We start from the raw sequence: 225250 nt of genomic DNA, 5'->3' as shown, positions 1-225250 counted from the left end.
TTCATCGTGGCCAAGTTCGGCCTGCCATATGCGCCGCCGCTGACCTTCCTGCTGTTGCGTTTCGCCGGCGTGCTGGTGGTGTTGCTGCCGCTGGCGCTGCTGTTGCGCGCGCCGTGGCCGCATGGCCGCATCCGCCATGTGGCGGTGGCCGGCGTGCTGTTGCAGGCGGGCTACCTGGCCGGCGTGTGGTGCGCCATCAAGATCGGCATGCCGGCCGGATTATCGGCGCTGATCGTCGGCCTGCAGCCCATCCTCACCGCCTTCGCGGCGCCCTTGCTGGGAGAATCGGTACGCGGCCGGCAGTGGCTGGGTTTGCTGCTGGGCCTGTGCGGCGTCGGCCTGGTGGTGGCCAACAAGATTTCGCTGATCGGCCTGTCCGGCGCCAGCATCGGGCTGTGCGTGTTCGCGTTGCTGTGCATCACGGCAGGCACGCTGTACCAGAAGCGCTATTGCGCGCACTTCGACCTGCGCACCGGCACCGTGATCCAGTTCCTGGCGTCGGCTGCGGTAGTGCTGCCGTTCGCGGTGACCATCGAAGGTCTGGACTGGCAGCTCAGCCAGGTGTCGTGGACGCCCCAGTTCGTCGGCGCCTTGCTGTGGTCGGTGCTGGCGCTGTCGATCGGCGCCATCTTCCTGCTGTTCGCCCTCATCCGCAGGAGCGCGGCCACCAGCGTCACCAGCCTGCTGTACCTGACGCCGCCGACCACCGCCGTGATGGCCTGGCTGATGTTCGGCGAAGCCTTCAGCCTGATCGGCGCGCTGGGCATGCTGATCGGTGTGATCGGCGTGGCCTTCGTGGTGCGCAAGTAAGGGCGCTGCGAGATTATTGCGCGTCGCCGGGCGCGTCCGGCATCAGCGTGACCAGCTTCAGGTCGGGCCGGTTGGCGACGCGGAAATTCACCTGGCGGTAGCTCACTTCACCCAGCTGCGGATGGCGGAAGCGGCGCTCGCCGCCTTCACGCTCCACCACGTCCTGCAAGCGCCAGGCGCGCTTGAACAGCGCGTTGCCGGCCGACAGCTCATCGACGATCGCCGCGACTTGCGGATCGTCCAGCGCCTGCGCGCAATCGGCGCGGAATTCCGCCACCACGCGCCGCGCGCGCTGCTCCCAATCCACCGTCAAGGCTTGCGCCTCTTGCGTGCAAAACATGAAATGCAGCAGGTTGCGGCTGCCCGCGCGGGCGTCCAGCCAACCGGCGAACAGCTTGCGCGCGGCCGGGTTCCAGGCCACCGCGTTCCAGTAGCGATCCATCAGGTAGGCCGGCGCGCGAAAGTTGCGCACCACCTCCAGGATCTCCGGCGCGATCACCGATGCCTCGCCATGTTCCGGCAGCACCGGATCCTTCTTGCCCGCCAGTTCGAACAGATAGGCGCGCTTGGCGCGCGGCAGGTGCAGCGCCTCGGCGATGCGCGAGAGCGCCTGCGGCGAGACGGAGTCGGTGCGTCCCTGTTCGATCCAGGTGTACCAGGTCACGCTGATGCCGCACAGCTGCGCGACTTCCTCGCGGCGCAGGCCGGGTGTGCGGCGGCGGCCTGACAGCGCCATCGGCGGCAGGCCGGCTTGCGACGGATCGGTCTGTTCGCGCTGGGTCTTGATGAATTCGCCGAGGGCGCGGCGGGCGAGGTCGTTGTCCATGGGGCAGGGGAGTGTGGAGAATGGCTATTGTTTTCAGTAATAGTATAAATGGCTAACTTGTAACAGGATAAAAAACCTCTAGACTGGCTCACCTCATCCCTTCGTTTCACCCGATACAACAACAGGAGCCAAGCCAAATGCGTAGCCACCAGGAAGTCGTCACAGAACAATTCGGATCCACCGCCGCCGCCTACCTGACCAGCGCCGTCCACGCGCAGGGCGCCGACCTGCAGGAGCTGGCGGCGATCGCCGCAGCCATTCCCGAAGCGCGCGTGCTGGACCTGGGTTGCGGCGGCGGCCACGCCAGTTTCGCGGTGGCGCCGGTGGCGCAGAAAGTGATCGCCTACGATTTGTCGGCGCAGATGCTGGACGTGGTCGCCACCGCGGCCGCCGAGCGCGGCCTGGACAACCTGGCGGTGCGCCAGGGCAGCGCCGACAAGCTGGAGTTTCCCGACGCCAGCTTCGACCTGGTCTGCACCCGCTTCAGCGTGCACCACTGGCGCAACCTGCCGCAGGCGCTGCGCGAGGTGCGGCGCGTGCTCAAGCCCGGCGGCCGCTTTGTCGTGATCGACACCGCCGCGCCGGCCGACGTGCTGGCCGACACCTACGTGCAGGCGATCGAGCTGCTGCGCGACACCTCGCATGTGCGCAACATCAGCCTCAACTCCTGGCGCAAGCTGCTCAGGCAGGCCGGCTTCGACATCGCCGCCGACAAGACCTGGAAACTGCGCCTGGAATTCGATTCCTGGGTGGCGCGCATGCGGACCCCGGCCGGCAGCATCGCGGCCATCCGCGCCCTGTGGGACAGCGCCCCGCAAGAGGTGAAGGACTACTTTGAACTGGATGGGCAATATTCCTTCTCCATCGACGTCGCCATGCTGGACGCGCGCCGCGACTGAACGTCGCCGCCGGCCCCTTTTATCCTCCTCCGCGGGGCCGGCGGCATCAGGTTTTTCCTTTCAGGTTTTCTCCAGTCAACGGCGTCGCGGTTGCTGCCGTTATTCCTTCCATCCCAGGCGTAATCCGGGCGGTACAGGATCGCGGGATATTTCCAATGCGCAAGCAAATGCCTGCGCCGTCATCCATCGGGATGGCGGCGAACCAGGCTTTACGCTGGTATCATGCGTTGGGTTTTGTGTTGGCGCGGCCGGGATGCCCGGCAGCAAATCGATGCGAGTCGAGCAAAAATCGCCGTTCATAAGAAGAAAAATACGAAGCCGCTCGGGGGAGCGGGGCAGGGCGCAAGTAGAAAGTCGTTTAATTAACGACGCTAACTACTTAATTCTCTTGCGAAAATTCTGCTTTTTGCTACACTGCCAACGTTTCTCTTATGTACTATCCGGGTTAAATGGGGGAGATCTACTTATGATCAAATCAGCGCTGGCCATATTCACAACGCTACTTTTCATCCACGCTGGTCTGGCTCCCGCCAACGCCCAGACGACTACGACCACCAAGAAGACCGTCGTCAAGAAGGTCGCGCCCAAGAAGGTCGTCGCCAAGCGTACCGTCACCACCACCAAGACCGTTGCCAAGGGATCGCTGAACAACCGCGAGAAACTGGTGCGCAAGGTCACCGTGGTGCGCGGCAAGCGCCATGTCAGCTACCAGCGCGTCTCGGCGGCGCCGTCCGTGGCGGTCGTGCCGCCGGTGATGACCGCCGGCGACATTGCCGGCCTGAACATGACGCCCGATCCCCTGGCGCTGCGCTCCAATGTGGCGCTGGTGATCGACCAGGCCAGCTCGCAGATCCTGTTTGAAAAGAATTCCTCGGTGGCCCTGCCGATCGCCTCCGTCACCAAGCTGATGACCGCGTTGGTGGTGGTGGAAGCCCGCCTGAACATGGAAGAGACGCTGACCGTCAGCGAGGACGACGTCGACCGCGAGAAGCACAGCAGCTCCCGCCTGCGCGTGGGCGCCACGCTCTCGCGCGACGACATGCTGCACATCGCGCTGATGAGCTCCGAGAACCGCGCCGCTTCCGCGCTGGGCCGCAACTATCCGGGCGGCCTGCCGGCCTTCGTCGCGGCGATGAACGCCAAGGCCCGCTCGCTGGGCATGATGGAAACCCGCTACGTCGATTCGACCGGCCTGTCCAGCCAGAACGTCGCCAGCGCGCGCGACCTGGCCAAGCTGGTGGTGGCGGCATATAACTACCCGATCATCCGTCAGTACTCCACCGACCCGCGCTACATGGTCGAGCCCAGCGGCCACGCGCTGCAATACAACAGCTCCAACCGCCTGACCTCCAACAAGGAATGGGACATCGGCCTGCAGAAGACCGGCTTCATCAACGAAGCGGGCCACTGCCTGGTGATGTACACCAACATCGAAGGCCGTCCCATCGTGATGGTGTTCCTGGACTCCAAGGGCCGCCTGTCGCACGTGGGCGACGCCACCCGCATGCGCAAGTGGCTGGTCGAAGACCAGCCCAAGAACCTGACCCGCGTGAAGATGGTGCGCGCCGACCAGGGCTGATCCGCGCAAGCGTTGCAGCAACAAAAAAGCGAACCCGAGGGTTCGCTTTTTTCATGCCCGCGCGCAACGCGGCACGCGCGTGGCGCCGCTCAGGCGCGGCCGCGCTCGAAGCCCAGCGCCGACGAGATCTGGTTGGCGGTGCTGACCAGGTCATCCACCCATTCCTCCTGCAGGCGGTCGGCCGGCGCCGAGATCGACAGGCCGGCCACCAGCTTGCCGCTGTCGTCGCAGATGCCGGCGGCCATGCAGCGCACTCCCAGTTCCAGTTCCTCGTTGTCGCGCGCGTAGCCCAGCGCGCGCACCATCGACAGTTCGCGCTCCAGCTTGGTCAGGTCGGTGATCGAGTTCTTGTTGTGGCCCGCCAGGCCGGTGCGGGTGGCGTAGGCGCGCACCGCTTTCGGGTCGTCCACCGAGAGGAACAGCTTGCCGGTGGACGTCAGGTGCAGCGGCGCGCGGCCGCCGATGGCGCGCACCACCTGCATGCCCGAGCGCTCGGAGAAGGATCGGTCGATGTAGACGATCTCGTCGGCCTGGCGCACCGACAGGTTGATGGTCTGGTGGGTCTTGCGGTGCAGGGCGCGCATGAAGTCGAGCGCGGCTTCGCGCACCGACAGGCGGCTCTTGACGATGTTGCCCAGCTCCAGCAGGCGCATGCCCAGGCGATAGGTGCCGGGCTCGACGCGATCGACGAAGCGCTTGACCACCAGGTCGTTGAGGATGCGGTGGGCGGTCGACGGATGCAGGTCGGTGGCGGCCGACAATTCTTTCAGGCTGACCGGGTCGGGGTAGGCGGCCAGCGCATCGAGCAGCGACACCATGCGCTCGATCACCTGGATGGAAATATTCTCTGTCTCGCCTGCCGCGTCTTTTTTCATGGTGCAGTCTGGTGCGTTGCAATAGGGGTGTTATACCACATTGTGAAAACAACAAAAAGTCCGGTCGTGCTTTTAACGCCGGGCCATGCGCGCCCGGGTTCGCGCGCGGGCGACAAGCGGCGGCCGGTTCCGGGTGGCGCATCATCGTTCGTTGCCAGTACGTCAAGTATTGCATTTCAGCCAGTCCGGCCCATGCGGGCTCTCTTTGCTTGTACGTATTTCGATATAAAGACCCCCAGCCTTATTCCGTGCGGCTGATCTTGCATATCTGTTTTTCGCATATTCAGAGAAGAAAGTATTCGTTCTTTTTCAGTGGAGCTCTCATTAACCTGTGCTCTCCATAACAAACACGACACTCTGGGAACGGACATGCTGAAGCTGAAGAACATCATCAAAACGGTCGCCGCCACGCTGGTGCTGGCGCAGGCCGCGCACGTGGCCCATGCGGCCGATATTTCGCTGCTCAACGTCTCCTACGACCCGACGCGCGAACTCTACGCCGACTACAACAAGAGCTTCGCCAAGTACTGGAAGGAAAAGTCCGGCGACAACGTCACCATCAAGGCCTCTCACGGCGGTTCCGGCAAGCAGGGCCGCTCGGTGATCGACGGCATCGATGCCGACGTGGTCACCCTGGCGCTGGCCTACGATATCGACGAGATCTCCGAAAAGGCCAAGCTGCTGCCGGCCGACTGGCAAAAGCGCCTGCCGCACAACAGCTCGCCGTATACCTCCACCATCGTGTTCCTGGTGCGCAAGGGCAACCCCAAGCAGATCAAGGACTGGGACGACCTGATCAAGCCGGGCGTGTCGGTCATCACCCCCAACCCCAAGACTTCCGGCGGCGCGCGCTGGAACTACCTGGCGGCCTGGGCCTATGCGCAGAAGAAGGGCGGCAATGACGCCGCCGCGCGCGACTACATCTCCAAGCTGTTCAAGAACGTGCCGGTGCTGGACTCCGGCGCCCGCGGCGCCACCATCACCTTCGTCGAGCGCGGCATCGGCGACGTCCTGCTGGCCTGGGAAAACGAAGCGCTGATCTCGCTCAAGGAATGGGGCCCGGACAAGTTCGACATCGTCGCGCCGTCGATCTCCATCCTGACCGAGCCGCCGGTAGCCGTGGTCGACAAGGTGGCCGACCGCCGCGGCACCCGCAAGGTGGCTGAGGAATACCTGAAGCACCTGTACTCGGAAGAAGGCCAGGAAATCATCGCCAAGAACTACTACCGCCCGATCGATCCGAAGATCGCCGCCAAGTACGCTTCGCAATTCCCCAAGCTGAACCTGGTGACCATCGACAAGGACTTCGGCGGCTGGCAAAAGGCCCAGAAGACCCACTTCTCCGACGGCGGCACCTTCGACCAGCTGTACGTGCCCAACAAGAAGTAATCCGACGCAAGCCCGCGGGCCGGCCAAGCCGGCCCGCGGTCGATGCAAAGAATCGACGCAGGCGGGCCGCATGCCCGTCCGCAAACACACCAAGCAAACCAAGCAGACCGACATGACCATCCTGTTGCTGGCCGGCAGCCCTTCGGCGCCTTCCCGTTCCACCCGCCTCCTGAATCACGTCGGCGACAAGCTGGTCCAGCTCGGCCATCGCTACGCGCGCATCGAGGTGCGCGACCTGCCCGGCCAGGCCATCCTGCGCGCCGACTGGAACGACGCGCAGATCAAGGCCGCCCTGTCGACGGTGGAAGAGGCCTCGGCGGTGGTGATCGCCACGCCGGTCTACAAGGCTGCCTACAGCGGCATCCTCAAGGCCTTCCTCGACCTGCTGCCGCAGTTCGGCCTGACCAACAAGCTGGTGCTGCCGCTGGCCACCGGCGGCAGCCAGTCGCACATGCTGGCGCTGGACTATGCGTTGCGCCCGGTGCTGTCTTCGCTCAATCCCAAGCACGTGCTGCCCAGCATCTACGCCACCGAAGCCCAGGTCGTGTGGAGCGAGGAGCAGGGCCTGCAGCTCGATGCGCCGATCGCCGCCCGCGTCGACGAAGGTGTGGCGCAGCTGTCGGAAAGCCTGCTGGCGCTGCACAAGGCGGCGCCGGAGGAATTCCGCGAAGTGCCTTTCTCGCAGGTGCGCTGTAGCGTCTGACGCATTGTTGAGCCAGCCGGCTTCACGGCCGGCGACCAATACGGAACCGACATGACAACCGGCTGGTGCAGCGGAAGGCCGCCTGTACGCCAACCAAACGGAGAACCATCGTGAATTCGAGCAACGACAACAAGAAGACCGCCCGCCGCCACGCCCTGGGCCGCCTGTCCGCCATCGCGTTGGGCGCCCTGGCCATCGCCGCCGGAGTTGTTCCCGCGACCCACGCCCAGGAAACCAAGCTGCTGCGCATCGGCTACCAGAAGGCCGCCAACACGCTGGTGCTGCTGAAGGCGCATGGCGCGCTGGAAAAGCGCCTGCAGCCGCTGGGCGTGGAAGTGAAGTGGGCGGAATTCGCGGCCGGTCCGCAATTGCTGGAAGCGCTCAACGTCGGCTCGGTCGATTTCGGCTACGTGGGTGAAGCGCCGCCGGTGTTCGCGCAGGCCGCCGGCGCCGACTTCGTCTACACCGCCTATGAGATCCCCACGCCCGATGCCGAAGGCCTGCTGGTGCCCAAGACTTCGACCCTGAAAAGCGTGGCCGAGCTCAAGGGCAAGAAGGTCGCCTTCAACAAGGGCTCCGACGTGCACTGGCTGGTGGTGGCGCTGCTGAAGAAGGCCGGCCTGTCCTACAGCGACATCCAGCCGGTCTACCTGGCGCCGGCCGATGCCCGCGCCGCGTTCGAGAAGGGCGCCGTCGATGCATGGGCGATCTGGGATCCGTTCCAGGCCGCCGCCGAGAAACAGGTCGGCGCGCGTCGCCTGGCCAGCGGCGTGGGGGCGGTCAACCACCACCAGTTCTTCCTCTCCGCGCGCCCCTTCGCCAGCAAGAATCCGCAGATCGAGAAGATCCTGCTGGAAGAAATCACCCGTGAAGGCGAGTGGGTCCGTACCCATACTGCGCAAGCCGCCGCCCAGCTCGCGCCGATCCAGGGCCTGGACGCCGACATCATCGAGACCGGCCTGAAGCGCTATGCCCACGTCTACAAGCCGGTCGACGCCGGCGTGCTGGCCGAGCAGCAGAAGATCGCCGACGCCTTCTATGAACTCAAGCTGATCCCCAAGCAGCTCAAGGTCAGCGACGCCGTCCTGAAATAAGCAGGCGAACGGCCGGGCACACGCACAACAGGAGTCAAGCATGAACGTTTTCTGGTTTATCCCCACCCACGGCGACAGCCGCTACCTCGGCACCTCCGAAGGCGCGCGCCCGGTGACCCACGACTACATGAAGCAGGTCGCGGTGGCCGCCGACACGCTGGGCTACGACGGCGTGCTGCTGCCCACCGGCCGTTCCTGCGAGGATGCCTGGGTGGCGGCCGCCAGCCTGATCGACGCTACCCGCCGCCTGAAATTCCTGGTGGCGGTGCGTCCCGGCCTGACCGCGCCCACGCTGTCGGCGCGCATGGCGGCGACCTTTGATCGCCTGTCCAACGGCCGCTTGCTGATCAACGTCGTCACCGGCGGCGACCCGGTGGAGCAGGAGAGCGACGGCGTGTTCGGCACCCACGCCGAGCGCTATGAGATCTCGGACGAATTCCTCAAGATCTGGCGCGACGTGCTGGCCAAGACGCATACCGGCGGCGAGACCAGCTTCGAGGGCAAGCACCTCAGCGTGAAGGGCGCCAAGGCGCTTTATCCGCCGGTGCAGGCGCCGTATCCGCCGCTGTATTTCGGCGGCTCCTCGGACGAGGCGATCGACCTCGCCGCCGAGCAGGTCGACGTCTACCTGACCTGGGGCGAGCCGCCGGCCGCCGTGGCCGAGAAGATCGCCCGCGTGCGCGAGCGCGCCGCCCGCGCCGGCCGCACGCTGCGTTTCGGCATCCGCCTGCACGTGATCGTGCGCGACACCAATGAAGGCGCATGGCGCGCCGCCGACGAATTGATCAGCCGCCTGGACGACGAGACCATCGCCAAGGCCCAGGCCAACTTCGCCCGCATGGATTCGGAAGGCCAGCGCCGCATGGCGGCCCTGCACGGCGGACGCCGCGACAAGCTGGAAGTGAGCCCCAACCTGTGGGCCGGCGTCGGCCTGGTGCGCGGCGGCGCCGGCACCGCGCTGGTGGGCGACGGCGAAACCGTGGCCGCGCGCCTGAAGGAATACGCGGCGCTGGGCATCGACACCTTCATCCTCTCCGGTTACCCGCACCTGGAAGAGTCCTACCGCTTCGCCGAGCTGGTGTTCCCGCACCTGCCGCGCGCGCAGCGCGAGGCGCAGGAGGAGCGCAAGCTCTCCGGCCCCTTCGGCGAGATCGTCGGCAACACCGAAGTGCCCAAGGCGGCGCCGGTGCGCGTGTCGGCAAGCTGAGGCCATCATGACGACAGCGACTTCCAATGCTCCAGTCGACGCCGCCGGTGTGCCGGCGGCCGCGGGCAAATCGAAAAAGAACGCCGAGCGCAGTACGCGCGGCCAGGCCTGGGTCGGTTGGATCCTGCCGCTGGCGCTGGTGGCCTGGTGGGAAATCGCAGCCCAGGCCGGCTGGCTCTCCAGCCGCATCCTGCCGGAACCGTGGGCGGTGCTCAAGGCCGTGTGGAGCCTCTCGGCCTCGGGCGAACTGTGGCGCCACCTGGCGGTGTCCGGCGGTCGCGCAGCCTCGGGCTTCGCGGTCGGCGCCGGCCTCGGCCTGGTGCTGGGCCTGCTTTCGGGCAGCCTGCGTTCGGCCGAGCTGCTGCTCGACACCACGCTGCAGATGGTGCGCAATATTCCCGCGCTGGCGCTGATCCCGCTGGTGATCCTGTGGTTCGGCATCGACGAGACGGCCAAGCTGTTCCTGGTCTCGGTGGGCGTGTTCTTCCCGGTCTACCTCAATACCTTCCACGGCATCCGCTCGGTCGACCGCGGCCTGATCGAGATGGCCAGGAGCTACGGCCTCTCGGGCTGGGCGCTGTACCGCGACGTGATCCTGCCGGGCGCCTTGCCGTCCATCCTGGTGGGCCTGCGCTTTGCGCTGGGACTGGTGTGGGTGCTGCTGATCGTGGCCGAGACCATCTCCGCCCAGGCCGGCATCGGCTACATGACCATGAACGCCCGCGAGTTCCTGCAGACCGATGTGGTGCTGGTGGGCATCCTGCTCTACGCCTTGCTGGGCAAGCTGGCCGACACTGCCGCGCGCGCGCTGGAACGCTTCTGGCTGCGCTGGCATCCCGGCTACCAATGAACCGACCGCATATACCGGAGAACGCGATGCGCATCGACGCACAGGAAAACCGCCAGCTGGGCCGCGCCGCCGGCCGCGGCATCGGCATCCGCCTGCAAGCCTTGTCCAAGTCCTTCGGCGGGCGCGAGGTCTTGCACGGTATCGATCTTGAGATCGAGCCGGGCGAATTCGTCGCCATCGTCGGCCGCAGCGGCTGCGGCAAGAGCACCTTGCTGCGCCTGGTGGCGCAGCTGGACGGCGCCACCGAAGGCGAAGTGATTTACGAGCACAACGCGCAGGCAGTGGCCGATCCCGAGATCCGCATCATGTTCCAGGATTCGCGCCTGCTGCCATGGAAGCGGGTGCAGGCCAACGTCGCGCTGGGTTTGCCCAGGCAGGCGGCGCCGCAAGCCCTGCAAGCCTTGCGCCACGTCGGCCTCGACCAGCGCGCCGGCGAATGGCCGGCGGTGCTCTCGGGCGGCCAGCGTCAGCGCGTGGCGCTGGCGCGGGCGCTGGTGCATGACCCGCAACTGCTGCTGCTGGACGAGCCGCTGGGCGCGCTCGACGCGCTGACCCGCATCGAGATGCAGGCGCTGATCGAATCGCTGTGGCAGGAGCGCGGCTTCACCGCCTTGCTGGTCACCCACGACGTTCAGGAAGCCATCGCCCTGGCCGACCGCGTGCTGCTGATCGAGGACGGCCGCGTCGCGCTGGACCAGCGCATCGAACTGGCGCGCCCGCGTTCGCGCGGCCAGGCCCGCTTTGCGCAGCTGGAAGAGGCGATCCTGGCGCGCGTGCTGCGCCATCCCGGCAGCGCGCAGGCTGTCATCGAAGAGCAATCGCAGCTGTTCGCGCCGCGCGGCGTGCAACAGGTGCAATGGGCGGTGTGAGCCGCCCGGCAAGAGCAAGGCATTTCAACCATCGCGGCGCGACAGGTGTCGGCGCCGCACATCCACCAAGGAGCAGAGCATGACCATCCAGGCAATCAACGTACGCAATCAGTTCAAGGGCAAAGTCAAGGCCATCATCGAGGGTTCCGTGGTGTCGGAAGTCGACGTCGAGACCCCGGCCGGCATCGTCACATCGGTGATCACCACCCGCTCGGTCAAGGACCTGGGCCTGACCATCGGCAGCGAAGTCGTGGCGCTGGTGAAGGCGACCGAAGTCTCGATCGCCAAGCTGTAAGCAGCGCGGCAGGCCGCTCCCGCCTCGGGGGCGGCGCCTCTTTTTTCATGGAGCATGCCGGATGGCTTATCAGGCACTGGACGCTTATCTGGAGCGCCTCAATGGCAGTACCGGCAATGCCGGCAGCGCGGCAAACCCGAACGCATCGAGCGCATCGAATGCATCGAAGGTCTGGCTGGACGAGCAGGGCCGCGCGGTCGGGCGCTTCTTCAATACTTCGCTGACCTCGGCCTTCCAGGCCGTGCGCAGCTTCGGCGGCGGCGAGGTGATCGCCTACGAGGCCTTCGCCCGCAGCTATTCCGAGATCGACGACGGCCTGCACCTGTGGAAGCTGCTGGACCAGGCCGCCAGCGACGACGAGTCGGTCGAGCTCGACCGGCTGTGCCGCATGCTGCACGCCATCAACTACTATCGCCAGGCCGGCGATGACGCGCCCGAGCTGCACCTGTCGGTGCATGCGCGCCTGCTGGCGGCGGTCAACAACAATCACGGCGTGGCCTACCGACGCATCCTTTCGGCGCTGGAGCTGCCGCACGAACGCATCGTGCTGCAGCTGCCGGTGGTCACGCCCAACCAGCGCTGGTTGCTCAACTACGTGCTCGACAACTATCGCCGCAACGGCTTCCGCCTGGGCGTGTCGGCCAACAGCCCGCTGGAGGCGCTGAGCCTGCTCGACAAGGTCAGGCCCGACCTGATCAAGGTCGATGCGCGCGAGCTGGCCGATCCCGACAGCGTGGCGTTGCTGCTGCTGCGCGCGGCGGACCAGGGCGTGCGCATCTTCTTCAAGCGCGTCGAGAACCGCGAGGTGTTCGACAAGCTCGAACAATACGGCAGCGCGCTGGCCCAGACCATCCACGCCCAGGGTTACCTGTGGGACACCCCGCAGGCCCAGCTCCAGCCGTCGGGCGGATCGGGCCAGCAGGCCGCCTGAACGGCCACACGCCGGCCGCCGCCGGCGCCTTCCTTCGCGAGGTCACGATGAACCGCTCTTCTTTGCATCCTGCCGCCGCCGCGCCGCCGTCGCGCCTGGCCGACTACCGCGTGCTGGTCGCGCCCGGCCTGCACGGCAGCGGACCCGAGCACTGGCAGTCGCGCTGGCAGCGCCTGTATCCGGCATTCGAACGGGTAGAGCAGGAGGAGTGGGGCCAGGCCGAGCTGCCGCGCTGGTCGAGCCGCTTGGGCGAGATGTTGGCGCAGGACAGCCGGCCCACCGTGATCGTGGCCCACAGCTTCGGCTGCCTGACCACGGTGCACCGCGCCGCCGCCTTGCAGGCCGAGACCGGCGCCGGCTCCCCGATTGTGGCCGCCTTGCTGGTGGCCCCGGCCGATCCCGACAAGTTCGGCGTCGCCGCCGAGGTCAGCCACCGCCTGCCGTTCGCGGCGCTGGTGGTGGGCAGCGAGGACGATCCCTGGATGAGCGCGCCGCGCGCCCGCCATTGGGCCGAGGCGTGGGGCGCCGGTTTCACCAGCGCCGGGGCGCTCGGGCATATCAATGCCGACTCCGGCCTGGGCGACTGGACCGCCGGCCAGCGCCTGCTGCTGGGCCTGCTGGAGCGCGCCGCCGCCTCGCCGGCCTTGCCATGAAGGCAATTCTTCCTTGCCAGCTTGCGCGATTTTTCGTGTCTTCTTATTCGGTTTTCGTCTAAAGGCATGCAAAAAACTTCGTTCTCTTTATAACTAACGGGTGCGAATATCGGTCACCTATAGTCGCATTTGTAATAAAAAGAGAACGCTTCCATGTCCGCATCCAGTTCACCAGCCGCACCCATCGTGGCCCCGCAGGCCACGGCGACGGCCTCCCGCAGCGCCCGCGGCAAGCGCGTGCTGCCGGGTTTCGGCCTGTCGCTGGGCTTCACCATTTTCTACCTGACGCTGATCGTGCTGATCCCGCTGTCGGCGATCTTCCTCAAAACCTTCACCCTCACCTGGGAGGGCTTCGTCGAGGCGGTGACCTCGCCGCGCGTGATGGCGTCCTACCGGTTGACCTTCGGCGCCTCGCTGATCGGCGCCTTGCTCAACGTCTTCTTCGGCGGCATCGTGGCCTGGGTGCTGGTGCGCTACCGCTTCCCCGGCAAGCGCATCGTGGACGCCCTGGTCGACTTGCCGTTCGCGCTGCCCACCGCGGTGGCCGGCATCGCGCTGACCACCCTGTATTCCCAGAACGGCTGGATCGGCAGCCTGCTGGCCAAGATCGGCATCAAGGTCGCCTTCACCCCGCTGGGCGTGCTGGTGGCGCTGACCTTCATCGGCTTGCCCTTCGTGGTGCGCACCGTGCAGCCGGTGCTGGAAGACGCCGAGCGCGAACTTGAGGAAGCGGCCGCCAGCCTCGGCGCCAGCCGCTGGCAAACCTTCTCCTACGTGATCTTCCCGACCGTGCTGCCGGCGCTGCTCACCGGCTTTGCGCTGTCCTTTGCGCGCGCCGCCGGCGAATACGGTTCGGTGGTCTTTATCGCCGGCAACATGCCGATGGTGTCGGAGATCACGCCGCTGTTCATCGTGACCAAGCTGGAGCAATACGACTACGCAGGCGCCACCGCGATCGCCACGGTGATGCTGGTGGTGTCGTTCCTGCTGCTGCTGACGATCAACCTGTTGCAAGCCTGGACCCGCAAGCGCGGCCGGGCGGAAAGGGCCTGACATGAGTGGCGCTCCCTCTGCCAATTTCGCCGGCCGCGGCGAACCGCCGCTGACTCCCTCCGCCACGCTGGAACCCTTGTGGGTGCGCGTGGCGCTGGTGGGCATCGCGCTGGCCTTCCTGACGCTGTTCCTGTTCGTGCCGCTGGTGGCGGTGTTCTACGAGGCGCTCAAGAAGGGCTGGGACGTCTACGTGGCTTCCATCGTCGAACCCGACGCCTGGTCGGCCATCAAGCTGACGCTGCTGACGGCGGCCATCGCCGTGCCCCTGAACCTGGTGTTCGGCGTGGCGGCGGCCTGGGCCATCGCCAAGTTCGAGTTCCGCGGCAAGAACCTGCTGCTCACGCTGATCGACCTGCCGTTCTCGGTGTCGCCGGTGATCTCCGGCCTGATCTACGTATTGCTGTTCGGCCTGCAGGGCTACTTCGGCCCCTGGCTGCGCGAGCACGACATCAAGATCCTGTTCGCGGTGCCGGGCATCGTGCTGGCCACCGTGTTCGTGACCTTCCCCTTCGTGGCGCGCGAGCTGATCCCGCTGATGCAGTCGCAAGGCAGCGAGGAGGAGGAAGCCGCGCTGGTGCTGGGCGCCTCCGGCTGGCGCACCTTCTGGCACGTGACCCTGCCCAACATCAAGTGGGGCCTGCTGTACGGCGTGATCCTGTGCAATGCCCGCGCCATGGGCGAGTTCGGCGCGGTGTCGGTGGTCTCCGGCCACATCCGCGGCGAGACCAACACGATTCCGCTGCAAGTCGAGATCCTCTACAACGAATTTAACATCACCGGCGCCTTCGCCGTGGCGTCGCTGCTGGCCTTCCTGGCGCTGGTGACGCTGGCGATCAAGAGCCTCATCGAGTGGCGCCTGCACAAGCAGCTGGCCGTCTCCGAGAACGAATAACAGGAGTAGCACATGAGCATCGAAGTCAAACAGATCAACAAGCGCTTCGGCAGCTTCACCGCGCTGGACAACGTCTCGCTGGATTTCCCCGCGGGCGAGCTGACCGCGCTCTTGGGCCCTTCGGGCTGCGGCAAGACCACGCTGTTGCGCATCATCGCCGGCCTGGAGTCGCCCGATTCCGGCCAGGTGCTGCTGGACGGCGACGACGCCTCGGCGCGCCATGTGCGCGAGCGCCAGGTGGGTTTCGTGTTCCAGCACTATGCGCTGTTCAAGCACATGACCGTGTTCGACAACATCGCCTTCGGCCTGCGCGTGAAGCCGCGCAGCCAGCGCCCCTCGGAGGCGGCGATCCGCGAGAAGGTCAAGAGCCTGCTGGAGCTGGTGCAGCTGGACTGGCTGGCCGACCGTTATCCGCCGCAGCTCTCCGGCGGCCAGCGCCAGCGCATCGCCCTGGCGCGCGCGCTGGCGGTGGAGCCGCGCGTGCTGCTGCTGGACGAGCCCTTCGGCGCGCTTGACGCCAAGGTGCGCAAGGAGCTGCGCCGCTGGCTGCGCCGCCTGCATGACGAGCTGCACGTCACCAGCATCTTCGTCACCCACGACCAGGAAGAAGCGCTGGAAGTGGCCGACCAGGTGGTGCTGATGAACAAGGGCCGCGTGGAGCAGATCGGCGCGCCGCAGGAGGTCTACAACCATCCCGCCTCGCCCTTCGTCTACGGCTTCCTGGGCAACGTCAACCTGTTCCACGGCCGCCTGCATGAAGGCGTGCTGGACGCCGGCGGCGCGCAGTTCGCCGCGCCCGGCTACGACGACGCGCAAGACGCCGCCGGCATCGGCTTCGTGCGCCCGCACGATCTTGAAGTGGAGCGCTATTCGCCCGGCGCCGAGGGCATCGTGGTGCAACTGAAGCGCTCGCACGCCATCGGCCCGCTGGCCCAACTGGAGCTGGAGCGCGACGACAACGCCCAATTGATCGAGGCGGTGATTTCCAACGAGCGCTTCTCCCAGCTCGACCTGAAGAGCGGCGAGACCCTGGTGGTCAAGCCGCGCCGGTTGCGGGTGTTCGCCGACCAGGCCGGCGTCGACGGCGGGAGCGCGCGATGAACTTCCAGCAATTGCGATCCATCCGCGAAGCCGCGCGCTGCGGCTTCAACCTGACCGAAGTGGCCAACGTGCTCTTCACCTCGCAGCCCGGCGTGTCGCGCCAGATCCGCGAGCTGGAGGAAGAGCTGGGCGTGGAAATCTTCGAGCGCAACGGCAAGCGCCTGACCGGCCTGACCGAGCCCGGCAAGGGCATCCTCGGCATCGTCGAGCGCCTGTTGCTGGAGGCGGAGAACCTGCGCCGCGCCAGCAAGGAGTACGCCGGCGAGGAGAGCGGCACGCTGTCCATCGCCACTACCCACACGCAGGCGCGCTACGTGCTGCCGCGCGTGGTGCAGGCCTTCCGCGACGCCTTCCCGCAGGTGCGCATCGCCCTGCAGCAGAGCGCGCCGGAACACATCGCCGAATGGGTGATCTCGGGCAAGGCCGATATCGGCATCGCCACCGAGGGCCTGTCGCAGTTCAAGGAACTGGTGTCCTTCCCCTGTTATACCTGGAGCCACGTGCTGGTGGTGCCGCAAGGGCATCCGCTCCTGGGGTTGGAGCAGGTCGGCCTGGAAGACCTCGCGACCTGGCCGCTGATCACCTACGACGTCGGCTTCACCGGCCGCGGACACATCGACCAGGCGTTCCGCCAGGCCGGCATCGAGCCCGACATCGTGCTGACCGCGATGGACTCCGACGTCATCCAGCAATACGTGGCGCTGGGCATGGGCGTGGGCCTGGTGGCCTCGATGGCGGTGGACCAGGGCCAGCACCAGAACCTGGTGGCGATCAACGCGGCCCATCTGTTCAAGCCCAACATCGCGCGCCTGGCGGTGCGTCGCGGCGCCTACCTGCGCGGCTACGCCTACGACTTCATCCTGCAGTTCGCGCCCGACCTCAAGCGCGCCGACATCGTCAACGCCTTGAACGAGGCCAACGCCCAGCAGTGAGCGCGGGCCCTTACAGCGCCTTGCGGTAGACAATAAAGCCGGAGTCCAGCGCAACCGTGTCGTACAGGCGGCGCGCGGCGGCGTTGGTGTGATGGGTGTGCCAGTAGACGCGCTCGGCGCCGTCGGCGGCGGCGCGGCGGTACAGTTCCTCGATCAGCGCGCGGCCCACGCCCTTGCCGCGAGCGGCGTCGGCGGTGTACAGGTCCTGCAGGTAGCAGGTGGGCCCGAGCAGGATGGTGTTGCGGTGATAGAGGTAATGGGCGATGCCCAGCAGGCGGCCTTCGCTTTCGGCCACCAGCGCATGCACCGGCTCGGCCGCGTCATGGATGCGCGTCCAGGTGGCCAGGCTGATCTCCGGCGGCAGTGCAGTGGGACCGGAGCGGCCGTAGAAGGCGTTGTAGTCGTCCCAGAGTATCTTCCATTGCGGAAAATCGTCCCGCGCCGCCGTCCTGATGACGAACCCCTCCTTGCGCTGCTCCATGTGCTTCCTCCTGTTGGAGCGCACAGTATATACAGCGCGTTTTGCAAGCAAGGAAAAAAGCCCGGAGCGCGCGAACGCTCCGGGCTTTTCTTGCATTCGCGGACGATGTCCGCGCCGCTCAGGCGACCTTGCCGGTCTGCGTGAGCAGGGTGGCGTCGGCAACGCTGGCGGGCGTGACTGCCTGCGGCTGGGCTGCCATCCCGGCATTCATCAGTTCGCTGAAGTTGACCGCCGGTTTCTTCGCCGGCTGGGTCGTGGGGACATGCGCGGCCGCGTTGCGGCCGGAAGAGACGGAGTTGATCGTCATGGGATTCATCCTCAGGAAAGCGTGGGCTACCGGGCCGCGCCGGCCCAGACTCGTACTGCCGGGGAAGTATAGGCGGGCGTTACGTTTCGGCTGCGATTCTTAACCAAGACTTACCGCTCTTTACGCCGGAGCGCGGAGCATGACGCCGGCGTGACACCGGCCTTCATTTACTTGCGCAGGCGCGCCGCGCAGCTCTCGCGCAGGGCGGTGTCTTCCGGCGCGTCGTCATCGCCCTCGACGGTTGCCGCCGCTTGCGCGCCCCGGTGGGCGCAGCTGCGATAGCGCGTCACGTAGCGCTCGAATTCGGCGCGCGCCTCGCGCCTGGGCAGCGCGGCCAGCTTGCCGATGAAGTTGCGGCTGCCGATCTCGAAGTGCTGGTAGTCGATCGGTTGCTTCCAGTTGCCGCCCCAGACCAGGAAGCCGTGGTCGTAGAACACGCCGACCAGGTCTTCGGCCATGCCGGGCTTCACCGGCGCGCGCTGCAGGAATTCAGGCGCTGCCGCCGGCGGCAATACTTCCTGGCGGGCGCTGCCGGCCTGGCTCACATAGGGATTCTGCAAGGGGTTGATGTCGATCGCCGCGCCATAGGCATGCTTGGACCAGCCGCCGCCGCCGGTCATCGGGCGGCCGTTGAAGGCGGAGGTATTGTTGGCCGCCATCGATTTCCTGTCGTCGCCGTCGAAATGCTCCAGCGGCACGGCGCCGGCCAGCGGCACCGAGCGCAGCAGCAGTTCGCCGAACAGCGACTCCACCTGCGGCGCCACCGCATCCAGCACCACCACCGAGCCGCGGCGCACGGCGCCGTCGAAATCGGTGTAGTCGAAGCTGACCGTGGCCAGCCGCGCGCAGGGCACCGGATTGGCGGCGGTGATCACCTGGCGCGCCTTCATGTCGGCGCACTGCGCGGCCGACACCGGAATGATGTCGGCGCGGGCCGAAGGGGGCAGGAAGAGGGCGCCCAGCAAGGCCAGGCAGGAAAGCGGGGCGGGCAAGCGCGGGGTGCGGGCGGCGATGGAGGTCATAGTTGGCGATGATACGGCTTTTTCAAGTGCCTGGAGTTGTTGTCAGGGCAATGTTTCGACGGATGGCTGACATGAATATGCGTTGTTTTCTGACAGTCTGCGGCAAGCGAAACGGGAATAATTTGTCTCCAGAAGTAGTCGAATCTCGGCAAACCTATGATTTTCGGCAAATCCGATCAACAACCTTTGGAGGCAAAACATGCTGATTCGCCACACCCTCTTGGCTGCCGCCGTATTCACCGCTGTTCTCGCAGGCTGCAACAAGCGCGACGAAGCCCCGGCTACGCCCGCAGCCACTCCCCCGGCAAGTTCGCCGGCCGCACCGGCATCGCCGACTCCGGCCCCGGCTGATTCTGGCAGCACCTCGGCCGCGCCGGCCGCTCCTTCGGCAGCGCCCCCGGCCGACTCGTCGGCCCCGGCCGCACCGGCTACGCCGCCGGCCTCGGGCGATACCGCGGGCGGCGACAAGAAGCCGTAAGCAGCTTGGCATCGCTTTAAAAAAGAACGGCGACAGCCGCACAGCAATACCGCAGTGGGAACAGCACTGCATGCGCCGCAACGGATTTCCGTTGCGGCGCTTTTCATTGGAAGCCGAAAGGGGACGCGAGCGCGGCGTGGCATCGCGGCCCTATTGCCGCGCTTGCGCACGGGCTGCCATGGCGGGAGGGATGCGAGGGAAAAGTGTTGTCAAATCTTGCCGAACTTTTTTTCCGGCCCCTGACTCCTACAAGTGGTTGAACTGTTCCTTCAACCTCCCTCTTGATAGGGAACTTGCCCGCGGATATTTATGCTGCGGGCTTTTTTTTGCCCGCCGTTCATTTGGCCGGCGCGCCTTTCAGGACCGCGATCATCGCCCCGAACGCAGGCCCCATGTTGGCTTCCAGCGTGGGATACATGCGCGAGATGCTGCCGTCGAGATACAGCGCGTCGGTGCATTTGAGCTCGTCGCGCAGGAATACGGCGAAGTCGTAGAAACTGATCGGGTTGCGCGCGATGGCCAGCGTCACCATGCCGGCGGCGTCCAGGCAGACGGCGTTGCGCACCACGGCGTTGGGCGACTCCGGGGCGAAGCGCGGGTTGATCTTTCCGGCCACCATCATCAGCGGCCCCGACTGCGTGGCGTAGCGCGCGGTCGAACCCCACAGCGCGGCCTCGGCCGCGTAGTCCCCGGTCTCGACGATGTAGGCGTTGCGCGCCCCCAGCACGAACACGCCATTGGGCTGCATGTAGAAGTTGCCGTAGGCGTTCTGCCGGGTGTTGAGCTTGCGCAGCACGTTGCCGTTCTCGACGTACAGGCCCAGCGGCTGCAGTTGCTTGTCGTAGATGCCGGCGTTGGTGGCGCACAGCAGCTCCTGGCCCTGCTCGCGCAGCATGGCGTCGAGCCGCGCGAAGGTGCCCAGGGGCACCCCGGCCGCGTCCTTCCAGTAGGTGCGGATGGCGTCGCTGCGCGGATCGGCGCGGCAGGCGCTGATGAAGGTCTGGTGGTACTGGTATTGCCTGATCTCGGCGGCCGCGGCAGGGGCGCCGCCGAGCACGCCGAGCAGTGCGGCGGCCAGCCATGCGCAGGCGGCCCGCTGCGGGGCCAAAAGAGCAATCGGCGAAACGGAGGTAAAACGCATCGGGTATGTGCTTGTACGCCGGCAGGTCCTGCGGGGCATCCGCAGGGCAGGGCGGGCGCCTATTTTAAATGGCGTGCGCGCGGGCTTGCCAGCGGCGCTGCAATTTACCGCGCAAAGCCGCGCGCGGCCTGCGTTTGCGAGCGATCACGCGAGGCGGCGATTTGTGCAGTGCGAATCAGCAAGAAATTTTTGAAACGGAAGAAAAACAGGTCAAAACGTGCGGGAAATGAAATTTGAGAGGGCAGAAATGACGATATATGCTGTTTTCTCAAAAAAAATTTGGTGTATGTGACGGTGGTGTTACACTCTGCCCCCATGCGCCGGCCGGACCCGAAAAAAATCGGGGCCAGAGAACCGGAGCCCAACGTGCGCCTGCCTTTTTTCATCTCCGGCAGCGCTCTTTGAAACGAATACTTCATGGAGGAAACGTCAATGAAATCCGCAATCCGTCTGAGCAAGATCGCCCTGGCCACCGCCGCAGTTGCCGCCTTCGCGGGCGCCGCACACGCCGAAACCGTCAAGATCGCGATCGCCGGCCCGATGACCGGCGCCGTCGCCCAGTACGGCGATATGGTCAAGGCCGGCGCCCTGACCGCCGTGGAACAGATCAATGCCGCCGGCGGCGCCAACGGCAACAAGTTCGAAGTCGTACTGATGGACGACGCCTGCGAGCCCAAGCAAGCCGTGGCCGTGGCCAACAAGATCGTCAGCCAGGGCATCAAGTACGTGATCGGCCACGTGTGCTCGGGTTCCACCATCCCGGCCTCCGACATCTATGAAAACGAAGGCGTGGTGATGATCACCCCGTCGGCGACCGCGCCGCAGCTGACCGAAGCCAAGCCGCACAAGTACATCTTCCGCACCATCGGCCGCGACGACCAGCAAGGTCCCGCCGCCGCCCGCTACGTGATCGAGAAGCTCAAGCCCAAGAAGGTCGCCGTGCTGCACGACAAGCAGTCCTACGGCCAGGGCGTGGCTTCTTCGGTGAAGTCGGCGCTGGACGCGGCCAAGGTACCGGTGGTCGTGTTTGAAGGCATCAACGCCGGCGACAGCGACTACTCCGCCATCATCACCAAGCTCAAGTCCCAGGGCGTGGACTTCGTCTACTTCGGCGGCTATCACCCCGAAATGGGCCTGATCATGCGCCAGGCGCGCGAGCAGGGCGTCAAGGCCGTGTTCATGGGCCCTGAAGGCGTGGGCAACAAGGACATCACCGCCATCGCCGGTCCCGCTTCCGAAGGCATGCTGGTGACGCTGCCGGCCGACTTCGCCGCCGATCCGGCCAACGCCGCGCTGGTGAAGGCCTTCACCGCGCAGAAGCGCGATCCGAACGGCCCGTTCCAGATGCCGGCCTACTCGGGCGTGAAGATCATCGCCGACGCCATCGCCGGTTCCAAGTCCACCGATCCGGACAAGGTTGCCGCCTACATCCACGCCAACAGCTTCAAGACCCCGATCGGCACCGTCGAATACGACAAGAAGGGCGACCTGAAGGCGTTCAAGTTCGTCGTCTTCACCTGGCACAAGGATGCCACCAAGACCGAGGCGAAGTAATTAGCGCCTCGTCGGCGCGATCGTCTGACCTGACGTCAAACCGCGAAATGCCCCATTGCTGTATGAGTGGGGCATTTCCACATCTGGTAGTCCTCTCTTATGAATGAATTGCTCCCACAACTGACCCAGCAGCTCGTCAACGGGCTCTCGCTGGGCGCGATCTACGCGCTGATCGCCATCGGTTACACGATGGTCTACGGGATCATCGGCATGATCAATTTCGCCCACGGCGAGATCTACATGATCGCCTCCTATGTCGGCCTGGTCACCCTGACGGCGATCGGCGTGCAGTCCGGCTATCCGCTGCCGCTGCTGCTGGGCGGCGCGCTGGTGGTGTCGGTGCTGGTGACCGGCCTGTACGGCTGGACGGTGGAGCGCGTGGCCTATCGGCCGCTGCGCGGCGGGCCGCGCCTGGTGCCGCTGATCTCGGCCATCGGCATGTCCATCTTCCTGCAGAACTATGTCCAGATCGGGCAGGGCGCGCGCGACATGTCGGTGCCGGTGCTGATCTCGGGCGCGCTCGAATTCACCATGGGCGGCGACTTCACCGTCACCGTGCCGTATTCGCGCATGGTGATCGTCGGCGTCACGCTGCTGCTGATGATCGCGCTCACGCTGTTCATCGCGCGCTCGCGCATGGGCCGCGCCTGCCGCGCCTGCGCCGAGGACATGGGCATGGCCAACCTGCTGGGCATCGACACCAACCGCGTGATTTCCTTCACCTTCGTGCTGGGCGCGATGCTGGCGGCGGTGGGCGGCGTGCTGATCGCGCTGACCATCGGCAAGCTCAATCCCTACATCGGCTTCATCGCCGGCATCAAGGCCTTCACCGCGGCGGTGCTGGGGGGCATCGGCAGCATCCCCGGCGCCATGCTGGGCGGCGTGCTGCTGGGCCTGGCCGAGACCTTCGCGGCGGGCTACCTGCCGTCGGAGTACAAGGACGTGGTGTCCTTCGGCCTGCTGGTGCTGATCCTGCTGTTCCGTCCGACCGGCTTGCTGGGCAAGCCCGACGTCGAGAAGGTGTGACCTCGCGCGGCGCGCGACGGGACTACGACATATTCAAGGAGGCATGATGCCTGAGACTTTCAAGAACGCCGTGGCGGCGGCGCTGGTGACCGCCGTACTGACCATCCCGCTGCTGGGCATGCAGCTGCAGCTCGAGGGCTACCGGGTGGTGCTCAATACGCACTGGACGCCAGTGCTGGTGGCCGTGCTGGCGGTGTTCCTGTTCCAGCTGGCCAGGCCGGCGCTGTCGCGCACCACGGCCGGCGTCAAGCTGCCGGCCTTGCCGCGCATGCAGCCGCGCCAGCAGCGCGCGGCGGTCTTGCTGCTGCTGGTGGTGGCGCTGGTGTGGCCCTTCTTCGGTTCGCGCGGCTACGTCGACGTGATGACGCTGGCGCTGATCTATGTGGTGCTGGGCCTGGGCCTGAACATCGTGGTGGGCTTCGCCGGCCTGCTCGACCTGGGCTACGTGGGCTTCTACGCGGTGGGCGCCTATACCTACGCGCTGCTGAACCAATACTTCGGCCTGACGTTCTGGGAATGCGTGCCGCTGGCGGCCGCGGCCTCGGCGCTGTTCGGGTTCCTGCTGGGCTTCCCGGTGCTGCGCCTGCGCGGCGACTACCTGGCCATCGTCACGCTGGGCTTCGGCGAGATCATCCGCCTGCTGTTGAACAACATGACCAGCCTGACCGGCGGCCCCGACGGCGTCTCCGGCATTCCCAAGCCGACCGTGTTCGGCCTGGTCATGGCGCGCAATCCGGTCACCGAGGGCGGCACCACCTTCCACCAGCTGTTCGGCCTGAACTACCAGGGCGGACACATGGTGATCTTCCTGTACTTCCTGGCCCTGCTGATGGTGCTGTTCACCTACTTCGTCACCAGCCGCCTGCTGCGCATGCCCATGGGGCGCGCCTGGGAGGCGCTGCGCGAAGACGAGATCGCCTGCCGTTCGCTGGGCATCAACCCGACCAGGGTCAAGCTCTCGGCCTTCACGCTGGGCGCGGCCTTCGCCGGCCTGGCCGGTTCCTTCTTCGCCGCCCGCCAGGGCCTGGTGACGCCGGAGTCGTTTACCTTCATCGAGTCGGCGCTGATCCTTGCCATCGTGGTGCTGGGCGGCATGGGCTCGCAGCTGGGCGTGATCCTGGCCGCGATCCTGCTGACGGTGTTGCCGGAAGTGGCGCGCAGCTTCGCCGAGTATCGCATGCTGATCTTCGGCCTGGTGATGGTGCTGATGATGATGTGGCGTCCGCAAGGATTGCTGCCCGCCACCCGTCCGCATGTGGAGCTGCCGCAATGAGCCAGACAATGAAAAACCTGCTGGAAGTGTCCGGCCTGTCGATGCGCTTCGGCGGCCTGTTGGCGGTGGACGGCGTGTCGCTGTCGGTGGCCGAGAAGGAAGTGTTTGCCATCATCGGCCCCAACGGCGCCGGCAAGACCACGGTGTTCAACTGCATCAGCGGCTTCTACCAGCCCACCACCGGCGAGATCGGCCTGGACGGCGCGTCGATCGCCCGCCGCCCCAGCCACGAGGTGGCGCAGCATGGCCTGGTGCGCACCTTCCAGAACATCCGCCTGTTCAAGTCGATGACGGTGGTGGAGAACTTGCTGGTCGCGCAGCACCGCCAGGTCAACACCAACCTGCTCTCGGGCCTGTTGAAGACGCCGGCCTGGCGCCGTTCCGAGAAGGAAGCGCTGCAGCGCGCCGCCTTCTGGCTGGACCAACTGGGCCTGACGGCGCTGGCCAACCGCGAGGCCGGTACGCTGTCCTACGGATTGCAACGCCGCGTCGAGATCGCGCGCTGCATGATCACCAAGCCGCGCCTGCTGCTGCTGGACGAGCCGGCCGCCGGCCTGAATCCGCACGAGAAGCAGGAGCTGTCCCAACTGATCGATCGCCTGCGCCGCGAGCATGGCGTGGCGGTGCTGCTGATCGAACACGACATGAGCCTGATCATGGGCATCTCCGACCGCATCCTGGTGATGGAGCACGGCAAGCCCATCGTCACCGGCACGCCGGAACAAGTGCGCAGCGACGAGCGCGTGATCAAGGCTTACCTGGGAGAAGAATGATGCTGCAGTTTGACAAGGTGCATACCCACTACGGCGCCATCGAAGCGCTGCATGGCGTGTCCCTGAACGTGGAGAAGGGCGAGATCGTCACCCTGATCGGCGCCAACGGCGCCGGCAAGACCACGCTGCTGATGACGCTGTGCGGTCGCCCGCGCGCTTCCTCCGGCCGCATCCTGTTCGAAGGCGAGGAGATCACCAAGCTGCCCACGCACGAGATCATGCGCCGCGGCCTGGCGATCTCGCCCGAGGGCCGGCGCGTGTTCCCCAGCCTGACGGTGCTGGAGAACCTCAAGATGGGCGCCTTCTTCGCCACCAACGACGCCATCGAGCAGGGCATCGAACACGTCTTCGGCCTGTTCCCGCGCCTGAAGGAACGCGCGGCGCAGCGCGCCGGCACCATGTCCGGCGGCGAGCAACAGATGCTGGCCATCGGGCGCGCGCTGATGAGCCGTCCGCGCCTGCTGCTGCTGGACGAGCCGACCCTGGGCCTGGCGCCGCTGGTGATCGCGCAGATCTTCGACATCATCCGCACCATCCGCGAGAGCGGCGTGACGGTGTTCCTGGTCGAGCAGAACGCCAACAAGGCGCTGGGCGTGGCCGACCGCGGCTACGTGCTGGAGAACGGCCACGTGGTGCTGTCCGATACCGGCGCCAACCTGCTGGCCAACAGCGACGTGCGCAAGGCATACCTCGGGCACGGCTGATGCGCGTGGACGCACGGAGAAGAAGCGCATCGCCGGATGCGCTTTTTTTTCGCCCGCGCCATGGCGAGATTCGCATGGTAAGTGACACGCGGCTTTGTTTCAGGCTATGCTCGGTCATCCATCGACGGCAGCATCAGGAAAAAGGATCAAAATGATTTTGCGGCGCATCAGGAAGATCGGCATCGGCGTGGCGGCTGCCGCGTCCTTGCTGTGCATTTCCTCGGCGGCGCATGCCGACCGGCTCGCCGACATCAAGGCGCGCGGCACGCTGGTCTGCGCCACCCTGGCCAACAACGAACCGCTGGGTTTCCCCGATCCCCAAAGCCGCCAGATCGTCGGCTTCGACGTCGACATGTGCGCCGCGGTGGCGCGCGAGATCGGCGTGAGCATGGAGCACCGCAGCGTCACCGTGGAGGCGCGCATACCGGCCTTGCTGCAAGGGCATGCCGACCTGCTGGTGGCGGCGCTGGGCTTCACCCGCGAGCGCGCGCAGCAGATCGATTACACCGCCTCCCATTACCAGAACCCGATCAAGCTGATCGTGCGCGCCGACGCCGGCTTCAACCTGGTGACCGACCTCGCCGACAAGCGCATCAGCGCCAACCGCAGCTCGACGCCGGAGCAGGCGGTGCGCCGCATGCTGCCGCGCGCCTCGATGCTGACCTTCCCCGATACGCCGGGCGCCTTCCTGGCGCTGGCCCAGGAGAAGGTCGACGCGCTGGCCATTTCGATGCCTTCCGGCATTCGTTTCGTCAGCGAATCGGCGGGCCGCTTCAGGTTCGTCGAGGGCGCGCTGGCCTGGGAGCCGACCGCCATGGGCGTCAGGAAGGGCGAGCCGACCTTGCTGGCCGCCGTCAACGAAGCGCTGGTGAAGCTGGAGAAAGCCGGCGAGATCGATGCGCTGTGGACCAAGTGGTTCGGTCCCAAGACCAAGTTCAATATCCCGCGCGAGAAGAAACTCACGCCGATCGCCGGCTTCCAGTGAGGCGATGCCGGAGCAAAAAGGCGATCCCGCGGGATCGCTTTTTTTATGGCGCCGTTGCATGCGCCGATCCGGGGACGTTCGCCGCAGGTCCCGGCCGGGCTCGTTTTTTGCGCAGGGGAGGCCGCCTGCGCAGTCGCCGTCGGTGTTAACATGTGAGCCTCATCGGGCGCGCAAGGCGCCCATTTCATTGACATGCCCGGAAAGCAGACAGTGCAAGTGCAGACCCATAACGGCGCCCCGGAAGACGCCGACGGACTCCCCCGCGAACAACGCATCCTTGCCATCGTCACCGTGGTGCTGGCCGTGGCCATCGCAGTCATGGACGGCTCCATCGCCAACCTGGCGCTGCCCTCGATCGCGGCCGACCTCAGGGCCACCGACGCCGACGCCATCTGGATCATCAACAGCTACCAGATCGCCATGGCGGTGTGCCTGCTGCCGCTGGCCTCGCTGGGCGAGGTGATCGGCTATCGCCGCGTCTACCTGTGCGGGCTGGTGCTGTTCACGCTGTCCTCGCTGGCCTGCGCGGTGAGCGCCGACATGCTGCAACTGAGCCTGGCGCGCGTGGCGCAGGGCGTGGGAGCGGCCGGCATCCTCTCGGTGAACACCGCGCTGATCCGCTTCATCTATCCCAGCCGCCTGCTGGGAAGGGCCATCGGCTACAACGCCCTGGTGGCCGGCACCTCCACCGCGCTGGGACCGACCGTGGCCGGCTTCATCCTGCACTTCGCCTCCTGGCATTGGCTGTTCCTGATCAACATTCCGCTCGGCCTGCTGTCGCTCTTGATCGGCTGGAAGGCGCTGCCCTTCAATCCGCTGTCGGACCGCAAGTACGACCTGCGCAGCGCGCTGGTGTGCATGCTCTTCATCGGCCTGCTGCTCTACACGGTGGACGCCATCGGCCACGTGCAGGGCTGGGGCGTGGTGCTGGGGTGCGCCTTGCTGACGCTGGCCAGCCTGGCGGTGCTGCTGAAGGTGCAATCGGCCACCGCGCCGATGCTGCCGCTGGACCTGTTGCGCATCCCGCTGTTCGCGCTCTCGATCGGCACCTCGTTCTGTTCCTTCGCGGCCCAGATGGCGACCTTCGTGATGCTGCCCTTCATGCTGCAGAACCACCTTGGCATGAGCGCCGCGCGCGCCGGCCTGCTGCTCACCGCCTGGCCCATCGCGGTGGCGCTGACCGGCGTGGTCGCGGGCAAGCTGTCGGACCGCATGTCCTCGGGCCTGCTGGGCGGCATCGGCCTGGCCATCATGTGCGCCGGGCTGCTGTCGCTGCTGGCCATCGGCGCGGCCACGCCGGATGGCGTCATCGCGCTGCAGTTCGCGGTATGCGGTTTCGGTTTCGGTCTGTTCCAGTCGCCCAACAATCGCACGCTGATCAGTTCGGCGCCGCGCTCGCGCACCGGCGGCGCCAGCGGCATGCTGGGCACCGGGCGCCTGACCGGGCAAACGGCCGGCGCCTCGGTGGTGGCGATGATGCTTACCCTGTATGCCTCACCCTATGCGCTGGTGCTGTGGTGCGCCGCCGCGCTGGCGGGGGCGGGCTGCGTGGTCAGCCTGTCGCGGCTGCGTCATCATGGGGCGCAGGGCTGAGTTGGGGAAGCCGGTAGAAATAAAAAAAGCGATCCGTGGGATCGCTTTTTTTTCAGTGCGGGAATCGTTTCAGCCGGCGGCGAACACGTCGCGGCTATAGGCGTTGGCGGCGTGGGCCGCCACCGACAATGCCATGCTCAGGTAGTTGTCGCCATGCCGGCGCTTGCCCGCGCTTTGCTGCTCCAGCAGGAAGATCTGCTGGTATAGCGTGCGGATCTGCTGCTGCAGCAGCGAGCGCTGCTGCTTGCCGTCCTTGTTGGCCGGGAAGCGATTCAGGGAGTGCGATTGCTGCTGCAGGATGACGATGCGATTGCTCAATTGGGCGATCAGCTCGGACGGATCGTTGTCCAGCGTGTCGGCGACCGGATTTGCCACTGCCGTTTCGGTTTCCGCGTATTCGGAAATGACTGCCATGAAAGCTCCAGGCTGCAACAAGCGCAGCAAATGTTGAATCTTGGATTCTTTTACGGCGGCCCTGGCAATTCCTTGAGTCCAGGAAAAATAATTCTTTGAGGAAAGCGAAAGGCGGGCGCCGTTGCCGGCGTCCGCCTTGTCATTGTTGCATCATTGCCGCCAGGCGGCCCTGGGGTTTCAGATCACGCCGCGGCGCATCTGGTCCAGCTCGATCGATTCGAACAGGGCCTTGAAGTTGCCCTCGCCGAAGCCGTCGTTGCCCTTGCGCTGGATGATCTCGTAGAACACCGGACCGATCACGTTCTGGGTGAAGATCTGCAGCAGCAGGCCCTGGCCGTCGGTGGGCGCGCCATCGATCAGGATCTTCAGCTCATGCAGCGCTTTCAGGTCTTCGCCGTGGCCGGGGATGCGCCGCTCCACCAGGTCGTAGTAGGTGTCGATGGTGTCCTGCAGCGGCACGCCGCGCGCGCGCAGGTCGCGCACGGTGCGGTAGATGTCGTCGGTGCCCAGCGCGATGTGCTGGATGCCTTCGCCGTTGTACTGCCGGATGAATTCCTCGATCTGCGACTTGTCGTCAGCGCTCTCGTTGATCGGGATGCGGATCTTGCCGCAGGGGCTGGTCATGGCGCGCGACTTCAGGCCCGTCATCTTGCCTTCGATGTCGAAGTACTTGATCTCGCGGAAGTTGAAGAGACGGGTGTAGAACGACGACCAGGTGTCCATCGCGCCGCGCACCACGTTGTGGGTCAGGTGGTCGATGTAGGTCAGGCCCACGCCGCGCGGATTGCGCTCGGCATCGGGGAAGAACTGGAAATCGACGTCGTAGATCGAGCCGTTGTCGCCGTAGCGATCCACCAGGTACAGCAGCGAGCCGCCGATGCCGCGGATGGCCGGGATGTTCAGTTCCATCGGGCCGAGCTTGGCTTCCACGCCCTCGGCGCCCAGCTCCAGCGCCCGCCGGTAGACGAAGGCGGCGTCCTTGACGCGGAAGGCCATGGCGTTGACCGAGGCGCCGTGCACCTGGGCGAAGGCGGAAGCATTGCTCTCCGGTTCGGCGTTGACGATGAAGTTGATCTGGCCCTGGCGGTACAGCGTGACGTTCTTGGAACGGTGACGCGCCACGGCGGCGAAACCCATCAGCTCCAGCACGGCGGCGATGGCCGCGGGATCCTTGGCGGCGTATTCGACGAACTCGAAGCCGTCGGTGCCCATGGGGTTGTCGAACAGGTCCCGGCTGTTGGCGGGGGCGAAATTGGCGTCTGCGTGACCCATGCGTGTCTCCTCGCGGTGGGGAGGGCCGGCGGCGCGCAGGCTTGCCTTTTGGGCATGGACTGGCGGTGCTGCCGGCTGATCCTTGTCGCTTGTGTGGGGAGCGCGGCGGAATTGCCGGCCCATGGGAAGAGTTTATTGTGCCGATCGCGCAATATGTGATTGTTTTTTGCGTATTATGCTAGATAATATGCACAAATAATTCTTAAATTGGGAAATTGGAGAGAGAAATGAGCATCATCAACGTCGATCGCTTCGATCTGGCCTTGCTGACCGAGCTGCAGCGCGACGGCCATATCACCAATAGCGCGCTGGGGCAGAAGGTGCACCTGTCGACCTCGCAGATCAGCCGCCGCGTGCAGCGGCTGGAAGAGGCCCACGTGATCGAACGCTATACCGCGGTGCTGGATCCGGCGGTGGTGGGGCTGGGCGTGACCGCCTTTACCACCGTGACCCTGGACCGCCAGGGCGAGACCCGCGGCGAGCTCTTCGAGAAGGCGGTGGAGGCGATGCCCGAGGTGACCGAGTGCTTCTCGATCACCGGCGAGGCCGATTATATCCTGCGCATCGTGGCGCCCGACCTGGCGGCCTTTTCCGAGTTCATGATGGCGCGCCTGCTGCGCTTGCCGGGCGTGACCAACGTCAAGTCCAACATCACCCTGAAGAAGGTCAAGCAGTCGCACGAGCTGCCGCTGGAACACGTGATGCAGCCGGTCAAGTCGCGCCAGCGCATCAAGTTCTCGCAATAGGGTGATTTGAAAGCAAGCGCCGGAGTGCGGCGCCTCCCGGCGATTCGTAGACTGCAGACGTCAGAATCAAAAGGAGAGCATCATGCAAACCATGAGCAAGCAGATTTCCCGCCAGACAGCCGCGCTGCCCGTGGCACCCGCCCGCGTCTACCTCGGCGACGACGCGCGCTGGGCCGCCGTGCAGCAGCGCGACCCGGCGGCCGACGGCCAGTTCTACTACTCCGTGCGCAGCACCGGCGTGTATTGCCGGCCCTCCTGCGCGGCGCGTCCGGCGCTGCGCAAGAACGTCGCCTTCCACGACAGTTGCGCCGCCGCCGAGGCCGCAGGCTTTCGCGCCTGCAAGCGCTGCAAGCCCGACCAACCGCCGCTGGAGGAGCGCCAGGCGCAGGCGGTGGAGCAGGCCTGCCGCCTCATCGAGCAGGCCGACAGCGCGCCCGACCTGGCCACGCTGGCCGAGGCCGTGGGCATCAGCCGCTACCACTTCCATCGCATCTTCAAGGCGCACACCGGCCTCACTCCGCGGGCCTATGCCGACGGCCGCCGCGCCGAACGCATGCGGCGCGAACTGCCCGGCAGCGCCAGCGTGACCGAGGCGATCTACGACGCCGGCTTCAATTCCAGCGGACGCTTCTACGAACGCAGCGGCGAACAGCTGGGCATGACGCCCGGCGCCTATCGCCGCGGCGGCAGCGGTGAGCGCATCCGCTTCGCGGTGGCGCACTGCTGGTTGGGCGAGCTGCTGGTGGCGGCGACCGACAAGGGTATCTGCGCGGTAACTTTGGGCGACGATGCCGAGCGCCTGGTGCGCGAGCTGCAGGACCGCTTCCCCAAGGCCGAGCTGGTCGGCGGCGATCCCGCATTCGAACGCACGCTGGCGCAGGTGCTGGGTGCGGTCGAGGATCCGCGGCGCGGCGTCGAGCTGCCGCTGGATGTGCGCGGCACCGCGTTCCAGCAACGCGTATGGCAGGCGCTGCGCGAGGTGCCGCCGGGCGTGACGCTGAGCTACTCCGAGCTGGCCGGGCGCGTCGGCAGTCCGGCGGCCGTGCGCGCGGTGGCCAGCGCCTGCGGCAGCAACGAGATCGCGCTGCTGATTCCCTGCCATCGCATCGTCAGGCTGGATGGTTCGCCCTCCGGCTACCGCTGGGGCGTGGAGCGCAAGAAGGCGCTGCTGGAGAAGGAAGCGACGGTACGTACAGCATGATGCAAGGACGCCGCCGGCCATGACCCTGGACCTGTTTGCAACGCTGGAGCCGCAGCCCTCGCGCGAACCCATCGCGCCGGGCGCGGTGCTGCTGCGCGCCTTCGCCTGGGCGCAGCAGGAGGAGCTGGCGGCGGCGGTGGCGCAGGTCATCGCGCAGTCGCCGCTGCGCCACATGCAGACGCCGGGCGGCTTTCGCATGTCGGTGGCGATGAGCAATTGCGGGGAGTACGGCTGGGTCACCGACCGGCGCGGCTATCGCTACCAGGGGGATGATCCGCTGTCGGGCGATCCCTGGCCGGAGATGCCCGGCGCATTTCGCGAATTGGCCGTGCGCGCGGCGCAGGAGGCCGGCTTCCGCGGCTTCGATCCGGACGCTTGTTTAGTCAACCGCTACGAACCCGGGGCGCGCATGTCGCTGCACCAGGACAAGAACGAGCAGGACATGGGGCAGCCCATCGTCTCGGTCTCGCTGGGTTTGCCGGCCACCTTCCTGTTCGGCGGCATGGAGCGTGCCGACAAGCCGCGCAAGATGCGCCTGGAAAGCGGCGACGTGGTGGTCTGGGGCGGGCCGGCGCGGCTGCTGTACCACGGCGTCGACGCCTTGCCCGAGGGCGAGCACCCGCTCACCGGGCGCTGCCGCTACAACCTGACCTTCCGTCGCGCCCGCTGAGGCGCGCGCCCAAAGACAAGCCGCGCGCGCGGGCATACAATGGCGGTTGCCCTCCGATCCACGGCCCATGCCGCCCGCGACGGAGTCATCCCACCGTATCGACATCACAGAACAAGACCATGGAGACAGCACTCGACAACGTGCCCGACGGCCCGCCGTCCATCCCGCCCGCATCCGCGCCGCAACCGGCCGAGAAGACCGGCTTCCGCGTACTGGGGGCGATCAGCTTCTCGCACTTCCTCAACGACATGATCCAGTCGCTGCTGCTGGCCATCTATCCGCTGCTCAAGGGCAATTTTCACCTCAGCTTCGCGCAGATCGGACTGATCACGCTGACCTTCCAGGTCACGGCATCGCTGCTGCAGCCGCTGGTGGGCCTGTACACCGACAAGCATCCGAAACCGTATTCGCTGGCCGTGGGCATGGGCTCGACGCTATGCGGCCTGCTGCTGCTGTCGGTGGCGCCCAACTTCGGCGTGCTGCTGCTGGCGGCGGCGCTGGTGGGCACCGGTTCATCGGTGTTCCATCCGGAAGCCTCGCGCGTGGCGCGCATGGCCTCGGGCGGTCGCCACGGCCTGGCGCAGTCGCTGTTCCAGGTCGGCGGCAACGCCGGCAGCGCGATGGGGCCGCTGCTGGCGGCGTGGATCATCATTCCCGGCGGCCAGCGCAGCGTAGCCTGGTTCGCCATTGCCGCGTTGATCGCCATCGTGGTGCTGCGCCAGATCGGCCACTGGTACGCGCGCCAGCAAAGCGCGGCCAAGGGCAAGGGAAAGAAGAAGGGGCCGGCCTATGCGCAGCTGCCCAAGTCCAAGGTGACGCAGGCGGTGTGCATCCTGCTGCTGCTGATCTTCTCCAAGTACTTTTACATGGCCAGCCTGTCGAGCTACTTCACCTTCTACCTGATCAGCAAGTTCCAGCTGTCGGTGCAGGACGCGCAGCTGCACCTGTTCGCCTTCCTGTTCGCGGTGGCGGTGGGCACCGTGGCCGGCGGCCCGATCGGCGACCGCATCGGCCGCAAGGCGGTGATCTGGACCTCGATCCTGGGCGTGGCGCCGTTCACGCTGATGCTGCCCTACGCCAGCCTGTTCTGGACCGGCGTGCTGTCGGTGATCATCGGCCTGATCCTGGCTTCGGCCTTCTCCGCCATCCTGGTGTTCGCGCAGGAGCTGATGCCGGGAAAGATCGGCACGGTCTCGGGCTTGTTCTTCGGCTTCGCCTTCGGCATGGGCGGCATCGGCGCGGCGCTTCTGGGCAAGCTGGCCGACCTGACCGACATCAACTTCGTCTACCAGGTGTGCGCCTTCCTGCCGCTGATCGGCTTGCTGGCGGCGTTCTTGCCGAAGATGCAGAAATTGCCTGCCGCGTAGCGCAGGCAGGGGCGCATCTGCCGCTCCTGCTTTCGCAGCAACGGCAGGCCTGCGTGGATCAGGCGTGCGACCGGTGTACCGCCGGCCTGGCGGGAGCCTGGCGTTTCCTTTCTCCCGCCGTGCGGTCTTGCCGCGGCGCCGGCCGGCGCGCCCGCCCGGCGTCTTCATCGGCCTCGCGCAGCCGCTGCTGCAACAGCGCCAATACCGCGGCTTCTTCCGGCGTCAGCGCGTGCAGCTCCTCCACCAGTTCGTGTTTCACCCGCTCTTCGAGCAAGTCGGTGAAGCCGCCTCCCAGGTAACTCTCCACCACTGCCGGGTGCACGTAGCACTTGCGGCAGATGGAGGGCGTGTTGCCCAGTTTCTTGGCCACGTTCTCGATGGCGCGCACCACGTTCTTCTTGGCCTGGGCTTGCGAGTCGAAGACCTCGAAGGCCTGCAGCGCCAGCGTCGCCAGCACGGTGCCGGCCCAGGTACGGAAATCCTTGGCGCTGAAATCCTCGCCGGTGACCTCGCGCAGGTAGGCGTTGACATCGCCCGAGTCGATGCTGTGCGCCTGGCCGTCGTCGTCCACGTACTGGAACAGCTCCTGTCCGGGAAGGTCGCGCATCTTGCGGATCAGGCGCACCACGTAGGGGTCGTGCAGCTTGATCTCGTGCTGCACGCCGCTCTTGCCGCGAAAGCGGAACAGCACGTCGCTGCCGTCGATGCGCACGTGCCGGTTGCGCAGCGTGGTCAGGCCGAAGGACTTGTTTTCGCGCGCATATTCATCGTTGCCCACGCGCATCAGCGTGGCCTGCAGCAGGTGCACGATGGAGGCCACTACCTTCTGGCGGTGCAGCCCGGGCCGGTGCAGGTCTTCGTACACCGCGCGGCGGATCGCCGGCAGCGCCTGGGCGAAGCTGAGCATGCGTTCATACTTGGCGTCGTCGCGCACCAGGCGCCAATGCGGGTGATAGCGGTATTGCTTGCGTCCGCGCGCGTCGCGGCCGGTGGCCTGGATGTGGCCGTTGGCCCAGGGGCTGATCCAGACCTCGTCCCAGGCCGGCGGAATGGCCAGCGAGCGCAGGCGCTCGATTTCTTCCTTGTCGTGAATCGCGCGCCCTGCGGCGTCGTGATAGGAGAAGCCCTTGCCATGGCGGCTGCGCGTGATGCCGGGCATGTCGTCGCTCATGTAGCGCAGGCCGTTCTGGCGCGCGATGTCGGCCGCTTCCTCGTGATATCCGTCGCGCTCGCTGGCGGTATGTCCCATGCTCGTCGTTCTCCTTGTGCGATCGCGCTGCACGGATGAGGTTACGTTGAATCGAGAGGTTTTTTTGACTATTGGTTAAGCCGATTATTGTCAAAGCAGGGGGCGAGGGCAGTCAGTCGCGCGCGGGAAGTCTTGTGGGAGTTTTCCTACGCGGCCAGCGACGGCCGGCAGGGCGGGATCGGCGCGGACGAGCTGCGCCGGAATGAAAAAAGGCCGGAGCGCATTGCACTCCGGCCAAGCATTCTGCGAGGGAAGCAGAAGGATGAAAAATCGAGATGCGGCTTATGCTCCCGCCAGGCGCGGCGCGTGGCCGTGACCGAAGCCGCCCATGTAGCGCGCCACCGAGAGGTCGTCGTGGGCGATCGCCGGGCGGCGGCCCGAGATCAGGTCCGAGAGCAGCTTGCCGGAGCCGCAGGACATGGTCCAGCCCAGCGTGCCGTGGCCGGTGTTGATGTAGAGATTGGAGAGCGGCGTGGCGCCCACCACCGGCGTGCCATCCGGCGTCATCGGACGCAGGCCGGTCCAGAAGCTGGCTTGCGCAGTGTCGCCGGCGCCCGGGAACAGGTCGTTGACCACCAGCTCCAGCGTGGCGCGGCGCTTGGCGCTCAGGCTCTTGTCGTAGCCCACGATCTCGGCCATGCCGCCCACGCGGATGCGATCGTCGAAGCGGGTGACGGCGATCTTGTAGGTCTCGTCCAGGATGGTGGAGACCGGCGCGGCGGCGGCGTCGACGATGGGCACCGTGATCGAGTAGCCCTTGAGCGGATAGACCGGGATCTCAGGCAGCGCCGGCACATCGCGCAGCAGCTGCGGCGAGTGCGAGCCCAGCGCCACCACGTAGGCGTCGGCCTGCACCAGTTCGCGCCCGCACACCACGCCGCCGATCTTGTCGCCGGCCATGGCCAGCGCGTCGATCGAGACGCCGTAGCGGAACTTCACGCCCAGCTCCTCGGCCATCCCGGCCAGGCGGCTGGTGAACAGCTGGCAGTCGCCGGTTTCGTCGTTGGGCAGGCGCAGGCCGCCGGCGAGCTTGCCGCGCACCTTGGCCAGCGCCGGTTCGGCTTGCGCCAGCCGGTCGGCCGAGAGCAGTTCGTAGGGCACGCCGGCCTCCGACAGCACGGCGATGTCCTTGGCCGCGCCGTCCAGCTGTTCCTGTGTGCGGAACAGCTGCAGCGTGCCTTGCTGGCGGCCTTCATAGGGGATGCCGGTATCGGCGCGCAGCTCGCGGAAGCAGTCGCGGCTGTATTCGGCCAGGCGCACCATGCGTTCCTTGTTCACGGCATAGCTGGCGGCATTGCAGTTGCGCAGCATCTGCCACATCCAGCGCAGCTGGCGCAGCGTGCCGTCCGGGCGGATCGCCAGCGGCGCGTGCTCCTGGAACATCCACTTCAGCGCCTTCAGCGGGATACCGGGCGCGGCCCAGGGCGAAGCGTAGCCGGGCGAGATCTGGCCGGCGTTGCCGAACGAGGTCTCCAGCGCCGGGCCGTCCTGGCGTTCCAGCACGGTGACTTCGTGGCCTGCCTTGGCCAGGTACCAGGCGCTGGTGACGCCGATGACACCGCTTCCGAGAATGACGACACGCATGGATGACCCCCGTCTTGATATGAATGTGCTGGTAAACAGCTTGTGTATAGAAGATTCAGCTATGATATTGGTGAATAAATAGTGTTTGTTTGCGTATTTTCATGTTGTTTCAGTGGATGATCGCGAGAAACTGCTTTTGACGAGAAAAAACCATGAGAACCCAGCAGCAGTCCGTCCGCACCCTGGACAAGCTCGACCACCGCATCCTCGCCGTCCTGCAAAAGGACGGCCGCATTTCCATGAAGGAGCTGGGCGAGCAGGTCGGCCTGTCGGTCACGCCCTGCATCGAGCGGGTGCGGCGCATGGAGCGCGACGGCGTGATCAGCGGCTACTACGCGCGCGTGAACCCCGAGGCGCTGGGGGCGACGCTGCTGGTGTTCGTCGAGATCACGCTGAACCACAAGTCGGGCAACATGTTCGAGCAGTTCCGGCGCGAGGTGCTGCGCATCCCCGAGGTGCAGGAATGCCACCTGGTCTCGGGCGACTTCGACTACCTGATCAAGGCGCGCATCCGCGGCATGGCGGAATACCGCAAGCTGCTGGGCGACATCCTGCTGCAGCTGCCCGGGGCGGCGCAGTCCAAGAGCTACGTGGTGATGGAGGAAATCAAGGAGACGCTGGCATTGCCGCTGGATGAATGACGGGGCGGGCGTCCGAACCGCCGGGCGGGAAACTGGTCGAAAGTGCAAGTACAGTTGCGCCGGGCGCTTGCGCGGGACTGTACTCTGTTTGCCCCGATGTCTCTGTGCATGCCCCCCAGGGGTGGCCTGTCCTAGACTTGCAGTCTGGAATCAATCCGTACCGAGATCATGTCATCCAAACCGAGAATCGAGCAGTACAACCAACCCGCGGGCGGCTGGGGCGCGCTGAAATACGTGGCGCTGAACCTGGTCAAGGAACACGTCGCCGACGGCAAGGGCCTCCGCACTTTGCTGTCGCAGAACCAGCCGGATGGTTTCGACTGCCCCGGTTGCGCATGGCCTGACCGCGAACATACCTCCACCTTCGAATTCTGCGAGAACGGTGTCAAGGCGGTCGCCGCCGAGGCCACCAAGAAGCGCGTCACCACCGAGTTCTTCGAGAAGCACACGGTGACCGAACTGATGGAGCAGTCGGACTACGAGCTCGAGGAGCACGGCCGCCTGACCCATCCCATGGTCTACGACGCCGCCACCGACAAGTACAGGACGATCGACTGGCAGGGCGCCTTCGACCTCATCGCCCAACACCTGAATGCCTTGCCCGATCCGGACATGGCCGACTTCTACGTCTCCGGCCGCGCCAGCAACGAGGCGGCCTTCCTGTTCCAGCTGTTCGTGCGCCAGTACGGCACCAACAACTTCCCCGACTGCTCCAACATGTGCCACGAGCCGACCAGCGTCGGCCTGCCGGGCACGGTGGGCATCGGCAAGGGCACCGTGTTGCTGGACGATTTCGACCTGTGCGACACGCTGCTGCTGTTCGGCCAGAACCCGGCCACCAACCACCCGCGCATGATGGGCGAACTGCGCCACGCCTCCAAGCGCGGCGCCACCATCGTCGCCATCAATCCCCTGAAGGAACGCGGCCTGGAGCGTTTCGCCGACCCGCAAAGCAAGGTCGAGATGCTGACCATGGGCAGCACCCGCATCAGCTCCATGTTCATCCACCCGAAACTGGGCGGCGACCTGGCGCTGATCAAGGGCGTCATCAAGCGCACCATCGAGCTCGATGACGTGGCCGTCTTCACCAACGCCGAGCGCGTGCTGGATGTGGAGTTCATCGAGACCCACACCTCCGGCTTCGAGGACTTCGCCGCCGACGTGCGCGCCGAGAGCTGGGACGACATCATCGGCGAGTCCGGCGTCTCGCGCGACGACATCGAGAAACTGACCCAGGTGTATGTGCGCGGCAAGGCCGTCATCGCCACCTGGGGCATGGGTTTGACCCAGCACAAGCACGCCGTGGGCGCGATCCAGCTGCTGTCGAACATGATGATGCTGCGCGGGAACATCGGCCGTCCCGGCGCCGGCCTGTGCCCGGTGCGCGGCCACTCCAACGTGCAGGGCGACCGCACCGTGGGCATCGACGAAAAGCCGACCCCGGCCTTCCTCGACCGCCTGGAGCAGGTCTTCGAATTCAAGGCCCCGCGCCATCACGGCAACGACACCGTCGGTTCCGTGATGGCCATGCTGGAAGGCAAGACCAAGGTCTTCATCGGCCTGGGCGGCAACTTCGCCATGGCCACGCCCGACACCTACCGCACCTTCGAGGCCATGCGCTCGTGCAACCTCACGGTGCACATCACCACCAAGCTCAACCGCAGCCACCTGGTGCATGGCAAGGACGCGCTGATCCTGCCGACCATGGGGCGCACCGAGATCGACGTGCAGAAGTCCGGCCCGCAGGGCGTGACGGTGGAAGATTCGATGAGCATGGTGCACGTCTCCTACGGCATCAACAAGCCGGCCTCGGAGCACCTGATGTCGGAGACGGCCATCGTCGCCCACATGGCCGAAGCCACGATGAAGTCGCGCAACAACGGCAAGAAGATCGACTGGCTGTGGTATGCCGAGGATTACTCGCGCATCCGCGACGCCATCGAGAAGGTGTACGACGCCTTCAAGGGCTACAACCAGCGCATCGCCAACCCGGGCGGCTTCCACCTGGGCGTGGCCTCGCGCGACCGCGTGTGGAAGACGGCCTCGGGCAAGGCCAACTTCATCGTTCACGCCATCCCCAAGGACACGCCCATCCATCGCGCCCGCGCCATCCACGGCGAGAAGCTGATGACGCTGATGACCACGCGTTCGCACGACCAGTACAACACCACCATCTACGGCATGGACGACCGCTACCGCGGCGTGTTCGGCCAGCGCCGCGTGGTCTTCATCAACAAGGAAGACCTGCAGCTGCTGGGCCTGAAGGATGGCGAGTGGGTCGACCTGGTCAGCGTGTGGGACGACGGCGTGGAGCGCCGCGCCGACGGCTTCCTGCTGGTCGAGTACGACATCCCGCGCGGCTGCATCGGCAGCTACTATCCGGAGACCAATCCGCTGGTGCCGCTGGAAAGCTTTGCCGACAAGGCCCGCACGCCGACCTCCAAGTCGATCCCGGTCCTGCTGCACCGCTCGGCGGCGCAGCAGGCCGTGGCCTGAGGCCGGAACCATGAGCGAGGCCGGCGACATTCATCCGCTGCATCCTCCCGAGCCCGACGGCGCCGGCGAGGATGCGGGCGCGGCCGGGCTGGGCCTGCCGTCCGAGGTGCTGGCCATCATCAATGAACTGCAGGCCGACTACGACAGCAGCGGCGGCGCGCCGCTGTCGCTGGCGCGGCTGTCCAAGCGCACCCAGCTGCGCATGAGCACGCTGCGGCGCTTCCTCTCGGCGCTGGAAGAGGCGGGCGTGGTCAAGGTCGAGTTGAATGACGACGGCACGGGCAGCGTGCAGTTGCTGTTGCCGCCGCTTGCTTGAATCGGCGGACCTTCGCAAGTCCATCGCTTTCCGATATTGTGCTGACCTGTCGTCCCTGCGAAAGCAGGGACCCAGCGTCGTTCGGCCGACGTCGATGCATGACAAACGCCACTGGATTCCTGCTTTCGCAGGAATGACAGGCGGGAGCGGGTCTCAACCCGCCAGTTCCTCCACCAACTTCCCCACCAGCTTCAAGGCCTGCTCGATCTCCTTCGACCACGGATAGCTGTAGTTGAGCCGGATGAAATGGCTGTAGCGGTTGGTGGCCGCGAAGATGCGTCCCGGCGCCACTGTGATTCCCAGCGCCAGGCAGCGCCGGTACAGCTCCATCGCGTCCACCCCGGACGGCAATTCCACCCACAGCACATAGCCGCCTTCCGGCTCGGACACTTGCGTGCCGGCCGGGAAGAAGCGCAGCACGAAGTGGCGCATCAGGTCGCGCTGCTGGGCGAAGGCGCGGCGCACGCGGCGCAGGTGGCGTTCGTAGCCGCCCTGCGTGAGGTATTCGGCGATGGCGCGCTGCGGCGCGGTGGGCGTGGCCAGGGTATTGAGGAACTTGAGCTTCTCCACCTGTTCCCGATAGCGTCCCGGCATGGCCCAGCCGATGCGGTAGGCCGAGGTCAGGCTCTTGGAGAACGAGGAGCAGTGCAGCACCAGGCCCTCGCGGTCGTAGTTCTTCAGCGACGATGGGTGGGCGTTGCCGTAGTACAGCTCGCCGTAGACGGCGTTCTCGATCACCGGCATGCCGTGCCGCTCGGCCAGGCGGACCAGCCGTTCCTTCTCCACGTCGGGCATCCGGAAACCCAGCGGGTTCTGGAAGTTGGGCATCACCATGCAGGCCGCCACCGGCTGCGTCTTCATCGTCTCTTCCAGGGCGCCGACATCGATGCCGCGCTCGGGATCGGTCGGGATTTCCAGCGCCCGCATACCCAGCCGCTCGATCGCGTGCAGCATGGCGTAGAAGGTCGGGGTCTCGACGGCGATGGTGTCGCCCGGCTTGGCCACGGCCTGCAGGCACAGGTTGATGGCTTCGGTGGCGCCCACGGTGATGACGATTTCTTCCGGGTCGACCTTCAGGCCGTTTTCCAGGTAGCGCCGGGCGATCTGGCGCAGCAGGTCGGGATGGCCCGGCGGCAGGTCGTCGAACACGCTGGACTGGCTGGCGTTGCGGGTGATGCGGCCGGCATACTGCGCCACCCGCTGCGAGGGAAACAGCGCCGGGTTGGGATAGGGCGAGCCCAGCGGCACGGTGCCGTCCTGCTGGATGGTCTTGAGCGTGGCCAGCACCAGCCGGCTCACGTCCACCTCGGTGGATTGCTGCCAGGCCGGGTTGTCCTGGTGCGCATGGCGCCGCGCCGCCGGTTTTTGCGCCGGCTGCGCAGGTTCGCGCACGAAGTAGCCAGACTGCGGATGGCTCTCGATGATGCCTCGGCTTTCCAGCAACTCGTAGGCGCGCACCACCGTGGTCACGCTGACCTTGTGCTGCTGGCTGGCGATGCGCACCGAGGCGATGCGCTCGCCCGGCTGCAGCACGCCCTCGCGGATGGAGGCGGCCAGCTGGTCGGCGAATTGCTTGTAGAGAGGGATGACGGCCATGGCAGGAGGGGCTGGTGTTAGAGTTGTAGCCCGCATTTTACAAAAAAGGACGCCGGCCATGATTACTGTGCATCACCTCAACAATTCGCGCTCGCAGCGCGTGCTGTGGTTGCTGGAAGAATTGGGCCTGGAATACGAGATCAAGTTCTACCAGCGCGACCCCAAGACCATGCTGGCGCCGCCCGAACTGGTGGCGGTGCACCCGCTGGGCAAGTCGCCGGTGATCACCGACGGCGAGCTGACGGTGGCCGAATCCGGCGCCATCGTCGAATACCTGCTGGAGCGCTACGGCGCCGCCAGCGGCCTGCTGCCGGCCCCCGGCACGCCGGAGCGCCTGCGCTACCGCTACTGGCTGCATTATGCCGAAGGGTCGGCCATGCCGCTGCTGTTGCTGCAACTGATCTTCGGCCGCCTGCCGCGCGCTGTGCCGGCGTTGATCCGGCCCGTCGCCAAGCTGATCGCCGGCGGTTTCCGGGAGCGTTTCATCGCGCCGCAACTGGCGCGTCACCTGCGCTACATGGAAGACGAACTGGGCAAGCAGGGCTGGTTTGCGGGAGCCGCCTTCAGCGCGGCCGACATCCAGATGAGTTTCCCGGTCGAAGGCCTGCGCTCGCGCGGCGGGCTCGATGGCCGCTATCCCAACCTGCTCAAGTACCTGGAAGCGATCCACGGGCGTCCGGCCTACCGGCGCGCGCTGGAGCGCGGCGGCCCGTACGAGCTGCTGCGCTGAACGTGATCAGGCCGGCAGGCTGATCACGGCGCGCAGGCCCGACGGGCGGCTGCCGTCGTCGCGGTGGTCGCGGTTTTCCAGCTCCAGCCGTCCGCCGTGCGCCTCGACGCACGAGCGCGCGATGGCGAGCCCGAGACCGACATGGCCATCGGCGTTGGCGTCGTGATGGCGGCTGCGCGATGGATCCAGCCGAACGAAGGGCTTGAAGACTTCATGCAGCTTGTCGGCGGCGATGCCCGGCCCATCGTCATCCACATGGATGCGCAGCGTGCCGCCGGCCTCGACGGACAAGGCCAGCCGCGCGCGCCGGCCATAACGCACCGCGTTGTCGACCAGGTTCGACACGGCGCGCTTGAGGTTCACCGGGCGGCAGCGGTAGGGCAGGGCGCCGCCGCCGCCGCGCAGCTGCACATCGCGGCCCTGGGCCGATTGCTCCTCCACCACGTCGCGCAGCAGCGCCTGCAGGTCGACCTCGCGGGTGTCTTCGCTGCGGGCGTCGTCGCGCGCGAAGCGCAGGGTCTCCTCCACCATCACCCGCATCTCTTCCAGCGTGCGCACCATGGCCGCGCGCAGCTGCGGATCGTCCACCAGTTCGGCGCGCAGGCGCAGCGAGGTGATCGGCGTACGCAGGTCGTGGCTGATCGCCGCCAGCATGCGCGTGCGGTCTTCGACGAAGCGGCGCAGCCGTTCCTGCATCAGGTTGAAGGCAGTGGTCACTTCGCGCGCCTCGGCCGGGCCGGTGACCGCCAGCGGCTCGACCAGCTCGCCGCGGCTCACGCGCTCGGCCGCGTGCGCCAGCGCCTTGATCGGGCGCAGGATGCGGCGCACGAACAGGAACACGATCACCAGCACCGGCAGCGTGCTGACCGGCACCGAGAAGCGCAGCGGACGCATCCACGCCTGCGACATCACCGGATGTTGCAGCGTGTTGATCCACTGGCCGTCGGCGCGGCGCATGGCGATGCGCAGGTCGCCGCTGCGCGCGCTGTGGCGCAGCAGGCTGACGCGGAGGGCGTCCGGCGCCAGCGCCAGCAACTGGCCCAGCTTAGCGGCGATGGCGTCCTGGTCGTAGCCCTGTTCGCGCCCTTGGTCGACCAGGGCTGCCGGCCCCAGCGCGTAGTCGGCGTTGCCGCCGCGCGCCGTTGCCAGCGCCTGGCGCGCCTGCGCCTCGGGCAACTGTCCCAGGCGCCAGGCCACGGCGGCGTGTTCGATCATCTGGTCGCGCGAGATGGAATGGATGGTCTCGCCGTTGGTCAGCACCACCGACAGGCCGATGGCATGCGCGGCCACCAGGCCGAGCAGCAGCAGGCCGACCAGCTGGCCGGCCATGGTGCGGGGCCACAACCTCATGATGCGGACGGGACGCCCGCCAGCTCGGCGCTGACCTGGGCGGCGAACAGGTAGCCGTTGCCCCACACGGTCTTGAGCAGGTTGGGGTTGCGCGGATCCGGCTCCAGCTTCTTGCGCAGCCGGCTGACCTGGCTGTCGATGCTGCGGTCGAAGGCCTGGGCCTCGGCGCCGGCGGTCAGGTCCATCAGCTTGTCGCGCGAGAGCACGGTGTTGGGATGCTCGACCAGCACCCGCAGCAGCCGGTATTCGACGCTCGACAGCGTCACCTCCACCCCTTCGCGGTCGCGCAGTTCGCGGCGCTCCAGGTCCAGCGTCCACTCGTCGAATACGTAGCGGCGAATGGCGCTGTCGGCCATCTGCGCGGGCAGGGCCGGCTCCGCGTCGGGCAGGCTGCGGCGGATGCGGCGCAGCACCGTCCTGATGCGCGCCACCAGTTCCTGCGGATCGAAGGGTTTGACGACGTAGTCGTCGGCGCCGGTCTCCAGGCCGTTGACCTTGTCCGCGCAGGACGACATCGCCGTGAGCAGGATCACCGGCGTGCCGAACTCCTCGCCGATATGGCGGCACAGCGAGAGGCCGTCCTCGCCCGGCATCATCACGTCCAGCACCGCGAGATCGAAGCTTTGCCTTTGCAGCAGCCGCCGCGCCTGCGCGGCGTTGAACGCCATGCTCACCTGCATGCCCTGGCGGCGCAGGTAGGCGGCCAGCGGCTCGCAGATGTCGGGATGGTCGTCGACCACCAGGATGTGGCGTTGCGCTTGCATGTTGTTTTCCTTCCCCGGCGTTACGGATGGCGTCCGGCGGCTTGGCGCGGCGCATGGCCGCTTGCCACACTTTGACAAACTTTTGCCAATTTTAAATGAATATAATTCTCATTTGCAAATTTCGGAAGAAATTCCTTCTTGCCTCCAACCCAGTACCGGTGCGGCTTTGCGGATGACATGCTCATTCCGCGAGGGGAGGGCTGCGCCCAAGAAAACACGGTGCGGGCGGAAGGAAGACACCGGATCAACACCTTGGGGAACAGCAATATGCAAGCGAAACAGGAATTCAAGCCGGCCCGCGCGGCCGTGGTCGTGGCGGTTGCCGGCGCCCTCGCCATGATGGCGGGCGGCGCGTGGGCGCAGGGGCTCAAGGAGGTGGTGGTGACCGCCACCGGCTTCGAGCAGCAGGTGACCGATGCGCCGGCCAGCATCAGCGTGATCACGCAGGAGCAACTGAAGAAGAAGCCATTCCGCGACCTGACCGATGCCTTGTCGGAAGTGGAAGGCGTGACCGTCACCGGCACCGCCAGTGAAAAGGATATCTTCATCCGCGGCATGCCCGGCGCCTACACCCTGATCCTGGTGGACGGCAAGCGCCAGAGCACGCGCGACGCGCGCACCAACGGCAACGCCGGTTTCGAGCAGACCTTCATCCCGCCGCTGGATGCCATCGAGCGCATCGAGGTGGTGCGCGGCCCGATGTCTTCGCTGTACGGCTCCGACGCCATGGGCGGCGTGATCAACATCATCACCAAGAAGGTCGCGGCCAAGTGGGGCGGCTCGGTCACGGCCGACGCCACGCTGCAGCAGCACGGCGATTCGGGCGACTCCTACCAGGGCCAGTTCTACGTCAACGGCCCGATCGCCACCGACGTGCTGGGCCTGCAGATGTGGGGCCGCGTGTACAAGCGCCAGGAGGACCGCATCCTCAACGGCAACACCAAGGCGCTGGACACCGATTTCACCGCGCGCCTCTCGCTCACTCCCAACAAGGACCACGACATCCTGGCCGAGATCGGCACCACCCAGGTGCGGCGCGATGCATCGTCCTATCACACGCTGGCCTCGACCGCCGCCACCGCCGACACCTACAACGAGAACCCGCGCGACCACATGTCGCTGTCGCACACGGGCCGCTACGGCTGGGCCACCTCGGACCTCTCGATCTCGTTTGAAAAGGCGCAGCGCAAGAGCTTCACCGAGAGCCCGGTGGGCAGCGACCGCTTCAACCAGGCCGCGCGCGCGCCCAAGATCGAGAATTTGGTGATGGACGGCAAGCTCTCGGCGCCGCTGGGCGCGCACTGGCTGGTGATGGGCGGGCAATGGAACGAGGCCACGCTGACCGACGTCAACCCCGGCGTGAGCGCGACCCTCGTGCGCGATTTCAAGATCACGCAGAAGGCGCTGTTCCTGGAAGACGAATGGAAGCTCACCGATGCCCTGGCGCTGACCGGCGGCCTGCGCCTGGACAACCACCAGATCTATGGCAACCACTGGAGCCCGCGCCTGTACGCCGTGTGGCACGGCACCGAGGACCTGACCATCAAGGGCGGCGTCTCGCGCGGCTTCCGCGCGCCCGAGATCCGCACCATCGCGCCCGGCTATGCCTACACCACCGGCGGCGCGGGCTGCACGGTCGGCCCCACCGGCACCTGCGGCGTAATCCTGGGCGATCCCAACCTCAAGCCGGAAACCAGCACCAGCTACGAGCTCGCCGCGCTGTGGGACGGCAAGGCCGGCCTCTCCGCCAGCGCTACGGCGTTCTATACCGATTTCAAGGACAAGGTCAGCAACGCCCTGGTCTACAACGCCGACGGTTCGATCGCGCGCTGGTCGGCCAACAACAACTACCGCCTCTGGTACAGCTACAACGTGGACCGCGCCACCATCAAGGGCGTGGAGCTGAGCGCGCGCTGGGAAGCCACCAGCCGGCTGGCGCTGAAGTCGAACTACACCTATACCGACTCGCGCCAGAAGGGCGGCAGCTATGACGGCTACGCCCTGGCCCGCACGCCCAAGCACATGTTCAACCTGCGCGCCGACTGGAAGCAGTCCGACGCCTGGACCCTGTGGGCCGCGATGAACTACCACGGCAAGGAAGTCAACGCCGCCGCCCGCGTGGGCACCGCAGGCACCACGATCTCCACGAGCGGCGTGAAGGAGTACAAGGCCTACGCGCTGGCCGACATCGGCACGAGCTTCGAGATCGACAAGCTGACCAGCCTGGCCGCGGCGATCTACAACGTCACCGACAAGCGCCTGGACGAGCAGAGCTTCAACACCGTGGGCGACGGCCGCCGCCTGTGGATGAGCCTGACCCGGCGCTTCTGAGCGGTCGCGCCTGAAGCGGCCCGGCAGCCGACCTGCCGGGCCATTTCCCTCCACCGCTGACGGACCTCCCTTGAACGACATTTCCACTCCACGCCGCCGCCTGCTGGCGGCAGCCTTGCTGTGCGCCTTCGCGCCCCTGCCGGCGCGCGCCCAGCCCGATCTCTCCCGCAAGCTCGGACCGACCATCGCCGACGCCGGCTCGGCGTCCTATCGTTTCGAAGGCTTCACGCTGCGCTCGGCCGATGGCCAGCGCGGCTACCGCGTGACCGTGTGCATTCCGCGCCGGGCCGCGCCGGCCGCCGGCTATCCCGCCATCGTCGCGCTCGACGGCAACGCCGCGCTGGCGTCCATCGACGAGCGCCAGCTGCAGGCGCTGGACGCCGGCAACCCGCCGGTGATCGTGGCCATCGGCTACGACACCGAGCTGCGCTTCGACGTCCAGGCGCGCGCCTACGACTACACGCCGCCGATTCCCGCCGGCCAGGCCGATGAGGAGGCGGGGCGCGGCCGCAAGGGCGGCGGCGCCGAGCTCTTCCTCGACCTGATCGAGCAGCGCATCCTGCCGCGCGTGCGCGCGCTGGCGTCGCTGGACCATGGCCGGCTGGCGCTGTGGGGGCATTCCTATGGCGGCTTGTTCGTATTGCACACGCTGTTCTCGCGGACCCGCCTGTTCTCCGCCTACATCGCCGCCAGCCCGTCGCTGTGGTGGCAGCAGGGCGTGATCCTGGCCGAGGAAAAACGCTTCGCCGGCGAGGCGGCGCTGGCCGCGAAACATGCCGGCGCGCGCGTGTGGCTGATGGCAGGCGACGCCGAGCGGCGCCAACGCAGGCCGGGACACGACGCCGCGCCGGCCGCCGACGCCGCCCAGGCCATGCAGGCCTCGCGTGCGGCGATGCCGGCGCAGGCCTTGCCGGAACTGGCCGCGCGGCTGCGCGAGCGCGATGGGCTGGAGGTGTCGCTGCGCATCTTCCCGGGCATGGCGCACGGCCCGATGCTGCCGGCCTCGCTGGAGCCGGCGCTGCGCATCGCGGCCGGACTGGCGCCGTTCCCCGGCTAGGCCGCGCGGGACGCCGGGCCTTGCGCGGCGCGGCCGTGTATCGTTTTGTATCGCAAAGTAAAACAGCCGGCGCCGCGATCTTTTTCTTCAGGCGCGACGCTATAATTGAGAACCATTATTATTTGAAGCGAATGGCAGGCCGCCATCGCCACGCCATGAAGGACGTCACCGCCAGCCCGCTCCCCGACCAGAAACGCCGCGCCTTCTGGCTCAAGCACCTGCACCAGTGGCACTGGATCAGTTCCGGCATCTGCCTGGTGGCGATGCTGGCCTTTGCGGCGACCGGCCTGACCCTGAACCACGCGGCGCAGATCGAGGCCCGGCCGCAGGTCAGCCATCGGGAGGCGCAGTTGCCCGAGCGCTTGCTGGCGCCGTTGCGCGCGCAGGCGCAAGCCGCCGACAAGGCGGGCGGCAAGGCGCCGATGCCGGCCGGGGCGCGCGACTGGATCGCCGCGCAGATGGCCGTGACGATCGGCGCGCAGGCTGCGGAGTGGTCGCCGGACGAGGTCTACGTCTCGCTGCCGCGCCCGGGCGGGGACGCCTGGCTGCGGGTGGAGCTGGAAGACGGCAAGATCGAATACGAGAAGACCGAGCGCGGCTGGATCTCCTACTTCAACGACCTGCACAAGGGGCGCAATACCGGCGCGGCGTGGAGCTGGTTCATCGACGTGTTCGCGGCGGCCTGCCTGGTCTTTTGCATCACCGGCCTGTTCCTGCTGCAGATGCACGCCGGCAAGCGCCCGGCGACCTGGCCGCTGGTGGCGCTGGGGCTGGTGGCGCCGCTGTTGCTGGCGATCCTGTTTATCCATTGAGCCGGTCGGGCGCGCGCCCGCAGCCATCGAACCCTTTAGCGAGGTCACATGACGCACAAGAAATCCCTATTGCTGAAACCTACCGTCCTGGCGCTGGCCATGACGGCGCTGTTCGCCTCGGCGGCCCCGGCCGGCGCCGCCGACCTGAACCTCCGCATCGAGGTGCCCACGCTCAACGTGGCGGAATACCACCGGCCCTACCTGGCCGCCTGGATCGAGCGCGCCGACCAGAGCGTGGCGGCCAACCTGGCGGTCTGGTACGACCTGAAGAAGAAGGACAAGGAAGGCGAGAAGTGGCTGAAGGATATCCGCCAGTGGTGGCGCCGCAGCGGCCGCGAACAGCAGATGCCCATCGACGGCGTCAGCGGCGCGACCCGCCCGGCCGGCGAGCAGAAACTCAACTTCGGTTCCGACAAGGGACCGCTCGCCGGCCTGGCCCCGGGCGACTACGTGCTGATGGTGGAAGCCGCGCGCGAAGTCGGCGGCCGCGAGCTGGTGAAGCTGCCCTTCCAGTGGCCGCCCAAGTCGGCCCAGAGCGCCAGGGCGCAAGGCAGCAGCGAACTGGGCGCGGTGTCGCTGGAACTGAAGCCCTGAGTCCTGAACCCCGAGCCGGGCAATCACGCCCGCGAACCACACCGACAAGAGGAACCAACATGAACTTCTCCCTGCAACGCATCGCCGGAAAATCGATGAAGATCGCCGCCCTGGCGCTGGCCATCAGCCTGCCGCTGTCGGCCCACGCGCACCGCCAGTGGCTGCTGCCCTCGGCCACCGTGCTGTCGGGCAATGACGCCTGGGTGACGGTGGACGCCGCCGTCTCCAACGACCTGTTCTATTTCGAGCACTTCCCGCTGCGCCTGGACGGCCTGGTGGTGACCGCGCCGGACGGCAAGCCGGCGCAGGCCGTCAACGCCGCCACCGGCAAGTACCGCAGCACCTTCGACGTGCAGCTTTCGCAGCCCGGCACCTACAAGATCGCAGTCGTCAACAACGGCGTGTTCGCCAGCTACAAGGTGGACGGCCAGCAGAAGCGCTGGCGCGGCGCCGCCGAGGCGCTGGCCAAGGAGATCCCGGCCAACGCGCAAGAGCTGAAGGTGACCCAGGTGAACAGCCGGGTGGAGACCTTCGCCACCGCCGGCAAGCCGACCCGCGCCGCGCTGGGGATCACCGGCAGCGGCCTGGAGCTGCAGCCGGTCACCCATCCCAACGACCTGGTGGCGGGCGACACCGCTTCCTTCCAGCTGCTGCTGGACGGCAAGCCGGCGCCCGGCCTGGAAGTGGACGTGGTGCCGGGCGGCATCCGCTATCGCGACAAGCTGCTGGAAACCAAGCTCAAGACCGACGCCGAGGGCAAATTCAGCATCAAGTGGAGCGGCGCCGGCATGTACTGGCTGGAGGCCAGCGTTACCGACCAGAAGACCACGCTGCCGCAAGCCGGCCAGCGCCGCGCCAGCTACATCGCCACGGTGGAGGTGCTGCCCTGAACCTTGGGCCTGGCCTGTAGCGACATGGGCGCCCGCGGCGCGGGCGCCGTTTTTGTGTTGAGGGCGGCGCGTCAAGCGCCGCCCGGCAGCGAGTATTCCCGATGTCCAACCGCGTACTGATTCCGCTCGACATGGACGAGCCGCCGGCCTTGCCGCCGGATGCCGTCCAGCATTCCCTTGCCGGCGCCGCCATGGGCACCACCTGGAGCGTGCATGCGCTGGCCCCCCGCGGCGTGGCGCGCGAGACCATCGCCGCCGCCGTCGAGGCGCAACTGGCGCGCGTGATCCGCGAGATGAGCACCTGGGAGCCGGACTCCCTGATTTCCCGCTTCAACCGCGCCGAGGCCGGCAGCTGGCATGCCTTGCCCGAGGCTTTCCATGCCGTGCTGGACGCCGCGCTGACCATGGCCGTCGACAGCGACGGCGCCTTCGATCCCACCGTCGGGCCGCTGGTCAACCTGTGGGGCTTCGGGCCGGCCACCGACAGTGTTCCATCGCATGCCGTGCCCGATCAGGCTGCGCTGACGCAGGCGCGCGCGCGTTGCGGCTGGCGCCGCATCGGCCTGGATCGGGCCACGCGCAGCGCGCTGCAACCGGGCGGCGCCTACCTCGATTTTTCCGGCATCGCCAAGGGTTACGCAGTGGACCTGGTGGCGCAGGCGCTGCGCGAAGCCGGCTGCGCCAGCTGGCTGGCCGAGATCGGCGGCGAGCTCTCCGGCATGGGCCTCAAGGCCGACGGCCAGCCCTGGTGGGTGGCGCTGGAGCGGCCGCCGCTGGACGGCGGCGCCGCGCTGCTGGCGGCATTGCATGGCATGGCCATCGCCACCTCGGGCGACTATCGCCGCCATTTCGAGCAGGATGGCCGCCGTTACGCCCACACCATCGACCCGCGCAGCGGCAGCCCGGTGCGGCACGACCTGGCCTCGGTCACCGTGCTGCATCCCAGCTGCATGGTGGCCGACGCGCTGGCCACTGCGCTCACCGTGCTGGGCGAAGAGGAGGGCATGGCCTTTGCGCGCCGGCGCAATGTCGCGGCGCTGTTCATCGGCGGCGCGGCCTCGGGTTTCCGCGAGCGCATGACGCCGGCCATGGCCGCCATGCTGGAATGAGCGCGGCATGGGCAAGCTGACCTCATCGACTTCCCTCCAATGGCTTGCCGTGCTGGCCGCTGCGGCGTTGGCCGGTTGGGGCGCGGCGCGCGGTCAACTGAGCAACAGCGCCCACGGGCGCTGGTTGCTGGCCGCGCTGGTGGCGCTGGCCTACCTGGTCTTCTGCGCGGTGACCGTGCTCAAGCACAAGCGCCGCCAGCGCGAGCAGGAAAGGCTCTGGGCCGCCGCCGACGGCGCCGCCGCGGATGATGGCATTCCCTTGCTGATCGCCTTCGCCAGCCAGACCGGCTTTGCCGAACAGCTCGCGCTGCAGTCGGCCCACAGCCTGCGCAAGGGCGGCATGGCGGTGCGCGTGCTGCCGCTGGCGCGGGTGGGCGAAGACGACTTGCGTTCGGCAAGGCAGGCGCTGTTCGTCATCAGCACGACAGGCGAGGGCGATGCGCCGGACGCCGCCGCCGGCTTCGCGCGCCGGATGGCCTCGGCGCAAGCGCAAGCCTCGCTGGCCGACCTGCGTTTCGGCGTGCTGGCGCTGGGCGACCGCAGCTACGAACGATATTGCGCCTTCGGCCACGCGCTGGAGAACTGGCTGCGGCGCCGTCACGCGCAGCCGCTGTTCGACCCGGTCGAGGTCGACAACGGCGACGAGGGCGCGCTGCGCCACTGGCAGCACCAACTGGGCGTGCTGAGCGGCCACAGCGACGACGCCGATTGGAGCGCACCGTCCTACTCCCGCTGGCGCCTGGCCGAGCGCCGCCTGCTCAATCCCGGCAGCGCGGGCGACCCGGCCTTCCACCTGGCGCTGACGCCGCTGGATCTGCCGGCGCCGGCCTGGCAGGCCGGCGACATCGTGGAGATCGGCCCGCGCAACAGCGACGTGGAGGTGCGGCAATTCATGCAGGGACTCTCGCTGTCCGGCCTGCCGCTGGCGCAGGCGCTGGCCGGCCGCATGCTGCCGCGCGCGGCCGGCGAGCTGGACGATCTGCGCGGCCTCGACGGCGAGGCATTGCTGGCGCGCCTGGCGCCCTTGCCGCACCGCGAATACTCGATCGCCTCGCTGCCCGGCGACGGCAGCCTGGACCTGCTGGTGCGCCGCATGCGCCAGGCCGACGGCCGGCCCGGCATCGGTTCCGGATGGCTGACGCTGCACGCGCCGCCCGGCGCCGAGATCGCCGCGCGGGTGCGCGCCAACAGCGGTTTCCACGCGCCGCCTGACGATGTCCCGCTGATCCTGATCGGCAACGGCACCGGCCTGGCCGGGTTGCGCGCCCACCTGCGCGCGCGAGCAGCGGCGGGGCGGGGACGCAACTGGCTGGTGTTCGGCGAGCGCAGCCGCGCGCACGACTATTTCCACCGCGAGGAGATCGAGGCCTGGCAGGCGCAGGGCCTGCTGGAGCGGCTCGACCTGGCGTTCTCGCGCGACCAGGCGCGGCGCGTCTATGTGCAGGACAAGCTGCGCGAGGCCGCCGATACCCTGCGCGCCTGGGTCGCGCAGGGCGCCTGCATCTATGTGTGCGGCAGCCTGCAGGGCATGGCCGCGGGCGTGGCGGACGCGCTGCGGGAGATCCTCGGCGAGGACGCGCTGATCGCCCTGTCCGAGCAGGGACGATACCGGCGCGACGTCTACTGAGGCGCCCGCGGCGGCGGGCGTTGTTCTGTCCGATTTGCCTTTTCGCCCCGTTGCGCGAGAAAATGGGGCGTCAAATCAAAGAGATAAGAACAACATGAGCATTTTCACCAGCTTCCTGCTGATCCTTGTGCTGGTCGTGGTCAGCGCCTTCCTCTCCTGCGCCGAGATCTCCATTGCCGCTTCGCGCAAGATCCGCCTGGAGATGATGTCCAAGGAGGGCGACCCCAACGCCGTGCTGGTGCTGGCGCTGCAGGCCCAGCCGGGCAACTTCTTCACGGTGGTGCAGATCGGCCTGAACGCCGTGGCCATCCTCGGCGGCGTGGTCGGCGAGCCGGCGCTGACGCCGCACATGCGCGACCTGGTCGGCAGCTTCTACCAGGGGCCGTGGCTGGAGAGCGTCAGCTTCGCGATGTCCTTCCTGGTGGTGACCTCCTTCTTCATCCTGTTCGCCGACCTCATGCCCAAGCGGCTGGCGATGGTCGCGCCGGAACGCGCGGCGGTGGCCCTGGTCAAGCCCATGCTGCTGCTGGAGACGATGTTCAGGCCGCTGGTGTGGTTCTTCAACACGCTGTCGAAATGGATCTTCACGCTGTTCGGCCTGCCGCAAGTGCGCCAGGAAGTGATCACGCCCAACGAGATCCACGCCATGGTCGACGCCGGCGCCCAGGCCGGCGTGCTGCTCACGCAGGAGCACCATTTGATCGAGAACGTGTTCGAGCTGGAGAGCCGCTACGTGCCCTCGGCGATGACGGCGCGCGAGAGCATCGTCTACTTCCTGCTCGACGACAGCGAGGAGACCATCCGCCAGAAGATCATCGACCATCCGCATTCGCGCTTCCTGGTGTGCGACGGCCATATCGACGCCGTGCTGGGCTACATCGACAGCAAGGACGTGTTGAAGCGCCTGCTCAAGGGCGAGCAGTTCTCGCTGGCCGACAAGGGCCTGGTGCACAGCCCGCTGTCGATCCCCGACAGCCTGAACCTGTGGGAAGTGCTGGAACGCATGAAGGCGATGGACGAGGACCTGGCCATCGTGGTCAACGAATACGCGCTGGTGGTGGGCATCATCAGCATCACCGACGTCACCGGCGTGCTGATGGGCAACCTGCTGGCGATGGCCGAAGAGGAGCAGCAGATCGTGCGGCGCGACGAGAACTCGTGGCTGATGGACGGCCTGACGCCCCTGAACGATGTGATGAACGAGCTCGACATCGAGGAGTACCCCAATCCGGTCGGCTACGAGACCCTGGCCGGCTTCATCATGTACATGATGCGCAAGATCCCGAAGAAAACCGACTTCGTGCTCTTTTCGGACTTCAAGTTCGAGGTGGTCGACATCGAGGGCAACCGGATCAACCAGTTGCTGGTGACGCGCTTCAAGCAGGACAAGGGCGAAGCGGCGGTGAAGGAGGCGGACGCCAGGGCCTGAGCGTCCATGCGGCGACCGCATCCGCCGCATGGGCGGATGGGAGGTCTTCAGGCCGGCGTCTTGCGGCCGAAGTTGCGCTCGGAAATTTGCGCGTTGAGGGTCCAGAAATCGTACAGCACGCCCAGCAGGAACACGCCGCCGGTGAGCAGGTAGAGGATGCCGGAGAGCCACTTGCCGATGTACATGCGGTGCAGGCCGAAGATACCCAGGAAGGTCAGCAGCAGCCAGGCCACCGAGTAGTTGCTGTCGCCGCCGATGAAGCGGCGGTCGGCCTCGCGATCCATCGACGGGATCAGGAACAGGTCGACCAGCCAGCCGATGCCGAGCAGGCCGAAAGTGAAGAACCAGATCGTGCCGGAGACCGGCTTGCCGTAGTAGAAGCGGTGCGCGCCGGTGAATCCGAAGATCCAGAGCAGGTAGCCCAGGGTTTTGCTGTGGGTATCGTTGGTCATCGAGGCTCCTCTGTGCGATGTGATGTGTGTTGTTTGGCCGGCGGCATGACAGTGTCGCCACTGCCGCGCCGCCGGGTGCACATGCCCAGAGTGCGGATGCGCCCGGTTGGTTCCTCTCAGGCGCGCGTGGCCGGCGTGCGGCGCGCACCCAGCAGCGGCCGTTGCACCATCTGCGTCAACAGCACCCCGGCCAGGCTGACGCCGCCGCCGATCAGGTGGTAGGCATGCATCTCCTCGTGCAGCCAGGCGATCGCACAGCCCGCCGTCAGCACCGGCAGCAGGTTGATGAAGATGCTGCAGCGGCTCGGCCCGAGCCGTTTGACGCCCTCGATCCAGAGGTAGGACAGCAGAATCGACGAACCGATGCCCGAGTAGCCGATCAGCGGCAGCGTGCGCGCGTCCAGCGTCGCGGCGCCGGCAGGCAGCAGCAGGAATTGCGGCAGCATGAAGGCCAGGCCCGCGATGGCTTGCACGTAGATCGCTTGCCAGGCCGGCACACTGAGCTTCCAGTACTTCAGCAGCACGCCATACAGCGAGTATGAGAGCGCCGCCAGCAGCATGAGCGCGTCGCCGGCATGCACGCCGCCGCGCAGCGCCTGCGACATGTCGCCTTGTCCCACCAGATACAGCAATCCCGCAAAGGACAGCACGCCGCCCGCGGCCATGCCCAGCGTCACCGCTTCGCCCAGCACCAGCACCGAGAGCAGGGCGGTGAGCAGCGGAATGAGCGCGGTCACGATGGCCATGTTGGTGGCGGTGGTGCTTTCGGCGGCGCGGTAGGACAGGCTCTGGAAGAAGGCCATCGCCAGCAGGCCCGACAGCGCCAGTTTCCACCAGTGGCGGCGGATCAGCGCGCGGTTGTTCCACAGCGGCTTGAGCACGAAGGGGCTCATCAGCGCCAGCAGCAGGATCAGGCGATAGAAGGTGATGGCCACCGGCGAGATGGCCGAGGCGGCCAGCTTGGAGACGATGACGTTGCCGGCCCACAGCACGATGGCGAGGAAGGGATAGAGATAAGAGGTCAATGGCATGGCGGTCGGGAAAGGACGAAAAAGGAAAAGAAGCGGTCGATGAGATGACGGCCCGCGCGCGGCGAGGGGCCATCGCATGCCATCCTGCCTGTCTTCTGCCTGGCGCTCGCGTGCTAAGATGTCGTTGTTTGTCTTGAAAGTGACACGGCCTGTGAAAGGCCGGCGCGAAGGCCTTACGTGGACAGCTCCGACTACCAGAACCTGATCGCCGCCAATGCGCCCTGCGGCGCGTTGGCCATCGATTACCCGCACGGCCATGTGATCCCGCCGCACCGCCATCCGCACGCCCAGCTGCTGTACGCCATCGAGGGTGTGCTGTGCGTAGAGACCGTCGACGGCCGCTGGGTGGTGCCGCCCACGCGCGGCGTCTGGCTGCAACCGGATGTGGAACACCAGGTGCGCATGCGCGGCGACGTCAAGATGCGCACCGTCTTCATTAACACGCCCGAGTTGCCGAACCTGCCGACGCGCAGCTGCGTGCTGGACATCCCGCCGTTGCTGCGGGAGCTGATCGTCTCGGCGGTCGGCCTCGGACTGGGGGCGCGACTGGAGCCGGACTCGCGCGCCTGGCATCTGCTGCGATTGCTGGTGCTGGAGCTGCGCACGGTGCCGGTGCTGCCCCTGTACTTGCCGTTGCCGTCCGAGCCCGGCCTGCGCATCATCTGCGAGGACCTGATGCGCGAGCCCGACCAGGCGGCAACGGTGGAGGCGCTGGCGGCCGGCCTGGGCATCGCCACCCGCACCTTCCATCGCCGTTTCCTGGCCGGCACCGGGATGCGCTTCGGCCACTGGCGCCAGCAGGCGCGGTTGCTGCTGGCGCTGGAGCAACTGGCGCGCGGCGACAAGGTGATCGATGTCGCGCTGGCGCATGGCTATACCAGCCAGAGCGCCTTCGCCGCCGTGTTTCGCAAGCATTTCGGCAGCGTGCCCAGCCGCTTTTTCAGGAACGGCGAGCCGGCGCCGGCGTGAGCGCGCCGCGGGTCTTCCCGCAGGGAAAGGCCAACTGGTGTAAACTGTCGGGCTGATGGGAGGCGCAGACCTCCTTCGCCAATTCCACCGCTTCACTAGCCAATCCGTTGCAATCGTGCGACCTTCGCTGCTCATCCCGCTCATCGTGGGCTGTGCGCTGTTCATGGAAAACATGGACGCCACGGTCCTGGCCACCTCGCTTCCCGCGCTGGCGCGCGACCTCAACCAGGATCCGATCACCCTCAAGCTGGCCATGACCGCCTATGTCGCGGCGCTCGGCGTGTTCATTCCGATCTCCGGCTGGATGGCCGACAAGCTTGGGGCGCGCAAGGTGTTCAGCGCGGCGATGATCGTGTTCATGACCGGCTCGGTGCTGTGCGCGGTCTCGGGCTCGCTGGTGACCTTCGTGGCGGCGCGCTTCCTGCAGGGCATCGGCGGCGCCATGATGGTGCCGGTGGGGCGCGTCATCATCGCGCGCTCGGTGGACAAGTCCGAGCTGGTCAAGGCGGTCAGCTACCTGACGCTGCCGGCCTTGATGGGGCCGGTGGTCGGGCCGCTCCTGGGCGGCTTCATCACCACCTATTTCCACTGGCGCTGGGTGTTCCTGATCAACATCCCGTTCTGCTTCCTCGGCCTTTACCTGGCCGGCCGCTATATCCAGAATTTCACCGAAGACGATCCTGCCCCGCTGGACGTGAAGGGCTTCGTGCTGACCTCGGTGGGCGCGGCCATGATCATGCTGGGCCTATCGCTGTTCGGCAGCAACCTGGTGGATGGCGCCACCCCGATCGCCATGTGTTCCATCGGCGCCATCGCGCTGGCCATGTACTACCGCCATTCGACCCAGATCGAATTCCCGTTGCTGGACTTCCGCCTGCTGCGCATACCCACGCTGCACGCCAGCGTGGTGGGCGGCTCGCTGTTTCGCATCGGCCTGGGGGCGGTGCCGTTCCTGCTGCCGCTGGCGCTGCAGGAGGGCCTGGGCATGACCGCCTTCCAGGCCGGGATGATCACCTGCGCCTCGGCCTTCGGCTCGCTCTTCATGCGCCTGATCGCCACCAAGGTGCTGCGCCGCTACGGCTTTCGCACGGTGCTGATGGTCAATGCCGTGTTCGCCGGCATCGCCCTGGCCGCCTACGGGGTGTTCAGCATCCACATGCCGTTCCTGCTGATCGCCCTGATTGTGCTGATGGGCGGCGTGTTCCCGGCGCTGCAGTTCACCTGCCTGAACTCGATCGCCTACGCCGACATCGACAACCGCGACGCCGGCCGCGTCACCAGCCTGGCCAGCGTGATCCAGCAGCTTTCGCTGGGCATGGGCGTGACCATCGCCGGCCTGGTGCTGCAATGGTCGAACCACCTGCAGGGCCATGCCACCATCGTCGAGGCCGACTTCTGGCCGGCCTTCCTGGTGATCGGCCTGTTCTCGATCGCCTCGGTGCCGGTCAGCGGCAAGCTGCCGCGCAACGCCGGCCTCGAACTTTCGCAAGGCAAGTAAGCAAAAGGCGGTCGGGGCGAACCAGGTTTGGCCCGGACCGTCCAAGCCCGGTATCATCGCAGCGGCGCCCCGGTTCGACGGCGCCGCCTCTTCACCGAACGGAGTTCCCATGCCCACGATTTCCTCCCCGCTGCGCCGCGTCGCCCTTGGCGCCTTCCTGTTGGCGAGCTGTTCCGCCTTTGCCTTTTCCCTGTCCGACATCAGCAACCAGGAGGCCACCAGCGGCCTGAAGGCGGCGCTGGAAAAGGGCGCCAACACCGCGGTAGCCAAGCTGGGCCAGCAGAACGGCTTCCTCAACAACGACAAGGTCAAGATCAAGCTGCCCGGCGCGCTGGAGCAAGCCATGCCCCTGATCCGCATGACCGGCCAGGGACAGAAGGTGGACGACCTGGTGGTCGACATGAACCACGCCGCCGAGGCCGCGGTGCCGATGGCCAAGCCCTTGCTGGTCAACGCCGTGAAGTCGATGTCGGTGAGCGATGCCAAGAACATCCTCTCCGGCGGCGACACCTCGGTAACCGATTTCTTCCGCCAGAAGACCTCGGGCGACCTGGCCGCCAAGTTCCTGCCCATCGTCAAGAAGATCACCGACAAGAACGGCCTCTCGTCGCGCTACAACGCCACCATGGGGCAGGTCGCCAAGACCGGCCTGGTGTCGGGCGACCAGAGCACGGTCGAGGGCTACGTCACCCAGCGTGCGCTCGATGGCCTGTTCCTGATGATCGGCGAGGAAGAAAAGGCGATCCGCAAGGACCCGGTGGGCAGCGGCAGCGCCATCATCGGCAAGGTGTTCGGCGCGATCAAGTAAGGCATGCGGCGCCGGCCGGCGACACCCGCCCGGCGCCGCGCTGCGGCGTATTTTTCTTGCGTGTATCCTCCCGTTTACTTGAGCTTGGGAACTAATTTCAGCTCTTAAGATCTCCAGGTTATGGATTCGAATTCCTACATTGCTGGACTTCATTAAGCGATTGCGTTAAACTATCGTTTGTCCTGGCGACATAACTTGTTCAACAACGACTCTCAGCAGTTCCCGACCCCTTAGCGGGTTGTCAAAAAATTCCGGCTGGCAGCGCGATCTCCTCAGCGACGATCCCATCCCTGTCCGGTACGCACCATCGCCGATTTTTTCGGTTTCATCGCTGCCCTGCAGCTTTCGGTTCGCATCCAAACGATTAGCCCACACGAGGGCGAGCGAACCTTTTAAAACTTAATCTCAGAACCCGTCGTCGCGGCGTCATGTCGTGCCGGCTATACCAACAACAGGGGGTAACATGACACGTGTTCGTCACGTCTTCGCCGGCGCGCTCGGCTTTGCGCTGGTCATCGCGGGACTGGTCTGGTGGATCGGTCCCGACGTCATCCGGCAGTACCGGGGCGACCTGGTGTACTACACCGGCAAGCACCTTGAGCTGGTCTTCAGCTCGATGGCGCTGGCGCTGGCCGCCGGCATCCCGGCCGGCGTCGCGCTCTCGCGGCCTTCGGCCCAGCGCACCGCCGAGAGCTTCATCCAGGTCTTCAACATCGGCAACACCATCCCGTCCATCGCCGTGCTGGCGCTGGCGCTGGCCTTCTTCGGCATCGGCAACTGGCCGACCATCCTGGCGCTGTGGCTGGCGTCGCTGCTGCCCATCGTGCGCAACACCTACGAGGGGCTCAGGAACGTGCCGGCCTCGCTCAAGGAAGCGGCGCGCGGCATCGGCATGAAGCCATACCAGATCCTGTTGCGGGTGGAGTTGCCCAACGCCTTGCCCATCATCGTGGGCGGCGTGCGCACGGCGCTGGCGATCAACGTCGGCACGGCGCCGCTGTCGATGCTGATCGGCGGCGAGAGCCTGGGCGGCCTGATCTTCCCCGGCATCTACCTGAACAACCACGGCCAGCTGCTGCTGGGCGCGGCCGCCACCGCGCTCTTGGCGCTGATGCTGGACGCGCTGGTGACAACGCTCTCCGGCATCTATCTCGCCCGTCGCGGCCTGCGCGCCTGACCGGCTTGCGCAGCTCGCCTGCGCCATCACAAGAACGGCCGCCGCCCACGAGGCGAAGCGGCAGAGAGGATAAGCATGACGAATCATCACATCGCCAAATACCTTGCCTGTGCGCTGGCCATGGCCCTGTCCATGTTCGGCGCCGGCCAGGCCCGGGCCCAGGACCTGGTGGTCGGCGGCAAGAACTTCACCGAGCAGCTGATCCTGTCGGACATGACCGCGCAATACCTGCGCGCCAAGGGTTATGGCGCCGAGCTCAAGAGCGGCCTGGGCACGACGTTGATGCGCTCGGCGCTGGAAAGCGGTCAGCTCGACATCGTCTGGGAGTACACCGGCACCGCGCTGATCGTGTACCACCACATCGAAGACAAGCTGCCGCCCGAGCAGATCTACGCCAAGGTCAAGGAACTGGATGCGCCCAAGAACCTGGTGTGGCTGGATGAGTCCGGCCTGAACAACACTTATGCATTCGCCATGCCGCGCAAGACCGCAGAGAAGTACGGCATTAACACGCTCTCCGACCTCGCCGCGCGTTTCAACGGTGAAGACAAGTCGCTGCTCATGGGCGTGGACTACGAATTCGCCTCGCGCCCGGACGGCCTGGGCCCGATGCAGGCGCTGTATGACTTCAGCACCAGGCGCGCCGAGGTCAAACAGATGGATCCAGGCCTGGTCTATACCGCGCTGAAGAACGAGCAACTGTTCGTCGGCCTGACCTATGCGTCCGACGGCCGCATCAAGGGCTTCGACCTGAAGCTGCTGGAAGACGACAAGAACTTCTTCCCGCCCTATAAGGCAACGCCGGTGGTGCGCAAGGAAATCCTCGACAAGAATCCCGAGTTGGCCGCGCAGCTCGACGCCTTGGCCGCGAAGATCGACACCGGGAAGATGACTGAGATGAACAAGCGCGTGGACATCGACCAGGAACCGGTAAGTAAGGTAGCCGCCGACTTCCTCAAAGAATCCGGTCTGATCTGAGGAGGGCGGCGACATGAATCTTTTCGACTACCTCCAATCCGACTGGCGCAACATCCTCGAACTGACGCTGCAGCACCTGGAGCTGGTGGGCATCGCGGTCAGCCTGGCGATCGTCATCGGCGTGCCGCTGGGCATCCTGATCGTGCGCCTGCGCTGGCTGGCCGGCCCGCTCATGGGCCTGGCCACGGTGGTGCTGACGGTGCCGTCGATCGCGCTGTTCGGCCTGATGATCCCGCTGTTCTCGCGCTTCGGCGCCGGCATCGGCCCCTTGCCGGCGATCACCGCGGTGTTCCTCTACTCGCTGCTGCCCATCATGCGCAACACGTATCTCGCGCTGGACAACATCGAAGCCGGCATCAAGGAAGCCGGGATCGGCATCGGCATGACCTTCTGGCAGCGCCTGCGCATGGTGGACCTGCCGCTGGCGGTGCCGGTGATCCTGGGCGGCGTGCGCACCGCCGTGGTGATGAACATCGGCGTGATGGCGATCGCCGCCGTGATCGGGGCCGGCGGGCTGGGCGTGCTGATCCTGCACGCCATCAGCCAGAGCAACATGCAAAAACTCGTGGTCGGCGCCGTGATGATCAGCGTACTGGCGATCATCGCCGACACCCTGCTGCAGCGACTGCAGAAAATCCTGACACCGAAAGGAGTGCAAAAATGATCGAACTGGACCAACTGAGCAAGACCTACACCCAAAAAGACGGCACCCAGGTCAAGGCGGTGGATTCCGTCAGCCTGAAGGTGGCCGAAGGCGAGATCTGCGTCTTCCTCGGCCCCTCCGGCTGCGGCAAGACCACCACGCTGAAGATGATCAACCGCCTGATCCGCTCGACCTCCGGGCGGGTGCTGCTGAACGGCGAAGACACTACCGGCATCGACGAGGTCGAGCTGCGCCGCCATATCGGCTACGTGATCCAGCAGATCGGCCTGTTCCCCAACATGACGATCGAGGAAAACATCACCATCGTCCCGCGCCTGCTGGGCTGGGACAAGAAGCGCTGCCAGGAGCGCGCCACCGAGCTGATGGCCATGGTGGCGCTGGATCCGAAGAAATTCCTGAAGCGCTATCCGCGCGAACTGTCGGGCGGCCAGCAGCAGCGCATCGGCGTGATCCGCGCGCTGGCGGCGGACGCGCCGGTGCTGCTGATGGACGAGCCCTTCGGCGCCGTCGACCCGATCAACCGCGAATCGATCCAGAACGAGTTCTTCCAGATGCAGCGCCAGCTGAACAAGACCGTGATCATGGTCAGCCACGACATCGACGAAGCCATCAAGCTGGGCGACAAGGTGGCGGTGTTCCGCGCCGGCAAGCTGGTGCAGTTCGACAATCCCGACACCTTGCTGGCGCGCCCCAAGGATGACTTCGTGGGCGCCTTCGTCGGCCAGGACCATACCTTGAAGCGCCTGCTGCTGGTGCGCGCCGGCGAGGCCGCGACCACGCCCGCCACCGCGCGTCCGGACGTATCCTGCGACGAGGCGCTGGCGCTGATGGACGACCAGGATGCGCGCTACCTCACCATCACCGACGCCGACAACCGCGCGGTGGGCTACCTGACCCGCCGCGACGTGCGCGGCAGCGCCGGCGTGGCCGAGGAAAAGGTGCGTCCGTTCACCATGAACGCCGCGCCCGACGAGAACCTGCGCGTGGTGCTCTCCAAGATGTACAAGCACAGCACCAGCTGGATGCCGGTCATCGGCGGCGACGGCAGCTACGTGGGCGAGGTCACGCAGGATTCCATCGCCAGTTACCTGAGCTCGGGCAAGTCGCGCGGGATGGCGCTGGCGGCTTGAGCAGGGCGTACCTTCGATACGCGCCTGCGGCGCTACTCAGTCCGAACGGTATTTCTGGCGAAGGAGTATGAAGTCCAGGCGCCTTCAAGCATTTCCATCCCGTTCGCCCTGAGTAGACGCGCAGCGTCGTATCGAAGGGCAGGTTCGGAGAATGCCATGCTCCAACGAAAAACGCCCGCATCATCGATGCGGGCGTTTTTCTTGAACGTCTCGGCAACTCAACTCAGGCAAACACCTTCTGCATGAACATCGCCTTGCCGGTCTCGGGCTTCAACTCATAGCCGTCGAACCCGCAGGAGCGATACAGCGAACGCGCCACCGCATTGCCTTCCAGGACTTCCAGCGTGACCTTGCAGCAGCCCAGCGCGCGCGCTTCTTCTTCAACGCGCGCCAGCAGGCGGCGGGCGATGCCCTGGCCGCGGTATCCGGGCATCACCGCCAGGTCGTGGATGTTCAGCAGCGGCTTGCAGGCGAAGGTGGAAAAACCTTCGATGCAGGTCGCCAGTCCGGCCGGGACGGCGCCGTCGAAGGCCAGGAAGACATGGGCGGTGGGGCGCCTGGCCAGTTCGGTTGCGAGGTTCTCGCGCACGAAATCCGGCAAGGGCTTGCCGCCGCCCATGGCGTCGGAAGCATAGGCATTGAGCGTGGCGAACAGCGCCGCGGCGTGCGCCGCATTGCCGAGATTGGCCTTGACGATCTCGATGCCCATGTCTTCCTTTCTTCTTGTTCGACGAGGTGAGGTGCGGCGCCCGGCTTACTTGCGCGGGCCGTGCGTCAGCGCCGACGGCTTGGCGCCGCCCTGGCGTTGCTGGCCCTGGCTGCGCGGCTGGCCGCCGTTGCCACTGTTTCCATTGCCGGCGTGCGCGCCTGGCGCACGCGCCGGCGCCGGCTTGCGTTGCTGGTTGCCGGCATTCTGGGCATTGCCGCCCGCAGCGCGCGGCTTGGCTTGCTGGGCGTTGCCGTTGCGGTTGCCGCTATTGCCGCCGCCATTGCCGTTACCGGCATTGCGCGGAGCCTGGCCCTGCGCCGGCTTGGCGGGTTGGCCGCCGTTGCCGCCGCCGCGCGGCGCGCTGCGCTGGCCGCCGCGCCCGCCGCCGCCTTGATGGCGACCCTGGCCGCTGCGCAGCTGGATCGGTTGCGGCTTGGCGGTCGGATCCGGTTCGAAGCCGGGGATCACCTCCACCGGGATCTCGCGCTTGATGAAGCGTTCGATGTCATGCAGCATGTCGCGCTCGTCCACGCACACCAGCGACACGGCCTCGCCGGTGGCGCCGGCGCGGCCGGTGCGGCCGATGCGGTGCACGTAGTCTTCCGGCACGTTGGGCAGGTCATAGTTGACCACGTGCGGCAGCTGGTCGATGTCGATGCCGCGCGCGGCGATGTCGGTGGCGATCAGGGCGGTCAGCTTGCCGTCCTTGAATTCGGCCAGCGCCTTGGTGCGTGCCGACTGGCTCTTGTTGCCGTGGATCGCCATGGCGGTGATGCCGTCGCGCGCCAGCTGCTCGACCAGCTTGTTGGCGCCGTGCTTGGTGCGGGTGAAGACCAGCACCTGCTTCCATTGGTGGGTCTTGATCAGGTGCGCCAGCATCGGGTGCTTCTTGTCGCGGTCGACCGGGTGCAGCTTCTGCGCGATCACCTCGACGGTGGAGTTGCGGCGCGCCACTTCGATCAGGGCCGGGTTGGTGAGCAGGCTGTCGGCCAGCTTCTTGATTTCATCGGCGAACGTGGCCGAGAACAGCAGGTTCTGGCGCTTGGGCGGCAGCGCGGCCAGCACCTTGCGGATGTCGCGGATGAAGCCCATGTCCAGCATGCGGTCGGCTTCGTCCAGCACCAGGATCTGGATGTTCTGCAGGTTGACGGTGCCTTGCTGCATGTGGTCCAGCAGGCGGCCCGGCGTGGCCACCAGGATGTCGACGCCGCGCTTCAGCAGCGTGATCTGCGGATTGATGCCGACGCCGCCGAAGATGCAGGCCGAGGTCAGGGGCAGGTACTTGCCGTACTGGCGCACGCTTTCCTCGACCTGGGCCGCCAGTTCGCGGGTGGGCGCCAGGATCAGGGCGCGGATCGGGATCTGGCCGTTGATCTTGGCGCGCGGCACCGACGACAGTCGCTGCAGCAGCGGCAGGGTGAAGCCCGCCGTCTTGCCGGTGCCGGTCTGGGCGCCGGCCAGCAGGTCGCCGCCGGAGAGCACGGCAGGAACCGCCTGGGTTTGGATCGGGGTGGGCGAGGTATAGCCTTGTTCGGAAACGGCACGAACGATTTCGTCGGACAAGCCGAGCGCGGAAAATGACATGAGACTCTGAAAAAGGGTTCGGCCTGTCGCCGCAGAGGGCGCCAGTCGCAGGCAGACGGGGTGGAAACTTGGAGAAGCGGCGGACTTGACTGGTGATGTGCCGCGCAGGCCGCAGTATAACAGCCGCAGCGGCCGCCGGTTGAGAATTATTTTCCGGGGCTCAACCGTGGCGGCGCCGGCGCCTGGAGATCCAGAGCAGCAGGCCGCTGGCCAGCACCGCAATGGCGGCCAGATCCAGCGCGGCCCACAGCAGCTTGAGCGGCAGTCCGCCATAGTCGCCGAAGTGCAAGGGCCGCGACAGCTCCAGCGCGCGCAGATACCAGGGCATGCGCGCAATGCCGGCGATGTGGCCGTCGCCGGCGTCCACCAGCACCGGTTGCAGCAGGTGCGCCGTGAGCGGCGTATCGCCGGCCGCCCACAGCAGGTAGTGGCCGGGCGGCGCCAGCCGGCTGCCGGGCATGAGAATGGTGCCCACGCGCGTACCGGGCAGGGCCGACTCCACCGCGGCGATCGCCGCGGCCAGCGGGTAGCGCTGCGCCGTTGCGGCGGAGGCGCCGTGGGCGGCCGCCATGCTCTTGAGGTTCTCCTGGCTCCACAGCGCGAACAGCGGGCGCGACAGTTCGTTGAACAGGCCGGTGGCGCCGACCACGCAGGCCCAGACCAGCGTGGCCATTCCCAGCAGGTTGTGCAGGTCGAGCCAGCGCACCCGCGGTGAGCTGCGGCGGATGGCGCCGAAGGCCTGCTTGCGCGCGAACGGCGCGTACAGCGCCACGCCGGACGCCAGCGCGACCAGGAACAGCAGTGCCACCGCCGCCAGCGCCAGGCCGCCGGCGAAGCCGCCCAGCAAGGTGGCGTGCAATTGGCGGATCAGCGCCATGGCGTCGAGCCGGCCGGAGTCGGCGGCCGGGATCCGTTTGAGCAGCTTGCCGTCGCGCGCGTCGAAACGCAGCCGGTGCGTGCTCGACGGCGACGCATCGGCGCCGGGACGCAGGCCGATGTTGACCACCGGCGCATCGTCATCGCGCACCACGAAATCGATCACTTGTCCCGGATAGAGCAGGCGCGCCTGCGCCAGCATGCGATCGGGGTCGGCGGCCGCCGGATCGGGCACGGCCACGGCCGGCGGCAGGTCTTCCTGCAGCGCGGCGATCTCGTCTGCGAAGATCAGCGGCAAGCCGGTCAGGCAGCACAGCAGCAGGAAGGCCGTGCACGCCAGGCTGGACCAGGTGTGCGCGGCCGACCACAGGCGCAGGCGGCGCGCCGGGGTGAATCCCCTCACGCCGGCCTCAGTAGGAGGCGCGCAGCGTCAGCTGCACGCTGCGCGGCTCGCCGTAGACGCTGTAGAAACGCGAAGGCATGCGCGCGTAGTAGGTCTTGTCGAACAGGTTGTCGACCTGCAGCGTGGCCAGCCAGTGCGCGTCGATGCGGTAGCCGAGCTGGGCGTCGAACACGCTGTAGCCGCCCTGCATGCCGATGCCGCGGTTGGTCTGGCTCATCACGCGCGCGCCGAAGCCCACGTGCAGCTTGCTCAGCTCGGGCTGCTGGAACTGGTACTTGGTCCACAGCTTGAGCGTATGGCGCGGTTCTTCCGGGGAGAAGATCTTGCCCTGGTTGGTCGGGTCGCTCAGGTAGGTGGTGTCCAGGCGCGTGTAGCCGGCGTACAGGTCCACGCCGCGCGCCGGGCTGCCGTTGACTTCGGCCTCCCAGCCGCGGCTTTGCACCTTGCCCTGGGTGACATAGAAACCCAGGTTGTTGGGATCGCTGACGGCGCGGTTGTTGTCGCGGATGCGGAAGGCGGCCAGCGAGGCATTGAGCTTGCCGTCCAGGAACACGCCCTTGGCGCCGACTTCATATTGCTCGCCGGTGCGCGGCGAGAGCGGCGCGTTGCCCACCGCCAGCTGGGTCTGGGGCGAGAAGATGTCGCTGTAGCTGCCGTACAGCGAAATCTCCGGCGTGACTTCATAGACCAGGCCGGCATAAGGCGTGAACTTGTTGTTCACCGACGGCGTGGACTTCCAGTCGGCCGGCGCGGGCAGCACAGCCTGGCTGCGGCTGGCGTACCAGCTCTCGCGGCCGCCCAGCACCAGGGTCAGCGGATCGGCCAGCTTCAGGCGGGTCTGCGCGTAGACGCCGTACTGCTCGCTGTAGGTATTGCTGGCGCTGGTGAGCGGGATGTCCCGGCGCGGGATGCTGAGGTTGTAGATGTTCACGCTGGCGATGGTCTGCGAGCCGCTGGCCGAATAGCCGTCGCGCTGCGCATAGTTGACGCCCACCAGCAGGTGGTGCTTGCGCCCCAGCAGGCTGAAGCTGCCCGACAGGTTCACGTCCAGGTCTTGCCAGGCGGTGTTGCCGGCCTGGCCCTGCAGGACATAGGAGGCGGTATTGTTGAGCTGCACCAGGCCGTTGACGTAGCCGTAGGCCGAGTCGCTGCTGGTGCGGCGATAGATGTAGGCCGCCTTGGCCACCCAGTCGTCGCCGAAGCGATGCGTCAGGTCGGTGTAGAACTCGTTGGAGGTCTGGTTGCTGGTGCCCCAGTCGACGCCGAAGAAGGCCGAGCGCGGCGGGTTGACGAAGGCGCCGTTGGTATAGATGCCGGGACCGTAGTCGGTGCCGCGCGAGAAGTCGTTCTGCGACGCGGCCGAGATGGTCCAGACCGTGCGCGGCGACAGGTCCACCTCCAGCACGCCATAGGCCAGCTCCTGGCGATTGTGGCCGCGGTCCTTGTAGACGGCGCCGTCCTGGCCGGCGGCCACGATGCGCCCGCGCACCGTGCCTTCCTCGTTGAGCGGGCGCGAGATGTCGATGTCGCCCTTGTAGTTCGACCAGCTGCCGCCGGAGACGCTGCCGGAGATGGCCGGCCCGGCCAGCGGGCGCTTGCGCACCAGGTTCACGGTGCCGGCCGGTTCGCCCGAGCCCTGCAGCAAGCCCGAGGGGCCGCGCAGCACTTCCACCCGTTCATACATCGCCAGGTTGTATTGCCGCAGGTATTGCAGGCTGCTGTTGGCCGGCAGGCCGTCGTACTGCACCTCGGAGGCGTAGCCGCGCGACTGGAAATAAGCGGTGCCGTCGCCATAGGGGATGGCGGTGACGCCCACGGCCTGGCGCAGCGCGTCTTCGACGCCGGTCATGTTCTGGTCGTCCATTTGCTGGCGGGTGATGACGGTCACCGAGTTGGGAACGTCCTTCCATGCGGTGGGCGTCTTGCCGGCGACGGTGACGGCCCGGGCGGCGTAGCTGTGGGTGCCCTCGGTCACCGCGCTGCGCTCGCCGTCCACGTTCACGGTGGGCAGCGCGCCTTGCTCGTCGGCGGCGACCTTGCGCAGGCGATAGCCGCCGCTGGCGCCGACCACGCCTTCCAGGCCGCTGCCGTCGAGCAGGCGCGACAGGCCCTCGCCGACCGCGTAGTTGCCCGAGAGTCCGGGGCTGTTCATGCCGGCCACCAATTCCGGATCGAAGCTCAGCGTGATGCCGGCGCTGCGCGCGAAACTGTACAGGGCCTGGTCCAGCGGGCCGGCGGCGATCGCATAGCCGCGCGCGGCCTGCGCCTGTTGGGCGCGCGCCGGTGAGGGCAGCGCGACGGTGGCGGCGGCGATCAGCAGGCAGGCCGCGGCGGCCAGCGGGCGCAGGCGCAGGTTCATGCCGGCGACGGCGGGGACGGAATGGGTGGTGGGCATTGCGGTTCCTCGGTGCAAGTCAAGTGGATGGAAATGTCTTCCATGGCTTGTCGAACGAAACCGAAAAAGGTGCCAACGATTGGCGGAAGTGGCGAAAGAAATCTTGAAAAGCGACCGGCACAGGGGGAATCAGGAGGCCGCCGCCACGGTGACCCAATAGCGGGTGCGCATCCTGACGGCGACGGGGAGCGTCTCCTGCAGCGCGGCCAGGGCCTGGCCGGTATCGTCGATGCGGAACACGCCCGATACCTTCAGCGCGGCCACTTCGGGCAGGCAGTGGATGACGCCGCTGCGATAGCGGGTCAGCTCGGCGAGGAAATCGTCCAGCCGCATCTTGTCGGCCACCAGCATGCCGTCGACCCAGGCGCCGGCGCCGCGCGGCAAGGATTGCGGCGCGGCGACCGCTTCCGCGGTGAAGCGCAGCCCCTGTCCGGCCTCCACGCGCACCGCCGGTGCGGCGGCTTGCGCCAGCAAGGCGCGCACTTCGACCGCGTGTTCCAGCACGGCCACCGAGCTGCTTTCGCCGCCGGCTTCACGCCGCACCAGGAAGCGGGTGCCCAGCGCGCGGATGGCGCCGTGGCGGGTCTGCACGAAGAAGTCGCGGCCGGCCGCATCCTTGCCGGTCTGGACCATGATCTCGCCTTCGCGCAGGATCAGCGTGCGGCGCTGCGCGGTATAGACGATGTCGAGTGCGCTGCCAGTATTGAGCACCACGCGGCTGCCGTCTTCCAGCACGATGGCGCGGCGTTCGCCGGTGGCGGTGCGGTAGTCGGCGCGCTGCGCGGCCGCCCAGTCGGCGCCGCCGTGGCGCCAGGCCAGCCAGCCGCCGGGCGCCGCGGCCAGCAGCACTGCCAGGGTCTTTACCATCGCGCGGCGCTGGCGGCGGCGCGCGCCTTCGAGCACGGCCATGCCCAGTTGCGGCGGCACCGAACCCATGGCGCGGGCCAGCGAGTCGGCAGCCTGCCAGGCGCGCTCGTGTTCGCGATCCTGCGCGCGCCATGCCTGCAAGGCCAGCCGATCCTGTTCGCTCATCGCGCCTTCGTGCACCTTGACCAGCCAGCGCGCGGCTTCCTCGATCACGCGGCGCGGCTGCGCGACGGCGGCCGCGCTCACAGCATGGCCTCCAGGCAGGCGGCGAAGGCTTGCTGCATGTGGCGCTTGACGGTGCGCAGCGAGATCTCCATGCGCTCGGCGATCTGTTGGTAGGTCATGCCTTCCAGCTGGGATTGCAGGAACACGGATCTTGCCTTGGCCGGGAGGGCGTCGAGCAGCGCGTCGATGCGATGCAGCGCCTCCAGCACCAGCGCGCGTTCTTCCGGCGAAGGTGCCAGCGCTTCCGGCATGGTCGCGAGGGCCTCGAGATAGGCGCTCTCCAGCGCGCGCCGGCGGAAGAAGTCGACCAGCACGCCGTTGGCCACGGTGCGCAGGTAGGCGCGCGGTTCGCGCAGCGCATCGGCTTGCGCGCCGCGACCGGAGGACTTGAGGATGGCCAGGAAGGTGTCGTGCGCCAGGTCGGCGGCCTGGTGGATGTCGCCGAGCTTGCTGCGCAACAGGGACTTGAGCCAACCGTGATGCGCCAGGTACAGATGCTGTACCGCGCCGCCGTCGCTGCCGAGGGCGGCTTCCGCTGGTGTCGTGTGGCTGCTCATGTCGCGCTTTCCATCCCTGGGTGGGCAAGCGCGCGGCGGGCGCACCTGCTCTCAGATATTAATGAGAATTATTCTTAACATTATACGAGAACTTGTTGGTTGAAAAGCAAAGATCCCGCGCCTGCGCGCGGCAGGGCGGGATCCGTTGCACAGGCGGGACATTTCGCGTTCGGTCAGCGCCGGCGCGCCAGGAAATCCATCACCGGCGGCAGCACCAGGGCGCTTTGCATCAGGCCGCCGAAGTGGGTCACGCCGGGCAGGCTGACGAATTCGCCGCGCGGCAGCAGGGCGGCGGTGCGCCGGACTGCGTCATGGCGGGCGTCGGCGTCGCCGCAGAACAGCAGGCAGGGCAAGTCATCCATGCGCGCCAGCAGGTCTTCCTGCGAGGGGCGCGGCTGTTGCGCGGCGGCGGCCAGCGCCGCCAGGTCGTTGGCGCGGATCTGCATCTGCACCTGCGGCGGGATGCGCTCATCCAGGAGGGTTTCGAAGGTGGCGATGAAGCGTTCGGGATCGCGGCCGTCGATGCCGGCGAAGCCGTCCCAGCTACGGTCTTCATAGGGATGGGCCGCGCCCAGGACCAGGCTGGCCAGGCGTTGCGGCGCGTGGCGCACCAGGCCGTAGCCGACCCAGCCGCCCAGCGAGTAGCCGAAGAAATGGGCGCGTTCCACGTCCAGCGCATCGAGCACCGCCAGCGCGTCGCGGCAGCGCTGCTGCTGGCTGTAGGCGGCGCTGTCGTGCGGCTTGTCGCTCTGGCCATGGCCGAGCGCGTCGAACATGATGACCCGGTAGCGTTCGCGCAGGGCGGCCGTGAAACCGAAGAAGCGCCAGGCTTCCAGGCTGCTGGTGAAACCGTGGTGCAGCAGCAGCGGCGGGCCTTCGCCTTCGACCTGGTAGTGGATTTGCCTTCCGTCGCTGTTCGCAAATGGCATCGCTGTCCTTCAGGTGTTGTCTGCGGATTTCTTGCAGCGCCGGGCCAGCAGCTCGCGCGAGCGCGCGCAGATCTCCTCGGTGCTCAAGTCCTCGATGTGGGTGGCGATCGACCAGACGTGGCCGTAGGGGTCGCGCAGCGTGCCGGAACGGTCGCCGTAGAACTGGTTCTGTACCGGGCGCAGCTGGACCGCGCCGGCCTCGATGGCCTGGGCGAACACGGCGTCGACATCGGCCACGTAGACCAGCAGGCTGACGCCGGCGCCGCCCAGGGTCTGCGGGCTGACGAAGCCGAGCTCGGGATATTCATCGGCCAGCATGACGCGCGCGTTGCCGATCTGGATCTCGGCATGCCAGACCTTTCCGTGCGGACCGTCCAGGCGCATGATCTCGCTGGCGCCCAGGGCGCGGCGATAGAAATCCATGGCGGCGGCGGTGCCGTTGACGATCAGGTAAGGGGTGACGCTGTGGTAGCCGGGCGGCAGGACGCAGGACGCGCCGGGGGAGTGCGGGGAGTTCGGGCTGGCGCCGGGGGGCGCCACTGGCTGGCTGGACATATTGTCTCCTCGGTCATCGCCGGTGGCCTCACTTTACAGCATGAGGCCGGCCGGCGAATGCCCGGGAGAGCAATTCAGGCAAATTCAGCGATCAGGCGAATTCCGACAGCAGGTTGATCTGCTGCGAGAAGATCTTCGGGCTGCCGGCGATGACGTCGCCCTTGTAGAGGTAGTCCGAATCGCCCTTGAAGGTGCCGACGATGCCGCCGGCCTCGGTCACCAGCAGCGAACCCGCGGCGATGTCCCAGGGCTTGAGGCCCTTCTCGAAGAAGCCGTCCAGGCGGCCGGCGGCCACATAGGCCAGGTCCAGCGCGGCGGCGCCCGGACGGCGCAGGCCGGCGCTGTGCTCGGTCATGACCTTGAACATCTTGACGTATTCGTTCAGGCCGTCCAGGTCACGGAAGGGGAAACCGGTGCCGATCAGGGCGTCGGCGATCTTGTCGCGCTTGCCCACGCGGATGCGCTTTTCGTTGAGGTAGGCGCCGGCGCCCTTGGAGGCGGTGAACAGGTCGTTGCGGGTAGGGTCGTAGACCACGGCCTGCGTGATGATGCCGCGCTGCTGCAGCGCGATCGAGACGCAGTATTGCGGGAAGCCGTGGATGAAGTTGGTGGTGCCGTCCAGCGGATCGATGATCCAGACGTTTTCGTTTTCATCGTGCAGGTTGTCGGACGCGCCCGACTCCTCGGCCAGGATGGCGTGGTCGGGATAGGCGTTCTTGAGGACGTCGATGATGGCGTCTTCGGCGGCCTTGTCGACTTCGGTCACGAAATCGTTGTGCGACTTCTTGGACACCTTCAGCAGCGACACGTCGAAGGACGCGCGGTTGATGATGGTGGCGGCGCGGCGAGCAGCCTTGATCGCCGTGTTGAGCATGGGTGGGATGATCATTCCGATGGTTCCGTTAAAATTGCGGCGACCGGTCAGGATCGCCGCGTTGTTGACCGTCGACCCCGTCTTCCTTTTCGCGAATGCGTTGCCGTGAAACCACGGCTGCGGCATGCGTGCGAAAGAAAGCACAGCAGTTGCAAACGACTTTGCGACCTTGCGACAATGAAATTAATGAGCGATGCGCCGTCCGCAGGCTGTATGCTTGCGGGCTTGCCGGAAAGGGGCGCATTGGCGATCTGCCAACAATCGCTCATGCTTTTCCGGGCGCGAATCCCGCTATTTTAAATGAACAAGCAAGAATCCGAACACTCTCTTTTCACCCGGCTGCGCTTCGTGCTGGTCAATACCAGCAGCCCGGGCAACATCGGCTCGGCCGCGCGGGCCATCAAGACCATGGGCTTTTCCGAGCTGGTGCTGGTCAATCCGCGCTTTCCGGACGCAGTGCGGGAGGACGAAGCGGTCGCCTTCGCCAGCGGCGCCATCGATGTGTTGCAAAACGCACGCGTGGTCGGCAGCGTCGAGGAAGCGTTGCAGGGCTGCAACTTCGCGGCCGCCGTCAGCGCCCGCTTGCGCGAGTTCTCGCCGCCGGTGGTGACGCCGCGCGCGCTGGCCGGCCAGCTGTCGCAGGACACCGCGCTGAACGCCGCGCTGCTGTTCGGCAACGAACGCTTCGGCCTGCCCAACGAGGTGGTGCAGAAGTGCCAGGCGCTGATCAACATCCCGGCCAACCCCGAGTACTCCTCGCTGAACCTGTCGCAGGCGGTGCAGGTGCTGGCCTATGAATGCCGCATGACCGAGCTGGAGCTGCGTGGCGGACCGATGCGCACCAGCGGCGATGCGCGCGCGCCGGGCGAGGTCGGCTTCCAGGGCAGCAGCGCCGGCGTGGCCGAGATCGAGGGCATGTTCGCGCACCTGGAAGAGGCGCTGGTAGCCATCGATTTCCTCAATCCCGACAACCCCAAGAAGCTGATGCCGCGCTTGAAGCGCATGTTCGCGCGCGCCCAGCTGGAAGCGGAGGAAGTCAACATCCTGCGCGGCATCGCCCGCCAGATCCTGGAGCCCAAGCAAGCGAAGGCCCGCAAGAACGAAGAAGAAGGAGGCCCGCAACATGGCTAAGCTGACCCTGGACCGCATCCTGCAATCGCAGGGTTTCGGTTCCCGCAAATACTGCCGCGAGCTGATCGACGACGGCGAAGTGGCCGTCAACGGCGAGGTGGTGGACGACTATCGCGCCACACCCGCCACCGAAGGCCTGGTGCTGACCGTGTTTGAAGAGGAGTGGGAGTATCGCGAGCACATCTATATCGCCATCAACAAGCCGCCCAACATCGAATGCTCGCGCAAGCCCAGCCATCATCCGGGCGTGCTGACCATCCTGCCGGAGCAATTCACCTGGCGCGACGTGCAGCCGGTGGGGCGGCTCGACCATGACACCACCGGCCTCTTGCTGATGTCGGACGACGGCGCCTTCATCCATGCGCAGTCCTCGCCCAAGCGGCACGTGCCCAAGGTCTACGCGGCCACCACCGCCGAGCCGGTGACCGACGCGCTGGTGGCGCAACTGCTGGCCGGCGTGCAGTTGCACGACGAACCCGCGCCGCTGGCGGCCACGCGCTGCCGCAAGCTGGGCGAGAACCTGCTGGAGATCGTGCTGGAGCAGGGCAAATACCACCAGGTCAAGCGCATGCTGGCGGCGGCCGGCAACCATTGCAGCGCGCTTTGCCGCACGGCCATCGGCGGGTTGCGGCTGGATCAGCTTGAACTGGAGGAGGGCGAGTGGATCTTCCTGGATGAAGAGCAGATGGCGCTGCTGGTGCCGGACTGATTTACGACGCCGGGTCCCGGCCTGCGCCGGGACGACACAGAGGTGGTAACTTGAATCCGCACCTGTTCGAGTTCAGCACTTGCTTGTCGTCCCGGCGCAGGCCGGGACCCAGTGTCGTCAGTGATGATCCGCTGCCAATAAAAAACGCCACCGCATTTGCCATGGCGTTTTTATTTTGCGCAGCGAAAACTTCAGTGACGCACGTCGCCCACGTCGGTGCTGCTGGCCGCGTCGGCGGCGAACAAGAGGGCGCAGTCGACGGCGTCGAACTCGTAGTGCTGGCCGCAGAAGTCGCAGTCGATGCCCAGCTTGTCCATCTGGCTCAGCGCGTCTTCCACCTCCTCGCGGCCCAGCATCTTGAGCATGTTGCCGACCTTCTCGCGCGAGCAGGAGCAATGGAAGCTCGGATGCGCCGGATCGAAGACGCGGATGGTTTCTTCCCAGAACAGGCGATGCATCAGCGTGGCGATGTCGGTGGAGAGCAGCTCCTCGCGGCGCAGGGTGTTGCCCAGCATGACGAAGTGCTCCCAGGTATCGATGTCGCCGCCTTCGGCCTTGGCGGTGGGCGCGTTGATGCCGCCTTCGCCCGGCAGCTTCTGCAGCAGCAGGCCGCGCGACACCTTGTCGTCGGCCGCCAGCCACAGCTTGGTGTCGAGCTGCTCGGAGCGCAGCATGTAGTTCTCGATCACGGTGGCCACGCTGTCGCCGTCCAGCGGCACGATGCCCTGGTAGGGCTGCTGGCCGGGGAGCTTTTCCTTGGGATCGAGCGTGATCACGAAACGGCCGTGGCCGTGGGCGTTGACCAGCGCGGTCAGCGTGGCGTCGTCGGCGATGACCGCGCCGTCGGCCAGCTTGGCCGTGGCGCGCAGCTGCAGCTCGGAATCGCATTCCACCACCAGCAGCTTGATCGGGCCGTCGCCGTGGATCTGCATGACGATCATGCCGTTGAACTTGAGGTTGGCCGACAGCAGCGCCGCCGCCGCCAGCATTTCGCCCAGCAGCGTCTTGACCGCGACGGGATAGTCGCGGCGCGCCTGCACCTGTTGCCAGGTATCGGAGATCTCGACCAGCTCACCGCGCACGGGAGCGTTGTCGACCAGGAATTTTTGCAGCGTGTCTTTCATCGTTTCCTTTTGCCCGGCCGCTCAGGCGATGCGCTTGAGCTTGGCCTTGAATTGTTGCGCGCGCAGCACGTAGCTGTCGGTGCCGGCGTGCATGCGCGCGATGTCTTCTTCACTCAGTTGGCGCACAGCCTTGGCGGGCGCGCCGATGATCAGCGAGTTATCGGGGAACTCCTTGCCTTCGGTCACCAGCGCGCCGGCGCCGACCAGGCAGTTCTTGCCGATCTTCGCGCCGTTGAGCACCACCGCCTGGATGCCGATGAGCGCGCCTTCGCCGATGGTGCAGCCGTGCAGCATGGCCTGGTGACCCACGGTAACGTTCTTGCCGATGACCATCGGGTAGCCGATGTCGGTATGCAAGACAGCGCCTTCCTGCACGTTGCTGTTCTCGCCGATGGTGATCAGCTCGTTGTCGCCGCGGATGGCGACGTTGAACCAGACGCTGGAATGCGCTTCCATCTTCACCTTGCCGACCACGGTGGACGACTCGGCCACGAAGGCGGTGTCGTGGATTTCCGGGACGTCCTGCTCCAACTGATAGATTGCCATAATAAAATTGTCTCCTTGTGCGGCTTGTTGCGAACCCGCCCGTGTCGCTTGCTCACCTATATGGTGGCAATGCCGGCGTCATCAACCGCGTATTTTACCGTCCCTTGAAAGAAGCATCCTTGGATCACGCCTCATCCCCAGTTGAAGACTTTTCATTTGCCGGCCTGCGCGCCGGGGCCCTGGCTTGCCTGCGGGAAACCGCGGCGCCGGCCAAGTGCGCGGCGGTCGCCGCCTTGCGCGCCGCCTGGCAGGCCGGCAGCCTGGCGCTGGAGCGCGACGACCTGGCCGCGCGCGAGCCCGAGGCCGGGATCCCCGGCCGTCCGGCCAGGCCCGAGCTGGTGTCGCCGCTGCAGGTGAAGCTGCGCTCCATGGCCACGCCGGAAGGGCGGGCGGCGCTGATCCACGCGCTGGCGCATATCGAATTCAATGCCATCAACCTGGCGCTGGACGCGCTCTGGCGCTTCCCCGGCATGCCGCGCGAGTTCTACTCCGACTGGCTGCAGGTGGCGGCCGAGGAGGCGTATCACTTCTCGCTGCTGGCGGCGCACCTGCGGACGCTGGGTTACGCCTATGGCGACTTCAGCGCCCACAACAGCCTGTGGGAAATGGCCGAGACCACCAAGGCTGACGTGCTGGGGCGCATCGCCCTGGTGCCGCGCACGCTGGAAGCGCGCGGGCTGGACGCGGCGCCGCCCGTGCGCGCCAAGCTGGCGCAGGCCGGCGACGTCGCGGCCGCCGAGATCCTCGACATCATCATGCGCGACGAAATCGGCCATGTGCTGATCGGCAACCGCTGGTTCAACTGGCTGTGCGAGCAGCGCGGCCTCGATCCGATGACGACCTTCGCCGAACTGTGCGTGCGCTACAAGGCGCCGCCGCTGCGCGGGCCGTTCAACCTGGAGGCGCGTCGCAAGGCCGGATTCTCGGATGAGGAATTGCTGATGTTCAAGGACGTCGCGCGCTGACCCGGATCGAAGGGCGGCGATTTTTGTAACGCTTTTTGCACGCAGGGAATGTTGCGCCACGGCTGTGCTATCTTCGCCGTGCCCTCAGTACCCGTAACCGTTTTTCAGGAAAGGATGACAACATGAACAAGATGTCCAAACTGCTGGCCGGCCTCGTGATGGCTGCGGCCGCCGCCGCCCTGCTGGCTGCGTGCGAGAAGAAGGAAGAGTCCGGCCCGGCCGAGGCGCTGGGCAAGAAGATCGACGGCGCCGTCCAGGAGGCCGGCAAGCAGATCGAGCAGGCTACCGGAAAGGCCAAGGAGCAATCCTCGGACACCGGCGGCAAGCTGGGCGACGCGATGGACAAGGCCAAGGCCGACGCCAAGGAAGCCTACGAGAAGACCAGGGAAGGCGCCAAGGAGCTGACGCAAAAGGCAGGTGAGAAGATGGAAGAGGCCGGGCAGAAGATCCAGGACGCATCCAAGAAGTAAGGCGCGTGCCGCCATCGGCAAAAAGCCTCCGTCAGGAGGCTTTTTCGTTTCCGGCGCCGGGATCGTCATTCGCGTACGTTGTGGATGATGTCGATCACCATCTTCTGTATCGACGGCTCCAGCGCCAGCGCCACGTGGCCGATGCCGATGACCGGAACGTTCCAGGCGCCCTCCAGGTGGGCCGAGCTTTGCGGCGAAATGATGTTGTCGTGCTGGGAGTAGATCGAGACGATGTTGGCCAGCGCGTCGGCTTCTTCCGTGGCGGCCAGCTTTTGCAGCCATTCGCTGCTGCGGCCTTCCTCGTAGCGGCCCAGCCAGTTCATCTCGCCGCAGTTGATGCCGATGCCGAAGTTGGCGATCGCCGTGCCGTGGTGCGGCGAGCCCAGCGTGATGACCTTGGCCACCCGGTCCGATCCGTGGTCGCGCAGGTAGGCGCGCGCGGCCAAACCGCCCATGCTGTGGGCGAGGATGACGATCTTCTTCTGGCCTGTTTCTTCGAGCACTCGCCTCACCGCCGCGTCCACCAGCGGCGCATAGCCGTCGATGCTGCCGAATACCGGCTCCATGTCCAGCGCGTAGTGGGTGATGTGGGCCGCGCGCAGTTCCAGGCTCATCCAGCGCCAATAGCCGCTGTTGCAGCCGTAGCCGTGGATCAGCAGCACCGGCAGCGAGGTGGTGTCGGGATAGGTGAACTGGTCGAAGCGCAGGAAGGGCATGGCCCAGGAAGAGCACAGCATGGTCGCGCGGAACTCGCGCGCGAACAGCGTGGCGATCTGCAGCCAGGTTATGTCGACCGGGTTGGCGGTGCGGCCGCGATAGGGCCAGGTGAGGAAAAAGCTGTTGGCGGTGATCTGCGCCCGCAGCAGCAGCACGATGCACAGGCCGCCCAGCGCCGCCAGCGGCAAGGGCCAGCCGAAATGCCGCAACAACAAGCAGAACAGGACCGCGATGCCGAGCTGGATCAGGAGCAGGGTTCTGGAAATGCGGGAAATCATGCGTGGCCGGGTCCGATGCGGTCAGGTGGGCGGGCATGCGCAGGCATGCGGCTGCCCGGGAGCATAGCAGAGCCCTGTGACGGTCTGATGAAGGCGTTTCGCCAGAATTTACTGCGCGTTGCCGACGGGGGCGGGATCCTGTTTTCGGGCTTTGGCCGCCGGCACCGCATCGACCAGGCGCGTGCCGGCAATGCGGTCGTGCAGGAACTGGCGTTGCGGGTCGAGCCGGATGGCCAGCGCCCATAGCAGGATGTTGGCGGCGGGGATCAGCAGCAGCATCCACTGTTGCCCATGCACGGCCGAGGCCAACGCCAGGCCCGGCAGCACCCACAGCCAGGCCAGCAGGTAGCGGATCGCGGCGCGCCACAGGCCGACCGGCCGGCCGTTGCTATCCACCAGCTTGAAGCGCCAGGTCTTCATCGCCAGGGTCTGCCCGCCGTGGGTCCAGAACCAGATGAAGTACACGGCCAGCACCAGGAACAGCCAGGCTTCCATCGCGTGGCGCAGGTAAAGCGCGTGGCGCTGCTGCAGCAGTGTGGAAAACAGCCAGCCCGACATGAACAGCACACCGAACAGCAGCATCGATTCATACAGCATGCTGCTGAGGCGGCGGCGCAGCGAAGGCGTGGTCAGATCCGGCATGGTCTCGTATGGGTAGGGTTGTGGTCTTGGCCCGAGGGCCGCGTGGCGGCGAACGCCCGCCCTTGGGCTTGCAGATGTTAAAGCAATCGGCGCGGCTTGCCTACGGCGCGGCTTGACCGAGCGCAAACGGCAGGGGAGCAAGCCTCGCTGCGCGATGCGGCATGGTGGACGACAGAGGGACGGCGCTCGGCGGCGGGCTCGCCGCCAGGAGGATGGGGAAGAGGGCTTACTTGCTGTCGGCGATGGTGGCGGCGACCGGCGCGGCGGCGCTCGCAGTGGCCGGGGCAAGCTGCAGCGCCACCGGCACCGGCGCGGCTTGCGAACCCGGCGCCGTGGCCGGTGCGGCAGGCGAGATGGCCGGCGCTGCGGGCAGCGGGCGATCCAGCGCCTCGGCCGGCAGCTGGATGACGGGCGCGGCGTTGGCCGGCGCCGACGGCAGCTTGGCCACGCGCTTGGGCAGCTTGGCTTGCGCCAGCTTCTTCTTCTGTTCAGCGGAAAGCTGCTGGTACTTGTTCCACTGCTCGTTCTTTTCTTCGGTGTCGAGCTTCTTGGCGCGCGCGTAGTTGGTGCGCGCCGCGCTGCGCTGCGCCGGGGTCAGCTTGACCCAGTCGCGCATGCGTTCATGCAGTCGCTGCTGCTCTTCGGGCTTCATCTGCGCGTATTTCTTGCCGATGACCAGCCATTTTTCCTTCTGCACGTCGCTCATCTTGGACCATTCGACGGCGAGCGGCTCCAGGGCTTGCTGCTGGGTCGGGGACAGGCTGGCCCAGGCCAGCTTGTTGTCGGGTTTCCTGGCAACTGCCTTGGCGCTGAGGGCCGGCTTGGCTGGCGTCGCCGCTGCCGCAGGCGCGGCTGCGGGGGCCGGCGGCTGGACGGCCGGGGCGTTCTGCGCCGTCGACCATGCGCAGGTCAGGGCACCGGCCAGCGTAGCCAGCGCCAGCGCAATGCGCGCGAGACGGGCGGGAGCTTTGGTGGGGAAGCCGGTGGTCTTGCGCATCGTGTCATTCGCCCTTTTCAGCGAGGAAAGCATTGAAGCCGTGATCCAGGTAGGCGGACAGCGGCAGTTCATCGGACAGCACGGCGGCGTCGATCTCGGCCAGGTCGGCCACGCGCTTGGTGTTCTCGTGCTGGTAGATGCCGGCGAACAGGATGATGCCGGCCAGGAGCGGCACGGCCACGCCCAGGCGGCCGAGCCAGGACGGACCGCTTGAGGTCAGCGTGCCGCCGTTGTTGAACGCGCCGGCGAACGCCGGCTGCTCGACGCGCACCGTCATCGGCACGATCTTCTTGCGGGCGAGCGCCACCCGGCGGGCCGCCGCCAGGTTGTGCAGGGTATCGTCGGACAGGTCGTCCAGGCCGGCGTCGAGCGCCAGCTTCACCTTATAGGCGAATTGCATTTCCTTGTTGTTCATAATGTGATTCCTTTGGCTCTTAGAGCTTGAGCCAGCGCGTGAGTTGCGCGAGAGCAATGGGTTTTGACGCTTCCTTCGGAGCAACCCATGGCGGCGGCAGTCTCCGCCACGTCCATGTCCTGCCAGTAACGCATCAGGAATGCTTCCCGTTGACGCGTCGGCAGTTTTTGTATTTCGGCATCGATCAGCTTGAGGGTCTGTTCGCGCTCGACCTTGTCGGCGCTGGATTCGGCGGCCTCTGAACCGTCCGCCGACTCGAAGCTCTCCAGCACGTCGAAATCGTCCTGGCCTTCGCCGTCGCCCCCGCCGAAGCTGGAGAACAGGCTGACCCAGGTATTGCGCACCTTTTCGCGCCGGAAGAAATCGTGGATGGTGTTTTGCAGGATGCGCTGGAACAGCATCGGCAGTTCGGCCACGGGCTTGTCGCCGTACTTCTCGGCAAGCTTGATCATGGCATCCTGAACGATGTCCAGCGCGGCTTCGTCCTTGCGTACGGCATACACCGCCTGCTTGAAGGCGCGGCGTTCGACACTTTCAAGAAAGTCGGAGAGTTCTTTGTCAGTTGCCATGCAATACGGGTGCCGGGAGGGTAGCCGGGGTTCATTGGGGCAGGATCTCCGCCATGTTCCGGCCGCAAATGCGGGAAAACGCAAAAAAATGTCAAAAATCAGAGCGAATCCTAGCAAAAATGACCTTGCTTGTCGTGGTGTTTATCCTGAAATGCACAGCGAACGCGAGTGGCGACAAGCTTTTCGGCGGATTTCGCTTGACCAAAATGATGCAACGCATTACTGTCCTGATTCCCGCCTCCCACACTTGGGGCGTTTATGGTCTTCGCCGGTGCTTCACATAAGGTCGTGCCGGTCCGGAGACGCCGCTTTAAGATTTAAAGCTTGTTTGTTCTAACCCGTGCCACAAGCGCGAGGAATCTGTAGAAGTCCACTTGTACCAAGGCTGAACGAGTCGCGTTGAGCGGCATTTCGAACCTCACTACGGTTGGGGCGCAGAAATGGCGTGACCGCACAAAAAAGGGACGCCGCCGGCAAGTCGACCAATACGAATTCCGTCAGGAGAGAGCATCCGATCAATTTCCAATGGACCTTGAAAGGAAGCAGCATGAGTGCTGAGCAAATCACCGGCGCGGATATACTCGTCCGTTGCCTGGCTGAAGAAGGTGTTGAACACGTCTTCGGCTATCCTGGTGGCGCCGTCCTCTATATCTACGACGCAATCTTCAAACAAGACAAATTCCAGCACATCCTGGTTCGTCACGAACAGGCTGCCGTGCATGCCGCGGATGCGTATTCGCGCAGCTCGCAGAAGGTCGGCGTGGCCATCGTCACGTCCGGCCCCGGCGTCACCAATGCGGTGACCGGCCTGGCCACGGCCTATATGGATTCCATCCCGATGGTGGTGATCTCCGGCCAGGTGCCGTCGACCGCCATCGGCCAGGATGCGTTCCAGGAGTGCGACACCGTCGGCATCACGCGTCCCTGCGTGAAGCACAATTTCCTGGTGAAGGATGTGAAGGACCTGGCCGAAACGGTCAAGAAGGCCTTCTTCATCGCCACCACCGGCCGTCCCGGTCCGGTGCTGGTGGACATTCCCAAGGACATCACGATGCATACCTGCGCCTTCGAGTATCCGAAAAGCGTGGAGATGCGTTCGTACAAGCCGGTCGACAAGGGCCACTCGGGCCAGATCCGCAAGGCGCTGCAGCTGCTGCTGTCGGCCGAGCGCCCCATGATCTATACCGGCGGCGGCATCATCCTGGCCAACGCCGCGCCCGAGCTCAACAAGCTGGTCGACCGCCTGGGCTATCCCTGTACCAATACGCTCATGGGCCTGGGCGCCTATCGCTCGTCCAGCGACAAGTTCGTCGGCATGCCCGGCATGCACGGCACTTATGAAGCCAACATGGCCATGCAGCACAGCGACGTGCTCATCGCCATCGGCGCGCGCTTCGACGACCGCGTGATCGGCAATCCCAAGCACTTCGCCTCCAGCGCGCGCAAGATCATCCATATCGACATCGATCCGTCGTCGATCTCCAAGCGCGTGAAGGTCGACATCCCCATCGTGGGCAACGTCAAGGACGTGCTGCAGGAACTGCTGACCCAGCTGGACTCCGCAGAAACCCGCCAGAACGGCGCCGCGCTGGACAACTGGTGGAAGCAGATCAACGAATGGCGCAAGCGCGACTGCCTGAAGTTCGCCACCTCGGACGAATTCATCAAGCCGCAGGCGGTGGTCCAGAAGGTCTGGGAAGTCACCAAGGGCGACGCCTTCATCACCTCCGACGTCGGCCAGCACCAGATGTGGGCCGCGCAATACTACGGTTTCGACAAGCCGCGCCGCTGGATCAACTCCGGCGGCCTGGGCACCATGGGCGTGGGCCTGCCGTACGCCATGGGCGTGCAGATGGCCAACCCCGACGCCACCGTGGCCTGCATCACCGGCGAAGCCTCGATCCAGATGTGCATCCAGGAGCTGGCGACCTGCAAGCAGTATCACCTCACGCCCAAGATCATTCTGCTCAACAACCGCTTCCTGGGCATGGTGCGCCAGTGGCAGCAGATCGATTACGGTTCCCGCTATTCCGAGTCCTACATGGATTCGCTGCCCGACTTCAACAAGCTGGCCGAATCCTATGGCCACGTCGGCATGAAAATCGAGAAGCCGGGCGACGTCGACGGCGCGCTGAAAGAAGCCTTCGCAATGAAAGACAGGCTGGTCTTCATGAACTTCATCACGGATCAAACCGAGAACGTCTGGCCGATGGTCAAGGCGGGCAAGGGTTTGACTGAAATGTTGCTGGGTTCGGAGGATCTTTAATCATGCGCCATATCATTTCTGTGCTGCTGGAAAACGAAGCCGGCGCATTGTCCCGCGTCGTGGGCCTGTTCTCCGCACGCGGCTACAACATCGAAACGCTCACCGTTGCACCCACCGAAGACCCGACCCTGTCGCGCATGACCATCGTGACTTCCGGCTCGGACGATGTGATCGAACAGATCACCAAACACCTGAACCGCCTGATCGAGGTGGTGAAGGTCGTCGATCTGACGGAAGGCGCGCACATCGAGCGCGAACTGATGCTGATCAAGGTGCGCGCAGTGGGCAAGGAGCGTGAAGAGATGAAGCGCACCGCGGACATCTTCCGCGGCCGCATCATCGACGTCACCGAAAAGACCTACACGATCGAGCTGACCGGCAACAAGAGCAAGCTGGATGCGTTCATCGATTCCATCGATCGCGCCGCCATCCTGGAAACGGTCCGCACAGGCGGCTCCGGCATCGGTCGCGGCGAACGGATCCTGAAGATCTGAGCGGCCGCAGCAAGACACAGTCACACACACATTCAAATCAAGTTATTCGGAACATAGGAAAAATCATGAAAGTTTTTTACGACAAAGACGCAGACCTGTCCCTGATCAAGAACAAGAACGTGACCATCATCGGTTACGGCTCGCAAGGCCACGCGCACGCGCTGAACCTGAAGGACTCGGGCTGCAAGGTCACCGTCGGCCTGCGTAAGGGTGGCGCCTCGTGGAGCAAGGCCGAGAAGGCCGGCCTGAAGGTGGCTGAAGTCAACGACGCGGTGAAGGAAGCCGACGTCATCATGATCCTGCTGCCGGATGAGAACATCGGCCAGGTGTATGCCGAGAACGTGGCGCCGCACGCCAAGCAAGGCGCCACCGTGGCGTTCGCGCACGGCTTCAACATTCACTACGGCCAGGTGGTTCCGCGCGCCGACCTGGACGTGATCATGATCGCCCCGAAGGCGCCCGGCCACACCGTGCGTTCGACCTACAGCCAGGGCGGCGGCGTGCCGCACCTGATCGCGGTGTACCAGGACAAGTCGGGCAGCGCCCGCGACGTGGCGCTGTCGTACGCCACCGCCAACGGCGGCGGCCGCGCCGGCATCATCGAAACCAACTTCCGCGAAGAAACCGAGACCGACCTGTTCGGCGAACAGGCGGTGCTGTGCGGCGGCACGGTGGAGTTGATCAAGGCCGGCTTCGAAACGCTGGTGGAAGCCGGCTACGCGCCGGAGATGGCCTACTTCGAATGCCTGCACGAGCTGAAGCTGATCGTGGACCTGATCTATGAAGGCGGCATCGCCAACATGAACTACTCGATCTCGAACAACGCCGAATACGGCGAGTACGTGACCGGCCCGCGCATCATCAACGAGGAAAGCAAGGCGGTGATGAAGAAGGTGCTGACCGACATCCAGACCGGCGAATACGCCAAGAGCTTCATCCTGGAAAACAAGGCCGGCGCGCCGACGCTGCTGTCGCGCCGCCGCATCAACGCCGAGCACCAGATCGAAGTGGTGGGCGAGAAGCTGCGCGCCATGATGCCCTGGATCAAGGCCAACAAGCTGGTGGACCAGACCAAGAACTGATCGGTTCAGGCCCAAGGGAAAGGACGCTTCGGCGTCCTTTTTCTTTTGCGGCTTGGCGTCTTTTTGGAGGGCGTCTCATCAAGCGCCGGCGATGTGCGACGAACGTCGCTGGGTCCCCGCTTTCGCGGGGACGACGGGGAGGAGGAGGCTTGCGCCGCCAGATGCTCGAGGCAACTCACTGCCTGTCGTCCCTGCGAAAGCGGGGACCCAGCGTCGTTGACTGAGCTTGCGCTTCAACCGGCCTGGGCGTTGCGCAATGAACGTCACTGGATCCCCGCTTTCGCGGGGACGACGCAAACACCAGGCGCCGAAGCCCGGACGCCATTTGTATCCGGCGTTACCCCCGGTTGCACTTGGGTAAGAACCAAACGAGAATAGCCAGCGTCGAAGTTCGGGATTTCAAGATATCCCCGCGCCGCTCAGGCGCATCTCCAACAACACCAGAAGACGAGGACTACATGACACCTACCCACAAGCTGATGCTGGGCGCGGCCCTGGCCGTTGCCTCTGTCGCCGCCCAGGCGCAGGTCGTGCAAACCAATGGCGCCATGGTCGTGGTGCCTGCCAATGGCGAGATCAGCGTGCCCAACGACCAGGCGCGCGTGACGCTGCAGGTGGAAGAGCAGGACAAGGACAAGGCCGCCGCCGCCTCGCGCGTGAACCAGAAGATGAAGCAGGGCATCGATGCCTTGAAGCGCCAGGATCCGCAGGCCAGCTTGAAGAGCTATGGCTATTACACCTACGCCATCTACGCCGAGCCGCCGGCGGTTACGCCGCAGCAGCCGCGCCAGCCGGCCAAGGCGCGCCAGGTGGTGGGCTGGCGGGTCGGGCAGTATCTGGACATGACCACGCAGAACCTGGCGGCGCTGCCCAAGACCGTGTCGTCGGCGCAGAGCCTGCTGAGCCTGAACGGCCTGCAGTTCGGCCTCAGCCCGGCGGCCACCAAGAAGCTGGATGCGGCGCTGGTGGACGCCACCTACAAGAACCTGGAAGAGCGGATCGGCTTCATCGCCGGCTCGATGCACCGCGCACCGTCCGACGCCGTGCTGGAGACCGTGGACTTCGAGGGCTCCGGAAACTACGTCGCCGCGGCGCCGGCGCCGATGGCCAAGGCGGCCATGATGCGCTCGGACATGGCGGCCGAATCGATCTCGGTGGCCGAGCCCAGCTTCGAACCGGGCGAATCGACGGTGAGCATGCGCCTGGTCGGCAAGGTGCGCTTCAAGTAAGCGCGGCCGACAATGGATGCGCCTGTGAGGGCGCAAGGGAAGGGAGGCTATAATCGGCCTCCTTTTCGTTTTTGGGGCCATCATGCGGGCAATGAAGAACATCATCGTATCCCTGGCAGCCGGCCTGCTGTCGATCAACCTGGCGCATGCCGACATCTGCGCCGACATGCGCGCCATCAATACGCAGGCGCTGTCGCATTTCGACGGCTGGAAGGGGGCGCGCAACGAGCGCGCCTATGCGTCCAACTACATGCTCGACGGCGCGCAAGGCTGCGCCATCAGCGGCAATTCCGACGGCTATTCCTGCGTCTGGACATTCGCCACCCCGGCCGACCTGGGCCGCGCGTACCAGAAGATGGTCGGCGACATCAAGGCCTGCGCGCCGCTGGAGAAGGAAGAACCCGGCATCCTCGCCGACAAGCCGGAAGACAGGAGCCAGGGCGAGCTGCGCCGGCAACTGGAGGTGACCGGCTTCGACTACGCCGATGCGCGCGCGCTGGTGATGGTCGGCAGCATGCAGCTGACCGGCGCCAAGGCCGGTCTCTCGCGCAACGAGCTGAAGTTCTCGTTCATCAAATCGTCCGCGCGCAATTGAGCGAAGAACCGTCCGGAATACGCCGAAAATACCGCGAAATGCCGCTGCGCGATCACCGATGACGCACTGCGGCAGGCATTTCGCGGCGATCCCCGGCTCACACTCGTAAATTCCGGCGCAAAACCCGCCCGCAGTGCGATACAGCGCCGCATTTCATTGCATTTGGCAGGCGCTGGACTAGAATAGGCACGCTTTTACTTTCGAATTTTTCGCGATCATTGGAGCAACATTGAACAATAACCACTATCCCCACCCCATTATCGCCCGTGAAGGCTGGCCGTTCCTGACCATCGCCGTGGTCGTCGCGCTGCTGGTTTCCATGCTGTTCGGCGCCTGGTCGATTCCGTTCTGGATCATCGCGCTGTTCGTGCTGCAGTTCTTCCGCGATCCGCCGCGTGTGATCCCGCAGGCGCCCAACGCGGTGCTGTCGCCAGCGGATGGCCGTATCGTGGTGGTGGCGCGTGCGCAGGATCCCTATACCAATCGCGAGGCGCTGAAGATCAGCGTGTTCATGAACGTGTTCAACGTCCACTCCAACCGTGCGCCGGTGGATGGCAAGATCGAGACCGTGCAGTATTTCCCCGGCAAGTTCGTCAATGCCGACCTCGACAAGGCCTCGCTGGAGAATGAGCGCAATGCCCTGGCCATCACCACCACCTCGGGTCACAGCGTGACCTGCGTGCAGGTGGCCGGCCTGATCGCCCGCCGCATCCTGTGCTACGTCAAGGCCGGCGACACGCTGGCGCGCGGCCAGCGCTACGGCTTCATCCGCTTCGGTTCGCGCGTGGACGTCTACCTGCCGCTGACCGCGGTGCCCAAGGTCACCGTCGGTGAAAAGGTCTCGGCCACGGAAACCATTCTGGCCGAACTCTGATCACACCGGAACAAGGCCGGCGCGAAGCGTGCATGAAAGGGCTTCGCACCGGTCGCCGGATTCACCGCAATATCAAACAATAAACATCGATGGCAACTTTCCGACGACGCAAAGCCAAAGGCGGCATTCCTTTCCCGAAATCCCTGCGCGGGCCCAAGGCCTATGCTGCGCAGCTGGATGAGTCAGGGCAAGGCGTGACGCGGCGCCGGTCGCGCGGCATCTACCTGTTGCCCAATGCGTTCACCACGGCGGCGCTGTTCTGCGGCTTCTACGCCATCGTGATGGCGATGAACCTGAAGTTCGACTACGCCTCCATCGCCATCTTCGTGGCCATGGTGCTGGACAGCCTGGACGGCCGCGTGGCCCGCATGACCAATACCCAGAGCGAATTCGGCGCGCAGTACGACAGCCTGTCCGACATGGTCTCCTTCGGCGCCGCGCCGGCGCTGGTGGTCTACGAATGGTCGTTGCGCGGCATGGGCAAGCTGGGCTGGCTCGCCGCCTTCGTCTACTGCGCCGGCGGCGCGCTGCGCCTGGCGCGCTTCAACACCAACATCGCGGTGGTCGACAAGCGCTACTTCCAGGGCTTGCCCAGCCCGGCCGCGGCCGCGCTGGTGGCCGGTTTCGTCTGGCTGATGGACGACCTGCGCTTCGCCGGCACCGACCTCAGCTGGGCGGCCTGGGTGATCACGCTGTACGCCGGCGTGACCATGGTCACCAACGTGCCGTTCTACAGCTTCAAGGACGTCAATTTCCGCAAGCCGGTGCCGTTCATCGCGGCGCTGCTGGTGGTGGTGGGGCTGGTGGCGATTTCCAGTGACCCGTCCAAGGTGCTGTTCGGCCTGTTCGTGCTCTACGGTTTGTCGGGGTATGGCGTGTATGCCTGGCGCCGCCTCAAGGGTAAGCCGGTCAGCATCGTGCAGACCGAGCACGAGCATGACGACGGCCATTGAGCTTCGGCCTGACATCGCGCTGACGCAGCGCTGACAAAAACGCCCGCCTTGCCGGGCGTTTTTGTTTGGCGGCAACGGCGTTCGCCGAAAGGCCCGGGAATCGACACGCGCACCTTGTCGAGCTTGCGAATCTTTCCTAGAATTTTCACAGGACGCACACCCGCGCGCTCCCCTGATTTGTCTTTCATCGCGCACCGTCATGACGCTCGACACCGCACTCGATCCACTCGCCGGCACCTCCGCCTATGGCCTTCCTTCGGGCGCGGTCAGCGGGGCGGGCGGCGTGGTGTCGGCGAGCGACAATCCTGTCGCGGTGGAGGAGGCGGTCGCGCTGGCGGCCAGCGCCTCGGCCATCGTCAGTCTCGGCAATTCGATCGGATCGGACGGGCTGACCTACAACGCCGTCGGCGTGTTCGACGCCATCGTCGATGCCGGCGCTGCCGATAACGCTTCCCCCGACCAGACCCAGGACCAGGCCGAGCAATCGCTCTACCAGGGCATACTGGGCGGCATCGACAACAGCGCGGGCACGGCCGGCGTCTATAACGGCTCGGGAGAATTTACCGGCCTCGATACCGGCTTCACCGCACAGCTGGCCTCGCTGCTCAAGTCCGATCCCGGGCTGACCGATAGCATCGTCTCCGATGTCGCCACGCAAGGCATCGTCGGCGCCTTGTTCTCCGCCACGGCGTGACGGCTGCGGTATTGCGCTGTCGGACAATCCCTCTTTTTCACTCCCTGTAGCATTTAATTACAGAATCCGGCCGCGGCCGAGCTTGTTGCCGTCCGCGATCTTTTCTAGGCTTTGATCAAGAACGCGCAGAAACGCAGGCTGCGGATCCACTCCGGTTGCCGATGCGCCGTCAACATCCACGAACTGTTGAGGTCTTGATCATGGCAATCGATACAAGCAATAACCTGAATGCGCTGACGTCGGCCTATCTCACGGCGACTGCGGTCAACACGGCGGTCGCCGCCAATAACGCCAACGCCAGCAATCCTTCCATCTCGGCCAACCAGGCCGCGCTGACCAATGCGGTCAACCTGGCCGCCGATGCGTCGGTGGTGGTCTCGCTCTCCAACGCCAACCTGCTGGCGCAGCAACCGCTGACCTACAATGCCTCGGGCCTGCTCAATCCGGCCGGCCTGCTCAACACGGCGGTGGCGCTCAATACGGCCAACACCGTGGCGCAGACCATCGCCACCGCGCAGGCGCAAGCCCAGCAACAGGCGCAGGCGGCAGCCGAGCAAGCTGCTGAGGACGCGGCGGCGCAGGAAGCGGCGGACGCCCAGGCGGCCCAGGATGCCGCCGACGCGCAGGCGGCGCAAGACGCGGCCGACGCCCAGGCGGCGCAGGATACGGCCGATGCGCAGGCGGCGCAGGACGCTGCCGATGCGCAGGCGGCCCAGGCGGCGCAGGCCGGCGATACGAGTACCGCGACAACGACTACGGCCGCCAATGCCGACCTCAGCGCCAGCGAGGCGTCCGGCCTGTTCTACGCCGGCGTGCTCTCGGGCCTGGCGGCGGCGCCTACCTCGACGGCCAGCCTGTACGACATCAACGGCGGTTATGCCGGCATCGACACCGGCTATGCGCTGCAACTGGCGCAAGTGCTGCAGGCCAATCCCGACCTGGCCGATACCATCAGCCAGGACATCTCACGCCAGGGCGTGACCGGAGCGCTGCTGTCGGTGACGGCCTGAGCATTTCAAGGCATTGCAAATACAGGGTGATGGAGAGCGGAGCGGGGGAGATGGGCGCGGGCGCCGGTCAGCACTGGCCGGCTGCCAGTCGCGCCAGCAGGTCGCGCAAGGCCTCGTCTTGCGCGCTGCGCTCGCTGACCCGGTGATCGACGCCGGGCAGATCAATGATGCGGCAGTCCTGCGCGGCTTGCGCATGTTCCTTCACCAGTTCCGCAATCTCTTTTGGAATGACCTTGTCCTCGACCGCGCGCACCAGCGTGATACGGCCGCGATAGGTCTTGATCAGCGCCAGCGTCTCGGCGTCGCGCCAGCTGTCGGGGCGCCGCAGCGCGGCCGAGAAATCGGGACCGAAGGGAAGCGTGAAGGCGGCCTTGTCGTAGATCGCGCCGACGATGGTGAGCACATGCCCGATGCGATTGGCGCCGCGGCAGGCCAGCCGCATGGCGATCTCGCCGCCCATGCTCACGCCGACTACCGTGCGCGGCTGCCCGTCGTCTGCGCAGAAGTGATCGAGTGCGGCCTGGGCTTCGGCCAGGCGCTTGGCCAGCGAATTGGGCTCGCGCGCGCTGCTGTCCCCGTGACCGGAAAAATCGATGGCGGCACTGGCATGGCCGCGCAGCGCCAGCGCCTCGCGCACCGGCCATTGGCGCCGGCGGGTGCTGTGGCCGGCGCCGTGCAGGAACAGGGTGCGCACCGGACCGCAACCGGCGGCCGTGATCACGTCGCCGGCCAGCGTCTCGGCGCCGGCCGTCAAGGTGTGATCGTTTCTGCCTGGAGCCACGCGCCTCAGTCGTTCTGGCGCCGTTCCAGGCCCGGCGTCTTGGCGTAGTACTGGCGCTTGGCTTCGTACATCAGCGAGTCGGCGCGCTGCACCACCTGCTCCAGGCGTTCGCCCGGCGTCGCCGTGGCGGCGCCCATCGACAGGCTGAGGGAAACGCCGGAGTAGAACTGGTTGTTCAGTTCGATCAGCTTCTGGATCTGCTCGATCAGGATCGCGCAGCCGCGCTCATCGGTGGCCGGCAGCAGGATCGCGAACTCGTCGCCGCCGGTGCGCGCCACGCTGCACGGACGCTCCACCGCCTTGTCCAGCACTTCCCCCACCCGGCGCAGCAGGGCGTCGCCGGCGGCGTGGCCGAGCTCGTCGTTGACTTCCTTCAGGCCGTTCAGGTCGGCCACGATCACGCTGACCGGGAACGGTCCCTTGCGCTCCAGGCGGTTCAATTCATCCACCATGTAGGCGCGGTTGTGCAGCTTGGTCAGCTCGTCGTGCTTGCCGAGGAATTCCAGATAGGCTTCGGCCTTCTTGCGCGCGGTGATGTCGGTCAGCGCCACCAGCACCAGGCCCCAGCTGTCTTCGTAGCCGGGGAACACCGAGAACTGCAGGTGCACGTGCAACTGGTCGCCGTTGAGCGAATAGTTGACCACCTCGCGCTGGTGGAACAGGTTGCCGTTCCACAGCTCGATCAACTGTTCGTTGAAGTGGTGGCGCATGTCGTCGCGGAACACGTCGGACAGGTGCGACAGCAGGGTGGCCTTGTCGGGCGCGCCGAACATCGACAGCGTCTGCAGGTTGACGTCGATCACGCGGATCTCCTGCATGCAGCGCTCGACGAATTCCGGATGGACGTCGGTGAAAGTGCGGAAGTCGGTGATGCCGATGCGATGCAGGTCGTCGAACAGGCGCTTGACCTGGCTGAAGTCTTCCACCCACAGCGAGATCGGCGAATACTCGAACAGGCCGCGCGCGTAGTTCTCGCTGCGCGACAGCTTCTTGCGCGCGGTCTCGCGCTCGGTGACGTTCTCGATGGCCAGGAGGATGTAGTCCCAGCTTTCCTCGCTGCCGGGCATGATGCGGCCGGAGAGCTGGATGTCCAGGCGCTTGCCGCCCAGGGTGTAGTTGACCGTGTAGCTGGAGAAGTTGAGCCGGCCTTCCCACAGCTGCGCCATCTCGTCGATGAAGGTCTCGATCATGTCGTCGCGGAACACCTTGTCCAGGTTCGACACCAGGTGTTCCAGGTCGCGCGCCTCGTACCATTCCAGCGTGCGGCGGTTGACGTCGACCACGCGGATCTGCCGCGCGCAGGCATGCGCGCGGGAATGGTCTTCCATCAGCCAGGCGCGCAGGTCGGTCACGCCCTGATCGCGCCACTGGCTGAACAGGCGCTTCAAGCCGCTGTAGTCTTCTTTCCAGAGGGAGACCGGGGTGAGGTCGAAGGTTTCTTGTTCGGACAAGGCGGGGGCCTTGGCGGAGGACGAGAGAGCGTTGCCGGGGAGATGGTCGTTCTGCATAGCACTTCTTCTTCTGTGGATGAAGAAGTGTAATGGTTTTGGGGAAATATCTGCACATCTTCTCGGGCAGATTCGAAGAATTTATTCGGATTTGCTGACGGTAGGCAGGGAATGCGCGGGAAACCGCCCCCTCGTGGCAGGGTGGCGGGCATTGGCGGCCGAAAATGCCCGCGCGCCGATGCCGCCCCAGGCGCCCGGCTCAGCGCCGCGCCGGCGTCACGCCCAGCCTGGACGGCAGCAGGCGCAGCAGCTTGCCCCAGGCGCGTCGCCAGGCGTGGAGTTCGGGACGCAGGCACAGCACCTCGCCGCCCTGGCGGGCGACGATGTCGGCCCAGCCGGCCTGCTCGAAGCGCATGGACTGGCCGTCGCTGAGTTCGGTGCGGCGGATCCTCAGCTGATTGGCTTGCCAGTAAGGCGGCTCGGCGATGCTGGCCGCGGGCGCGTTGCAGACGATCAGGCTGCCGGCCGGCAGCCACACCAGCATGGTTTGGCCGGGCGCGAGCCTGAGCGTCTGGGTGGTGATGTCCTGGTCGGGAAGGGGGCGTTGGCGCGCGGTCTGCATGGCGATTCTCCGTCGGTTGGGTACGCTTGCAGTCTAAGGAGGCAGGCGCTTGCGCAACAGGCACAGGGAAAATCCGACTGCGTCGTAACAGGCGGCGATTTTTTGCTCTGTTACCGTTATTTTTAGAATACTCTGTATCTGTTCTGGTTTCTTCCACAAGAACATGATGCTGTTATGGATACCAGCCTGCTCATTCCCGACGCCCAAGCTTCCTCCCCACCCGCTCTTGCGGCCGCTCCTGCGGACGCGGCGGATGTCCGCATGCCGCTGTACCGGCGCCTGGCCGAGCACTACCAGGGCGCGATCCTGGCCGGCACCCTGGTCGCCGGCGACCGCATGCCCTCGGTGCGCGACCTGATGCGCCAGCACCAGGTCAGCCTGTCGACCGCGCTGCAGACGCTGCGCCATATGGAGGAGGGCGGCTGGCTGGAGGCGCGCCCGCGTTCGGGCTACTTCGTGCGCCAGCCGCGCCGCTCGGCGATCCGCCCGGTGCAGGAGCCCAAGAGCCTGGTGGCGATCGATCCGGCGCAATACGTCGGCATCCATGAAAAGGTGTCCAAGTACATCGCCCAGCGCCAGGCCAGCGCCCCGGCCATCGATCTGTCCGGCATGACCTGCGCGCCGGCGCTGTATGCCGTCGACACCCTCAAGCAAGCCGCCATCCGCGCGCTGCGCGAGCGGCCCGAGCTGCTGACCAGCGCCATGCCGCACAACGGCAACCACACCTTCCGCCAGGCCGTGGCGCGTCGCGCGCTCAACGCCGGCATGCGTATCGAGGCCGACGAGGTGGTGGTCACGCACGGCTGCATCGAAGCCCTCAACCTGGCGTTGCGCGCGGTGGCCGGGCCCGGCGACACCATCGCGGTGGAGTCGCCGACCTACTTCGGCTTGCTGCAGGCGCTGGAAAACCTGGGCATGAAGGCGCTGGAGATTCCCACCAGCCCGCATACCGGCATCTCGGCCGAGGCGCTGGAGCTGGCGGCGCGCACCTACGGCAACATCAAGGCGGTGGTGGTGGTGCCCAACCTGCAGAACCCGCTGGGCTGCATCATGCCCGACGCCAACAAGGACAAGCTGGTGCGCCTGTGCGAAGAGCTGCGCCTGCCGCTCATCGAGGACGACGCCTATACCGAGCTGGCCGACGGCAATGTCGCGCCTTCCACCCTGAAGAGCCGCGACCGCAGCGGCAACGTGATCTATTGCGTCTCCCTGAGCAAGGTGCTGGCGCCGGGCATGCGGCTGGGCTGGATGAACGGCGGCCGCTGGCACGAGCGGGTCAAGATGCTCAAGTTCACGCACACCCGCGCCAACGAGGAATGGACCCAGGTCACCGCCGCCGATTTCATCGCCAGCCCCGGCTACGACCGCCACCTGCGCCGCCTGCGCCAGCTGCTCAAGGAGCAGCGCGAGCGCATGGCCGAGGCGATCGCGGTCTACTTCCCCGAAGGCACGCGCCTGACCGTGCCCAACGGCGGCGTCGGGCTGTGGCTGGAGCTGCCGTCGCAGGTCTGCTCGCAGCAGCTGTTCGAGCGCGCGCTGGCCGAAGGCGTGGGGGTGTCGCCCGGCGCCATCTTCTCCAACTCCAATCGCTATGGCCACTTCCTGCGCATCTGCTGCGGCCATCCTTTCACCCGCGAACTGGACCAGGCGCTGCGCCAGCTGGGCCGCATCGGGCACAGCCTGGCGGACGGCTAGCGCGGCGCCAGGCGTTCTCGCGCCGTTTCCGGAAAGCCGCCTGCGGGCGGCTTTTTTCTTGCCTGCCGCCGACGCGGGCGGACTGGCCGCCCCGGTCATTGGGGGCGCCAGGCGCATCTTTGGGCTGCAAAGCCGAAGGATTAGGCATTGCCAACGCACCAATTCTCGCCAACAATCGCAAAGAAATGTAAAGACGCTGTACACTGGCTGCGCCTGCGGCAGGCCTGCGCGGCTGCGCCAGCTTGGGGTCTTGGACTGTTTTTCTTGGATGCTCTGGATCGGGATTACGCTATGCAATCGCTACAATCGCCCTCGGACCTTCAACCGGCGCCGCTCGCGCAACTGCAGCAGGGCATCGACGCCCACATGGCCGGCCGCCTGGACGAAGCCGCCGCCATCTACGAGGCGGTGCTGGAAGATGATCCTATCCAGCCGGTCGCGCTGCATTACTACGGCATCTGGCTGCACCAGGTAGGGCGGCATGACGAGGCGGTCGAGAAACTGATGCTGTCCTGCGCGCTGGAGTCCGAGGACGCTTCCTGGCAGAACGACCTGGGCAACGTGCTGTTCGCGCTGGGCCGCCTGGAGGAGGCCGAACTGGCCTATGCCGATGCGCTGGCGATCACCCCGCAGGACCACACGATCTGGAACAACCTGGGCGCCACCCAGCTGCAGCTGCAGAAGACCGCCGAGGCCACCGGCTCGTTCGAGCGCGCCGTCGCCATCGATCCCGGCTTCGTGCCGGCGCTCTTGCACCTGGGCGGCATCTTCGAGGCCGCCGGCGACAAGATGCAGGCGTCGCACTACCAATGCCGCGCCTATGTGCTGCCGCCGCTGGAGGGCAAGTCCAAGGAGATGCTGGGGATTTCCTTCTATTTCCTGGGGCGCCTGCAGGAGGCGGCCGAGGCCTACCGCGCCTGGCTGGCCGATGAGCCGGACAATCCGGTCGCGGCCCACATGCTGGCCGCCTGCTCGCAGGACGACGTGCCGCAGCGCGCCTCCGACCGCTACATCGAATTCCACTTCGACCGCTATGCCGACACCTTCGAGGCCAACCTTCTGGAGAGCCTGGGCTATCGCGGCCCGCGCCTGATCGGCGAGGGCCTGGGCATGGTGGCGCAACCGGCGCGCCAGTTCGAGGCGCTCGACATCGGCTGCGGCACCGGCCTGTGCGGCCCTTACATGGCGCCGTTCTCGCACCGCATCACCGGCGTCGACCTGGCCGGCAAGATGCTGGCCAAGGCCGCCGCCGCGGGCCACTATGCGCAGCTGGAAAAAGCCGAGATCGGCGACTACCTGGCGCGCAATCCGCTGTCCTGCGACCTGGTGACGGCGGCCGACACCATGATCTATTTCGGCGACCTGGGGAGCGTGTTCCGCGACGTCGCCGGCGCCTTGCGCCGCGATGGCTACTTCATCTTCACGGTGGAGGCGGTGACGCCGCAGGACCAGGCGCCCTCAGGCTTCTGCCTGCACGCCAGCGGCCGCTACCGGCACAGCCGCGACTATGTGCACCTGCATTTGAAGAACAGCGGAATGGAAGTAGTGCACGACAGCCAGCAGATCCTGCGCGAGGAGATCCGCCAGTCGGTGGCGGGCATGCTGTTCGTGGCCAGGCGCACGGAGCAGGCGTAGCGACGCCGGCCTGGTCCGTGTCGGGGGATGTGAGTCAGGCCGCCTTCAGGGCGGCTTCGACTTTCTGGCGGGTGGGAATGGGTTCGACCGCGCCATAGCCGGTGGTCGAGAGCGCCGCCGCCACATTGGCGTAGCGCGCGGCGGCGAAGGGGTCGCGTCCCGCCACCAGCTCGGCCACGAAAGCGCCGCCGAAGCAGTCGCCGGCGCCGGTCGCATCCAGCGCCTCGACCGTGTAGGGCGCCACCATGCGGCGCTCATCGGGCGTGGCCACATAGCAGCCTTCGCGACCCAGCTTGAACGCCACCAGCTTGACGCCATACGAGAGCAGCAGGTCGACGATGGCGTCGCGGTCTTCCAGTCCCGTCAGCATCGATACATCCTCCCAGCTCGGCAGGCAGATGTCGCACAGCTTGAAGGCGTCGGTCATCTTTTCGCGGGCGCGTTCCAGCGGCCACAGGCGCAGCCGCAGGTTGGTGTCCAGCGAGGTCAGCACGCCGTGGCGGCGCGCGTGCGCCATCGCCGCCAGGCCGGCGTCGCAGGCGCTTTCGCTGATGGCCAGGCTGATGCCCGACAGGTGCAGCACGCGGGCTTGCTCGATGGCGGCCAACGGCAGCTGTTGCGGGGCAAAGCGGCTGGCCGCGGAACCGGCGCGCAGGTAATGGAAGTGGTGGCCGGCGTCGTTGTGGGTGACGAAGTAGATGCCGGTGGAGACGCCTTGCTGCACGCCGACATGTTCGGTGTCGACGCGCTCGGCCTGCCACAGGTCAAGCAGGCTGCGGCCGAAATGATCGTCGCCCACGGCGCTGATATAGCCGCTGTCGGCGCCCTGGCGCGCGGCGGCGATGGCGAAGTTGGAGGTGTCGCCGCCGAAGCCTTCGAGGTAGTTGCGCGGCGTCTTGATGCTCTGGTTGAATTCCACCATCGCTTCGCCGTAGGCGAGGATCTTGTTGCTCATGTTCTTTGCTGTGCGTTCAGGGAGTTGCGCCGCGCCGCCTGGCGCAATTGACGCAGGCGACGGATGGCGCGAAAGCCTAACAGGATTTTCAGAAGAAGGTCTGGACCACGTCGATCACATCGAACTTGCCATCCACCACCGGCAGGTGGCGCCACTTGTCGAAGGTCAGGCAGGGGTGCGAGATGTCGAAGGCGATCATGTCGCCGACCTTGATGTCGTCGCCGGCGGCGATCTTCAGGTAGGCGTGCTGATCCATCATGCCGGTCACTTCCCAGTGCGCCGGCGTGGCCAGCGGCCGGCTGTCGCGGCCCGGGCGGAACAGCGACACCGGCAGCGGCAGGCCGGCATCGAAGGCGGCGTCGCGCTTGCCCAGCGCAATGATGGCCTTGTCGGCCTCGGGGATCGATTGCACATAGGCCCACAGTTGCAGCGCCGGCTGCAGCTGGCTGCGCATGCTGTGCGCCACCCGGTTGCGCACCTGGATCTGCGCCTGGGCGGCGCGATAGATGCCGACGTCATGCGTCAGGTAACAGCCCGGGCGCAGCACCACGTCCAGCGGCTGGCCGATGTCGGCCTGGGCAAACTCTTCGGCCACCACGTCGTACCAGGCCGAGCCGGCGCCGGTCAGCACCGCCGGACCGCGCGCGGCGCGCTTGGCCAGCAGGCCCTGCTGCGCGAGATCCTTGACGCAGGCCACTGCGCGCTGCAGGAAGCGGCGGATGTCGGCTTCTTCCTTGAGCACGCCTTCATACACCTCCACGCCGGCCAGCGCGATGCTGTCCCAGCGCTTGACCGCCTCCAGCACCGCCGCCTGCTGCGCGTCGTCGCGCACGCCGGTGCGTCCGCCCGCGGGGCCCAGCTCCAGCAGCACGTTCAGGGTTTGATGGCGTTCGGCGAAGAAGCTGCCGAGCTGGTCCACCAGGTCGGCCGAGTCGACCAGGCAAAAGAATTCGAAGGAAGGATCGGCCAGCAGCTCCGAGATGATCGCCATGTTGCGTTTGCCCACCAGCTGGTTGGCCATGATCACGCGGCGCACGCCGTGGCGATAGCCGGCCAGGGTCTGGTGCGCGGTAGCCAGGGTGATGCCCCAGGCGCCGGTGTCGAGCTGGCGCTTGAACAGCTTGGGCGCCATGGTGGTCTTGCCGTGCGGGGCCAGCTTGACCTTGTACTGGCCGACGAAATCCTGCATCCACTTGAGGTTGTGCGCCAGTTTCTCTTCGTAGAGAACCGCGGCCGGCAGGCTGATGTCTTCGTTGAGCAGGTTCCACTGCACCGAGCCGGCCTCTTGCGGCGCCAGCGGCTGCTGCAACGGTCCCAGGCCCTTGTTTACAGGGTCGATGATGCCGGTCTGATAAGCAATTTGGTAGTTTGTATCATTCATCGCAATTATTCCTGTAAAAATTGGATTGACGTAATAATACCCATGAATTTACTATGTTTGCGCTGTGTTAGTAAATAACATAAATAATTTAGGGAAACACTTTCGCATGGCGCAGACCTTGGACATCGTCTCCCGCATCACAGAACGCAGCAGCACGCTGCGCCTGGCCGAACAGAAGGTCGCCGAGGCCATCCTCGGGGATCTATCGAGCGCGGCCAGCGCCAGCATCGGCGAGCTGGCGGCCAAGGCCGGCGTGTCGGTGGCCAGCGTGACGCGCTTCGCCAAGGCGATGGGCTGCCGCGACGTGCGCGAGTTCAAGTTCCTGCTGGCGCAGGCGGTGGCGGTGGGGCAGCGCTTCTTCGACGGCGCCAAGGCAGTGGTCTCCGAGCAGCCGCCGGAACTGGCCGACCAGGTCTACAACGATATCCACGCGGTGCTGGAGCTCAACCGCGCCATGCTCAATCCCGACATGCTGATGGCGGCCGCGGCGCTGCTGCTGGAGGCGCGCATGATCTACTGCTTCGGCATGGGCGGCGGCTCGACCATGATGTCGGACGAGGCACGCTACCGCCTGGTGCGCCTGGGCCGGCCGATCGCCACCTACCACGACGCCATCCTGCAAAAGATGGTGGCCGCCACGCTGGACAAGAACGACGTGCTGCTGGTCTTCTCCGCCACCGGCAACGTGCCCGAGCTGCTGGCCAACTGCGAGGTGGCGCACGAATACGGCGTCAAGATCGTCGCCATCACCGCGCTCGGTTCGCCCCTGGCGAAAATCGCCGACGTGCTGCTGCCGATCAAGACGCTGGAGACCGACCTGATTTTCAAACCGTCCTCATCACGCTACGCGATGATGGTGACGCTCGACATGCTGGTGCTGGAACTGGCCTTGCTGCAGAAGGAAAGCAGCCAGGAACGCCTGCGCCGGCTGAAATACGTGCTCGACACGCATCGCGGCGGCGGCGATCGCCACCAGCCGCTGGGAGACTGACATGACCACTCAATCCGCATCCTCCACCGGACGCTGCGACATCCTGATCCGCAACGCCCTCATCATCGACGGTTCCGGCGCCGAGCCCCGGCCGGCCGACGTCGCCGTAAGCGCCGGCCGCATCGCCGCCATCGGCCAGCTCTCCGGCTGGCAGGCCGGCGAGACCATCGACGCCACCGGCCGGGTGCTCGCGCCCGGCTTCATCGACGCCCACACCCACGACGACACCAACGTCATCCGCACCCCCGAGATGTTTCCCAAGCTCTCGCAGGGCGTGACCACGGTGGTGGTCGGCAACTGCGGCATCAGCGCCGCGCCGGTGTCGCTGAAGGGCGATCCGCCGGATCCGATGAACCTGCTGGGCAAGTCCGAGGCCTTCAGCTATCCGACCTTCGCCGGCTACGTCGACGCCGTCAATGCCGCGCGCCCCTCCATCAACGTCGCCGCGCTGGTGGGCCACACCGCGCTGCGCAACAATCACATGGATCGCCTGGACCGCGCCGCCAGCGAAGAGGAGATCGCCGCCATGCGCGCGCAGCTGCGCGAGGCGCTGGAGCATGGGGCGCTGGGCCTGTCCACCGGCCTGGCCTACGGCAACGCGATCAACGCGCCGACTGCGGAAGTGCTGTCGCTGGCCGAACCGCTGGCCGAGTTCGGCGCGATGTACGCGACCCACCTGCGCAGCGAGTTCGCCGACATCCTCGACGCCATGGATGAAGCCTTCCGCATCGGCAAGCACGCGCGCGTGCCGGTGGTGATTTCTCACCTGAAGTGCGCCGGCGTCGAGAACTGGGGACGCAGCAGCGAGGTGCTGCAGGCGCTGGATGCGGCCGGCAAGCACCAGCACGTGGGCTGCGACTGCTATCCCTATACCGCCAGCTCGTCGACGCTGGACCTGAAGCAGGTCACCTCCGACTACGATATCCAGGTCACCTGGTCCGAGCCGCATCCGGAGCAGGGCGGCAAGATGTTGAAGCAGATCGCCGCCGAATGGCAGGTCGACCTGCACGCCGCCGCCGCGCGCCTGATGCCGGCCGGCGCGGTCTACCACTGCATGTCGGACGACGACGTCAACCGCATCCTGTCGCACCCGGCCACCGTGGTCGGCTCCGACGGCCTGCCCAACGACCCGCTGCCGCACCCTCGCCTGTGGGGCGCCTTCCCGCGCGTGCTGGGCTATTACAGCCGCGAGCAGAAGCTGTTCTCGCTGGCCGTCGCGGTGCGCAAGATGACCGGCCTGTCGGCGCTGCGCTTCGGCCTGCACGAGCGCGGCTTCGTGCGCGAAGGCTATTGGGCCGACCTGGTGCTGTTCGACGCCGACACCATCCGCGACGCCGCCAGCTTCACCGACCCGATGCAGCCGGCGCACGGCATCGACCTGGTGTGGGTCAACGGCAAGCTGGCCTACAACGGCCGCGACAAGAAGGCGACGGGCGAACGCGCCGGCCGCTTCCTGGCGCGCCAGGCGCGCGAGCGCGAGTCGGAGCAGGCCTTCGCCGAGGCGTGAGCCGACGGCAGGGCGCAGGAGAATTCGAAGAGCAACAAGATCAAGCCAATCGGAAACGAAATGTCCCTCACGGGCGCATTCATTTTTTTAGCAAAGGAGCAGTAATGAGCATTCAACGATATGGTGTGGAAGGCGGCAGCGGCACCGGCGGCCAGCATCTTCCGTTCGCGCGCGCGGTAGCGGCCGACGGCTGGCTGTATGTGTCGGGCCAGGTGGCGATGGTCAACGGCGAGGTGATCGACGGCGGCATCGTCGCCCAGTCGCACCAGGCCATCCAGAACGTGCTGGCGATCCTCAAGGAAGCCGGCTACGGTCCCGAACACGTGGTGCGTTGCGGCGTCTGGCTGGACGACGCGCGCGACTTCCAATCCTTCAACAAGGTCTTCAAGGAATACTTCGGCGCCAACCCGCCGGCGCGCGCCTGCGTGGTGTCGAGCATGGTGGTGGATTGCAAGGTCGAGGTCGACTGCGTGGCGTTCAAACGCTGATCGGCAATGTATCGATGGCGGGCGCTGCGGCGCCTTCCGCGCATTTTTGTTTTGAAAAGATGCCGACAGGGGAAGCAAGTCGTCGGCCGGTGTTTTAACTTCCTAAGAGGAGATTCAAATGGAAGCTGTACAGGGAAGCGCGCTGCTGGTGTACGCGCTGGTGGCGGTGATCGCGCTGATCGTGCTGATCGCCAAGTTCAAGATGAACCCGTTCATCGTGCTGATCGTGGTGTCGCTGGTGCTGGGCCTGGCCGTCGGCATGCCGATGGGCAATATCGTCAAGGCCTTTGAAACGGGCGTGGGCGGCGCGCTGGGGCACATCGCGCTGGTGGTGGGCCTGGGCACGATGCTGGGCAAGATGATGGCCGAGTCGGGCGGCGCCGAGCGCATCGCCAACACCATGATCAAGGCCTTCGGCGAGAAGAACGTGCACTGGGCGATGATGGTCGTGGCCTTCATCGTCGGCTTGCCGGTGTTCTTCGAAGTCGGTTTCGTGCTGCTGGTGCCGATCGCCTTCAACGTGGCCAAGCGCACCGGCACTAACATGGTGCTGGTGGGCATCCCGATGGTGGCCGGCCTGTCGGTCGTGCACGGCCTGATCCCGCCGCACCCGGCGGCGCTGCTGGCGGTCACCGCCTATAGCGCGGATATCGGCCGCACCATCCTGTATGCGCTGATCGTGGGTATCCCGACCGCCATCATCGCCGGTCCGATCTTCGGCAAGCTGATCTCCAAGGTGGTGATCCCCAATCCGGACAATCCGCTGATCTCGCAGTTCGTCGACGACAGCAAGAAGGATCGCCAGCTGCCCGGCTTCGGCATCACGCTGTTCACCATCCTGTTGCCGGTGGCGCTGATGCTGATCGGCAGCTGGGCCGACCTGTTCTTCGCGCCCAAGAGCTTCGCCAACGACTTCCTGCGCCTGATCGGCAACTCCGTGATCGCGCTGCTGATCGCCACGCTGGTCAGCTTCTGGACCTTCGGCAAAGCGCGCGGCTTCGGCGCCGACCAGATCCTGAAGTTCACCAACGAATGCCTGGCGCCGATCGCCAGCATCACCCTGGTGGTGGGAGCCGGCGCCGGCTTCGGCCGCATCCTGATGGACGGCGGCGTATCCAAGGCCATCGTCGGCATCGCCACCGATGCGCACCTGTCGCCGCTGCTGCTGGGCTGGTTCGTGGCCGCGCTGATCCGCGTGGCGACCGGTTCGGCTACGGTGGCGATGACCACCGCCTGCGGCATCGTGGCGCCCATCGTCTCCTCGGTCGGCGGCACCCGCCCCGAGCTGATGGTGCTGGCCACCGGCGCCGGCTCGCTGATCCTGTCGCACGTCAACGACGGCGGCTTCTGGCTGGTGAAGGAATACTTCAACATGACCGTGCCGCAGACCTTCAAGACCTGGACCGTGATGGAGACCCTGGTCTCCGTGGTGGCGTTGCTGTTGACGCTGGCCCTGGCGACCGTGGTCTGATCGCTGTCTCCCGCGACAAAAAAATGCCGCCCGGATAAAACCGGGCGGCATTTTTCATTGGATCCTGGCGCCCGGCGCCCGTATCAGAACGGGAAGCGCGAATCGTCGAAGCGCGGGTCGGGCCCGTTCTCGACCTTTTGCACGATGCCGTTGTCGTCGAAGTAGACCGTCATCTGCGAATTCCATACGCCGCTTTCCTTGAAGCCGTAGTTCCAGGCATCGAAGGGGATGCGGGCGTAGCGGGTGATCTCGGTCGGGCGGCCTACGCGCGCCAGCACATCCTGCTTGGTGTCCTGCTTGACGCGGATGGCGCGGAAGTTCTCCAGGGTCCAGACTTGCTGGTAGGAAATCAGGCGGTGGTCGGGTCCGATGCGCGCCATATACTGGTACTGGCCGAAGGCGCCGGCGCCGTATTCGAACAGGCGCGTGTTGCCATCCTGATAAACATTGGTCGGCGCGCCCAGCCGTGTGAGCACCTGTTCCTCCGATTCGCCCGGGGCGACCGGCGGCTGCAGCAGCGCGGCGCAGCCGGAGAGCAGGGACATCGCCAGCAGGGCCGCGGCCAGCGCCGCGCGGCGGGGTTTGAACAAAGGGGCGGGGAAATTCATGTAGGGTCGTCCTGGAAATGTTGCCGCGGGGGCATTGCCGCGCGCAGGCCCGGGGCCGCTGCGGCCGTCTCTAAGTGTTTGAATAAAATGGATTTTGCTATATACTTCCGCGTCTGGCCATTTTGGCCGGATTTCAATTCTTTAGTTCACGGTATGCAGGGCCTCGTCTGAACGCTCCGCACACCGCTTGTGAAAGGTAAATAGCATGTCCATCGAAAAAGCAGCCAAGGCTGCCATTATCTCCGATAACGCCCGCGGCACGAACGACACCGGTTCACCGGAAGTGCAAGTCGCACTGCTGACCGCGCGCATCAACGACCTGAACGGCCACTTCAAGGCCCACAGCAAGGATCACCACTCCCGCCGCGGCCTGATCAAGATGGTCAACCGTCGCAAGAGCCTGCTGTCCTACCTGAAGGGCAAGGACGCCGACCGTTACCGCGCCCTGATCGAAAAGCTCGGTCTGCGTAAGTAATTTGACTCCGCGTCTCCATCCGGTTTCCGGGTCATGAACAGAATGCCTGCGTCACTCGTTGACGCGGGCATTTTGTTTTTTACGATTCCGTAACCTGATCGGCAGGCGCCGCCCATGGCGGGCTGAATTCGTTCTTGTTGCATCGTTTTGTTTCATCGTGGCGCAGTACCGGCCGCGTTCGTCGTAAGCCTCCGGTTCTGCCGGCGGCTGTGGTGAGGTGAACGACAGCGCCTGAAAATCTGTCGGCAAAAGGAAGTCGCGCACCGCGGACACAGTCGGGGCCGGCTCCATAAAAGAAAGGAAATACCGTGTTCAATAAAGTTAGCAAGACCTTCCAGTACGGCCAGCATCAGGTGACCCTGGAAACCGGCGAGATCGCCCGCCAGGCGTCCGGCGCCGTGCTGGTGTCGATCGAAGACACCGTGATCCTGGCAACCGTGGTGGCGCGCAAGGATGCCAAGCCCGGCCAGGATTTCTTCCCGCTGACCGTCGACTACATCGAAAAGACCTACGCTGCAGGCCGCATCCCCGGCGGCTTCTTCAAGCGCGAAGGCAAGCCCTCCGAAAAGGAAACCCTGACGTCGCGCCTGATCGATCGCCCGATCCGCCCGCTGTTCCCGGAAGGCTATCTGAACGAAGTGCAGGTGATCGTGCACGTGCTGTCGGTCAACCCTGAAATCGATCCCGACATCCCCGCGATCATCGGCTCCTCGGCTGCGCTGTCGCTGGCCGGCATTCCGTTTGGCGGCCCGGTGGGCGCAGCCCGCGTGGGCTACATCGACGGCCAGTACGTGCTGAACCCGACCGTCTCGCAACTGAAGTCCTCGCAGCTGAACCTGGTGGTGGCCGGTACCGAAGCGGCCGTGCTGATGGTCGAATCCGAAGCCGAGCAACTGTCCGAAGAAGTGATGCTGGGCGCAGTCGTGTTCGGCCACGAGCAATCGAAGGCCGTGATCGACGCCATCCATGAACTGGTGCGCGACGGCGGCAAGCCGGAAGTGCAGTGGACGCCGCCGGCCAAGAACGAGGCGCTGATCGCGCGCGTCTCGCAACTGGCCGAAGGCCCGCTGCGCGAGGCCTACCAGACCAAGGACAAGCAAGCCCGCACCGAGAAGCTCAAGGCCGTGTCGGCGCAAGTCAACGAGACGCTGGTGGCTGAAGCCGCATCCGGCGGCGGCGTTGCAGCCGATGCCGCTGAAGTCGGTTCGATCCTGTTCGACCTGGAAGCCAAGATCGTGCGTTCGCAGATCCTGGAAGGCGAACCGCGCATCGACGGCCGCGACACCCGCACCGTGCGTCCGATCTCGATCCGTACCGGCGTGCTGCCGCGTACCCACGGCTCGGCCCTGTTCACCCGTGGCGAAACCCAGGCGCTGGTCGTGGCCACCCTCGGCACCGCGCGCGACGAGCAGAAGATCGACAGCATCCTGGGCGAGTACACCGACCGCTTCATGCTCCACTACAACATGCCTCCGTTCGCCACCGGCGAAACCGGTCGCGTCGGCACCCCGAAGCGCCGCGAAATCGGTCACGGCCGCCTGGCCAAGCGCGCGCTGCTGGCCGCGCTGCCGGCTGCCGACGAGTTCAGCTACTCGGTGCGCCTGGTCTCCGAAATCACCGAATCCAACGGCTCCTCGTCGATGGCCTCGGTGTGCGGCGGCTGCCTGGCCCTGATGGATGCCGGCGTGCCGATGAAGGCGCACGTCGCCGGCATCGCCATGGGCCTGATCAAGGAAGGCAACAAGTTCGCCGTCCTGACCGACATCCTGGGCGATGAAGATCACCTGGGCGACATGGACTTCAAGGTAGCCGGCACCGCCGAAGGCGTCACCGCGCTGCAGATGGACATCAAGATCCAGGGCATCACCAAGGAAATCATGCAGGTGGCGCTGGAGCAGGCCAAGGAAGCCCGCCAGCACATCCTGGGCAAGATGCAGGAAGCCGTGCCGGCCGGCCGCGCCGAGCTGTCCGACTTCGCGCCGCGCCTGATCACCATCAAGATCAACCCTGAGAAGATCCGCGACGTGATCGGCAAGGGCGGCGCCGTGATCCGCGCGCTGACCGAAGAAACCGGCACCCAGATCGACATCAGCGACGAAGGCGTGGTTACCATCGCCTCCGTGGATGCGTCGGCCGGCCAGGAAGCCAAGCGCCGCATCGAAGAGCTGACCGCATCGGTCGAAGTGGGCAAGGTCTACGAAGGCACCGTCCTGAAGCTGCTGGACTTCGGCGCCATCGTCCAGGTCCTGCCGGGCAAGGATGGCCTGCTGCACATCAGCCAGATCGCCAACGAGCGCGTCAACGCGGTCGCCGACTACCTGTCGGAAGGCCAGCAAGTGCGCGTCAAGGTTCTGGAGACCGATGACCGCGGCCGCCTGAAGCTGTCGATGAAGGCTGCCCAAGCCGACGAATCCTCGGGTGCCCCGGCGCCCCAGGACGCGCAGTAATCAGGCGTCTCGTCCGGCCCCGGCCGGACGTCCGTTGACGGAGAAATCCCCCGTGGCCGCAAGGTCACGGGGGATTTTTCTTGGCCGCGCGCGCCTGGCGCTGATGGGCTGGGGCAAAGTGGCCAAGTGCTTTCGAACCAAAAGTGTGCGATTCTGTCCGTCTGCATTGAGAGAGATCAATTTGTCTCGCGACGGCGCATTCCAGGGGAGGCGCGGCCGCGCGATGCAGGCGCATCCGAATAGAGAGTAGGGGACATCGCCGCGGCCGGCCTCATCTGCCGCAGGCATAAAAACTATTTACTTTTGAAAGGAAGGCAATGCCCCACGTAGTCATCATCGGCTGTGGTTTCGGTGGACTGGCCGCCGCCCGGGAGCTGGCCGGCGCCGACGTGCGCATCACCATGATCGATCGCAGCAACCACCACCTGTTCCAGCCGCTGCTGTACCAGGTGGCCACGGCCGGGCTGTCGGCGCCGGCCATCAGCGCGCCGATCCGCGCCATCCTCGCGCAGCAGCGCAACCTCACCACGCTGATGGCGGCCGTGACCGCCATCGACACGTCCGCCCGGACGGTCGCGCTGGAGGACGGGAGTTCGATCGCCTACGATCACCTCATCGTCGCCGCCGGCTCCACCCACAGCTATTTCGGCCGCGATGAATGGGCGCGCCTGGCGCCGGGCCTGAAGACCCTGGAAGACGCCTTCGAGATCCGCAAGCGCATCCTGATGGCCTTCGAGTATGCCGAGCGCGAGACCGACGCGCGGCGGCGCCAGGAGTGGCTGACCTTCACCGTCATCGGCGGCGGCGCCACCGGCGTGGAGATGGCCGGCACGCTGGTCGAGATCGCCCGCCACACGCTCTCCGGCGAGTTCCGCAACATCGATCCGCATTCGGCGCGGGTGGTCTTGATCGAGGGTTCCGACCGCATCCTCGGCGCCTATCCGCCGGACCTCTCGGAGAAGGCGCGCGAGCAGCTGCAAAAACTCGGCGTGGACGTGCGTACCGGCAGCCGCGTGGTGCATATCGATGAAACCTGCGTGCGCTATGCCAACTTCGACGGCGAGCAGACGCTGGCCTCGCGCACCGTGATCTGGTCGGCTGGCGTGGCGGCATCGCCGCTGGGCAAATCGCTGGGTGTGGCGCTCGATCGCGCGGGCCGGGTGCCGGTCTCGCCCGAGCTCAACATCGCCGGTCGCGACGAGGTGTACGTGATCGGCGACCTCGCCGCCGCGCAGTCCGATGGGCAACCGGTGCCAGGCGTCTCGCCGGCAGCCAAACAGATGGGCCGCGTGGCCGCGCGCAACATCAAGCACCGCATCGCCGGCCGCGCGCCGGAGAGCTTCACCTACGCGGACTACGGCTCGCTGGCCACCATCGGCCGCAAGGCGGCCATCGCCATGGTCGGCAAGCTCAAGTTCTCGGGCTATCCGGCGTGGCTGTTCTGGCTCTTCGTGCACGTCTACTTCCTGATCGGTTTTCGCAACCGGCTGATGGTGATGACCGACTGGGCCTGGGCCTACCTCACCTTCAAGCGCAGCGCGCGGGTGATCTCGGCGACCATGCAGGAGCGGCGGGACGAGCCGCGCAAACCATCGATGGAATAGGGCCCGCCAACATCGGGTCGAAAGCAAAAGGCCTCCATGCAAGAATGCATGGAGGCCTTTTTATCTTTGGAGAGTCGTTCCTGCTTGCGCAGGAGCGGCAGGCCGAGGGACGCGGCGGTTCAGCCTTCCAGCGCCAGCAGCGCGAAGCTGGCCAGCCAGTGGCCGCCGCTGTAGTGGCTGCCCACCACCTGGCCGATCGAGGCCTGGATGTGGCGCTCCACCGAGGCGCCGATGGCGGCGCGCGCGGGATGGTCGGCGTGCAGGTGGCGCAGGATGTTCTTCATGCACCAGGCGCGCGACAGGTTCAGGCCGTCGAGGTGGGCGATCTTGGGATCGGTCGGGTCCGACACGTGGGCTGGTTCCATGATCTGCGCGATCTCGGCAACGCGCGGCAGGTACTTGTCGAACCAGGCCTGGAAGGCGCCGTCCGGCAGCGCCTTGGTCATCAGCAGCGCTTCGGTCAGGCCGCCGGAGATGTACTCGTCGCCGCCCGGTTCAAAGTGCGCGGGATAGTCGGCGTCGTTGCCGTAGTAGCGGCGCGAGGCCTCGACGATGACGCTCTCCAGTTCGCCGTCCTGGACGTGGCGCGCGTAATCCAGCGACAGCGCCAACGCGAACGCCGTGTTGTAGTGGGTGCCGACGCGGATCGGATAGCTCAGCTTGGCGAGGTACTCCAGCAGGCGGCGGCGGATCTCGGTCGTCAGCGGCTGCATCGCCGCGCGCCATGCTGCGGCGTTCGGCAAGGCCGATTGCGCCAGTTCCTGGTCCAGCGCCAGGATCCAGCCGAAGCCGTAGGGACGCTCGAAGGGAGCGCGGCCGGGAGCGCGGAAGTAGTCGGTCTCACGCTCCATCAGCTCGGGCGTGAAATGCTCATCGAAGATGGCGGCGATCTCGGCCTTGGCCGGCAGCTCGGGGTAAAGGTGCACGCAGCGCAGCAGCAGCCAGAAGCCGTGCACGGCGGAGTGCCAGTCGTAGCAGCCGTAGAACACCGGGTGCAGCGCGCGCGGCGAGAGCACGTCCTGCTCGCTGTTGAGCACGTGCATGATGTGGTTGGGATATTCCTGGCGCAGGTAGCCGAGGGGCATGCGGGCGAAGGCTTCGGCCTGCTGGATGGTCAGTTGCATGGGGACTCCTTGAAGCGATGGGGACTGTCTGAAACGGCGCGACCGCCGAAGGGCGGTCGCGGTGATGCATGGCCGGGAATCAGCGGAAGGCGAGGAAGTACATCAGGAACACGTTGACGGTCAGCAGCGTCAGCGCGGTCGGGATCTGCACCTTGATGACCTGGTACTTGTTCTTCAGTTCCAGCAGCGCCGCCGGCACGATGTTGTAGTTCGCGGCCATCGGCGTCATCAGCGTGCCGCAGTAGCCGGAATACATGCCGATGGCCACCAGCGGCGCCGGGTCGGCGTGGTGGCCCAGGATCAGGAAGGGCAGGGCGATGCCCGCGCTCATGACCGGGAAGGCGGCGAAGGCGTTGCCCATCACCATGGTGAACAGCGCCATGCCGACGCAGTAGATCACCACCACCAGGAAGCGGTTGTCCGGATTGACGAACAGGCTCACCACCTGCTGCACCGAGGTGCCGGTCTTGGCGGCGACGAACACGCCGCCCAGCATGGCCAGCATCAGCGGCAGGATCGCGGCCCAGCCGATCGAGTCGACCAGGCGGCGCGACTGGCGCACCGCCTGCAGCGGCGAGCCGCGGGTCAGCACCCAGCCGGCGATGAGCGCGCAGACGCAGGCCACGCACAGCGCCGCCAGGGTCAACTGCTTCTGGTCGAGCAGGAACATGCCGCCCACCGAGACGCCCTTGAGCAGCACGGTACAGGCCACGGTCACCACCGGGATCAGCACCGCCGGGAAGAACAGCCAGTTGCCCAGCCGCTTGGAGGAGGCCACGCGTTCTTCATGCGAGGACGTGGCGTAGCTGCCCATGGAGAGCAGGCCGGTGCCGGCGATCAGCGAGATGATGATCACGGTGGCGCCGATGACGCGGTAGGCCATGGATTTGCCGAGGCTGTCCACCAGCAGGTCGCCGAACAGGAACACGGCGCCGAACAGGAACCAGAACAGCGCGGTGGTCAGGCGTTTCGGATTGCCCTTGTCGCGCAGGGTCATCGCCACCAGGACCATGACGATGATGCCGATCAGGTAGTAGATGCGGTTGATGGTGATCAGTGTGCTCATGCGTGCACCTTCGGGGAATCGGTTTGGGTGGCTTTCCAGGCTTCGACGTCGCGGCGGATCGAGGCGTCGAGTCGGGTCAGGCGGAACATGTGGATGACCAGCGCGGAGAGCGCGGTCGGGATCGCCCACAGGCCGATGTGCAGCGGCTCGATGTTGGCGATGCCGTTTTCCTTCAGGAAGGCGTCCATCAGCAGCACCGCGCCGAAGGCGATGAAGATGTCCTCGCCGAAGAACACCGCGATGTTGTCGCAGGCGGCGGCGTGCGCCTTGATCTTGTCGCGGATGTGCTGCGGCAGGTCTTCGCCGTACATGTTGACGGCGGCGCCTTCCGCCATCGGCGCCAGGAGCGGACGCACGGTCTGCGCCTGTCCGCCGAGGTAGATCAGGCCCAGCGCCGCGGTGCCTTCGCGCACGATGAAGTAGAGCATCAGGATGCGCGCCGAGGTGGCGCTGGCGATGCTGGAGATCCACGCCTGGGCGCGCTCCTTCAGGCCATAGTGTTCCAGCAGGCCGATGATCGGCAGGATCAGCAGGAAGGTCGCCAGCGTGCGGCTGTTGACGAACTTCTCGCCGAAGGTTTCCAGCAGCGTGCCGAAGTCCATGCCGACGGCCAGGCCGGTCGACAGGCCGGCCACGGTGACCACCAGCAGCGGATTGAAACGTAGTGCAAAGCCGGCCACGACGATCGGTATCCCGATCAGCGGCAGCAGAGTCGTGCTCTCCATGAAAACTCCCTATTGTTGAATGACGAAATACGTGATGGCGATTGCAAGGGCCGTGCCAGCCAGGCCGGTCTTGCGCATGTACCTGCACCTTCGAAAAGCGAGCGCGCATGGCGCTGCCGGCGACCTCTTCCGGGACTTGCCTTGATGTTTTACTGCTCTGCTCTTTACCGCGGTTGCTGCGAAAAACGGGTGGGGAACTGCCTGTTGCGATTGCTCGAACGGGACAACAAAAACAGCGCGACCGCGCCTACGCGACGGCGCGCACGGCGATGCCTTCGCTGTGCAGGCGTGCACGGATCCGGCGCGCGAAGTCCAGCGCGTGCGGTCCATCTCCGTGCAGGCAGACGGTCTGCGCATTGACGCTGACGATGCTGCCGTCGATGGCTTTGACCTGCTTGTCCTGCACCAGCATGAGCGTCTGCGCCAGCGCGTCTTCGTCGTTGTCGATCATGGCGCCCGGCTTGGTGCGCGCGACCAGGCTGCCGTCGGCCTCGTAGGCGCGGTCGGCGAACACTTCTTCCACCGCATTGAGGTCGGCGTGGCGCGCGGCGGCGATCAGTTCGCTGCCGGCCAGGCCGTACAGGCTCAGCTCGGGATTGAAGGTGCGGATGGCGGCGCAGATGGCGTTGGCCAGCACGGCGTCCCTGGCCGCCTGGTTGTACAGCGCGCCGTGCGGCTTGACGTGGGTCATGCGGCCGCCTTCGGCGCGCACGATGGCGTCCAGCGCGCCCAGCTGGTACAGCATGCCGCTGACGATTTCCTCCGGCGGCAGCTGCATCGCGCTGCGGCCGAAATTCTCGCGGTCGGGGAAGCTCGGATGGGCGCCGATGGCGACGTGGTTCTGGATCGCCCAGCGCACGCTGCGGCGCATGGTGGAGGCGTCGCCCGCATGCCAGCCGCAGGCGATATTGGCGGAGCTGACCAGGGTCAGCAATTGCTCGTCGGTGTCGCAGCCTTCGCCGAGGTCGGCATTGAGGTCGATATGCATGGCGTGTCCTTATTTTCGATACAGCGTCGCGCGCGACCAGTCCAATGCGGCAACCGTGTCGCGGATGGAGTCGAGGTAGCGCTGTTGCTCCTGGGCCGCGGCCAGCGCGGCTTGCAGGTCGCAGGCTTCGAGTCGCAGGCTGGCGTTGAGCGGTGCTTGCGCCAGCTTCCACATGTCGGCGCCGATCACCACGCCGATCTTGGGATAGCCGCCGGTGGTCTGCGCATCGCCCATGAGGATGATGGGCTGGCCGGACGGCGGCACCTGGATCACGCCCGGCACCACGCCGTGCGACAGCATGTCGCGGCCGTGCTTGCGCTTGAGCTCGGCGCCTTCGAGGCGATAGCCCATGCGGTTGCTGTTGGGGGTGACGCGCCAGGCGTGCGACCACAGCGCCGCCTTCGAGGCGTTGGTGAACTGGTCGAATTCCGGGCCGGGCAGCACGCGCAGCGTGACCTGGCGGCTGTTCTCGTCTTCGCGCAGGGCCAGGCCGCTCCAGCGCGGCGAGCGCATGCCGAATGCCGGACCATGGACGGCTGCTGCGGCCTGCGTCGCATCGCCGATGGGTAGTTTGTCGCCGCGGCGCAGCGCGCGGCCCTGGTGGCCGCCGAAGCCCGCTTTCAGGTCGGTGCTGCGCGAGCCCAGCACCAGCGGCACGTCGACGCCGCCGGCCACGGCCAGGTAGGTGCGCATGCTGTGGCGGGGCGGTTGTTCGGGGCTGTCGGGCGTGGCCAGGGCCAGCTTGAGCGTGCTGCCGGCGCGCACCGGAATGCTCCAGCAGGCCGGCAGCGGCTTGCCGTCCAGCAGGGCGCCGATGTCGTCGCCGCCGATGGCGATGCGGGTGTCGCGCCTGAAGCGGATCTCGCACACGCCCATGGTGATCTCGATGCCGGCGGCGTCGGCCGGATTGCCCACCAGCAGGTTGGCGCTGGATAGCGCCAGCGCGTTGAGCGCGCCGCCGGGATGGATGCCGAGACTGCGGTGGCCGTGGCGGCCGAGGTCCTGCACCGAGGCCAGCATGCCGGGTTGGATGATCTCTATCATTGCTCCACGCGCTCCACGGTAAAGCGCACACGGTCGCCCGGACGCAGCAGCGTCGGCGGATCTTGCGCGGGATCGAACAGGGGAAGGGAAGTGCGGCCCAGCAATTGCCAGCCGCCCGGGGAGGCCATCGGATAGATGCCGGTCTGCTCGCCGCCGATGCCTACCGAACCGGCCGGGATGGAGACGCGCGGCGTGGTGTGGCGCGGCGTGGCCAGCTCGGGCGCGAGGCCCCCCATGTAGGCAAAGCCGGGCATGAAGCCGATGAAGTAGACCACATATTGGCCGGCGCTGTGGCGGCTGATGATGTCGTCGATGGAGAGCTTGGTATGGCGCGCGACGGACTCCAGGTCGGGGCCGCCTGCGCCGCCGTAGACCACCGGGATCTCGATGTCGCGTCCTTCGGACTGGGCGCCGCCGAGCTTGGGCCAGGCCTGGTTGATGCGCTGGGTCAGGATATCGAGGTCGGCCACCGGGCGCCTGGCGATCAGCGTCAGGTTGTTCATGCCCGGCACGACTTCGCCAACTTCTTCCCACCGGGCGGCCAGCGCGGCCAGGGCCCAGATGCGTTGTTGCTGCGCCAGCGTGGCCGGCGCGGGAAGGCTGCACAGCAGCGCGCTATCGCCCAGCGGATGAATCTGAGGTCCCTGCATGTCGTCTCGCCTGTGTTGTGAAGAGCCCTGTCCAGCGAAGCCGCCCGACAGTGTCGAAGATGCGTTCTGCAATGCCCTGCTTTTTTTTCGGATATTACGGCTAAAAGAAAATATAAACAATATGTCGATAAATTATTTATTTGCCTTTGCGATATAGTCTCGCCATTGAGATGTCATCCGTCGGGAAAATCCATGAACAATGAGACGAAAACGTCCGTCCAGCTTGCTGCGGAGCAAAAAAAGGCCACCAAGATCGTGTCTTCCCAGCACCTGGTGTCGGAGCGCAGCGCCGAGCTGTCCGAGCTTGAGTATGCGCTGATCATGGCCAGCCATGCCTTCAACCGCTGGATGGTGCGCTGCATGGCCGCCGCCGGTGCCAAGGACATGACCGCCATCGAGGTGTCGCTGTTGCATCACGTGAACCACCGCGACCGCAAGAAAAAGCTGGCCGACATCTGCTTTGTGCTGAACGTCGAGGACACCCATGTGGTCACCTATGCATTGAAGAAGCTGGCCAAGGCCGGTTACGTCAAGAGCGAGAAGGCCGGCAAGGAGCTGCTGTTTTCCACCACGCCCGCCGGGCAGGAGTTGTGCATGAGGTACCGCGAGGTGCGCGAGCGCTGCCTGATCGAGGTGCAGGTGGAAAGCGGCATTCCCAACCACGCCATCGGCGAGGCCGCGCAACTGCTGCGCAATGCCTCCGGCCTGTACGACACCGCGGCGCGCGCGGCGGCTTCGCTGTGAGCGCACCCATACGAAAAGGATAGGACATGCAAGCGATAGAAATTAAGGAATATGGCGGCCCCGAGGTATTGCAGCTGTGCGAACGCCCGACGCCGGAGCTCAAGCAGGGCGAGGTGCTCATCAAGGTGCATGCGGCCGGCGTGAATCGTCCCGATGTGTTCCAGCGCACCGGCAACTATCCGGTGCCGCCCGGCGCCTCGGACTTGCCGGGGCTGGAAGTGGCTGGCGAGATCGTCGACGGCGACCTGGCCGGCAGCGGCTTCGCCAAGGGCGACCTGGTCTGCGCGCTGGTGCAGGGCGGCGGCTATGCCGAATACTGCGCCGCGCCGCTGGCGCAATGCCTGCCGGCGCCCAAGGGGCTCTCCGCGCTGCAGGCCGCGGCGCTGCCGGAGAACTATTTCACGGTCTGGAGCAACGTGTTCGTGCGCGGCGCGCTGGCCGAAGGCGAGACGCTGCTGGTGCAGGGCGGCTCGTCGGGCATCGGCGTGACCGCCATCCAGATCGCGCGGGCGCTGGGCCATCGCGTGTTCGCCACCGCCGGCAGCGACGAGAAGTGCCGGGCTTGCGAGGCGCTGGGCGCGGAGCGGGCGATCAACTACAAGACCGAGGATTTCGAGGCGGTGGTCAAGGAGATGACCGGCGGCCGCGGCGTCGATGTCATCCTCGACATGGTCGGCGGCGACTATTTGCCGCGCGAGATCAAGAGCCTGGCCGATGACGGGCGCCTGGTGTTCATTGCGCAGCTGGGCGGCAGCAAGGGCCAGCTCGACATGGGGCAGGTGATGCGGCGCCGCCTGACGGTGACCGGTTCCACATTGCGCCCGCGTCCGGTGGCGTTCAAGGCGGCGATCGCGGCCAGCCTGCGCGAGCGTGTCTGGCCGTTGATCGAGTCGGGCAAGATCAAGCCGGTGATCCATCACACCTTCCCGCTGGCGCAGGCGGCCCAAGCGCACGCGATGATGGAGAGCAGCGCCCACATCGGCAAGATCATGCTTGAGCTGTAAGCGTGTGCGCGGTTTGCCGTCTTTACGGCAACCGGCTACAATGCGAGGTTAATCAAATTTTGTCCAATCTCGTCTGAAACAGCCTATGCGTCGCAAACTTGTAGCGGGTAACTGGAAAATGAACGGCAGCCTGGCTGCCAACACGGCCCTGATTGCCGGCATCAAGGATGGCCTGTCCTCGCAGGCCTGCGACGTTGCGGTGTGTGTGCCTGCGCCTTACCTGGCGCAAGCGCAGGGCGCGCTGGCCGGCTCGGCCGTGGCGCTGGGCGCGCAGGATGTCTCAGCGCACGCCGCAGGCGCCTACACCGGCGAGGTGTCGGCCGCCATGCTGCAGGAATTCGGCGTGCAATACGCCATCGTCGGCCACTCGGAGCGCCGCGCCTATCACGGCGAATCCGACGCGGCCGTGGCGGCCAAGACGGTCGCCGCGCTCAAGGCCGGCCTGGTGCCGGTGGTGTGCGTGGGCGAGACGCTGGAGCAGCGCGAGGCGGGCAAGACCAATGAGGTAGTGGGCGGCCAGCTGGATGTGGTGCTGGCGGCGCTGGATGCCGGCGATGCCGCGCGCATCGTGGTGGCCTATGAGCCGGTCTGGGCCATCGGCACCGGCAAGACCGCCACGCCGGAAATGGCGCAGGAAGTGCATGCGATGCTGCGTGGACGCCTGGCAGCCAAGAGTGCGGAAGCCGCCGCCAAGGTGCGCATCCTGTATGGCGGCAGCATGAAGCCGGACAACGCGGTGCAATTGCTGGCGATGGCCGATATCGACGGCGGCCTGATCGGCGGCGCGGCCCTCAAGGCCGTGGATTTCCTGGCGATCATCCAGGCTGCAGCCTGAGTCGTAGCTGTAAAGAGTTTGTCAGCCGGGCGCGGGATACTTCGGCGGCGGGCAGTTGAAACATCAAGAGTGGAACCTGTTTAAATGAATACTTTGTCTTTGGTAGTGGTGGTGGTTCAGGTGCTGGCGGCGCTGGCGATTATCGGTCTGGTGCTGTTGCAGCACGGCAAAGGCGCCGACATGGGCGCCGCGTTCGGCTCCGGCGCGTCCGGCAGCCTGTTCGGCGCCACCGGTTCCTCGAACTTCCTGTCGAAGTCGACCGCGGTCGCCGCGGCGATCTTCTTTGTCGCGACGCTGGGCCTGGCCTTCATCGGCAATCACCACGTGGCGCAGAGCGGCGGCGTGATGGACAACATCCAGGCGCCGGCCGCAGTGCCCGCTCCGGCGCAGCAAGCAGCGCCCGCGGCGCCGGCCGATGCTGCCAAGCCTGCGGATGAATCGAGCCAGATTCCGAAATAAGCTTTTGCGGAATCTGAAACAATGGGCGAATAAGCATAGAAGAATCTCTGTTTTCGTCTGATTGTGCATTGAACAAGAGTAACAAAAGCGGGTACAATAGCAGTCTCAGGCCGACGTGGTGAAATTGGTAGACACGCTATCTTGAGGGGGTAGTGGCGAAAGCTGTACGAGTTCGAGTCTCGTCGTCGGCACCATAGAAATGAAAATGAAAAGCCAGCAAAGGTCTTCGTGCCTGAGCTGGCTTTTTGTCGAGGAAGTTTCTGATTGATATTGAGAATCATTCCCACCGATTAAACCAACGCATAACGGCCAATCGTGAACCTCGAAAATTACTTCCCAGTTCTCCTGTTTATTCTTATCGGCATCGGTGTCGGTGTCGCTCCCCAGCTTCTGGGGCGTCTGCTTGGTCCGCACAAGCCTGACGCACAAAAAACATCTCCCTACGAGTGTGGTTTCGAAGCGTTCGAAGACGCGCGCATGAAGTTCGACGTGCGTTATTACCTGATCGCCATCCTGTTCATCCTGTTCGATCTGGAAACCGCGTTCTTCTTCCCGTGGGGCGTATCAATGCGTGAACTGGGCTGGCAAGGTTTCATCACGATGATGGTCTTCATCGCTGAATTTGTTGTCGGATTTTGGTACATCTGGAAAAAGGGTGCCCTGGATTGGGAGTAAGCCATGTCTATTGAAGGCGTATTGAATGAGGGGTTTGTTACCACCTCGCTGGATAAGGTAATCAACTGGACCCGTACCGGATCCTTGTGGCCCATGACCTTCGGTCTGGCTTGCTGCGCGGTCGAGATGATGCACGTCGGCGCTTCGCGTTACGACCTCGACCGCTTCGGTGCGGTGTTCCGCCCGTCGCCGCGCCAGTCCGACCTGATGATCGTGGCCGGCACCCTGTGCAACAAGATGGCGCCGGCGCTGCGCAAGGTCTATGACCAGATGCCCGAGCCGCGCTGGGTGATCTCCATGGGTTCCTGCGCCAACGGCGGCGGCTACTACCACTATTCGTACTCGGTGGTGCGCGGCTGCGATCGCATCGTGCCGGTCGACGTCTATGTTCCGGGATGCCCGCCGACGGCGGAAGCGCTGCTGTACGGCGTGATCCAGCTGCAGAACAAGATCAAGCGCACCAACACCATCGCGCGCTAAGAGGGCAGTATGACAACAAAATTGGAAACTCTCGAAGCAGCCCTGCGTAATTCGCTTGGGGGGTATCTTCAGAACCTGACCGTGGCCCTCGGCGAAGTCACCGTGGTGGTCAAGGCGGCCGACTACCTGTCGGCCATGCGCGTGCTGCGCGATCACGCCGACACCAAGTTCGAGCAGCTGATCGACCTGTGCGGCGTCGACTACTCGACTTACGGCGACGGCGTCTGGGAAGGCCCGCGTTTCGCCGTGGTCTCGCACCTGATGTCGATTGCCCACAACTGGCGCGTGCGCGTGCGCGTGTTCGCCCCGGACGACGACCTGCCCATCGTGGCCTCGGTCGACGGCATCTGGAATTCGGCCGGCTGGTACGAGCGCGAAGCCTTCGACTTCTACGGCATCCTGTTCGACGGTCACCCCGACCTGCGCCGCATCCTGACCGACTACGGCTTCATCGGCCACCCGTTCCGCAAGGACTTCCCGGTGTCGGGCTATGTCGAAATGCGTTACGACGCCGAGCAGAAACGCGTCATCTATCAACCCGTAACGATCGATCCGCGCGAGATCACCCCGCGCATCATTCGTGAAGAAAACTACGGGATCAAATAATGGCAGAGATCAAAAACTACACGCTGAACTTCGGTCCCCAGCACCCGGCAGCGCACGGCGTGCTGCGCCTGGTGCTTGAACTGGACGGTGAAGTCATCCAGCGTGCCGACCCGCACATCGGCCTGCTGCATCGCGGCACCGAAAAGCTGGCCGAGCAGAAGACCTTCCTGCAGTCCGTGCCTTACATGGATCGCCTGGACTACGTCTCGATGATGAGCAATGAGCACGGTTACGTGCTGGCCATCGAGCGCCTGCTGGGCCTGGAAGTGCCGCTGCGCGCGCAGTACATCCGCGTGATGTTCGACGAGATCACCCGCCTGCTGAACCACCTGATGTGGATCGGCGCGCACGCGCTGGACGTGGGCGCGATGGGCGTGCTGCTGTACGCCTTCCGCGAGCGCGAAGACCTGTTCGACTGCTACGAAGCCGTCTCCGGCGCCCGCATGCACGCGGCCTACTATCGTCCGGGCGGCGTCTACCGCGACCTGCCGGACAGCATGCCGCAGTACAAGGCCTCGATCGTGCGCAACGAGAAGGCGATCCGCCAGCTCAATGAAAACCGCCAGGGTTCGCTGCTGGACTTCATCGAAGACTTCACCAACCGTTTCCCGACCTACGTCGACGAATACGAAACCCTGCTGACCGACAACCGCATCTGGAAGCAGCGCCTGGTGGGCATCGGCGTGGTCTCGCCGGAGCGCGCCCTGCAAATGGGCTTCTCCGGTCCGATGCTGCGTGGTTCCGGCGTTGCCTGGGACCTGCGCAAGAAACAGCCGTACGAAGTGTACGACCTGCTGGACTTCGACATCCCGGTCGGCAAGAACGGTGACAGCTACGACCGCTACCTGGTGCGCGTGGCCGAGATGCGCCAGTCCAACCGCATCATCAAGCAATGCGTGGAATGGCTGCGCAACAACCCGGGCCCGGTCATCACCGACAACCACAAGGTTGCCCCTCCGAAGCGGACTGACATGAAGTCCAACATGGAAGACCTGATCCACCACTTCAAGCTGTTCACCGAAGGCTTCCGCGTCCCCCCGGGCGAAGCGTACGCAGCGGTCGAGCATCCGAAGGGCGAGTTCGGCGTCTACCTGGTCTCGGATGGCGCCAACAAGCCTTACCGCCTGAAGATCCGCGCCCCGGGCTTTGCCCACCTGCAAGCGCTGAACGAAATGGCGAAGGGTCACATGATTGCCGACGCGGTCACCATCATCGGTACGCAGGACATCGTGTTCGGTGAAATCGACCGCTGAGTCCGAGCAAGAAAAGTAAAAGGCGGGCTTCTCAACAAGAAGCCCGTCAGGTTTGGGGAATATCCAATAAAACCGCGCGTCAGTCTGCGCATGGATGGCCAACGATATGCTGTTAAGTCAAGAAGCCCTTAAGAAAATCGATCGCGAGCTCGCGAAGTATCCGGCGGATCAGCGCCAGTCCGCGGTCATGTCCGCGCTGCGCATCGCCCAGGTGGAACACGGCTGGCTGCCCGCCGAGCTGCAGCAGGAGATCGCCGACTACATCGGCATGCCTGCGGTGGCGGTGCAGGAAGTCGCCACCTTCTACAACATGTTCAATACCAGCCCGGTGGGCAAGCACAAGATCACCGTGTGCACCAACCTGCCGTGCCTGTTGTCCGGCGGCGAGCGCGCCGCCCATCACCTGAAGCACAAGCTGGGTGTCGACTACAAGGAAACTACCGCTGACGGCCAGTTCACGGTGATGGAAGGCGAATGCATGGGCGCGTGCGGCGACGCACCGGTCATGCTGGTCAACAACCATCGCATGTGCAGCTGGATGTCCGACGAGAAGATCGACGCGCTGCTGGAGGAACTCAAGAAATGACCTGCCTGCACGACCGCCACATCAAGCCGCTCATCCTCGCCGACCTCAATGGCGAGAACTGGCACCTCGAGGACTACGTCAAGCGCGGCGGCTACGAGTCGCTCAAGCGCATCCTGGCCGAGAAGATCACCCCCGAACAAGTCATCGCCGACCTCAAGGCCTCCGGCCTGCGCGGCCGCGGCGGCGCGGGTTTCCCGACCGGCCTGAAGTGGAGTTTCATGCCGCGCCAGTTCCCGGGCCAGAAATACCTCGTCTGCAATACAGATGAAGGCGAGCCGGGCACTTTCAAGGATCGCGACATCATTCGTTACAACCCGCACGCGTTGATCGAAGGCATGATCATCGGCGGTTACGCGATGGGCATCACCGTCGGCTACAACTACATCCACGGTGAAATCTTCTCCGCCTACGAGATCTTCGAAGAGGCGCTGGAAGAGGCGCGCACCGCCGGTTTCCTGGGCAGCAATATCCTGGGTACCGACTTCAGCTTCCAGCTGCACGCGCACCACGGTTACGGCGCCTACATCTGCGGCGAGGAAACCGCGCTGCTGGAGTCGCTCGAAGGCAAGAAGGGCCAGCCGCGCTTCAAGCCGCCGTTCCCGGCCAGCTTCGGCCTGTACGGCAAGCCGACCACGATCAACAACACCGAGACCTTCGCGGCTGTGCCGTTCATCTTCAAGGTGGGCCCGCAAGCCTACGCCGAGATGGGCAAGCCGAACAACGGCGGCACCAAGATCTTCTCGATCTCGGGCGACGTCGAGCGTCCGGGCAACTACGAGATCCCGCTGGGCACCCCGTTCTCCACGCTGCTGGAATTGGCGGGCGGCATGCGCGGCGGCAAGAAGATCAAGGCGGTCATCCCCGGCGGCTCGTCCGCCCCGGTGATCCGCGGCGATGTGATGATGGAAACCACGATGGACTACGACGCCATCGCCAAGGCCGGCTCGATGCTGGGCTCGGGCGCCGTCATCGTGATGGACGAAACGCGCTGCATGGTCAAGTCGCTGCTGCGACTGGCGTATTTCTACTACGAAGAATCCTGCGGCCAGTGCACGCCGTGCCGTGAAGGCACCGGCTGGATGTACCGCATGGTGGAGCGTATCGAAAACGGTCACGGCAAGCTGGAAGACCTGGACGTGCTGAACTCGGTGGCCGACAACATCCAGGGCCGCACCATCTGCGCGCTGGGTGACGCGGCGGCGATGCCGGTGCGTGCATTCATCAAGAATTTCCGCGAAGAGTTCGAATACCACATCGAGCACAAACACTGCCTGGTTCCGGCATACATGTGAACAGGGCAGGGGGCGCCCGTCGGCAATCCGCCGCAGGCGCCGTTGGCAAAGAATATTTAGCTTGGGCAAACAGCCATGGTTGAAATCGAAATAGACGGCAAGAAGGTTGAAGTGCAGGAAGGCAGCATGGTCATGGATGCTGCCAATAAAGTCGGCACTTACATCCCTCACTTCTGCTACCACAAGAAACTGTCCATCGCGGCCAACTGCCGCATGTGCCTGGTCGACGTCGAAAAGGCGCCGAAGCCGCTGCCTGCCTGCGCCACTCCGGTGACCGCCGGCATGATCGTGCGCACCGCCAGCGACAAGGCCGTCAAGGCCCAGAAGGGCGTGATGGAGTTCCTCCTGATCAACCACCCGCTGGATTGCCCGATCTGCGACCAGGGCGGCGAATGCCAGCTGCAGGATCTGGCGGTCGGCTACGGCGGTTCGACCTCGCGCTACCAGGAAGAAAAGCGCGTGGTGGAGCCGAAGAACGTCGGCCCGCTGATCTCGATGAAGGAAATGAACCGCTGCATCCACTGCACCCGCTGCGTGCGCTTCGGCCAGGAAGTGGCCGGCGTGATGGAGCTGGGCATGCTGGGCCGCGGCGAGCACTCCGAGATCACCACCTTCGTCGGCAAGACCGTGGACTCCGAGCTGTCGGGCAACATGATCGACCTGTGCCCGGTGGGCGCCTTGACCTCCAAGCCGTTCCGCTACAGCGCCCGCACCTGGGAACTGTCGCGCCGCAAGTCGGTGAGCCCGCACGACAGCGTCGGCGCTAACCTGGTCGTTCAGGTCAAGAACGGCAAGGTCATGCGCGTGCTGCCGCTGGAGAACGAAGAAGTCAACGAATGCTGGATCTCCGACAAGGACCGCTTCGCCTATGAAGCGCTGGACAGCGAAGAACGCCTGACCAAGCCGATGCTGAAGCAAGACGGCAAGTGGCAGGAAGTGGACTGGCAGACCGCGCTGGAATACGTCGCGCACGGCCTGCGCAACATCCGCCACGAACACGGCGCCGAGTCCATCGCCGCGCTGGGCACCCCGTACTCCACGCTGGAAGAGCTGAACCTGCTGCAGAAGGTCGTGCGCGGCCTGGGTTCGGACAACATCGATTTCCGCCTGCGCCAATCCGACTTCGCGTTGGATGGCCAGGTCAAGCCGTGGCTGGGCATGTCGCTGGTCGAGTTCTCGCAGCTGAACCGCGTCTTCGTGATCGGTTCCTTCCTGCGCAAGGATCACCCGCTGCTGGCTGCGCGCCTGCGCCAGTCGGCCAAGAGCGGCACCAAGATCAGCGTGCTGCACGCCACCGACGACGACCTGCTGCTGCCGGTCGCCAACAAGATCGTGGCCGCGCCGTCCGCATGGCTGGGCGCGCTGGCTGAAGTGGCCGTCGCCGTGGCCGAGGCCCGTGGCGTCGCCGCTCCGGCCGCCTACGCCGGCGTGAGCGCATCGGATGCCGCCAAGGCCACCGCCGCCAGCCTGCTGTCGGGCGAGTCCAAGGCCGTGTTCCTGGGCAACGCTGCCGTGCAGCACCCGCAAGCGTCGCAGCTGCACGCCGCCGCCCAATGGATCGCCGAGCAGACCGGCGCCAAGCTGGGCGTGCTGACCGAAGGCGGCAACGCCGTCGGCGGCTACCTGGCCAACGCCGTGCCGACCGCCGGCCGTGGCCTCAACGCCGCGTCCGTGTTCGCACAACCGCGCAAGGCCTACCTGCTGCTCAACGCCGAGCCGGAACTGGACAGCTACGACCCGCAAGCCGCCAGCGCCGCGCTGAAGCAGGCCGAGATGGTCGTCGTGATGTCGGCCTACAAGCATGGCGCCGATTTCGCCGACGTGCTGCTGCCGATCGCGCCGTTCACCGAAACCTCGGGCACCTTCGTCAACGCCGAAGGCCGCGCGCAAAGCTTCAACGGCACCGTCAAGCCGGCCGGCGACGCGCGTCCGGGCTGGAAGGTCCTGCGCGTGCTGGGCAACCTGCTGGAACTGGAGAACTTCGACTACGAAACCTCCGAGTCCATCCGCGACGAACTGCTGGGCAAGGAAACCGACCTGTCGGCCCGCCTGAATAACATCGCCTCGCTGCAGCCGCAAGCCGCGGCGGCCGCTTCCGGTTCGCTGGAGCGCGTGGCCGATGTGCCCATCTACTTCGCCGACGCCGTGGCTCGCCGCTCGCCGCCGCTGCTGGAAACCAACGACGGCCAGGCGCCCAAGGCGTGGCTGTCGGCCGCGCTGGCTGCCAAGCTGGGCATCGCCGCCGGCGACCGCGTGAACGTGAAACAAGGCCAGGGCAGCGCGCTGCTTGCCGCGGCCATCGATAAGAAACTGCCGGAAAACGTGGTCCGCGTCGCCGCGAGCCACGCCTCGACCGCCGCGCTGGGCGGCATGTTTGGCGCAATCGTCGTGGAGAAAGCGTAATGGATCAGCTGATCGCCCAAATCAATACAGCCGGTCCGGCGCTGCTGGGTCCGTCCCTGTTCACGCTGGTCTGGACCATCGTCAAGATCCTGGTGGTGATGGTGCCTATCCTGGTCAGCGTCGCCTACATGACCTACTGGGAACGCAAGCTGATCGGCTGGATGCACGTCCGCCTGGGCCCCAACCGCGTCGGTCCCGCCGGTCTGTTGCAGCCGATCGCTGACGCCGTCAAGCTGATCTTCAAGGAAATCAGCACGCCATCGAAGGCCAACAAGGTGCTGTTCTACCTGGCGCCTGTCATGACCATCATGCCGGTGCTGGCTGCCTGGTCGGTGGTGCCTTTCGGTCCGGAAGCCGTGCTGGCCAACGTCAACGCCGGCCTGCTGTTCCTGATGGCGATCACCTCGCTGGAAGTCTACGGCGTGATCATCGCCGGCTGGGCGTCCAACTCGAAGTATGCGTTCCTGGGCGCGATGCGCGCCTCGGCGCAGATGGTGTCCTACGAAATCGCCATGGGCTTCTGCTTCGTGGTGGTGCTGATGGTCACCGGCAGCCTGAATATCGGCGACATCGTGATGGCTCAGCAGAAGGGCTACTTCCATGAACTGGGCCTGAACTTCCTGTCCTGGAACTGGTTGCCGCTGCTGCCGGTCTGCGTGATCTACTTCGTCTCCGGCGTGGCCGAAACCAACCGTCACCCGTTCGACGTGGTCGAAGGCGAATCGGAAATCGTGGCCGGCCACATGATCGAATACTCGGGCATGTCGTTCGCGATGTTCTTCCTGGCGGAATACGCCGCGATGATCCTGATCTCGGCACTGACATCGCTGATGTTCTTCGGTGGCTGGTCGTCCCCGATCGCCGCACTCGATTTCATCCCCGGCTTCATCTGGCTGCTGTTGAAGACATTCTTCTTCCTGTCGCTGTACGTGTGGATCCGTGCTTCGTTCCCGCGCTACCGCTATGACCAGATCATGCGTCTGGGCTGGAAAGTGTTCATTCCGCTGACCCTGGTGTGGCTGGTGGTCGTGGCGATCTGGATTCAGTCGCCCTGGAATATCTGGAAATAAGTTTTAAGGCTGAGGCTAAAAATGGAAGCTATTAAGGATTTTTTCGGCAGCCTGATGCTCCGCGAGCTGTTCAAGGGCCTGGCCCTGACCGGCCGCTACCTGTTCAAGCGCAAGATCACGGTGCAGTTCCCCGAGGAAAAAACGCCGATGTCCCCGCGTTTTCGCGGACTGCACGCGCTGCGTCGCTATCCGAACGGTGAAGAGCGCTGCATCGCCTGCAAGCTGTGCGAAGCGGTGTGCCCGGCGATGGCCATCACCATCGAATCCGAGCAGCGCGACGACGGTTCGCGTCGCACCACCCGCTACGACATCGACCTGACCAAGTGCATCTTCTGCGGTTTCTGCGAAGAGTCCTGCCCGGTCGATTCGATCGTCGAGACGCACATCCTGGAATACCACGGTGAAAAGCGGGGCGACCTGTACTACACCAAGGAAATGCTGCTGGCAGTGGGCGACCGTTACGAAAACGAAATCGCCGCGGCGCGCGCCGCCGACGCTGCCTACCGCTGATTCCTTCCCGCCGGCATGGCGGGGCGGCAGGATTTGAAGTGCCTAGTAATGGATGTACGCGATGGAACCGGCGGCCTGGCCACGGTTCCGGTGCTGGCTGAACCAACTTCTGGTTGATTATGGAATTTAAAACTGTCTTGTTCTATGTGTTCGCGGTGATCCTGGTGATCGCCGCCGTACGCGTCATTACGGCCCGCAACCCTGTGCATGCGGCCCTGTTCCTGGTGCTGTCGTTCTTCTCGGCGGCCGGTATCTGGATGTTGCTCAAGGCCGAGTTCCTGGCCATCGTGCTGGTGCTGGTCTACGTCGGGGCGGTGATGGTCCTGTTCCTGTTCGTGGTGATGATGCTGGATATCAACATGGATAAGATGCGGGAAGGCTTCTGGGGTTACTTCCCGCTGGCCGCGACCATCGGCGTGATCATCGTGCTGGAAATGGCCGCCGTGCTGCTGCGCAGCTTCTGGACCCCCGAGTCGCAGGTGCCGGCCGCGGCCGACACCATCGGCCAGACCAAGCCGCTGGGCAAGCTGATCTTCACCGAATACGTCTACGCCTTTGAAATCGCGGCCGTGATCCTGCTGGTGGCCATCGTCGCCGCGGTTGCCCTGACGCTGCGCAAGCGCAAGGACAGCAAGTACTTCGATCCCGCCCAGGCCGTCAAGGTCAAGGCGTCGGACCGCGTGCGCCTGGTCAGCATGAAGGCCGAGTCGACCCGCAACAACGGCAGCGAAGGCGGCACCGGCGACGGTACCCCGGCTTCCGGTCAACAATCTTAAGAAGGGCGCACAAGAATCATGGCAATCACGCTCTCCCATTACCTGATCATCGGCGCGATCCTGTTCGCGATCTCGATCGTCGGCATTTTCCTCAACCGCAAGAACGTCATCGTGCTGCTGATGGCCATCGAACTGATGCTGCTTGCGGTGAACATGAACTTCATCGCTTTCTCGCATTACCTGGGCGATGCAGGCGGACAGATTTTCGTTTTCTTCATCCTGACCGTGGCTGCGGCTGAATCCGCGATCGGTCTGGCGATTCTGGTGGTGCTGTTCCGTAACCTGGATACCATCAACGTCGAAGATCTCGACAGTCTCAAGGGCTGATCCGCACCCCGTGCGTTCCGTTCTGTGCGTTCTGGTTTGAATTTCATTTAAAGATGGGAGGCCCCGCGGCGGTAGAGCGGGGCAGCCAATAAGCGATAAGGTTCATCATGGCTGGGCAACTTAACCCACATCTTCTTCTTGCTGTCCCCCTGGCGCCGCTGGCGGGCTCGGCCATTGCCGGCCTGCTGGGCACCAAGTTCTTCGGCAACGTGGTCGGTCGCAAGGTGTCGCATACCGCGACCATCCTGGGCGTGCTGATCGCCGCCGTCATCTCGTTCATGACGCTGCTGGCGGTGCTCGACGGCGCCACCTACAACGGCACCCTGTACAACTGGATGACCGTGGCCGGCCTCAAGCTGGAGATCGGCTTCATGGTCGACAGCCTGACCGCCATGATGATGTGCGTGGTGACCTTCGTGTCGCTGATGGTGCACATCTACACCATCGGCTACATGGCCGAGGACGAAGGCTACAACCGCTTCTTCTCGTACATCTCGCTGTTCACCTTCTCGATGCTCATGCTGGTCATGAGCAACAACTTCCTGCAGCTGTTCTTCGGCTGGGAAGCGGTGGGCCTGGTGTCCTACCTGCTGATCGGTTTCTGGTACACCCGCCCGACCGCGATCAAGGCCAACATGAAGGCCTTCCTGGTCAACCGCGTGGGCGACTTCGGCTTCATCCTGGGTATCGGCCTGCTGCTGGCCTACGCCGGTTCGATGAACTACACCGAAGTCTTCGCCAAGCGCGGCGAGCTGGCCCAGCTGACCCTGCCGGGCACCGACTGGATGCTGCTCACCGTCGCATGTATCTGCCTGTTCGTCGGCGCCATGGGCAAGTCGGCCCAGTTCCCGCTGCACGTCTGGCTGCCTGACTCGATGGAAGGCCCGACCCCGATTTCCGCGCTGATCCACGCCGCCACCATGGTGACGGCCGGCATCTTCATGGTCACCCGCATGTCGCCGCTGTTCGAGCTGTCCGACACCGCGCTGTCCTTCATCCTCGTGATCGGCGCCATCACCGCGCTGTTCATGGGCTTCCTGGGCACCATGCAAAACGACATCAAGCGCGTGGTCGCGTACTCCACGCTGTCGCAGCTGGGCTACATGACCGTCGCGCTGGGCGCTTCGGCCTACTCGGTCGCCGTGTTCCACCTGATGACCCACGCCTTCTTCAAGGCGCTGCTGTTCCTCGGCGCCGGTTCGGTCATCATCGGCATGCACCACGACCAGGACATGCGCAACATGGGCGGCCTGCGCAAGTACATGCCCATCACCTGGATCACTTCGCTGCTGGGTTCGCTGGCGCTGATCGGCACGCCGTTCTTCTCCGGCTTCTACTCGAAGGACTCGATCATCGAGGCCGCCGCCGAGTCGCACCTGGCAGGTTCGGGCTTCGCCTATTTCGCCGTGCTGGCCAGCGTATTCGTGACCGCGTTCTACTCGTTCCGCATGTATTTCCTGGTGTTCCACGGCAAGGAGCGTTTCGGCCAGGCCCACGGACATGACGATCATCACGCTCCGGCCGCCGCCGCGCATGCGCACGACGACCACGGCCATGACGCGCACGATGCGCATGCTCACGACGACCACGGTCACGACGAGCACCATCATGGCCTGGCCCCGGGACAAAAGCCGCACGAGTCGCCGCTGGTGGTGACCCTGCCGCTGATCCTGCTGGCCATCCCCTCGGTCATCGTCGGCTTCTTCGCGATCTCGCCGATGCTGTATGGCGACTTCTTCAAGGGCGTGATCTTCTTCGGCGAAAACCACAAGGTCATGGAAGAACTGGCGCACGAGTACCACGGCCCGATCGCCATGGTGACCCACGCCTTCACCAGCGCGCCGCTGTGGCTGGCGATCGCCGGCGTGGTCGTGGCTTACTACTGCTACATGATCAACCCGCGCGTTCCGGCCTGGTTCAAGGAAAAGTTCAGCCTGATCTACACGATCCTGGACAACAAGTACTACATGGACAAGTTCAACGAAGTCGTCTTCGCCGGCGGTGCGCGCCTGCTGGGCAACGGCCTGTCGACCGTGGGCGACCGCGGCATCATCGACGGCCTGTTCGTCAACGGCAGCGCCAAGGTGGTCGGCTGGTTCTCGAAATTCACGCGTCTCTGGCAGTCCGGTTACATCTATCACTACGCTTTCGTGATGATCATCGGGGTGCTGGGTTTCCTGGTGTGGTTCATGCCGTTCCCCTTCGCCAAGTAAGTTGTCAGAGTTAAGTAAAGAACAACCATGATGCAGTCAACATTTCCCATCCTGAGCGTCGCGATCTGGGTACCGATCGTCTTCGGTATCCTCGTGCTGGCTCTCGGCCGCGACAGCAACCCGGGCCTGTCCCGCTGGCTGTCGCTGTTCGGCTCGCTGGTCGGCCTGGTCGCCACCTTCCCGCTGATCCAGCATTTCGATCCGCTGGCGCACGGCTACCAGTTCGTCGAGAAGACCCCCTGGATCGATCGCTTCAACATCGCCTACTTCCTCGGCCTGGACGGCATCTCGCTGTGGTTCGTGCCGCTGACCGCCTTCATCACGGTGATCGTGGTGCTGGCCGGCTGGGTGGTGATCCAGAAACGCGTGGCCCAGTACATGGGCGCCTTCCTGATCCTCTCGGGCATCATGATCGGCGTGTTCTCCTCGCTGGACGCGATGCTGTTCTACGCCTTCTTCGAAGCGACCCTGATCCCGATGTTCATCATCGTGGGCGTGTGGGGCGGCGACAACCGGGTGTACGCGGCCTTCAAGCTGTTCCTGTACACGCTGGCCGGCTCGCTGCTGATGCTGGTCGCGCTGATCTACCTGTATTTCGTGTCCGGCGGCAGCTTCGACATCCCGACCTGGCACCAGCTGCCGCTGTCGATGCTGGAGCAGAAGATCCTGTTCTTCGCCTTCCTGGCCGCCTTCGCCGTGAAGGTGCCGATGTGGCCGGTGCACACCTGGCTGCCCGACGCCCACGTGCAGGCGCCGACCGGCGGCTCCATCGTGCTGGCGGCGATCATGCTGAAGCTGGGCGCCTACGGTTTCCTGCGCTTCTCGCTGCCGATCCTGCCTGACGCCAGCCACGCGCTGTCCGGCTTCATGATCTTCCTGTCGCTGGTGGCCGTGATCTACATCGGCCTGGTGGCCCTGGTGCAACAGGACATGAAGAAGCTGGTCGCGTATTCGTCGATCGCCCACATGGGCTTCGTCACCCTGGGCTTCTTCATGTTCAACGACATGGCGGTGCAGGGCGGCATCGTGCAGATGATTTCGCACGGCTTCGTTTCCGGCGCAATGTTCATGTGTATCGGCGTGCTGTACGACCAGATGCACACCCGCGACATCGCCCAGTACGGCGGCGTGGTGAACAAGATGCCGCGCTTCGCCTTCTTCTTCATCCTGTTCTCGCTGGCCAACTGCGGCCTGCCGGCCACTTCCGGTTTCGTCGGCGAATTCATGGTGATCCTGGGCGCGGTGAAGTTCAATTTCTGGATCGGCCTGCTGGCGGCCACCGCCCTGATCCTGGGCGCGGCCTACTCGCTGTGGCTGGCCAAGCGCGTGATCTTCGGCGCGGTCACCAACCACCATGTGTCGGAACTGGTCGACCTGAACGGCCGCGAGTTCTTCATCCTTGGCCTGCTGGCGATCGCCACCCTGGTCATGGGTGTGTATCCGGGCATCATCACCGACAGCATCCAGACCTCGGTGACCGACCTGCTGCAGCACGTGGCGGTATCCAAGATCAACTGACACTGATCCTGGCGTAAGCAGTAATGATCGAACAGGGCGGGGCGGCAGGAGTGCCCCGCCCGGTAAGCAAGTAACGAGACGAGCCGGCGTGTCAATGCCGGCCAGGCGGCGCGGCGGGAAGTCGCGACACAAGCGGGCGAACACAAGCGGTAGTAACTAAATGAACAACATGAATCTGATCCCTGTCTATCCGGAAATATTTCTGCTGATCGCGACCTCCGCGATCCTGCTGATCGACATGTTCCTGCCGGAAGCCAAGCGCGTCATCACCTACCTGCTGTCGCTCCTGGCGCTGGTGGTGTGCGCGGTGCTGACCCTCGGCGACCTCAACAGCGGCGCTACGGTCTACACCTTCAACAACATGTTCGTGTCGGATCCGCTGTCGAACCTGCTCAAGCTGTTCACCTACCTCGGTGTCGGCGTCACCCTGGTCTATTCGCGGCAATACAACAGCGTGCGCGGCATCACCGGCGGCCAGCTGGGCGGCGAATACTACGCGCTGGCGCTGTTCGCGCTGCTGGGCCAGATGGTCATGATCTCGGGCAACAGCTTCCTGTCCATCTACCTGGGCCTGGAACTGATGTCGCTGTCGCTGTACGCGCTGGTCGCCCTGCGCCGCGACAACGCGGCCGCCACCGAAGCCGGCATGAAGTACTTCATCCTCGGCGCGCTGGCTTCCGGCTTCCTGCTCTACGGCATCTCGATGCTGTACGGCGCCACCGGCGGCGCGCTGGAAATGAACGAAGTGTTCCGCGCCATCGTCTCGGGCACCGTCGACCGCACCGTGCTGGTGTTCGGCATCGTGTTCGTGGTGGCCGGCCTGGCCTTCAAGCTGGGCACCGTGCCCTTCCACATGTGGGTGCCGGACGTCTACCAGGGCTCGCCGACTCCGGTCACGCTGCTGCTGGGCGCCGCTCCCAAGCTGGCCACCTTCGCCATCACGTTCCGCCTGCTGGTGGAAGGCATGCTGCCGCTGGCGGTCGACTGGCAGCAGATGCTGATGGTGCTGGCCGTGCTGTCCATCATCCTGGGCAACGTCACCGCCATCGCGCAAAGCAACATCAAGCGCATGCTGGCCTACTCGACCATCTCGCACATGGGCTTCATGCTCCTGGGCATGATGTCGGGCGTGGTCGACGGCAACCTGTTCTCGGCCGTCAACGCCTACAGCGCCTCGCTGTTCTACGCGGTGATCTACGTGCTCACCACGCTGGGTTCCTTCGGCGTCATCATCCTGCTCTCGCGCGCCGGCTTCGAAGCCGACACCATCGACGACTTCAAGGGCCTGAACAAGCGCAGCCCGTGGTTCGCCGCCGTGATGATGATCCTGATGTTCTCGCTGGCAGGCATTCCGCCGCTGGTCGGCTTCTACGCCAAGCTGTCGGTGCTGCAGGCAGTGCTGGGCACCGGCCAGATCTGGCTGGCCGTGCTGGCCGTGGTGTTCTCGCTGATCGGCGCGTTCTACTACATCCGCGTGGTCAAGGTCATGTACTTCGACGATCCTACCGACGAGGCCAAGATCGAAGCCACGCCCGACATGCGCGTCGTGCTCAGCCTCAACGGCATCGCCGCGCTGGCCCTGGGCCTGTGGCCTGGTCACCTGATGGATGCCTGCACCAACGCCATCGTCACCACGCTGGCGACCTTCCTCAGCAAGGTTGTGGCGTAAGGGGAGGGGAACGTGAACGTTTCCCTCTTCAGCGGGTTGGTAATCCTGTTGGCCGCATTCGCGGCCAATTTGCCTTTCTTCAACCAGCAGCTGTTCGCGCTGGTCCCGCTGCGCAAGGAGCAGGGCTGGGTCAAGCCGATCTGGGTGCGCCTGGTCGAACTGCTGGCGATGTACTTCGCCGTCGGCATCGTCGCCCATTTCCTTGAGGCCGGCATCGGCAACGTCTTTTCGCAGGGCTGGGAATTTTATGCGATCACCGGATGTCTGTTCCTGGTGCTGGCCTATCCCGGCTACGTGCTGCGCTACCTGTGCAAGCGGCACGCCTGAGCGCGCGCCCGTTGCGCATGCGGCGGCCGGCTCATAGCGCCGGCCGTTTGTTTGTCCGGTTCCGGTTTCCTGCCCCGGCCACGCGGCGCGGAAATCATCGTCCCTCCCATCATCCTTTCCCGAGCCCACCATGGACGCCCACCTGAAAGAGACTCAGAAAGACAGCAGCCAGGTCTACGACGGCCACTTCCTCAAAGTGCAGCAAGACACCATCGTCCTGCCCGACGGCAAGGAGGCGGTGCGTGAATACATCAAGCATCCCGGCGCGGTCGCCGTGCTGCCGCTGTTCGACGACGGCAGCGTGCTGATGGAGCGCCAGTTCCGCTATCCGCTGGACCGCGTGTTCATCGAATTCCCGGCCGGGAAGATCGACCCGGGCGAAGACACGCTCGAATGCGCCAAGCGCGAGCTGAAGGAAGAGACCGGCTACACGGCCAGCGAGTGGCAATACGTCTGCACCATCCACAACGCCATCGCCTATTCGGACGAGCGGCTGCTGCTCTACGTTGCGCGCGGCCTGAAGGAGGGGGCGCGCAAGCTGGACGACGGCGAATTCCTCGACATCTACAAGGCGCCGTTGTCCGAGCTGCTGGAGCAGGTGCGCAACGGCCAGATCACCGATGTCAAGACGGTGATCGGCGTGTTCTGGCTGGAGAAGATCGTCAGCGGCACGTGGACGCCGCCGCCCCAGCCCCAGCCCTGATCCCGGAGCCGCTTGGCGCCGCCCATGAAAAAGCCGCATCCGGGGATGCGGCTTTTTCTTTGTCCGGGCGTGGCGCTTACATCCCCGAGTAATTCGGCCCGCCGCCGCCCTCAGGCGTCACCCACACGATGTTCTGGGTCGGGTCCTTGATGTCGCAGGTCTTGCAGTGCACGCAGTTCTGGGCGTTGATCTGCAGCCGGTCGGAGTTGTCCTCGTTCTTCACGAACTCGTACACCCCGGCCGGGCAGTAGCGCGACTCGGGGCCGGCGTACCTGGCCAGGTTGACCTGCACCGGCACGTTCCTGTCCTTCAGGGTCAGGTGCGCCGGCTGGTCCTCGCCGTGGTTGGTGTTGGAGATGAACACCGACGACAGGCGGTCGAAGGTCAGCTTGCCGTCCGGCTTGGGATAGGCGATCGGCGCGAAGTCCGAGGCCGGGCGCAGGCATTCGTGGTCGGCGTGCGTGTGGCGCAGGGTCCATGGCGCCTTGCCGCCGAAGAGCACCTGGTCGATGCCCACCAGCAGCGTGCCGGTGACCAGTCCCTTGCTCATCGAGGGCTTGAAGTTGCGCGCCTTGTGCAACTCGTCCTTCAGCCACGAGGCCTCGAAGGCGGCGATGTATTCCACCAGCTCGTCGTGCTGGCGCTGCTCGCCCAGCGCATGGAAGGCCGACTCGGCCGCCATCATGCCGCTCTTGATCGCCGCGTGGCTGCCCTTGATGCGCGAAGCGTTCAGGAAGCCGGCGTCGCAACCCAGCAAGGCGCCGCCCGGGAACACCAGTTTCGGCAGCGACTGCACGCCGCCGGCGGTGATCGCCCGCGCGCCATACGAGATGCGCTTGCCGCCTTCGAAGAACTTGCGGATCTCCGGGTGGGTCTTATAGCGCTGGAATTCTTCAAACGGCGAGAGGTAAGGATTCTGGTACGCCAGGCCCACCACGTAGCCCACCGCCACCTGGTTGTTCTCCAGGTGATACAGGAAGGAGCCGCCATAGGTGTCGTTGGCCAGCGGCCAGCCGGCGGTGTGCACCACCAGTCCCGGCTGGTGCATCTCCGGCTTGATCTCCCACAGCTCCTTGATGCCGATGGCATAGGTCTGCGGATCGCGGCCGGCGTCCAGCTTGTACTTCGCAATCAGTTGCTTGCCCAGGTGGCCGCGCGCGCCCTCGGCGAAGAAGGTGTACTTCGCGTGCAGCTCCATGCCCAGCTGGAACTCGGGGCCGGGTTCGCCTTCCTTGTTGATGCCCAGGTTGCCGGTAGCCACGCCCTTGACCGAGCCGTCCTCGTGATGGAGGATCTCCGCAGCCGGGAAGCCCGGGAAGATCTCCACGCCCAGCGCCTCGGCCTGCTGGCCCAGCCAGCGGGTGACGTTGGACAGCGAGATCACGTAGTTGCCATGGTTCTGGAAACAGGCTGGCAGCATCCACGAGGGCGTCTTGTAGGCTTTGCTGGCGGAGAGGAAAAGGAAGCGGTCCTCGGTGACCGGGGTGTTGAGCGGGGCGCCCTGTTCCTTCCAGTCGGGGATGAGCTCGGTCAGGGCGCGCGGATCCATGACCGCGCCGGAGAGGATGTGGGCGCCGACCTCGCTGCCTTTTTCCAGGACGCACACCGAGACCTCGCGGCCGGCCTGCGCGCCCAGCTGTTTGAGGCGGATCGCCGCCGACAGCCCGGCCGGGCCGCCGCCGACGATCACCACGTCGTATTCCATCGATTCGCGCGGGCCGTATTGTGCAAGCAGGTCTTGAGATGAGGTCATGGGTGTCCCGTAGTTATATGAGCAGCGTATTTTCGAACGATCGTGCTATTGTTAAGCATTTTTTGACGAAACGCTAGTAGGCGGTAGGGTTTTTATGCATCCGCCATGAAATCTTTTGCATCGACCGCAGCCTCGGAAGCTGCGCCGGATGTGTTTTCCGGCAATGCCGCGTATTTTATTGGATTTTGTCATTAACCCTCATACCGTTATGGCTTGAGTTGATAACAGAATGTTATGCAATTGCGCCCGGACGAGGAATGGCTGGCCCGTTACTGATCCGCAAGATGAGTCCGGCGCGATGCCGCAAGGAGACGAGGCGAGGGGGACGGCGGCCCGGACGTCGCGCCATCCCGGCCGTCAAGATGAAAAGAATTGAATCCACAGTTGAATCAAACGCAAAGACAAGAGAGGACCATCGATGAGCAGCCACCCCGACAACAACGCCAATGCGCAGCAGAACGGACATCTGGAGCAAAAGCTGCTGCACGTTTCCCGGCAGACCATACGCTGGGGCGACATGGACGCGCTCGGCCACGTCAACAACACCGTCTACTTCCGCTTCATGGAGCAGTGCCGCATCGAATGGCTGGAGGACGCCTTCGGCCCCACGGTCGCCGCCGACCAAGGGCCGGTGATCGTCAATGCGCACTGCAACTTCCGGCGCCAGATGAAGTATCCGGCCAGCATCTCGATCGAGATGTTCGCCGGGCAGATGGGGCGCACGAGTGTGGAAACTACGTATGTCATCCGCGACGCTGCCGACCAGCAGATCATTTATGCTGATGGCGGTGCAAAAATCGTCTGGGTCGATTTCAAGAAGGAAAAATCAACAGCGCTGCCCGATTCGCTGCGACAGCTCCTGACAAAGTTGTAAGCTTTGCGAAAGGAAACTGCGACAGAATCGGCCCGACACTCCCTGCAAGATCCGCCAGAAGAGCGGAGGGAGCAGAACCCGCTTCACGATGAAGCGGATTCCAAACAGAGCTAAGCCCGCCAACCGATGTGCTAGCCGACAATTAAATCCTGGAGGAAGACATGACATACAAGACCCAAGCCTTGGTAGCCGCCGCATTGATGACGTTCGCAATGTCGTCGCAAGCCGCAGACCCCATCAAGATCGGCGTTTCCGGTCCCTACACCGGCGGCTCCGCCCCCATGGGCGTTTCCATGCGCGACGGCGTCAAGCTGGCCGTCGCCGAGATCAACGCCGCCGGCGGCGTGCTGGGCCGCCAGCTGCAGATCGTCGAGCGCGACGATGAAGCCAAGAACGAGCGCGGCGTGCAGATCGCCCAGGAACTGATCAACAAGGAAAAGGTGGTGGCCACCGTCGGCTACGCCAACACCGGCGTGGCGCTGGCGTCGCAGCGCTTCTACCAGGAAGCCAAGATCCCCGTCATCACCAACGTCGCCACCGGCACCGTGGTGACCAAGCAGTTCGAGAAGGACAAGGACAACTACATCTTCCGCACCTCGGCCAACGATGCGATCCAGGCCAAGATGCTGGCCGATGAAGCCATCGACAAGCAGAAGTACACCAAGGTCGCGATCCTGGCCGACTCCACCAACTACGGCCAGCTCGGCCGCGAAGACCTGGAAAAGGCCCTGGCCGCCAAGAAGATCACCCCGGTCGCCGTCGAGAAGTACAACCTGAAGGACGTCGACATGACCGCCCAGCTGCTCAAGTCCAAGCAGGGCGGCGCGCAGGTGGTGCTGACCTACGGCATCGGCCCCGAGCTGGCGCAGATCGCCAACGGCATGGAGAAGCTGAACTGGCACGTGCCCATCATCGGCAGCTGGCCGCTGTCGATGGGCAACTTCATCGACAACTCCGGCAAGAACGGCAACGGCGCCCGCATGCCGCAGACCTTCATCCAGGACGGCAATACCCCCAAGCGCAAGGCCTTCATCGAAGCCTATCAAAAGGCCTACAAGATCGATCGCATGCCGTCGGCCGTGTCCGCCGCCCAGGGCTATGACTCCATCCTGCTGCTGGCCGCCGCCATCAAGCAAGCCGGCACCACCGACGGCGACAAGGTCCGCGCAGCGCTGGAAAGCCTGAACACCAAGGTCGAAGGCGTGGTCACCACCTATGACAAGCCGTTCACCCGTGACGACCACGAAGCCATCAAGGCCGGCAGCGTCGTGATGGGCGAAGTGCGCAACGGCCGCGTCGTCCTCGGCAAATAATCAGCAACTGCTTCAGCACGAACAGTAGTCGATAGTCGAAGAGGCCAGTCCTTGCGATCCGGGGACTGGCCTTTTTCACACGATCTGTTGACGGATTGGTAACGGCGCGGCCGCAGTCGTCGCCTCGCGCCGCCCGCTTCGCGCAGGTCAACTCCGCCACCCGGCGGTAGCCGCTTCTTGGGAAATACAATGGATATCCTGTTACAGCTGGTCTTTTCCGGCATCGCGCTCGGCATGATCTATGCCGTGATCGCCTTCGGTTACCAACTTACCTTCGCCACTTCCGGCACGCTGAACTTCGGCCAGGGCGAAGCCCTGATGCTGGGCGCGCTGGTCGGCCTCTCCGTGGTCGGCAACATCCACGGCGGACCTTACCTGAACTACTGGCTGATGATCCCCATCGTCCTCGTCTTCGGCGCGCTGCAAGGCATGTTCGTCGAATGGATCGGTGTGCGACCGGCCATCAAGATCAAGTCCGAATTCGGCTGGATCATGTCCACCATCGCGCTGGCCATCATCTTCAAGAACGTCGCCGAGAACATCTGGGGCAAGGACGACCTGCCTTTCCCCATGCCGATCTCCGGCACGCCGTTCCAGATCTTCGGCGCCAACGTGCAGCCGATGCAGGTGCTGGTGGTGATCGGCGCCTTGCTGATCATGGCCGCGGTCGAACTGTTCAACCGCAAGTCCATCTACGGCAAGGCCGTGGTCGCCACCTCCAACGACCGCGACGCCGCCGGCCTGATGGGCATCAACACCAGCATGGTGATCACCTTCTCCTATGCGCTGTCGTCGGCCACTGCGGCGTTCGCCGGCGTGCTGGTGGCGCCGCTGACGCTGACCGGCGCCACCATGGGCGCGGCGCTGGGCCTGAAGGCCTTCGCGGTCGCCATCATCGGCGGCCTGACCTCGGGCATGGGCGCCATCGTCGGCGGCCTGATCCTGGGCATTGCCGAGACCGTCACCGGCTTCTACATCTCCACCGGCTACAAGGAAGTTCCCGGCTTGCTGCTGCTGCTCCTGGTGCTGGCCGTGAAACCTGCAGGCCTGTTCGGCAAAACTGCGATCAAGAAGGTCTGATGCGATGAACAAGAAAATCCTGCTGCTCTCGTTGCTGGGCATCGCCGCGCTCGGCGGCATTCCCCTGGTGGTGCACAATCCGTATTATCTGCACCTGATCGAAACCATCCTCATTTACGCCATCCTGCTGTTCGGGCTGGACATCGTGGTCGGCTACACCGGCCAGGTCTCGCTGGGCCATGCCGGTCTGTTCGGCATCGGCTCCTATGTCGCGGGCGTGCTGTTCTTCAAGCTCGGCATGCCGATCGTGGTCACCATCCCGGCCGCCATCGCCATCACCGCCGTGTTCGGCGCCATCCTCGCGCTGCCCGCGCTGCGCGTCACCGGCCCCTACCTGGCGATGGTGACGCTGGCCTTCGGCACCATCATCCAGATCCTGATCAACGAGATGACCTTCCTCACCGAAGGCCCGCTCGGCATCAAGGTCGCCAAGCCGATGATCGACGGCGCCAAGATGACCGAGGTCCAGTTCTTCTATCTGGTGGCCATCCTCACCGTGCTGGCCATGGGCGTGGTCCACCGCATCCTCAAGTCCAACCTCGGCCGCGCCTTCCAGGCGCTGCGCGACAGCCCGATCGCATCGGACTGCATGGGCGTGTCGGTGTACCGCTACAAGGTCTACGCCTTCATCATCAGCGCCGCGCTGGCCGGCCTGTCCGGCGCGCTGTATGCGTATTCGGAAGAGTACATCTCGCCCAATACCTACAACTTCGAACTGACCATCCTGTTCCTGCTGGCGGTGATCATGGGCGGCCGCAAGTCGCGCATCGGTTCGCTGATCGGCGCGCTGATCGTGGTCATGTTGCCCAGCCTGCTGTCGGACATCGAACTGTTCCGCCAGATCGCGACCGTGCTGGCCGTGATCGTGGTGGCCGGTTCCGCGGTCGCGGTGATCAAGAAAGCCAAGACCGTGCGCGGCATCGCCGTGCCGGTGGTGGCCACCGTCGCCATGGCGGCGTTCTCCTACCAGCTGGAGAACATCACCGACTGGCGCCTGACCATCTTCGGCCTGATGACGCTGTTCGTCGTCTACTACCTGCAGGACGGCATCGTCGGCTTCTGCCGCAGCCTGTTCGGCCGCGTGCTGACCAAGCATGTGCCGGTCGCCCAGCAGATCGCCGGCGACAAGGAACGCGCCGTCATCACCACCGACTCGGTCAAGGACGAAGGCGCGACCCTGCTGAAGGTCAACCAGATCCTGATGCAGTTCGGCGGCCTGAAGGCGCTGAACCGCGTCGACCTGGATGTGAAGAAGGGCACCGTGCACGGCCTGATCGGCCCCAACGGTTCCGGCAAGAGCACCATGATGAACGTGCTCACCGGCATCTACCGTCCGACCGACGGCGCCGTGGAGTACGACGGCCGCCAGATCTCCGGCAGCACGCCTTCGACCATCGCCCTGGGCGGCGTGGCGCGCACCTTCCAGAACGTGCAGCTGTTCGGCGAGATGAGCGCCACCGAGAACGTGCTGGTCGGCCTGCACCACACCTTCGCCAGCAACGTGGTCGACGTCATGGTCAACACGCCGCGCTATGCGCGCGAGGAACGCCAGGCGCGCGAACGCGCCGCCGCCATCCTCGAGTTCATCGGCCTGGCCGACCTGGCCAACGAAGAGGCGCGCAACCTGCCGTACGGCAAGCAGCGCCTGCTGGAAATCGGCCGCGCGCTGGGCCTGAACCCCAGCCTCTTGCTGCTGGACGAGCCGGCCGCCGGCCTGACCGCGCCCGACATCAAGGAGCTGGTCGCCATCATCCGCAAGATCCGCGAAGCGGGCATCACCATCATCCTGATCGAGCACCACATGGACGTGGTCATGTCGATCTGCGACACCGTCACCGTGCTCGACTTCGGCCAGAAGATCGCCGAAGGAAAGCCGGCCCAGGTGCAGGCCGACCCCAAGGTCATCGAGGCCTACCTGGGCGGCAGCGCGGGCGATGCCCCTGACAACAACCCAAGCACCGCGGGAGCCTGAACATGCTGACCATCTCCAACCTGCACGCCGCCTACGGCAAGGTCGAAGTGCTGCATGGCATTTCGATGGACGTCCCCAAGGGCAAGGTCGTGACCCTGATCGGCTCCAACGGCGCCGGCAAGACCACCACCATGCGCGCCATCTCCGGCATGATCAAGCCCAAGGGCGGCGAAGTCACCCTGGGCGGCAAGAACATCACCGGCCTGGACTCGCACCGGATCGCGCGTTTCGGCCTGGCGCACTCGCCCGAAGGCCGTCGCGTATTCGCCACGATGAGCGTTACCGACAACCTGCTCCTGGGCGCCTTCCCGCGCTTCACCCGGGCCCGTCCCAAGGGCGACATCGCCCACGACCTGGAGCGCGCGCTGGAGCTTTTCCCGCGCCTGAAGGAGCGGCAGACGCAATTGGCCGGCACGCTCTCCGGCGGCGAACAGCAGATGCTCGCCATGGCGCGCGCCGTGATGTTGAACCCTGAAGTGATCCTGCTCGACGAACCGTCGATGGGCCTGGCGCCCATCCTGGTGGAAGAAGTTTTCCGCATCATCTCGCGCCTGAAGGAGCAGGGCGTGACAATGTTGCTTGTTGAGCAATTCGCCGCCGCTGCGCTGAATGTTGCGGATTACGGCTATGTGTTGGAGAATGGCAAGATCTCTGTACATGGCCCCGCCGACAAGTTGCAAAACGACCCGGCGGTGCAAGCCGCCTACCTCGGTGGCGGCGCGCATCACTGATGGCGACGTAGTGAAGCATCAGCGTATGCGCTCTTCAAGATACACCGGCTCGCACGTCGCCTCGGCTGACAGCGTGTCGGGTATATTAAGGGGGAGACATACCTCTTGAATGCTGATTAAGGCGCACCCTCGGGTGCGCCTTTTCTTTTGTGCCGTCGGTTTTTCATGGCGATTGTGTCGCGCGCGACATTCCGCCTGTCGCCCCTGATGCACAATGATCACAGTTTTCTTTGAGGATGAGCATGGATTCGACGACGCGGCAACTGGCCGATGCGAACGGACGGCAGCTTCACGCATGCTTGTGGAATGCCTCAATATCGGGAATGGTGCGCATGCCCCTGGTCCTGCTACACGACTCGCTCGGCGCGGTGGAGTTGTGGCGCGATCTTCCACAGCGGCTGGCGAGCGGCTCCGGCAGGCAGGTGATTGCCTATGATCGTTCCGGTTTCGGCCGCTCGGCGGCGCGGCGCGCGTCGATAGAGCAGAGTTTCATTCGCGATGAAGCCGGCGCCGCGCTGTTGCCACTGCTGGACGATCTTGATATCGAACGCGCCATCCTCTTCGGCCACAGCGTCGGCGGCGGCATGGCCATTGTCGCCGCCGCGCAATTCCCCGACCGCATCGCCGCAGTGATCACCGAGTCCGCGCAAGCCTTTGTCGAAGACCGCACGCTGGACGGCATACGCGCCGCCGGGAAGAACTTCGAAGATCCGGCGCAGCTGGCGCGGCTGGCGAAATACCACGGCAGCGACCTGGAGAAGGCGCAGTGGGTGCTCGATGCCTGGACCGAAACCTGGCTCTCGCCGGAGTTCGCAAATTGGTCACTGGAAGACGACTTGCGCAGGGTGAAATGCCCGGTGCTGGCGATGCATGGCGACCGGGACGAGTTCGGCTCGGAACTGCATCCGAAGATGATCGCGAACTTGCCGCGGGCTTTCGAAGGGCAGGGGGAGTATGTGATGTTTGAGGGCTGTGGCCATGTCCCACATCGGGAGAAACCGGAGCTGGTGTTAGAGACGGTGGCCCGCTTCCTGCAGAAGCATTTTCCGCGGTCATAGAACCTGGGCGTTCACTGTGCATCGATCAGCTCTTTGAGGAGCTGGATCTTGTACGCTCTCAATCCTCGCAAATACATGAGGCGAAGAAACAGGGCGCGGGAGCGGTAGGTGTCGGCGGCCAGGAAGTTGGCTTCCAGTCGCTTTCCGACAGTCGAAAATGTACTAGACGTGCGTAGACATTTCGAGGTGTGCGCTCGATCTCTTCCTTCGGTGCCATAACATGCATTCCTTCAGCAAAGTGATAGCTTGATTCTAAGGGGATGCTTGTTCATATGACATCGAACAAAAGTGAATATTTGAAAGAACTTGGCGAGCGCTTGGCTGAGGAGCGCAATCGCTGTGGTCACACACAGATGGCGGTGGCCGAGCGCTTCGAAATGACAGCGCGCACGCAGATCAAATACGAACTAGGCGAGACCGGCCCCGATGCTTACTACCTCCATCGGATCGCTGAGATCGGCCTCGATGTTCCTTATGTCCTGAGCGGAAGGCGTAGTGTGATTGAGGCGTCGAATGGCGAAGGCGATTTGATCGCCGCCTACCGCAAGGTCGATCCTGAAATCCAGTCAGCGCTCACGGAGGTGGTGAAGAGGATAGCGCAGATATCCCGTGCGGGATCTGCCAAGCGACGCGCGCAGGATTCAGCGGAGCTGGCCCGCGAAACCCAGAGGGGCAAGCACCGGCGATGACGATGCTGAAAAGGCGAAGGCGATGCGAATGAAAAAGGCGGGCATGATGCCCGCCTTTTTTTCATTCGCTACCGGACGCTTATGCGGCCTTTGCTGCAGCAGCTTGTGCCGCACGCACCTGCACATCCCGATTGAGCCGCCACACCAGCGCCGACGCCGCCAGCGTGGTGCCGACGATCACGTAGCCCACCACGTCGAAGTTGGCCAGCCTGCCGTCCGGGCCGAGCGTGACGATGTGGCCGGCGATCACCGAGGCGATGCCGCCCGAGAGCTGCTGGATCGACGCGCTGATGGCGTTGAAGGAGCCGCGCTGGGTCTGCGCCGGAACCGACGACACCAGCGCCTGGAACGGGATCATGCGCGAGAAGATGCCCAGGAACAGCACGGCGTTGATCAGCACGATCATCGGCACCGTGACCGGGCCCAGGTGCGTGTAGATCAGCACCATGATGATCGAGAGCACGGCGCCGAACATGAACACGCGGAACTTGCCGACCTTGTCGGCCGCGCGGCCGATCAGCGGGCCGAAGCCGATGGTGAACACGCCGGTGATCATGTAGACCGTCGGCAGGTGGTGCAGGTCGATGCCCAGGTTGCCGACCAGGTAGGCGCTGGAGAAGGGCATCAGCATGAAGCCGCCGGTCATCAGCAGCGCCGTGGTGGCGAACGCGGTCAGGTAACGCGGCTCGGTGACGGTATGCAGCAGGTGCGCGAAGGCGCTGCGCTCCTGCTTGATGGTCAGGTGGCCATCCACCGGCTGCATCTTCCAGGTCACCACCAGTCCGCCGGCCAGGCCCAGCGCCGCCATGGCGATGAAGGGCACATGCCAGTTCCAGTTGTTGGACAGGTACAGGCCGATCGGGATGCCCAGCACCTGGCTGGCGGCAAAGGCGGTCTGGATGATGCCCATCACGCGGCCGCGCAGTTGCGGCGCGAACAGGTCGGTCGAGATCGCCAGCACGATGGAGCCGATCACGCCGCCGAACAGGCCGGTCACGATGCGCGCGATCAACAGGCTTTCGAAGCTCTGCGCCATGCCGCACCACAGCGTGCCGACCACGAAGCCGGCATAGAAGAACAGCAGCAGGCGCTTGCGGTCGAAGCGATCGGCGAAGCCGGCCGTGAGCAAGCCGGAGATGCCGGCCGAGAAGGCGTAGGCGGATACCACCAGGCCGAACTGCTGGGCGCTGATCTTCATGTCGGGCATGATCATTGCGCCCAGCGGGGACATCAACATGAAGTCGAGGATGACGGCGAACTGCAGGAAGGCCAGCAGGCCGACCACGGTCTTCTGGTAGGGCGTGAAACTGCTGGCTGCGGAGGCAACTGTGGTGTTGTCTTTGTTGTTCAAATGAACTCCTTGGCGTTTTCTTTTATCGAGGGTGCGCATGCGCGCCGCTGTGGAGGCGGCGGGCGAGGAAGGTGCGCGTGTCCGCTTGCCTGGACTGGCAGCGGTAATGACGGATCAGGGCCGGGAATATTGTGCCGGAGGCCGTTTGCATGGAAAACGGATCGGCGCCGGTGCGGCGGATTGCAAGAGTATGCCGAAGCACCGGCTTATGCAAGCGCTTCGTGCTGACGAAAGCCTGACGGGGTGGGGCGTGCGCGGGTGTTGCGTTGTGCTGTTGAGGTCGCCGGTTTCCCGCTTTCGCAGGGACGACAGTGGAGGGCAGTGATGTTGGCCGTGCATCGATGGCCGCTGAACGACGCTGGGTTCCTGCTTTCGCAGGAACGACAGGGGGGGGGCGGCTTGCAGCGCCGCGCGTTCGTGTCATCCCGCTATCCGTCGTCCCTGCGAAAGCGGGGACCCAGTGACGTTCGTCGCCTATCGATGAACGTTGTTTCAGATCACTGCTTCAACAAGCTGCACTTCGACTCCGCCACCGTGGTGAACGCCTGCTCGCCCGGAATGGTTTCCAGCAGCTTCAGGTAGTCCCAGGGCCTCTTCGATTCGGCCGGCGACTTGACCTGGTACAGGTACATGTCGTGGATGTTGCGGCCGTCCGCGCGGATGTAGCCCTTGTTGTAGAAGTCGTCGATCTTGGTTTTCTTCAGCTGCGCCATGACCTTGGTCGAGTCGTCGGTGCCGGCCGCTTCCACCGCCTTGAGATAGGTGGTGGTGGCGGACCAGGCGGCAGCCTGGTGAGTGCTGGGCATCTTCTTCATCTTCAGGAAGAAGCGGTTGGCGAACTTGCGCGAGGCTTCGTCCTTGTCCCAGTACCAGCTGTCGGTCATCATCAGGCCCTCGGCGTTGGCCAGGCCCAGCGCGTGGATGTCGTTGATCACCATCAGCAGGCCCACCAGCTTCATGGTCTTGGTGATGCCGAACTCCTTGGCAGCCTTGATGGCGTTGACGGTATCGTCGCCGGCATTGGCCAGGCCCAGGATCTGCGCCTTGGAAGCCTGCGCCTGCAGCAGGAAGGACGACATGTCGGAGGCGAACAGCGGATGCTTCACCGAGCCCACCACGGTGCCGCCGTTGGCCTTGACCACGGCGGCGGTGTCGGTGGCCAGCGCGCGGCCGAAGGCGTAGTCCGCCTCCAGGAAGTACCACGACTTGCCGCCCTGCTTGATCACCGCCTGGCCGGTGCCCTTGGCCAGGGCCACGGTGTCGTATTCATAGTGCACGGTGTAGGGCGTGCATTCCTCGTTGGTCAGGCGCGCGCTGCCGGCGCCGATGTTGATGTAGACGCGCTTCTTCTCCGCCATCACCTTGTTCATCGCCAGCGCGGTGGCGGAATTGACGCCGCCCACCAGCATGTCCAGGCCGCGTTCGTCGGCCCACTCGCGGGCGCGGGTGGCGGCGATGTCGGCCTTGTTCTGGTGATCCGCCGACATCACTTCGATCGGCTTGCCCAGCACCTTGCCGCCGTAGTCGGCCACCGCCATGCGGATCGCTTCCAGGCCGCCGGCGCCGTCGGTGTCGGCATAGGGGCCCGACATGTCGGTGATGAAGCCGATGCGCACGGCGTCGTTCGATACCTGGGCCTGCGCGGCGCCCGCGGCGAACGCGCCGGCCACGGCCAGCGAAGCGGCGAGAAGGCGCAGCCCCTGGCCGCGCGCGATGGATTTTTTCATGGTGCTGTCTCCTTTGGTTTTTATCGGCGGCCTGATGGCTGCTCGTGGGTGCTGCCCGTCATTCTGGACCAGAATCTCATTGCGCGCGTTTTTGCGCCAGCAACTGGCTGGCGTAGTCCACCCGCACGTCGTGGCTGGCCACCATCTGCTGCACCAGCCAATCCATTTCCTCCGGCCTGGCGCCCGCAGCCAGCGCGATGTTGCGCGCGTGCAGGGCCATGTGGCCGCGCTGTATGCCTTCGGTGGCCAGCGCGCGCAGCGCCGCCATGTTCTGCGCCAGGCCTACCGCCACGGCCACCTCCGCCAGTTCCTGGGCGCTCTGCACGCGCAAGATCTTCAGCGCCGCGCGCGCCGCCGGGTGGGTCTTGGTGGCGCCGCCGACCAGGCCGACCGGCATCGGCACTTCCAGCGTCCCGACCAGGTCGCCGTCGGCGGCGATTTCCCAGTGCGTCAGCGAGGTGTAGTGGCCGCTGCGGGAAGCGTAGGCGTGGGCGCCGGCCTCCACCGCGCGCCAGTCGTTGCCGGTGGCGACGATGACCGGATCGATGCCGTTCATGATGCCCTTGTTGTGGGTGGCCGCGCGGTAGGGATCGACCGCCGCGAACTCGTAGGCGTCGACGATGCCGTTGATCACTTCCTCGCCGCTGTACTGTTCGGTGCCCAGCACCTTGGCCGAGACCTTCACGCGCGCCCGCGCCAGGCGCAGGTCGGCCAGGTTGGAGAGGATGCGCAGGCGCACCTTGCCGCCGGTGACCTTCTCGATATGCGGCGCCACCGCCTCGGCCATGGTGTTGACGGTGTTGGCGCCCATGGCGTCGCGCACGTCGACGATCAGGTGGGTCACCACCATGGCGCCGCGGCGGGTGTTCGGGAAGACATGCACCTCGATGTCGCGGCAGCCGCCGCCCAGCTTGTTGAGCAACTGGTCGCGGCTGTTGGCGATGTCGAGGATGGCTTGCCGCTCCTTGAGGATCGCCAGGCGCGCGCCGTGCGGATCGGTGATGCCGATCAGCTGGATCTGCGCGCGCATCAACGGCGCGCTGCTGGAGGTCTGGAAGCCGCCGCACTCGCGGATCAGCTTGGCCATGAAGGAGGCGGCCGCCACCACCGAGGGTTCTTCCACCGCCATCGGCACCAGCACGTCGCGTCCGTTCAACTGGAAGTAACCGGCCACGCCCATGGGCAGCTGGAAGGTGCCCACCACGTTCTCGATCATGCCGTTGGCGGTGGCCAGCGGCAGCGCGCCGGGCTGGCCGAGCAGGGCGTGCTCCTCGGGCGTCAGGCCGGCCAGGCGGGCGACCTCGGCCAGGCGTTGTTCCGGGGTGAAGGAGCGGAAGCCGGGCAGGCGGGAGTCGGGGGCGTTGCTCATCGCGTGTGTCTCTCTTTATCGTTGTGGGGATGGCCAGCAAGGCCGGATCGGGAGCAGAATACCAAGCGTGTACCAATTCATATGGGTACAATTTTGCCCAACAGTTCTATAACTGTACCCAGGACAATCGCTTTGCGATGCAACAAGAAAACCAAGGGAGGAGACCATGGCAGAAGCGCGCGGCATCCGTACGCTCACCGGCAAGCTGGTGCAGCTGATCCGCCGGCAGATCGAGGACGGCGTCTACCCGCCCGGCAGCCGGCTGCCGTCGATCCGCGACATGGCCGCGCAGCACGACTGCGCCAAGAACACCATCGTCAACGTGTTCGACGAGCTCACCGCGCTGGGCGTGGTCGAGCCGCGCCGCGGTTCGGGCTTCTTCGTGTGCGCGGCGCCGCCGCAGTTGAAGGAGGATGACGAGGGCAGCCTGAGCCGCGCCATGGACGTGGTGTGGCTCATGCGCGAGCAGCTCAAGAGCGACCCCGGCCACCTGCGCCTGGGCGACGGCTTCCCGCCGCTGGAGTGGCTCAACGACGTGCGTCTCGACAAGTTCCACCAGAAGGTGGTGCGCACCGGCATCGGCGCGCTGTTCGGCTACGGCAGCCGCTTCGGCTACCTGCCGCTGCGCCAGCACCTGGCGCACAAGCTGGCGCAGCACGGCATCGAGGCCGCCACCGGGCAGATCGTGCTGACCCATGGCGCCAACCAGGCGCTGGACATCGTGATCCGCAACTTCGTGCGTCCCGGCGAGCGCGTGCTGGTGGACGAACCCGGCTACTACATGCTGTACGGCAAACTGAAGCTGTCGGGCGCGCGCATCGTCGGCATCCCGCGCCTGGCAGACGGGCCCGACGTGGAGGCGCTGGAGCGTGAGCTCAAGGCGCCGGGCAAGCCGCCGCTGTTCTTCACGCAGTCGCTGGCGCACAACCCGACCGCCTCCGACACCTCGCCGCACAAGGCGCACAAGATCCTGCAACTGGCCGAGCGCTACCACGCCATCATCGTCGAGAACGACGCCTTCGCCGACTTCAAGCCGGCCACCGCCGCACGCATTTCCACGCTGGACCAGTTGCGCCGCACGATCTACATCGGCAGTTTTTCCAAGTCGGTGTCGGCGGCGCTGCGCGTGGGCTTCATCGCCTGCCACCGCGACCTCGCCAGCGACCTGGCCGACATCAAGATGCTGGTGCACGTCTCCAGCTCCGAATACTGCGAACGCACGCTGGACGTGATCCTGTCCGACGGTCATTTCAGCCGCCACACTGCGCGCCTGCGCGACCGCCTCACGCACGCCACCGAGCACGCGCGCCACCTGCTGGAGCAGCTCGGCGCGGAGCTCTTTTGCACGCCGCAGCAGTCGATGTACCTGTGGGCGCGCTTCCCGCAGTTCGGCGACGCCAAGGCGCTGGCGCAAGGGCTCATGGCGCGCAACATCGTGCTGGCCCCGGGCAGCATCTTCCGTCTCGACACCGAGGAAACCGTAGCCTGGTCGCGCTTCAATGTGGGCTTGCTGGGCGATGGGCGCTTTCGTCGCGCGATGGCCGAATTGCTGGACGCAATTCCACGCAATCCCACCGCCTGAGCACAGTGTTGCAGTTGTTTCAACGCGATCTGGGCGCGCCGGCGAAGTAAGGCTGCAATCGCCGCTTGTTCCCCGTTTAGCTTCCTTGTCCCCGCACCGGCGGCATGCCATAGTGCATTGCTGCGGCCGCGCAAGCCGGCCGTGGATAAAACAACAACGAAAAGATGCACAACTGAACGCGACGCCGCCACGGCGCGCGGCACTGGGACTACGACATGAACTTCCTCGGCAACATGAAAATCGGCAAACGCCTGACCCTGGGCTTTGCCCTGATCCTCACTTTCTCCATCGTCATCGCCGGCATCGGCCTGTGGCGGCTGGAGAACGTCTCGACGGCCACGCGCGAGATGATGGACGAACCGCTCAAGACCGAGCGCCTGATGGCCGACTGGTATTCCAACCTGGCCGCCGGCATCCGCCGCACCATCGCCATCGCCAAGAGCAACGATCCGGCGCTGGGGCCTTACTTCGCGGCCGAAGCGGCGGAGTCGTCCAAGAGCTCGGGCGAGTACCAGAAGAAGGTGGAGGCGCTGCTGACCTCGCCTGAAGAGAAGGCACTGTTCCAGAAGATCAGCGACCAGCGCAAGATCTACCTGTCCTCGCGCGACGATATCAACAAGGCCAAGGCCGCCGGCAACGTGGAAGAGGCCGCGCGCATCCTGGACAAGGTCTTCGTGCCGGCTTCCGATGCCTACCAGCGCGCCATGCGCGACCTGGTCGAGCTGCAGCGCCAGGAGATCGACGCCACCGCCAAGGAGATCGACGCCATCGCCGCCAAGAGCCGCACGCTGATCATGGTGCTTGAAGGCCTGATCCTGCTGCTGGGCATCGCCTGCGCGCGCTACCTGACGCTGGGCATCACCCGTCCGCTCGATACCGCGGTGGACATCTCGCGCCGCGTGGCCGAGGGCGATCTCTCCAGCGACGTGCAGGTCAAGTCCAAGGATGAAACCGGCCAGCTGCTGCAATCGCTCAAGGACATGAACACCAGCCTGCGCGGCATCGTCAGCAACGTGCGCAACGGCACCGACACCATCAGCACCGCCTCGGCCGAGATCGCCGCCGGCAACCTGGACCTGTCGTCCCGCACGGAAGAGCAGGCCAGCTCGCTGGAAGAAACCGCCTCGGCCATGGAGGAGCTGATCTCCACCGTGCGCCAGAACGCCGACAACGCGCGCCAGGCCAGCCAGTTGGCCGTGTCGGCATCGGAAGTGGCGGAGCAGGGCGGCGGCGTGGTGAGCCAGGTGGTCGACACCATGGGCGCCATCAATGAATCCTCGCGCAAGATCGTCGACATCATCAGCGTGATCGACGGCATCGCCTTCCAGACCAACATCCTGGCGCTGAACGCGGCGGTGGAAGCCGCGCGCGCCGGCGAGCAGGGCCGCGGTTTCGCCGTGGTCGCCTCCGAGGTGCGTTCGCTGGCGCAACGTTCGGCCTCGGCCGCCAAGGAAATCAAGTCGCTGATCGACGACTCGGTGTCCAAGGTCGGCACCGGCAGCAAGCTGGTGGAGCAGGCCGGCGCGACGATGACCGAAGTGGTCGCCAGCGTGCGCCGCGTGACCGATATCGTGGCCGAGATCAGCGCCGCCAGCGCCGAGCAGACCAGCGGCATCGAGCAGGTCAACCACGCGATCACGCAGATGGATCAGGTGACGCAGCAGAATGCCGCCCTGGTGGAAGAGGCGGCGGCCGCGGCCGCGTCGATGCAAAACCAGGCCGATACGCTCACGCGCCTGGTCAGCGTGTTCACGCTGCATCCCGGCGAGCAGCCGGCGCGGCGCGAGATCGACATCACGCCGGCAGCGGCTGCCAATCAGTTGACGGCGGGCTGAGCAGGCAACTGCCGGATGTCGTTCGATGGCGCCTGCGGGCGCCATTTTCTTTGGCGCCGGTCGGGTGCGGCCGGCGGATCAGGAGGCTGCGGGCTGCGCCGCCGGCAGGGTCGCCGCCGCGGCATCCGACGCATCCTGCGGCAAGGGCGTGGCGCGGGAAGCGGGTGTGAAGCTCACCGTAAACAGCGCGCCGCGCTGCGCGTTGGCGGCGTGCAGCGTCCAGCCGTGCGCGTGAGCGATTTCGGCGCAGATCGACAGGCCCAGGCCGGCGCCTTCGTCGCGTCGGTGCGGGCCGCGCCAGAAGCGTTCAAACAGGTGCGGCATGGCCGGCGGCGCGATGCCCGATCCTTCGTCCTGCACCGACAGCCCGAAGGCATCCGCCTGCACCGTCACCGCGCCGCCTTCGGGGCTGTGGTGGATGGCGTTCTCCAGCAGGTTCTTCGACAGCACCGAGAGCGCGCCCGGATCGGCGTGGATGCGCGCCGGCGCATGGGCGTCGGCGGCCAGGAAGACGAGGCGCACCCGGCGCCGCTGCGCCAGCCGCTCCAGCTGGGCGCCGGCCTCGGCCAGCACCCGGTAGGGATCGATGTCCTGCATCGCGTAGTTCTGGCGCTCGCTGGCTTCGGCCAGGTGCAGCAGCTGGTGCACCTGACGCGCCATCTGGTCGATGTCCTGCAGCAGCATGTCGCGGTCGGCCGATTCGTTGAGCCGGCCCAGTTCCACCTGGCCGCGCATGAGCGCCAGCGGCGTCTTCAATTCATGCGCGGCGGTAGCCAGGAATTCGCGTTGCTGCCGGTAGCCTGCTTCCAGCCGATCCAGCGCCAGGTTGACCGAGTTGAACAGCGGCGCAAGCTCGCGCGGCACATCCTGCAGCGAGAGGCGCGTGGAGAGGTTGTCGGTGTCGATGGCCGCCGCTGCCGTGGCGGCGCGGCGCAAGGGCTTCAACAGGCGGTGCAGGGTCAGCACCACGACGGCCGAGAACAGCAGCATGGCGGCGATGGAGGCGGCCACGATGATCGAGCGCACGCGCTGGCTGTCGTCGTCCAGCGTGAAGCGCTGCAGCCTGTCGCTGCGCATGACCTGCACGTACATGCGGCGCCCCTGATGCTCGAAGCCCAAGGTGATGACTTGCAGCTTCTCGCCGTCCTGGTTCAGCGAGAAGCGCCGCAGCGCGGGATCGAAGCCCGCCTGCGGCAGCGCATAGGCCGACCGTGCGCCATCGGACGTCATCAGCACCGCGCCGCCTTCGTCCAGCACGCGGTAGACGCAGTCCTTGGTCAGCACCTGGTAGGCGGTCAGCATCTTGCGCTTGAGTTGCACTTCATGCGGTTGGCCCGCGGCGTCGAAGCGCAGGCCGTCGATGACCCGCCTGGCGTTCTTCTCCAGCATGTGCTCCAACACCAGCTCCGGTCCCCAGCGCAGCACCGCGGCGACTGCGCCTACCACCACCGTTCCGGCCACGGCCAGCACGATGGCGGTCACGCCCAGCAGGTGCAGCGACAGGCTGCGCGGGCGGGACTCACGGGACTGGCGGGCAGGGGATTCAGGCTGCATGGTTTTCTTTCAGGGCATAGCCGAGGCCGCGCTGGTTGGTGATCAGCAGGCGCGAGTCGATGCCGGTGAGCTTGCGCCGCAGCCGGTGCAGCGCCACGTCCAGCGCATTGGGCGTGACCGGTTCGCCGATGCCCCAGGCCGCGGCCTCCAGCGCGGTGCGCCTGACCATGGCGCCGGCGGCGCGCACCAGCACCAGCATCAGCTGCAGTTCGGCCGGCGAGAGCGAGATCGATTCCTCGCCGCAGGCCATGCGGCTTTCCACCGGGTCGATGCGCACGTCGCCATGTTCCGGCGCCAGGCTTTGCTGCTGCGGCGCGCGCCGCATCAGCGCGCGCACCCGCGCCACCAGTTCCTCCATCGAGAACGGCTTGGGCAGGTAGTCGTCGGCGCCGGCCTCCAGGCCGCTGATGCGGTCGTGCAGGGCGTCGCGCGCGGTCAGCATCAGGCACGGCGTGTCGATGCGGCGCGCGCGCAGCTTGCGCACCAGGTCCAGGCCGTCGCCGTCGGGCAGGTTGCGGTCCAGCACCAGCGCCGGATAGCGGATCTGCTCCAGTCCGATGGCGGCCTGCGAGATCGAGCTGTAGACATCGGTCTCGATCCCGGCCGCCGCCAGCGCCCGGCTGACCAGGTCGGCCATGCGTTCGTGGTCTTCCAGCAGGGCGATGCGGTTCATCATGGCAGGGGCGTCAGGTCAGGTTCAGAAGCGATAGAGATAGCCCAGGCGCGCCGAGGGCGAATTGCTGCGATCCACCAGCGGGCTGTCGGTGATGCCGGAACCGTAGCGGGTCACGCGCAGGTCGAGGAACATCGACTGCGACGACGTCAGGCTGTAGTCGGTACGCAGGCCGCCGATCAGGTTGGCGGTCGAGCTGCCCTGGTAGGCGGCGCGGCGCGCGGTGGCCTCGTTCTGGCGTACGCCGAAGTAGTAATCCACGTAATCGCTGCTCATCCAGTTCACTCCCAGGTAAGGCGACAGCGTGAAGCGGCCGGCCGTGAAGCGGTGTTCGGCCTGCAGCTTGACGGTCTGGCCATGGCTGTTGCCGGAGGCGTCGGTCAGCCATTCCAGCGACAGGTCGGCATAGGGATTGCGCCACAGCGCGCTGGCGCCGATCCAGAAGCCTCCCTTGCGCTTGTCCATGCCGTTGAGGATAGGGGCATCGCTGCCTTCGTAGCCGTCGTCGGCATAGCGCGCCCGCAGCGTGAAGCCGACCGGTCCGGCCGCGCCCAGCTTGAGGTCGGCGGTGGTGCCGGCAAAGCTGAAGTAGCGGCCATTGTACATAAGCAGCGGCAGCGCCCGGGTCTTGTTGCCGTAGCCGGCGTAGGGGCTGCGCTCGATGCCCACGCCGGCGCCGAGCGCCCAGCGGCTTGCCTGCGCATTCGCTTCGGCGGCGCCCGGCTCGGCGACGGCTTGCTGGGCGTGCGCCGCGGTGGCCGCCAGCATGATGGCGGCGCCGGTCAGGGACGCAAGGCTGAAAAGGCGGGGGAAGCGAGGGGAAAGCATGTTGCGCATGGAGACTCCAGGTCGAGGGGGGAGGAAATGACAGCGGATCATCTCCCGGCCCGACTTACCGGACACTTACCTGCGGTGCAGCATGCCGCCGGATCGCCGGCGAAGCGTTCAGGCGCGCTTGCGCCAGTAGTCCGGCTGCGCGTAGGCGTGCCGCAGGAAATCGACGAAGGCGCGGATGCGCAGCGGCAGGTGGCGGCGCTGGGCGAACACGGCGTAGACCGAAGGCGCGGGGGCGGCGAACTTGTCCAGCACGGTCACCAGCTCGCCGGCCTCGATCGCCGCGCCGACTTCCCACATCGAGCGCCAGGCCAGGCCGCGGCCGGCCAGCGCCCAGTTGTGCAGCACCTCGCCATCGTTGCAGACCATGTTGCCGCCGACCTTGAAGATCCCCACCTTGCCGGACTGCTTGAGAGTCCAGCCGCGCTGGCTGCCTTCGCTGCTCATGGTCAGGCAATTATGGCGCGCCAGCTCGTCGGGCGCCTGCGGCGTGCCGTGGCGCCGCAGGTAGGAGGGCGCGCCCACGATCACGCGGTGGTTGTCGGCCAGCTTGACGCTGACCAGGTTGGAGTCGGTCAGCGTGGCGATGCGGATGGCCACGTCGATGCCTTCGCCGATCACGTCGGCGATGCGGTCGTTCAGGTTCAGCGTCAGCGTGACGTCGCGATGCTCGGCCAGAAAGGAGGGCACCAGCGGCGCCACGTGCTGGCGGCCGAAGCCGGCCGGGGCAGAGATCAGCAGGTCGCCGCTGGCGCGGGCGCTGCGTTCGGAGACGGCCGACTCGGCATCCTCCAGGTCGGCCAGGATGCGCTGGCAATCTTCCAGGAAGGCCGCGCCTTCGTTGGTGAGCATGATCTTGCGCGTGGTGCGCTGGAGCAGCTTGACGCCCAGCCGTTCTTCCAGCGCGTCGAGCCGGCGGCCGATCATGGCGGGGGCGATGCCCTCGGCGCGGGCCGCGGCCGACAGGCTGCCGCGCGCGGCGACTTCGGCGAAGGTCGATATCTGCTTGAACTGGTCCATGATGAGCCTGTGCGGTAGATGTCGGATTATCCGTCCACCTGTGACTAAAACGCAAAGATAAATTGATAAAACGTTCGACTCATATCGATTTAGTTTAAATATACTTCGTACACAAGATTCCTGATGCGACGCAATAGATGGCCCCGCATCAGGCACAATTCGAGAGCCATTTCATTTCTTTAAGAGGAGTCCAGCATGACGCAACTGAAGCTGCCCGCCGGCATGGAAATCACCGGTGAGATCAAACCGGGTTACGAGAACGTCCTGACCTTCGAGGCCCTGTCGCTGGTGGCCAAGCTGTCGCGCGCCTTCGAAGGCCGCCGCCAGGAACTGCTGGCCGCCCGCGTCGAGCGCGTCAAGCGCCTGGACGCCGGCGAGCGTCCCGACTTCCTGAAGGAAACCGAATCGGTGCGCACCGGCGACTGGAAGATCGCCCCGATCCCCGAGGCGCTCAAGTGCCGTCGCGTGGAAATCACCGGCCCGGTCGAGCGCAAGATGGTGATCAACGCCTTCAACTCGGGCGCCGACAGCTACATGACCGACTTCGAGGACTCCAACTCGCCGGTGTGGGACAACCAGATCAGCGGCCAGATCAACCTGTCCGACGCGATCCGCCGCACCATCTCGCTGGAATCGAACGGCAAGAGCTACAAGCTCAACGACAAGATCGCCACCCTGGTGGTGCGTCCGCGCGGCTGGCACCTGGACGAGAAGCACGTGACCATCGATGGCAAGCGCATCTCGGGCGGCGTCTTCGACTTCGCGCTGTTCCTGTTCCACAACGCCAAGGAGCAGCTGGCGCGCGGCGCCGGTCCGTACTTCTACCTGCCGAAGATGGAATCGCACCTGGAGGCGCGCCTGTGGAACGACATCTTCGTGATGGCGCAAAACGAGATCGGCCTGCCGCAGGGCACCATCAAGGCCACCGTGCTGATCGAAACCATCACCGCCGCCTTCGAGATGGAGGAAATCCTGTACGAGCTGCGTGAGCACAGCGCGGGCCTGAACGCCGGCCGCTGGGACTACATCTTCTCCTGCATCAAGAAGTTCAAGAACGACAAGGACTTTTGCCTGGCCGACCGCGCCAAGGTCACCATGACCGCGCCATTCATGCGCGCCTACGCGCTGCTGCTGCTGAAGACCTGCCACAAGCGCGGCGCGCCGGCCATCGGCGGCATGAGCGCGCTGATCCCGATCAAGAACGATCCGGAGAAGAACGCCGTCGCCATGCAAGGCATCATCAACGACAAGCGACGCGACGCCACCGACGGCTACGACGGCGGCTGGGTGGCGCACCCGGGCCTGGTCGAGGCATCGATGAAGGAATTCGTCGCCGTGCTGGGCGACAAGCCCAACCAGTTCGAGAAGCAGCGTCCGGACGTGGACGTGAAGGCGGCCGACCTGCTGAACTTCCAGCCGGAGACCCCGATCACCGAAGCCGGCCTGCGCTACAACATCAACGTCGGCATCCACTACCTGGGCGCCTGGCTGGCCGGCAACGGTTGCGTGCCCATCCATAACCTGATGGAAGACGCCGCCACCGCCGAGATCAGCCGCGCGCAGGTGTGGCAGTGGATCCGCAGCGCCAAGGGCAACCTGGAAGACGGCCGCAAGGTCACCGCGGAGATGGTGCGCGCGATGATCCCGGAAGAGCTGGCCAAGGTGAAGGAAGTGGCCGGCAACGGCGCCACCTACGACCGCGCCGCCAAGATCTTCGAAGAGATGTCGACCTCCGAGCAGTTCGCGGAATTCCTGACGCTGCCGCTGTACGAAGAGATCTGAGCCGCGTCAGGCCAGGCAATCCGGCCAATGAAAAATCCCCGCCTCTCGGAAGAGGGCGGGGATTTTTTCATGCCCGCTCATCGGTGTAGACAGGGGGCGGCAGGAATGCTGATGTGATGAGCTGCCCGGCATCGGTTTTGCGCATCAGCATGGGCAAAACCTGCAGGCGAAAAAAATCCCCGACGCGTCGGGGATTTCTTATCTCAGCTGACGCTTAGGCGACGGGCTGGATGTTCGAAGCTTGCTTGCCCTTCGGGCCAGTGGTCACTTCGAAGGTAACGCGTTGGTTTTCCTTCAGCGACTTGAAGCCGTTCGACTGAATAGCCGAGAAGTGAGCGAACAGATCTTCGCCGCCTTCATCGGGAGTGATAAAACCAAAACCTTTTGCATCATTGAACCACTTGACGGTACCAGTTGCCATTACGGACTCCTAAATTTAATTGATTGGGGCTTGTCGGGCCCGGCTCTTTATCGTTACTCGGGAGGAATGACAGCGAGATGACCGCACTACCAGCTCGAATCCTAACGACGCGCTGATTATACTCATTAAATTGAGAATGCAAGCTATTTTCAGAAGCAAACTTCAATTTAAATATTTAATTATTTTGGCGTGTTCTTTAGATTTCCATTTTTGTCGAAAATGGTGCGCGAACACGCCTTGAATCCCTTGTCTGGTGCGGCTCTTGCGTTGTCGGTCATTGTCCTACGACGCCCATTCAGGCATCGTCCTACATCCGTTCAGCCGCCGTTTGCGCCATGGATCAGCACAACCGCTTCGGCGGCGATCCCTTCCTCGCGGCCGAGATAGCCGAGCTTCTCGTTGGTTTTTGCCTTGATATTCACTTGCCCGGCGGAAATCCCCAGGTCGGCGGCGACATTGGCGACCATGGTCGGGATATGCGGCGCCATCTTCGGCTGCTGGGCGATGATGGTGGCGTCCACGTTGCCCACCGCGTAGCCGGCCGCGGCCAGGCGCTTGCCGGCCTCGCGCAGCAGCGCGCGCGAATCCGCGCCCTTGAATTGCGCATCGGTATCGGGGAAGTGGCGGCCGATGTCGCCCAGCGCGGCGGCGCCGAACAGGGCGTCCGTGATGGCGTGCAGCAGGGCGTCGGCATCGGAGTGGCCGAGCAGGCCTTTCTTGTGCGGGATCTCGACGCCGCCCAGGATCAGGGGGCGGCCTTCGACCAGGGCGTGGCAGTCGTAACCCTGGCCGATGCGGAAGGGAAATGCGGAGCTCATCGTGTTCATTGACCTTTCAGGAAAAATTCGGCCAGCGCGGCGTCCTGCGCCAGCGTGACCTTGAGATTGCGCGGGCTGCCCTCGACCAGGCGCGGCTGCAGGCCCAGCATTTCGATGGCGCTGGCGTCGTCGGTGATGGCGCCGATGCGGCCCCGGGCGGAGGCCTCGTCGAGCGCGCGGCGCAGCAGGGCGTAGCGGAACATCTGCGGGGTTTGCGCCGCCCACAGGCCGGCGCGCGGCACGGTCTCCAGCGAGCGTGCGTCGCCGCCGGCGCGCTTGAGCGTGTCGACCACCGGCAGCGCCAGCAGGCCGCCGACGGCGTCGCCCTCCAGCGCATCGAGCAGCCGGTCGATCAGTTCGGCGTTCAGGCCGGGCCGCGCGGCATCGTGCACCAGCACCCAATCGTCGTCGCCGATGCTGGCCCCGGCGCGCATCGCGGCCAGGCCGTTGAGCACGCTTTCCTGCCGTGTGTCGCCGCCCACGCGCAGCACGGTGGCGCGTCGCGCCAGTTCCGGCGTGAGCAATTCATCGATCCAGCCGTCGCCGGCGCTGACCACCACGAAGGTGCGCGCGATGCGCGCATGCGCGGCGAAGGTGTCCAGCGCATGGCGCAGCATGGGCTTGCCGGCCACGGTCATGTATTGCTTGGGAATCCCGGCGCCCATGCGGGCGCCGACGCCGGCGGCGGGGATCAGGGCGAAGCGCCGCGGCGCGGCGGCGAAGGACTGGGACGGGGAGGCCGGTCGGTTCATGCGGGGCGTCTGGCAGGACTGCCGGGCCCGCCCGGAGGCGGCCTGCGGCAGGGCCATCGTTTATAATGTGAGGCTGAATTTTAATGCCAATCCTTCGCCAACGGCCGCCAATTTGCGGCGATTTCCATCCCGCACCGGAGCTGCCGTCTCCCGATTCCGCCGAACCCGATGTCCTTTGACCTGAAAAAATCCCTCCCCAAACCTGGCGTGCGTTTCGTGCCTCCCGCGGTGCATGGCTCGGCCGATGCCTGGCTGCTGGCGCAGGCCGCGCGCGCCCTGAAGGCGGAGGGCCGCATGCTGGCCGTGGTAGTGGCCGGCGCCGCCGATGCCCAGCGCCTGCTCACCGAAATCCCGTGGTTCCAGCCCGAGGGCGGCGACAAGCTGCGCTGTCATCTGCTGCCGGATTGGGAAACCCTGCCTTACGACGCCTTCTCGCCGCACCAGGACCTGGTGTCCGAACGCCTGGCCACGCTCTATGAAGTGCAGAGCGGCCAGTGCGACCTGCTGATCGTGCCGGCCACCACCGCCTTGCTGCGCATGGCGCCGCCGGAGTTCCTGGCGGCCTATACCTTCTTCTTCAAGCAAGGCGAGAAACTCGACGAGGCCAAGCTCAAGTCGCAGCTCACGCTGGCCGGCTACAGCCATGTCGGCCAGGTGATGTCGCCGGGCGAATATTCGGTGCGCGGCGGCCTGATCGACATCTTCCCGATGGGCTCGGTGCTGCCGTACCGGCTGGACCTGTTCGGCGATACGGTGGAAACCATCCGCACCTTCGACGCCGACACCCAGCGCTCGCTCTATCCGGTGCCGGAAGTGCGCCTGCTGCCGGGCCGCGAATTCCCGATGGACGAAGCCGCGCGCCTGGCCTTTCGCAACCGCTGGCGCGAGATGTTCGAGGGCGATCCCTCGCGCACGGCAATCTACAAGGACATCGGCAACGGCATCGCCTCGGCCGGCATCGAGTATTACCTGCCGCTGTTCTTCGAGCAGACCGCCACGCTGTTCCAGTACCTGCCGCCAAGCGCCATGTTCGCCACGGTGGGCGACATCGAGCAGGCCATCAAGCGCTTCTGGAGCGATACCCAGTCGCGCTGGAAATTCCTCAACGCCGACCGCGAGCGCCCGGTGCTGGAGCCCCGCGCGATCTACCTCGATGACGAGGACTTCTTCACGCTCCTGAAGCCGCACGCGCGCTGGATGTTGAAGGGCGACGACGCGCCCTCCGAGCTGTCGGCGCCGCTGCCCAATATCGCCGTCAACCGCCGCATCGAAGACCCGCTGGCCAACCTGCGCTCCTTCCTGCTGCAGACCGACAAGCGCGTGCTGATCTGCGCCGAGACCAACGGCCGCCGCGAGACGCTGCAGCAATACTTCGCCGAATACGACCTGCATCCCGTGCTGTGTGACGACTGGCAGGGATTCTCCAGCCACGGCGAGCAATTGATGCTGGGCGTGGCGCCGCTGCATGCCGGCTTTGCGCTGGCCGGCGAGAACCTGGTCTTCATCACCGAGACCGAGCTGTACGCCGGCACCGGCCGCCGCGCCGGCAGCCGCAAGCAGCAGGCCGCCACCGAAGTCGAGTACATGGTGCGCGACCTCTCGGAGCTCAAGATCGGCGATCCGGTGGTCCATTCCAACCACGGCATCGGCCGCTACATGGGCTTGATCAGCATGGACCTGGGCGAGGGCGAGACCGAGTTCCTGCACCTGGAATACGCCAAGGAGACCAAGCTCTACGTGCCGGTCTCGCAGTTGCACGTGATCTCGCGCTACTCCGGCGCTTCGCCGGAAGACGCGCCGCTGCACGCGCTGGGTTCCGGCCAGTGGGAAAAGGCCAAGCGCCGCGCCGCCCAGCAGGTGCGCGACACCGCCGCCGAGCTGCTCAACCTGTACGCGCGCCGCGCGCTGCGCCAGGGCCACGCCTTCCAGTATTCGGCGCACGACTACGAAGCCTTTGCCGACAGTTTCGGTTTCGAGGAAACCGCCGACCAGGCCGCCGCCATCAACGCCGTGATCAAGGACATGACTTCCGGCCGTCCGATGGACCGCCTGATCTGCGGCGACGTCGGCTTCGGCAAGACCGAGGTGGCGCTGCGCGCGGCCTTCGTCGCCGTGATGGGCGGCAAGCAGGTCGCGATCCTGGCGCCGACCACCTTGCTGGCCGAGCAGCACGCGCAGACCTTTGCCGACCGCTTCGCCAACTGGCCGGTGAAGATCGCCGAGCTGTCGCGCTTCCGCACCGGCAAGGAAGTCACGCAAGCCATCAAGGGCCTGGGCGACGGCACCATCGACATCGTGATCGGCACCCACAAGCTGCTTTCCGACGAGGTGAAGTTCTCGCGCCTGGGCCTGGTCATCATCGACGAGGAGCACCGCTTCGGCGTGCGCCAGAAGGAAGCCTTGAAGTCGCTGCGCGCCGAGGTCGACGTGCTCACGCTCACCGCTACGCCGATCCCGCGTACGCTGGGCATGGCGCTGGAAGGCCTGCGCGACTTCTCGGTGATCGCCACCGCGCCGCAAAAACGCCTGGCGATCAAGACCTTCGTACGGGCGGAGAACGAATCGACCATGCGCGAGGCTTGCCTGCGTGAGTTGAAGCGCGGCGGCCAGGTGTACTTCCTGCACAACGAGGTCGAGACCATCGCCAACCGCAAGGCGGCGCTGGAAGCATTGCTGCCGGAGGCGCGCATCGGCGTGGCCCACGGCCAGATGCACGAGCGCGACCTGGAGAAGGTGATGCGCGACTTCGTGGCGCAGCGCTTCAATATCCTGCTGTGCACCACCATCATCGAGACCGGCATCGACGTGCCGACCGCCAACACCATCATCATGCACCGCGCCGACAAGTTCGGCCTGGCGCAGCTGCACCAGCTGCGCGGCCGGGTCGGGCGCTCGCACCACCAGGCCTACGCCTACCTGCTGGTGCAGGACGTGCAGGGCCTGTCCAAGCAGGCGCAGCGCCGGCTGGAGGCGATCCAGCAGATGGAGGAGCTGGGCAGCGGCTTCTACCTGGCCATGCACGACCTGGAGATCCGCGGCGCCGGCGAGGTGCTGGGCGACCACCAGTCGGGCGAGATCCACGAGATCGGTTTCCAGATGTATTCCGACATGTTGAATGAGGCGGTCAGGGCCTTGAAGAACGGCCAGGAACCCGACCTGGCCGCGCCCCTGGCCAGCACTACCGAGATCAACCTGCACGTGCCGGCGCTGTTGCCCAACGACTATTGCGGCGACGTGCACGAGCGCCTGTCGCTCTACAAGCGCTTCGCCAACTGCGAGAAGGCCGACGCCATCGACGCCTTGCAGGAGGAGCTGATCGACCGCTTCGGCAAGCTACCCGATCCGGCGCGCTCGCTGATCGAGACGCACCGCCTGCGCATCGCGGCCAAGCCGCTGGGCATCAGCAAGATCGACGCGCACTCGGAAGCCGCCTTGCTGCAGTTCGTGCCCAATCCGCCGATCGATGCCATGCGCATCATCGAGCTGGTGCAGAAGAACCGCCACGTCAAGCTCAACGGCCAGGACAAGCTGCGCGTGAGCGCCAACATGTCCGACCTCAATGCCCGCGTGCAGCAGGTCAAGGCGATCATGAAGTCGCTGGGCGGCTGACGCGCATTTCCGAATTTTTCCATACGCAGCAACGACAAGAGAACATGAACCTGATCCTGCAAGCCCTGAAAAGCACCGCCGTTTCCCAATCCCAGGTCGACGCCATCGCCGCGCTGGCCGGCGCCAGGGCCGAGAAGCTGGCCGATGCCCGCGTCCCCGATGCCGACGCCTGGCGCGTGACCGGCGCGGCCGGCGGCGATGAGGTCCGCACCGCGGTGGACGCAGCCTGCCTGGCCGCGCGCCTGGACTACGCCTTCATCGACCCGGTGCGCAAGCTGGCCGACTTCAGGCTGGTGGCGATGGACATGGATTCCACCCTGATCACCATCGAATGCATCGACGAGATCGCCGACATGCAGGGCCTGAAGCCGCAGGTGGCCGAGATCACCGAAGCCGCCATGCGCGGCGAGATCGAGTTCAACGAAAGCCTGACGCGTCGCGTGGCGCTGTTGAAGGGACTCGACGCGGCCGCGCTGCAGCGCGTCTACGACGAGCGCCTGCAACTGTCGCTCGGGGCGGAGAACATGCTGCGCGCGATCCAGGCCGCCGGCCTGAAGACGCTGCTGGTGTCGGGCGGTTTCACCTTCTTCACCGATCGCATGAAGACCCGGTTGGGACTGGACTACACCCATTCCAACACGCTCGAGGTGGCCGACGGCAAGCTGACCGGCCGCGTCGTGGGCGGCATCGTCAACGCCGACGAGAAGCGCCTGACGGTGGAGCGCGTGTGCCGGGAGGTCGGCGCCGAACCCGCGCAGGCCATCGTCATGGGCGACGGCGCCAACGACCTCAGGATGATGGGCATCTCCGGCCTCTCGGTGGCCTTCCGCGCCAAGCCGGTGGTGCGCGCCCAGGCCGACGTGGGCTTGAATTTCGTCGGGCTGGACGGCATCTTGAACCTGCTCGGCTGATTTTTTGACAGACCACGCACAGGAGACGCGATGAGCCAGGAACTGGTGTTCGACGACAAGACGCAATCGGCCAAGGAGCTGGCCCGCTGGCTCTACATCTTCCACGGCGTCTGCCTGGCGTTTTCGCTGGGCATGCTGTCCTGGCTGCCGCTGATCGTGAACTACATCAAGCGCGACGACGCCCGCGACACCTTCGTCCTGAGCCACCATCGCTGGCAGATACGCTCGTTCTGGTGGTATCTGTTCTGGATGTTCGCCGGCGGCCTTGTGTGGGTCACCGTGGTGGGCATCCCGCTGGCCATCCTGGTCTGGACGCTGGCCTGGATCTGGAAGGCCTATCGCCTGATCAAGGGCTTCCTCGACCTCAACGACAACAAGCCCATGCCGGGGTGATCCGGCGGGCGAGCATGAAAACGGCGTCCCGCAGGGCGCCGTTTTCATTTGCAGCTCAGGTGCATGTTGTCGAAATGAAAACGCCGGGGCCGGTGCGGAGGGCGATGGTCATATCGAAACCTTTCGATCATAATCTCAATGATTTGCTAATCGGATGACATCATCCGGTGGCGCCCGGAATGTGCGAGCCGGCCGTCGCCCCCGCACAAGCACACCAATACCAAGAAAGCCTGCGTATGAAGAACTGGACGATCAAGCAACGCATACTCGGAAGCTTTACGCTCATTCTCATCCTGATGGCGCTGATGGCCGGCATCTCGGCCTTCAACCTGTCCCACATCCAGAAGAGCGCCAACAGCCTGCGGCAGGATTCGACTCCAGGGCTCTACTACAGCACGATGATCAACGCGGCCTGGTACGAGAACCTGCTGATGGGCCAGCAGATCGCCCAGATCGACAAGACCGACGCCGAGCGCCAGGGCAGCATTGCGCTGCTGCGCCGTAACGGCGAGCGCCTCGACCGGCTGCAGGAAGACTACGACAAGACCGTCTTCACCGACGACGATCGCAAGGTCTTCACCGAATTCAAGGAGGCGCGCCAGAAGTATCGCGCCATGATGACCGAGGTGCTGAAGATGGATTTCAGCCAGCGCGACGCCATCGACAAGGTCATCAATGAACAAGTGCGCCCGCAATGGCGCCTGGCCTACCAACTGACCCAGCGCATGGTGGAGAAGAACAAGGCGATCGCCGACGACGCCGCCTCCAGCATTTCGGATGCGGTCACCTCGGCCCAGTTCGCCATGCTGGTGTCGCTGATGGCGGCGCTGTTGGCGGCGCTGGTGTGCGGCTTCTTCCTGATGCGCGCCATCAATGAACCGCTGCAAAAGCTGATGGCCATTCTCGACATCATGCGTTCGGGCGACTTCTCGCGTCGCCTGCAGCTCGACAGCGTCGACGAGTTCGGCCACCTTGCTTCCGGCTTCAACCGCATGACCGATGACCTGACTTCGCTGGTGGGCCAGGCGCAGAAATCCTCGGCCCAGGTGGCCACCTCGGTGACCGAGATCGCCGCCACTTCCAAGCAGCAGCAGGCCACCGCCGCCGAGACCGCGGCCACCACCACCGAGATCGGCGCCACTTCGCGCGAGATCTTCGCCACCTCGCGCGACCTGGTGCGCACCATGAGCGAGGTGTCGGTAGTCTCCGAGCAGACCTCGAACCTGGCCGGCAACGGCCAGGCCGGCCTGACGCGCATGGAAGACACCATGCAAAGCGTGATGGACGCGGCCGGCTCGGTCAGCGCCAAGCTGGCCATCCTCAACGAGAAGGCCGGCAACATCAACCAGGTGGTCACCACCATCACCAAGGTGGCCGACCAGACCAACCTGCTGTCGCTGAACGCCGCCATCGAAGCCGAGAAGGCCGGCGAGCACGGCCGCGGCTTCTCGGTGGTGGCCACCGAGATCCGCCGCCTGGCCGACCAGACCGCGGTGGCGACCTACGATATCGAAGTGATGGTCAAGGAAATCCAGTCGGCCGTCGCCGCCGGCGTGATGGGCATGGACAAGTTCTCCGACCAGGTGCGCCGCGGCATGCAGGAAGTGCAGAGCGCCGGCGGCCAGCTGTCGCAGATCATCGCCCAGGTGCAGGCGCTGGCGCCGCGCTTCCAGATGGTCAACGAGGGCATGCAGGCCCAGGCCAACAGCGCCGAGCAGATCAACCAGGCGCTGGTGCAGCTGTCCGAAGCCGCGCAGCAGACGGTGGAGTCCCTGCAGCAGTCCAGTCAGGCGATCGAGGAGTTGACGCTGGTGTCCAACGAGCTGCGCAACGGCGTGTCGCGCTTCAAGGTGGCGGGCTGAACGCGACCGTATCCGGGCCCACTCTCGTCCTGCCATGACACAGAAACTGTTCCTGCTGTTTAGCATCGGCCGCGACCGCTACGCCTTGCAGGCGTCGGACGTGGCCGTGGTGCTGTCGCTGGCGCAATGCAAGGCGCTGCCCGGCACGCCGCCCTGGGTGCGCGGGCTGTTCAGCTACGGCGCCGCGCATGTGCCGGTGATCGACCTGCCGATGCTGGCCCTGGGCCGGCCGGCCGCCATCCGCGTGAGCACGCGCCTGGTGCTGGCGCACTATGCGCCGGCCGGCCGCGCGCCCCAATTGCTGGGTCTCCTGCTGGAGCAGGCGACCGACACGCTGCGCTGCGATCCCGACGACTTCCTCGACTCCGGCATCTCCAACGAAGACGCGCGCTACCTGGGGCCGGTGATGCGCCATCAGGACAGCCTGCTGCAATGGGTCAAGGTGGACGAATTGCTGGACGAGCCGACCCGCGCGCTGCTGTATCCGGATGCCGCCCAGGCGCAGGAGGAGGGCGCATGAAAAACCTGGACGCCATCGCCGACACGCTCAAGGGCGCAATGGGCCTGGACATGGCCACCGTCGGCAGCAGCCTGATCGAGCGCGTGGTGCGCGAACGCATGGCGGCGCTGCAGATCGACGACGATCAGCTCTACCTGGCCGAACTGCTCAACTCCGGCGCCGAACTGCAGCGACTGATCGAGCTGGCGGTGGTGCCAGAGACCTGGTTCTTCCGCGACCGCGAAGCCATGCTGGCGGTGGCCCGCCTGGCGCGCGAGAAGCTGGCGTCGATGCCGGCCGGCCAGATCCGTATCCTGAGCCTGCCGTGCTCCACCGGCGAGGAGCCGTATTCGGTGGCCATGGCCTTGTTCGATGCCGGCGTGCCGGCCTCGATGTTCCGGATCGACGCCGTCGACATCCGCACGCGCTCGCTGGAAATCGCCGCCGAGGGCGTGTACGGCCGCAATTCCTTCCGCGGTCGCGAACTGGCTTTCCGCGACGCCTATTTCACCCGGCATGAGGGCGACTGGCGCATCGACGAGCGCGTCAAGGCGCAGGTGCGTTTCTCGCCCGGCAATATCCTGACGCCGGATTTCATGCGCAACAGCGAACCCTACGATTTCATCCTGTGCCGCAACGTGCTGATCTACTTCGAGCGCGAGGTGCAGCTGCAGGTGGTGGCGCTGCTGGAGCGCCTGATGAAGGACGACGCCTACATCTTCGTCGGCCCGGCCGAGGGCGGCATTATGCTCAGCCCGCGCCTGGCGTCGGCCGGCATTGCGCTGGCCTTCGGTTTCCGCAAGCGGCTGCCCGAGGAACGGCCGGCCGTCGCGCCGCCGCCCAGGCCCGTCGCGCCGCTGGCTGCGCCGGCGTTGCCGGTCGCGCGTCGCGCAGCCTCGGCTGCGGTTGCGGTTGCGACGCAGCGCATGCCGCCTGAAGCGCACGTGCCGCAACGGCTGCTCGATCGCGCCCGCCAACTGGCCAACCAGGGCGACTTCGCGCGCGCCGGCGAACTGTGCGAGCAGGCGCTGCGCGAGGAGGGGGCCAGCGCCGATGCCTTCTACCTGATGGGATTGATCGAGGACGCCGGCGGCGACGCCGCCGCCGCCCAGCGCTGCTACCGCAAGGCGATCTACCTGCAGCCCGCGCACCACGAGGCGCTGCTGCACCTGGCCGCGCTGCTGCAGGCGCAGGGCGACGCGACCGGCGCGCGCAGCATGCGCCAGCGCGCAGAACGCGCCGAAAAGTCATCCAGGCCGCAGGAGAGCGCACATGGCTGACATCAAACGCAGCGGATCCGATGCCGCGGGGTATGTGCTGGACCGCGTGTCCACTTCGGAAGCGCTGGCCCGCGAATGGGCCGATTCGCCATCGCTCGCGGCGCATGAGACGCAGGCCAGGGACTTCGGCTACAGCGAATCGGCGCTGGTGTTTCGCATCGGCGAGGAGTGGCTGGCGCTGGCCACCACGGTGGTCAACGAGGTGGCCGACGCGCGCGCCGTGCACAGCCTGCCGCACCAGCGCAACCAGGCCGTGCTCGGCGTGCTCAATATCCGCGGCGCGCTGCGCATCTGCGTGTCGCTGGCGCGCCTGTTCCAGGTCGGCGGCGCGAGCGCCAAGGCGACCGGCCAGCATCTGCTGGTGGCCATGCATGAGGGGCAGATCCTGGTGTTCCCGGTCGATGAAGTGGCCGGCGTGCATCGCTACGATGCGCAGGACGTCGGCGCGGCGCCGACCACGCTGGCGCATGCGGCCACCCAATATACGCAGGGCCTGCTGGACTGGCGCGGTCGGAAGATCGGGCTGCTGGACCACGGCCTGCTGTTCTATGCGCTCAATCGGAGCATGACATGAGTACGCCCGACCTGAGCCAGATGTCCATGCTGGACCTGTTCCGCTTCGAGGCGGAGAGCCAGATCCAGCTGCTCAACGCCAGCCTGCTGGAGCTGGAGAACAATCCGGCCCAGCCCGAGCACCTGGAGGCCTGCATGCGGGCCGGCCATTCGCTCAAGGGCGCGGCCCGCATCGTCGGGCTGGACAGCGCCGTGAAGATCGCGCACGTGCTGGAAGACTGCTTCGTGCTGGCCCAGCAAGGCAAGCTGGCGCTGCAAAAGAAACACATCGACGTGCTGCTGCGCGGCGCCGACCTGCTGGGGCGCATCGCCAGTCCGCCGGACGGCGACGAAGCCTGGGCCGAACATGCCGGCTCGGCCGAGGTTGCGGCTTTCATGGCCGCTCTGGCGGCGGTGATGAGCGGCGGCGAAGCGCCACCGTGGCCGGCAGCCGCAAGCGCGCCGCCGGCCACGGCGCCGGTATTGCCTGCCGCCGCGCCGGTGCTCCAGCCCGAACCTGAACCGGAACCGGCGCAGCCGTCGGCGCCGGCCGGCTTGCCGCAGGCCGCGTCGCGCGCCGTGCGGGTGAGCGCGGAAAGCCTGGACCGTTTGCTGAGCCTGTCCGGCGAGTCGCTGGTCGAATCGCGTCGGCTCAAGCCGTTCTCGGCCGGCATGCTGCGCATGAAGCGGGTGCAGCGCGAGGCCATGCAAGCGCTCGACCAGCTGCAGCAGAAGCTGTCGTCCGCCAGCGCCGACGAGCTGGCGTTGTCGGCGCTGTCCGAACTGCGCGCGCTGATGCAGCAGAACCAGCATCTGCTGGGCGACCAGTTGAACGAGCTGGAAGCATTCGACCGCCGTTCGGTCAATCTTTCGCAACGCTTGTACGACGAGGCGCTGGCCTGCCGCATGCGGCCGTTTTCCGACGGCACCGGCGGCTTTGCGCGCATGTTGCGCGACGTCGGCAACGCGCTGGGCAAGCCGGTGCGGCTGGAGATTTCCGGCAATGCCACCCAGATCGATCGCGACATCCTGGAAAAGCTGGATGCGCCGATCGGTCACCTGCTGCGCAATGCGGTCGACCACGGCATCGAGAGCCCGGCCGCGCGCGCCGCCGCCGGCAAGCCCGAGCAGGGCCTGGTGCGGCTGGAGGCGCGCCACAGCGCCGGCATGCTGCTCATCGAGGTGTCCGACGACGGCGGCGGCATCGACCTGGAGCGCTTGCGCCAGGCGGTGGTGGCGCGCAAGCTGTCCAATGAAGAAACGGCGGCGCGCCTGTCCGAGGCCGAGCTGCTGGAGTTCCTGCTGTTGCCCAGCTTCAGCCTGCGCGACACCGTGACCGAGATCTCCGGCCGCGGCGTCGGGCTGGACGTGGTGGCGGACATGTTGAAGCAGGTGCGCGGCACCATCCGCATCGTCACCAAGCCCGGCCGCGGCACGCGCTTCCTGATGCAGCTGCCGCTGACGCTGTCGGTGATCCGCAGCCTGCTGGTGGAGATCGGCGGCGAACCCTACGCCTTCCCGCTGGCCTACGTGAACCGCACGCTGCGCCTGCCCACCGAGGCCTTGCAGACGCTGGAGGGCTACCAGCACTTTACGCATGACGGTCGCCAGGTCGGCCTGGTCAGCGCGCACCAGATCCTGCAAAAGGGCGAATGGCGGGCGCGCGACGGCAGCGTGTGCGTGGTGGTGATCGGCGACCATGAACATACCTACGGACTGGCGGTGGACGCCTTCCTGGGCGAGCGCATGCTGGTGGTGCAGCCGCTCGACGCGCGCCTGGGCAAGGTGCCCGACGTGCTGGCCGGCGCGCTGATGGAAGACGGCGATCCCTTGCTGATCCTGGACGTGGCCGACATGGTGCGTTCGGTGGAAAAGCTGACCTCGTCCGGACGGCTGGAATCGGTGCACCAGGATGGCGCCGGCCAGAGCGCGATCGAGACGCGCAAGAAGGTGCTGGTGGTGGACGACTCGCTCACCGTGCGCGAGCTGGAGCGCAAGCTGCTGTCCAACCGCGGCTACCAGGTTACCGTGGCGGTGGACGGCATGGACGGCTGGAATGCCGTGCGCACCGAACGTTTCGACCTCGTCATCACCGACATCGACATGCCGCGCATGGACGGCATCGAGCTGGTCACGCTGATCCGCGGCGCGCCCAGCCTGCAGTCGCTGCCGGTGATGATCGTGTCCTACAAGGACCGTGAAGAGGATAGGCAGCGCGGGCTGGAAGCCGGCGCCGACCACTATTTCACCAAGAGCAGTTTCCACGACGAGAGCCTGTTGCAGGCCGTCGCGGACTTGATTGGAGACGCTTCATCGTGAGGATAGGCATCGTCAACGACACGCCGATGATGGTGGAAGTGCTGCGCCGGGTGATCGCCGAGACCGGGCGGCATGAACTGATCTGGATCGCTCGCGACGGTGAGGAAGCGGTGCAGATGTGCGCCTGGCAATTGCCCGACGTGGTGCTGATGGACCTGCTCATGCCCCGGGTGGATGGGGTGGAGGCCACGCGCCGCATCATGCAGGCCACGCCGTGCCCGATCCTGATCGTGACCTCCGACATGGGCACCAGCGCCGGCAAGATCTACGAGGCGCTGGGCCACGGCGCGCTCGACGCCACCCAGACGCCGGCCCTGATCGGCGCGGCCGGCAAGCGCGACGCAGCGGCGCTGATCGAAAAGATCGATAATCTCGGCTTGCTGCCGCCCGAAGCGGTGGCGCCGCCGGCGCGACCGGCCAGGCCACCCCTGTCGTCATCGCCGCTGCGCGCCGGCGGTGATGTGCCGCTGGTGGCGGTGGGCGCATCGGCCGGCGGTCCCGCGGCCCTGGCGGTGATCCTGAAGGCGCTCCCGCGCGACTTCGGCGGCGCGGTGGTGATCGTGCAGCACATCGACGAGGCGTTCGCGCCCGGCATGGCCGAATGGCTGCAACAGCAATGCCTGCTTAAGGTGCGCCTGGCCGAAGAGGGCGACCAGCCGCAGCGCGGCGAGGTGCTGCTGGCCGGCAGCAACAAGCACCTGGTGTTCAAGGGCGGCGACACGCTGGGCTACGCCAGCGGTTCGCCGGGCGATGTCTACCGGCCGTCGGTGGACATGTTTTTCCATAGCGTCGCCAAGCATTGGTCGGGCCGGGCCATCGGCGTGCTGCTGACCGGCATGGGGCGCGACGGCGCTGCAGGATTGAAGGCGCTGCGCGACGATGGCTGCCACACCATCGCCCAGGACCAGAAGAGTTGCGCGGTCTACGGCATGCCCAAGGCGGCGGTGGCGCTCAATGCCGTGGTCGAGACGCTCCCCGTGACGGGCATCGCGGCGCGGCTGCAGGGAATTTTGACTGGAATAATCTGAAGGATAAGAACATGAGCTCGGTCCACACCGACATCCAGACCGGCGGCCCTGTGCTGGCGGCAGACGAATACAAGATCATGGTGCTGCTGGTCGACGATCAGCCCATGGTGGGCGAAGCCATCCGGCGCGCCTTGCTGAGCGAGCCCAACATCGACTTCCACTTCTGCACCCGCGCCGAAGAGGCGCTGACGGTGGCGGAGAAGACCCGGCCCACCGTCATCCTGCAAGACCTGGTGATGCCCGGCGTGGATGGCATGACGCTGGTGCGCCAGTACCGCTCCACGCCGGCGCTGGCCGATGTGCCCATCATCGTGCTGTCCTCCAAGGAAGACGCCACCGTCAAGCGCGACGCCTTCGCCGGCGGCGTCAACGACTACATGGTCAAGCTGCCCGACGTGATCGAGCTGGTCGCCCGCATCCGCCACCATTCGCGCTCCTACATCAACCTGTTGCAGCGCGATGCCGCCTACCGCGCGCTGCGCGAGAGCCAGCAGCAGCTGCAGCAGTCCAACTTCGAACTGCAGCGCCTGACCAACACCGACGGCCTGACGGGCATCGCCAACCGCCGCTACTTCGACGACTACCTGGCCGCCGAGTGGAAGCGCGCGCGGCGCGAGAAGCTGGAGCTGTCGCTGCTGCTGATCGACGTCGACTACTTCAAGCTCTACAACGACAACTACGGCCACGTCGCCGGCGACGCCGTGCTCAAGCAGGTGGCGCAGGCGCTGGAGGGCAGCATCATGCGCCCGGCCGACCTCTCCGCGCGCTTCGGCGGCGAGGAGTTCGCCATGATCCTGCCGCGCACCGCGCTGGACGGCGCGCATGCCCTGGGCGAACGGATCTGCAAGCTGGTCGAGTCGCAACATGTGCCGCACGAGCGTTCGCCCGCCAGCCAGTGGCTGACGGTCAGCATCGGTGCGGCCTGCGTCGTGCCGGGCGAGGAGCAGGGCACGAGCGAACTCATCGAGATGGCCGATCGCCGGCTCTACATGGCCAAGCAGCAAGGCCGCAACCGCGTGGTCTGGCAGGACGCCTGAGGCCGAACGCAACGCAAGGAAAACAGGATGCGCGACATCGCTTCGCTGGAAGAACTGAAATCGCTGGCGGGCCAGGAAGTGGCGGTCGGCGAGTGGATCGAGATCACGCAGGACCAGGTGAACCGCTTCGCCGACGCCACCGGCGACCACCAGTGGATACACGTGGACGTCGAACGGGCGGCGCGCGAGTTGCCCGTGGGCGGCACGGTGGCGCATGGCTTCCTGACGCTGGCGCTGTTGCCCCGGATCCTGGGCGGCGCCATCAGCCTGGGCGCCGACGTGAAGATGCTGCTGAACTACGGCCTGGACCGCGTGCGCTTCCCGGCGCCGTTGCCGGTGGGGCGGCGGGTGCGCGGCATCATCGTGCTGGCCTCGGTGGACGACATTCCCGGCGGCGCGCAGTTGGTCTGGGAAATCACGGTCGAGTGCGAAGGGCTGGAGAAGCCGGTTTGCGTGGCGCAATTCCTGGTGCGGCGCTATTGAGCTGACGACCCTGTTACATCCTCTCCGATCATCACGTCATTTGTTGTCATACAACATCGCCCTTGTCGATCCGGCATGATTTCCCTTCAGGGCATGCGGCGATGATGCTAAGGTGATCGCATCCGGCGCTGCACCAAGGCAGTGCCGGCGCGTAGCGCACAGCGCACGCGGGGACGCCCGTTAGCGAGGCCATGGGGATGGCGCCGCAGCGGGCGCTGGCGCGGCCGGCCGCAGTCGCCGCCGCGGATCTGCCGATGACCGCTCATGACGTTCGACCACCAAGCACGCCAAGCCGATGCCGACTTCCACCGGAAGGCGCTCGCATTCAACAATACGACCCTGTCCTACATCGCCCGCGGAGCGCCGCTCGACCATCTGCTCGACCGCATCGCCGGCGGATTTTCACAAGCCTATCCGGCGCGCTCGCTCGCCATCTTCCTGTTCGACCCGGCTGCCCGCCGCATGCGCGTGGGTTCGGCGCCGTGCATGGCGCCGCCGCATGTGCAGCAGATCGAAACGCTGGAAGTCGAGCGGCCCGACACGCCGCAGTTCTGGGCGTTGTTCCAGCAGGTGGCGGCCGCGCACGGCGCGGAAGTGGCGGAGATGCTGCCGCTGCGCTCGTTTGCCGGCGAGGTGGCCGGGATCCTGGTGGTATGCGGCGCGGACGCCGCCGCGCCGGCCGATAAGACGCTTCATGTCGATTATGCCGATCTCGGCTACCGCCAGGCGGTCGGCGCCGCGGTGTCGATGGCGATGCTGTCGATTGAACGTTCGCAGGCGCCCAGCCATGTGCGCCCGCCCATCGAAAGCTGCGGTCCGTCGGACGAGCGCATGGCGCTGGCCATCGAAGGCAGCGGCACCGGCATCTGGGACCGCAACGCGGTGACCGGCGAGATCTATTATTCGCGCGGTTGGAAGGCGATTCTCGGCTACGAGGACTGGGAGCTGTCGAACCACATCGAGGATGCCTACAAGCGCGTGCATCCCGAGGACCTGCCCTATGTGCAGGAGAGCATGCGCCGGCATTTCCAGGCCAAGTCCGACACCTACGTCGTCGAGCACCGCATCCTGTGCCGCGACGGCGGCTACAAATGGGTCAGCAGCCGCGGCAAGGTAGTGGCGCGCGACGCCGAGGGCAATGCGCTGCGTATGATCGGCACCACCACCGACATCACCGAGGTCAAGCTGCTGACCGACAAGCTGCGCAAGAGCAGCCAGCTGCTGGCCGACCTCACCAGCGAGATTCCCGGCATGGCCTTCCAGTACCGGGTGCCGCCGGGCGAGGAGGGCTATTTCACTTATGTCAGCGAAGGCGCGCGCGAGACCTACGGCCTGTCGCCCGAGCAACTGCTGGCCGACGCCGCGCTGATCGACACCATCATGCATCCGGACGACCTGCCGCTGTACCTGGCCTCGCGCCAGTCCATCGTCGACGGCGCCGCGCACTGGCGCCTGGAATACCGGGTGACGCCGCCGGGCCTGGCCATGCGCTGGCTGCGCGGTCACGCGCGCCCGCGCCGGCTGGGCGACGGCACGGTGCTGTGGCACGGCTTCGTCAGCGACGTCAGCGAGAGCAAGGCGATCGAACTTGAGCTGCAGGAGTTTGCGCTCACCGACTTCCTCACCCACCTGCCCAACCGCCGCTACTTCATGAAGCGGATGGAGGAGGAGCACGGACGCCTGCAGCGCAACGCCAACGGCCGCGCGGCGGTGCTGATGTGCGACCTCGACCACTTCAAGAGCGTCAACGACACCTACGGGCACGCCATCGGCGACCTGGTGCTGAAGAATTTCGCCGACGTGCTCAAGGCCCAGCTGCGCAAGAGCGATACCGTCGGCCGCTTCGGCGGCGAGGAGTTCGCCGTGATCCTGGCCGATGCCGACGCCGAGGTGGCGGTCGGCTTCGTCCAGCGGCTGCAGCGCAGCTTCGCCGCGCAACCGCTGGCGCTGGACGGCCGCTTGATCGCGGTGACGCTGTCGGTCGGCATCGCCATCATGCACGCCGGTTCGCCGAGCCAGGAGACGGTGCTGCGCGAGAGCGACGATGCGCTCTACCGGGCTAAGGAAAACGGGCGCGACCGTTGCGTGGTGGCGCCCGTCTCGTACTGATGCCGGCCGGCATCGGCCGTCCTGTTTTTGATCAGCGTTTCTGGTACTGGCCGCTGCCGAACAAGAGGTCCTTAGCCTTCTCGTCGGTGAGCGGCTTGCGCTTGTCGGCCAGCACCGCCACGCCGCGCTGCACCGCCGGGCGCGCGCTGATGGCGTCGAACCAGCGCTGCACGTTGGGATAGTCGGCCAGGTCGATGCCCTGGTTCTTGTGCGAGCGCGTCCATGGGAAGCTGGCGATGTCGGCGATGGTGTATTCCTCGCCGGCCAGGTAGGCGTGCTGGGCCAGCTGCTTGTCCATCACCTGGTAGAGGCGCTTGGCCTCGTTGCTGTAGCGGTTGACCGCGTACTCGATCTGCTGCGGCGCGTAGATGCGGAAATGGTGGGCCTGGCCCAGCATCGGTCCCAGGCCGCCCATCTGGAACATCACCCATTGCAGCACTTCATACTTTTCGCGGTCGGTGTTGCCGAGCAGGCGGCCGGTCTTGCCCGCCAGGTAGATCAGGATGGCGCCGGACTCGAACAGCGAGATCGGTTCGCCGTCCGGACCATCCGGATCGACGATGGCGGGGATCTTGTTGTTCGGGGAGATCTTCAGGAACTGCGGCGTGAACTGGTCGCCGGCGCCGATATCGATGGCGTGGGCGGCATAGGGCAGGCCGCATTCTTCCAGCATGATGTGAACCTTGTGGCCATTGGGCGTGGCCCAGCTGTAGACGTCGATCATGGTTGTCCTTGAGTGGGAATTGGTCGGGCAGAGGCGCCGTATCTTTCGCCGGCTAGTGTAGCGGAAGGGCGCGGCGGCTGCAGGCGCGCGCCCGGCTGCGGCGCGCGGTGGATGGCGCTTCAGCCGCGCTGCCCGGCCAGCCGGCGCTTCTCGCCGTTGAAGTGTTCGCCCAGCGACACGCTGCGCGCCTCATGCAGCATCTCCTTCAACCGCTCGACCGCCGGCGCCGGGACTTGCGCCGTCATGCGCTCGGCCCAATCCATTGCTTCTTCCAGCGCCCGGCCGTCGGCGGCCAGCCGATTGACGGCGCCGGCCGCGTGCAGGCGCGGCGCGCCCAGCGGCGTGGCGTCGAAATGCAGTTCAGCCAGCAGCGCGGGCGGCAACGCTTGCGCCAGCAGCCAGCCGGCGCCGCCGTTGGCCCATATGCCGCGCTGCGCGGCCGAGATGCCGAACTGCGCCTGGCGCGTCGCCACCAACAGGTCGCAGGCCAGGGCCAGCGCCAGGCCGGCGTCGGTCGCCGCGCCGTCGACCGCGGCGATCACCGGCTTGGGGAAATTGCGCAGCATGTCGATCAGGCTGTGCAGGCTCTCCAGCGCCGCCAGCCGCTGCGCGGCATCCTTGGGCCAGTCCAGGCCGAGGCTGAACTGGCCATCGGCGCCGCACAGCACCACCGCGCGCACCGATTCGTCACGCTCCACCGTCGACAGCGTCTCGATGGCCGCCACCAGCATGGCGGCATCGAGCGCATTGCCGCGGCCGGGGTTGGAGAGGGTGATGGCCAGGGTGGCGTCGTGGCGTGCTGCCTTCAGTTCTGCGGTCATGGTCTGCGGTTCTTGTTGGGTGGCGCCCCGGATCGGTCGGGCGGGGTGATGATAGCAAAGCGCAATGGAAAAAGGCGTCCGAAGACGCCTTTGCCGGGTGTGCCGATGGCCGCGCTCAGAGCTTGGCCAGGCGGTCCAGCGCCAGGCGCAGCGTCTCGTCCTTCTTGGCGAAGCAGAAGCGCACGATGCCCGACTCCCGCGGCGTGTTGTAGAAGGCCGAGACCGGGATCGCGGCCACGCCGATCTCGGTGGTCAGCCACTTGCAGAACTCGGCCTCGGAGAGCGCCGAGATGGCGCCGTATTTCACGCACTGGAAGTAGGTGCCCTCGGAGGGCAGCAACTCGAAGCGGGTGGCGGCCAGGCCGTCGCGGAACAGGTCGCGCTTCTTCTGGTAGAAGGCCGGCAGCTCGAGATAGGGCGACGGATCCTTCATGTAGGCGGCCAGGCCGTATTGCACCGGGGTGTTGACGGTGAAGACGTTGAACTGGTGCACCTTGCGGAATTCGGCGGTCATCGCGGCGGGCGCGGCGACGAAGCCGACCTTCCAGCCGGTGACGTGGTAGGTCTTGCCGAAGCTGGAGTTGATGAAGGTGCGCGCGGCCAGTTCGGGATGGCGCGCCAGCGACTCGTGCGGGGCGCCGTCGTAGACCATGTGTTCGTAGACTTCGTCGGACAGGATCAGGATGTCGGTGCCGCGCACGATGTCGGCCAGCGCCGCCACGTCGGCCGCCTTCATCACGCTGCCGGTGGGGTTGTGCGGGGTGTTGACCATGATCATGCGGGTCTTGGGCGTGACGGCCGCCTTCACCTTGTCCCAGGGAATGCTGTAGCCGCGCTCGTCCACATCCATCTGCACGAACACCGGGATGCCGCCGGCCAGCTCGATGGCCGGCACATAGCAGTCGTACACCGGTTCGATGACGATCACTTCCTCGCCGGCATGCACCGCGCACAGCACCGAGGTCAGGATGCCCTGGGTGGCGCCGGCGGTGACGGTGATTTCGCTGGCGGCATCGTAGCGGTGGCCGTAGAGCTTCTCGACCTTGTCGGCGATGGCCTCGCGCAGGACCTGCACGCCGGCCATCGGCGGATATTGGTTCAGGCCGTCCTGCATGGCGTTGGTGACGGCTTGCACCAGCGACGGGTCGCAGTTGAAATCGGGGAAGCCCTGGCCAAGGTTGACCGCGCCCTTTTCGCTGGCGAGCGCGGACATGACGGTGAAGATGGTGGTGCCGACCTTGGGCAGTTTGGTGACGATGTTGGAAGCGCTCATTGCTGCGGCCTGATCCTGATGTTTTCGCAAGGCCGATATTTTAGCCGGATTCTGCGCCGGCTATTTTTGCGCTGCGTCAGGCCAGCTCGTCGCGACTGAGAAACGCATCGGCGCGCCAGTGCTGCGGCTGGACGATGGCGAACATGCGCGCGCGCCGCGTGCGCTTGCCCAGCTTGAGCACGGCCTTGTCCTTGCTGACCAGCACATGGGCGCGGCATTGCAGGGCCAGCTCCAGGAATTTCTGGTCGTCGCGGTCGGTGCACAGCGGCAGGCCGAAGCTGTTGACCTCGGCCACCGGCAGGCAGCGCAGCAGGCGATCGAATTCGGCGCGCACGGCCGGCTTGTCGCCGTCGGTCAGCGGCAGGTGGGGATAGTCCAGCACCACCAGCCATTCATTGCGGCAATCCTCGCGCGTGTAGGCGTCGACGCTGCCGTCTTCCAGCGCCTGCAGCAGCGCCGCCCAGCGCGGATCGCGGAACACGAAGAGATCGAGGCACACGTTGGTGTCGAGCACCAGCCGCTGGCGTTCGCCGGCGACGGGCGCGGACTGGAGCAGGGGCTGGGCGGAGGGGGCGGCGGCAGAAGCGGCGGAAGCGGATGTTGCTGGAATGCTCATTGAATCAGGGATCTAGTTGTCGATGCCGCGGTTGTCCGATGGCGGCATGCCTTGCCCGGCGAAGCTGTCGCCGCGTTCCAGCGCATCATACCCCTGGTCGGTGACGCGCCAGAAATTATGCATGTCCACCGCCGCCAGGCCGCGGTCGTGCAGCAGGCGCAGGTGATGCAGGATGATCTCCGGCGCCACGTGTCCGGGCAGGGCGGTCTGGATCTTTTCGACGTCGCCGTAGATGGTGCCGAAGGAGGCGAGCTGCTTGAGGATTTCGCCCATCAGGGCCTTGTCGCGTTTCATGTTGGTCTCCTTGCCCGCGGGGCGCGGCTGCTGCGATCGGAAGTTGTGTTTTTGCCCATGCTGTCGATATCACCGTAGTCCTTGCAGGCATTGACCGCAAAGCGCGCTGCAAGTGCCGACCTTTCGCGCCGCGCCCGCATCGGGCTATTGTATTGATTAACGGCAAGCGGCGCCGCGCACTTGAGCCGGCGCATGAACATGGCTGGAAGCGCAGAGGCGGAAAATCTCAGAATTGCTCCCACGAACCGCCGTCGTCGGTCGGCGCGGATTTCGGTTCATTCTTTTTCGGCGGCAGCGCCGGCGCCTTGGCGGGGGGCGTGCCGGATGGCCTGCGCCGCAGGCTTGGCGACGGCAGCGGGTTTGGCCGCCGGCCTGGCCGGCGCTCTCGGCGCCGGCGCTGCATCCGCGCCGGCGACGGCCGCGTGGCTGCGGTCCAGCTTGAAGACGCTGACCAGACCGGCCAATTTCTCGGCCTGGTCTTGCAGCGACCCGGCTGCGGCCGCCGCTTCTTCCACCAGCGCCGCATTCTGTTGTGTCACTTCGTCCATCTGCGCGATCGCCGTATTGACCTGCTCGATGCCGTCGCTCTGTTCGGAACTGGCGGCGGTGATCTCGCCCACGATGTCGGTCACGCGGCGCACGCTGGAAACCACCTCGGTCATGGTCTGGCCGGCTTGCTCCACCAGCTTGCTGCCGGTGTCGACCTTGGCGACCGAGTCGTCGATGAGCGACTTGATTTCCTTGGCGGCCGAGGCCGAGCGCTGCGCCAGCGAACGCACCTCGGAGGCGACCACCGCGAAGCCGCGGCCCTGCTCGCCGGCGCGCGCGGCTTCCACCGCCGCATTGAGCGCCAGGATGTTGGTCTGGAAGGCGATGCCGTCGATCACGCTGATGATGTCGACGATCTTGCGCGAGGATGCGTTGATGGCGCCCATGGTGTCGACCACCTGTCCGACCACGCTGCCGCCCTGGACCGCGACGTCGGAGGCCGAGTTGGCCAGCTGGTTGGCCTGGCGCGCGTTGTCGGCGTTCTGCTTGACGGTGGAGGTGAGCTCTTCCATGGCCGAGGCGGTTTCTTCCAGCGAGCTGGCTTGTTGCTCGGTGCGGGAAGACAGGTCCAGGTTGCCGGAGGCGATCTCGCGCGAGGCGGTGCTGATGGTGTCGGTGCCCTGGCGCACCTGGCTGACGATGCGCAGCAGGCTGTCGTTCATGGCCTTGAGCGAATGCATCAGGCGTCCGGTCTCATCGCGGCCGGCGGGTTTGATGTCCACCGTCAGGTCGCCTTCGGCCACGCGCTCGGCGACATGCATGGCGTCCTGCAGCGGCCGCGAGACGATGCGAGCGACCCAGGTCGCCAGCAGCAGCCCCAGCGCGATGCAGCAGGCCAGTATGGCGATGATCATGGTGCGCGCGGTCTCGTAGTTCACCTGGGCGTCGCGGTCGGTGGCGTCGGCGGCTTCGACGTTGAGCGCGACCACCTTGTCGAGCGTGTCGAACAGGCGCAGGTAGACCGGCGTGACTTCCTTGATCAACACCTCGCGCGCCTCGTCGGTCTTCTGCCCGCGCACGCCGGCGGCGATCTTCTGATGCAGCGCGGTGAAGGCGGCAAGGTCGGCCTTGATGGCGGCGAAGTTGGTCTTCTCGGCCGGGGTGTCGGTCAGCGGCGCGTACTTGTCCATGGCGGCGTTGAATACGCGCAGCTGGGTGGCGATCAGTTTCTCGTTGTCCTCCACCTTGTCCTCGTTGCCCGGCAGCAGGTGCTGCAGCTGGACCGTGCGGATGCGCGCCAGCGCCACCTTGGCCTCCAGCGGGTAGCGCACGCTGGGCAGGGAGTCGGTGGCGATATCGGTCGAGGCCTGGTTGACCTTGGCCAGTTGCACGATGGAAAACACGCCCTGGATGGCGGTCAGCAGCTGGATCGCGGCGAAGGTGATGAGCAGCTTGCGGGCGATGCGCAGGTCGTAGAACCAGTTCATGGTCGTTTCCCTTCGGTGGTGGAAGTGCGGAACGTGACGCGGGCGGCGGGAAGCGGCCTGCCTGCGGGAGATGCTGGCACAGTGTAGGAGCGGGGCCGGCGCGACAAAAGCCGCAACAGCGCGGTCTTTGCGCGGCAAATTCGCGAACCGCAGCGGCTCGCGGGCGCGGCGGCGCACGCAATGGCCGAGCTTTCGGTATCATTGCGCGAACCTGTTGACTGGATGAAATCCCATGCTGATTGTTTTGTCTCCCGCCAAGTCGCTCGACTACGATACGGCGCCCACCACCGACGTCCACACCACACCCGGCTTCATCCCGCGCTCGGCCGAACTGATCGAGGTGCTCAAGACATTGTCGCCGGCCCAGGTTGGCAGCCTGATGGGCATTTCCGACCAACTGGCGGTGCTCAACGTGAATCGCTACGCGGCATGGTCGCGCAAGTTCAGCGCGAAGAATGCCAAGCAGGCCGTGCTGGCCTTCAACGGCGATGTGTACGAGGGGCTGGATGCCGCCTCGCTCAACGCCAGGCAACTCGATTTCGTGCAGAACCACGTGCGTATCCTGTCGGGCCTGTACGGCATGCTGCGCCCGCTGGACCTGATGCAGCCTTACCGCCTGGAAATGGGCACCAAGCTGGCCAACCCGCATGGCAAGGACCTGTACGCCTTCTGGGGCAACGAGGTGACCGAGGCGCTCAATGCCGAGCTGGCCGCGCAGAAGGCGCCGGTGCTGGTGAACCTGGCCTCGGAAGAGTACTTCAAGGTCGTCCGGCCGAAGTTGCTCAAGGCCAAGGTGATCTCGCCGGTGTTCGAAGACTGGAAGGGCGGCAAGTACAAGATCATCTCGTTCTACGCCAAGCGCGCGCGCGGGCTGATGGCGCGCTACGCGGCGCTGAAGAACATCAGCCAGCCGGAGAAGCTCAAGGGCTTCGACCTCGACGGCTATGCCTTCGCCGAGGATGCCTCCACCGAGAGCAGCTGGGTGTTCCGCCGCAAGCTGGAAGCCTGAGTCTTCACGGCGGCAAGCAATAAAAAAGCCTCGCATTGCGAGGCTTTTTTATTGCTTGGCGGGCAGTCTGCGTGGATTACCAGATCTTCCACCACGGCTTGGCTTTCTGCTTGGGGCCGCCGTTATACCAGGTGCTGTTCGGATAGGTGGCCTGGATCACGCGTTCGGTGTCGTCGCGCAGCTTGGTCTGGCCCAGCGCTTCGTAGGAACGCATCAGGATGAACAGCGCTTCTTCGTTTGCCGGTGCGTCCGGGTATTGCTTGATGGCGGTCTGGGCGCGGTTGGCGGCCGAGACATAGGCGCCGCGGCGGAAGTAGTAGCTGGCCACGTGCACGTCGTACTGCGACATGGCGTTGACCAGGTACTTCATGCGGGCGATGGCGTCGGGCGTGTACTTGCTGTCGGGGAAGCGTTCGGCCAGCAGCTTGAACGAATCGAAGGCGTCGCGCATGGCCTTGGGGTCGCGTTCGGTGTTGTCCTGGTCGGTGAAGGTGTCGAAGATGCTGGTGCGGTCGTTGAAGTTGATCAGGCCGCGCAGGTAGTACATGTAGTCGACGTTCTGGTGGTTCGGGTGCAGCTTGATGAAGCGGTCCACCGCAGCCAGGCCCTGCGCCTGGTCATTCTGGCGATAGTAGGCGTAGGCGATGTCCATCTGCGCCTGCTGGGCATAAGTGCCGAACGGATAGCGCGATTCCAGCTTCTCGAAGTACTTGATCGCCTTGTCATAGCCGCCGGCGTTCAGTTCGTCCTTGGCTTCCGAGTATAATTTCGATGCAGACCAGCCTACGGTCTCGTCCTTCTGCTCCGGCAGCAGGCCGCAGGCCGTCAGCGACAGGGCAAAACCGAGGGTGATGAGCTTCAATAAGATTTTGTGCATGACTTTCGTGTGCTTGTCTGGATGCTTACCGTTTTTGCTATATCTGGCGCGAGCGCCTTTGCGAGCCGGCTGCAAGGTTACCCCGAAATACAATCCCGCCCGATCCCGCGATTATAGCTGATGTCACGTAAGAAACCCCCTCAGATTACAAATGCCGAACAGGCTGTAAAGACAGACCTGCCCGACGATGACGAATTCATCGAGGGCGAAGACGCCGCCGACGAATCCTCCGCCGGACTGGCGCCCATTTCGCTGCGCCTGGACGACGACGCCATCGGCCAGCGCCTGGACAAGGTGCTCTCCGGCCTGATCCCCGATTTCTCGCGCAGCCGCATCCAGCAATGGATCGAGGACGGCCACGTGACCGTCAACGGCGCCCCGGCCAAGATCAAGATGATCATGCTGGGCGACGAGCAGGTGGAAGTGGCGCCGCAACCGGCGCCGCAAGACCATGCCTACGGCCCCGAGCCGATGGCGCTGGAGATCCTGCACGAGGACAAGTCCATCATCGTATTGAACAAGCCGGCCGGACTGGTGGTGCACCCGGCCGCCGGCAACTGGACCGGCACGCTGCTCAACGGCCTGCTGCATCATTGCCCGGCGCTGGCCAAGGTGCCGCGCGCCGGCATCGTGCACCGGCTGGACAAGGAGACCAGCGGCCTGATGGTGGTGGCCAAGACCCTGGCCGCGCAGACCGACCTGGTGCGCCAGCTGCAGCGGCGCAGCATGAAGCGCCAGTACCTGGCGCTGGTGTGGGGCCTGCCGCATCTCTCCGGAACGGTCAACGCGCCGATGGCGCGCCACCCGCGCGATCGCATCAAGATGGCGGTGTCGCAGAGCATGACCGCCAAGCCGGCGGTGACGCATTATCGCCGCCTGGCCACCGGCGAGATCGACCGCAAGCCGGTCAGCCTGGTGCATTGCCGCCTGGAGACCGGGCGCACGCACCAGATCCGTGTGCACCTGCAGTCGCTGGGTTTCTCGCTGGTGGGCGACTCCCTGTACGGCAAGCCTCACCTGGTGCCGGTCTTCCCGCGCCAGGCGCTGCTGGCGGCGCGCCTGGGCCTGGTGCATCCGACCTCGGGCAAGTTCCGCCAATGGGCGGCGCCGTTGCCGGAAGACATCGTCGCATTGCTCACGCGCGCCGGCATCGACCCGGCGCTGGCGGTGGTCCCGGAAATGTCCGAGGAGCCGGATCCCGTGACCGGCGACACGGACGATGAAGACGACGAATATTGACTTGATGGGTCACCCATGGAATTGCTGATTCCCCAATGGAGTGCGCCGGCCAACATCGGGGCGTTGACCACGCTGCGCGCCGGCGGCTTGAGCCCGGCGCCGTATGGCGACGGCCGCGGCGGACCGGGCCTGAACCTGGGCGCCCATGTGGAGGATGATCCGGCGCTGGTGGCGGGCAACCGCGCGCTGCTGCGTCGCTTGCTGCCGCAGGAGCCGGGCTGGCTCACGCAGGTGCACGGCACCGCGGTGCTGGATGCGGCTGCCTTGCCCGCGCAGGCGCAGGCCGACGGCGCAATCAGCAGCACCCCCGGCGCAGTGTGCGTGATGATGACCGCCGATTGCCTGCCGGTGCTGTTCTGCGACCGCGCCGGCGCCGTGGTCGGCGCGGCTCACGCCGGCTGGCGCGGCCTGGCGGCGGGCGTGCTGGAGAACACCGTGGCCGCCATGCGCGCGCGCGGAGCCCTGGACATCATGGCCTGGCTGGGGCCGGCCATCGGCGCCGAGCGCTTCGAGGTCGGAGGCGAGGTGCGCGAGGCTTTCGTGCAGCATGCAAACGCGGCGGCTGCGGCCTTTCGGCCTTACGAAGGCCGGCCAGGGAAATTCCTGGCCGACATCTACCTGCTGGCGCGCCAGCGCCTGGCGGCCGTCGGTGTCGAGGATGTCGCCGGCGGCGGCTTGTGCACGGTTGCCGATACGCGCTTCTACTCTTATCGGCGCGACAAGACGACCGGGCGCATGGCTTCGCTGATCTGGCTCAAGTAGCCGACGGCGGCTTACCGATCCAGTCGTGAATGGCGGCCCCGGGGGCCGCCATTTTTTTTGCCTGTCCGTCCGTCATCCGGATGTGACGGGGTGTTGCCGGGGATGCGCCTGCAAGGCCTGGATCAGTTCGCGCGTATGTCCAGGCATGCCGTCCAGGCCGCGCACGCAGATCAGCAGCTGGCGGCGGCTCCAGGCGTCCGACAGCGGCACCGCGCGGATCTCCATGTGGGCGGCGCAGGTGTGGGCCGCGGTTTCCGGAATCACGGCCACGCCGACCTGCCGCTCCACCATGCGGCAGATGCCGTCGAAGCTGCGCAGGCGCACGCGGTACTGCAGCCGCTTGCCGGCGCGGGTGGCGTGGCCCGACAGGTGTTGCTGCAAGGCGCTGTCGCCGGAGAGACCGATGAAGTCCTCGCCCAGCAGTTCGCCGAAGCCCAGCGATTTGCGCTTGGCCAGCGGATGGCGCCTGGCCAGCACCGCCACCAGGTGGTCCTGGCGGAACGGGAAGGTCTGCAGCGGCCCGCTATCGGTGGAGTCGGCGATGATGCCGACGTCGGCCACGCCGTCGACCACCGATTGCACCACCTCATAACTTAGTTTTTCTTCCAGTTCGATATCTGTGTGCGGATGGCGCGCGAGGAAGTTGGCCAGCACCTCGGGCAGGAACTCGGTCATCGCCGAGGTATTGCACAGCAGCCGGATGTGGCCCTTGAGGCCTTGCGCATACTGGCCCAGCTCATCGCGCAGCTGCTCCATCTGCTGCGCCATCATGCGCGCATGGTGCGCCAGCGCGCGGCCGGCGTCTGTAGTCTGGACGCCGCGCCGGCCGCGCTCCAGCAGCGCCGCGCCCAGCGCGTCCTCCATATTGCGGATGCGCGCGCTGGCCGAGGCCAGCGCCATGTGCGAACGGGCGGCGCCGGCGGTGATGCTGCCGGTTTCCACGATGTGCAGGAACAGGCGCAGGTCGGAAAGTTCGAATCGGTTGCTCATGTCGGGCAGGGCGCAGAAGGGTTGAGCCTTCGTTCAAGCCGAAGGCTGGGTAAGTGTATTCCACATTTTCAGGCGCGGCGAGCGCTGGCAGACTGGGAACACTCTCAATTCGGCGCAGGCCGCCTCTCCGGTTCCCATCATGCAATCCTTGCTCTCATTCATGGACATGAATGCCGCCGTGCTGGCGGCTTGTCTCGCGGTGTTCCTGCTGGCCGGCTTCGTCAAGGGCGTCATCGGCCTGGGCCTGCCGACCGTGGCCGTAGGCCTGCTCAGCCTGGTGATGTCGCCGGTGCAGGCGGCCGCGTTGCTGATCGTGCCTTCGATGGTGACGAACGTATGGCAGCTCCTGGCCGGCGGCGCGTTCCTGGCGCTGGCGCGGCGCTTGTCGGGCATGCTGGCCGGGATCGTGGTCGGTACGCTGGCCGGCAGCGGCTTCATGGGCGCCGACGGCGGCCGGCGCGCCATCGTCGCGCTGGGCGTGGCGCTGGTGCTCTACGCCGTGGCGGGCCTGGCATCGTTCAAGTTCTCGGTGCCGGCGGGGCAGGAAAAGTGGTGGTCGCCGGTCGTCGGCCTGGCGACTGGCCTGGTGACGGCGGCCACCGGCGTGTTCGTGATTCCGGCCGTGCCTTACCTGCAGGCCTTGAACCTGGAGCGCGATGAGTTGATCCAGGCGCTGGGCCTGTCGTTCACGGTGTCCACCGCCGCGCTGGCGATCAACCTGGGGCAGGGCGGCGCCTTCGGCGGCCAGGTGGCCGGGGCCTCTGCGATAGTGCTGTTGCCGGCGCTGCTGGGCATGGGCGTGGGCACCTGGGTGCGCGCCCGGGTCAAGGCGCAGACCTTCCGCCGCTGTTTCTTCGCCGGGTTGCTGCTGCTGGGCCTGCACCTGGCGTCGCACATCGCGGGGTAGGCGATGGACGCCTGCGGATGGAAGATCGAAGGGCCTCGCCTGCAGCCGCAGAACGAGGTCCATGTCTATGCCTATGTGGATGGTTGCATGATCGGCATGCTTGACTGCGAGTTACGTTGCGGCGCGCTGCAGTTACGCATGGCTTATGTCTCGCCGCCGTGGCGCGGCAGCGCGGTATTGCGCGACATGCTGGCGGCCCTGAGGGGGCGCTATCGCCGCATCCAGGTGGCGCGCATCCGACCCCGCTGAAGATCACCATTCGCCGCCGGTGCGTTTGGTGCGCCGCGCAACCCGGGCCGCGCCGGGTCGGCGCAATCACATTCGCGGTGCATCGGCGGCGTTGGTCGCCATCGCTCTTTCGGGTAAGTCCGGCTCAGGATTCGTTGCTGTCCTGCTCGCGTTTTGCCGAGCCTTCAGTTGCCGGCTCTTCCTTGCGGGCGGCCTTCATTTTTTCCTGCTTTTGTCGATTCCGCTTGCGTTGCGGCGTACCCATCAGGTATAAAACAATGGTCAAGGGAAATACGCCGTACAGCAGGAACGTAGTCACTCCGGCGACTGCGGATTGTTCGGTGATCGACATCATGAAGACGACGTAGAGCCATGCGATAGCGACGATGTACATGGTGATGCGGGAGCGTCGAGACAAACCGTAACGATACGCGAAAATTGCAGATCCGAGCATGAACAAGCAGAATCCGCAGCAACCCTCTCCCGATGTATCCGCATGGCTGGCGCAGATGTCCGACCCGAAGTTCTGGACCTCACTGCAGTCCCAATTCCAACAATTCCAACCTCAGCTGCAGGGCTTCCCGGGCATGGGCTTGCCTCCCGGCGGCGGACAGTTCGACCCGTCCTCCCTGGCCCGGCAGCTGGGCGAGATGGGCGCCTCGCTGGATCCCGCCGAGCTGGGCCGCATCCAGCAGGACTACGCGCAGCAGTTCTCCGAACTCTGGCAATCGATGGCAGCCTCCAAGGCGCCGGCCATCACCGACCGCCGCCTGTCGGCGCCGGCCTGGCAGGAAAATCCCTACTTCGCGTTTCAGGCGGCCGCCTATCAGTTGAATTCCCGCTTCATGCTGTCGCTGGCCGACGCCGTGCAAGGCACCGACAAGGTGCGTCACCGGTTGCGTTTTGCGGTGCAGCAAATGATCGATGCGATGTCGCCCGCCAACTTCCTGGCAACCAATCCGGTGGCGCAGCAGAAGATCATCGAGACGCGCGGCGAGAGCCTGACCAAGGGCATCGCGCAACTGCTGGCCGACCTGCAGAAGGGGCACGTTTCGCAGACCGATGAAAGCGCCTTCGAGGTGGGCCGCGATGTCGGCGCCAGCGAAGGATCGGTGATCTACGAGAACGAGCTGTTCCAGCTGATCCAGTACGCGCCGCTGACCAAGACCGTGCATGCGGTGCCGCTGCTGATCGTGCCGCCTTGCATCAACAAGTTCTACATCCTCGACCTGCAGCCGCAGAATTCGCTGGTGCGCTACACGGTGGAGCAGGGGCATACGGTGTTCCTGATCTCCTGGCGCAATGCCGACGCCTCCGTTGATGGCGCCACCTGGGACCAGTACGTCGACGACGCCGTGGTCAAGGCCATCCACATCGTGCAGGAAGTCAGCAAGCAGCCGCAGATCAATGCGCTGGGCTTCTGCGTGGGCGGCACCATCCTGTCCTGCGCGCTGGCGCTGCTGGCCGCGCGCGGCGAGGATCCCGTCTCCAGCCTGACGCTGCTGACCACCTTCCTCGACTTCGTCGACACCGGCGCCATCGACGTCTACATCGACGAGATGCAGCTGGCCATGCGCGAGCAAATGATAGGCAAGCGCGGCCTGATGGCCGGGCGCGATTTTTCCAGCGCCTTCTCCAGCCTGCGTCCCAACGACCTGCTGTGGAACTACGTCGAGTCCAATTACCTGAAGGGCGAGGCGCCGACCGCTTTCGACCTGCTCTACTGGAACGCCGACAGCACCAATTTGCCGGGGCCGATGTTCTGCTATTACCTGCGCCACATGTACCTGGAGAACGCGCTGAAGGATCCGGGGCGCCTCGTCGTGGCCGGCGAGAAGATCGACCTGCGCAAGATCACTGCACCGGCCTTCATCTACGCCTCGCGCGAGGATCACATCGTGCCCTGGAAGTCGGCCTATGCCTCGGTGGCGCTGATCAACGCGGGCAAGCGTTCCAACAACCGTTTCGTGCTGGGCGCATCGGGCCACATTGCCGGGGTCATCAATCCGGCATCCAAGAACAAGCGCAACTACTGGACCAACGACAAGCTGGAAGCCGACCCCGACGCCTGGTTCGCCAAGGCGACGGAGCATCCCGGCAGCTGGTGGACCGAGTGGGCCTCCTTCCTGGCCAAGCATGGCGGCCGCAAGGCGGCGGCGCCGAAGGCTGCCGGCTCATCCAGGTACAAGCACATCGAGCCGGCGCCCGGCCGCTACGTCAAGGCCAAGGCCGACAAGATCATCTGATTTCGGAAAACAGGTCGATCAAGCCGGACAAAGAATCCGGCAGCGACAACGAAGAGGGATGCGGCCGGCGGGAAGCGCCGGCAAATGCGAACGCAAAGCACACGCGAGAAGGGGGAGACATGCAGTACCCCAATAACCATCCACACTAGGAGGCAGGACAATGAGCAAGCGTATCGCATATGTGACCGGCGGCATGGGTGGCATCGGAACCAGTATTTGCACGCGTCTGTGCAAGGATGGCTACACCGTCGTGGCGGGCTGCGGCCCGAATTCCTCGCGCAAGGACAAGTGGCTGGCGACCATGCGCGAGCAGGGCTTCGACATCCACGCTTCCGAAGGCAACGTGTCCGACTGGGAATCGACCAGGGCCGCCTTCGAGAAGGTCCGCGCCGAGATCGGCGAGGTCGACGTGCTGGTCAACAACGCCGGCATCACCCGCGACGGCCAGTTCCGCAAGATGAGCAAGGCCGACTGGGACGCCGTCATCGACACCAACCTGAACTCGCTGTTCAACGTCACCAAGCAGGTCATCGACGGCATGGTGGAGCGCGGCTTCGGGCGCATCGTCAACATCTCGTCGGTCAACGGCCAGAAGGGGCAGTTCGGGCAGACCAACTACTCCACCGCCAAGGCCGGCATCCACGGCTTCACCATGGCGCTGGCGCAGGAAGTGGCGACCAAGGGCGTGACCGTCAACACCGTCTCGCCCGGCTATATCGGTACCGACATGGTGCGCGCGATCAGGCCGGAAGTGCTGGAGAAGATCGTCTCGGGCATCCCGGTCAAGCGCCTGGGCGAGCCGGAAGAAATCGCTTCCATCGTCGCCTGGATCGCATCCGACGAAGGCGGCTACGCCACCGGTTCCGACTTCTCGCTGAACGGCGGCCTGTACATGGGCTGACGGCGCTTGCGGCGGGCGAAGCCGCCAGGCTTCGTTCGCGCAAGGAATGCGGCGAACGGAATGGCTGTTTCCGATTGCCGCATCGCTGGCGGAGCTTTGTTCTTCGCATCGCAATATTGGCTTGCCCGCTGCCGCTCTTTCCCCCCTATAATGTCCCGCATGCTGCCCTGCAAAAACCAGGGGCGGCGGCGTGCCGGAATGGCCGGCACGGAGCAGGGCAAGGCAAGTAAAAGAAAAACGAGGTAAGTGAGAGGACAGCAGAATGTCCCGGACGTCTGCGGGCTGGGAGCCGTAACTGAAGCGGCCCGCAATCGCTGCAAACAATGGCCGCATCATCGAAAGCGGCTGGAAAAGAGAGACTGGACTTCAGATGACTAATGCAAAAAATTCGGCTGAGCGCTTGATCAAGAAGTATCCCAACCGCCGTCTTTACGATACCCAGACCAGTTCCTACATCACCTTGACCGACGTCAAGCAGCTGGTGCTGGACAATGAAGAATTCACCGTGGTCGACGCCAAGAGCGGCGACGACCTGACCCGCAGCATCCTGTTGCAAATCATCCTGGAGGAAGAGTCGCACGGCGTGCCGATGTTCTCCAGCGCGGCGCTGTCGCAGATCATCCGCTACTACGGTCACGCGATGCAGGGCATGATGGGCAACTACCTGGAAAAGAACATCCAGACCTTCATCGACATCCAGAACAAGCTGGCAGAGAATTCCAAGGGCTTTTACGAAGGCAAGCCGTTCAGCCCTGAGATGTGGACCCAGTTCATGAACGTCCAGGGGCCGATGATGCAGGGCATGATGAGCAACTACATCGAGCAGAGCAAGAACCTGTTCATCCAGATGCAGGAGCAGATGCAAAGCCAGACCAAGAACATGTTCGGCACTTTCCCTTTCGGCAATCCGCCGGACCAGAAGAAGTAAGCCGTCCCCGCGACTGATGCGAATGCCGCCCGGTACTTGCCGGGCGGCATTTTGTTTTTGGCGCCGGGCGTCGCCGATGCGCCGCAGTCGCGCATCGCAGACACGTCGCGGCGGCAAATTGGCAGCTTCAATGCCGGACGATGTACAATACTGCCCTGATTTTTAAAGCATTTTTCCGCTTTCGCCAGCGTTCTTCACCGTTTTCCTAGCCAGCCTCCCATGTCCAATCCATCCGCTCCCAACACCCCGGTCCTGCCCAAGGTCGGTTTCGTCTCTCTCGGCTGCCCCAAGGCGCTGGTCGATTCCGAGCAGATCCTGACCCAACTGCGCGCCGAGGGCTACGACACCGCCAAGTCCTATGACGGCGCCGACCTGGTCATCGTGAATACCTGCGGCTTCATCGATGCCGCGGTGCAGGAGTCGCTGGACGCCATCGGCGAGGCGCTCAACGAAAACGGCAAGGTCATCGTGACCGGCTGCCTGGGCGCCAAAAAGGATGCCGACGGCGACGACATCATCCAGAAGATCCACCCCAAGGTGCTGGAAGTGACCGGCCCGCACGCCGTGGGTGAGGTGATGCAGGCGGTGCACAAGCACCTGCCCAAGCCGCACGCGCCGTTCCTCGATCTGCTGCCGCCGCAGGGCGTGAAGCTCACGCCCAAGCATTTCGCCTACCTGAAGATTTCCGAGGGCTGCAACCATCGCTGCAGCTTCTGCATCATCCCGTCGATGCGCGGCGACCTGGTGTCGCGCCCGATCGCCGACGTCATGCTGGAGGCCGAGAACCTGTTCAAGGCCGGCGTCAAGGAATTGCTGGTGATTTCGCAGGACACCAGCGCCTATGGCGTGGACGTCAAGTTCCGCACCGGCTTCTGGAACGGCAAGCCGGTCAAGACCCACATGACCCAACTGGTGGGCGCGCTGGGCGAACTGGCCGCGCAGTACGGCGCCTGGGTGCGCCTGCACTACGTCTACCCGTACCCGCACGTGGACCAGGTCATCCCGATGATGGCCGAGGGCCTGGTGCTGCCTTACCTGGACGTGCCGCTCCAGCACGCCCATCCGGATGTGCTCAAGCGCATGAAGCGCCCGGCCAGCGGCGAGAAGAACATCGAGCGCATCCAGGCCTGGCGCGCCATGTGCCCGGACCTGACGATCCGCTCGACCTTCATCGCCGGCTTCCCGGGCGAGACCGAGGCTGAGTTCGAATACCTGCTGGACTTCCTGAAGGAAGCCGAGATCGACCGCCTGGGTTGTTTCGCCTACTCGCCGGTGGAAGGGGCGACCGCCAATGAGATCGCCAACCCGGTGCCGGAAGAAGTGCGCGAGGAGCGCCGCGCACGCGTGATGCAGCTGCAGGAAGAGATCTCCAAGAAGCGCCTGCAGGCCAAGGTCGGCAAGACCCTGCGTGTGCTGATCGACGAGGTGGATCGCAGCGGCGGCATCGGTCGCACCTATTCGGATGCGCCGGAAATCGACGGCGTGGTCTACGTCAAGCCGCCGTTCGAGCCGCATCGCAAGCTGGCTGTCGGCCAGTTCGTCGACGTGCGCATCACCGCGGCCGATGCCCACGACCTGTGGGGCGCCGCCGAGTGATGTCGTCGTCGATGCTGCTGATCCGGCGCGCTCTGGTCGCCGCGCCCTTGCTGTTCTTGCTGGGCGCCTCAGGCGCGGCCACGCTGCAGCAGGACCTCATGACGCACGCCATGGTGCTGCGTGGCGAAATCGATGGCCGGCCGATCCAGCTGTCGCTGCAACCCAAGAAGAACGAAGACGGGCTGGAGGGGCGCTATTTCTTTTTTGGCGGTTCGCCGGAGATCATGGTGGCCGGCGAGGTCGAAGGCGACAGCCTGCTGATGGAAGAGTCGGTCAATGGCCGCGACGTTTCCGGCCAGTGGGATGGGCGCCGCCAAGGCAATGCGATCACCGGCACCTGGTCCAACGCCGATGGCTCGGTGAACAAGCCGTTCTCGTTGCAGATTCCCTGATCCATGAACGCCGCCGCGGCGGCATGTTCCTGCATTCCCCGGCGGCCGCTTGGCCGCCGTTTTCACTTTTATCGCGCGACCGGACGCTGCGCGCGGCTTGCTCTTTGCGTATAGTGAGGTTTTTCTGCGGCAAGCAGTTTCGCATGAGGTCAGCGCTCCTCGCCGCCGCGCGTCCCAGTTTCCAAAGGCAGATTCGTGTCAGAACAAAACACTACCCCGCAGACCTCCCTGATCCACAGCCAATATCGTGCCCCTGACGGCTTCGAGGCATTCCCGGTCGGCATTCACCATGCTTCCACCGTGCTGTTCCCCAACGTCGAGGCGATGCGCTCGCGCGACTGGCGCGAAAAGCTGGGCTACACCTACGGCCTGCACGGAACGCCGACCAGCTTCGTGCTGGAGGCGCGGCTGGCCGAGATCGAGGGCGGCAATTATTGCCGCGTGACGCCCAGCGGCCTGGCGGCGATCGCCATGGTCAACTTCGCCTTCCTCAAGACCGGCGACGATGTGCTGCTGCCGGATAACGTCTACGGCCCCAGCAAGGATCTCGGCCAGTGGCTGGAGCGCGACTTCAACATCACCGCGCGTTTCTACGACCCGATGATCGGGGCCGGCATCGCCGACCTGATCCTGCCCAATACGCGCCTGGTGTGGACTGAGGCGCCGGGGTCCGTGTCGATGGAGGTGCCTGATATTCCGGCCTTGTGCCGCGCCGCGCATGAAAAGGGCGTGCTGGTGGCGATCGACAATACCTGGGCCGCGGGGCTGGCCTTCAAGGCCTTCGAGCATGGCGTGGACATCGTCATGCAGGCGGTCACCAAATACCAGTCGGGCGGCTCCGACGTGCTGATGGGCGCGGTGATCGTGCGCGACCAGGGCTTGAACGAGAAGCTGGAACTGGCGCACATGCGGCTGGGCTTCGGCGTGGGTATGGACGACGTCTATCTCGTGTTGCGCAGCCTGTCTTCCATGAAGCTGCGCTTCGAAGCGCATGACGCCGCCGCGCGCCAGGTGGCGGCATGGCTCAAGCAGCGTCCGGAGATCGTCGCCGTGCTGCACCCGGCCTTCGAGGATTGCCCCGGGCATGAATTCTGGAAGCGCGACTTCACCGGCGCCGGCGGCCTGTTCTCCGTGATCGTCGACCCGCGCTTCAGCGAAGAGCAGACCGACCGCTTCGTCGACAGCCTGCGCCTGTTCAAGATCGGCTACAGCTGGGGTGGGGCGCACAGCCTGTGCGTGCCGTACCGTATGCGCGGCATGCGGCGCGCCTGGATGAGGGAGGGGCAGCTGGTGCGCTTCAACATCGGCCTGGAGTCGCCCGAAGACCTGATTCGGGACATCGAGCAAGCCATGGGCAGGATGTAGGCCGGGAAGGCGACATGTTCCGCGATTTACTTGTCGGCAATTGAATTGAAGGAAATGTTGCCTTCTGTTTGCGGCTTTATTGCCAGCGCAGCAGTTCTACAATGAAGCTTGTCATCATCCTGTTGCGAAAACAGTGTAAGCCTTTGTAAAAAGATGCAAGTTTCAGCCGTCGCATCGAGAACAAAACTACATTGCAGGCAACAAAGGCTTATGGGCTGCGCTGATGAGCTAGTCGTTGGCAAGCAACATAAGACGGGCATATGCAAATAATTTACATATGCTTTTATTGGGTGTTTTGCAATTTTCTGGCGCGATTTCGTTGCGGAAATATTTTTTGTTAGAAGTTTGATTACGGCCTCGAAAGTCTTCTGTAGTCAGACTTCCTTATCGGCATACTTGTCGATAAGGAAATAATCCCCGATTTTTGTCAGACAAAGACCTACAAGAGGCCCGGTGGCGTCTCTGACGAAAAATACCGACCAAGTCTAATTTCCCGCCTTTCTCCCCCCCCTCAGAATTGGCTTGCAGTCAAGTAAATGTAACTGACTGTAAGCAGTTCTCTTTTGAGGCGGGGTGCAAATGAATACCAACGACATGATGGCGGAAATTCGAGACGCCAATCTGAGCTATCTGATGCTGGCGCAGCAGATGATCCGCTCCGACAAGCCGACGGCGATTTTCCGGCTCGGCATCAGCGCCGAGATCGCGGACCTGATCGAAGGTCTCTCCAATGCGCAGATCATGAAGTTGGCGGCCACCAATATGATGCTGACGCGCTTTCGCTTCGACGATGGCGCCATTCTCGGCATGCTGACGAACTACAACAAGGACAAAAGCCTGGCCCAGTCGCATGCGGCCATCCTGATGGCTTGTCAGCCCAGCGAACAAATTTCGTAAAACAACAAGACGAGCAGGACCGGCGCATCGCGTTAGTCAGTCAACGCGCCGGTGGGGAAGACGTTGAGTAGCACATAAGTTGGTCTTGGAAGTTTGAAGCCTGATGCCTCGCCCTGAAAACAAGTGGCGAGGATGGGGTCAGGCAGAATCGTTACGAAATCATCGGGGGTAGTAACATGGCTAAGAAAAGCGTTGTCACAGAGGCGCAGGAAATTCAGTTGGCCATAGAGCTGATCAATCTGGGGGCGCGCCTCCAGCTGCTGGAATCGGAAACTTCGCTGTCGCGCGAGCGCCTGCTGAAGCTCTACAAGGAATTGAAGGGCGTTTCTCCGCCCAAGGGCATGCTGCCGTTCTCCACGGACTGGTTCATCACCTGGCAGCCCAACATCCATTCTTCGCTGTTCATCAATATCCACAAGTATCTGGTGGAATACGCCCGCATCTCCGGCATCGAAGCCGTGATGAAGGCCTACAAGCTCTACCTCGAGCAGGTTGGCCATTCGGACTCGGGTGAGCCGGTGCTGTCGTTGACCCGCGCCTGGACCCTGGTGCGCTTCTTCGAAAGCAAGATGCTGATGACCACGCCCTGCTGCAAGTGCAACGGCCATTACGTCGTGCATCGCCTGGACCTGCACCAGGATTACATGTGCGGCCTGTGCCACATGCCCTCGCGCGCCGGCAAGACCAAGAAGGCCAAGGATGCCGTCGTGGTCGCCATGTCCGAGTCCGCGCTGATGCCGGTGGCCGTTTCGGCGCCGCTGGCCGCCGTGGCCTGAGGATTGACGCATTTTTTTGCGGCGGCGTACGCATTCATCAGCATGGGGCCGCTCGCATAGATGTCAGAACACCAGAATGATCCGGGCGCCCGCCGCAGGCCGCTGCTGCAGGCGCCTGCGGTGCAGGCGCTGTTCCTCTTCTTCATCGGCCTGGTCGGCGCCAACGTGCTGGATGTCTTGGCGCAGCGCGCAGGCCTGTCTCCCTTTTCCCCGTTCCAGACTTCGCTGCTGCACGGCGTGATCGCCGCGCTGCTGGCGCGCCTGCGCCGCATGGCGGCGTGGTGGTGGTTCATCCTGCTGGTGTTTCCCGCGGCAGCCCTGGGCGTGGGGCAGTTGCACCTGCCTTCCTGGCTGTTCCTGGCCGTCTTCCTGTTCCTGCTGGTGCTGTTCTGGTCCACCTTCCGCAGCCAGGTGCCGTTCTACCCGTCCGGCCAGCCGGCCTGGGATGCGGTGGCCGGGTTGTTGCCGCAGGGGAGGCCGATCCGCTTCATGGATATCGGCAGCGGCCTGGGCGGCGCCGTGCTCAACCTGGCCCGCCGCCGGCCCGAGAGTGAATTCATCGGCATCGAGATCGCGCCGCTGCCCTGGCTGGTAAGCCGGGTGAGGGCGGCCATGAACGGCAACCGCTGCCGCTTCGTGCGCGGCGACTACCTGCTGCTGGACTTTGCCGACTACGACGTGGTGTTCGCCTATCTGTCCCCGGCCGCCATGGCGGCGCTGTGGCGCAAGGCCAGGGCCGAGATGCGCGGCGGCTCACTGCTGCTCAGTTATGAGTTCCATATCCCGGAGGCGCCTCCGGACATCGTGATCCAGCCCGAGGGGGGCGGCCCGGTGCTGCATGGATGGCGCATGTAGCGAAAGTGGATACGGCGAGACGCTACGTATTAAGTTTGCGCAAATTCAGCCGTAAATCGAAAAGGAAGGGCGTTTTTCGGATATGTATTCCCCCATTTGCTTGATTGGAATACATGTAATCTGACGAACGTGAAAATACACTCAACGCCACTGGGACGGGAGTAGGCACTTGTTAGTCATAATTGGATATGTCGTGGTCTGCTTCTCCGTCTTCGGCGGATTCGCAATGTCGGGCGGCCACCTGGGGGCGCTGTTTCAGCCACTTGAACTGCTGATGATCGGCGGCGCCGCGCTTGGCGCTTTCCTTGTCGGCAACAACAACAAGGCCATCAAGGCCACCATGAAAGCCATGCCGAGCGTCTTCAAGGGCTCGGTGTACACCAAGGCGCTGTACATGGAGCTGATGGCGCTGTTGTTCGAGATTCTGACCAAGTCGCGCAAAGAGGGCCTGATGTCGATCGAAGGCGACATCGAAGAGCCTGAGAACAGCCCGATCTTCAGCAAGTACCCCGGCGTGCTGGCCGACCATCACCTGATCGAATTCATGACCGACTACCTGCGCCTGATGGTGTCGGGCAACATGGATGCGTTCCAGATCGAAAACCTGATGGACAACGAAATCGAGACGCACCACCACGAGGGCGAGATTCCGGTGCACTGCATTGCCAAGCTGGGCGACGGCATGCCGGCGTTCGGTATCGTGGCGGCGGTGATGGGCGTGGTGCACACCATGGAATCGGTGGGCATCCCGCCTTCGGAACTGGGTATGCTGATCGCGCACGCGCTGGTCGGTACCTTCCTCGGTATTCTGCTGGCGTACGGCTTCGTGGGCCCGCTGTCGAGCCTGCTGGAGCAGAAGTTGCACGAATCGACCAAGATCTACCAATGCGTCAAGGTTACCCTGTTGGCCAGCCTGAATGGCTATGCGCCGGCGCTGTCGATCGAATTCGGCCGCAAGGTCCTGTTCTCGACCGAACGCCCGACCTTCCTCGAACTGGAAGAGCACGTGAAGCAGGCCAAGAGCAAATAAGGCGATCGGACCCGAAGTACATATCGATTCCACAGCAACCAGAGTATTGAAGCAGGAGTAGAGGCATGGCCGACGAAGGGCTACGTCCCATTATTGTTAAACGGATCAAGAAGGGCGGCGGCGGTCACCACGGCGGCGCCTGGAAGATCGCGTACGCCGACTTCGTGACCGCGATGATGGCGTTCTTCCTGCTGATGTGGCTGCTGGGTTCGACCGCCAAGGGCGATCTCAACGGCATCGCGGAATACTTCAAGACCCCGCTGAAGGTCGCCATGGCCGGCGGCTCCGGCAGCGGCGACGCCAACACCGTGATTCCCGGCGGCGGCAAGGATCTTACCCGCCAGGACGGCCAGCTGCGCAAGGGCGAAAACGATACCGTCACTCGCAAGCAGACCTTGAAGCAGGCGCAGCAAGAGCTTGAACGCGCCGAGCGCAGCCGCCTGGAAGACCTCAAGTCGCGCCTGGAAAAGGCGATCGATTCCAATCCCACGCTCAAGCAGTTCAAGAACCAGCTGCTTATCGACATCACCTCCGAAGGCTTGCGCATCCAGATCGTCGACGAGAAGAACCGTCCGATGTTCGCCCTGGCCAGCGCGCAGCTGCAGCCCTACACCCGGGACATCCTGCATGAGATCGGCCGCACGCTCAACGACGTGCCCAACCGGATCAGCCTCTCGGGCCACACCGACGCCACGCCGTATTCGAGCGGCGAGCGCGGTTACAGCAACTGGGAATTGTCGGCCGATCGCGCCAACGCCTCGCGCCGGGAGCTGATCCTGGGCGGCATGGACGAATCCAAGGTATTGCGCGTGGTGGGCCTGTCGTCCGCCGTGCTGCTGGACAAGGAAGATCCGTTCAATCCCATCAATCGCCGCATCAGCATCATCGTGATGAACAAGAAGGCCGAGGAGCTGGTGGAGAAGGATAGCGGCTCGCTCAACGTTCCGACCGACGCCAGCGATGGCGACGTTCAGGAAGGCCTGAGCGCTCCGGCGAAGAATTGACGCCGACGTTGTTTTAATTGATCACGGGAAGAGAGCCGGATATGCCGACCAAGACAATGCTGCATGAGCTCAAGCGCTTGCTGCTCGACACGGCAAGCGGCGGCAGCCGCCAATTGACGGAAGTGGAGTCGGACCTGGTCCAGACCAACATCCTGCTGGGCGAGGCTATCGGCAAGCTGGGCAACAGTTTCATGGACCTGCACCGGTCGGTGCAGGAGCAGCAGGTGATCCTCGAGGCGCTGATGAACGGCCAGGGCACGCTGGACGTCGAGAGCATAGAAAAGCTCAAGGCCACCCAGAGCGAAGTCAGCCAGCACGTCAATGCGGCCGTGACCGGCCTGCAATTCCAGGACATGACCAGCCAGCTGCTGGAGCGTATCGTGCGTCGAGTGATCGGCCTGCGCGAAGCGCTCGGCGTGCTCAGCGCCAACAGCTTCGAGATCGTTCCCGAGCAGGGGCAGAGCGACGAGGAACTGGAAAAGCTGCTGTCGGCCACCGTGCACGCCATCGAGGAGCGCCTCAACGTGCTGGACACGGGCTTGTGGAAAGCCGTGCGCCAGACCCGCATGGAAAGCGGCGACATCGAGTTGTTCTAGCCGGGCGCGCCTGCCGGGAGGGCGGCAGAGTGAAACAAGATTGAACTAGGTCATTCCGGCATGCCCGGGACAGTGCGGCCGAAGGCGCTGGTGCGGCATAATCCGGTATTTGCGATTGCAGCCATATTGAAGAAACAGGGAGTAACAATGTCTAAAACGATTCTCGCGGTAGATGATTCCGGATCGCTGCGTCAGATGGTGGTTTTTAGCCTGAAGGCTGCGGGTTACAACGTCACGGAAGCGGTCGACGGCGTGGATGCGCTGGAAAAGGCCAAGTCGCAAACCTTCGATCTGGTGTTGACCGACCAGAACATGCCGCGCATGGATGGCCTGACCTTGATCCGCTCCCTGCGCGAGTTGACCAGTTATGCGCGGGTGCCCATCCTGATGCTGACCACCGAGTTCAGCGACGAGATGAAGGCCAAGGGCAAGGCGGCCGGCGCCAACGGCTGGCTGGTCAAGCCGTTCGATCCGCAGCGCCTGACCGAAGTCGTCAAAAAAGTGATCGGCTGATCCACAACAACAACGACAACGACGACACGTACCGCATTCATGACGGAGCCCAGGCATGAGCATTGATATGAGCCAGTTTTTCCAGGTCTTCTTCGACGAGGCCGAGGAAGGGCTCGCCGAGATGGAAAAGCTGTTGTTGGCCGTCAATGTGGCCGCGCCGGATTCTGAGGATCTGAACGCGATCTTCCGCGCCGCCCATTCGATCAAAGGCGGCTCCTCCACGTTCGGCCTGAGCGACATCGCCGGCGTCACGCACGTGCTGGAGTCCTTGCTGGACCGTATTCGCCAGGGCCAGATGGCGCTGACCGCCGAGCACGTGGACGCCTTCCTGGCGGCCAAGGACGTGCTCAAATCCATGCTGGACGGCCACAAGCACGGCGCGGAAGTCGACCAGGATGCGGTCGGCGACGTGCGCATGCTGCTGCAGTCGCTGTCCGAAGGCAAGAGCTCCGCTCCGGCGAAATCCTCGCCCGCTGCCCACCCGGCGACCCCGGCTGCGGCGCCCGGCGGAGTACAGCGTTACCGCATCGAGATGCCGGAGATCACCGACAAGGATGCCGAGGCGCTCTCCGACGAGCTGGCCATGCTGGGCAAGATCGAGAAGTCCAAGTCGCCCGAAGGGCGCTGGGTGTTCATCCTCGATACCGCCGAACCGATCGATGACGTGGTCGCCATCTGCGCCTTCATCGTCAACGTCGCCGATCTCAAGATTTCGCAAGCCGTTGAACCGGTCCACGCCAAGGAAGAGGAGCAGGGCTACGGCTTCTTCGACAATTTCACGACCCAGGAGCAGCGCGAGCGCATCCAGGGTTACGGCTTCCTCGATAACCACACGACGATCGAAGACAAGGAGCGCGAGCAGGGCTACGGCTTCTTCGCGCCCTTCGTGCCGCTCGACATCAAGGCCAAGAAGGCCGAGTCCGAGACGGAGCATCATCATCCCGATGAGGCGCCGCTGCCTGTCACCGAACATGCCGCGGCAGAAAAGAAGGCCGCCAAGGGCGCTGCCGCCGCGGCAGCCGGCCATGAGTCGTCGTCCATCCGCGTCAGCGTCGAGAAGGTCGACCAGCTGATCAACCTGGTCGGCGAGCTGGTCATCACGCAAGCCATGATCGAGCAGCGGGTCGGCAAGCTCGACCCGATGATGCACGAACACCTGTTGAACAGCGTCAGCCAGCTGAGCCGCAACACGCGCGACCTGCAAGAGTCGGTGATGTCGATCCGCATGATGCCGATGGACTACGTCTTCTCGCGCTTCCCGCGCATGGTGCGCGACCTGGCGCACAAGCTGGGCAAGCAGGTCGAGTTCGTCACCCACGGCGCCGCCACCGAGCTGGACAAGGGCCTGATCGAGCGCATCGTCGATCCGCTGACCCACCTGGTGCGCAACAGCATCGACCACGGCATCGAGCTGCCCGACGCGCGGCGCGAGGCCGGCAAGAGCGAGGCCGGCACGCTGTCGTTGTCGGCCGAGCACCAGGGCGGCAACATCATCATCGAAGTCACCGACGACGGCGGCGGCTTGAACCGCGACAAGATCCTGGCCAAGGCCAAGTTGCAGGGCATGCCGGTGTCGGACAACATCAGCGACGCCGATGTCTGGCAACTGATCTTCGAACCGGGCTTCTCCACCGCCGAGCAGGTGACCGACGTGTCGGGCCGCGGCGTGGGCATGGATGTGGTCAAGCGCAACATCCTGGCCATGGGCGGCGTGGTGGATATCCGCTCCAGCAAGGGCTTCGGCACCACGATCTCGATCTCGCTGCCGTTGACGCTGGCCATCCTGGACGGCATGTCGATCCGCATCGGCGAAGAGGTGTATATATTGCCGCTGGGATATGTGGTTGAATCTTTGCAGCCGATGGCGCAAGATATCAAGGAAATCAGCGGCCAAGGCCAGGTGCTGCGGGTTCGTGGCGAATACCTGCCGTTGATACCGCTTTATCAGATTTTCAACATCACTCCCTCGTTCACCGACCCTTCGCAGGGGCTGGTGGTGATCCTGGAGTCCGATGGCAAGAAGGCGGCGCTGTTCGTGGACGACTTGATCGGCCAGCAACAGATTGTGGTGAAAAACCTCGAATCGAATTATCGCAAGGTAGCCGGCATTTCAGGTGCTACCATTCTGGGTGACGGCGGCGTCGCCTTGATTGTTGATGTGGCAGCCTTGCTGCGCTCCAGCCGCCAATTGAATGACGAATCTGTATTTTCCTGATTTTTAAAGGGCCTCAACATGTCTGACACTGCATCCAAGAATCTTTCCGGCTTCGGCGAAAAGACCGACAGCAACGGGAACGAGTTTCTTGCCTTCACCCTGGGCAAGGAAGAATACGGCATCGATATTCTGAAAGTCCAGGAAATCCGCGGCTATGAAGCCGTGACGCGCATCGCGAATTCCCCTGAGTTCATCAAGGGCGTGGTCAACCTGCGCGGCATCATCGTGCCCATCGTCGACATGCGCATCAAGTTCCAGCTGGGCGAGCCGACCTACGACCAGTTCACCGTTGTCATCATCCTGAACATCGGCGGCCGTGTGGTCGGCATGGTGGTCGACAGCGTGTCCGACGTGATCACCCTGACCCAGGAACAGATCAAGCCGGCCCCGGAAATGGGCACCACGTTCGACTCCGACTACCTGATCGGCCTGGGCACCCTGGAACAGCGCATGCTGATCCTGGTGGACATCGACAAGCTGATGTCCAGCGCCGAAATGGGCCTGATCGAAAAGCTGGCGGCCTGACAGGGGCTTCCGGCCCCGGCACTTCCGGATTCGGAGGAGACGAAGGCCGGGTGGGGCGTCACAGCCTTATTCGGGAAAAACGGGCGCGGGCTTGAGCCCAAGCGCCCGATACAGAAAAGGAAAAGGCATCCGCCGTCATGGCGGATGCCTTTTTTATTGGCCGTTCGCAGGCCCGCTCAGTGGAAATGCTCCGCCGCGGGAGGCGTGTCTTCCGGCATTTCGGCGTGCACCAGTTCGCCCTCGCGATCCGGGAACAGGGGCGCGCCGCAGTCATCGCAGAACTCCATCGTGAAGCGCTCGGCATGGTGCTTGATATGCACGATGCCGCATTCGCGCAGCACGGTCAGGATCTCTTGCAGCGGGCTGGGATGCAGGGACTCCATCAGGCCGGCGTCAGCCGGCAGCAGCGGCATGTCTTCGCCGCTTTCCTGCTCATAGAGCGGCCAGACCGTGCCATAGACGACGGTGGGATCGCCGCCGATGGAAAAACCGATGCGGTATTCGTCGACCTGTCCGTTGATATCTTCCGAGAAGCCGCCGATGCTGGCGTGCAGCTCGGACGAGGAAATGTCCAGCGTCTGCGTGAGGAAGTAATCGGCGGCGCGGATCGAGGCCGGGCGGATGCGCTTGTCAGCCTCGCGGCAGCCGAAATAATAGGCCTGCGGCAACAGCAGCTCGACGCTGCAGCCGGGCAGCATGCGCGTGAAGAGCGGCGTGACTTGCTGCTTCCAGGCATCGAATGCGGCCGTCTTGTTGCTCGAGAAGTGGCCCTGCTGCTCGCTTTCCTGCCAGTGGAAGAGGGCCGTGCCGGTCGGCACGACCACCGCCGCGATCACATAGCGGGTGTCGGCCAGGAAGGCCGCGGAGGGCTGCTGCTCCCCGCGCAACTGCACCGGGGTGTTCTTCAGCGCGGCCTGGCCCATCTGGCGCGTCAGCGCGAAGACCTCGGTGTGGTAGCGCGGCAGCTGCTCGATGGCGAACAAGGTGGGGGCCAGCGCCAGTTTGGCATCCTTGGCCAGCACGTGCGCGTGCAGGTGGGCGGCGACGGCGTTCTGCATGTCCGCGGCGATATTGCCCGAGCCGATGGCGAAACGGGTCCAGGCCAGCACCGGCAGCACCAGCAACTGCACATCGTACTCGGCGCCGTCGACCTCCAGCGTGGTGGATTCGCTGCCGGCCTCCACCGCTTCGATCAGCACGTCATAGGCGTCCAGGTCGGCCTTGAACAGGTGATCCAGGGCAGCATCGATCAAGGGTTGGTGGCCGGTGCGCAGCAGCTTGTTGAGCAGGGCGTCCAGCGGCTTGAGCCAGGCCCGCTCCTCGAGCCGGCTGGAGGCTTGCGCGATGGCCTGCGCGAAGGTGACCAGATGCTGGCTATCGGCGGAAAGCTTGGAAGAAGAACGTTTGGCGGGACGACGCATGGATGGGGTTCTGTATGGACGAAACTTTGTATTGTAGATGATTTGACCGCAAACTCAGGCTGCCGTGCCGATGACCTTTTCGCCGAGGGGGCGGGCAGCAAGCGACCAATAAAAAACGCCGGACGGATCCGGCGTTTTTTATTGCCGGCGCCGCCCAAAGGCGGCGCCGTGACATCGAACCGCTTAGGCCGCCAGCAGCTGACGCAGCACGAACGGCAGGATGCCGCCATGCTTGTAGTAGTCCACTTCGATCGGGGTATCGATGCGCAGCAGGACCTTCACTTCCTTGGTTTCGCCGTTCTTGCGACGGATCACCAGGGTGGCGTCCTGTTGCGGCTTGATTTCGCCGTCCAGGCCCTTCAGGTCGAAGGTTTCGTCGCCGGTGATGCCCAGCGTCTGCACGCTGTCGTTGCCCTTGAACTGTAGCGGCAGCACGCCCATGCCGACCAGGTTGGAACGGTGGATGCGCTCGAACGAACGGGCGATCACGGCCTTCACGCCCAGCAGCTGGGTGCCCTTGGCGGCCCAGTCGCGCGAGGAGCCGGTACCGTACTCTTCGCCGCCGAAGACCATGGTCGGGGTTTCTGCTGCGACGTACTTCATCGCTGCGTCGTAGATCGACATTTCTTCACCGGTCGGCTGGTGCAGGGTGATGCCGCCTTCAACGCGCGAGCCGTCGGGCTTGGCCGGGATCATCAGGTTCTTGATGCGCACGTTGGCGAAGGTGCCGCGCATCATGATCTCGTGGTTGCCGCGACGCGAACCGTAGGAGTTGAAGTCCGCCTTCAGGACGCCATTGGCTTGCAGCCACTTGCCGGCCGGGCTGGATTCCTTGATCGAACCGGCCGGGGAGATGTGGTCGGTGGTGATCGAATCGCCGAACACGCCCAGCGCGCGGGCGCCGGTGATGCCGGCCGACGTGATCTTCGGCACTTCGGTGAAGTTCTCGAAGAACGGCGGCTCGGCGATGTAGGTCGACGACGGCCAGTTGTAGACCTCGCCCTTGGCGACGCCCTTGATGGCTTCCCACAGCTTGCCCGGAGCGCCCTTGACGTCGGCGTAGTTCTCCTTGAAGGTCTTGGCGTTCATCGCGAACTTGAGCAGCTTTTCGATCTCCTGCGAGGTCGGCCAGATGTCGCCCAAGTAGATGTCCTTGCCGCCACGGCCCTTGCCGACCGGTTCGGTCATCAGGTCGCGGGTGACGTTGCCGGCGATGGCGTAGGCCACGACCAGCGGAGGCGATGCCAGGAAGTTGGCGCGGATGTTCGGGTGAATACGCGCTTCGAAGTTGCGGTTGCCCGACAGCACGGCAGCCGCCACCACGTCGTTCTTGACGATGGTTTCGTTCATGGCCGCGGTCAGGTCGCCGGCGTTGCCGATGCAAGTGGTGCAACCGTAGGCGGTCACGCCGAAGCCCAGCTTTTCCAGGTAGGGCAGCAGGCCGGCGGCTTCCAGGTACTTGGTCACCACGCGCGAGCCAGGGGCCAGCGAGGTCTTGATGTGCGGCGCGACCTTCAGGCCGGCTTCCACCGCCTTCTTGGCCAGCAGGCCCGCGGCCAGCAGCACGCTCGGGTTGGAGGTGTTGGTGCACGACGTGATGGCGGCGATCAGCACGTCGCCGTTGTGCATGTCCACACCGTCGGCGTTCTTGTAGGTCGCGGTCAGGTCTTCGGCCTTCTTGTTGAAGCCGTTTTCAGCGGTCGGCTTGGTGAACAGGTCGGTGAAGTTCGACTTGACGCTGCCGATTTCGATACGGTCCTGGGGACGCTTGGGGCCTGCCAGCGACGGCGTCACCGAGCCCAGGTCCAGCGAGACTTCCTGGGTGTAGTCGATCTGGCCTGCCTTGGGCACGCCGTACAGTTCCTGCGCCTTGAAGTAGGCTTCGAAGGCATCGATCTCGGCCTTGGTGCGGCCGGTGCCCTTGAAGTATTCGATGGTGGCGTCGTCAACCGGGAAGAAGCCCATGGTGGCGCCGTATTCCGGGGCCATGTTGGCGATGGTGGCGCGGTCGGTCAGCGACAGCGACTCGGTGCCTTCGCCGAAGAATTCGACGAACTTGCCCACGACCTTGGTCTTGCGCAGCAGTTCGGTGATGGTCAGCACCAGGTCGGTGGCGGTGACGCCTTCGCGCAGCGCGCCGGTCAGGTTCACGCCGACCACGTCAGGGGTCAGGAAGTAGACCGGCTGGCCCAGCATGCCGGCTTCCGCCTCGATGCCGCCCACGCCCCAGCCGACCACGCCGATGCCGTTGATCATGGTGGTGTGGGAGTCGGTGCCCACCAGGGTGTCGGGATAGTACACGCCAGTCTTGTTGTGCACGCCGCGCGCCAGGTACTCAAGGTTGACCTGGTGGACGATGCCGAAGCCCGGGGGCACGACGCCGAAGGTGTCGAATGCCTGCATGCCCCACTTCATGAATTGGTAGCGCTCGTTGTTGCGCGAGAATTCCAGCTTCATGTTCAGGTCCAGCGCCTTCTTCTCGCGGAAGTGGTCGATCTGCACCGAGTGGTCGACTACCAGGTCCACCGGGACCAGCGGTTCGATGTTCTTGGGGTTCTTGCCCAGCTTGCTGGCGACGTTGCGCATCGCGGCCAGGTCGGCCAGCAGCGGAACGCCGGTGAAGTCCTGCAGCACCACGCGGGCGACCACGAACGGGATCTCATCGACGCGGGCGGCCTTGGCGCCCCAGCCGGCCAGTTGCTTGACGTGTTCTTCGGTGACCTTCTGGCCGTCGCAGTTGCGCAGAACCGATTCCAGCACCACGCGGATGGAAACCGGCAGGCGCGAGATATTCACACCCAGCGACTTTTGCAGCGCGGGCAGGGAGTAGAACTTGCCTTTCTTGGAACCGGAAATCTTGAATTCCTTTAGGGTGTTCAATGTGTTGCGAGACATGGCCTCTTCTCCTTAGTGGCAATTAGTGATGTTAGCTAGTCGAATCCGGTTTGCGTTGCAATGTTCAAACTGCTGGGTGCTGCCTGATTCTGTGGTACGTCCTGTGTTACGTCCTGATGCGCGATTCCTTGAGGAACCGCTCAGTTCTTCGGCGCCGCCGCCACTACCGGTGCGGCCGCCGATGCCTGTTGCTGCTCGGCGTTCTTGCATTCGTTGGCCAGCTGTTGGCCCTTCTTGGAGTCGAGCAGGAGGCCCTTGGCAGGGATGCCGATCCACACCAGGCCGACCTTGCGGTTCTCGAAGCGGTGGGCGCCGGTGGTGGTGTCCACGCGGGTCAGGCGGTTGATTTTCTTGTTCCAGCGGATGGCGATGTGCTTGTCATCGGCCTCGTTCTTCCAGATGGTCAGCTTGTTCCCAAGTTCGCAGTTGTAGTCCGCGGAGAGGGTGCCGCCCAGTTCGGGTTCACTGTCATCGTCCTCGGCGTCGGACGAGAAGGGCATCTTGGCGGCCGGCGCCGCGGCGGCTGCAGCCGCTTTCTTGGCGGGCGCCTTCTTGGCCGGAGCCTTCTTCTTGGCGGCCGGCTTGGCCGGGGCGGTTTCGGCGAAAGCCTGGGAGATGCCGGCGGCGGCGAACAGGGCGCCCAGCAGAGCGATTGCGGTCAGTTGCTTTTTCATGGACGGTGCGTCGATCGGTAACGTTACTGAGAGGTTGAAGAAGGTTCGCCGGCGGCGAACCAGGCGGCAGCCTCCTGCGGCAGCGCCAGGCCGGTGGCATGGGCGCGTTGCAGGATGCTCCAGAAATAGCGATAACTGGCCCGGTCGTGCAGATTCCCCTGATGCTGGATCGGACCCCATTGCACTGCCTGAGCCTTGAGCAAAATTTGTGCCGCCTGGCCGGCTTCCTCGGTGGAAGGCGACATCGACTGCACGATCGGCCTGATCTGGTCCGGATGAATGCTCCACATCCGGGTGTAGCCGAACTCTTGTGCCGCGCGGCGCGCATCGTCGGCGACCGCGGCGGGATTCTTGATGTCGGTCGTCACGTTATGCGACGCAACCTTGCCGTGCGCATGGCAGGCGGCGGAAATTTCCAGCTTGGCGCGGCGCACCAGCGGGTGGTCGAACTGCCCGGGGGATCGCATCGCGGCGCTCGGGATGGCGCCGTAGTGCGCCGACACGAAGTCCATCACGCCGAAAGACAGGGACTGCACCTGCGGCAGCGCCGCGATCTTCCAGACGTCGGCCAGCGCGCCGTGGGTCTCGATCAGCACGTGCAGCGGCAGCGCAGGGCGCCCGGCCGCAAGGCAAACGCGGTTGATCGATTCGAGCGCATGCAGCACGTCGTTGACGCCCTCCGGCTTGGGCAGCATGACGAAGGCCAGCTCGCGCGCGGCGCCGGAACAGATGATGGCGACGTCCTGCTCGAAATGGGGACTGCCGACGTCGTGCACGCGCGCGCCGATGCGGCCGTGGAGGTTGTCGGGGCCGGCGATCAGCGAGGCCGCCAGTTGCGCATGGCCGGCTTCATTACCGGCGGCGGCACCATCTTCGCAATCGAGCGTGATGTCGAATACCGGGCCGAGTTCCTTCTGCAGGGCGATCGACTTGCGCATCAGCTTTTCGGAGCCGGCGTAGTGATCGCAGACCGGAAGCGAAGCCGGCTGCTGTGCACCTGGGAACAAGACCTGGGAGGGATGCATTGCTGCTGAATGAGTAATTGGATCGATTCGATTGGAACTGCGCGGCGACGGTCGCCCGCCGCCGCGCATCGGTCAATTAGCCGACCAGGTGCTTCACGCCTTCGCGCTCTTCCAGCAATTCCTTGAGCGTGATGTTGATGCGCTCTTGCGAGAACGCGTCGATCTCCAGGCCCTGGACGATCTTGTACTCGCCGTTCTCGGTGGTCACCGGGAAGCCGAACATGGTGCCTTCGGGAATGCCGTAGGAACCGTCGGACGGGATGCCCATGGTGGTCCACTTGCCGTTGGTGCCCAGCACCCAGTCACGCACGTGGTCGATCGCCGCGTTGGCGGCCGACGCCGCCGAGGACAGGCCGCGGGCTTCGATGATGGCCGCGCCGCGCTTGCCGACGGTCGGCAGGAACACGTTGGCGTTCCATTCCTGGTCGTTGATGGCGTCCTTGACGGAAGCGCCATCGGCGGTGGCGAAGCGGTAGTCGGCGTACATGGTCGGCGAGTGGTTGCCCCACACGCACAGCTTCTCGATGGCGCCGACCGGCTTGCCGATCTTGGCGGCCACTTGCGACAGGGCGCGGTTGTGATCCAGGCGCAGCATGGCGGTGAAGTTCTTGGCCGGCAGGTTCGGGGCCGACTTCATGGCGATGTAAGCGTTGGTGTTGGCCGGGTTGCCGACCACCAGCACCTTGACGTCGCGCGAAGCCACGGCGTCCAGCGCACGGCCCTGCACGGTGAAGATCTGGGCGTTGGCTTCCAGCAGGTCCTTGCGCTCCATGCCGGGGCCGCGGGGGCGGGCACCGACCAGCAGGGCGATATCGGCGTCCTTGAATGCGGTCATGGGGTCGCTGTGGGCGGTCACGCCGGCCAGCAGCGGGAACGCGCAGTCGTCGATCTCCATGATCACGCCCTTCAGCGCCTTCTGGGCCTTCTCATCGGGGATTTCCAGCAGTTGCAGGATGACCGGCTGGTCTTTGCCGAGCAGGTCGCCGTTGGCGATGCGGAACAGCAGGGAGTAACCGATCTGACCGGCGGCGCCGGTGACGGCAACACGCTTTGGGGCTTTAGCCATGTGAATCTCCAATAGAGGTGATGAAAAAAAGCATTCCAGACTGCATCGAAGCGCACGTGCGGTCGTGTCGCGCATGGCGCGGCAGGGCCGTCTGCGGTTGCTTCTGGTTTGCGCGAAATAGCTGCGCGACTTCCTCGAATTCTTGTTAGGCCGCCATGATACCGTCGAAAACGCAGCGAGTCAGTTGCTTTTGTCCGCGGCCATGCCGGCAGCCCGAAAACCTGTCACACTTGTGTTCAGGCGACATGAAAACACGAAATCCAAAGAGCCTAAATGCAATCGATTCTCGTTATCGTTGACCGGCCGGAAGTTCGCGTCACGCCTGCGTTGCGGCTTTTCAGGTTGCTCGCGAGTGTAGGCCTGCGAAAGGCGCGTGTCAATCAATATCTTATGTCTTATATAAGACATATTATTGCATAGTTTTTTCTGGACGCCGGAAGGTGTTTTGTGTTGAAATTCGGGGTTATGAGCTCGATCCAGCCCAATCAGAACAGCGTCGACGCGCAAGGCGCAGGGGCGGGTGTCGCCAGTCCGGCGCCCACCTTCAGTCCGCTGTACCAGCAGATCAAGGCGCTCATCATGCAGCGCCTTGAGGCAGGGGAGTGGAAGCCGGGCGAACTCATCCCCAGCGAAGTCGAGCTGGGCGGTCGTTTCAAGGTCAGCCAGGGTACGGTGCGCAAGGCCATCGACGAGCTGGCCGCCGAGAACCTGGTGGTGCGCCGCCAGGGCAAGGGCACCTTCGTCGCCACCCATCATGAAACGCAGGCGCAGTTCCGCTTCCTGCGGCTGATGGCCGACAGCGACGAGCCCCAGCGTCCCGAAAACAAGATCGTCGAAGTCAAGCGCGTGCGCGCGTCCGCCGAAGTGGCGCGACAGCTGGACATGAAGTCCGGCGACTCGGTCATCTTCATCCGGCGCGTGAAATCATTCAATGGCGTTCCCATCATCCTCGAAGACATCTGGCTGCCCGGCGCCATCTTCAAGGGGCTGACGGCCGAGCGCCTGGTGGAATACAGAGGCCCGTTGTACGGCCTGTTCGAGTCGGAATTCGGAACACGCATGATTCGCGCCGAGGAGCGCATCCGTGCCGTGGGGGCAGATCCGGAGTCCGCGGAGTTTCTGGGGGTGTTGCCCCAAACGCCGTTGCTCAGTGTGGAACGCGCATCGTTTACCTACGGCGACAAGCCGGTGGAAATGCGGCGCGGGCTGTATCTGACCACGAATCATCATTATCAGAGCGAGTTGAGCTGAAGCCCGGCGGGGAACGCGCCGTTTCGTCCTGAAGGGCGGGAAGGCGGCGCGTGTTCGGTGCTTAGGCTTTGCTGCGAAGCGGAATAATTGTTGATGACGATTTGGAAAATCGGCGAAAATTGCAGGATTGTTTTAATCTGAGGAGAACCTTGTATGTCTGAAGCCGCTAAACCACCACGGCCGCAATTTCGTAACATACACCTTACCCAAATTGCTGGTTACCGCATGCCTCTGGCAGCCCTGGTGTCGATCATGCACCGTATCAGCGGGCTATTCCTGTTCCTGATGCTGCCGTTCATCCTGTTCCTGCTGGACAGCAGCCTGCTCTCCGAAGGCACCTTCGAACACCTCAAAGGCTTCGCCTCCAACTGGTTCGTCAAGCTGGTCATCCTCGCCCTGTCCTGGGCCTACCTCCACCACTTCTGCGCCGGCATCCGCCACCTGATCATGGACAACCACGTCGGTCTGGACAAGGACAGCGCACGCAAGTCGTCGGCTACGGTACTCATCGTCAGCATCGCGCTGATGGTTCTGGTCGCATTGAAACTGTTCGGAGCATTCTGAAAATGGCTGATAACAATATCGGATCGAAGCGCCTCGTCGTCGGCGCCCACTACGGTCTGCGCGACTGGCTCGCGCAACGCGCCACCGCCGTCGTCATGGCGCTCTACACCGTCATCCTGCTGGTGGTCTTCTTCACCTCGACCGGCTTCAGCTATCAGGGCTGGGCGGCGCTGTTCGCGCATCAGTGGTTCAAGGTCGCGACCTTCGCGGTCTTCGCGGCGCTGTTCTTCCACGCCTGGATCGGCGTGCGCGACATCTGGATGGATTACGTCAAGTCGGTGGCCGTGCGCCTGGTCTTGCAAGTTGCCACGATTCTGTGGCTGGTTGGTTGCGCAGGCTATGCCGCGCAGATTCTGTGGAGAAATTAAATCGTGGCTGCCATCAAATCCGCAATCACTACCCGTCGCTTTGACGCGGTCATCGTTGGCGCCGGCGGTTCCGGCATGCGCGCGTCGCTGCAGCTGGCTGAAGCCGGCCTGAACGTCGCCGTCCTGTCCAAGGTCTTCCCGACCCGCTCGCACACCGTTGCCGCCCAGGGCGGCATCGGCGCTTCGCTGGGCAACATGTCGGAAGACAATTGGTACTGGCACATGTTCGACACCGTCAAGGGTTCCGACTACCTCGGCGACCAGGACGCCATCGAGTTCATGTGCCGTGAAGCGCCCAAGGCGGTCTACGAGCTGGAACACTTCGGCATGCCGTTCGACCGCAACCCCGACGGCACCATCTACCAGCGTCCGTTCGGCGGCCACACCGCCAACCTGGGCGAGAAGCCGGTGCAGCGCGCCTGTGCCGCAGCCGACCGCACCGGCCATGCGCTGCTGCACACGCTGTACCAGCGCAACGTGCGCGCCAAGACCCACTTCTTCGTCGAGTGGATGGCGCTGGACATCATCCGCAACGAAGAGGGCGACGTCCTCGGCGTGCTGGCGCTGGAAATGGAAACCGGCGAAATCATGATGCTGCACGCCAAGACCACCCTGTTCGCCACCGGTGGCGCAGGTCGCATCTGGGCCGCATCGACCAACGCCTTCATCAACACCGGCGACGGCATGGGCATGGCCGCACGCGCCGGCCTGCCGCTGCAGGATATGGAGTTCTGGCAGTTCCACCCGACCGGCGTGGCCGGCGCGGGCGTGCTGATCACCGAAGGCGTGCGCGGCGAAGGCGGCATCCTGATCAACAGCAACGGCGAACGCTTCATGGAACGCTATGCGCCGACCCTGAAGGACCTGGCGCCGCGCGACTTCGTCTCGCGTTCGATGGACCAGGAAATCAAGGAAGGCCGCGGCGTCGGCCAGCACCAGGATCACGTGCTGCTGGACCTGCGCCACATCGGCGCCGACACCATCAAGAAGCGCTTGCCGTCGATTCTGGAAATCGCCCACAAGTTCGCCAACGTGGACGCGACCAAGGAACCGATCCCGGTCGTGCCGACCATCCACTACCAGATGGGCGGTATCCCGACCAACGTGTACGGCCAGGTCGTCGCGCCCAAGGGCGGTTCGCAAAAGGAAGTGGTGCAGGGCATGTACGCCATCGGCGAATGCGCCTGCGTGTCGGTGCACGGCGCCAACCGCCTGGGCACCAACTCGCTGCTGGACCTGGTGGTGTTCGGCCGCGCCGCCGGCAACCACATCGTGGGCAGCAAGCTGCAGGACCAGAGCCACAAGCCGATCCCGGCCGGCGCGCTGGAAAAGTCGCTGGATCGTATCGCGCGCCTCGAAAGCAGCACCGGCTCCGAGCGCGTGCAGGACGTGGCCAACACCATCCGCGCCACCATGCAGAAGTACTGCGGCGTGTTCCGCACCGATGCGCTGCTGCAGGAAGGCTACAAGCAGATCATGGAGCTGGACGAGCGTCGCAAGCATGTCTCGTTCAAGGACAAGTCCAAGGTCTTCAACACCGCGCGCCAGGAAGCCCTGGAGCTGGACAACCTGATCGAAACCGCCAAGGCCACCATCACGTCGGCGGCCGCCCGCAAGGAGTCGCGCGGCGCCCACGCGCACAGCGACTACGAGCAGCGCGACGACGTCAACTGGCTCAAGCACACGCTGTGGTTCTCCGAGGGGAATCGTCTCGACTACAAGCCGGTCAACATGCAGCCGCTGACCGTCGAGACATTTAAACCTAAAGCACGTACTTTCTAAGAGGTCGCAACATGACTCGCACCCTGAAATTCAAAATCTACCGTTACGATCCGGACAAGGACGAGAAGCCGTACATGCAGGATCTGACGGTCGAGCTGAAGCCGACCGACAAGATGCTGCTCGACGCCCTGCAGCGCATCAAGGCCGACGTGGACGATTCGCTGTCGCTGCGCCGCTCCTGCCGCGAAGGCGTGTGCGGCTCGGACGCCATGAACATCAACGGCAAGAACGGCCTGGCCTGCATCACCAACCTCAACGAGCTGACCGAGCCCATCGTTCTGAAGCCGCTGCCGGGCCTGCCGGTCATCCGCGACCTGATCGTGGACATGACCAACTTCTTCAAGCAGTACGACTCGATCAAGCCCTACCTGATCAACGAAAGCATTCCTCCTGAAAAGGAGCGCCTGCAATCGCCCGAGCAGCGCGAAGAGCTGGACGGCGTGTACGAGTGCATCCTGTGCGCCTGCTGCTCGACTTCCTGCCCGTCGTTCTGGTGGAACCCGGACAAGTTCGTCGGCCCCGCCGGCCTGCTGCAAGCCTACCGCTTCATCGCCGACAGCCGCGACGAAGCCACCGGCGCCCGCCTGGACAACCTGGAAGACCCGTACCGCCTGTTCCGCTGCCGTTCGATCATGAACTGCGTCGATGTCTGCCCGAAGGGATTGAACCCCAACAAGGCCATCGGCAAGATCAAGGAACTGATGGTTCGCCGCGCAGTGTAAGTTGCGCAACCGGCTGGAAAGCGGGGCGCCGCGGGCCTGTGGGCTGCGGCGCCCCGATGATGCGGGCGCCGAAGGCATGGCTTCCCGCGCCGGGCGGAAATCCGCCGCTCCGGTTAGTATCAGAAATCAATCAGTAGAGAAATGAGCGAGTTCATGACTGAACGTCACCAGGATGATCCGGCCAAACGAGCGCGCCTGCGCTGGCGGGCACGCCGCGGCCTGCTGGAGAACGACCTGATCCTGACGCGCTATCTCGATGCCAACGAGGCCGGGATGAGCGACGAAGAGGTCGACGCGTTTTCGCGGCTGATGGACCTGTCCGACATCGACCTGATGGACTTGCTGCTGGCTCGCAAGGAGCCGGAGGCGGCAGTCGACCTGCCGCAGGTGCACGCGTTGCTGCAGAAACTGCGTACGGCCTGATTTTTGCGCCTGGCCACAAGCCAGACGGATTTTGCTCGAACGCGGCCTGTTTTTTTCATGCCACCCAGCGCATCGGAACGATGATGTCGCCAGGCAGTGCGGTCGCGGTTTTGATTAACGGTTTCACCATCCCAGCAAAAGGAAAAGCTATGTCCAATACCGATATCAAAGCTACCCTGTCGTTCTCCGACGGGTCTCCATCCGTAGATTTTCCTGTCTACAAGGGCACCATCGGCCCTGACGTGATCGACATCCGCAAGCTGTATGCCGGCACCGGCAAGTTCACCTATGACCCAGGCTTCATGTCGACCGCGGCCTGCAACTCCTCGATCACCTACATCGACGGCGACAAGGGCGAGCTGCTGTACCGCGGCTACCCGATCGAGCAGCTGGCCGTGAACTGCGACTTCCTGGAATCCTGCTACCTGCTGCTGCACGGCGAGCTGCCGACTGCAGAGCAAAAGCTGGAGTTCACCGACACCGTGACCAAGCACACCATGGTGCACGAGCAGATGAACTTCTTCTTCCGCGGCTTCCGTCGCGACGCGCACCCGATGGCGGTGCTGACCGGTTCGGTGGGCGCGCTGTCGGCCTTCTACCACGACTCGCTGGACATCTCCAACGCCAACCACCGCGACGTCTCGGCCATCCGCATGATCGCCAAGCTGCCGACCCTGGTCGCGATGGCCTACAAGTACAGCATCGGCCAGCCGTTCGTGTACCCGCGCAACGACCTGTCGTACACCGCCAACTTCATGCGCATGATGTTCGCCAACCCGTGCGAAGAGTACAAGGTCAATGAAGTGCTGGTGCGCGCGCTGGATCGCATCCTGATCCTGCACGCCGACCACGAGCAGAACGCATCGACCTCGACCGTCCGCCTGGCCGGCTCCTCGGGCGCCAACCCGTTCGCATGTATCGCCGCCGGCATCGCCTGCCTGTGGGGCCCCGCTCACGGCGGCGCCAACGAGGCCGCCCTGAACATGCTGGAAGAAATCGGCACCGCCGACAAGATCCCCGAGTTCATCAAGCAAGTGAAGGACAAGAACTCCGGCGTCAAGCTGATGGGCTTCGGTCACCGCGTGTACAAGAACCACGACCCGCGCGCCAAGCTGATGCGCGAAACCTGCTACGAAGTGCTCAACGAACTGGGCCTGCACGACGACCCGCTGTTCAAGCTGGCCATGGAGCTGGAAAAGGTCGCCCTGGAAGACGACTACTTCGTCTCGCGCAAGCTGTACCCGAACGTCGACTTCTACTCCGGCATCGTCCAGCGCGCGCTGGGCATCCCGACCTCGATGTTCACCTGCATCTTCGCCATGGCGCGCACCGTCGGCTGGATCGCCCAGTGGAACGAAATGATCTCCGATCCGGAACAGAAGATCGGTCGTCCCCGTCAGCTGTTCGTCGGTTCCGCACGTCGCGACGTGCCGGCCATCGACAAGCGCTGAGCAGCATTGCGCGCCTGACTGCCGGAGTTTCTCGGCAGGCAACAAAGCACGTTCGTGCGCTCCTCTTCCCGGTCTGGCCATGCGTGGCTGGGGGAGGGTGCGAGGCCCGTGCGGCGCGGCTTTGCGGCGGGTTGTTGGTGGTATGGGACGCCAGCTGCGAGCGGCGACAAATAAAAAAGCGAATCCTGCGGGATTCGCTTTTTTATTGGGGAGAAGGATATATAATTCCGGAGCGCTGACTGGATGACGTACAGAATACAGAAGTTCAGGTAGACAAAAGTCCTTCCCCACAACTTGATGCAATCCGCTAACCGGTCAGGCCGTGTCGCGGAAGGTGTAGAAACCCGCTAATCTCGCGAAACGCGAAGAAAGGTGAGCAAATGACAAAGCTCTACGAGCAATACAACATCAACTCCTACCTCTTCGGTGGGAATGCTCCGTACATTGAAGAACTGTACGAAGCCTATCTGAACAATCCCGGATCCGTCCCCGACAACTGGCGCGCCTACTTCGACGCGGTTCAGCACGTTCCCGCCACCGATGGCTCGAACCGTCCCGACGTCGCCCACGCTCCTGTCGTCGCCTCCTTCGCCGAGCGCGCCAAGCAAGGCCCGATCCGCACCGTCATCGCTTCCGCCGACTCCGACATGGGCCGCAAGCGCGTCGCTGTTACCCAGCTGATCGCCGGCTACCGTGACCTCGGTTCCCGTTTCGCCAACCTGGACCCGCTGCAACGCCAGGAACGCCCCAGCATTCCCGAACTCGATCCGGCCTTCTACGGCTTCACCGATGCCGACCTGGACATCGTGTTCAACATCAACAACACCTACTTCGGCCCGGAAACCGCATCGCTGCGCGACCTGCTGCAGATGCTGCGCGACACCTACACGCGCACCATCGGCGCAGAGTTCACCTACGTGTCGGACATGACCGAAGTGCGCTGGCTGGAAGAGCGCCTGGAGCCGACCCGCGCCGCGCCCAGCTTCTCGGCCGAGAAGAAAAAGCACATCCTGGAGCGCCTGACCGCGGCCGAAGGCCTGGAACGCTACCTCCACACCAAGTACGTCGGCCAGAAGCGCTTCTCGCTGGAAGGCGGCGAAAGCTTCATCGCCTCCCTGGATGAAACCATCCAGCGCGCCGGCGAAAACGGCGTGCAGGAAATCGTGATCGGCATGGCCCACCGCGGCCGCCTGAACGTGCTGGTCAACATCCTGGGCAAGACCCCGCAAGAACTGTTCTCCGAATTCGAAGGCCGTCACGCCGACGACCTGCCGGCCGGCGACGTCAAGTACCACCAGGGCTTCTCGTCGGACGTGTCGACCCCCGGCGGCCCGGTTCACCTGTCGCTGGCGTTCAACCCCTCCCACCTGGAAATCGTCAACCCGGTGGTCGAAGGCTCGGTCAAGGCCCGCATGGATCGCCGCGGCGACAAGGACGGCTCGCAAGTGCTGCCGATCCTGGTCCACGGCGACGCCGCCTTTGCCGGCCAGGGCGTCGTGATGGAAACCCTGAACCTGGCGCAGACCCGCGGCTACGGCACCGGCGGCACGGTTCACATCGTGATCAACAACCAGATCGGCTTCACCACCTCCGACCCGCGCGACTCCCGTTCGACGCTGTACTGCTCGGACGTGGTCAAGATGATCGAAGCGCCCGTGCTGCACGTCAATGGCGACGATCCGGAAGCCGTCGTGTTCGCGACCCAGATCGCTGTCGACTACCGCATGAAGTTCAAGAAGGACATCGTGGTCGACATCATCTGCTTCCGCAAGCTGGGTCACAACGAGCAGGACACTCCCGCTCTGACCCAGCCGCTGATGTACAAGAAGATCGCGCAGCACCCCGGCACCCGCAAGCTGTATGCCGACAAGCTGTCGGCCCAGAAGACCATCGCCGCCGACGGCGGCGAGGAACTGGTCAAGGCCTTCCGCACCGCGATGGACGCCGGCAAGCACACCATCGATCCGGTCCTGACCAACTTCAAGAGCAAGTATGCGGTCGACTGGCTGCCGTTCCTGAACCGCAAGTGGACCGACGCCGCCGAAACCGCGGTGCCGCTGGCTGAACTGAAGCGCCTGGGCGCCAAGATCACCACCATCCCCGAAGGCTTCAAGGCCCACTCGCTGGTCGAGAAGGTCATCAACGACCGCGCCGCCATGGCGCGCGGTGAAATGAACCTGGACTGGGGCATGGGCGAACACCTGGCCTACGCCTCGCTGGTGTCGTCCGGCTACGCCGTGCGCCTGACCGGCCAGGATGCGGGCCGCGGCACCTTCGTGCACCGCCATGCGGTGCTGCACGACCAGAACCGCGAACGCTGGGATGCCGGCACCTACGTGCCGCTGCAGAACGTGGCCGAGAACCAGTCCGTGTTTACCGTGATCGACTCCGTGCTCTCCGAGGAAGCGGTGCTGGGCTTCGAATACGGCTACTCGACCGCCGAGCCGAACACCCTGACCATCTGGGAAGCCCAGTTCGGCGACTTCGCCAACGGCGCCCAAGTGGTGATGGACCAGTTCATCAGCTCCGGCGAAGTCAAGTGGGGCCGCGCCTCGGGCCTGGTGCAGATGCTGCCGCACGGCTACGAAGGCCAGGGTCCTGAGCACTCGTCGGCACGCCTGGAACGCTACCTGCAGCTGTGCGCCGACAACAACATGCAAGTGGTGCAGCCGACTACCGCCGCACAGATCTTCCACGTGCTGCGTCGCCAGATGATCCGCCTGTTCCGCAAGCCGCTGATCATCCTGACGCCGAAGTCCCTGCTGCGCAACAAGGATGCCGGCTCGCCGCTGTCCGACCTGGCCAAGGGTTCGTTCCAGACCGTGATCCCGGAAGTCGACGAAACCATCGACGCCAAGAAGGTCAAGCGCATCGTCGCCTGCTCGGGCAAGGTGTACTACGACCTGGTCAACGCCCGCAAGGAACGCGGCCAGACCGACACCGCCATCATCCGCGTCGAGCAGCTGTACCCGTTCCCGCACAAGACCTTCGCGGCTGCCTTGAAGCAGTTCCCGAACTTCAACGAGCTGGTGTGGGCGCAGGACGAGCCGCAGAACCAGGGCGCATGGCTGCAGATCCAGCACAACATCTTCGAGAACCTGTCCGAAGGTCAGAAGCTGGCCTATGCAGGTCGTCCGGCCAGCGCCTCGCCGGCGGTCGGCTACTACGACAAGCACTACGCCCAGCAAAAGGCATTGATCGAAACCGCCTTCGCCAAGCTCAAGGGCTTTGTGCTGACCAAATAACACTGATGAGAACCGGGCGCGCCGCGAGGGCGGCGCGCCCGCGTTTGTTTGAACGAATTACCCGAATCGGAGAAATATAAATGGCTCAAATCGAAGTAGTGGTCCCGCAATTGTCGGAATCCGTTGCAGAAGCAACCCTGCTGCAATGGCACAAGAAAGTCGGCGAGAAAGTCACTCGCGACGAAAACCTGATCGACATCGAGACCGACAAGGTCGTGCTGGAACTGCCGGCTCCGGCAGACGGCGTGATCACGCAAATCATCGCCGCTGACGGCGCCACCGTGGTCGCCGGTCAAGTGATCGCGATCCTCGACACCGACGCTTCAGCCCAGGTCGAGCCTGGTGAAGTCAAGGCCGCCCCGGCGCCGCAAACCGGCAACGAACCGACCCCGGTTGCCGCTCCCGAGCTGGCCAACAAGGGCGACGTCGCCATGCCTGCCGCCGCCAAGCTGCTGGCCGACAACAACCTGTCGACCTCGCAAGTCACCGGCACCGGCAAGGATGGCCGCGTGACCAAGGGCGACGTCCTGGGCGCGCTGTCGGCGCCTGCCGCCGCACCCGCTGCCGCCGCCAAGCCGGCACTGGCGCAAGTCGCCGCACCGGTCAAGGCCGGCCTGGAAAGCCGTCCGGAACAGCGCGTGCCGATGAGCCGCCTGCGCGCCCGCGTGGCCGAGCGCCTGGTGCAATCGCAGTCGACCAACGCGATTCTGTCGACCTTCAACGAAATCAACATGAAGCCGGTCATCGACCTGCGCAACAAGTACAAGGACCAGTTCGAGAAGGAACACGGCGTCAAGCTGGGCTTCATGTCCTTCTTCGTCAAGGCCGTCGTGCACGCCCTGAAGAAGTACCCGATCGTGAACGCTTCGGTGGACGGTAACGACATCGTCTACCACGGCTACTTCGACATCGGTGTGGCCGTCGGTTCGCCGCGCGGCCTGGTGGTTCCCATCCTGCGCGATGCGGACCAGATGTCCATCGCCGACATCGAAAAGAAGATCGTCGAGTTCGGCCAGAAGGCCAAGGACGGCAAGCTGTCGATCGAAGAACTGTCGGGCGGCACCTTCACCGTGTCCAACGGCGGCACCTTCGGTTCCATGCTGTCGACCCCGATCATCAACCCGCCGCAATCGGCGATCCTGGGCATCCACGCCACCAAGGAGCGCGCTGTGGTGGAAAATGGTCAGGTCGTCGTGCGTCCGATCAACTACTTCGCGCTGTCCTATGACCACCGCATCATCGACGGCCGCGAAGCCGTCCTGTCGCTGGTGGCCATCAAGGAAGCGCTGGAAGATCCCGCACGCCTCCTCCTCGACTTGTAATGCATGCCAGGCAAGCTACTGCGCGACCCGATCTCGCCGCTGTGATGCTCGCCGTACAATCGTACGGCTGCGCTTCTCGCGGCGACCTCGCGGCGCTCGCTACGCTTGCCTGCCATGCCACAGAGCCGGCTACGCGCTGAACGGCTTGTTTCGTTCAGCGCTTTTTTGTATCCGCGGATGCTTGTCCGCGACAGACAAAGTTAGGAAAAGACATGAGCAAGAATTTCGACGTGGTCGTCATCGGCGGCGGCCCCGGCGGCTACATTGCCGCCATCCGCGCAGCGCAGCTGGGTTTCAACACCGCCTGCATCGACGAATGGAAGAACGAGAAGGGCGGTCCCGCTCCCGGCGGCACCTGCACCAACGTCGGTTGCATCCCGTCCAAGGCGCTGCTGCAATCGTCCGAGCACTATGAACATGCCAGCCACGGCTTCGCCGAGCACGGCATCGAAGTCAAGGGCCTGGGCCTGAACCTGGAAAAGATGCTGGGCCGCAAGAACACCGTGGTCAAGCAGAACAACGACGGCATCCTGTACCTGTTCAAGAAGAACAAGGTCACCTTCTTCCACGGCCGCGGCTCCTTCGCCAAGGGCGACGCCAACGGCTACGAGATCAAGGTCGCCGGCGCGGCTGAAGACACCATCGTCGCCAAGCACGTGATCGTGGCCACCGGCTCCAACGCCCGTGCGCTGCCCGGCGTGCCGTTCGACGAGCAACTGATCCTGTCCAACACCGGCGCGCTGGCCATCACCGAAGTGCCGAAGAAGCTGGGCGTGATCGGCGCCGGCGTGATCGGCCTGGAAATGGGTTCGGTGTGGCGCCGCCTGGGCGCGGAAGTGACCGTGCTGGAAGCGCTGCCCGCCTTCCTGGGCGCGGTTGACGAACAGATCGCCAAGGAAGCGCAGAAGCTGCTGACCAAGCAGGGCCTGAACGTGAGCCTGGGCGTGAAGATCGGCGAGATCAAGGCCGGCAAGAAGAGCGTCACCGTCGAGTACACCGATGCCAAGGGCGACGCGCAAAAGGGCGAATTCGACAAGCTGATCGTTTCCATCGGCCGCACCCCCAACACCATCGGCCTGAACGCCGAAGGCGTGGGCCTGAAGCTCGATGAGCGCGGCTTCATCGCCGTCGACGGCGACTGCAAGACCAACCTGCCCAACGTGTGGGCGGTGGGCGACGTCGTGCGCGGCCCGATGCTGGCGCACAAGGCGGAAGAAGAGGGCGTCGCGGTTGCCGAGCGCATCGCCGGCCAGCATGGCCACGTCAACTTCAACACCATTCCCTGGGTCATCTACACCTCCCCGGAAATCGCCTGGGTCGGCAAGACCGAGCAGCAACTGAAGGCCGACGGCGTGCAATACAAGGCCGGCACCTTCCCGTTCCTGGCCAACGGCCGTGCGCGCGCGCTGGGCGATACCTCGGGCATGGTCAAGTTCCTGGCCGATGCCAAGACCGATGAGATCCTGGGCGTGCACATTGTCGGCCCGATGGCTTCCGAGCTGATCTCCGAAGCCGTGGTGGCGATGGAGTTCCGCGCTTCGTCGGAAGACATCGCCCGCATCTGCCACGCTCACCCGTCGCTGTCCGAAGCGACCAAGGAAGCTGCCCTGGCGGTCGACAAGCGCGCTCTGAACTTCTGATGCGCGATCAATGCGACAATACGCGTCGCCCATGGCGGCCCGGCCGCCATCCAAGCGCGCGTATTGAGCATTGAGATGCTTTACCGATGGGCGAGCCTGGCTCGCCCATTTTTGTTTTGGCGGCGCGCGAACCTGCGGATGTGCAGGTTCGCGCGCCGAACATGCCGTCCCCGCCGACTTCGGGGGCGCGCGCAGCGGCCGCAAGGCCCGGGGAGAACCCGCTGCCGCGTAACGAGAACAAAGACCACACCATGGATGTCCGTCAATTCTACGAGCGCTCGCTGGGCGAGCGCGGCTACCAATCCGATGAAGCGCAGCTGCGCGCCATCGATCGCCTGCAGCGCGCCTATGAGGAGTGGGTGGCCTACAAGGCGCAGCGCGCCTCGGCCTTCAAGCGCCTCATCAGCCGACCGGCGGTGCCGCGCGGCGTGTACATGTGGGGCGGGGTGGGGCGCGGCAAGTCGTTCCTGATGGACAGCTTCTACACGGTGGTGCCGGTGGTGCGCAAGACGCGCCTGCACTTCCACGAGTTCATGCGCGATGTGCATCGCCAGCTCGACGAGTTGAAGGGCATCGCCGATCCGCTCGACGAAGTCGCCAAGCGCATCGCCAAGAAGTACCGCCTGATCTGCTTCGACGAGTTCCACGTCTCCGACATCGCCGACGCGATGATCCTCTACAACCTGCTCAAGGGCTTGTTCGACAATGGCGTCTCCTTCGTCATGACGTCCAACTATGAGCCGTCCACGCTGTATCCGGACGGCCTGCACCGCGACCGCATGATGCCGACCATCGCGCTGCTCAAGGAGCGGCTGGACGTGATGAACATCGACGCCGGCATCGACTACCGCAAGCGCGTGCTGGAGCAGGTCAAGGTCTATCACACGCCCCTGAACGCCAAGACCGACGAGGAGCTGCGCGCCGCTTTTGCCGCCGTGGCCGAGGCGGTCGACGAAGATCCGCGCGTGCATATCGAGGCGCGGGAGATCCGGGCCCTGCGCCGCGCCGGCAGCGCCATCTGGTTCGATTTCGCCACGCTGTGCGGCGGGCCGCGCTCGCAGAACGATTACCTGGAGCTGGCCAGCCGCTTCCAGACCGTGATCCTGTCGGGCATCCCGCGCATGTCGGCCGCCATGTCGTCGGAGGCGCGCCGCTTCACCTGGCTGATCGACGTGTTCTATGACCACAAGGTCAAGCTGATCATGTCGGCCGAGGTCGAGCCGGACGAACTTTACACGGCCGGCACCCTCTCCAACGAGTTCCACCGCACCGTTTCACGTATCATTGAGATGCAGTCGAAGGAATACCTGGAGGCGGATCGCCGCAACGTCGCCGACCGGCTGTCATGATCAACAACCAGATGGACAAGAATTACATGCAAGGCTTTTTCGCTGATGCCAAGGGCGCTTCCCGACTCCTGTGCGGCTTGCTGCTGGCAGGCGCGGCCGGGTTGAGCGCCGCTCAGACGGCCGCCATTTCCGGCCCCTCGCTGCCCGAGGTCGACAAGAGCGTCGCCACCGCGCCCGCGGGCCCCGTGGTGACCATGGCGCCCGAGCGCTTTGCCGAGCTGGACGCGCGCGCGCCGCTGAACCAGCGCTATCCGGCCGGCTCCATCAACTCCGGCGATGTCGCGCAAAAGGCGCTGGATGAAGCCAAGGAAGACCGCGAAGCCGTCAACGTGCGTTATGTGATCGACCAGCGCGCGTGCTATCGCAAGTTCATGGTCAACGCTTGCCTGGACGAGGCCAAGGACCGCAGGCGCGCGGCCGAGAAGAGCATCAAGCAGGTGGAAGTGGAGGCCAACACCTACCAGCGCCAGGCCAATGTCGACGAACGCGACCGTTCGCTGGCCGAGCAGCGCGCCAAGGATGAGCAGGACTCCGCGCGTCGCCTGCAGGAGCAGAAGGACAAGGAGGCCGCCTCCGCACGCAAGGTGCAGGAGAGCAATGCCAAGAACCGCGAGGTCCAGCAGCGCATCGACCAGAACAAGGATTTGCCGCCCGACTATCGCATCCGCGAGCACGAAGCCAAGGTGCGCCAGCAGCAGGCCGAGGATGCGGCCAAGGCGCCGGAGCGCGCGGCCAATGCGGCGGCGCGCGAGCAGCGCATCAAGGACGCGGAAGCCCATCGCCTGGATGTGGAGCGCAAGAAGGCCGAAAACGAGCGTGAACGCGCCGAGCGCAAGAAGCGCCAGGAACCGCCGGCCACGACGGCTCCGGCCGCCCAGTAAGACCCGGCGGCCGACGGCGCCGGTTGGCGCGCCGCGGCTGCTGGATTACACTAGCATCCATTCTCCAGAGGCAGGCAGCCACAGTCCGTCGCTTCAGGTCCGCAACCAGCCAGCAACGACCCATTCAACATGACCAGCACGCATCGCGAAGACATCCAGCGCCGCATCATCGAACTCGAGGTGGAGCACCGCGACCTCGACAACGTGATC

At 65.2% G+C, this 225250-nt stretch carries 212 protein-coding genes and 1 tRNA gene (2 of these 213 cut by a window edge); 144 read left to right on the top strand and 69 right to left on the bottom strand.

The window, feature by feature from the left end; all coding sequences use genetic code 11:
• On the top strand, positions 1–810 hold the 3' portion of the coding sequence (locus tag Herbaro_RS14905) for a DMT family transporter (protein ID WP_275010403.1). It extends 90 nt beyond the left edge of the window; 810 of the gene's 900 nt are visible here — the last part of the coding sequence; its start codon lies off the left edge, out of view; the stop codon is at positions 808–810.
• Between the two features lie 13 nt (positions 811–823).
• On the opposite strand, the gene Herbaro_RS14900 is transcribed toward Herbaro_RS14905, so the two are convergent.
• Positions 824–1636 carry a helix-turn-helix transcriptional regulator gene (locus Herbaro_RS14900; RefSeq protein ID WP_275010402.1) on the bottom strand — a complete coding sequence of 271 codons (813 nt, stop codon included), beginning with the start codon at positions 1634–1636 and terminating at the stop codon, positions 824–826.
• Positions 1637–1773: 137 nt separating this feature from the next.
• Between Herbaro_RS14900 and Herbaro_RS14895 the strand changes: the two genes are divergently transcribed.
• Positions 1774–2535, top strand: coding sequence for a class I SAM-dependent methyltransferase (locus Herbaro_RS14895; RefSeq protein WP_275010401.1), 762 nt, complete (start codon positions 1774–1776; stop codon positions 2533–2535).
• A gap of 466 nt (positions 2536–3001) precedes the next feature.
• Entirely contained in the window at positions 3002–4114 is a 1113-nt protein-coding gene (pbpG, locus tag Herbaro_RS14890) for a D-alanyl-D-alanine endopeptidase (protein WP_275010400.1), read from the top strand.
• 89 nt (positions 4115–4203) lie between these two features.
• On the opposite strand, the gene Herbaro_RS14885 is transcribed toward pbpG, so the two are convergent.
• The gene (locus tag Herbaro_RS14885) at positions 4204–4989 is read right to left on the bottom strand and encodes an IclR family transcriptional regulator (protein WP_275010399.1); all 786 of its coding nucleotides are present in this window, start codon (positions 4987–4989) and stop codon (positions 4204–4206) included.
• A 369-nt stretch (positions 4990–5358) separates the two neighbouring features.
• Between Herbaro_RS14885 and Herbaro_RS14880 the strand changes: the two genes are divergently transcribed.
• The 13 genes from Herbaro_RS14880 (at position 5359) to Herbaro_RS14820 (ending at position 16958) form a co-directional block, all read left to right on the top strand.
• On the top strand, positions 5359–6378 hold the full coding sequence (locus Herbaro_RS14880; RefSeq protein ID WP_275010398.1) for a sulfate ABC transporter substrate-binding protein: 1020 nt from the start codon (positions 5359–5361) through the stop codon (positions 6376–6378).
• 112 nt (positions 6379–6490) lie between these two features.
• Positions 6491–7081 carry an NADPH-dependent FMN reductase gene (ssuE, locus tag Herbaro_RS14875; protein WP_275014028.1) on the top strand — a complete coding sequence of 197 codons (591 nt, stop codon included), beginning with the start codon at positions 6491–6493 and terminating at the stop codon, positions 7079–7081.
• A 110-nt stretch (positions 7082–7191) separates the two neighbouring features.
• Positions 7192–8175, top strand: a complete 984-nt coding sequence (locus tag Herbaro_RS14870) for a sulfonate ABC transporter substrate-binding protein (RefSeq protein ID WP_275010397.1) — start codon at positions 7192–7194, stop codon at positions 8173–8175.
• Positions 8176–8215: 40 nt separating this feature from the next.
• Positions 8216–9382 (top strand): FMNH2-dependent alkanesulfonate monooxygenase, encoded by a 1167-nt coding sequence (gene ssuD / locus Herbaro_RS14865; protein WP_275010396.1) that lies wholly within the window; start codon positions 8216–8218, stop codon positions 9380–9382.
• Positions 9383–9389: 7 nt separating this feature from the next.
• A complete protein-coding gene (gene ssuC / locus Herbaro_RS14860) occupies positions 9390–10232 on the top strand; it encodes an aliphatic sulfonate ABC transporter permease SsuC (RefSeq protein ID WP_275010395.1) in 843 nt (280 codons plus the stop codon).
• 26 nt (positions 10233–10258) lie between these two features.
• Positions 10259–11101, top strand: coding sequence for an ATP-binding cassette domain-containing protein (locus Herbaro_RS14855; RefSeq protein WP_275010394.1), 843 nt, complete (start codon positions 10259–10261; stop codon positions 11099–11101).
• Positions 11102–11180: 79 nt separating this feature from the next.
• Positions 11181–11396, top strand: coding sequence for a TOBE domain-containing protein (locus Herbaro_RS14850; protein ID WP_006464491.1), 216 nt, complete (start codon positions 11181–11183; stop codon positions 11394–11396).
• A 61-nt stretch (positions 11397–11457) separates the two neighbouring features.
• Entirely contained in the window at positions 11458–12327 is an 870-nt protein-coding gene (locus Herbaro_RS14845) for an EAL domain-containing protein (RefSeq protein WP_275010393.1), read from the top strand.
• Between the two features lie 47 nt (positions 12328–12374).
• Complete coding sequence (locus tag Herbaro_RS14840) at positions 12375–12980, top strand: RBBP9/YdeN family alpha/beta hydrolase (protein WP_275010392.1); 606 nt, start codon at positions 12375–12377, stop codon at positions 12978–12980.
• Between the two features lie 153 nt (positions 12981–13133).
• Positions 13134–14033 (top strand): sulfate ABC transporter permease subunit CysT, encoded by a 900-nt coding sequence (gene cysT, locus Herbaro_RS14835; RefSeq protein ID WP_275010391.1) that lies wholly within the window; start codon positions 13134–13136, stop codon positions 14031–14033.
• 1 nt (position 14034) lies between these two features.
• Positions 14035–14925, top strand: coding sequence for a sulfate ABC transporter permease subunit CysW (gene cysW / locus Herbaro_RS14830; RefSeq protein ID WP_275010390.1), 891 nt, complete (start codon positions 14035–14037; stop codon positions 14923–14925).
• Positions 14926–14937: 12 nt separating this feature from the next.
• Positions 14938–16026 (top strand): sulfate/molybdate ABC transporter ATP-binding protein, encoded by a 1089-nt coding sequence (locus Herbaro_RS14825; RefSeq protein ID WP_275010389.1) that lies wholly within the window; start codon positions 14938–14940, stop codon positions 16024–16026.
• The gene (locus Herbaro_RS14820; RefSeq protein WP_275010388.1) at positions 16023–16958 is read left to right on the top strand and encodes a CysB family HTH-type transcriptional regulator; all 936 of its coding nucleotides are present in this window, start codon (positions 16023–16025) and stop codon (positions 16956–16958) included. Before Herbaro_RS14825 ends, Herbaro_RS14820 begins: the two co-directional genes overlap by 4 nt.
• A 10-nt stretch (positions 16959–16968) precedes the next feature.
• Here the strand turns inward: Herbaro_RS14820 and Herbaro_RS14815 are convergent, their stop codons facing one another.
• The 5 genes from Herbaro_RS14815 to Herbaro_RS14795 all read right to left on the bottom strand — a co-directional run bounded on the left by Herbaro_RS14815 (position 16969) and on the right by Herbaro_RS14795 (position 20806).
• Complete coding sequence (locus tag Herbaro_RS14815) at positions 16969–17439, bottom strand: GNAT family N-acetyltransferase (RefSeq protein WP_342456495.1); 471 nt, start codon at positions 17437–17439, stop codon at positions 16969–16971.
• A 118-nt stretch (positions 17440–17557) separates the two neighbouring features.
• Complete coding sequence (locus Herbaro_RS14810; protein ID WP_275010386.1) at positions 17558–17746, bottom strand: hypothetical protein; 189 nt, start codon at positions 17744–17746, stop codon at positions 17558–17560.
• 167 nt (positions 17747–17913) lie between these two features.
• Positions 17914–18768 (bottom strand): M15 family metallopeptidase, encoded by an 855-nt coding sequence (locus Herbaro_RS14805; protein WP_275010385.1) that lies wholly within the window; start codon positions 18766–18768, stop codon positions 17914–17916.
• Between the two features lie 815 nt (positions 18769–19583).
• Positions 19584–20387 carry a phosphodiester glycosidase family protein gene (locus Herbaro_RS14800; RefSeq protein WP_275010384.1) on the bottom strand — a complete coding sequence of 268 codons (804 nt, stop codon included), beginning with the start codon at positions 20385–20387 and terminating at the stop codon, positions 19584–19586.
• A gap of 104 nt (positions 20388–20491) precedes the next feature.
• A complete protein-coding gene (locus Herbaro_RS14795) occupies positions 20492–20806 on the bottom strand; it encodes a hypothetical protein (protein ID WP_275010383.1) in 315 nt (104 codons plus the stop codon).
• 13 nt (positions 20807–20819) lie between these two features.
• On the opposite strand from Herbaro_RS14795, the gene Herbaro_RS14790 reads away from it, so the two are divergent.
• From Herbaro_RS14790 to Herbaro_RS14760, 7 genes are all read left to right on the top strand, one after another.
• The gene (locus Herbaro_RS14790) at positions 20820–21941 is read left to right on the top strand and encodes a branched-chain amino acid ABC transporter substrate-binding protein (protein ID WP_275010382.1); all 1122 of its coding nucleotides are present in this window, start codon (positions 20820–20822) and stop codon (positions 21939–21941) included.
• Between the two features lie 99 nt (positions 21942–22040).
• Positions 22041–22967, top strand: coding sequence for a high-affinity branched-chain amino acid ABC transporter permease LivH (gene livH, locus Herbaro_RS14785; RefSeq protein WP_275010381.1), 927 nt, complete (start codon positions 22041–22043; stop codon positions 22965–22967).
• 46 nt (positions 22968–23013) lie between these two features.
• Positions 23014–24240, top strand: coding sequence for a high-affinity branched-chain amino acid ABC transporter permease LivM (locus Herbaro_RS14780; protein WP_275010380.1), 1227 nt, complete (start codon positions 23014–23016; stop codon positions 24238–24240).
• Positions 24237–25013: a high-affinity branched-chain amino acid ABC transporter ATP-binding protein LivG gene (gene livG / locus Herbaro_RS14775; protein WP_275010379.1), complete on the top strand. Its 777-nt coding sequence runs from the start codon at positions 24237–24239 to the stop codon at positions 25011–25013. The genes Herbaro_RS14780 and livG overlap by 4 nt, the downstream gene beginning before the upstream one ends.
• The gene (locus Herbaro_RS14770; RefSeq protein ID WP_275010378.1) at positions 25013–25717 is read left to right on the top strand and encodes an ABC transporter ATP-binding protein; all 705 of its coding nucleotides are present in this window, start codon (positions 25013–25015) and stop codon (positions 25715–25717) included. Before livG ends, Herbaro_RS14770 begins: the two co-directional genes overlap by 1 nt.
• A gap of 151 nt (positions 25718–25868) precedes the next feature.
• A complete protein-coding gene (locus tag Herbaro_RS14765; protein ID WP_446719273.1) occupies positions 25869–26702 on the top strand; it encodes an ABC transporter substrate-binding protein in 834 nt (277 codons plus the stop codon).
• Positions 26703–26894: 192 nt separating this feature from the next.
• Positions 26895–28295, top strand: a complete 1401-nt coding sequence (locus Herbaro_RS14760; protein WP_446719272.1) for an MFS transporter — start codon at positions 26895–26897, stop codon at positions 28293–28295.
• 69 nt (positions 28296–28364) lie between these two features.
• Here Herbaro_RS14760 and Herbaro_RS14755 read toward each other — a convergent pair whose 3' ends face one another.
• Positions 28365–28709 carry a FlxA-like family protein gene (locus tag Herbaro_RS14755; RefSeq protein ID WP_275010376.1) on the bottom strand — a complete coding sequence of 115 codons (345 nt, stop codon included), beginning with the start codon at positions 28707–28709 and terminating at the stop codon, positions 28365–28367.
• Positions 28710–28886: 177 nt separating this feature from the next.
• Entirely contained in the window at positions 28887–29981 is a 1095-nt protein-coding gene (hppD, locus tag Herbaro_RS14750; protein WP_275010375.1) for a 4-hydroxyphenylpyruvate dioxygenase, read from the bottom strand.
• 227 nt (positions 29982–30208) lie between these two features.
• Between hppD and Herbaro_RS14745 the strand changes: the two genes are divergently transcribed.
• From Herbaro_RS14745 to Herbaro_RS14730, 4 genes are all read left to right on the top strand, one after another.
• On the top strand, positions 30209–30727 hold the full coding sequence (locus tag Herbaro_RS14745) for an Lrp/AsnC family transcriptional regulator (protein ID WP_275010374.1): 519 nt from the start codon (positions 30209–30211) through the stop codon (positions 30725–30727).
• A 91-nt stretch (positions 30728–30818) separates the two neighbouring features.
• Positions 30819–31928 carry a bifunctional DNA-binding transcriptional regulator/O6-methylguanine-DNA methyltransferase Ada gene (gene ada, locus Herbaro_RS14740; RefSeq protein ID WP_275014026.1) on the top strand — a complete coding sequence of 370 codons (1110 nt, stop codon included), beginning with the start codon at positions 30819–30821 and terminating at the stop codon, positions 31926–31928.
• Between the two features lie 19 nt (positions 31929–31947).
• Positions 31948–32598: a DNA oxidative demethylase AlkB gene (alkB, locus tag Herbaro_RS14735; protein WP_275010373.1), complete on the top strand. Its 651-nt coding sequence runs from the start codon at positions 31948–31950 to the stop codon at positions 32596–32598.
• A 119-nt stretch (positions 32599–32717) separates the two neighbouring features.
• Positions 32718–33965, top strand: coding sequence for an MFS transporter (locus Herbaro_RS14730; protein ID WP_275010372.1), 1248 nt, complete (start codon positions 32718–32720; stop codon positions 33963–33965).
• Positions 33966–34023: 58 nt separating this feature from the next.
• Here the strand turns inward: Herbaro_RS14730 and Herbaro_RS14725 are convergent, their stop codons facing one another.
• Together Herbaro_RS14725 and Herbaro_RS14720 are read right to left on the bottom strand one after the other, a co-directional pair.
• On the bottom strand, positions 34024–35214 hold the full coding sequence (locus Herbaro_RS14725) for a DNA topoisomerase IB (RefSeq protein WP_275010371.1): 1191 nt from the start codon (positions 35212–35214) through the stop codon (positions 34024–34026).
• Positions 35215–35496: 282 nt separating this feature from the next.
• Positions 35497–36819 carry a D-amino acid dehydrogenase gene (locus Herbaro_RS14720; protein ID WP_342456513.1) on the bottom strand — a complete coding sequence of 441 codons (1323 nt, stop codon included), beginning with the start codon at positions 36817–36819 and terminating at the stop codon, positions 35497–35499.
• A 131-nt stretch (positions 36820–36950) separates the two neighbouring features.
• On the opposite strand from Herbaro_RS14720, the gene Herbaro_RS14715 reads away from it, so the two are divergent.
• The 3 genes from Herbaro_RS14715 (at position 36951) to Herbaro_RS14705 (ending at position 40251) form a co-directional block, all read left to right on the top strand.
• A complete protein-coding gene (locus Herbaro_RS14715) occupies positions 36951–37439 on the top strand; it encodes an Lrp/AsnC ligand binding domain-containing protein (RefSeq protein ID WP_275010369.1) in 489 nt (162 codons plus the stop codon).
• A gap of 168 nt (positions 37440–37607) precedes the next feature.
• Positions 37608–39935, top strand: a complete 2328-nt coding sequence (locus tag Herbaro_RS14710) for an FdhF/YdeP family oxidoreductase (RefSeq protein ID WP_275010368.1) — start codon at positions 37608–37610, stop codon at positions 39933–39935.
• Positions 39936–39945: 10 nt separating this feature from the next.
• Positions 39946–40251, top strand: a complete 306-nt coding sequence (locus Herbaro_RS14705) for a helix-turn-helix domain-containing protein (protein WP_275010367.1) — start codon at positions 39946–39948, stop codon at positions 40249–40251.
• Positions 40252–40404: 153 nt separating this feature from the next.
• Here the strand turns inward: Herbaro_RS14705 and Herbaro_RS14700 are convergent, their stop codons facing one another.
• Positions 40405–41847, bottom strand: a complete 1443-nt coding sequence (locus Herbaro_RS14700) for an aminotransferase-like domain-containing protein (RefSeq protein ID WP_275010366.1) — start codon at positions 41845–41847, stop codon at positions 40405–40407.
• A 58-nt stretch (positions 41848–41905) separates the two neighbouring features.
• Here Herbaro_RS14700 and Herbaro_RS14695 point away from each other — a divergent pair, with 58 nt between their 5' ends.
• On the top strand, positions 41906–42577 hold the full coding sequence (locus tag Herbaro_RS14695) for a glutathione S-transferase (RefSeq protein ID WP_275010365.1): 672 nt from the start codon (positions 41906–41908) through the stop codon (positions 42575–42577).
• A 6-nt stretch (positions 42578–42583) separates the two neighbouring features.
• Here Herbaro_RS14695 and Herbaro_RS14690 read toward each other — a convergent pair whose 3' ends face one another.
• Both Herbaro_RS14690 and Herbaro_RS14685 read right to left on the bottom strand, forming a co-directional pair.
• A complete protein-coding gene (locus Herbaro_RS14690) occupies positions 42584–43927 on the bottom strand; it encodes an ATP-binding protein (RefSeq protein ID WP_275010364.1) in 1344 nt (447 codons plus the stop codon).
• Positions 43924–44691, bottom strand: a complete 768-nt coding sequence (locus Herbaro_RS14685) for a response regulator (protein ID WP_275010363.1) — start codon at positions 44689–44691, stop codon at positions 43924–43926. Before Herbaro_RS14685 ends, Herbaro_RS14690 begins: the two co-directional genes overlap by 4 nt.
• Before the next feature lie 267 nt (positions 44692–44958).
• On the opposite strand from Herbaro_RS14685, the gene Herbaro_RS14680 reads away from it, so the two are divergent.
• The 8 genes from Herbaro_RS14680 (at position 44959) to Herbaro_RS14645 (ending at position 54540) form a co-directional block, all read left to right on the top strand.
• A complete protein-coding gene (locus Herbaro_RS14680) occupies positions 44959–47022 on the top strand; it encodes a TonB-dependent receptor domain-containing protein (protein WP_275010362.1) in 2064 nt (687 codons plus the stop codon).
• A gap of 70 nt (positions 47023–47092) precedes the next feature.
• Entirely contained in the window at positions 47093–48079 is a 987-nt protein-coding gene (locus Herbaro_RS14675; RefSeq protein ID WP_275010361.1) for an alpha/beta hydrolase, read from the top strand.
• Positions 48080–48210: 131 nt separating this feature from the next.
• A complete protein-coding gene (locus Herbaro_RS14670) occupies positions 48211–48891 on the top strand; it encodes a PepSY-associated TM helix domain-containing protein (protein ID WP_275010360.1) in 681 nt (226 codons plus the stop codon).
• Positions 48892–48939: 48 nt separating this feature from the next.
• Complete coding sequence (locus Herbaro_RS14665; protein ID WP_275010359.1) at positions 48940–49485, top strand: DUF2271 domain-containing protein; 546 nt, start codon at positions 48940–48942, stop codon at positions 49483–49485.
• A gap of 59 nt (positions 49486–49544) precedes the next feature.
• Complete coding sequence (locus tag Herbaro_RS14660; RefSeq protein WP_275010358.1) at positions 49545–50375, top strand: DUF4198 domain-containing protein; 831 nt, start codon at positions 49545–49547, stop codon at positions 50373–50375.
• A gap of 101 nt (positions 50376–50476) precedes the next feature.
• Positions 50477–51484, top strand: coding sequence for an FAD:protein FMN transferase (locus tag Herbaro_RS14655; RefSeq protein ID WP_275010357.1), 1008 nt, complete (start codon positions 50477–50479; stop codon positions 51482–51484).
• A gap of 7 nt (positions 51485–51491) precedes the next feature.
• Positions 51492–53111, top strand: coding sequence for a sulfite reductase subunit alpha (locus Herbaro_RS14650; protein WP_275010356.1), 1620 nt, complete (start codon positions 51492–51494; stop codon positions 53109–53111).
• A 94-nt stretch (positions 53112–53205) separates the two neighbouring features.
• The gene (locus tag Herbaro_RS14645; RefSeq protein ID WP_275010355.1) at positions 53206–54540 is read left to right on the top strand and encodes a polyamine export protein PaeA; all 1335 of its coding nucleotides are present in this window, start codon (positions 53206–53208) and stop codon (positions 54538–54540) included.
• A gap of 47 nt (positions 54541–54587) precedes the next feature.
• On the opposite strand, the gene Herbaro_RS14640 is transcribed toward Herbaro_RS14645, so the two are convergent.
• Together Herbaro_RS14640 and Herbaro_RS14635 are read right to left on the bottom strand one after the other, a co-directional pair.
• Positions 54588–54992, bottom strand: a complete 405-nt coding sequence (locus Herbaro_RS14640; protein WP_275010354.1) for an NINE protein — start codon at positions 54990–54992, stop codon at positions 54588–54590.
• Between the two features lie 116 nt (positions 54993–55108).
• On the bottom strand, positions 55109–56023 hold the full coding sequence (locus Herbaro_RS14635; RefSeq protein WP_275010353.1) for a DMT family transporter: 915 nt from the start codon (positions 56021–56023) through the stop codon (positions 55109–55111).
• A 177-nt stretch (positions 56024–56200) separates the two neighbouring features.
• Between Herbaro_RS14635 and Herbaro_RS14630 the strand changes: the two genes are divergently transcribed.
• The 7 genes from Herbaro_RS14630 (at position 56201) to Herbaro_RS14600 (ending at position 63247) form a co-directional block, all read left to right on the top strand.
• Positions 56201–56992 (top strand): AraC family transcriptional regulator, encoded by a 792-nt coding sequence (locus Herbaro_RS14630; RefSeq protein ID WP_275010352.1) that lies wholly within the window; start codon positions 56201–56203, stop codon positions 56990–56992.
• 163 nt (positions 56993–57155) lie between these two features.
• Positions 57156–58490, top strand: coding sequence for an MFS transporter (locus Herbaro_RS14625; RefSeq protein ID WP_342456512.1), 1335 nt, complete (start codon positions 57156–57158; stop codon positions 58488–58490).
• A gap of 109 nt (positions 58491–58599) precedes the next feature.
• On the top strand, positions 58600–59298 hold the full coding sequence (locus Herbaro_RS14620; protein WP_275010350.1) for a DUF4197 domain-containing protein: 699 nt from the start codon (positions 58600–58602) through the stop codon (positions 59296–59298).
• Between the two features lie 463 nt (positions 59299–59761).
• Positions 59762–60475, top strand: coding sequence for an ABC transporter permease (locus Herbaro_RS14615; RefSeq protein WP_275010349.1), 714 nt, complete (start codon positions 59762–59764; stop codon positions 60473–60475).
• 75 nt (positions 60476–60550) lie between these two features.
• The gene (locus tag Herbaro_RS14610; RefSeq protein WP_275010348.1) at positions 60551–61453 is read left to right on the top strand and encodes a glycine betaine ABC transporter substrate-binding protein; all 903 of its coding nucleotides are present in this window, start codon (positions 60551–60553) and stop codon (positions 61451–61453) included.
• A 13-nt stretch (positions 61454–61466) separates the two neighbouring features.
• Positions 61467–62117, top strand: coding sequence for an ABC transporter permease (locus tag Herbaro_RS14605; protein ID WP_275010347.1), 651 nt, complete (start codon positions 61467–61469; stop codon positions 62115–62117).
• Positions 62114–63247 (top strand): ABC transporter ATP-binding protein, encoded by a 1134-nt coding sequence (locus Herbaro_RS14600; RefSeq protein ID WP_275010346.1) that lies wholly within the window; start codon positions 62114–62116, stop codon positions 63245–63247. The genes Herbaro_RS14605 and Herbaro_RS14600 overlap by 4 nt, the downstream gene beginning before the upstream one ends.
• Positions 63248–63470: 223 nt before the next feature.
• On the opposite strand, the gene Herbaro_RS14595 is transcribed toward Herbaro_RS14600, so the two are convergent.
• The 9 genes from Herbaro_RS14595 to Herbaro_RS14555 all read right to left on the bottom strand — a co-directional run bounded on the left by Herbaro_RS14595 (position 63471) and on the right by Herbaro_RS14555 (position 73236).
• Positions 63471–63956 carry a GNAT family N-acetyltransferase gene (locus Herbaro_RS14595; RefSeq protein WP_275010345.1) on the bottom strand — a complete coding sequence of 162 codons (486 nt, stop codon included), beginning with the start codon at positions 63954–63956 and terminating at the stop codon, positions 63471–63473.
• 45 nt (positions 63957–64001) lie between these two features.
• Complete coding sequence (locus tag Herbaro_RS14590) at positions 64002–65540, bottom strand: DEAD/DEAH box helicase (protein WP_275010344.1); 1539 nt, start codon at positions 65538–65540, stop codon at positions 64002–64004.
• Between the two features lie 160 nt (positions 65541–65700).
• Complete coding sequence (locus Herbaro_RS14585) at positions 65701–66819, bottom strand: PepSY-associated TM helix domain-containing protein (RefSeq protein WP_275010343.1); 1119 nt, start codon at positions 66817–66819, stop codon at positions 65701–65703.
• A 7-nt stretch (positions 66820–66826) separates the two neighbouring features.
• Positions 66827–69214: a TonB-dependent siderophore receptor gene (locus Herbaro_RS14580; protein WP_275010342.1), complete on the bottom strand. Its 2388-nt coding sequence runs from the start codon at positions 69212–69214 to the stop codon at positions 66827–66829.
• A gap of 129 nt (positions 69215–69343) precedes the next feature.
• Positions 69344–70327: a FecR domain-containing protein gene (locus tag Herbaro_RS14575; protein WP_275010341.1), complete on the bottom strand. Its 984-nt coding sequence runs from the start codon at positions 70325–70327 to the stop codon at positions 69344–69346.
• Positions 70324–70863, bottom strand: coding sequence for a sigma-70 family RNA polymerase sigma factor (locus Herbaro_RS14570; RefSeq protein ID WP_275010340.1), 540 nt, complete (start codon positions 70861–70863; stop codon positions 70324–70326). Before Herbaro_RS14570 ends, Herbaro_RS14575 begins: the two co-directional genes overlap by 4 nt.
• Before the next feature lie 173 nt (positions 70864–71036).
• Positions 71037–71792, bottom strand: coding sequence for an alpha/beta fold hydrolase (locus Herbaro_RS14565; RefSeq protein WP_275010339.1), 756 nt, complete (start codon positions 71790–71792; stop codon positions 71037–71039).
• Positions 71793–71801: 9 nt separating this feature from the next.
• Positions 71802–72347: a VOC family protein gene (locus tag Herbaro_RS14560; protein ID WP_275010338.1), complete on the bottom strand. Its 546-nt coding sequence runs from the start codon at positions 72345–72347 to the stop codon at positions 71802–71804.
• Positions 72348–72438: 91 nt separating this feature from the next.
• Positions 72439–73236 carry an inositol monophosphatase family protein gene (locus tag Herbaro_RS14555; protein WP_275010337.1) on the bottom strand — a complete coding sequence of 266 codons (798 nt, stop codon included), beginning with the start codon at positions 73234–73236 and terminating at the stop codon, positions 72439–72441.
• Between the two features lie 285 nt (positions 73237–73521).
• Between Herbaro_RS14555 and Herbaro_RS14550 the strand changes: the two genes are divergently transcribed.
• Both Herbaro_RS14550 and Herbaro_RS14545 read left to right on the top strand, forming a co-directional pair.
• Positions 73522–74352, top strand: coding sequence for an RNA methyltransferase (locus Herbaro_RS14550; protein ID WP_275010336.1), 831 nt, complete (start codon positions 73522–73524; stop codon positions 74350–74352).
• Positions 74345–75061: a pseudouridine synthase gene (locus Herbaro_RS14545; protein WP_275010335.1), complete on the top strand. Its 717-nt coding sequence runs from the start codon at positions 74345–74347 to the stop codon at positions 75059–75061. The genes Herbaro_RS14550 and Herbaro_RS14545 overlap by 8 nt, the downstream gene beginning before the upstream one ends.
• Before the next feature lie 191 nt (positions 75062–75252).
• Here Herbaro_RS14545 and hslO read toward each other — a convergent pair whose 3' ends face one another.
• Positions 75253–76185, bottom strand: a complete 933-nt coding sequence (gene hslO / locus Herbaro_RS14540) for an Hsp33 family molecular chaperone HslO (protein ID WP_275010334.1) — start codon at positions 76183–76185, stop codon at positions 75253–75255.
• A gap of 21 nt (positions 76186–76206) precedes the next feature.
• Positions 76207–76731 carry a gamma carbonic anhydrase family protein gene (locus Herbaro_RS14535; RefSeq protein WP_275010333.1) on the bottom strand — a complete coding sequence of 175 codons (525 nt, stop codon included), beginning with the start codon at positions 76729–76731 and terminating at the stop codon, positions 76207–76209.
• Positions 76732–76850: 119 nt separating this feature from the next.
• On the opposite strand from Herbaro_RS14535, the gene Herbaro_RS14530 reads away from it, so the two are divergent.
• Positions 76851–77696: a ferritin-like domain-containing protein gene (locus Herbaro_RS14530; RefSeq protein ID WP_275010332.1), complete on the top strand. Its 846-nt coding sequence runs from the start codon at positions 76851–76853 to the stop codon at positions 77694–77696.
• Between the two features lie 122 nt (positions 77697–77818).
• Complete coding sequence (locus tag Herbaro_RS14525; protein WP_275010331.1) at positions 77819–78166, top strand: hypothetical protein; 348 nt, start codon at positions 77819–77821, stop codon at positions 78164–78166.
• Positions 78167–78231: 65 nt separating this feature from the next.
• On the opposite strand, the gene Herbaro_RS14520 is transcribed toward Herbaro_RS14525, so the two are convergent.
• The 5 genes from Herbaro_RS14520 to Herbaro_RS14500 form a co-directional block, all read right to left on the bottom strand.
• The gene (locus tag Herbaro_RS14520) at positions 78232–79161 is read right to left on the bottom strand and encodes a lipase family alpha/beta hydrolase (protein ID WP_275010330.1); all 930 of its coding nucleotides are present in this window, start codon (positions 79159–79161) and stop codon (positions 78232–78234) included.
• A gap of 108 nt (positions 79162–79269) precedes the next feature.
• Positions 79270–79803, bottom strand: coding sequence for an RDD family protein (locus Herbaro_RS14515; RefSeq protein ID WP_275010329.1), 534 nt, complete (start codon positions 79801–79803; stop codon positions 79270–79272).
• A 226-nt stretch (positions 79804–80029) separates the two neighbouring features.
• Entirely contained in the window at positions 80030–80800 is a 771-nt protein-coding gene (locus tag Herbaro_RS14510) for a DUF3106 domain-containing protein (RefSeq protein ID WP_275010328.1), read from the bottom strand.
• Positions 80801–80804: 4 nt separating this feature from the next.
• Positions 80805–81215, bottom strand: a complete 411-nt coding sequence (locus Herbaro_RS14505) for a DUF3619 family protein (RefSeq protein WP_275010327.1) — start codon at positions 81213–81215, stop codon at positions 80805–80807.
• Positions 81212–81784, bottom strand: coding sequence for an RNA polymerase sigma factor (locus tag Herbaro_RS14500; protein WP_275010326.1), 573 nt, complete (start codon positions 81782–81784; stop codon positions 81212–81214). Before Herbaro_RS14500 ends, Herbaro_RS14505 begins: the two co-directional genes overlap by 4 nt.
• A gap of 547 nt (positions 81785–82331) precedes the next feature.
• On the opposite strand from Herbaro_RS14500, the gene Herbaro_RS14495 reads away from it, so the two are divergent.
• From Herbaro_RS14495 to Herbaro_RS14455, 9 genes are all read left to right on the top strand, one after another.
• Complete coding sequence (locus tag Herbaro_RS14495) at positions 82332–84050, top strand: acetolactate synthase 3 catalytic subunit (RefSeq protein WP_275010325.1); 1719 nt, start codon at positions 82332–82334, stop codon at positions 84048–84050.
• A gap of 2 nt (positions 84051–84052) precedes the next feature.
• Positions 84053–84544: an acetolactate synthase small subunit gene (ilvN, locus tag Herbaro_RS14490; protein ID WP_275010324.1), complete on the top strand. Its 492-nt coding sequence runs from the start codon at positions 84053–84055 to the stop codon at positions 84542–84544.
• A gap of 65 nt (positions 84545–84609) precedes the next feature.
• Positions 84610–85626: a ketol-acid reductoisomerase gene (ilvC, locus tag Herbaro_RS14485; RefSeq protein WP_275010323.1), complete on the top strand. Its 1017-nt coding sequence runs from the start codon at positions 84610–84612 to the stop codon at positions 85624–85626.
• Between the two features lie 458 nt (positions 85627–86084).
• A complete protein-coding gene (locus tag Herbaro_RS14480; RefSeq protein ID WP_275010322.1) occupies positions 86085–86855 on the top strand; it encodes an SIMPL domain-containing protein in 771 nt (256 codons plus the stop codon).
• Positions 86856–86946: 91 nt separating this feature from the next.
• The gene (locus tag Herbaro_RS14475) at positions 86947–87450 is read left to right on the top strand and encodes a vesicle formation protein (RefSeq protein WP_275010321.1); all 504 of its coding nucleotides are present in this window, start codon (positions 86947–86949) and stop codon (positions 87448–87450) included.
• Positions 87451–87679: 229 nt separating this feature from the next.
• Positions 87680–88324, top strand: coding sequence for a phosphatidylserine decarboxylase (locus tag Herbaro_RS14470; protein WP_275010320.1), 645 nt, complete (start codon positions 87680–87682; stop codon positions 88322–88324).
• Between the two features lie 89 nt (positions 88325–88413).
• Positions 88414–89277, top strand: coding sequence for a CDP-diacylglycerol--serine O-phosphatidyltransferase (gene pssA, locus Herbaro_RS14465; protein ID WP_275010319.1), 864 nt, complete (start codon positions 88414–88416; stop codon positions 89275–89277).
• A 199-nt stretch (positions 89278–89476) separates the two neighbouring features.
• A complete protein-coding gene (locus tag Herbaro_RS14460) occupies positions 89477–89971 on the top strand; it encodes a hypothetical protein (protein ID WP_275010318.1) in 495 nt (164 codons plus the stop codon).
• A gap of 200 nt (positions 89972–90171) precedes the next feature.
• Positions 90172–90981: a hypothetical protein gene (locus Herbaro_RS14455; protein ID WP_275010317.1), complete on the top strand. Its 810-nt coding sequence runs from the start codon at positions 90172–90174 to the stop codon at positions 90979–90981.
• 67 nt (positions 90982–91048) lie between these two features.
• On the opposite strand, the gene Herbaro_RS14450 is transcribed toward Herbaro_RS14455, so the two are convergent.
• The 3 genes from Herbaro_RS14450 to Herbaro_RS14440 form a co-directional block, all read right to left on the bottom strand.
• Positions 91049–91762 carry an alpha/beta hydrolase gene (locus tag Herbaro_RS14450; protein ID WP_275010316.1) on the bottom strand — a complete coding sequence of 238 codons (714 nt, stop codon included), beginning with the start codon at positions 91760–91762 and terminating at the stop codon, positions 91049–91051.
• A 5-nt stretch (positions 91763–91767) separates the two neighbouring features.
• Positions 91768–93270: a sensor domain-containing diguanylate cyclase gene (locus tag Herbaro_RS14445; protein ID WP_275010315.1), complete on the bottom strand. Its 1503-nt coding sequence runs from the start codon at positions 93268–93270 to the stop codon at positions 91768–91770.
• Positions 93271–93469: 199 nt separating this feature from the next.
• Positions 93470–93832, bottom strand: coding sequence for a hypothetical protein (locus Herbaro_RS14440; protein WP_275010314.1), 363 nt, complete (start codon positions 93830–93832; stop codon positions 93470–93472).
• A 174-nt stretch (positions 93833–94006) separates the two neighbouring features.
• Between Herbaro_RS14440 and Herbaro_RS14435 the strand changes: the two genes are divergently transcribed.
• Together Herbaro_RS14435 and Herbaro_RS14430 are read left to right on the top strand one after the other, a co-directional pair.
• Positions 94007–95527 (top strand): aminotransferase-like domain-containing protein, encoded by a 1521-nt coding sequence (locus Herbaro_RS14435; protein ID WP_275010313.1) that lies wholly within the window; start codon positions 94007–94009, stop codon positions 95525–95527.
• Positions 95528–95818: 291 nt separating this feature from the next.
• Entirely contained in the window at positions 95819–97162 is a 1344-nt protein-coding gene (locus Herbaro_RS14430) for a tetratricopeptide repeat protein (RefSeq protein WP_275010312.1), read from the top strand.
• Positions 97163–97196: 34 nt separating this feature from the next.
• On the opposite strand, the gene Herbaro_RS14425 is transcribed toward Herbaro_RS14430, so the two are convergent.
• Positions 97197–98117, bottom strand: a complete 921-nt coding sequence (locus tag Herbaro_RS14425) for a sugar kinase (RefSeq protein ID WP_275010311.1) — start codon at positions 98115–98117, stop codon at positions 97197–97199.
• An 88-nt stretch (positions 98118–98205) separates the two neighbouring features.
• Positions 98206–99498 (bottom strand): amino acid deaminase, encoded by a 1293-nt coding sequence (locus Herbaro_RS14420; protein ID WP_275010310.1) that lies wholly within the window; start codon positions 99496–99498, stop codon positions 98206–98208.
• A 106-nt stretch (positions 99499–99604) separates the two neighbouring features.
• Here Herbaro_RS14420 and Herbaro_RS14415 point away from each other — a divergent pair, with 106 nt between their 5' ends.
• The 4 genes from Herbaro_RS14415 (at position 99605) to Herbaro_RS14400 (ending at position 103955) form a co-directional block, all read left to right on the top strand.
• The gene (locus Herbaro_RS14415) at positions 99605–100489 is read left to right on the top strand and encodes a MurR/RpiR family transcriptional regulator (protein ID WP_275010309.1); all 885 of its coding nucleotides are present in this window, start codon (positions 99605–99607) and stop codon (positions 100487–100489) included.
• A gap of 1 nt (position 100490) precedes the next feature.
• Positions 100491–101996 carry an N-acyl-D-amino-acid deacylase family protein gene (locus Herbaro_RS14410; RefSeq protein ID WP_275010308.1) on the top strand — a complete coding sequence of 502 codons (1506 nt, stop codon included), beginning with the start codon at positions 100491–100493 and terminating at the stop codon, positions 101994–101996.
• A gap of 104 nt (positions 101997–102100) precedes the next feature.
• Entirely contained in the window at positions 102101–102484 is a 384-nt protein-coding gene (locus Herbaro_RS14405; protein WP_209608205.1) for a RidA family protein, read from the top strand.
• A gap of 118 nt (positions 102485–102602) precedes the next feature.
• Positions 102603–103955, top strand: a complete 1353-nt coding sequence (locus Herbaro_RS14400) for a GntP family permease (RefSeq protein ID WP_275010307.1) — start codon at positions 102603–102605, stop codon at positions 103953–103955.
• A gap of 83 nt (positions 103956–104038) precedes the next feature.
• Here the strand turns inward: Herbaro_RS14400 and Herbaro_RS14395 are convergent, their stop codons facing one another.
• A complete protein-coding gene (locus Herbaro_RS14395; RefSeq protein ID WP_275010306.1) occupies positions 104039–104563 on the bottom strand; it encodes a hypothetical protein in 525 nt (174 codons plus the stop codon).
• 205 nt (positions 104564–104768) lie between these two features.
• On the opposite strand from Herbaro_RS14395, the gene rpsO reads away from it, so the two are divergent.
• The 3 genes from rpsO to Herbaro_RS14380 all read left to right on the top strand — a co-directional run bounded on the left by rpsO (position 104769) and on the right by Herbaro_RS14380 (position 109089).
• Positions 104769–105038, top strand: coding sequence for a 30S ribosomal protein S15 (gene rpsO, locus Herbaro_RS14390; protein WP_275010305.1), 270 nt, complete (start codon positions 104769–104771; stop codon positions 105036–105038).
• 308 nt (positions 105039–105346) lie between these two features.
• Positions 105347–107485, top strand: a complete 2139-nt coding sequence (gene pnp / locus Herbaro_RS14385) for a polyribonucleotide nucleotidyltransferase (RefSeq protein ID WP_275010304.1) — start codon at positions 105347–105349, stop codon at positions 107483–107485.
• Between the two features lie 317 nt (positions 107486–107802).
• Positions 107803–109089, top strand: coding sequence for an NAD(P)/FAD-dependent oxidoreductase (locus tag Herbaro_RS14380; protein WP_275010303.1), 1287 nt, complete (start codon positions 107803–107805; stop codon positions 109087–109089).
• A gap of 119 nt (positions 109090–109208) precedes the next feature.
• Here Herbaro_RS14380 and Herbaro_RS14375 read toward each other — a convergent pair whose 3' ends face one another.
• The 6 genes from Herbaro_RS14375 to pxpB all read right to left on the bottom strand — a co-directional run bounded on the left by Herbaro_RS14375 (position 109209) and on the right by pxpB (position 114686).
• The gene (locus Herbaro_RS14375) at positions 109209–110213 is read right to left on the bottom strand and encodes a DUF2891 domain-containing protein (protein WP_275010302.1); all 1005 of its coding nucleotides are present in this window, start codon (positions 110211–110213) and stop codon (positions 109209–109211) included.
• Positions 110214–110292: 79 nt separating this feature from the next.
• Entirely contained in the window at positions 110293–111279 is a 987-nt protein-coding gene (locus tag Herbaro_RS14370; protein ID WP_275010301.1) for a DUF979 domain-containing protein, read from the bottom strand.
• Positions 111276–112004 (bottom strand): DUF969 domain-containing protein, encoded by a 729-nt coding sequence (locus tag Herbaro_RS14365; RefSeq protein WP_275010300.1) that lies wholly within the window; start codon positions 112002–112004, stop codon positions 111276–111278. The genes Herbaro_RS14370 and Herbaro_RS14365 overlap by 4 nt, the downstream gene beginning before the upstream one ends.
• A gap of 247 nt (positions 112005–112251) precedes the next feature.
• The gene (gene pxpA / locus Herbaro_RS14360) at positions 112252–112992 is read right to left on the bottom strand and encodes a 5-oxoprolinase subunit PxpA (protein ID WP_275010299.1); all 741 of its coding nucleotides are present in this window, start codon (positions 112990–112992) and stop codon (positions 112252–112254) included.
• Positions 112993–113001: 9 nt separating this feature from the next.
• On the bottom strand, positions 113002–114036 hold the full coding sequence (locus Herbaro_RS14355; protein WP_275010298.1) for a 5-oxoprolinase subunit C family protein: 1035 nt from the start codon (positions 114034–114036) through the stop codon (positions 113002–113004).
• The gene (pxpB, locus tag Herbaro_RS14350; protein WP_275010297.1) at positions 114033–114686 is read right to left on the bottom strand and encodes a 5-oxoprolinase subunit PxpB; all 654 of its coding nucleotides are present in this window, start codon (positions 114684–114686) and stop codon (positions 114033–114035) included. The genes Herbaro_RS14355 and pxpB overlap by 4 nt, the downstream gene beginning before the upstream one ends.
• A 192-nt stretch (positions 114687–114878) precedes the next feature.
• Between pxpB and Herbaro_RS14345 the strand changes: the two genes are divergently transcribed.
• The 21 genes from Herbaro_RS14345 to Herbaro_RS14245 all read left to right on the top strand — a co-directional run bounded on the left by Herbaro_RS14345 (position 114879) and on the right by Herbaro_RS14245 (position 134136).
• Positions 114879–115430 carry a winged helix DNA-binding protein gene (locus Herbaro_RS14345; RefSeq protein ID WP_275010296.1) on the top strand — a complete coding sequence of 184 codons (552 nt, stop codon included), beginning with the start codon at positions 114879–114881 and terminating at the stop codon, positions 115428–115430.
• Positions 115431–115456: 26 nt separating this feature from the next.
• Positions 115457–116434: an NAD(P)H-quinone oxidoreductase gene (locus tag Herbaro_RS14340; protein ID WP_275010295.1), complete on the top strand. Its 978-nt coding sequence runs from the start codon at positions 115457–115459 to the stop codon at positions 116432–116434.
• A gap of 85 nt (positions 116435–116519) precedes the next feature.
• A complete protein-coding gene (tpiA, locus tag Herbaro_RS14335; protein ID WP_275010294.1) occupies positions 116520–117269 on the top strand; it encodes a triose-phosphate isomerase in 750 nt (249 codons plus the stop codon).
• Positions 117270–117353: 84 nt separating this feature from the next.
• Positions 117354–117728, top strand: a complete 375-nt coding sequence (secG, locus tag Herbaro_RS14330; protein WP_275010293.1) for a preprotein translocase subunit SecG — start codon at positions 117354–117356, stop codon at positions 117726–117728.
• 109 nt (positions 117729–117837) lie between these two features.
• A tRNA-Leu gene (locus tag Herbaro_RS14325) sits at positions 117838–117922 on the top strand.
• 121 nt (positions 117923–118043) lie between these two features.
• Positions 118044–118403: an NADH-quinone oxidoreductase subunit A gene (locus Herbaro_RS14320; protein ID WP_079214399.1), complete on the top strand. Its 360-nt coding sequence runs from the start codon at positions 118044–118046 to the stop codon at positions 118401–118403.
• Between the two features lie 3 nt (positions 118404–118406).
• Complete coding sequence (locus tag Herbaro_RS14315; protein ID WP_006712940.1) at positions 118407–118883, top strand: NuoB/complex I 20 kDa subunit family protein; 477 nt, start codon at positions 118407–118409, stop codon at positions 118881–118883.
• 9 nt (positions 118884–118892) lie between these two features.
• Complete coding sequence (locus tag Herbaro_RS14310) at positions 118893–119489, top strand: NADH-quinone oxidoreductase subunit C (protein ID WP_275010292.1); 597 nt, start codon at positions 118893–118895, stop codon at positions 119487–119489.
• Positions 119489–120742 (top strand): NADH-quinone oxidoreductase subunit D, encoded by a 1254-nt coding sequence (locus Herbaro_RS14305; protein ID WP_275010291.1) that lies wholly within the window; start codon positions 119489–119491, stop codon positions 120740–120742. The genes Herbaro_RS14310 and Herbaro_RS14305 overlap by 1 nt, the downstream gene beginning before the upstream one ends.
• A 94-nt stretch (positions 120743–120836) precedes the next feature.
• Complete coding sequence (nuoE, locus tag Herbaro_RS14300; protein WP_275010290.1) at positions 120837–121328, top strand: NADH-quinone oxidoreductase subunit NuoE; 492 nt, start codon at positions 120837–120839, stop codon at positions 121326–121328.
• Positions 121325–122620, top strand: coding sequence for an NADH-quinone oxidoreductase subunit NuoF (gene nuoF / locus Herbaro_RS14295; protein WP_275010289.1), 1296 nt, complete (start codon positions 121325–121327; stop codon positions 122618–122620). Before nuoE ends, nuoF begins: the two co-directional genes overlap by 4 nt.
• A gap of 75 nt (positions 122621–122695) precedes the next feature.
• The gene (gene nuoG, locus Herbaro_RS14290) at positions 122696–125023 is read left to right on the top strand and encodes an NADH-quinone oxidoreductase subunit NuoG (protein WP_275010288.1); all 2328 of its coding nucleotides are present in this window, start codon (positions 122696–122698) and stop codon (positions 125021–125023) included.
• The gene (gene nuoH / locus Herbaro_RS14285) at positions 125023–126093 is read left to right on the top strand and encodes an NADH-quinone oxidoreductase subunit NuoH (RefSeq protein ID WP_275010287.1); all 1071 of its coding nucleotides are present in this window, start codon (positions 125023–125025) and stop codon (positions 126091–126093) included. Before nuoG ends, nuoH begins: the two co-directional genes overlap by 1 nt.
• A 21-nt stretch (positions 126094–126114) precedes the next feature.
• A complete protein-coding gene (gene nuoI, locus Herbaro_RS14280) occupies positions 126115–126603 on the top strand; it encodes an NADH-quinone oxidoreductase subunit NuoI (protein ID WP_079214406.1) in 489 nt (162 codons plus the stop codon).
• A 119-nt stretch (positions 126604–126722) separates the two neighbouring features.
• Positions 126723–127379 carry an NADH-quinone oxidoreductase subunit J gene (locus Herbaro_RS14275; protein ID WP_275010286.1) on the top strand — a complete coding sequence of 219 codons (657 nt, stop codon included), beginning with the start codon at positions 126723–126725 and terminating at the stop codon, positions 127377–127379.
• An 18-nt stretch (positions 127380–127397) separates the two neighbouring features.
• Entirely contained in the window at positions 127398–127706 is a 309-nt protein-coding gene (gene nuoK, locus Herbaro_RS14270; protein WP_013233782.1) for an NADH-quinone oxidoreductase subunit NuoK, read from the top strand.
• 107 nt (positions 127707–127813) lie between these two features.
• Positions 127814–129919 carry an NADH-quinone oxidoreductase subunit L gene (gene nuoL, locus Herbaro_RS14265; RefSeq protein WP_275010285.1) on the top strand — a complete coding sequence of 702 codons (2106 nt, stop codon included), beginning with the start codon at positions 127814–127816 and terminating at the stop codon, positions 129917–129919.
• A 27-nt stretch (positions 129920–129946) separates the two neighbouring features.
• Positions 129947–131437: an NADH-quinone oxidoreductase subunit M gene (locus Herbaro_RS14260; protein ID WP_275010284.1), complete on the top strand. Its 1491-nt coding sequence runs from the start codon at positions 129947–129949 to the stop codon at positions 131435–131437.
• 160 nt (positions 131438–131597) lie between these two features.
• Positions 131598–133106 carry an NADH-quinone oxidoreductase subunit NuoN gene (gene nuoN, locus Herbaro_RS14255; RefSeq protein ID WP_275010283.1) on the top strand — a complete coding sequence of 503 codons (1509 nt, stop codon included), beginning with the start codon at positions 131598–131600 and terminating at the stop codon, positions 133104–133106.
• Between the two features lie 12 nt (positions 133107–133118).
• Positions 133119–133433 (top strand): DUF2818 family protein, encoded by a 315-nt coding sequence (locus Herbaro_RS14250; protein ID WP_275010282.1) that lies wholly within the window; start codon positions 133119–133121, stop codon positions 133431–133433.
• A gap of 130 nt (positions 133434–133563) precedes the next feature.
• A complete protein-coding gene (locus tag Herbaro_RS14245; RefSeq protein ID WP_275010281.1) occupies positions 133564–134136 on the top strand; it encodes an NUDIX domain-containing protein in 573 nt (190 codons plus the stop codon).
• A 76-nt stretch (positions 134137–134212) separates the two neighbouring features.
• Here the strand turns inward: Herbaro_RS14245 and Herbaro_RS14240 are convergent, their stop codons facing one another.
• Complete coding sequence (locus tag Herbaro_RS14240; RefSeq protein WP_275010280.1) at positions 134213–135889, bottom strand: electron transfer flavoprotein-ubiquinone oxidoreductase; 1677 nt, start codon at positions 135887–135889, stop codon at positions 134213–134215.
• A gap of 418 nt (positions 135890–136307) precedes the next feature.
• Here Herbaro_RS14240 and Herbaro_RS14235 point away from each other — a divergent pair, with 418 nt between their 5' ends.
• From Herbaro_RS14235 to Herbaro_RS14205, 7 genes are all read left to right on the top strand, one after another.
• The gene (locus Herbaro_RS14235; protein ID WP_342456494.1) at positions 136308–136763 is read left to right on the top strand and encodes an acyl-CoA thioesterase; all 456 of its coding nucleotides are present in this window, start codon (positions 136308–136310) and stop codon (positions 136761–136763) included.
• 161 nt (positions 136764–136924) lie between these two features.
• Entirely contained in the window at positions 136925–138076 is a 1152-nt protein-coding gene (locus Herbaro_RS14230) for an ABC transporter substrate-binding protein (protein WP_275010279.1), read from the top strand.
• Between the two features lie 189 nt (positions 138077–138265).
• A complete protein-coding gene (locus tag Herbaro_RS14225; protein WP_079214416.1) occupies positions 138266–139156 on the top strand; it encodes a branched-chain amino acid ABC transporter permease in 891 nt (296 codons plus the stop codon).
• A gap of 4 nt (positions 139157–139160) precedes the next feature.
• On the top strand, positions 139161–141128 hold the full coding sequence (locus Herbaro_RS14220) for a branched-chain amino acid ABC transporter ATP-binding protein/permease (RefSeq protein WP_275010278.1): 1968 nt from the start codon (positions 139161–139163) through the stop codon (positions 141126–141128).
• A gap of 2 nt (positions 141129–141130) precedes the next feature.
• Complete coding sequence (locus tag Herbaro_RS14215) at positions 141131–141859, top strand: ABC transporter ATP-binding protein (RefSeq protein WP_275010277.1); 729 nt, start codon at positions 141131–141133, stop codon at positions 141857–141859.
• Positions 141860–142101: 242 nt separating this feature from the next.
• Positions 142102–142917, top strand: a complete 816-nt coding sequence (locus Herbaro_RS14210; protein WP_275010276.1) for an alpha/beta fold hydrolase — start codon at positions 142102–142104, stop codon at positions 142915–142917.
• 272 nt (positions 142918–143189) lie between these two features.
• Positions 143190–143606: a helix-turn-helix domain-containing protein gene (locus Herbaro_RS14205; protein ID WP_275010275.1), complete on the top strand. Its 417-nt coding sequence runs from the start codon at positions 143190–143192 to the stop codon at positions 143604–143606.
• Positions 143607–143685: 79 nt separating this feature from the next.
• Here Herbaro_RS14205 and Herbaro_RS14200 read toward each other — a convergent pair whose 3' ends face one another.
• The 3 genes from Herbaro_RS14200 to Herbaro_RS14190 form a co-directional block, all read right to left on the bottom strand.
• Positions 143686–144957: an MFS transporter gene (locus Herbaro_RS14200; protein ID WP_275010274.1), complete on the bottom strand. Its 1272-nt coding sequence runs from the start codon at positions 144955–144957 to the stop codon at positions 143686–143688.
• A gap of 497 nt (positions 144958–145454) precedes the next feature.
• The gene (locus Herbaro_RS14195; protein ID WP_275010273.1) at positions 145455–146684 is read right to left on the bottom strand and encodes an ABC transporter substrate-binding protein; all 1230 of its coding nucleotides are present in this window, start codon (positions 146682–146684) and stop codon (positions 145455–145457) included.
• A gap of 76 nt (positions 146685–146760) precedes the next feature.
• Positions 146761–148053 (bottom strand): hydroxymethylglutaryl-CoA reductase, degradative, encoded by a 1293-nt coding sequence (locus Herbaro_RS14190; protein WP_275010272.1) that lies wholly within the window; start codon positions 148051–148053, stop codon positions 146761–146763.
• Positions 148054–148219: 166 nt separating this feature from the next.
• Here Herbaro_RS14190 and Herbaro_RS14185 point away from each other — a divergent pair, with 166 nt between their 5' ends.
• Both Herbaro_RS14185 and Herbaro_RS14180 read left to right on the top strand, forming a co-directional pair.
• Positions 148220–149635, top strand: a complete 1416-nt coding sequence (locus Herbaro_RS14185) for an aminotransferase-like domain-containing protein (protein ID WP_275010271.1) — start codon at positions 148220–148222, stop codon at positions 149633–149635.
• Positions 149636–149850: 215 nt separating this feature from the next.
• Complete coding sequence (locus Herbaro_RS14180; RefSeq protein WP_275010270.1) at positions 149851–151470, top strand: methyl-accepting chemotaxis protein; 1620 nt, start codon at positions 149851–149853, stop codon at positions 151468–151470.
• A gap of 78 nt (positions 151471–151548) precedes the next feature.
• On the opposite strand, the gene Herbaro_RS14175 is transcribed toward Herbaro_RS14180, so the two are convergent.
• The 4 genes from Herbaro_RS14175 to Herbaro_RS14160 form a co-directional block, all read right to left on the bottom strand.
• Positions 151549–153024: a sensor histidine kinase gene (locus Herbaro_RS14175; protein WP_275010269.1), complete on the bottom strand. Its 1476-nt coding sequence runs from the start codon at positions 153022–153024 to the stop codon at positions 151549–151551.
• Positions 153014–153697, bottom strand: a complete 684-nt coding sequence (locus Herbaro_RS14170) for a response regulator transcription factor (protein ID WP_275014024.1) — start codon at positions 153695–153697, stop codon at positions 153014–153016. Before Herbaro_RS14170 ends, Herbaro_RS14175 begins: the two co-directional genes overlap by 11 nt.
• 24 nt (positions 153698–153721) lie before the next feature.
• On the bottom strand, positions 153722–154534 hold the full coding sequence (locus tag Herbaro_RS14165) for a MipA/OmpV family protein (protein ID WP_275010268.1): 813 nt from the start codon (positions 154532–154534) through the stop codon (positions 153722–153724).
• Positions 154535–154642: 108 nt separating this feature from the next.
• Positions 154643–155551 carry a LysR family transcriptional regulator gene (locus tag Herbaro_RS14160; protein ID WP_275010267.1) on the bottom strand — a complete coding sequence of 303 codons (909 nt, stop codon included), beginning with the start codon at positions 155549–155551 and terminating at the stop codon, positions 154643–154645.
• Positions 155552–155746: 195 nt separating this feature from the next.
• Between Herbaro_RS14160 and aceB the strand changes: the two genes are divergently transcribed.
• Positions 155747–157333, top strand: a complete 1587-nt coding sequence (aceB, locus tag Herbaro_RS14155) for a malate synthase A (RefSeq protein WP_275010266.1) — start codon at positions 155747–155749, stop codon at positions 157331–157333.
• A gap of 214 nt (positions 157334–157547) precedes the next feature.
• On the opposite strand, the gene Herbaro_RS14150 is transcribed toward aceB, so the two are convergent.
• The 3 genes from Herbaro_RS14150 to ispD form a co-directional block, all read right to left on the bottom strand.
• Positions 157548–157754 carry a cold-shock protein gene (locus tag Herbaro_RS14150; RefSeq protein ID WP_275010265.1) on the bottom strand — a complete coding sequence of 69 codons (207 nt, stop codon included), beginning with the start codon at positions 157752–157754 and terminating at the stop codon, positions 157548–157550.
• A gap of 317 nt (positions 157755–158071) precedes the next feature.
• Entirely contained in the window at positions 158072–158572 is a 501-nt protein-coding gene (gene ispF, locus Herbaro_RS14145) for a 2-C-methyl-D-erythritol 2,4-cyclodiphosphate synthase (RefSeq protein ID WP_275014023.1), read from the bottom strand.
• 5 nt (positions 158573–158577) lie between these two features.
• Positions 158578–159324: a 2-C-methyl-D-erythritol 4-phosphate cytidylyltransferase gene (gene ispD, locus Herbaro_RS14140; protein ID WP_275010264.1), complete on the bottom strand. Its 747-nt coding sequence runs from the start codon at positions 159322–159324 to the stop codon at positions 158578–158580.
• Positions 159325–159492: 168 nt separating this feature from the next.
• On the opposite strand from ispD, the gene mfd reads away from it, so the two are divergent.
• The 12 genes from mfd to Herbaro_RS14080 all read left to right on the top strand — a co-directional run bounded on the left by mfd (position 159493) and on the right by Herbaro_RS14080 (position 175406).
• Entirely contained in the window at positions 159493–162933 is a 3441-nt protein-coding gene (gene mfd, locus Herbaro_RS14135) for a transcription-repair coupling factor (RefSeq protein ID WP_275010263.1), read from the top strand.
• A gap of 44 nt (positions 162934–162977) precedes the next feature.
• A complete protein-coding gene (gene serB, locus Herbaro_RS14130) occupies positions 162978–163844 on the top strand; it encodes a phosphoserine phosphatase SerB (RefSeq protein WP_275010262.1) in 867 nt (288 codons plus the stop codon).
• 30 nt (positions 163845–163874) lie between these two features.
• Positions 163875–164237 (top strand): DUF4870 family protein, encoded by a 363-nt coding sequence (locus Herbaro_RS14125; RefSeq protein ID WP_275010261.1) that lies wholly within the window; start codon positions 163875–163877, stop codon positions 164235–164237.
• 236 nt (positions 164238–164473) lie between these two features.
• Positions 164474–166099: a methyl-accepting chemotaxis protein gene (locus tag Herbaro_RS14120; RefSeq protein WP_275010260.1), complete on the top strand. Its 1626-nt coding sequence runs from the start codon at positions 164474–164476 to the stop codon at positions 166097–166099.
• A 34-nt stretch (positions 166100–166133) separates the two neighbouring features.
• Positions 166134–166619 carry a chemotaxis protein CheW gene (locus Herbaro_RS14115; RefSeq protein WP_275010259.1) on the top strand — a complete coding sequence of 162 codons (486 nt, stop codon included), beginning with the start codon at positions 166134–166136 and terminating at the stop codon, positions 166617–166619.
• On the top strand, positions 166616–167878 hold the full coding sequence (locus tag Herbaro_RS14110) for a CheR family methyltransferase (RefSeq protein ID WP_275010258.1): 1263 nt from the start codon (positions 166616–166618) through the stop codon (positions 167876–167878). The genes Herbaro_RS14115 and Herbaro_RS14110 overlap by 4 nt, the downstream gene beginning before the upstream one ends.
• Positions 167871–168452 (top strand): chemotaxis protein CheW, encoded by a 582-nt coding sequence (locus Herbaro_RS14105; protein ID WP_275010257.1) that lies wholly within the window; start codon positions 167871–167873, stop codon positions 168450–168452. Before Herbaro_RS14110 ends, Herbaro_RS14105 begins: the two co-directional genes overlap by 8 nt.
• Positions 168449–170749 (top strand): hybrid sensor histidine kinase/response regulator, encoded by a 2301-nt coding sequence (locus Herbaro_RS14100; RefSeq protein WP_275010256.1) that lies wholly within the window; start codon positions 168449–168451, stop codon positions 170747–170749. Before Herbaro_RS14105 ends, Herbaro_RS14100 begins: the two co-directional genes overlap by 4 nt.
• Positions 170746–171777 carry a chemotaxis response regulator protein-glutamate methylesterase gene (gene cheB, locus Herbaro_RS14095; protein WP_275010255.1) on the top strand — a complete coding sequence of 344 codons (1032 nt, stop codon included), beginning with the start codon at positions 170746–170748 and terminating at the stop codon, positions 171775–171777. Before Herbaro_RS14100 ends, cheB begins: the two co-directional genes overlap by 4 nt.
• An 11-nt stretch (positions 171778–171788) precedes the next feature.
• The gene (locus tag Herbaro_RS14090) at positions 171789–172814 is read left to right on the top strand and encodes a diguanylate cyclase (RefSeq protein WP_275010254.1); all 1026 of its coding nucleotides are present in this window, start codon (positions 171789–171791) and stop codon (positions 172812–172814) included.
• A gap of 27 nt (positions 172815–172841) precedes the next feature.
• A complete protein-coding gene (locus tag Herbaro_RS14085) occupies positions 172842–173297 on the top strand; it encodes a MaoC family dehydratase (protein ID WP_275010253.1) in 456 nt (151 codons plus the stop codon).
• Between the two features lie 264 nt (positions 173298–173561).
• Complete coding sequence (locus tag Herbaro_RS14080) at positions 173562–175406, top strand: sensor domain-containing diguanylate cyclase (RefSeq protein WP_275010252.1); 1845 nt, start codon at positions 173562–173564, stop codon at positions 175404–175406.
• 31 nt (positions 175407–175437) lie between these two features.
• Here Herbaro_RS14080 and Herbaro_RS14075 read toward each other — a convergent pair whose 3' ends face one another.
• The 6 genes from Herbaro_RS14075 to Herbaro_RS14050 all read right to left on the bottom strand — a co-directional run bounded on the left by Herbaro_RS14075 (position 175438) and on the right by Herbaro_RS14050 (position 181110).
• Positions 175438–176130, bottom strand: coding sequence for a glutathione binding-like protein (locus Herbaro_RS14075; RefSeq protein ID WP_275010251.1), 693 nt, complete (start codon positions 176128–176130; stop codon positions 175438–175440).
• A gap of 119 nt (positions 176131–176249) precedes the next feature.
• Positions 176250–176951, bottom strand: coding sequence for an enoyl-CoA hydratase-related protein (locus Herbaro_RS14070; protein WP_275010250.1), 702 nt, complete (start codon positions 176949–176951; stop codon positions 176250–176252).
• Between the two features lie 115 nt (positions 176952–177066).
• Positions 177067–178224 carry a pyridoxal phosphate-dependent aminotransferase gene (locus tag Herbaro_RS14065; protein ID WP_275010249.1) on the bottom strand — a complete coding sequence of 386 codons (1158 nt, stop codon included), beginning with the start codon at positions 178222–178224 and terminating at the stop codon, positions 177067–177069.
• A gap of 76 nt (positions 178225–178300) precedes the next feature.
• Positions 178301–178840 carry a PIN domain-containing protein gene (locus Herbaro_RS14060; RefSeq protein ID WP_275010248.1) on the bottom strand — a complete coding sequence of 180 codons (540 nt, stop codon included), beginning with the start codon at positions 178838–178840 and terminating at the stop codon, positions 178301–178303.
• Positions 178841–178852: 12 nt separating this feature from the next.
• Positions 178853–179134 (bottom strand): hypothetical protein, encoded by a 282-nt coding sequence (locus Herbaro_RS14055; protein ID WP_275010247.1) that lies wholly within the window; start codon positions 179132–179134, stop codon positions 178853–178855.
• 275 nt (positions 179135–179409) lie between these two features.
• Positions 179410–181110 (bottom strand): methyl-accepting chemotaxis protein, encoded by a 1701-nt coding sequence (locus Herbaro_RS14050; RefSeq protein WP_275010246.1) that lies wholly within the window; start codon positions 181108–181110, stop codon positions 179410–179412.
• 232 nt (positions 181111–181342) lie between these two features.
• Between Herbaro_RS14050 and yaaA the strand changes: the two genes are divergently transcribed.
• Positions 181343–182119, top strand: coding sequence for a peroxide stress protein YaaA (gene yaaA / locus Herbaro_RS14045; protein WP_275010245.1), 777 nt, complete (start codon positions 181343–181345; stop codon positions 182117–182119).
• A 76-nt stretch (positions 182120–182195) separates the two neighbouring features.
• On the opposite strand, the gene Herbaro_RS14040 is transcribed toward yaaA, so the two are convergent.
• Entirely contained in the window at positions 182196–182996 is an 801-nt protein-coding gene (locus Herbaro_RS14040; protein ID WP_275010244.1) for an outer membrane protein assembly factor BamD, read from the bottom strand.
• Between the two features lie 120 nt (positions 182997–183116).
• Here Herbaro_RS14040 and Herbaro_RS14035 point away from each other — a divergent pair, with 120 nt between their 5' ends.
• Both Herbaro_RS14035 and pgeF read left to right on the top strand, forming a co-directional pair.
• Entirely contained in the window at positions 183117–184235 is a 1119-nt protein-coding gene (locus Herbaro_RS14035) for an RluA family pseudouridine synthase (protein WP_275010243.1), read from the top strand.
• 15 nt (positions 184236–184250) lie between these two features.
• Entirely contained in the window at positions 184251–184997 is a 747-nt protein-coding gene (pgeF, locus tag Herbaro_RS14030) for a peptidoglycan editing factor PgeF (RefSeq protein ID WP_275010242.1), read from the top strand.
• Positions 184998–185069: 72 nt separating this feature from the next.
• Here the strand turns inward: pgeF and Herbaro_RS14025 are convergent, their stop codons facing one another.
• Positions 185070–185987 (bottom strand): LysR substrate-binding domain-containing protein, encoded by a 918-nt coding sequence (locus Herbaro_RS14025; protein WP_275010241.1) that lies wholly within the window; start codon positions 185985–185987, stop codon positions 185070–185072.
• Between the two features lie 139 nt (positions 185988–186126).
• Here Herbaro_RS14025 and Herbaro_RS14020 point away from each other — a divergent pair, with 139 nt between their 5' ends.
• Both Herbaro_RS14020 and Herbaro_RS14015 read left to right on the top strand, forming a co-directional pair.
• Entirely contained in the window at positions 186127–186894 is a 768-nt protein-coding gene (locus tag Herbaro_RS14020) for a sulfite exporter TauE/SafE family protein (protein WP_275010240.1), read from the top strand.
• Positions 186895–186897: 3 nt separating this feature from the next.
• Positions 186898–187143, top strand: coding sequence for a hypothetical protein (locus tag Herbaro_RS14015; RefSeq protein WP_275010239.1), 246 nt, complete (start codon positions 186898–186900; stop codon positions 187141–187143).
• Positions 187144–187267: 124 nt separating this feature from the next.
• Here Herbaro_RS14015 and Herbaro_RS14010 read toward each other — a convergent pair whose 3' ends face one another.
• Entirely contained in the window at positions 187268–187516 is a 249-nt protein-coding gene (locus Herbaro_RS14010) for a hypothetical protein (RefSeq protein WP_275014022.1), read from the bottom strand.
• 58 nt (positions 187517–187574) lie between these two features.
• Here Herbaro_RS14010 and phaC point away from each other — a divergent pair, with 58 nt between their 5' ends.
• The 15 genes from phaC to Herbaro_RS13935 all read left to right on the top strand — a co-directional run bounded on the left by phaC (position 187575) and on the right by Herbaro_RS13935 (position 202961).
• Positions 187575–189368, top strand: coding sequence for a class I poly(R)-hydroxyalkanoic acid synthase (phaC, locus tag Herbaro_RS14005; RefSeq protein WP_275010238.1), 1794 nt, complete (start codon positions 187575–187577; stop codon positions 189366–189368).
• A 160-nt stretch (positions 189369–189528) separates the two neighbouring features.
• Positions 189529–190269, top strand: a complete 741-nt coding sequence (locus tag Herbaro_RS14000; RefSeq protein WP_275010237.1) for a 3-ketoacyl-ACP reductase — start codon at positions 189529–189531, stop codon at positions 190267–190269.
• Between the two features lie 370 nt (positions 190270–190639).
• Positions 190640–191197, top strand: coding sequence for a polyhydroxyalkanoate synthesis repressor PhaR (gene phaR / locus Herbaro_RS13995; protein ID WP_275010236.1), 558 nt, complete (start codon positions 190640–190642; stop codon positions 191195–191197).
• A 219-nt stretch (positions 191198–191416) separates the two neighbouring features.
• Positions 191417–192793: a 30S ribosomal protein S12 methylthiotransferase RimO gene (gene rimO / locus Herbaro_RS13990; protein WP_275010235.1), complete on the top strand. Its 1377-nt coding sequence runs from the start codon at positions 191417–191419 to the stop codon at positions 192791–192793.
• Positions 192793–193185, top strand: coding sequence for a hypothetical protein (locus tag Herbaro_RS13985; RefSeq protein WP_275010234.1), 393 nt, complete (start codon positions 192793–192795; stop codon positions 193183–193185). The genes rimO and Herbaro_RS13985 overlap by 1 nt, the downstream gene beginning before the upstream one ends.
• A 195-nt stretch (positions 193186–193380) precedes the next feature.
• Positions 193381–194550, top strand: coding sequence for a cystathionine beta-lyase (locus Herbaro_RS13980; protein WP_275010233.1), 1170 nt, complete (start codon positions 193381–193383; stop codon positions 194548–194550).
• Positions 194551–195129: 579 nt separating this feature from the next.
• Complete coding sequence (gene flhD / locus Herbaro_RS13975; RefSeq protein WP_017451773.1) at positions 195130–195447, top strand: flagellar transcriptional regulator FlhD; 318 nt, start codon at positions 195130–195132, stop codon at positions 195445–195447.
• 176 nt (positions 195448–195623) lie between these two features.
• The gene (gene flhC / locus Herbaro_RS13970; protein ID WP_275010232.1) at positions 195624–196223 is read left to right on the top strand and encodes a flagellar transcriptional regulator FlhC; all 600 of its coding nucleotides are present in this window, start codon (positions 195624–195626) and stop codon (positions 196221–196223) included.
• Positions 196224–196283: 60 nt separating this feature from the next.
• Entirely contained in the window at positions 196284–197078 is a 795-nt protein-coding gene (locus Herbaro_RS13965) for a class I SAM-dependent methyltransferase (protein ID WP_275010231.1), read from the top strand.
• A 169-nt stretch (positions 197079–197247) separates the two neighbouring features.
• Positions 197248–198108 (top strand): flagellar motor stator protein MotA, encoded by an 861-nt coding sequence (gene motA, locus Herbaro_RS13960; RefSeq protein WP_275010230.1) that lies wholly within the window; start codon positions 197248–197250, stop codon positions 198106–198108.
• A 65-nt stretch (positions 198109–198173) separates the two neighbouring features.
• On the top strand, positions 198174–199112 hold the full coding sequence (gene motB, locus Herbaro_RS13955; RefSeq protein ID WP_275010229.1) for a flagellar motor protein MotB: 939 nt from the start codon (positions 198174–198176) through the stop codon (positions 199110–199112).
• A gap of 41 nt (positions 199113–199153) precedes the next feature.
• Positions 199154–199708, top strand: a complete 555-nt coding sequence (locus Herbaro_RS13950; RefSeq protein ID WP_275010228.1) for a chemotaxis protein — start codon at positions 199154–199156, stop codon at positions 199706–199708.
• Between the two features lie 147 nt (positions 199709–199855).
• Positions 199856–200221 (top strand): response regulator, encoded by a 366-nt coding sequence (locus tag Herbaro_RS13945; RefSeq protein ID WP_275014021.1) that lies wholly within the window; start codon positions 199856–199858, stop codon positions 200219–200221.
• Positions 200222–200276: 55 nt separating this feature from the next.
• Positions 200277–202436, top strand: a complete 2160-nt coding sequence (cheA, locus tag Herbaro_RS13940; RefSeq protein ID WP_275010227.1) for a chemotaxis protein CheA — start codon at positions 200277–200279, stop codon at positions 202434–202436.
• A gap of 18 nt (positions 202437–202454) precedes the next feature.
• A complete protein-coding gene (locus Herbaro_RS13935; RefSeq protein ID WP_275010226.1) occupies positions 202455–202961 on the top strand; it encodes a chemotaxis protein CheW in 507 nt (168 codons plus the stop codon).
• Between the two features lie 176 nt (positions 202962–203137).
• Here Herbaro_RS13935 and Herbaro_RS13930 read toward each other — a convergent pair whose 3' ends face one another.
• From Herbaro_RS13930 to Herbaro_RS13910, 5 genes are all read right to left on the bottom strand, one after another.
• Positions 203138–204382 carry a DUF2863 family protein gene (locus Herbaro_RS13930; protein WP_275010225.1) on the bottom strand — a complete coding sequence of 415 codons (1245 nt, stop codon included), beginning with the start codon at positions 204380–204382 and terminating at the stop codon, positions 203138–203140.
• Between the two features lie 183 nt (positions 204383–204565).
• Positions 204566–207277, bottom strand: coding sequence for an aconitate hydratase AcnA (gene acnA, locus Herbaro_RS13925; protein ID WP_275010224.1), 2712 nt, complete (start codon positions 207275–207277; stop codon positions 204566–204568).
• Between the two features lie 140 nt (positions 207278–207417).
• Positions 207418–207951 carry a hypothetical protein gene (locus tag Herbaro_RS13920; protein WP_275010223.1) on the bottom strand — a complete coding sequence of 178 codons (534 nt, stop codon included), beginning with the start codon at positions 207949–207951 and terminating at the stop codon, positions 207418–207420.
• 23 nt (positions 207952–207974) lie between these two features.
• A complete protein-coding gene (locus tag Herbaro_RS13915) occupies positions 207975–208976 on the bottom strand; it encodes an HpcH/HpaI aldolase/citrate lyase family protein (protein ID WP_275014020.1) in 1002 nt (333 codons plus the stop codon).
• 76 nt (positions 208977–209052) lie between these two features.
• Positions 209053–210042 carry a malate dehydrogenase gene (locus Herbaro_RS13910; RefSeq protein ID WP_275010222.1) on the bottom strand — a complete coding sequence of 330 codons (990 nt, stop codon included), beginning with the start codon at positions 210040–210042 and terminating at the stop codon, positions 209053–209055.
• A 465-nt stretch (positions 210043–210507) separates the two neighbouring features.
• Here Herbaro_RS13910 and Herbaro_RS13905 point away from each other — a divergent pair, with 465 nt between their 5' ends.
• The 13 genes from Herbaro_RS13905 to Herbaro_RS13845 form a co-directional block, all read left to right on the top strand.
• Complete coding sequence (locus tag Herbaro_RS13905; RefSeq protein WP_275010221.1) at positions 210508–211293, top strand: GntR family transcriptional regulator; 786 nt, start codon at positions 210508–210510, stop codon at positions 211291–211293.
• A 153-nt stretch (positions 211294–211446) separates the two neighbouring features.
• Complete coding sequence (sdhC, locus tag Herbaro_RS13900; protein ID WP_275010220.1) at positions 211447–211857, top strand: succinate dehydrogenase, cytochrome b556 subunit; 411 nt, start codon at positions 211447–211449, stop codon at positions 211855–211857.
• Positions 211858–211859: 2 nt separating this feature from the next.
• Complete coding sequence (gene sdhD, locus Herbaro_RS13895; RefSeq protein ID WP_275010219.1) at positions 211860–212225, top strand: succinate dehydrogenase, hydrophobic membrane anchor protein; 366 nt, start codon at positions 211860–211862, stop codon at positions 212223–212225.
• Between the two features lie 3 nt (positions 212226–212228).
• Complete coding sequence (sdhA, locus tag Herbaro_RS13890; protein WP_275010218.1) at positions 212229–214007, top strand: succinate dehydrogenase flavoprotein subunit; 1779 nt, start codon at positions 212229–212231, stop codon at positions 214005–214007.
• Between the two features lie 11 nt (positions 214008–214018).
• Positions 214019–214729, top strand: coding sequence for a succinate dehydrogenase iron-sulfur subunit (locus tag Herbaro_RS13885; RefSeq protein WP_275010217.1), 711 nt, complete (start codon positions 214019–214021; stop codon positions 214727–214729).
• A 153-nt stretch (positions 214730–214882) separates the two neighbouring features.
• Positions 214883–215152: an FAD assembly factor SdhE gene (locus Herbaro_RS13880; protein WP_446719271.1), complete on the top strand. Its 270-nt coding sequence runs from the start codon at positions 214883–214885 to the stop codon at positions 215150–215152.
• A gap of 149 nt (positions 215153–215301) precedes the next feature.
• Positions 215302–216603, top strand: a complete 1302-nt coding sequence (gltA, locus tag Herbaro_RS13875; protein WP_275010215.1) for a citrate synthase — start codon at positions 215302–215304, stop codon at positions 216601–216603.
• A gap of 380 nt (positions 216604–216983) precedes the next feature.
• A complete protein-coding gene (locus Herbaro_RS13870; protein WP_275010214.1) occupies positions 216984–219848 on the top strand; it encodes a 2-oxoglutarate dehydrogenase E1 component in 2865 nt (954 codons plus the stop codon).
• A gap of 80 nt (positions 219849–219928) precedes the next feature.
• Positions 219929–221170, top strand: a complete 1242-nt coding sequence (gene odhB, locus Herbaro_RS13865) for a 2-oxoglutarate dehydrogenase complex dihydrolipoyllysine-residue succinyltransferase (protein WP_275010213.1) — start codon at positions 219929–219931, stop codon at positions 221168–221170.
• A 212-nt stretch (positions 221171–221382) separates the two neighbouring features.
• Positions 221383–222810, top strand: a complete 1428-nt coding sequence (lpdA, locus tag Herbaro_RS13860) for a dihydrolipoyl dehydrogenase (protein ID WP_275010212.1) — start codon at positions 221383–221385, stop codon at positions 222808–222810.
• 251 nt (positions 222811–223061) lie between these two features.
• Positions 223062–224159: a cell division protein ZapE gene (gene zapE / locus Herbaro_RS13855; protein ID WP_275010211.1), complete on the top strand. Its 1098-nt coding sequence runs from the start codon at positions 223062–223064 to the stop codon at positions 224157–224159.
• Complete coding sequence (locus tag Herbaro_RS13850) at positions 224156–225040, top strand: hypothetical protein (RefSeq protein WP_342456493.1); 885 nt, start codon at positions 224156–224158, stop codon at positions 225038–225040. Before zapE ends, Herbaro_RS13850 begins: the two co-directional genes overlap by 4 nt.
• A 129-nt stretch (positions 225041–225169) precedes the next feature.
• On the top strand, positions 225170–225250 hold the beginning of the coding sequence (locus Herbaro_RS13845) for a YdcH family protein (protein ID WP_275010210.1). 126 nt of this gene lie beyond the right edge of the window; only the first 81 of its 207 coding nucleotides appear in the window; its start codon is at positions 225170–225172; its stop codon lies beyond the right edge, outside the window.

It is taken from the genome of Herbaspirillum sp. WKF16 (genome assembly GCF_028993615.1).
In the GTDB taxonomy this organism is placed as follows: domain Bacteria; phylum Pseudomonadota; class Gammaproteobacteria; order Burkholderiales; family Burkholderiaceae_D; genus Herbaspirillum.
The sequence above is the reverse complement of the archived record's forward strand: the minus strand, read 5'-3'. Positions and strand labels throughout refer to the sequence as shown.

Coding starts and splice junctions, on each gene's coding strand:
- Herbaro_RS14090 (WP_275010254.1), top strand. CDS start 171,789: ATGAGCTCGGTCCACACCGACATCCAGACCGGCGGCCCTGTGCTGGCG.
- gltA (WP_275010215.1), top strand. CDS start 215,302: ATGTCCAATACCGATATCAAAGCTACCCTGTCGTTCTCCGACGGGTCT.
- Herbaro_RS14245 (WP_275010281.1), top strand. CDS start 133,564: ATGGACGCCCACCTGAAAGAGACTCAGAAAGACAGCAGCCAGGTCTAC.
- ispF (WP_275014023.1), bottom strand. CDS start 158,572: ATGAGCTCCGCATTTCCCTTCCGCATCGGCCAGGGTTACGACTGCCAC.
- Herbaro_RS14825 (WP_275010389.1), top strand. CDS start 14,938: ATGAGCATCGAAGTCAAACAGATCAACAAGCGCTTCGGCAGCTTCACC.
- pssA (WP_275010319.1), top strand. CDS start 88,414: ATGGCAACTTTCCGACGACGCAAAGCCAAAGGCGGCATTCCTTTCCCG.
- Herbaro_RS14435 (WP_275010313.1), top strand. CDS start 94,007: ATGGATACCAGCCTGCTCATTCCCGACGCCCAAGCTTCCTCCCCACCC.
- Herbaro_RS14455 (WP_275010317.1), top strand. CDS start 90,172: ATGGCAATCGATACAAGCAATAACCTGAATGCGCTGACGTCGGCCTAT.
- Herbaro_RS14010 (WP_275014022.1), bottom strand. CDS start 187,516: ATGTACATCGTCGCTATCGCATGGCTCTACGTCGTCTTCATGATGTCG.
- Herbaro_RS14650 (WP_275010356.1), top strand. CDS start 51,492: ATGGGCAAGCTGACCTCATCGACTTCCCTCCAATGGCTTGCCGTGCTG.
- aceB (WP_275010266.1), top strand. CDS start 155,747: ATGACGCAACTGAAGCTGCCCGCCGGCATGGAAATCACCGGTGAGATC.
- cysT (WP_275010391.1), top strand. CDS start 13,134: ATGTCCGCATCCAGTTCACCAGCCGCACCCATCGTGGCCCCGCAGGCC.
- nuoL (WP_275010285.1), top strand. CDS start 127,814: ATGGCTGGGCAACTTAACCCACATCTTCTTCTTGCTGTCCCCCTGGCG.
- hppD (WP_275010375.1), bottom strand. CDS start 29,981: ATGGGTCACGCAGACGCCAATTTCGCCCCCGCCAACAGCCGGGACCTG.
- Herbaro_RS14235 (WP_342456494.1), top strand. CDS start 136,308: ATGAGCAGCCACCCCGACAACAACGCCAATGCGCAGCAGAACGGACAT.
- nuoK (WP_013233782.1), top strand. CDS start 127,398: ATGGCAATCACGCTCTCCCATTACCTGATCATCGGCGCGATCCTGTTC.
- hslO (WP_275010334.1), bottom strand. CDS start 76,185: ATGAAAGACACGCTGCAAAAATTCCTGGTCGACAACGCTCCCGTGCGC.
- pgeF (WP_275010242.1), top strand. CDS start 184,251: ATGGAATTGCTGATTCCCCAATGGAGTGCGCCGGCCAACATCGGGGCG.
- rimO (WP_275010235.1), top strand. CDS start 191,417: ATGTCCAATCCATCCGCTCCCAACACCCCGGTCCTGCCCAAGGTCGGT.
- phaC (WP_275010238.1), top strand. CDS start 187,575: ATGAACAAGCAGAATCCGCAGCAACCCTCTCCCGATGTATCCGCATGG.
- Herbaro_RS14765 (WP_446719273.1), top strand. CDS start 25,869: ATGATTTTGCGGCGCATCAGGAAGATCGGCATCGGCGTGGCGGCTGCC.
- Herbaro_RS14105 (WP_275010257.1), top strand. CDS start 167,871: ATGGCTGACATCAAACGCAGCGGATCCGATGCCGCGGGGTATGTGCTG.
- Herbaro_RS14195 (WP_275010273.1), bottom strand. CDS start 146,684: ATGAAAAAATCCATCGCGCGCGGCCAGGGGCTGCGCCTTCTCGCCGCT.
- Herbaro_RS13945 (WP_275014021.1), top strand. CDS start 199,856: ATGTCTAAAACGATTCTCGCGGTAGATGATTCCGGATCGCTGCGTCAG.
- Herbaro_RS14505 (WP_275010327.1), bottom strand. CDS start 81,215: ATGAACAACAAGGAAATGCAATTCGCCTATAAGGTGAAGCTGGCGCTC.
- Herbaro_RS14405 (WP_209608205.1), top strand. CDS start 102,101: ATGAGCATTCAACGATATGGTGTGGAAGGCGGCAGCGGCACCGGCGGC.
- Herbaro_RS14550 (WP_275010336.1), top strand. CDS start 73,522: ATGAACAAGCAAGAATCCGAACACTCTCTTTTCACCCGGCTGCGCTTC.
- Herbaro_RS14845 (WP_275010393.1), top strand. CDS start 11,458: ATGGCTTATCAGGCACTGGACGCTTATCTGGAGCGCCTCAATGGCAGT.
- Herbaro_RS14410 (WP_275010308.1), top strand. CDS start 100,491: ATGACCACTCAATCCGCATCCTCCACCGGACGCTGCGACATCCTGATC.
- Herbaro_RS14120 (WP_275010260.1), top strand. CDS start 164,474: ATGAAGAACTGGACGATCAAGCAACGCATACTCGGAAGCTTTACGCTC.
- Herbaro_RS14880 (WP_275010398.1), top strand. CDS start 5,359: ATGCTGAAGCTGAAGAACATCATCAAAACGGTCGCCGCCACGCTGGTG.
- Herbaro_RS14170 (WP_275014024.1), bottom strand. CDS start 153,697: ATGAACCGCATCGCCCTGCTGGAAGACCACGAACGCATGGCCGACCTG.
- Herbaro_RS14510 (WP_275010328.1), bottom strand. CDS start 80,800: ATGCGCAAGACCACCGGCTTCCCCACCAAAGCTCCCGCCCGTCTCGCG.
- Herbaro_RS14805 (WP_275010385.1), bottom strand. CDS start 18,768: ATGACCTCCATCGCCGCCCGCACCCCGCGCTTGCCCGCCCCGCTTTCC.
- Herbaro_RS14180 (WP_275010270.1), top strand. CDS start 149,851: ATGAACTTCCTCGGCAACATGAAAATCGGCAAACGCCTGACCCTGGGC.
- Herbaro_RS14460 (WP_275010318.1), top strand. CDS start 89,477: ATGACGCTCGACACCGCACTCGATCCACTCGCCGGCACCTCCGCCTAT.
- Herbaro_RS14605 (WP_275010347.1), top strand. CDS start 61,467: ATGAATCTTTTCGACTACCTCCAATCCGACTGGCGCAACATCCTCGAA.
- Herbaro_RS14275 (WP_275010286.1), top strand. CDS start 126,723: ATGGAATTTAAAACTGTCTTGTTCTATGTGTTCGCGGTGATCCTGGTG.
- nuoF (WP_275010289.1), top strand. CDS start 121,325: ATGACCTGCCTGCACGACCGCCACATCAAGCCGCTCATCCTCGCCGAC.
- Herbaro_RS14645 (WP_275010355.1), top strand. CDS start 53,206: ATGAGCATTTTCACCAGCTTCCTGCTGATCCTTGTGCTGGTCGTGGTC.
- nuoI (WP_079214406.1), top strand. CDS start 126,115: ATGGAAGCTATTAAGGATTTTTTCGGCAGCCTGATGCTCCGCGAGCTG.
- Herbaro_RS14315 (WP_006712940.1), top strand. CDS start 118,407: ATGTCTATTGAAGGCGTATTGAATGAGGGGTTTGTTACCACCTCGCTG.
- Herbaro_RS14495 (WP_275010325.1), top strand. CDS start 82,332: ATGAGTGCTGAGCAAATCACCGGCGCGGATATACTCGTCCGTTGCCTG.
- ssuE (WP_275014028.1), top strand. CDS start 6,491: ATGACCATCCTGTTGCTGGCCGGCAGCCCTTCGGCGCCTTCCCGTTCC.
- Herbaro_RS14425 (WP_275010311.1), bottom strand. CDS start 98,117: ATGAGCAACAAGATCCTCGCCTACGGCGAAGCGATGGTGGAATTCAAC.
- Herbaro_RS14055 (WP_275010247.1), bottom strand. CDS start 179,134: ATGAAACGCGACAAGGCCCTGATGGGCGAAATCCTCAAGCAGCTCGCC.
- sdhD (WP_275010219.1), top strand. CDS start 211,860: ATGGCTGATAACAATATCGGATCGAAGCGCCTCGTCGTCGGCGCCCAC.
- Herbaro_RS14555 (WP_275010337.1), bottom strand. CDS start 73,236: ATGATCATCCCACCCATGCTCAACACGGCGATCAAGGCTGCTCGCCGC.
- nuoG (WP_275010288.1), top strand. CDS start 122,696: ATGGTTGAAATCGAAATAGACGGCAAGAAGGTTGAAGTGCAGGAAGGC.
- flhD (WP_017451773.1), top strand. CDS start 195,130: ATGAATACCAACGACATGATGGCGGAAATTCGAGACGCCAATCTGAGC.
- Herbaro_RS14075 (WP_275010251.1), bottom strand. CDS start 176,130: ATGATCGACGTCTACAGCTGGGCCACGCCCAATGGCCACAAGGTTCAC.
- secG (WP_275010293.1), top strand. CDS start 117,354: ATGAATACTTTGTCTTTGGTAGTGGTGGTGGTTCAGGTGCTGGCGGCG.
- Herbaro_RS13915 (WP_275014020.1), bottom strand. CDS start 208,976: ATGCATCCCTCCCAGGTCTTGTTCCCAGGTGCACAGCAGCCGGCTTCG.
- alkB (WP_275010373.1), top strand. CDS start 31,948: ATGACCCTGGACCTGTTTGCAACGCTGGAGCCGCAGCCCTCGCGCGAA.
- Herbaro_RS14620 (WP_275010350.1), top strand. CDS start 58,600: ATGCCCACGATTTCCTCCCCGCTGCGCCGCGTCGCCCTTGGCGCCTTC.
- Herbaro_RS13905 (WP_275010221.1), top strand. CDS start 210,508: ATGAGCTCGATCCAGCCCAATCAGAACAGCGTCGACGCGCAAGGCGCA.
- Herbaro_RS14080 (WP_275010252.1), top strand. CDS start 173,562: ATGACGTTCGACCACCAAGCACGCCAAGCCGATGCCGACTTCCACCGG.
- Herbaro_RS14570 (WP_275010340.1), bottom strand. CDS start 70,863: ATGAGCAGCCACACGACACCAGCGGAAGCCGCCCTCGGCAGCGACGGC.
- Herbaro_RS14800 (WP_275010384.1), bottom strand. CDS start 20,387: ATGCGTTTTACCTCCGTTTCGCCGATTGCTCTTTTGGCCCCGCAGCGG.
- acnA (WP_275010224.1), bottom strand. CDS start 207,277: ATGTCTCGCAACACATTGAACACCCTAAAGGAATTCAAGATTTCCGGT.
- Herbaro_RS14355 (WP_275010298.1), bottom strand. CDS start 114,036: ATGATAGAGATCATCCAACCCGGCATGCTGGCCTCGGTGCAGGACCTC.
- Herbaro_RS14025 (WP_275010241.1), bottom strand. CDS start 185,987: ATGAGCAACCGATTCGAACTTTCCGACCTGCGCCTGTTCCTGCACATC.
- Herbaro_RS14440 (WP_275010314.1), bottom strand. CDS start 93,832: ATGCAGACCGCGCGCCAACGCCCCCTTCCCGACCAGGACATCACCACC.
- Herbaro_RS14420 (WP_275010310.1), bottom strand. CDS start 99,498: ATGAATGATACAAACTACCAAATTGCTTATCAGACCGGCATCATCGAC.
- Herbaro_RS14430 (WP_275010312.1), top strand. CDS start 95,819: ATGCAATCGCTACAATCGCCCTCGGACCTTCAACCGGCGCCGCTCGCG.
- Herbaro_RS14590 (WP_275010344.1), bottom strand. CDS start 65,540: ATGTCATTTTCCGCGCTCGGCTTGTCCGACGAAATCGTTCGTGCCGTT.
- Herbaro_RS14725 (WP_275010371.1), bottom strand. CDS start 35,214: ATGGGACATACCGCCAGCGAGCGCGACGGATATCACGAGGAAGCGGCC.
- Herbaro_RS14545 (WP_275010335.1), top strand. CDS start 74,345: ATGGCTAAGCTGACCCTGGACCGCATCCTGCAATCGCAGGGTTTCGGT.
- Herbaro_RS14885 (WP_275010399.1), bottom strand. CDS start 4,989: ATGAAAAAAGACGCGGCAGGCGAGACAGAGAATATTTCCATCCAGGTG.
- Herbaro_RS14500 (WP_275010326.1), bottom strand. CDS start 81,784: ATGGCAACTGACAAAGAACTCTCCGACTTTCTTGAAAGTGTCGAACGC.
- Herbaro_RS14050 (WP_275010246.1), bottom strand. CDS start 181,110: ATGAACTGGTTCTACGACCTGCGCATCGCCCGCAAGCTGCTCATCACC.
- Herbaro_RS14790 (WP_275010382.1), top strand. CDS start 20,820: ATGAAATCCGCAATCCGTCTGAGCAAGATCGCCCTGGCCACCGCCGCA.
- Herbaro_RS14015 (WP_275010239.1), top strand. CDS start 186,898: ATGGACGCCTGCGGATGGAAGATCGAAGGGCCTCGCCTGCAGCCGCAG.
- ssuC (WP_275010395.1), top strand. CDS start 9,390: ATGACGACAGCGACTTCCAATGCTCCAGTCGACGCCGCCGGTGTGCCG.
- livG (WP_275010379.1), top strand. CDS start 24,237: ATGAGCCAGACAATGAAAAACCTGCTGGAAGTGTCCGGCCTGTCGATG.
- Herbaro_RS14815 (WP_342456495.1), bottom strand. CDS start 17,439: ATGGAGCAGCGCAAGGAGGGGTTCGTCATCAGGACGGCGGCGCGGGAC.
- Herbaro_RS13930 (WP_275010225.1), bottom strand. CDS start 204,382: ATGCGTCGTCCCGCCAAACGTTCTTCTTCCAAGCTTTCCGCCGATAGC.
- Herbaro_RS14715 (WP_275010369.1), top strand. CDS start 36,951: ATGAGAACCCAGCAGCAGTCCGTCCGCACCCTGGACAAGCTCGACCAC.
- sdhC (WP_275010220.1), top strand. CDS start 211,447: ATGTCTGAAGCCGCTAAACCACCACGGCCGCAATTTCGTAACATACAC.
- Herbaro_RS14895 (WP_275010401.1), top strand. CDS start 1,774: ATGCGTAGCCACCAGGAAGTCGTCACAGAACAATTCGGATCCACCGCC.
- Herbaro_RS14240 (WP_275010280.1), bottom strand. CDS start 135,889: ATGACCTCATCTCAAGACCTGCTTGCACAATACGGCCCGCGCGAATCG.
- Herbaro_RS14185 (WP_275010271.1), top strand. CDS start 148,220: ATGGCAGAAGCGCGCGGCATCCGTACGCTCACCGGCAAGCTGGTGCAG.
- Herbaro_RS14525 (WP_275010331.1), top strand. CDS start 77,819: ATGAACAAGATGTCCAAACTGCTGGCCGGCCTCGTGATGGCTGCGGCC.
- Herbaro_RS14205 (WP_275010275.1), top strand. CDS start 143,190: ATGACATCGAACAAAAGTGAATATTTGAAAGAACTTGGCGAGCGCTTG.
- odhB (WP_275010213.1), top strand. CDS start 219,929: ATGGCTCAAATCGAAGTAGTGGTCCCGCAATTGTCGGAATCCGTTGCA.
- Herbaro_RS14670 (WP_275010360.1), top strand. CDS start 48,211: ATGGCAGGCCGCCATCGCCACGCCATGAAGGACGTCACCGCCAGCCCG.
- Herbaro_RS14220 (WP_275010278.1), top strand. CDS start 139,161: ATGAACAAGAAAATCCTGCTGCTCTCGTTGCTGGGCATCGCCGCGCTC.
- Herbaro_RS14565 (WP_275010339.1), bottom strand. CDS start 71,792: ATGCCATTTGCGAACAGCGACGGAAGGCAAATCCACTACCAGGTCGAA.
- Herbaro_RS14225 (WP_079214416.1), top strand. CDS start 138,266: ATGGATATCCTGTTACAGCTGGTCTTTTCCGGCATCGCGCTCGGCATG.
- Herbaro_RS14515 (WP_275010329.1), bottom strand. CDS start 79,803: ATGCCGGATCTGACCACGCCTTCGCTGCGCCGCCGCCTCAGCAGCATG.
- Herbaro_RS14850 (WP_006464491.1), top strand. CDS start 11,181: ATGACCATCCAGGCAATCAACGTACGCAATCAGTTCAAGGGCAAAGTC.
- Herbaro_RS14375 (WP_275010302.1), bottom strand. CDS start 110,213: ATGCAACTGACCATCCAGCAGGCCGAAGCCTTCGCCCGCATGCCCCTC.
- Herbaro_RS14690 (WP_275010364.1), bottom strand. CDS start 43,927: ATGAGGTTGTGGCCCCGCACCATGGCCGGCCAGCTGGTCGGCCTGCTG.
- Herbaro_RS14160 (WP_275010267.1), bottom strand. CDS start 155,551: ATGGACCAGTTCAAGCAGATATCGACCTTCGCCGAAGTCGCCGCGCGC.
- Herbaro_RS14705 (WP_275010367.1), top strand. CDS start 39,946: ATGAGCGAGGCCGGCGACATTCATCCGCTGCATCCTCCCGAGCCCGAC.
- Herbaro_RS14660 (WP_275010358.1), top strand. CDS start 49,545: ATGAACTTCTCCCTGCAACGCATCGCCGGAAAATCGATGAAGATCGCC.
- Herbaro_RS14060 (WP_275010248.1), bottom strand. CDS start 178,840: ATGAGCATTCCAGCAACATCCGCTTCCGCCGCTTCTGCCGCCGCCCCC.
- Herbaro_RS14480 (WP_275010322.1), top strand. CDS start 86,085: ATGACACCTACCCACAAGCTGATGCTGGGCGCGGCCCTGGCCGTTGCC.
- Herbaro_RS14215 (WP_275010277.1), top strand. CDS start 141,131: ATGCTGACCATCTCCAACCTGCACGCCGCCTACGGCAAGGTCGAAGTG.
- Herbaro_RS14020 (WP_275010240.1), top strand. CDS start 186,127: ATGCAATCCTTGCTCTCATTCATGGACATGAATGCCGCCGTGCTGGCG.
- Herbaro_RS14745 (WP_275010374.1), top strand. CDS start 30,209: ATGAGCATCATCAACGTCGATCGCTTCGATCTGGCCTTGCTGACCGAG.
- Herbaro_RS13880 (WP_446719271.1), top strand. CDS start 214,883: ATGACTGAACGTCACCAGGATGATCCGGCCAAACGAGCGCGCCTGCGC.
- tpiA (WP_275010294.1), top strand. CDS start 116,520: ATGCGTCGCAAACTTGTAGCGGGTAACTGGAAAATGAACGGCAGCCTG.
- Herbaro_RS14190 (WP_275010272.1), bottom strand. CDS start 148,053: ATGAGCAACGCCCCCGACTCCCGCCTGCCCGGCTTCCGCTCCTTCACC.
- cheA (WP_275010227.1), top strand. CDS start 200,277: ATGAGCATTGATATGAGCCAGTTTTTCCAGGTCTTCTTCGACGAGGCC.
- Herbaro_RS14655 (WP_275010357.1), top strand. CDS start 50,477: ATGTCCAACCGCGTACTGATTCCGCTCGACATGGACGAGCCGCCGGCC.
- Herbaro_RS14305 (WP_275010291.1), top strand. CDS start 119,489: ATGGCAGAGATCAAAAACTACACGCTGAACTTCGGTCCCCAGCACCCG.
- ilvN (WP_275010324.1), top strand. CDS start 84,053: ATGCGCCATATCATTTCTGTGCTGCTGGAAAACGAAGCCGGCGCATTG.
- pxpB (WP_275010297.1), bottom strand. CDS start 114,686: ATGCAGGGACCTCAGATTCATCCGCTGGGCGATAGCGCGCTGCTGTGC.
- Herbaro_RS13965 (WP_275010231.1), top strand. CDS start 196,284: ATGTCAGAACACCAGAATGATCCGGGCGCCCGCCGCAGGCCGCTGCTG.
- Herbaro_RS14760 (WP_446719272.1), top strand. CDS start 26,895: ATGCCCGGAAAGCAGACAGTGCAAGTGCAGACCCATAACGGCGCCCCG.
- Herbaro_RS14810 (WP_275010386.1), bottom strand. CDS start 17,746: ATGACGATCAACTCCGTCTCTTCCGGCCGCAACGCGGCCGCGCATGTC.
- Herbaro_RS14610 (WP_275010348.1), top strand. CDS start 60,551: ATGACGAATCATCACATCGCCAAATACCTTGCCTGTGCGCTGGCCATG.
- Herbaro_RS14125 (WP_275010261.1), top strand. CDS start 163,875: ATGAGCCAGGAACTGGTGTTCGACGACAAGACGCAATCGGCCAAGGAG.
- Herbaro_RS14710 (WP_275010368.1), top strand. CDS start 37,608: ATGTCATCCAAACCGAGAATCGAGCAGTACAACCAACCCGCGGGCGGC.
- livH (WP_275010381.1), top strand. CDS start 22,041: ATGAATGAATTGCTCCCACAACTGACCCAGCAGCTCGTCAACGGGCTC.
- Herbaro_RS14695 (WP_275010365.1), top strand. CDS start 41,906: ATGATTACTGTGCATCACCTCAACAATTCGCGCTCGCAGCGCGTGCTG.
- nuoH (WP_275010287.1), top strand. CDS start 125,023: ATGGATCAGCTGATCGCCCAAATCAATACAGCCGGTCCGGCGCTGCTG.
- Herbaro_RS14210 (WP_275010276.1), top strand. CDS start 142,102: ATGGATTCGACGACGCGGCAACTGGCCGATGCGAACGGACGGCAGCTT.
- Herbaro_RS14380 (WP_275010303.1), top strand. CDS start 107,803: ATGCCCCACGTAGTCATCATCGGCTGTGGTTTCGGTGGACTGGCCGCC.
- Herbaro_RS14755 (WP_275010376.1), bottom strand. CDS start 28,709: ATGGCAGTCATTTCCGAATACGCGGAAACCGAAACGGCAGTGGCAAAT.
- yaaA (WP_275010245.1), top strand. CDS start 181,343: ATGCTGATTGTTTTGTCTCCCGCCAAGTCGCTCGACTACGATACGGCG.
- Herbaro_RS14820 (WP_275010388.1), top strand. CDS start 16,023: ATGAACTTCCAGCAATTGCGATCCATCCGCGAAGCCGCGCGCTGCGGC.
- Herbaro_RS14000 (WP_275010237.1), top strand. CDS start 189,529: ATGAGCAAGCGTATCGCATATGTGACCGGCGGCATGGGTGGCATCGGA.
- pxpA (WP_275010299.1), bottom strand. CDS start 112,992: ATGCATATCGACCTCAATGCCGACCTCGGCGAAGGCTGCGACACCGAC.
- Herbaro_RS13885 (WP_275010217.1), top strand. CDS start 214,019: ATGACTCGCACCCTGAAATTCAAAATCTACCGTTACGATCCGGACAAG.
- Herbaro_RS14770 (WP_275010378.1), top strand. CDS start 25,013: ATGCTGCAGTTTGACAAGGTGCATACCCACTACGGCGCCATCGAAGCG.
- Herbaro_RS14900 (WP_275010402.1), bottom strand. CDS start 1,636: ATGGACAACGACCTCGCCCGCCGCGCCCTCGGCGAATTCATCAAGACC.
- zapE (WP_275010211.1), top strand. CDS start 223,062: ATGGATGTCCGTCAATTCTACGAGCGCTCGCTGGGCGAGCGCGGCTAC.
- Herbaro_RS14085 (WP_275010253.1), top strand. CDS start 172,842: ATGCGCGACATCGCTTCGCTGGAAGAACTGAAATCGCTGGCGGGCCAG.
- Herbaro_RS14035 (WP_275010243.1), top strand. CDS start 183,117: ATGTCACGTAAGAAACCCCCTCAGATTACAAATGCCGAACAGGCTGTA.
- Herbaro_RS14110 (WP_275010258.1), top strand. CDS start 166,616: ATGAAAAACCTGGACGCCATCGCCGACACGCTCAAGGGCGCAATGGGC.
- Herbaro_RS14230 (WP_275010279.1), top strand. CDS start 136,925: ATGACATACAAGACCCAAGCCTTGGTAGCCGCCGCATTGATGACGTTC.
- ssuD (WP_275010396.1), top strand. CDS start 8,216: ATGAACGTTTTCTGGTTTATCCCCACCCACGGCGACAGCCGCTACCTC.
- Herbaro_RS14625 (WP_342456512.1), top strand. CDS start 57,156: ATGGAAAACATGGACGCCACGGTCCTGGCCACCTCGCTTCCCGCGCTG.
- Herbaro_RS14665 (WP_275010359.1), top strand. CDS start 48,940: ATGACGCACAAGAAATCCCTATTGCTGAAACCTACCGTCCTGGCGCTG.
- Herbaro_RS14400 (WP_275010307.1), top strand. CDS start 102,603: ATGGAAGCTGTACAGGGAAGCGCGCTGCTGGTGTACGCGCTGGTGGCG.
- Herbaro_RS14600 (WP_275010346.1), top strand. CDS start 62,114: ATGATCGAACTGGACCAACTGAGCAAGACCTACACCCAAAAAGACGGC.
- rpsO (WP_275010305.1), top strand. CDS start 104,769: ATGTCCATCGAAAAAGCAGCCAAGGCTGCCATTATCTCCGATAACGCC.
- cysW (WP_275010390.1), top strand. CDS start 14,035: ATGAGTGGCGCTCCCTCTGCCAATTTCGCCGGCCGCGGCGAACCGCCG.
- Herbaro_RS14415 (WP_275010309.1), top strand. CDS start 99,605: ATGGCGCAGACCTTGGACATCGTCTCCCGCATCACAGAACGCAGCAGC.
- Herbaro_RS14100 (WP_275010256.1), top strand. CDS start 168,449: ATGAGTACGCCCGACCTGAGCCAGATGTCCATGCTGGACCTGTTCCGC.
- Herbaro_RS13985 (WP_275010234.1), top strand. CDS start 192,793: ATGTCGTCGTCGATGCTGCTGATCCGGCGCGCTCTGGTCGCCGCGCCC.
- Herbaro_RS14520 (WP_275010330.1), bottom strand. CDS start 79,161: ATGATTTCCCGCATTTCCAGAACCCTGCTCCTGATCCAGCTCGGCATC.
- Herbaro_RS14615 (WP_275010349.1), top strand. CDS start 59,762: ATGACACGTGTTCGTCACGTCTTCGCCGGCGCGCTCGGCTTTGCGCTG.
- Herbaro_RS14340 (WP_275010295.1), top strand. CDS start 115,457: ATGCAAGCGATAGAAATTAAGGAATATGGCGGCCCCGAGGTATTGCAG.
- Herbaro_RS14445 (WP_275010315.1), bottom strand. CDS start 93,270: ATGCAGAACGACCATCTCCCCGGCAACGCTCTCTCGTCCTCCGCCAAG.
- lpdA (WP_275010212.1), top strand. CDS start 221,383: ATGAGCAAGAATTTCGACGTGGTCGTCATCGGCGGCGGCCCCGGCGGC.
- Herbaro_RS14040 (WP_275010244.1), bottom strand. CDS start 182,996: ATGCACAAAATCTTATTGAAGCTCATCACCCTCGGTTTTGCCCTGTCG.
- nuoN (WP_275010283.1), top strand. CDS start 131,598: ATGAACAACATGAATCTGATCCCTGTCTATCCGGAAATATTTCTGCTG.
- Herbaro_RS14115 (WP_275010259.1), top strand. CDS start 166,134: ATGACACAGAAACTGTTCCTGCTGTTTAGCATCGGCCGCGACCGCTAC.
- Herbaro_RS14795 (WP_275010383.1), bottom strand. CDS start 20,806: ATGAAGTATTCGTTTCAAAGAGCGCTGCCGGAGATGAAAAAAGGCAGG.
- Herbaro_RS14310 (WP_275010292.1), top strand. CDS start 118,893: ATGACAACAAAATTGGAAACTCTCGAAGCAGCCCTGCGTAATTCGCTT.
- Herbaro_RS14365 (WP_275010300.1), bottom strand. CDS start 112,004: ATGGAGAGCACGACTCTGCTGCCGCTGATCGGGATACCGATCGTCGTG.
- Herbaro_RS14780 (WP_275010380.1), top strand. CDS start 23,014: ATGCCTGAGACTTTCAAGAACGCCGTGGCGGCGGCGCTGGTGACCGCC.
- Herbaro_RS13870 (WP_275010214.1), top strand. CDS start 216,984: ATGACAAAGCTCTACGAGCAATACAACATCAACTCCTACCTCTTCGGT.
- Herbaro_RS13950 (WP_275010228.1), top strand. CDS start 199,154: ATGCCGACCAAGACAATGCTGCATGAGCTCAAGCGCTTGCTGCTCGAC.
- Herbaro_RS14560 (WP_275010338.1), bottom strand. CDS start 72,347: ATGTCCAGCCAGCCAGTGGCGCCCCCCGGCGCCAGCCCGAACTCCCCG.
- Herbaro_RS14070 (WP_275010250.1), bottom strand. CDS start 176,951: ATGACCGCAGAACTGAAGGCAGCACGCCACGACGCCACCCTGGCCATC.
- Herbaro_RS13935 (WP_275010226.1), top strand. CDS start 202,455: ATGTCTGACACTGCATCCAAGAATCTTTCCGGCTTCGGCGAAAAGACC.
- Herbaro_RS14595 (WP_275010345.1), bottom strand. CDS start 63,956: ATGGGCATCGAGATCGTCAAGGCCAATCTCGGCAATGCGGCGCACGCC.
- flhC (WP_275010232.1), top strand. CDS start 195,624: ATGGCTAAGAAAAGCGTTGTCACAGAGGCGCAGGAAATTCAGTTGGCC.
- Herbaro_RS13910 (WP_275010222.1), bottom strand. CDS start 210,042: ATGGCTAAAGCCCCAAAGCGTGTTGCCGTCACCGGCGCCGCCGGTCAG.
- Herbaro_RS13920 (WP_275010223.1), bottom strand. CDS start 207,951: ATGAAAAAGCAACTGACCGCAATCGCTCTGCTGGGCGCCCTGTTCGCC.
- Herbaro_RS13850 (WP_342456493.1), top strand. CDS start 224,156: ATGATCAACAACCAGATGGACAAGAATTACATGCAAGGCTTTTTCGCT.
- nuoE (WP_275010290.1), top strand. CDS start 120,837: ATGGCCAACGATATGCTGTTAAGTCAAGAAGCCCTTAAGAAAATCGAT.
- Herbaro_RS14680 (WP_275010362.1), top strand. CDS start 44,959: ATGCAAGCGAAACAGGAATTCAAGCCGGCCCGCGCGGCCGTGGTCGTG.
- Herbaro_RS14535 (WP_275010333.1), bottom strand. CDS start 76,731: ATGGCAATCTATCAGTTGGAGCAGGACGTCCCGGAAATCCACGACACC.
- Herbaro_RS14855 (WP_275010394.1), top strand. CDS start 10,259: ATGCGCATCGACGCACAGGAAAACCGCCAGCTGGGCCGCGCCGCCGGC.
- Herbaro_RS14730 (WP_275010372.1), top strand. CDS start 32,718: ATGGAGACAGCACTCGACAACGTGCCCGACGGCCCGCCGTCCATCCCG.
- Herbaro_RS14370 (WP_275010301.1), bottom strand. CDS start 111,279: ATGAGCACACTGATCACCATCAACCGCATCTACTACCTGATCGGCATC.
- ada (WP_275014026.1), top strand. CDS start 30,819: ATGAGCAAGCAGATTTCCCGCCAGACAGCCGCGCTGCCCGTGGCACCC.
- Herbaro_RS14065 (WP_275010249.1), bottom strand. CDS start 178,224: ATGAGCGCTTCCAACATCGTCACCAAACTGCCCAAGGTCGGCACCACC.
- Herbaro_RS14640 (WP_275010354.1), bottom strand. CDS start 54,992: ATGACCAACGATACCCACAGCAAAACCCTGGGCTACCTGCTCTGGATC.
- ilvC (WP_275010323.1), top strand. CDS start 84,610: ATGAAAGTTTTTTACGACAAAGACGCAGACCTGTCCCTGATCAAGAAC.
- Herbaro_RS14700 (WP_275010366.1), bottom strand. CDS start 41,847: ATGGCCGTCATCCCTCTCTACAAGCAATTCGCCGACCAGCTGGCCGCC.
- serB (WP_275010262.1), top strand. CDS start 162,978: ATGAACCTGATCCTGCAAGCCCTGAAAAGCACCGCCGTTTCCCAATCC.
- Herbaro_RS14345 (WP_275010296.1), top strand. CDS start 114,879: ATGAACAATGAGACGAAAACGTCCGTCCAGCTTGCTGCGGAGCAAAAA.
- Herbaro_RS14175 (WP_275010269.1), bottom strand. CDS start 153,024: ATGCAGCCTGAATCCCCTGCCCGCCAGTCCCGTGAGTCCCGCCCGCGC.
- mfd (WP_275010263.1), top strand. CDS start 159,493: ATGTCCTTTGACCTGAAAAAATCCCTCCCCAAACCTGGCGTGCGTTTC.
- Herbaro_RS14635 (WP_275010353.1), bottom strand. CDS start 56,023: ATGCCATTGACCTCTTATCTCTATCCCTTCCTCGCCATCGTGCTGTGG.
- Herbaro_RS14475 (WP_275010321.1), top strand. CDS start 86,947: ATGAAGAACATCATCGTATCCCTGGCAGCCGGCCTGCTGTCGATCAAC.
- Herbaro_RS14165 (WP_275010268.1), bottom strand. CDS start 154,534: ATGCGCAACATGCTTTCCCCTCGCTTCCCCCGCCTTTTCAGCCTTGCG.
- ispD (WP_275010264.1), bottom strand. CDS start 159,324: ATGAACCGACCGGCCTCCCCGTCCCAGTCCTTCGCCGCCGCGCCGCGG.
- motB (WP_275010229.1), top strand. CDS start 198,174: ATGGCCGACGAAGGGCTACGTCCCATTATTGTTAAACGGATCAAGAAG.
- Herbaro_RS14580 (WP_275010342.1), bottom strand. CDS start 69,214: ATGCCCACCACCCATTCCGTCCCCGCCGTCGCCGGCATGAACCTGCGC.
- phaR (WP_275010236.1), top strand. CDS start 190,640: ATGACTAATGCAAAAAATTCGGCTGAGCGCTTGATCAAGAAGTATCCC.
- pbpG (WP_275010400.1), top strand. CDS start 3,002: ATGATCAAATCAGCGCTGGCCATATTCACAACGCTACTTTTCATCCAC.
- Herbaro_RS14150 (WP_275010265.1), bottom strand. CDS start 157,754: ATGGCAACTGGTACCGTCAAGTGGTTCAATGATGCAAAAGGTTTTGGT.
- Herbaro_RS14260 (WP_275010284.1), top strand. CDS start 129,947: ATGATGCAGTCAACATTTCCCATCCTGAGCGTCGCGATCTGGGTACCG.
- Herbaro_RS14395 (WP_275010306.1), bottom strand. CDS start 104,563: ATGAATTTCCCCGCCCCTTTGTTCAAACCCCGCCGCGCGGCGCTGGCC.
- Herbaro_RS14685 (WP_275010363.1), bottom strand. CDS start 44,691: ATGCAAGCGCAACGCCACATCCTGGTGGTCGACGACCATCCCGACATC.
- Herbaro_RS14840 (WP_275010392.1), top strand. CDS start 12,375: ATGAACCGCTCTTCTTTGCATCCTGCCGCCGCCGCGCCGCCGTCGCGC.